This is a genomic window from Maricaulis maris, assembly GCF_036322705.1.
In the GTDB taxonomy this organism is placed as follows: domain Bacteria; phylum Pseudomonadota; class Alphaproteobacteria; order Caulobacterales; family Maricaulaceae; genus Maricaulis; species Maricaulis maris_B.
Map to the genome: position 1 here is coordinate 1,395,928 of NZ_AP027270.1, position 230,686 is coordinate 1,626,613.

Below are 230,686 nucleotides of genomic sequence, written 5' to 3' on the forward strand. Positions count from 1 at the left end.
GCTGGCCCGGGGCGAGTCGGTCAAATTGTCGTCGTTCGGCTCCTTCCTCCTGAGGGACAAGCGTGGCCGTGTCGGGCGTAACCCGAAGACCGGCGTGGAAGTGCCGATTGAGGCGCGCCGCGTTCTGGTGTTCAAACCGTCGCAAGTTCTCAAGGAGCGCGTCGACTCGGCTCTGTCCAAGGATTAGGGCGGACCCGCGGACTGATGCGAGCAGCGCATGTCGGTCACCAACAAGTCTGCAGACGCCTTCCGCACCATCAGCGAGGCTGCCGAAGAGCTTGATATCCAGGCGCATGTCCTGCGTTTCTGGGAGAGCAAGTTCGCCCAGATCAGCCCGCTCAAGCGCGCCGGTGGCCGCCGTTTCTATCGTCCCCAGGACCTGCAATTGCTGCGCGGCGTGAAGCGTCTCCTCTACGAAGATGGCTATACGATCAAGGGCGCCCGCAAATACTTCAAGGATCACGGCATTGCCGCCGTCATGGAGCTCGGCGCGAGCGGTGGCGGAATGGGCGACGAACCGCGTGAGACCCGGGCCGCGGCGCCGGCGACTGCGGATGTGCTGGCGCTCGATGCAAGTGACCGGGAAGGCCCGGCTGCCGCCAGCCCGTCCCGTCCGCGACCGGCCGACGGGCCAAAGCGCCAGCTGGCGGATATTCTCGCCGACCTCGAAACCGCCCAAGCCAAGCTGAAAGCCGCCCTCGAACCCTGACGGCCGGGGCCCGTGCCAGCGGGTTGCAGAAGCCGCTGACAGGCCTGTTGCGGAGCGGCAAACCTCCCCCTATAAGCGACTTCCCCATTGGACGGGCCTGCCTGTCCAGCAAGTGAGTGTCGGAGCGTGGCGCAGCCCGGTTAGCGCACCGGTCTGGGGGACCGGGGGTCGCGAGTTCGAATCTCGCCGCTCCGACCATTCCTCACTTGCCTGACGTTCTCATCGATCATCCCGATCGCGGCCTCTGGTGCCTGCAAGGTCAGGCCGTGGCCTGGGCCGCCTTCATCACATCCTTCATCGCCACATCCGGGTCCGCCAGCGCGGCCGGGTCCGGCCTGGCGCGTTTCTGGATCATCATCTTGGCGGCCATGAAGCTCTGCGGGTCGTTGATGCAGTCGGCGGCAATGAGGACGCCGTCGGCGAGATGGAAGAAGCTGCGCGGGGTCTCGTCCTCCCCGGCCCGGGTGATCGTGGTGTCCTGGGCGCCGATCAGGCCGGCGGTCTGGAGTTTGAGGTCAAACTGGTCCGACCAGAACCACGGCACTTCCGGTTTCGGCTCAGCCGCGCCGCAAATCGCCGCCGCGGCGCGTTTGCCCTGGTCGAGGGCGTTGGGCACGCTTTCGAGGCGCAACCGTGAACCGGTCAGCCAGTTCTCCTGCTCGGCGCAGTCACCAATGGCGTAGATGTCCGGGTCATTGGTGCGGCAGACCTCGTCAACCACGATACCATTACCCGTCGCCAGGCCGCAGGCCGCGGCGAGCTCCACGTTGGGGACCACGCCAATCCCGACCAGGACGCTGTCACAGGCAATCGTCTCGCCATTGCCCAGCTCGACCTTGGCGACGGACTTGCCGCGGCTGAACAGTCCGGACTTCGGTTTCAGGGCCGCGACCTGTGCGTTGAGGCGGATGGAGACGCCGCGGGTGTCATGGGCCGCGCGGTAAAACTCGGAGACTTCGGGCACGGCGACGCGGGCCAGCAGCCGGTCCATCGCCTCAATAACGACAGGCTTGGCGCCCAGCTTGGACGCCACCGAGGCGGCTTCCAGGCCGATATAGCCGCCGCCGATGATGGCGATACGCTTGCCCGGCGCGAAATCGGCCTTCAGCGCGTCGACATCGGCGATCGAGCGCAGATAGCGCACGCCGTCCAGATCGGCACCGGGAACGGGCAGGGTGCGCACGCGGGCGCCGGTTGCCAGCACGAGGTGGCTATAGGCTTCCTCGCGACCATCGGCGAAGATGACCAGCTGGCGGTCCCGGTCAATGCGCTTGGCCCGGCAGGACAGTCTCAGCTCGACCTGCTGCTCGGCCCAGGTTTCCGGTGGCTGCAGCCACAGTCGGCTCTCGTCGATTTCGCCGGAGAGATAGGTCTTGGACAGGGGCGGGCGCTGGTAGGGCGGGTGTGCCTCCTCGCCGGAGAGCACGATGCGGCCGGTATAGCCGAGGCGGCGCAGCGAGGCGGCGCACTGGCCACCGGCCTGCCCAGCGCCCAGAATGATGACGGTCCCGTCCTTGCTATCCACCTCGGTCTCCTTCGTCGGCCTGAACTTTTAGGGTCTTTTACGGTCTTTTACGGGCTTTTGCGGTCGCCCTGACGCGAACCGGTTGCGACATGATGGCGCGTCCGACCCAGTCCTGCGAGTGCAATATCAGCATGCCGGCGCGTCAGGGTGAAGCGGCAGGCTTGTGCTGGCGTGTGTATGGGTTACCTAGCCGCGTCAGGAGATCCCATGTCGTATCATACCAGCACCACAAGCCGCGCCGTTTCGATCTGGCTGCTCGTCGTTGCCGCGCTCGTCTGCCTGATGATCCTTGTCGGCGGTACCACGCGCCTGACCGACAGCGGTCTGTCGATTACGGAGTGGAAGCCGATATCCGGGGCCCTGCCGCCGCTGACGCAGAGCGACTGGGAAGACGAGTTCGCGCTCTACCAGCAGACCACGGAATTCCAGGTTCAGAACTCCGCCATGACGCTGCAGGAGTTCGAATTCATCTACTGGTGGGAATGGGGTCATCGCCAGCTGGGCCGCCTGATCGGGCTCGTCTATTTCGTCCCCTTCGTGTTTTTCTGGCTGCGCGGGAACCTCAGCGCCCGGCTCAAGCCGCGCCTGTTCGGTCTCCTGATCCTGGGCGGTGCCCAGGGCGCGATCGGCTGGTGGATGGTGGCCAGCGGCCTGTCTGACCGGCTCGATGTCAGCCAGTACCGGCTCGCCACCCATCTCGGCATGGCCTTCATCATTCTCGGCGTGTCGATCTGGATGTCGCTGGAGGCCCGCTATGGTCCGCCCCCGCTGCGGCGCGGGCGTCTGGCCGGGATCACGGCTGGCCTTCTGGGTCTGGTCTTCCTGCAGATCATCCTCGGGGCCTTCGTGGCGGGCCTGGATGCCGGGCGAATCTACAACACCTGGCCGCTGATGAATGGCGATCTCATCCCCGAAGGCTATCTGGGCGGGATGAGCTTCTTCCCGGCGATCTTCGAGAGCCATGCGGCGGTCCAGATGCACCATCGCTGGATGGGCTATCTGGTGGCCATCGCGGTCTTTGCCTATGCGGCCCTGATCTGGCGTGAGCCGCGGGTGTCGCTGAAACCCTTCATGGTCATTTTGCCGGCCCTGGTGATCGGCCAGATCGCGCTGGGCATTGCAGCGCTCCTGGCGGTTGTCCCGCTGTCGCTGTCGCTGGCCCACCAGGGTGGCGCGATCGTGCTCTTTATTGCCACGGTGTCTGCCGCGTGGACGGCCCGGCGGGCGGTGTGATGCCGGGTCATTTGCGCTAGAGGCCGGCCTTGCGCGCTCGCTGCCAGTAAATGATGGCAATCAGGCTCACCACGATCGGGATCATGAGTCCGTACTCATCCGTCCACAGGGTGGTTGTGGGGGACTCCACCGTCAAAGGCATACAGATTTTCTGGATGTAGATGTTGTGGGCGCCATGAAACATGATCGCGGGCCACACTGATCGGCTCTTGAAGGTGTAATAGGTCATGATGACCGTCATGGCGATAATCATCACCGTGAAACACAGCAATTGAAACAGCGTGTTGCCGCCGCCGTAGGTGATGATGATCGGGTAATGCCAGACCGCCCAGATGCCGCCGCTGATCAGGCAGGTCGCATTGAAGGAAAAGAGTTTGCGCAATTCCCAGGCCAAAAATCCGCGCCAGCCGATTTCCTCGCCGGCAATCGTGCCCAGTGACTTGATGAATTGCACCACAGCCATCAACACGACCATCAGGGCGATCACGGCAAAAGCCGGGGCCCCGGGCAGTCCAAGCGCCTGGCGCCATTCGCTGACCGTTTCGGGATTGCCGAAACCGCCGAGGCCGGTCATCCAGATGATACCGTAGGCTGTCGAGACATAGAGAACCGGAATGAAATAGCCGGCGCGATTGGCGCCATGGTCGCCCCAGGCCCAGGGCAGGTGGGAGATTTTTCGGCTGCGGATTTTCAGTGTCAGGAAGGCCGACAGTGTCGGCATCATCATGAGTGTGCCGACATAAAGCGAGGTCGGCACCAGGCCGATGATCGCATAGTGAGCCACGGCACTGACAATCGTGAGGATGACGAGGAAGGTCAGCAGGGTGATGATCGTGCTGCGTTTGTCGGTCTGCGCTGCGGTCATGATGTAAGACTTTCCTTTACGGGTGAGAGCGCCGGGTTTAAATTCTACATCAAATTGTACAATTGATTGTATAAAGGCAAGCCATGCGCGACAGCAACATCATGGATACGCACGCCCTGAGCGGTGCATTTGTTTCGAACAAATTGCTGAGGCTGGTCGAAACGCTGGCCGATCAGGGCCAGGTCCTGCTGTCATCAGCGGGGATTGATATTCCGCCGCGCGCGATCTCGACGGTTCTCATGATCGGGGAAATCCCCGATGTAACCGCGGCTGATATTGCGACATCGCTGGATCAGCCCCATCAGGTCGCGACCCAGCGGATTGCGGCGCTGATCGAGCTTGGCCTCATTACCAAACGCCCGCATGCCACAGACAGCCGCCGCAAGGTTCTGGTCCTGACGACGCGCGGCCGGGCCCAGTATCAGTCCATGATGGTGATGTTGGAGAAGATACGCGCGGCCATGGACGCGCTCTTCGACGAGATTGGCTGTGACCTGGCAGCCAAGGCTGTCGAGGCCGTCGCCGCGCTGCAGGCACGGACCCTGATCGAACGGATCGGGGAAATGGACGCGCCCGATACAAAATGAGCCGCTTGCGCGGCTCATTTCAGGGTCACAGACCTTGGCCGGTATCAGTCCGCCGTCACAACCGCCCGGGTCAGGGCATCGCGCGAAACGACCTTGAGACGGCCGGCACCGCTGTCGAAGACGACCAGCAGGCCGTTGGCATAGGCGGTGTAACCGTAATCGGCATCGGTCACCGAGAGGGCAGCCGGCACTTGCACGCCCTGGGTCGAGAGACCGTCGATGATATCCAGCGACAGTCCCGCCTCGAGCGTGCCTGCGTCGAAGGTCTGGACGGTCTCGGCATTGCCATTGGTGGCCAGCACAAGGCGGGTTCCGTTGAACTCGCCGATGGTCAGGCTTGCGGCCGGGTAGGGCGCTTCCGCGATCAGAGTGCCGTCTCCGGTCAGGCGGGCGAGGCCGCCGGCCGGGCTGGCGGTGTAGATGTCGCCGTCAAAGGTGGCACACTGGCGGGCCGGATCGGGCAGCGGGAAGTCGCGGATGCGCTCGACACTGAGCTGGTCCTCGCCGGCATCTCGGACACGCCAGATTTCTGCGCGTGCGCCGGTGCCCAGAACGACCAGCTCGACGAACCCGGCGCCCTCGCGCATCAGGCACAGGCCGGAGACGCCATCAATCGGCTCGATATCGCCAAGCGGCAGGTCGAGGATCTGGGCGCCATCGCGAACCACCGCATAGCCGCGCACGGCATTGCTGTCGCTGGCGGCGCCGAAGATGAGCGGCAGGGTCTCGCCCCGGAGCTCGAAATCGGGTGCGGCGGCGAGGCCGGTCAGACGTTCGCCGGCGTGACGGGTTTTCAGCATGCCGTCGAGATCAAAGATATCGATCCCGCCCTCGCGCGGAGCCGAAAGGATGAAGCCGAGCGACGGGGCCTGGCTGTCAGGCAGGAAGCCGACCGGACCGCCACCGCCCTCAACAGCGGTGAAGGCGGCGGTGACCAGGAGTTCGACCGGACCCTCCGGATTGGCGATCGCCGTATCCGGGCTACTGTCCTCGGTGGCCGGGCTGCAGGCGGCGAGCGCCAGCAGCGAGCCGCCTAGGACGAGCGCGCGGGCCAGGGACCGCGAACCGCGAAGGTGCGGCCGGGATAGCGCTGTACGTTGAAAAACAGGGTCGAACCGTCGGGACTGAAACATGGACCGCAAATCTCGCTTTTTTGACCGTCGGGCCCGGAGGCCGCGTTACGACCAATCGTATACACCTCTCCGTTGGGCGTCACGCCGCGGATGTACTGGTCCTCATCACCGTCCTCGACCACGATCAGGTCACCCCAAGGGGCGACACAGAGATTGTCGCACTTGTCCATGACGGCGGCGTCGCTGCTCTCGAAGAACAGCTGGAGGCGCCCTGGCGATGCGGCTTCGCCGGCCTCGCCCTCAGCCGGGCTTGGCTGGTAGCGCCAGATCTGGCCGAGATGCTCGGGGCCGCCATCGGTACAGGCGAAATAGCATTCATTCTCACCCCACCAGATGCCCTCGCCACGGGTGAAGTGAGCCGCCCCGGCGGCGATGCCGCGAGCAGCAAGGTCGGCATTGGGGGCTTCGGGATCATCAAGGTCGACCCATTCGACATCGACCCACTCGCCCGGCTGGATGGAGGTGCCCTCCCAGTTGCGGACGTCCAGGCCCGGACGGCCCCGCACGGCAAGCGCCTGGAGCTGGCCGCCCTCGACCAGTTGCCCGGGAACGTTCGGCAGGAAGCGGTAGAACAGGGCGCGCCCATACTGGTCCTCGGTCTCGTAGGCGATCAGCGTGCGCGGATCGATGGCCACCGCCTCGTGGCGGAAGCGGCCCATTGCCTTGAGCGGCACCGGCTCCACCAGGCCCGTGGCCTCGGCGGGCACTTCGAAGACATAGCCGTGCTCGACGCCGGCATCCGGACCGGCATTGGTTTCGGTCTCCTCGCAGGTCAGCCAGCTGCCCCACGGCGTCGGACCGCCGGCGCAATTATTGATCGTGCCGACCAGCGAGAGATATTCGTCTTCCACCGCCAGCGTCTCGGGATCGAGAACAATGTGGCTGGTGCCGCCGATATGCGGATTGCCGTTCTCGTCCCAGTCGTGAACGCGCGAACGATCGATCAGATCCAGCCCGGCATTGTCGAGGCCGAAGGGCGTCTTCTCGGCATCGCCGATGCGCAGTTCGTGATTGCGGACCAGGACAATGCGGCCATCGGCTTTCTGGAAACAGGCCATGCCGTCAAAGTCACCGGGGACGACGAGCCCGTCACTCATCGGCTGACCCGCTGTGGAGATGACGTCATAGCTGAAGCCGCGCGGCAGATCGAACAGGCCTTGCGGATCGGCCTGCAGATCACCGAGCACGTCAACCTGGTTGAAATAGCCTTGTCCGTCCGGGGTACGGCTCTGACACGCGGCCAGAACGGACAGGCCGGAGAAGGCCAGGGTGGTTGCCGCGCTGTTGCGCAGGAAGTGACGACGGGACAGGGACATGGAGCGCTCCAAAGGGCTCTGGCCAAAAGGCTCTGGGCAGGTGGTTGGTTTGGCCATTACCTACATCGACTTCACGACGAAGCCATGACGCTTCTGCACTATGCGGTATTATTTAACCGCATCGCTAGGTGTATAAAAATGCAGTCAGAATTCGGCACACGCTTGACCGGACTGAAAATCACCCCTAAACGGCGCCATCGAATTCAACCCGAGCCATCAGGCCTGAGGCAGGATTATTATGAAAACCATCTCCGTTAAACCGGCGGATGTCGTCAAAAAGTGGGTCGTGATCGACGCAGAGGGTGCCGTTGTCGGTCGCCTCGCTGCCTACGTCGCCACCCGCCTGCGCGGCAAGCATCGTCCGGACTACACTCCCCATGTCGACATGGGCGACAACATCATCATCGTGAATGCCGAGAAGGTCGTCTTCACCGGCAAGAAGCGCGACGACAAGCGTTACTATCACCACACCGGTCACCCGGGTGGGATCAAGGAAACCAGCCCGGCCAAGCTGCTGGACGGACGTTTCCCGGAGCGCGTTGTCGAGAAGGCCGTGCTGCGCATGCTGCCGAAAGACAGCCCGCTGGCGCGTCAGCAGTTCTCGAACCTGCGTGTCTACGCCGGTCCCGATCACAAGCACGAGGCCCAACAGCCGGAAGTGGTCGATTTCAAGTCCATGAACTCCAAGAATACGCGAGGCTGATATGTCAGACGAAGCCCGCTCGCTCGAAGACCTCAAAGACGTCATCAAGGAAGCCGACGCCGGCACCGTGGTGGCTGACGAGTCCGTTCCGGCTGAGCCCAAGATTGATGAGCATGGCCGTTCCTATGCCACTGGCAAGCGCAAGAACGCGGTCGCCCGCGTCTGGATCAAGCGCGGCAATGGCAAGATTGTCGTCAACGGCAAGGACCAGGAGCAATACTTTGCCCGTCCGGTCCTGCGCATGCTGCTTCAGCAGCCGCTGGAAGCCGCTGAACGCGTCAATGAGTTCGACGTTTTCGCCACCGTCACCGGTGGTGGTCTGTCCGGCCAGGCCGGTGCTGTGCGTCACGGCATCTCCAAGGCCCTCCAGCTGTTCGAACCGGGCCTGCGCCCGGTCCTGAAGGCCGGTGGCTTCCTGACCCGCGACAGCCGCGTCGTCGAGCGTAAGAAGTACGGCAAGGCCAAGGCCCGCCGCTCCTTCCAGTTCTCGAAGCGCTAAGCTTTAAGAACGTACAGACAACAAGACGGGCGGTGCCACTGGCACCGCCCGTTTTTGTTTGTCCGGTTACAGGCGATTTACAGCCGCGGGCGGGCCCGGGCCTGCTCGGCCAGGCCTTCCGCGATCATGTCGAAGACCAGGCGGATGCGGCGGCTGGTGTTGAGCTCGCGATGGGTGACCAGCCAGGTTTCGACCGGAATCGCTGGCAGGGATGGCCAGACCTGTTCCAGGGTCGAGTAGTGTTCGATCCAGTCACGCGTCATCAGGGTGACGCCGAGACCCTGCATCGCCAGTGCGTGATGGACGCTGCTGCTGCCGCAACTGATCGTGAAATTGTCCAGCGTCAGCTGGAGGCCGAGCGCGTTGAGGTAATCGATGACCCGCCCATTCTGCTCGAAGCCGATGAAGTCGAGCCGGTTGACATCGTCGAGGCTGACCGGCCGCCCGACCCGGTCGAGATAGTCGGGATGGGCATAGAGATGACCGGTTGTTTCGCTGACCCGGCGGGCGATGAGATCGGGCTGTTCCGGCCGGGCGTGGCGGATCGCAATATCGGCCTCACGTTTTTGCAGATCCTGCAATTCATTGGAGGCTATGATTTCGAGACGGATGCCCGGCGCTTCCTCGCGAATGCGCTTGATGATCGGCGGCAGATAGTATGAGGCGGTGATATTGGTCGCGGTGACGGTCACCAGCCCTTCAATGGCACTCGATTGTCCGGAGGCCGTCAGCGAGATACGCTGGGCGGCTTCCCCCATCGAGCGGACATGCTCGACCAGTTCGAGCGCGGCGCTCGTTGGTCGCGTGGCGCGGCGGTTGCGCTCGAACAGGGTGATCCCCAGGTCCGCTTCCAAGGCCGCGATCTGGCGACTCAGTGTCGGCTGGGTCTGACCAAGGGCCCGCGCGGCGCCGGAAAACGAGCCTTCCTCAATGGTCGCGAGGAAGGCGCGGATCTGGTTCCAGTCGAAGGCAATGGCGTTCCATTTCATTTATTTGCGTATATCAGATGTCCGTATCGGCGCAATTTATCTTCGCTCCAAGTATGGCAAAACCAATTCGTGGCGGATCGCACAGGGCGGTCGCCAACCGGAGACCGATACCATGACCAACGCGACCCGCTGGTGGGACAAAATCGCTGAAAAATACTCGAACCAGCCGATCGCTGACGTCGAGGCCTGGGAGCACAAGCTCGGCAAGATCCGTGAGTATGGCTCGTCCGAAGCGCGGGTGCTCGAGTTCGGGTGTGGCACCGGCGGGACCGCCCGCCGCCTCGCAGGGTCTGTTGGCTCCATCCTCGCGACGGATATCTCCGGTGAGATGCTGCGGATCGCCGCAGACCGCGGTCGTGCCGAGGGGATTGATAACATCACCTACCAGCAGGCAGATTTCGCGTCACTGGAGGCCGCGGAGGGGAGTTTTGATATCGTCCTCGGCATGAGCATCCTGCACCTGCTCGATGATCGCGAGGCCGCGATGGACAGGGCGAGGGCGATGCTCAAGCCCGGCGGTATCTTCATCACCAGCACCGCCTGCCTGCTCGACGGCTACTGGTTCATGGTCCCCATCCTGCCTATCGGCCGCCTGTTTGGTGCCTTCCCGCTGGTCAAGGCGTTCAGCGGCGACCGGCTACGGCGCGAGATTGCAGCGGCCGGCTTCGAGATTGACTATGACTGGCGACCCAAGGCATCCGGAGCGCTCTTCATTGTCGCGCGCAAACCGGCTACCGCCGCGTAGCGTCCGACGGCCGCACCGCCAGGAAAGTGATCGAATGACCCAGACCCAGTCCGCTGCTGACGCCGCCGCCGACGAGGCCCGCGGATCCGGTTTTGCGGCCGAGATGGAGCGCGACCGGGCGCATCGCGAAAGAGCGAAATCGGCCCGGCCGCTGCGCCGGCTGGTGCCCTATGTGACGCGCTATCCCGGTTTGCTGGCGGCCTTTGTCATCTTCCTGGTACTGGCTTCGGCGCTGACCCTGATCCTGCCGGCAGCCTTCCGTCTGGTGGTCGATTGCGGTTTCCAGAGTGGCAGTGCCCAGGCAGGGTGTGACCTGATCGCCAGTGGTGGCGGGCTGGGCGCCTATTTTCTCGCCGGCATCGCCGTCGCCGGTCTTCTGGGCCTGGCCAGCGCCTTCCGCTACTACTTCATCAGCCGGCTTGGCGAGCGTGTCGTCGCCGACCTGCGGGAGGACGTGTTCAGTCACCTCCTGACCCTCGATCCCGGCTTTTACGTGCACACGCGGACCGGTGAAGTCCTGTCGCGGCTGACCACTGACACCACGCTGATCCAGACGGTGGTGGGCTCCTCGGTCTCGGTGGCGTTGCGGACCGTCGCAACGACCACTGGCGCACTGTTGCTGATGGTGGTGGTCAACTGGCAGCTGGCGCTCCTGGTTCTCGCCCTCGGACCGGTCATCCTGCTGCCCGTGGTGCTGTTCGGACGCCGGGTGCAGCGGCTGTCGCGGACCAGCCAGGACAATCTGGCCGATGCCTCGGCCCGTGCCGGCGAGACCCTGCAGGCGATCGAGACGGTCCAGGCCTTTACCCGTGAGCGTGAGGAGGCGGGCCGGTTCAGTGCTGCGGTCGAAACCACTTTCCAGGCTGCCATGCGACGGATCCAGGTCCGTGCCGTCATGACGGCGGTGATCTTCTCGGTCATCCTGAGCGGGTTGATCGCGGTGTTGTGGTTCGGCGCAGTCCAGGTCCAGACCGGGGCGATGACGGCCGGGGCGATGACCCAGTTCGTGATGTACGCCTTTGTCGCCGTCAGTGGGGTCGGCATGCTGACCGAGACCTATAGCGAGGTGATGCGGGCCGCCGGAGCCACCGAGCGCCTGATGGAATTGCTGGCCGCGCGCGGCGCCCTGGCGACCGACGCAGGGGCGGCAGCGCCTGCCCAGCCGGTGCGTGGCGCGATCCGCTTTGAAGACGTGGTCTTTGCCTATCCGGCCCGTCCGGACGAGACGGTTCTCGACGCTATCACGCTGACCGTCGAGGCCGGTGAAACTGTCGCGATTGTCGGTCCATCCGGGGCCGGCAAGAGTACCCTGTTCCAGCTGATGCTGCGCTTCTACGACCCGGCGAGCGGGCGCATCACGCTGGATGGCGCCGACTTGCGCAGCCTGGACATCGAAGGCCTGCGGCAGTCACTGGCTATCGTGCAGCAGAACGCGCCGCTCTTTTCCGGCAGTGTCGCCGACAATATTCGTTTCGGCCGCCCGGACGTCGGCGAGGCCGAGATTGTTGCGGCAGCCAAGGCGGCCAACGCGCATGAGTTCATCATGGCCCTGCCGGACGGCTATGCGACGCCGCTCGGGGAGCGGGCCTCGACCCTGTCGGGCGGGCAGCGTCAGCGGATCGCGATTGCCCGCGCCATTCTGCGCGACGCCCCGGTGCTGCTGCTGGATGAGGCGACGAGTGCCCTCGATTCGGAGAGCGAGCATCTGATCCAGGCCGCCGTCGAGCGGCTGGCCCGTGACCGGACCACGCTGGTGATCGCCCATCGCCTGGCCACGGTCCGCACCGCCGACCGGATCATCGTCATGGAAGACGGCCGGATCGTGGACCAGGGCACGCATGACGCGCTGATGGCGCGCGGCGGCCTCTACGCCCGCTACGTCGCGCTGCAATTCGCCGGGACCTGACCCCGTGGCGCGGCTCAAGCGCTCCTGTCAGCCTTGGGTTTGGACTTGGTTTTCGGCTTGGCCTTTGGCTTGGGCGTGGATTTGGCCTCGGGCTTGGGCGAGGCTTCAGACTTGGCCTTCGCCTTCGCCCCGGGCTTGGCTGTGTCAGCGTCGTCGCTGCGCACCATCACGTTTCGGCCCGGCGCCTTGCGGATCAGTTTGAGCTTGCCGTCGCCCGGCGTGCGGGCCGGGACATCCTCGCCGGAGCGGGCGTACAGCCAGTCGCGCCAGTCGCCCCACCAGGAGCCGGGATGCTCGACGGCGCCGTCGATCCAGGCCTCGACGGTCTCGGGCAGCGCGTCATTGGTCCAGTACTGGTATTTCTTGGCATCGGGATGATTGATCACACCGGCAATATGTCCCGATCCGGCCATCATGAAACGAGCCTCGCCGCCATAGAGGCGGGCTGCGCGGTAGACTGAGGGGTAGGGGGCGATGTGGTCGTCCCGTGACGCCTGAATGTAGACGGGGGTCTTCACGGCGCCGAGGTCGAGCCGGTGCCCGCCCATCTCCAGCTCACCCTTTGCGAGACGGTTATTCTTGTAGAAATTATCGAGATACCAGAGGTGCAGCGCCTTGGGCATGCGGGTCTGGTCAGCATTCCAGAACAGCAGGTCGAACGCCTGGGGCTGGCGGCCGAGCAGATAGTTGTTGACCACGAAGGACCAGACCAGATCATTGGAGCGCAGCAGGTTGAAGGTGTCGGCCATAGAGCGGCCGTCGAGCACACCGCCCTGGCTGTCCATGATGCGCTCGATTTCCTTGAGCCAGATATCATCGATGAAGATCAGCAGGTCGCCGGCCTTCTCGAAGTCCGACTGCGCGGCAAAGAAGGTCGCCGAGGCGATGCGGTCGGACTGGCCTTCCGCTTCAAGCCAGGCGAGGGCAGACGACAACAGCGTGCCGGCGACGCAATAGCCGACCGCGTTGACCGACGTCTCGCCGGTCGCCGCCTCGATCGCATGCAGGGCCGCGAACAGGCCCTCATGCATGTAGTCCTCGAAGGTCTTGTCCTTCAGTTCCGGACCCGGATTGACCCAGGAAATCAGGAAAACCGTGAAGCCTTGCTGGGTCAGCCAGCGGATCATGGAATTCTTCTCGCGCAGGTCCATGATGTAGAACTTGTTGATCCAGGGCGGGGCAATCAGCAGCGGGCGTGCCTTCACGGTCTCGGTCGCCGGCGCGTACTGGATCAGCTCCATCAGGTCATTTTCGAACACGACCTCGCCCGGGGCGGTGGCCATGTCCTTGCCGACCTCGAAGCCGTTCATGTCGGTCTGGCTGAGGGCGAGGCGGCCATCGCCGGCCATCAGGTCGTCGATGAGGTTTTCGAGTCCTTGGGTGAGGTTCTCGCCCTGGCTCTGCATGGTCTCCCGCAGCACGTCCGGATTGGTCAGCGCGAAATTGGTCGGCGACAGGGCATCGGTCATCATCCGGGTCAGGAATTCGACCTTGCGCTTGGTGCGTTCGTCAACGCCGTCGACACTGCCAACCAGACCCATCATGAAATGCTGGTTCAGCAGGTAGGACTGCTTGAGCGCGTCGAAGACGGGGTTTTCCGACCAGTCGGCGGAGCGCCAGCGCTTGTCGCCGGGCTCCGGCTCGATCGCCGGCTTGGAGTCGGCGGGGCCGCCCATCATCCGCTTGGTCGTGTTCGACCAGAGATCGATATAGCCTTTCATCAGATCGGCCTGGGCCCGCATCATCAGATCCGGTTGGCCGGCGATCTTGTTCCAGACTTCCTGGAATTCGGGGGCGGAGTGAAACGGGTCGGCGTTTGGCAGGACGGGGTCGCCCTCCAGCGCCTTGCGCATGACGTCGGACATCAATCGCTGGGACTTTAGCGAGGTTTGCATCAGGTTGCGCGACAGGTGCTCGAGCGTCTCGAGTTCTTTCCCGGACAGGTTCGCCCAGTCAAACTGGGCCGGATCGCTTTTGCCCTTTCCCGTTTTCTCGCTCATGATTATCCCTTGTTATCAACGGGTGACTCAGACCCTCATCAGCGTATAGAAAGCGCGACGCGCGTCCAGCGCGAGGAGATCTCATGCAACATGTCCTGATCGCCCTGTCCATCACCCTCTTGGTCAGCGGCTGCGCCGTGATCGACATGCCGGGCCCGAATACTGACAATCCGGACTGGGTCGAGGACCGGCTTCAGAGTGCCGAGAATGGACGCAGTGCACCAGCAGTGATACCGGTAACATCCTTGCCGGCCGGTGAGGCTGCGGCCATGGACGAAGCGGCCCGCCGACTGATGGTCCAGAAGGCCGAAATGGAAGCGGACGCCAATCGGCTCGAGGCGGACAACCAGCGTGGGTCGGCGACAGACTTTTTGGCGGACGGTCAGACGCGGACCCAGCCGCCGCAACAATAACAGACAACCGACCTGGTCATGGGACTGCCGGCCAGGGATTTGAGGACGACGAGATGAGCGATACGCAAGCCCTGACCAATCTGGCCTTCCAGGCTGTTCGTGCGGCCGAAAGTGCTGCTGTGGCGGCCTCCGGCTGGATTGGCCGCGGCGAGAAGGAACTTGCAGACCAGGCCGCTGTGGATGCGCTGCGGACCGGGCTCAATGCGATGCCGATGCGCGGTCGGATCGTGATCGGCGAGGGCGAGCGTGATGAAGCCCCGATGCTGTTCATCGGTGAAGAAGTCGGCACCGGTGAAGGTCCCGAGATCGACATTGCCCTCGACCCGCTTGAAGGCACGTCCCTGACCGCCAAGGGGCAGGCCAATGCGCTGGTCCTGGTCTCCTTCGCACTGCGCGGCGGCCTGCTGCATGCACCCGATACCTATATGGACAAGATCGCTGTTGGCCCGGGCCTGCCGGCCGCGGTTGTCGACCTTGATGCGTCGGCCGAGGAGAATGTCCGCAACCTGGCGAAAGCCAAGGGCGTCGACACCTCGGCGATCACCGTCTGCATTCTCGAACGCGAGCGCCATCAGCCGATCATGGACGGCGTCAAGGCCGCGGGCGGGCGCATCCGTCTGATCCCCGATGGCGATGTTGCCGGCGGCATGGGAACGGCTGGCCTCGGCGCCGGCGTCGACATGTATATCGGCCAGGGCGGGGCGCCTGAAGGCGTGCTGCTGGCCTCGGCCCTGCGCTGCATTGGCGGCCAGATGCAGGCGCGCCTGGTTTTCCGCAATGATGACGAGCGTGCCCGTGCGGCCCGTGTCGGCGTGACCGATCTCGATCGCAAATATGATGTCGCCGAGCTGGCCGCCAGCCATTGCCTCTTCGTGGCGGCGGGCGTGACCGACGGTGATCTGGTTGACGGCGTCCGCACCGAAGGCGGCATGGTCCACACCCATACGCTTTTGCTCGACTCAGCCGATCATTCGATCCGCCGTATCCGGTCGGCCCGACCGGCGAGCTGATTGATGGTGCCATGCTTGATGAAGCGCTGACTGAAAACATCGGCTCACCTCCACTTCTGGGGGTGAGCCGTTCGCTTTGTGGCAAGCGCTGGCGCCTGCGCGCCGCGGACGAGACCGCAGTCGTCACGATCGCGCGGCAACAAGGCATTCCCGACGCACTGGCCCGCGTGATGGCCGGTCGGGACATCAGCGCCGACGCCGCGGCGGGTTTCCTGACACCGCGGCTGCGCGACAGTTTTCCCGATCCGTCCGACTTTGCCGACATGGACAAGGCCGCCGGTCTGGTCTGGGACGCGATCGAGGCGGATCGCCCGATGGCGGTGTTTGCCGATTATGATGTCGACGGCGCGACATCCGCGGCTCAGCTGATCCGCTATTTCCGGCATTTCGGCCGCAGCGCCGAGATCTATGTGCCGGACCGGATCGAGGAGGGCTATGGCCCCTCCGGCGCCGCCTTCGAGACCTTGCAGCAGCGCGGGGCCGAGCTGGTGATCACTGTCGATTGTGGCGCCGCAGCCCATGCAGCGCTGGCCCATGCCGCCGGGATCGGCCTCGACGTGATCGTGATCGACCATCACCTGATGGACGATGCGATGCCGCCGGCCGCCGCCCTGGTCAATCCGAATCGGCCCGATGATCACTCCGGCTGCGGACATCTGGCGGCCGCCGGCGTCACCTTCATCTTTCTCGCCGCCCTCAACCGGGAAGGCCGGCGCCGCGGCACCATCACTGCCGACAATGAGCCGAGCCTGCTCGATTGGATCGACCTGGCGGCCCTCGGCACGATTTGCGATGTCGTGCCTCTGACCGGGATCAATCGGGCCATCACCGCCCAGGGTCTCAAGGCGATGAGTGGCTGGCGACATCTCGGCCTGCGCTGTCTGGCCGAGACGTCGGGTGTCGAAGGCGAGGCCACCACCTATCATGCCGGGTTTCTGATCGGCCCGCGCATCAATGCCGGCGGCCGGGTCGGAAAGTCCGATCTGGGCGCGACCTTGCTGACGACGCAGGATGAAGCCCTCGCGCGGCGTATTGCGGGGGAGCTGGACGCGCTCAATGCCGAACGGCGGGGCATCGAGGCCGACGTTCTCGACGCCGCCACAGCCCAGCTCACAGCGCAAGCCAGTGACCGCGCGATTCTGGTGGCTGCGGGCGAGGGCTGGCATCCCGGGGTGATCGGCGTTGTTGCCGGCCGTCTCAAGGAGCGATTCGACAAGCCGGTGATCGTGATCGGGATCGACCGAACAGCGAGTCCGCCGATCGGCAAGGGCTCCGGACGCTCGGTCCCCGGGGTCAATCTTGGCGGCGCCATCGCCGCCGCGCGTGAGGCCGGCCTCCTGATATCGGGCGGCGGGCACGCCATGGCCGGCGGGCTGAGTGTCGATCCCGACCGGATCACCGAACTTGTGGCCTTTCTCGACGCGCGGCTCGCGCCTGAACTGGCCGCCGCCGCCGATGACATGGCGCTGAAGGCAGACGGGGTCCTCTCGGCCTCGGGCATCACCCCCGAGCTGGCCCATATGCTCGAGCGGGCCGGGCCTTTCGGCCAGGGCAATGCCGAGCCGCGTTTTGTCCTGCCGCGCATGCGGGTCAGTTTTGCCAAGCGCGTGGGCACCGACCATGTCCGCTTTACCTTGAGTGATCTTGACGGCCGACGCGTGGACGGGATCAGTTTTCGCTGTGCAGACACGCCTCTGGGAGAGGCTTTGCTGGCGGCCGGACCCGACCTGTATCACGCGTTTGGCCGGCTCAAGCTCGACACCTGGCAGGGCCGCGAGCGGGTCCAGCTGCACTTGGAAGATCTGGCGACTGCTGCTGAATGAGATTTTGCAGAAATCCCGCTTGCAAGGTCGCTCAGGCTTTTCTATACGACGGCCCTCACATCGCTGCGGTCCCTTCGTCTATCGGTTAGGACGCCAGGTTTTCAACCTGGAAAGAGGGGTTCGATTCCCCTAGGGACTGCCACGATGTTTCTCCCCATACGGATGGCTTCGAACGCCCGGGCGCATCGCGCTGCCGGGCGGGTTGTCGTGATGCTGTCGGCGGGGCGGGTTTGCGTCGGCGCGGCCTGCAGGCTATAGGCCCACACCGAATTGCGAACCGGAGAACCAGGGCATGGCCCATCTGTCCACCAAATCCTACGGCAATGAGCGCGGCCTGTCCTGCTGCTCGCGGCAATGGGCTGCCGACAGCCATTGCGCGCTGCTGCACGGCTATTCCTTCGGTTTCAATTTCGTCTTCGCCGCCGAACAGCTCGACAAGCGCGGCTGGGTTCTGGATTTCGGCAAGGGCGGCTTCGGTCCGATCAAGGACTGGCTCCACGACATGTTTGACCACACCTTGCTGGTCGCCGCCGATGATCCCCAGCGACCGGTCCTCGAGGCCTTGGGTGAGCAGGGACTGGCCCGCGTCCGTATTGTCGAGGGGACCAGCTGTGAGCGGATGGCCGAACTGGCCTTCCACAAGGCCTCCGAAATCGTGGCAGCGGCGACCGGTGGCCGGTGCTGGGTTGAGTCGGTGGAATGCTCCGAACACGCCTCCAACTCCGCCATTTACCGCTCGTCCGCTGCGGTCGAGCAGCTCGCCGCTGCGGAACGCCTGCAGGCAGAGCTGGCCCGGAGCTGAGCTGGAGCTGACCTGTCGGCCGCTGATGGCCGGATCGAGCGCCGCACTCAGCGTCATTTTCGGACATTTCAGGGTCTCAATGACAGCTGAAAATTCCCCTCACGCGAGAAATCTCAGTATTACCGAAATTTCATCTGGACCGCATCAGGTTGCGTGGCGCTCAGCTTCGAAACACTAAATGTTGTGGTTGTTGTCCTGAGAACTTATCGCAAGAACAACATCTTGATAAAATATGCGGCGAGCAGTTTCCCGATTCACCTTCTCTTAACTTCCCGCTTTGTGTAACAATCATTCGCCTGAGGGTTGTTTAAGCGAGTGACAGAATGGTTTTGGCTCACGAAGTCTTTGAAGACACAGAGATGCTTGAGCTCGAAGGCCGGGTGAAATGGTATGATCCGGCTCGGGGCTACGGGTTTATTGATGCAATCGACGGGCAGGGAGACATCCTCCTGCATGCCAGTTGTCTCAGACGGTTCGGACAGGGGCCGGCGCTTCCCAACGCCAAGGTGATCTGCAAGGCCGTCCAGGGTGACAAGGGCCGTCAGGCCGTCGAGCTGGTTGAAATGAGCGGCGGTGATACCGAAGCCGAAGCCCGCCCACGCCGTTTTCATCCCTATGCCGTCTCCAGCGCACCGTTCAATCCGGCGGTGGTGAAGTGGTTCGACGCCTTGCGTGGCTATGGTTTCGTCACCTGTGATGCTGTCGAGGGCGATGTGTTCCTGCACGCCGCGACCCTGCGCCGCGCCGGCTTCGAGGACATTCAGCCAGGTGACCGGCTCGACGTGCGCTGTGTCGAAGGTCCCAAGGGAGCGCTGGCTGCCGAGATCAAGGTCGCCGGCTCAAGCTGACCTCGGGTCTTCTTGTCGATGACCCGGGCCGACGATCCGGGCCGACGATCCGGGCCGACGATCCGGGCCGACGATCCGGGCCGACGATCCGGCCGATTGTCCGGGGTCAGGGCAGCTTGCGTTTGCCCGTTGCACCATCCCGGACGCGCGGCTAGCTTCGCGGCATGCGAACCCTGATCCTTTCCAGCCTTCTGGCTCTTGGCCTTGCTGCCGCTGTTTCGGCGCAGCAAGCCGCATCCCCAATCGTCTCGGACCCGACCGCGCAGGACGCCGCGATCAGTTTCGGTGGCCCCGAGCCTGTGCGCTTCGTCACCGCCACGGGCGATGAGCATGTGATCATGGCGGAAATCGCCGCCACGCCGGAGCAGCAGCAGCGCGGCCTGATGTGGCGTGATAGTATCGAGCCGGGCACCGGCATGCTGTTCCAGTACGTCCCGGCCGAGCCGGCCTCCATGTGGATGCGCAATACGCTGGTCGATCTTGATATCCTCTATGTCAACGAGGCCGGCCGCATCGTGAAGATCATCGCTTACGCCCAGGCCGAATCGCGGCGCAGCCTGTCGTCCGAAGCGACGGTCTCGGGCGTGATCGAGCTGGGCGCTGGCCAGGCCATCGCCATGGGGCTGCGGCCTGGCGACCGCGTCTATCACCCCTTCTTCCCCGAGGAAGCAGCCGCCGAACTGACCGAGCCGGACATGGACGCTGCACAGGAAGCGCCGGAGGAGGCGCAGTAGGCTTGCCTTAAGCGGGAAGCGCTTACATAAGGGCAGTCAGTCGGGGCGTGGCGCAGTCTGGTAGCGCATTCGCTTTGGGAGCGAAGGGTCGCAAGTTCGAATCTTGCCGCCCCGACCAGTTTTCCGGATGCTCAAACGGAAACAATTTGAGCCGAGCCCTGCCGGGCTTGTCGAGGATTTGATTGGGAGAGGCGAATGTTCGCGAAGATCTACCGTCCCGCGCGCACTGCAATGCAATCCGGTCGTGGCAAGAGCAAGAGATGGGTGCTCGAATTCTCGCCGGAGATGGCCAAGCGTCCCGAGCCGCTGATGGGCTGGACGTCCTCGTCCGACATGCGCGGCCAGATCAAGCTGAACTTTGAAAGCCAGGACGAAGCGATCGCCTATGCCAAGCGCCAGGGCATCCCGTTCCAGCTCGTCGAGCCGCAAGAGCCCAAGCGCTACGCCAAGTCCTATGCCGACAATTTCTCGGCTGACCGCAAGCAGCCCTGGTCGCACTAGCGCCACCGCGCCCGATTTCCGCTTCCGTAGCTCAACCGGATAGAGCGCCCGCCTTCTAAGCGGATGGTTGCAGGTTCGAGTCCTGCCGGAAGCGCCAGTTTCTTTGTCAGCCGGTTTTTTCTCTCATGGCAGTTCGCTGCGCGAACCCCGCCGATGGGGCGGGCTGACCGCCTGACGCGCGGCGGTGAGTGCGGACCCTGCGGGGGCCGGATTTGGCGGACCTGACGGCAGGTCACCGTGCGCCTGTCGCTGGCGTTTGCTCAGCGTGCGGCGGCGACCGCTGCAAACCCGCGCTCCAGGTCCGCGATCAGGTCTTCCGGGGCTTCCATGCCGATCGAGAGACGGATCAGGGCGCCGTCATGCTTGTGCGCGGTCTTGGTGCGCTTGAGCTGCGGGTCGCAATGGATGGCGAGGCTTTCGAAGCCGCCCCAGGAAAAGCCCATGCCGATCAGCTCCAGTGCATCGAGGAAGCGTTCCGACGTCGCAATGTCCCAGCCGGGCACTTCAAACGCGAACAGGCCGCAGGCGCCGGTGAAGTCGCGGGCGTAGATGGCATGATCGGGGTGGTCTGTCCGAGCCGGATGGCGGATGGCTCCGACCTCGTGACGCGCGGCAAGCCAGTCGGCGATGACCAGGCTGCTGTCCGCGCTGCGCTGCATCCGCAGGCTCATCGAGCGCAAGCCGCGCAGGGCCAGATAGGCATCGTCCGGACCGGTATGAAAGCCGAAGGCACGCTCGGTGGTCTGCAGGCGCTGGAACAGGGCCTCGTCGCGCGCCACAACAGCCCCCATCAGCAGGTCTGAATGCCCGCCGACATATTTGGTCAGGGCCTGGGCGGCATAATCGACACCGAGCTGCAGCGGCTTGAAGGTCAGGCCGGCGCTCCAGGTGTCGTCGATAATGGTGATCACGCCTTTTTCGCGGGCGACCCGGGCAATCGCCGGAACGTCCTGCATCTCCATGGTCAGCGAGCCCGGGCTCTCAAGCAGGATGGCCTGGGTGTCGTCGGTGATGAGATCGGCAATCTCGGCGCCCATGCGCGGGGCAAAGAAGCGGGTCTTCACGCCATAGCGGGACAAGGTGTTGAGCAGGAAGTTGCGCACCGGTCCGTAGATGCAATCGGCCGCCAGCACTTCGCCGCCGGCTTCGGTCGCGGCGAGGATGGACAAGGTGTTGGCCATCAGGCCGGACGAGGTGAGGGCGCAACCGGCGCCGCCCTGCAGCTCGCTCAGCGCCGAGCGCAGCGCATCATGGGTCTCCAGTCCGACCCGGCCGTAATGCTTGCGACCGGGCGGAAAATCATAGAGCGCAGCGGCGGACGGGGCGAGCATGGTCGAGCCCCGGGCGACGGACGGATTGACCTGGCCGCGCTCATCATGGGGGCGACCGAGGCGGGTGAGTTTGGTTTCGTCCTTCATGGCGTCGCGCGTCCTGTCTCTATCTCGGTGTCGGGACGGCTGCCCCATTCGCTCCAGGAGCCATCATAGACGGCCGATGGCTGACCCAGACAATCCAGCGCCAGCGACAGAATGCAAGCGGTGACACCAGAGCCGCAGGTGGTGATCACGGGCTTGCCCCGCTCCACCCCGGCGGCGTCAAAGCGGGCGGCATCGATCATCAGGCGTCCGCGTTCATCCAGCAGGCTCGTGAAAGGGAGGTTGCGAGCGCCGGGCATGTGGCCACTGCGCATGCCCTCGCGGGGTTCCGGGACCCGGGCGGCAAAACGGGCCTTGCCGCGGGCATCAAGGATCTGGCTGTCGCCAGAACGGATGGCGGCTTCGACAGCGCGGCGATCGGCGACGAGTCCGGGCTGGTAGTGAGCGGTAAAATTTCCCAGTTCCCAATGCGTTGCGGGCGCCTTTGAAACCTTCCCGCCAGCCTCGATCCAGGCGGGCAGGCCGCCATCGAGCACGGCGATGGACCGATGGCCCATGGCCCGGAACATCCACCAGACCCGGGCGGCGCTGAACAGCCCGTAGCGGTCATAGACGATCAGGCGGGTATCGGTATTGAGGCCGCGTTCACGGGCATGGCGGGTGAAGTCGTCGGCATCGGGGAGCATGTGCGGCAGCGGATTGGCAGGGTCCTTGACCGTGTCGATGTCGAACAGGCGGCTGCCCGGTATGAAGCCCGCAGCGCCGTGCTGCGGACCGCCGGGAAAGGTCCAGCTGCCATCGAGGAAGACGATGTCGGGTTCGCCATGAGCGGCCATCGCCTCGGCTGCGGAGATCAGCGAAGCCGGCATCAGTCGAGCCAGGCCGGGACGGGCAGGCCCTTTTCGCGCAGGAAGTCCGGATTGTAGAGTTTGGACTGGTAGCGCGCGCCGTGGTCGCAGAGGATCGTGACGATGGTGTGGCCCGGTCCGAGATCACGGGCCAGGTGCATGGCCCCGGCGATATTGACGCCGGACGAGCCGCCCAGGCACAGCCCGTCATGCTGCGTCAGGTCAAAGATGATCGGCAGGGCTTCCTGGTCGCTGATGCGATAGGCGTGGTCGACCTTGATGCCCTCGAGATTGGCCGTGATCCGGCTCTGCCCGATCCCTTCCGTGATCGAGGTGCCTTCCGCTTTCAGTTCGCCGTCGTGATAGAAGCCATAGAGCGCGGCTCCGCCCGGATCGGCGAGACCGATCTGGATGCTTTCGCGCCGGGCTTTCAGCCCGTTGGAGACGCCGCCCAGCGTCCCGCCGGATCCAACCGCGCAGATGAAACCGTCAACCGTGCCTTCGGTCTGGTCCCAGATTTCCTGGGCGGTGGTCGCCGCGTGGAAATCGCGATTGGCGACATTGTCGAACTGGTTGGCCCAGATCGCGCCGTTCGGCTCGGTCTTGTCGAGCTCGGCGGCGAGGGTGCCGGAATAGCGGGCATAGTGGGCCGGATTCGCATAGGGCACGGCGTCGACCTCGATCAGTTCGGCACCGAGCAGCCGGATCGCGTCCTTTTTCTCCTTCGACTGGGTGCGCGGGAAGACGATCACGACCCGATAGCCCAGCGCAGCGCCGACAAGCGCCAGGCCGATACCGGTATTGCCCGCCGTGCCTTCCACGATCGTGCCGCCGGGCCGTAGGGCTCCGCTGGCTTCGGCGGCCCGGATGATTCCGAGGGCCGCGCGGTCCTTGATGGACCCGCCCGGATTGAGAAACTCGGCCTTGCCGAGGATTTCGCAGCCGGTCACGTCGGACGCCTTGTTCAGGCGCAGGAGCGGGGTGTGGCCAATCAGGTCGATAACGCTGCGGGCAGGGTGCACGGGCAAATCTCCGGGTCTTGGCTGGAATCCCGGCCGAATGCCGCGATCCCGAGTTTCGGGTGTCGCGGATGAGAGGGAAAATGGCAAGGGCTGCAATCCGGTTGCGAAAGCGCTACGTATCTTCACCATGACCCAAATCACATCGCTGCTTCGCCCCGCCTATCTGGCCCCCGCTTTTTCGGCCATCGTCACGCTGGTCCTCGGCACTGCTGCCGCTGCGGCGGAAGCGCCTCGGGATGTGGTCTTCGATGTTTACCGTAACGGCTCGGCCTTCGGTGAGCACGCGGTCCGCTTCACGGAACGTCAGGATGGCCAGCTCGAGGTCGACATCGATATCGAGCTACGTGTCGGCTTCGGACCGGTCACCGTGTTCCGCTATGAGCACGACGCCGAGGAGGTCTGGAATGAGGGCGAGCTGGTCAGCATGACCGCCGAGACTCTGAATGAAGGTCGTCGTCAGCGTTTCAGCCTGGTGCGCGACGCCGAGGGACGTTTCGTCAAGGATGGCGAGACGATCGACCCGCTCGTACCGTCCAGTCACTGGTCCGGCTACATGGCCGGCCTGCCAGCGGTTCTGAACACCGAGACGGGCGAGCCGATGCCGGTCGAGATCGAGGATCTGGGCATGAGCGAAGTCGAGACCGAGGCGGGCCCGGTGATGGCCCGGCATTTGCGGATGACGGGTACGCTCTCCGTCGACCTCTGGTATGACGAGACCGGCCGCTGGGTCGGCTGCGCCTTCACCATCGACAACCAGAATATCCAATATCGGCTGCGCAACGCCTAGGCGTCAGGGGATGCCGCGTCGGCGGCCGCCTTCATGGCCTGATAGGCGTCCAGCGCCATCTCCCGGCCGTGCTTCAGGTCAATCACCGGCGCGGGATAGGTTTTGCCCAAAGTGACCCCGGCCATCGCCAGAACGCCGGCCGGCTGGGTCCAGGGGGCGTGGATCGCCTTGCCCTTGAGCCCTGACAATTCCGGCACCCAGCGGCGGACATAAGCGCCGTCCGGGTCGAACTTCTCGCCTTGTGTGACCGGATTGAAGACCCGGAAATAGGGCGCCGCATCGGCGCCAGACCCGGCGACCCATTGCCAGCTGGCTGCGTTCACATTGAGGTCGGCATCGACCAGCGTGTCCTCGAACCAGGCCATGCCGTCGCGCCAGTGCACGCCCAGATGCTTGATCAGGAAGGAGGCCACGATCATGCGGGGTCGGTTGTGCATCCACCCGGTCGCCCACAACTGACGCATGGCCGCATCAACGATCGGCACCCCGGTCTGACCGCGCTTCCAGGCTTCGAGTCCGGCAGGATTGTCGCGCCAGGGGAAGTGATCGAACTGGCGGCTGAAGTTGTCATTCCGGAAATCTCCGAAATGTTTCGCGAGATAGATCGCAAAGTCCCGCCAGCCGACTTCAGAGAGGAATTTCTCGGTGGGCTGATAGGCGCCGCCCCGGTCCGCATGATCACGCGCGCGGTGCCAGATGGTGCGCGGCGAGATCTCGCCCCAGGCAAGGTGTGGCGAGAGGCGCGACGTGCCCTCCAGGTCCGGACGGTCGCGATCGACCGGATAATCCGGCAGGGGGCCGGCAAGGAAGTCATCGAGCCGGGCGTGGGCGCCGGCTTCCCCGGGCGTCCAGTCGTCAGAAAATGCGGCGGCCCAGTCTGGCGCGACCGGCAGAAGCGCCCAATCCTTTAGGGTATCGCTCGGCAGGTTCGGACCCGGTTCAAGGGACGTCGGAGCTGGCAGGGGTGTCCGCGGTTCCAGGGTCCGAAGGGCCGCTTTCCAGAACGGTGTGAACACCTTGTAGGCAGAGCCGGATCCATTGAGATGGGTCTCCGGATCAATCAGCGTTCCGGCCCGAAAACCGCGTGCCTTCACCCCTTGATCAGCAAGCTGGCTCGCCAGCGCGCAATCCCGCGCGTCGACGGCGATCGTGTCGGACCGGTTCCAGAACACCTCGGCGCAGTCGGCTTCTTCACACAGGGCAGGGAGAACTGCGTCGGCTTCGCCGTGGCGCAATAGCAGTTTGCCGCCAATCGCGTTGATCGCCGCGGCAAGACGCCCAAGGGAGTGGTGCAGCCACCAGCGAGACGCGGCACCGGCTGCCAGCGCCGTATCGGTCCCGGTTTCGTGGATATAGACGCAGACAAGCGGACGCCCGCTGCGCACAGCCGCGTGCAGCGCGGGATTATCGCTCAAGCGGAGATCCCGTCGGAACCAGACCAGAGCCGTTCCGGTGGCGGTTGAACTTGCCATTCCTGTCCTGCCGCTGAATAAGGGCCTTGTCCCGGTACGTGACTGACCCGATATCGGATCATTCCGGTGTCAGTCGGTCCTGACTGCACCCGGTGGCGACTGCGTCCGTTTCGACAAGGAGACTCCCCGTGAGCCAGGTCAATTCCGTCATTTCCATCCCGCGTCCCGGCCAGTCCCCGATCGAGATCGGTAATGACCGCAAGCTGACCATGATCGCCGGACCTTGCCAGCTGGAAAGCCGGCAACACGGGCTGGAAGTCTCCGCCCAGCTGCGCGAGATCGCCGACCGCCTGAATATCGGCCTGATCTACAAGACCTCCTTCGACAAGGCGAACCGGACCAGCATCAACGCCCAGCGTGGGCTTGGGCTTGAAGCCTCACTGCCGGTTTTCGCGGAAATCCGCGAAACCAGCGGTCTGCCGGTGCTCACCGATGTCCACAGTGAAGAGCAGGCGCGCATTGCCGCGACGGCGGTCGACATTCTCCAGATCCCGGCTTTCCTGTGCCGCCAGACCGATTTGCTGATCGCCGCCGCCCAGACGGGCAAACCGATCAACGTCAAGAAGGGCCAGTTCCTGGCCCCCTGGGACATGAAGAACGTGATCGAGAAGATCGCCGCAGCCGGCAACCCCAACATCATGGCGTGCGAGCGCGGGGCGAGCTTTGGCTACAATACGCTGGTTTCCGACATGCGCTCCCTGCCGATCATGGCACAGTTCGGCGCGCCGGTCGTGTTTGATGCGACCCACTCCGTTCAACAACCGGGCGGACAGGGGGCGTCGTCGGGTGGTCAGCGTGAATTCGTGCCGACCCTGGCCCGCGCCGCCGTCTCGATCGGTGTCGCCGCCGTCTTCATGGAAACCCATCCGGATCCGGACAATGCCCCGTCGGATGGCCCGAACATGGTGCCGCTGAATGAATTCGAGGCGCTGGTGAAGCGTCTGCTGGAATTCGACGCTCTCGCCAAAGGCTACTAGGCTCTCAGAATTCGCGCCGGTCCGGGATCCGAACCACCGGCGCGTCCTCGACCTCCTCGATGATCTGAAGCGGCGGCGCCCAGCGTCGCTCTTCCTGCAGGATGCTGGTCAGCGCAAAGGCACGCTGGGCCACATCAATGCGCAGATCCTCATAGAAGAGGTTGAACGGTGGCTCGCGGAAATCTTCCGCCAGCCGGTGCGGTCTTTGCAGATCGCGATGACGCGGCTCGTCCACAAACAGGATGCCATCGGCGCACTGGGCGCCGGTCTGGCCCGGGATCGGGGCCGGGGTCGTGTCCGGGGGCAGGCCCTCGGCCGCGACGCCGCCGCGATGCTGGCGGGCCGAGGCATATTCGCTGGAGCGCGTGCCCAGAATGGGATTGACGCAGAGCAGGCCCCGCCCTTCGACGAAGGCCAGGTCGCGCTGCGGCGTCCAGCTCATCGTGCGCTCCGTCAGGATCCGGATCCGGTCGTCCTCGTCCGGCTGCGCATAGCCATAACCATAGACGCACCGGACATCTTCCGGCGTCTCGCAGGGCGGGGTCGCGGCGAGCGCCTCGGCGAAGAGATCGAGCGGCACCGGTGTGTCGATGATGTAAGCCGCGACCAGGCGATCCCGCAGGGCCGGGGCTTCCGACACCCGGTTGAGCAGGAGGCCGAGCGTGTGGAACCCGCCCTGGCCAACCCCGGCCAGAATGATCGGCCTTTCGGTCCCGATCCGCTCGAGGAATGAATCGAAGGCCCGCTCGATATCCTGATAGGCAAACAGCCGTGCCTGGACGCTGTCCTCGCGATTGTTCATGAAGGCGTACAGCGCGGCCTGCCGATAACGCGGGGCGAACAACACCCCCGACCGGGCGAAGGGCGCGGCATAGTTCGGCATCGCAATCTCGGTCACGGCGCGATTGGCGCTGGCCTTGTCGAGCTGGGCATTCCAGTTCGCGCCGCCGGAATAGGTCGTGGGGTGCACGAAGAAGACGGCCGGCTCGTCACGATCGCTGAACGTGCCGGTCGCATACCAGGCTTCGGCCTCGGCATAGTCGACACCGGGGGGCGGGGTATAGGTCTGGAAAGGCTCGCCCGGGTCCTGGAATGTCTGGAAAATCTGGTCGCGCAGGAACCAGCTCGCCAGGGCGGCAATGACCAGCAGCCCGGCAATGCCGGCGACAATCATCCACCGCGCGATCGTGATCGGGTTCGCGAGCATCTTCTTGAACGTCCCTCGTTACTCAACGCGCCTGCAAGCTTTGCGGCGGGGTGATTGGCGACCCATTTGCCTTACCCTATGCTGACCCGGCTGCCGGGGGGTAGTGTCAACGCCCATCGGGCGTCATTTGGACGGGATCGCCATGTTTCGCTGGCTTCGCAACAGTTTCCTAACCGGCATCGTGATCGCCACGCCCCTCGGCGTGACCTTCTACCTGATCGTGTCATTCGTCGGCTTCGTCGACAATGTGGTCAAGCCCCTGATCCCGGCCCGCTACAATCCGGAGACCTATCTGCCCGCCGATTTCACCATTCCGGGCCTCGGCGTGCTGATCGCGGTGCTGCTGCTCACGGCGCTCGGCGCCCTGGCGGCCAACATTTTCGGCCGGACCCTGTTCGGGATTGGCGACCGCATCCTCAACGGCGTGCCGCTGGTGCGCAATGTCTATGGCGCGCTGAAGCAGATCATGGAGACCGTGTTTTCCGGAAAAGCCAATTCCTTCAAGGAAGTGGTGCTGATCGAATATCCGATGAAAGGGCTCTATGTCGTCGCCTTCGTGTCGGCGCACGGCCAAGGCGACCTGAAGCGCAAGATCAGCGAGGATGTGGTCGCGTTGTTTGTCCCGACCACGCCCAACCCGACCTCCGGCTTTTTGCTCTACACCCCGCGTTCCAACACGATCCATGTCGATATGACCGTCGAGGAAGCGGCCAAGCTGATCATCTCTTTCGGCATGGTGACGCCGGACAAATTGCCCGACGAGGTCAAGGCGACCCTGCCGCCGGAAGTCACCGGGCAGGGCTAGCCCGAGCGCAGAAAGCGCACGCCCTGGTCATGGTCGAACAGGTAGAGCAGGGTGCGAAGGGCTTCGCCGGCTTCGCCCTTCAGCTCCGGATCCTGATGGACGATCAGGCGGGCATGATCATTGGCCAGCTCGATCAGGGCTGAGTGCTGTTCGAGATCGGCGAGCCGGAAATGCGGCAGACCGCTCTGTCGCAGCCCGAGCGGGTCACCGGCACCGCGCAGGCGCCAGTCCTCCTCGGCAATCCTGAAACCATCATCGGTCTCGCGCATCATCTCCAGGCGCGCCCGCGCGGTATCCCCGAGCGGCGCCTTGTAGAGCAGCAGGCAGGAGGAGGGCTTGTCGCCCCGCCCGACCCGGCCACGCAGCTGATGCAGCTGGGCGAGGCCGAAACGCTCGGCGTGCTCGATGATCATCACCGTGGCGTCGGGCGCATCGACCCCGACCTCGATCACGGTGGTCGCGACCAGCACATCCATCTCGCCCGCGCGGAAGCGGGTCGCGATCTCTTCCTTCTCGGCCGGCTTCATGCGGCCATGCAGCAGGCCGACGCGATCATCGCCCAGAACGGCCCGCAAATGGCGCCAGCGGTCCTCCGCTGCCGACAGCTCGGACATCTCGCTCTCTTCGACCAGCGGGCAGACCCAGTAGACCCGGTCACCGCGTCCGATGGCGCGGCGCACGCCTTCGACCACCTCATCGAGCCGTTCCATCGAAACCAGGCGGGTATCCGGCGGGATGCGTCCGGCCGGTTTCTCGTCGAGGCGGGACACGTCCAGATCGCCATAGACGGACAGGGACAGGGTGCGCGGGATGGGTGTGGCGGTCATCACCAGCGTGTCCGGACGGCGGCCCTTGGAGGTCAGCCGCATACGGTCGGAGACACCAAAGCGGTGCTGCTCATCGATCACCACCAGGCCGAGATCGGAAAACTCGATACCATCCTGGAAGAGGGCATGGGTGCCGCAAACGACATCCACCGATCCGGAGGCCATTTGCTCTAGAATGGCAGCCCGGGCCTTGCCCTTGTCGCGCCCTGTCAGGGCCACAACCGACAGGCCGGCCGGTTCCAGCATCGCGGTCAGGGTCTTGCCGTGCTGGCGGGCGAGGATCTCGGTCGGTGCCATGATCGCGGTCTGCACCCCGGCACCGGCGGCATGGGCGGCGGCAAGGGCCGCGACAAAGGTCTTGCCAGCCCCGACATCGCCATGCAGCAAACGGGTCATGCGTGCCTCGGAACCCAGATCGGACCGGATTTCCTTGAAGGCGCGGAGCTGGGCCCCGGTCGGCTTGAACGGTGCGGCAGCGAGGACCGCTTCGACGGCCGTGCCATCACTGGCCAGCGCTCGTCCGGGCTGGGCGCGGCGGCGGGCCCGGACGATCTGCAGGGCCAGCTGACGAGCGAATATCTCGTCGAAGGCAAGGCGTTCCCGCTCCGGGGCGTCGGCTTCCAGCGCTGACGCCTGCTGCGGAGCGTGCAAGGCTTTCACCGCCGGCCGGAACGCCGGCCAGCCATGTGTCCCGCGCAGATCGCCCGGGATCCATTCCGGTAGCTCGGGAACAAAGGTGAGGGCGCCCTCGACCGCGCGCCGCATGACCTTTGCGGTGAGCCCGGCCGTAAGCGGATAAACCGGCTCGACGAGCGCCATGTCCGACGCCTCGTCCTCGGTCACCACGAGGGCGGGGTGGACGATCTGGATCTCCGAGCCGAAGCGTTCGACCTTGCCGGAGATCACCCGCGTCTCGCCCTCGGGCAGCAGCTTGGCCAGATAATCGCGACGGGCGTGGAAAAAGATCAAATGCAGAAACCCGGTCTCGTCGCGCAGGCGCACCTTGTAGGGCTGGCCCTGACGCTGGGCCGGGATGTGCGTCTCGACGGTTGCCGTGAGCGTGGCGATCATGCCGGTCGGGGCGTCAGCGATGTGAACCCGCTGGGTCCGGTCGACCAATCCGGTCGGCGGCGTGAACAGCACATCGCGGATGCGGCCACCGCAGACCTTCTCCACGAGCGTCGCCAGCCGCGGGCCGATACCGGGCAGCTTGGTCACATCCTGGAACAGCGGAAAGAGAATCTCTGGGCGCATGGATTGCACCTTATCGGCAAGTTGTGCGGCTGCCACCGGTCGACGACGGCGATGGGGAGGACTATATGCCCCCGTCATGACAGATCACATCGAAACCCAACGCAAGAAACTCCGCATCCGGGCCTGGCGGCGCGGCTTCAAGGAAGCCGATCTCATCCTCGGGCGCTATGCCGATTCCCACCTCGACGGGCTGTCCCCGGAGGAGCTGGATTTCTTCGAGGCCCTGCTCGATGAGCTGGACGCCGATATCTATGCCTGGATCCTTGGCAAGCAGCCGACGCCGGAGCGTTTTGAAGGCCCGGTGATGGAGGCCCTCAGGGGCTTCCGCGTCGAGGCCGACGCGGCCTATGGCGACGGTCCGAAGGAATAGGACCGGTGGCAGCTGAGACGCGGACCGGCGTATCCGAAATCGAGATGGTCGCTGCGGTGCATGGCCGTGCGACCGTATGCGGCGCGCCGGAAGGCCTTGATGCCCTTGTCTTTGCTGACACGGCGCGCCTGCGTGGCGGCGTCAATATCTTCATCGCCCGTGACGATTCGCGCGCTGCGGCCTTTGTCGCCGCGCTGCAATTCTTCGCCCCGGATACCGAGCTCTTGCGCCTGCCGGCCTGGGATTGCCAGCCCTATGACCGTATTTCGCCCAGCCCGCGGGTCGCGGCCCGACGCGCGGCGACCCTGGCGAAGCTGGCCTCCGGAGCGCTGACCGGGACCACACTGGTGGTCACCACCGTCAACGCGATGGCCCAGCGCTGCCCGCCGCGCGAAGTCCTGCAACAGGCCGGACTGTCTCTGCGGCCCGGCGGCACCGTCGATATCGACGAGCTGACCCGCCACTTCACGGTTAATGGCTATGCCCGCACGGCGACGGTGATGGAGCCGGGCGATTTCGCGGTGCGCGGCGGTGTCGTCGACGTCTATCCCCCCGGCGCCGCCGAGCCGGTCCGTCTCGACTTCTTCGGCGATACGCTCGAATCGATCCGCGCCTTCGACCCGGAGACCCAGCGCTCGCTGCGTCAGCTCAAGGGGATCGAATTCACACCGGTGAGTGAGGTCCTTCTCGACGAAGCGAGCATTTCGCGTTTCCGCTCCGGTTTCGTGAAGACCTTTGGCGCCGTGCGCGGCGGCGACCCGGTCTATGAAGCGGTCAGCGCTGGCGCCCGGCCGGCCGGCGTCGAGCACTGGATGCCGCTGTTCTATGATCAGCTGGAAACGCCCTTCGACTATCTGCCCGAAAACACCCTGATCTCGACCGACCACCTCGCTGATGAAGCGCTCGATGAGCGTCTCAGCCAGATCAAGGATTATCACGACTCGCGCATTGCGGCCGGTGAGACACGGCACGAATCGGCGCTCTCGGCACCGGCCTATCGGGCCTTGCCGGCCGACGCCCTCTATTTTGCGACGGACGACTGGGAGCGCGCCCTCGGTGAACGTCCGGTCCGTCGCTACACGGCTTTCCGCGAGCCCGGGCCGCAGAGCATTGATATCGGTGGCAAGCAGGGCCGCGGCTTCACGGCTGAGCGCAGCGCCGAGAACACCAATGTCTTTGACGCCGTGGCCGGCCATATCAAGGCGCTGTGCGAGGCAGGCAAGACGGTCCTCCTGGCCTCCTGGACCGGTGGCGCCTCGGAACGTCTTTCAAGCGTTCTCGGCGATCATGGCATTGCCCGGATCCCACTGGTCGAGAACTGGCGCGATGTCGCTTCCGGCGGCAAGGGCGGGGTGTGCCGCGCCGTGCTGCCTTTGGAGCGGGGCTTCGAGACCGAAACCCTTGCCGTCCTCTCGGAACAGGACATTCTCGGTGACCGGCTGGCCCGGCCCCGCAAGAAACGGCGATCCGCAGACATTATCGTTGAGGCCGGATCAATGTCGCCGGGCGATCTTGTCATCCATGCCGATCATGGCCTGGGACGCTTCATTGGTCTGAAGACCCTGCCGGTGCAGGACGCGCCACACGATTGCATCGAGCTGGAATATGCCGGTCAGGCCAAGCTCTACCTGCCGGTGGAGAATATCGAGCTGCTGTCGCGCTATGGCGCCGACTCGGAGACCGCGCAGCTCGACAAGCTGGGCGGCGTTGCCTGGCAGGCACGCAAGGCCAAGGCCAAGAAGCGCCTGCGCGACATGGCCGACCAGCTGATCAAGATCGCGGCGGAACGTCTGGCCCGCAAGGCCGATCCGATTGAGCCGGCGAGCGGCATTTTCGATGAGTTCTGCTCGGCCTTCCCCTATCCGGAAACCGACGACCAGCTCAACGCCATCGACGATGTCCTGACCGATCTCGGGCGGGGCGGGCCGATGGACCGTCTGATTTGCGGCGATGTCGGATTCGGCAAGACCGAAGTCGCCCTGCGCGCGGCTTTCGTGGTCGCCATGAGCGGCCAGCAGGTGGCCGTCGTGGCGCCAACGACCTTGCTTGCCCGGCAGCACTACAAGACCTTCAGCGATCGCTTCCGTGGCTGGCCGGTGAAGGTGCGCCTTCTCTCGCGTCTGGTGACGGCCAAGGAAGCCCAGGCCACCCGTGAGGAGTTGGCCGACGGCAAGGTCGAGATCGTGATCGGTACGCATGCCCTGCTGGCCAAGACCGTGACGTTCAGCGATCTCGGCCTGCTGATCGTCGACGAGGAGCAGCATTTCGGGGTCAAGCACAAGGAAAGGCTGAAGGAATTACGTTCCGACGTACACGTCCTGACGCTCACTGCGACGCCGATTCCGCGGACCTTGCAGCTCGCTTTGACCGGGATTCGCGACCTTTCTATCATCGCCACGCCACCGGTCGACCGTCTCGCGGTTCGTACCTATGTGGCGCCGTTTGACCCGGTCAGCGTCCGCGAGGCCCTGTTGCGCGAGAAATACCGGGGCGGACAGGCCTTCTTTGTCGTGCCGCGCATTGCCGACCTGGAAGACACCGTCAGCTATCTGCGCGAAAGCGTGCCCGAAGTGACCTTCGTCGCGGCCCATGGGCAGATGGCGGCCTCCCAGCTCGAGGACATCATGACCGCCTTCTATGAGGGCCGTTATGACGTGTTGCTGTCGACCACGATCGTTGAATCCGGGATCGATATCCCGACCGCCAACACGCTGATCGTTCACCGCGCCGACCAGTTCGGCCTGTCCCAGCTCTACCAGCTGCGCGGCCGCGTCGGCCGGTCCAAGACCCGGGCCTATGCCTATCTGACGACACCGATGCGCCGCAAGATCACCGAGAGTGCGGAGAAGCGTCTCAAGGTCATGCAATCGCTTGATTCGCTGGGTGCCGGCTTCACGCTGGCCTCGCACGATCTGGATCTGCGCGGCGGTGGCAACCTGCTCGGCGAGGAGCAGTCCGGTCACATCAAGGATGTTGGCGTGGAGCTCTATCAGTCCATGCTGGAGGAGGCGGTGGCCTCGCTGCGCTCTGGTGGTGACGAGAGTGACGAGAGCGACTGGTCGCCGCAGATCAATGCCGGCGGTGCCGTGCTGATCCCGGATTACTACGTGCCCGACCTCGATGTGCGCCTGCAACTCTATCGCCGTCTGTCATCACTGGAGAACAAGACCGAGCGCGAATCCTACGCCGCCGAGCTGATTGACCGCTTTGGTCCGTTGCCGCGTGAGGTCGAGACCCTGCTGCGTGTGGTCGCCGTCAAGGCGCTGTGCAAGACGGCCGGGGTCGAGAAGGTCGATGCCGGACCGAAGGGTGCGGTCATCCATCTGCGCAATGACAGCTTTATCGATCCGGCGGGGCTGATCGCCCACATCTCGGCCAATCCTGCCCTGTTCAAGGTCCGTCCCGATCGCAAGATTGTCCTGCGCGCGGAATGGGATGAGCCGGAAGACCGGTTGCGGGCCATCGAGCGGGCACTGGCACCGCTCGCCGACCTTGCCATGCGTGCACGACAAGCCGAAACGGCTGGCGCCTAGGCGCTGGCGATAACCGGGTGAGGGCGGGCCAGGCTGCGCACGGCGCGCTCGACGAGTGCCTCCGCTGTCTCGCCCGGCCGGGTCTGGACCGGGGCCGCGCGGACGGTGAGACGGAAGGGCCGCAAGGGATCATCGCCTTCAAAGGCCGTGCATTCGGCGATCGCGGCAACGCGCGCTGCAACCGAATCAATCCCGGTCGCGTCCGTGAACGGCAGGGCTGCGAGGAAGACGTCCTCGTCAAACCGGGCAGCGGCGTCCTCGGTCCGCAGCAAGTGCCGGAGCATGGCGGCAAACTGACGACGCGCTTTCTCGGCCGAAACATCGTCAGGACGCTCGCGGCCTTCCGGCAGCATGACCTGGAGAGCGATGACCGAGAAGTTCAGCTCGTCACGCGCACTCGCCTGCAGCAGGTCCTGCAGATGCGAGATCAGATAGCCGGCGTGAAAAAGCCCGGTTTCGATATCGAGGGAGCGCGTGTCGCGGCACGCCTCGAGGGTCGCCTTGGCTTCGCGCCGACGGCGACGCTCGGCGGTCAGGGTGAGCACCCGTTCGCGCAGCTCGTCATCAGGCGTCTGCGGCGGCAGAAGGTCGGAGACGCCGCGGGCAAAGGCTTCCTCGGCGGTGTCCGGATCGACATCATCGGTGAGCAGCAGGACGGGCGTGTGATAGAGGCGCGCATTGCGGCGCATCGCCGACGAGATCGTGAAGGCGATATCGCGCTTGCCGGCCGCGTTCAGCACGACGGCGTCAAAGGCGCGCTCGTGGAGATAGTCAAAGGCGGAATAGGATGAGAAGGCAGCAACAATCTCCGCATTGGCCGAGGCCAGCGTGTGTTGCAGCGCCATGAAGCGCGGTGAAGCGTCACCGACATAAAGCACGCAGGGCGGCTGGTCCTGACGTTCGACGAGACCGGGCTTCTGCCCATAGAGCGCGCTGACTGCGGTCCGGCGGCGGGCCATGATCTCCATTGTATGCAAGCGGAACAGGGCCCGGATGCGCGCCGCGATCTGGACGGCCGGCGCCGGTTCGCGGATCCAGGCATCGACCTGGTCATCCGTCCCGAAACTCTCCGGTCCGACGACGAGCGTCGGACGTTCGCCCGGGGCAAAGCGCTGGAAGGCCTTGAGGCCGTCTTCAACATCGCGGTCGCATTCGGCGAGGATGACGCCGACCGACCAGTAGTGATGCCGACGCGCCGGCGGGCTGTCGGCCCGCACCAGGCGACAATTCAGTGCGAGGCGGCCAAGCTGTTCAGCAAGCGCTCCCACACGGTCGGACAAACCGAATACCAGGACGTCGAGTTCGCGTCCCATACGTCCCCCAGCCATGATCCCCGGTCCTCCGGTGTTTCGCGAGTTTGTCACAAGTGCCACGCTTTCAAAACAATCGATTCGAGAGGTGATCCCCCATGAAAGCCCAAGGTCCTCTAAAAGGGGTTAAAGTGCTGGAGTTTGTCGGTCTGGGGCCGGCGCCGTTCTGCGCCATGATGCTGTCCGACATGGGCGCAGACGTGGTCCGTATCGACCGGCCCGGCGCCCACGGCCTCGGCGCCGCAGACGTGCTTGGCCGCGGCCGGCGCTCGGTGGCGCTCAATCTCAAGGATGAGGACGAGCTGGAAACCGCGCGGCAGCTGATCGCCAGCGCCGATATCCTGCTGGAAGGCTACCGGCCGGGCGTGATGGAACGGCTGGGTCTGGGCCCCGATATCGCGCTCGCGCGGAACCCGGCGCTGGTCTATGGCCGGATGACGGGCTGGGGCCAGTATGGCCCGCTGGCCCATGCCGCCGGCCACGATCTCAACTATATCGCCCTGACCGGTGCACTGGGTGCAATCGGTGATATCGAGAAGCCGGCCATTCCGCTCAATCTCGTCGGTGATTTCGGCGGCGGCGCCATGTATCTCGGCTTTGGCGTTCTGGCCGCGCTGCACCATGCCCGCGCCACGGGCGAGGGACAGGTCGTCGATGCCGCCATTGTCGATGGCGCGACCTCGCTGATGGCCTCGCAACACCAGCTGGCGGCAGTCGGTCTGTGGTCACCCGAACGGGGCACCAATCTGCTCGACGGCGCCGCGCACTTCTACAGCGTCTATGAATGCGCCGATGGCGGCTTCATTTCGGTCGGTCCTCTGGAGCCGGAGTTCTATGCCCTGCTGTGCGAGAAGACCGGGTTTGACGGTCAGGCCTGGCCGGCTGACTGGTCCGGCAAGGGCTGGGCCGAGGCCAAAAAGGAATTGGCGGCCCTGTTCAACTCCCAGCCACGCCAGCACTGGTGCGACCTCTTGGAAGGCAGCGATGCCTGTTTCGCGCCGGTCCTGACCTATGCCGAGTCTGCCGAGCATCCGCACATGGTCGAGCGGGGCGTTTATGTCGAGGTTGAGGGTGTCCGTCAGGCCGCACCGGCCCCGCGCTTCTCCCGGACGCCGGGCGCGATCCAGGGGATTGCCCCGACACCGGGTGCTGACCGCGAGGCGGTTCTGGCCGACTGGCTCAAAGGCTAGCCCCCGATACAAGCGATCCGGTCGGGTCAGGCCGGGTCGCGACGGGCGTGCAGGAAATCAGCGCCTTCGGTCCGCGCCTCGACGAGGCGGGTGCCGCGCAGGTCACAGAACCGCAGGCGGGCGCCGGTCAGGTTGGTGGCCAGGTTGCGTCCGCCGCCCAGGGTCAGTGGATCGAGCCGGGCACCGACAAGCCTCGCATGGCTGAGATTGGCTCCGGAAAGGTCGGCGCCGCGCAGGTCTGCCCCGCTCAGGTCACAGCGCCGCAAATCGGCTCCGGAGAGGCGCGCGCCCTGAAGCTCGGCCCCATGAAGGTCGAGCCCGGACAGATTGGCTCCGACGGCATGCAAGGCGGTCAGCGGGCTGCCCGCCAGGCCCTCGACCGCGCGCAGATCGAGCCCGTCCAGTCGCGCCGGCTGACCCTCGCGGCCATCGGTTCTGACGCGGCGGACATGGTCATCGATGCGCTGTTGCGGCGAACGCGGATCTGTATCGGGTGGAAGCTCTGAGCGCTCGGGTTGATCAGGAAGGGCGCCGGTCAGCAGGCCGGTCGTCTTGGCCATCATCATCGCGGCCTGATCCAGATCGGTATTGCGGCAATCGGCCTGCGACAGGTCGGCGCTTGCGAATCCGGTGCCGGCGAAGACGGCATTGACGAACACCGCGCCGGTCAGATCGGCGCGGCTGAAGCGGGTGCTGGCAAGGCTGGCCTCGTCGAACTGTGCCCCGCGGGCGCTCACTCCGGCGAGGCGCGCACCATCAAGGCGCGATCCCGACAGCTGTGCGCCGTCGAGCCGGGCCGGCCGGCTCTTGGCCACCGGGTGTCCGTCAACGGGGGTGAGGTCGGCCAGTTCCCGGAAATCGGCGCCTTCACACTGGCTGGCCGTCATGTCTGCGCTGGTGAAATCACAGCCGCGCAGATCCGCTCCGTCGAGCAGGCAGGCAATCAGTCGAGCCTCGACCAGATTGGCGCCGGCCAGGCGGGCGCCGCGCAGATCCGTTTCCGTGAGGTCCGCCCCGGTCAGGTTTGCCCCGGCAAGGTCGGCATCGCGCAAATCGCGGCCGGCCAGTGACAGACCGCTCAGATCAAGACCGGCGAGGACAGCGAGTTTCCCGCCCTCGACGCCCGCGAGCAACCGGCGGTGCGCCTCGCAGATCCGGTCCAGGGCGGGCTGGTCGACAGGAGGGGAGGCGGCAGTCTGGGGCAAGCACGGGTCCGGTTCGACAAGGTTTGAAATCAGGGCATTACCGCAAGAGAATAGACGACCGGTAAACGTTCAGGAAAGCGTTCATGTCGGGTTCAGGGCCGCTGCGCCATCTTCAACCTCGAGATCAGCGGACACCTTTTAGTCCCTCGCTCGTTCGCTGGGCTCGGTATCGTAAAGAATACCCCCGAAGCGCCGGTCGCCCCCAACGACCGGCGTTTCTTTATGCGGTCCGGCCCCATGCAGCCGGGCCCCAGGTGGGGTGACAGGTTTTGTCCGGGTGCCCTGTCATTGTGATCCTCAACGAAGCGAAAGCCGACGGAGAGATCAAAATGGCCATTGCAATCAATGCTTATGTCGAGGGTGTCAGCGGGCTGCGCAATGTGGTGCCGCACCGGTTCCGCGATGGGTTCTACCGCATGCAGCGTCCCGGCGACGAGATCGACTGCCTGCATGTGGAAGACCTGCGCTCGGTCTGCCGCTATTTGAACAAGGGCTACCAGCTGGCGATGAGCACCTCGGACGGCCATTCCATGCCGTCCTGGCAGCCGGCCGAGACCGTCCGCATCGCGATTCGCTGAGATCCGCCGGCCGTCGGTGTGATCAGGGCAGGCCGGGAAAATCGCTGCGGCGGTGATCCCGGACCATGTCCGCGAGGGCCTGCGGCGCCAACACCTCGACCTGATCACCCCAGGCATAGAGATGCCAGCACATCTCGAGCCAGCCACAGGCCATGAAACGCACGGTGAGGGACCCATCCGCCCCGGTCTCGCTGGTCTGGGCCGGGTGGAAGCGATAGCGGGCCGCATGTGGTGCGGCAGCAGGCGTGAAGCGCCAGACCACCTCGCCGAACTCGCGCTCGTCCTGGAACACCCCGAAAGCGCGATTGGCATAGGCGTCAAAGTCAAACCCGTCCTCGCGGGCAAACCAGTCGGCGGTGACTTCGGCCTGCTCGATATCCTCGACGCGGAAATGCCGCATATGACCGTCTTCGCGATTGCGGTCGCGCCCGACCAGGTAGCGCCGGGCACCGAGCAACAGTCCATAGGGCTCGATCCAGCGTTCCTTGGCCGCCTCGTCGCGGCGTCCGCGATAACGCAGTCTCAGCACGAAGGGTCCCTTGAGCGCTTCGGCAATCGCCGCATCCACCTGCGGGTCGGAGGCCGGTTGCGGGCCGGGGCGGGCGGCATGGCCCATGGCTTCCAGCAGCGCTTCCTCGTCGGCCTCGAGACCAGCGCGACGCTTGTCCGGCATCAGCAGGTCAATGGTGTTGCGCAAATTGCGCAATTGCCCGGCCTCGCGGGTCAGGCCCTCTCGTTCCAGGGTCGAAAAGGCCAGCTCGAGAGCGGCGACCTCGTCGGCCTGCGGGGCGAAGAACTCGCCCACGCGCCGTCGCGGCACCCGCCAGCGCTTGACGCCCTCGCCATCGACATGATCCTCGGTGTCCGGGAAGACCTGCTCGAGCGCCTGGGTCATGCGCTGGGCGGTGCGCCGGACGCAGCCGAACTCGGCCTCGATCTCAGTCAGTGAGACGCCGCCGAAATTGCTGGCCATCCGCGCCAGGCGGAGCAGATCAACGGCTTTGGAAAAAGACATGCAGCTTTCCTGATTTCCGGGCGCGCCCGAGGCGAGCAATCTGGTAGACTCAGCGGCGCGTCAATTGCATTCGACAAGACATGAACCCGCCACTCAACCCGCTTCCTCCCTATCTGCAGCCCGTGATCCGCGTCGTGCGGGTCATCATTGCCGCCATCAGCCGCGCGATGGCGCGCGATGTCATGCTGTTTGCGGGCGGCGCGTCCTTTTTCGGGATGCTCGCACTGTTCCCGGCGATCGCGCTGGCGATGTCGGTCTATGGCCTCCTGTTCTCGGTCGAGGACGCCGAGCAGCAGATTGGCCGTCTGGCGGAGATCATGCCCGCCGGCGCCCAGGACTTTGTCCTGGGACAGATGGGCCGGCTCGCCGACGCCCCGATTGCAGCCCTGTCCTTCAACGGCGCCATTGCCCTGGCGATCGCCCTGTTCGCGGCCTCGCGTGGTGCCAAGGCAATCATTGCCGGGCTCAATCACATGGCCGAGGACCGCGACATCCGCAATATCCTGCACTTCAACATCCTTGCGATGCTCAGCGTCCTGGTCGGAGGCGCGCTGCTGACTGCGGCCAATCTCGCCGTACTGCTCATCCCGGTCCTGCTGGCTCGGCTGTTTGTCATGCTGGGGCTGGATCCGCTCGACCTCGGCTTTGTGGTCAATGAATGGACCTCGTCGGCGGCCTTCATGTTCATCGCGCTCGAGCTGCTCTATCGTGTCACCATGCGCAAACGCAGTGAAGCGGTGGGTTGGCGGGCGTCCACGGTCGCCGCCCTGGTCGCGACGGGCTTGTGGCTCGGCTTGTCCAAGGGCTTTTCCGCCTATGTCGGCCAGGTGATCGATTTCAGCGTCTATGGCTCGCTTGGTGCCCTTGTCGTCTTCCTGCTGTGGATTTATTGGTCCGCCTATGCGGTCTTCTTCGGCGGTGCGCTGGCGATCGAGATCGACACCCGCATTCGCGCCGCGCGCGAGGCGCGTGTCGCGCTGACAGTGTCGGGCTAGCTATTTGGCGCTGTCGCGATATAAACATGAACCGAATATCAACTTCGAAACGGGGTTCGCATGAAAAAGGTATTTGCCGACGCCCAGGCCGCGCTTGACGGTCTGGTCTTCGACGGGATGACGCTGATGGCCGGAGGGTTCGGCCTGTGTGGCATTCCGGAAAATTCCATCGCCGCCTTGCACAAGGCTGGCGTCAAGGACCTGACCGTGATCTCGAATAATTGCGGGGTCGACGGCTTCGGCCTCGGCGTGCTGCTGGACGCCAAGCAGATCCGGAAAATGATCTCCTCCTACGTCGGTGAGAACAAGGAGTTCGAGCGTCAATTCCTGTCTGGTGAGCTGGAGCTGGAATTCAACCCGCAGGGCACGCTGGCCGAGCGCATCCGCGCTGGCGGCGCAGGCATTCCGGGCTTCTTCACCAAGACCGGCGTCGGCACGCTGATCGCCGAGGGCAAGGAGCATCGCGAGTTCGACGGCGAGACCTATATCATGGAGACCGGACTGAAGGCCGACGTCTCCATCGTCAAGGCCTGGAAGGCCGACCCGCAGGGCAATCTCGTCTTCCGCAAGACTGCGCGCAATTTCAACCCGATGATGGCGACGGCCGGCAAGGTCACCGTGGCCGAGGTCGAGGAAATCGTCGAGCTGGGTGAGCTGAACCCGGACGAGATCCACACGCCGGGCATCTTCGTCCAGCGCCTGTTTGTCGGCAGTTTCGAAAAGCGCATCGAGCAACGCACCATTCGCGAAAGGGAGGTCGCATAATGGCCTGGACCCGTGATGAAATGGCGGCTCGTGCCGCCCGGGAACTGAAGGACGGTTTCTACGTCAATCTCGGCATCGGCATCCCGACGCTGGTCGCCAACCATATTGCCGAGGATATCGACGTCACCCTGCAGTCGGAAAACGGCATGCTGGGCATGGGGCCGTTCCCCTATGACGACGAGGTCGATGCCGACCTGATCAATGCCGGCAAGCAGACCATCACCGAGCTGCGCCGCACGAGCTATTTCTCCTCGGCCGACAGCTTTGCCATGATCCGCGGCGGTCATATCGATCTTTCGATCCTGGGTGCAATGGAGATCTCCGAGACCGGCGATATCGCCAACTGGATGATCCCCGGCAAGCTGGTCAAGGGCATGGGCGGCGCGATGGATCTCGTCGCCGGCGTCAAGCGGGTTGTGGTGATCATGGATCACGCCAACAAGGCCGGTGAGCCCAAGCTGCTCAAGGAATGCACCCTGCCGCTGACCGGTCAGGCCTGCGTCCACCGCATCATCACCACGCTGGGCGTGTTTGATGTGGTCGAGGATGGTCTGGAACTGATCGAGCTGGCGCCTGACGCAACGCTGGAGCTTGTCGCCGAGCAGACCGAGGCGAAGTACCGGGTTTCCGGTTCGCTGGTCCAGCACGAAGCGGCCTGAGCCTTACCCACATTGCCGGCGGGCCTCCCAGTCAGGCCTGAAATGACAGGAAAGGGTTGCTCCGCCTTGCGGGGCGACCCTTTTGCATGCGGCCAGTCCCAAAACCAGGCGAGCCTGTCGGCGCGACAGAATCAGCACGCAACCACATTGACGGCCAGCCCGCCCTGGCTGGTTTCCTTGTACTTTTCCTGCATGTCGACGCCGGTCTGACGCATGGTCTCGATAACCTGGTCGAGCGAAACCTTCATGTCCGACGAGGTCGCCCGGAGCGCCAGTCGCGCGGCATCGATCGCCTTGATCGCACCGATGGCGTTGCGCTCGATGCACGGGATCTGCACCAGGCCACCGACCGGGTCACAGGTCAGGCCGAGATTGTGCTCCATGCCGATCTCGGCGGCATCCTCGATCTGGGCGTTGTTGGCACCCATCGCGGCGGCGAGGGCGGCGGCGGCCATCGAGCAGGCGACACCGACTTCCCCCTGACAACCGGCTTCGGCGCCGGAGATGGAGGCGTTCTTCTTGTAGAGCGAGCCGATGGCGGCAGCGGTCAGGAAGAAACGCTGAAGGGCTTCCTCATCGTCCTGATCGCGATGGTATTTGTCGAAATAGCGGGCCACCGCCGGAATGATGCCGGCCGCGCCATTGGTCGGCGCTGTCACCACGCGTCCGCCGGCAGCGTTTTCCTCATTGACCGCCATCGCCCAGAGATTGATCCAGTCCATCGCCGCGAGCGGGTCCTTCTTGGGATCGACCGGCTCGGCGACCAAATCACGGTACAGCTTCGGCGCACGCCGCCTCACGTTCAGCCCGCCGGGCAGGATGCCATCCTGCTTCAGGCCCCGGTCGATACAGTCCTCCATGGCCCGCCACAGACCATCAACGCCGGCGCGAATGGTGTCCTCGGGCAGGAAGGTGCGCTCGTTTGCGAGCATGATGCGGTGGATCGAGAGGCCCTCGCGCTCGCCGATTTCCAGCAGTTCGGCGGCCGAGTTGAAGGGGAAGGGTTCGCCTTCCTTCACGTCCGCGGCCGAATTGCGTCCGGCCTCCTGTTCGTCGATGACAAAGCCGCCGCCGATGGAATACCAGATCTCCTCGCGCAGGACGTCGCCAGCCTCGTCGAGGGCCCGGAATTTCATGGCATTGGAGTGGAAGGGGAGACGGATATCGCCCCGGAAATCGAGATCGGCCCGTTCGTTGAAGGCGACCACCTGGCCATCAGTCAGCTTGAGGGTTTTCTCCTCGCGGATCCGGGCGAGACGGTCGGCGATCGTGTCCGGGTTGATCCGCGCCGGATCGCTGCCCTCCAGACCGAGGAGAACCGCCGTGTCCGTGCCATGGCCCAGCCCGGTCAGCGCGAGCGAGCCATAAAGTTCGGTCTCGATCCGCGCGACGGCCTTGCCGTTGGCCTCGGCCAGCACCCGTTCAACAAAGACCTTGGCCGCCTTCATCGGCCCCACCGTGTGGGAGCTCGACGGGCCGATACCGATCTTGAAGAGGTCGAAAACACCGAAATGCATGGCAGGGGCTCTCTGGGTCTGGACGGGACGAGGCGATAAGGGCAGTACGGCCTAGCTGTCGCCGAGTCCCTGATCGCGGGTGAAGGCGTTGAAGCAGATGATGGTCTGCGTGTCCTTGATCCCGGCGATGGTCTGGACCTTCTGGTTCACGAAGCGGCCGATATCGGTCTCGTCCTGAAGCGTGAAGCGGGCCAGCAGATCGAAGGCACCGGAGATCGAATGCACCATCGGCGCCTCGTCGAGATTGTCGACGAGTTTGGCCGCCACATCATAGGTGTGGCCCAGCTCGCATTTGATGAAAACGTAGAATTGACGCATGGCAAACTCCTTCGGATCGGCCGCTTGGCCGCGTGCGCAGCAAAGGTTGCCGAGCACAGTATCGACAAGTGATGACGGGTTGAACCGCTGGTGATCAGACCGGGCCGGCCTTCGCCAGTGCGAAGACGGTCAGGCTCAGGTCACAGCAGAGCGGACCGAGAAGCGCTCCTGCCGCCATTCACCGCTCTGCATGACCCCGGCGAGGGTATCCACGGCGGTCCAGACATCTTCATGGCTCACATAAAGGGGCGTGAAGCCGAAGCGCAGGATGTCCGGCGCCCGGAAATCACCGATCACGCCGCGGGCGATCAGCGCCTGCATGATGGCATAGCCGTCAGGGTGGGCGATCGAGACCTGGGAACCGCGCTCGGCCGCATTGCGGGGACTGCGCAGCTCGAACCCGTCGAGACGGGCTTCCACCAGCTCGATGAAGAGATCGCCCAGGGCCTGCGATTTGGCGCGGACATCGTCCATATCGGCTTCGAGCATGATGTCGAGCCCGACCTCGAGTGCCGCCATGCCGAGAATGCCGGGCGTGCCGCACTGGAAGCGGTCAATCCCGGGTGCGGCTTCATAACCATCATCGAAGGCAAAGGGACGGGCATGGCCGAGCCAGCCGGACAGGACCGGGAAGATCTTGTCGTGATGGCGCTTGGCCGCAAACAGGAAGGCCGGCGCGCCGGGCCCCCCATTGAGATATTTGTAGCCGCAGCCGACCGCAAAATCGGCCTCGAAAGCATTGAGCGATACCGGCATCGCGCCGGCGCTGTGACTGAGATCCCAGATCACCGGAATACCCTTGGCGTGCGCCTTGCGGGTCAGGGCGGCCATGTCGTGCAACTGGCCCGACTTGTAGTGCGTATGGGTCAGAAGGAGGGCGGCGACATCCTCGGTCAGGGCGTCCTCTATCGCCTCGCGGGCGACCAGGGACTGCCGGATACGGCCACCGGAGAAGGCTGCAATGCCCTCCATCATATAGGCGTCAGTCGGGAAGTTGCCGGCCTCGGAGAGGATGATGGAACGCCCGGGGGAGAGTTGAATACATGCGCACAAGGCCTTGAAGATGTTCACGGATGTCGATTCACCCGCGATCACCTCATCATCTCCGGCGCCGATCAGGCGGGCGATCTTGGCGCCGAGGCGGCCGGGCGCGTTGATCCAGTCATTGGTGTTCCAGGAGCGGATCAGGTCCTCGCCCCATTCGCGCCGGATCACATCCTCCATCCGCGCCGGCACGTCGACCGGCAGGGCACCCAGTGAATTGCCGTCCAGATAGATGACGCCGTCCGGCAGGGTGAAGCGCGCGCGGAAACCGGCCAGCGGATCAGCGGCGTCGAGCGCCCGTATGTCGGCGAGGGTTTTCATGGCAGCTCTCTCAGAATGGCGCGAACCGGGGCCGCGTCGGCGCCGGCGATTTTCAGGGGCAGGGCGATCAGTTCGTAGGCGCCGTCCGGGACATCATCAAGCACCAGGCCTTCGAGGATCCGCATGTCATGCCGGCGGACCGTATGATGAGCGTCGAGCGTCTTGGAGGTTTCCGGGTCGAGCGAGGCTGCATCGACGCCGATCAGGCGGCAGCCGCACGCGGCGAGACGTTCGATCGTCTCGGCCTGAATGGCCCGGAAGCCGGAGTCCCAGCGGTCATGGGGAAAGTCGGAATAGGTCCGGATCAATACCCGCTCGGCGCTACCGATCGCGGCCCAGTCAAGGTCCTCGGGGCACACGTGCGGGCCGTCACCGCGGGCGGTCACCACCACACAGCGGCCCAGATAGGGGGCCAGATCCGTCCCCGCGATATCAAGGCCGTCCGGATCGTAATGACCGGGCGCATCGGCATGGGCACCGCTATGGGTGGACAGGGTGAGGCGGGACACCTTGACCGGACACTCCGGACCAATCGACCAGACCGCCTCGCAGGCGAACGCGGTATCTCCCGGCCAGACCGGGAGGCCGGGCCGCAGCGTTTGCGAAATGTCCCACATCCTGCGCATCGCCATCCGCCTAGAGCGAGGTCCGGACGGTCCAGATCTCCGGGAAGAAACGCAGATCGAGCGCCTTGACCAGGTAGGACACGCCGCCGGTCCCGCCGGTCCCGCGGCGATACCCGATGATGCGCTCCACGGTCTTCATGTGATTGAATCGCCATTGCTGGAACTTGTGCTCAAGATCAACCAGCTTCTCGCCGAGTTCATAGGCTTCCCAGTGGGTCTCGCTGTCGCGATAGATCATGCGCCAGACGTCCTCGACAGCGGCGCTGGCCTCATAGGGCTCCGACCAGTCACGCTCGAGCTTGTCGGCGGGCAGGTCATAGCCCTTGCGGGCCAGCCAGCGCAGCGCCTCGTCCCACAGGCTGGGGCTTTGCAGCGCTTCATTGACCATCTTGAAGGCCGGCGGATTGCTGGCATGGACGCGGGCGAGGGCGGCGTTCTTGTTGCCGAGCCGGTATTCCAGCGTGCGATACTGGAAGGACTGGAAACCGGACGAGGCACCCAGCTTGTCGCGGAAGGCGAGATAATCGGCCGGCGTCATCGTCGCGAGCACGTCCCAGGCCTTGATCAGCTGTTCCTGGATACGGCTCACCCGGGCGAACTTTTTCAGCGCCGGGCCGGCATTGTCGGCCCGCAGATCGGCCAGTCCGCCGGCGGTCTCGTGCAGCAGCAGCTTCATCCACAATTCGGCGACGTGATGGATCACCACGAAGAGCATTTCGTCATGCTCGTCGGTCAGCGGTTTTTGTGCCGCGAGGAGCGTGTCCAGGGCGAGATAGCCGCCATAGGACATCTCGTCCTTGAAGTCCCAGTGGATATCCTCGCCGGATACATCCACACGGGACGAGAATGTCTCGCTCATGCCGCAACTCCCCGTTCTCCGGCGGCGGGTCGGATCGACTCGCCAGCGCCGTCGTCGTTGCCCTGAGGTTTAGGGGTTAAGCAGCCCGACTGGCAACCGCGCGGCTCGCTTGAAGCGGGCGCGCGCCGTGCCTAGTTTGCGCTCAGACATGGGGAGAGCAGTATGGAAGCCGCTGTTGAACAGACGGTCTGGGACGTGATCGCGCTCTATCTGCGCCAAGGCTATCTCCACATCCTGCCGATGGGGCTGGATCATATCCTGTTCGTGCTGGCGCTGTTCTTTGCCTCGACCCGGCTCAAGCCGCTGATCTGGCAGATCTCCGCCTTCACCCTTGCGCATGCGCTGACCCTCGGCCTCGCGACGCTGGGTTATCTGCGTCTCGACCCCGCCATCGTCGAGCCGATCATCGCGCTCTCGATTGCGTTCGTGGCGATCGAGAACCTCGTCTTCAAGGACATGACCCGCTGGCGCCCCGCCATCGTCTTCGGCTTTGGCCTGTTCCACGGCCTCGGCTTTGCCGGCGTGCTGGCCGATTACGGTTTGCCGCAGGACCAGATCCTGCCCTCGCTGCTCAGCTTCAATGTCGGGGTCGAGGCGGGCCAGTTGACCATTATCGGCACCTGCTGGCTGATCCTGCACCGCTTTGCCGATGCGGACTGGTATCCGTGGCTGGTCCGCCTCGCTTCGGGTGCCATCGCGCTGATGGCCCTGTGGTGGACCGTTGAGCGGGTTTTCCTTGGCGGCTAGCGACACAGCGTTCGAAACATGAAAAAGGCGGCCCCGATGGAGCCGCCTTTTCCGTGTCACACGCGTGTCAGTCCAGATCGAACCGATCAGTCCCAACCGCAATCGCGGGTCGCGTTCTGCTCCTGCAGGTGGAGCATCAGCGGCTCGAAATAGGCGATGATGGCCGAGCCATCCATTTCGCGGGTCCCGGTGAAGGCTTCCAGCGCGTCCGGCCAGGGCTGCGATGCCCCCATTTCCATCATGGCGTTGAAGCGCGCGCCGACTTCCTCATTGCCGTAAATCGAGCAGCGGTGCAGCGGGCCTTCCCAGCCGGCCATCTCGCAGGCCGCCTGGTGGAACTGGAACTGCATGATGAAGCTCAGGAAGTAGCGCAGGTAAGGCACATTGTTGGCGATGTGGTATTTCGAGCCCGGATCGAAGGCGTTCTCGCCGCGCTCGGTCGGCGGCACGATGCCCTGATAGCTCTGGCGAAGCTCCCACCAGGCCTCGTTATAATCCTCCGGCTGAATCTCGCCGCGCAGCACCTGCCAGCGCCACTGGTCCATCATGATGGCGAACGGCAGGAAGGCGATCTTGTCGAGCGCGGTATCCATCAACAGGCCGAGATCCGCTGACGCGTCGGGCACATCGGCCGGATCGAGCAGACCAATCTGGACCAGATAATCCGGCGTCACCGACAGGGCGATGAAGTCGCCGATTGCCTCGTGGAAGCCGTCATGGGCACCGTTCTGGAACAGGAAATCCTGCTGGTTATAGGCCCGCTGGTAGAAATTGTGGCCGAGCTCGTGGTGCACGGTGACGAAGTCGTCGGCGGTGACGCGCGTGCACATCTTGATGCGCAGATCGTCGACACTGTCGAGATTCCAGGCTGAAGCGTGGCAGGCGACCTGGCGATCGCGCGGCTGCACGATCAGGGAGCGCTCCCAGAAGGTGTCCGGCAGCTCTTCCATGCCGAGGGAGGTAAAGAAACTCTCCGCCGTCTCGGTCATGCGGATCGGGTCATAATCGGCATCGACCAGAAGCTGGGTCAGGTCATAGGCCGGCCCGGCATCGCTCACGGAGGCGACATCGGCCAGCGCGGCCCAGGACTGGGCCCACATATTGCCCAGCAGGTCGGCGCGGATCGGTCCCTCGGCGGGCTGGACTTCATCGCCATAAAGACCGTTCAGCTCGGCCCGGACCGTACAATGCAGCTGCTCGTAGAGCGGCTCGACCTGGCCCCACAGGCGTTCGACTTCGGCTTCCATCTCGGCGGCCGGCATGTCGTAGTTGGAGAGCCACATTTCGGCGAGATCGGAGAAGCCGAGATCGCGGGCGCCGGCATTGGCGATCTCGACCATTTCGGCATAGTCGGTGGCCATCTGCTCGGGGTCATAGCTGTCACGCCAGCCGGTCCAGACATGCGACAGGAATTCCGGGTCGCGGCTGGTCCGCATGATGTTTTCCAGCTCGTTATGGTCGACCATCTCGCCGTCGATTTCCATCAGCCCGGTTGAATAGGCCGAACCCATGCGCGTCGTCAGCTCTGACAGGCGCGCGGCGGCAGCGCTGTCAGACGGGGCGGGCAGGGTGATGCCGGCCCGCAGGACATTCATCTTGCGCGACATCTCGGTAGTCAGGTCGAGATCATTGAAGCGCGCGGTCTCGGTGGCGAGGCGCACGGACATCTCGGTGCCCTGCGTCGACATGCGCTCAAGCAGCCAGTTGGTGTCATAGGTGATGAAGTTGTTCTGAACCCAGGCGGTGCGGCTGCCGAACTCGCTGAATGCGCGCAGCTCGTCTTCCGCATCGCTGAGGAATTGCGCCGCATCCGCGACGGTTGGTGCGGCGGCACCCGAATCAGGGGTTGCGGTCGCCGCGCTGTCGGCGGCCGGATCGGTGCCCGGCGCGCTGCATCCGGCCAGAAGGACCAGAAGGGCGCCGGAAGCGACGCCCGTCATCAAACGTTTCATGATTTCTCTCCCCGTCTGCCGCCAAGCGGCAGGAATAATTACCGGCCACCATCCTGCGATGCTGGGCATGCAGGTCAAGTAATCTTGCCGCGATTGCGGACCCGGAGCGCCAAAACCGGCGCTATCCGGCCGCTGCCGCGCGCATGACGCGTTCCATGCCGTCGAGAAAGGCCGAACGGTCCTTCGGGCCGAAAGGCTTGGCCCCACTGGTCACGGCCCCGGCCTCCCGCAGGTCTGTCATCAAGTTCCGGGTCGCCAAAGAGGCGCCGATATTATCCGCCGTCCAGGCCTTGCCGCGCGGATCAATCCCGATCGCCCCGGCCTTGATGCAGCGATCCGCCAGCGGAATATCGGCGGTCACGAAGACATCGCCCGGCCCTATATTTTCGGCGATCCAGTCATCGGCCGCATCCAGCCGCCCTTCGACGATCACCAGCCGCGCCCATTGCGAATTCGGTCGGCGCAGGCCGCCGTCGCAGACAAACAGCATCTCGGTCTGGTGGCGTTCGCCCACCCGGATGATCTCGTCCTTCACCGGACAGGCATCGGCATCGACATAAATCGTCATCGTCTAGAGCTCGGTCACCAGGGCCAGCATGGCATCGAGATTGGCAGCGCCGAGCTTGCGGCAACGCTCGGGTGACCAGCCGTATTCCGGGTCGGGCAGGTCTGCATTGTCCTTGAAGGGCATTTCCAGCGTCATCGCCAGGCATTTGAATTCATTGGCGAGATAATTGGTGCAGACCGAGAGGTTGGCGGTGCCCGGCGCGTCGACATCATAGCCATGCTCGGTCTGGAAGTCCGGGCTGGCGAGGCAAAGGGCGTCCTTGTAGCCATCGAGCAGGTCCTGTCCGCGCTGGTCGAAATTGGGCGCACCTTCGCCGCCGGCGATGAAGTTGTAGGGCAGGGCCTCGTCACCGTGGACGTCGAGCGCCAGATCGATCCCGGTTGCGCGCATGCGATTGAGGACGTGAAAGACCTCCGGCGAGTTTTCCAGGCTGGCCTTGTCCCATTCCCGGTTGAGATTGATGCCCTTGGCATTGGTGCGCAGATGGCCGCGCTTCGAGCCGTCCGGGTTCATGTTGGGCACGATATGGAAGACCGCGTGACCGCGCAGCTTGCGCGCGACCGGATCATCATCATCGAGCAGTCGGGCGAGGAAGCCCTCCATCCACCATTCCGCCATGGTCTCGCCGGGATGCTGGCGCGCCGTGACCCAGATCGTCCGGGTCGCGCTGTCTGCCTCACCCACCGTCAACAGGTCGATGGGCTGACCGTCGAGGGTCTCGCCGAGCACTTCCAGCTCGACCGCATGGTGGAGCTGGGCCGAGGCGATCAGGTCCTGGTGACGCTCCATCGAGAAAGGTGCAAAATAGGCAAACCAGACCGTGTCGGCCTCGGCCAGATGGTGCAGGGTGAGGACCCCGTCGGCATACTCGGTGTCGACCCGGAACCAGGTCTCGCGGTCATAGGACGCACAGGCGCGATAGTCAGGCCAGCCTTCCAGATAGGCGGCGCCACCGGCATTCTCGATCGCCATGGAAAGCTGTTCGCCCATCGCGCCGGTGACCCGGAAATGGAACCACTGATAGAAGTCCGAGCCGTTATCCTTGCGAATCTCGAGCCGGATCCGGCGGGGATCGGCCGCGTCGAGGACCTCGATATTGCCGCTGTCGAAGGCGTCGGTGATGTGCAGGCCCATAATGGTCTCCGATTTCTCGCTAAAGCGTGACTCGCTTGTGAGGTTGATAGACCATATCCCGCCGTCAATCGACGGCGCGCCTGCGTCGAGGCTCGGGAGATACATACATGATGATCTGGCTATCCCGCGCAGTCCGCTTTGGACTGCCGCTTTTCATTTCGGCGATCTTTCTTGACTCGCTGCGCTACAAGTTCACCGACGCGCCCGAAACCCGGGTGATCTTCGGGCGTCTCGACGACTGGGCCGCCAGCCTCGGTGCGCCGGGCCTGTTTGATCACACCGGCCTCTTCAGCCAATACGTGATCGGATCGGCAGAACTCATTGCTTCGGCATTGCTATTGATTGGATTTATACCGGCCTTCCGGCGGTTTCAGGTGCTGGGCAGTGCACTCGGTCTTGCCATCATGAGCGGCGCAATCAGCTTCCACCTGTTCACGCCGCTTGGCATTGATCCCAATTCAGATGGCGGCGGGCTTTTCGTGGCGGCTTGCCTCGTCTGGCTGTCCTGCCTGACCTTGCTGACCCTCAAGCGTCAGGAAGCCCTGGCGCTCGGATGCGGGCTTTTGCGTGCGATCATCCCGACCAGTCGATAGCCGAGCAGGACGGCCAGAATGCCGCCATGGATCCAGGGGCCGAGCTGGTTGCCCTTGACCATGAAGCCGTGGTGAAAGACCGCCAGAATGGCGAGCGGGTAGACGAGGCGGTGCAGGCCTTGCCAGCGTTGCCCGCCGAGCCAGCGCTGCATCCGGTTGAATGAGGTGATCGCCAGCGGGATCAGCAGCACGAAGGCGCTCATGCCGAGCGTGATGTAGATGCGGTCGGTCACATCGCGCCACAGGGCGGCCAGGGCGCCGGTTGCCGTGCCGGCCTCGATGAAGAGGTCGAGCACCAGATAGGCGAGGATGTGCAGCAGGGCGTACCAGAAAGCGGCCAGCCCGATGCGGCGCCGGATCATCATGACCGGACCCCACCGCGTAAGATCGCGTACCGGTGTCACCGCCAGTGAAATCAGCAGGATGAGGATCGCCGTATCGCCCAGAAAGCGGTGGGTGGTCTCGATCGGATTGAAACCGAGATCATGTGCCTGCCTGGTCAGGAGCAGCGTCCACTGCCAGCCCAGCCACAGGCCAGGCATGGCCAGCAGCCAGAAGACCAGCGGCTTCATGATATGGCGGCGGAATGTCCGCAGGGCGGGATGACGGGCCATGCCTTTGCCTGATCCGGTCCGGCCTAATGGTTCTCGATCAGGTCCATGCCCGCATACATGTGAGCGACCTGCTCGGAATAGCCGTTGAACATCTCGGTATCACGTCGGGCAAACACATTGCCGCCGATGACACGCTCCGACGACTGGCTCCAGCGCGGGTGGGCGCGGTTCGGATTCACGTTGGAATAAAAGCCGTATTCATGCGGCGCCGACAGGTTCCAGCTGGTATCCGGCTGCTCGGAGACAAAGCGGATCCTGGAAATCGACTTGATCGACTTGTAGCCATATTTCCACGGCACCACGAGACGAACCGGAGCGCCGTTCTGGTTGGGCAGAACCTCGCCATAGAGGCCAACCGCGAGGAAGGCGAGCTCGTTCATCGCCTCATCCATGCGCAGACCCTCGACATAGGGCCAGTCAAGCACGCGATAGCGTGTGCCCCGCATCTCGTCGCGATCCAGATGGGTTTCGAACTGGATATAACGGGCGTCCGAGGTCGGTTCGAAAGAGGCCAGCACACGCGACAGCGGAACGCCGACCCAGGGCACGACCATCGACCAGGCCTCGACACAGCGCAGGCGATAGATCCGCTCTTCAAGATTGGTGAAATCGACCACATCCTCAAGCGCAAACCGGCCCGTGCGCCCGGCATGGCCCTCGACCTCGATCGACCACGGATCGGTGGTCATCGCGCCGGCATAGCGGGCCGGCTCATCCTTGCCGATGCCGAATTCGTAGAAATTGTTATAGCCGGTAACGGCGGGATAGGGAGTCTGGGGATCGGCGACGGTGTAGTCGGTCGCGCGATAGTCCAGGGCGCCGGATGTTGGCCGGGTCCCCGTGGCTGCGGGTGCCTGAGCCGTGCTCGATCCGCCCGATTGGGCCTCGCAGCCTGCCAGACCGGTCAACGCCAGAGCGCCGCCGGAGGCAATGATGCTGCGCCGGTTGAGATAGAGGCCTTTCGGGGTGACATCGGCCTCGCGGCTCTGCCAGGGGCGGTTCTTGCGAATGAACATGGGTTGGTATCCGTGCCTGCTTTCACCTGAAACTAGGGCAATTCCCGCTGACGTCTTCCCCCTCCACGGATTTGTGATGTTTCCGTGCAGTCACGTCATCCCGACGCGCCTCGATTTGACCGCGGCGAGGGCCATTTTGCCGGGCCTGAAACCCTCGTGCCAGACGGGTCGCACCACATTAGACATTGACGTCACCGTTGAATCCATGCGGCAACAACGAACCATACCGGCGCGTCACCCTGGACGCCCGCCAGCCGCCTGACAGAGGTCTTCCTTGCCCAGCCAACCCGGTCGTTCCACGCTCAATGTTCGCAATGCCACCCTCGACGACATCCCGCGCATCATCGCGCTTGTCGGCAAGGTCTATCCCGAGATGGGCGCTTATTCCGCCGGCATGCTGCAAGGCCAGATCAGCAATTTCTCCGACGGCCAGGTCGTGGTCGAGTATGACGGCGACATTGTCGGCTATGCGGCCAGCTTCATCATCGACGGGGACACTGCCCTGAAGCCGCATACCTGGGACGCCATCACCGGCGGGGGGTATGCCTCGCGGCATAATCCCAAGGGCGAGTGGCTCTATGGCATGGAAGTCTGTGTCGATCCCGACCGTCGTCGCCTGCGCATCGGCCAGCGTCTCTACGATGCCCGCAAGGAACTCGCCGAGCGCTATGAGCTCGAGGGCATCGTCTTTGGCGGCCGGATGCCGAACTGGCAGCGCAAGCGCAAGCAATTCCCCACCGCCAAGGCCTATCTTGATGCGGTCATGGCGCAGGAGATCGCCGATCCGGTGATCCGCTTCCAGGCTCGCATGGGCTTCGAGCCGATCGGCGTCCTCAAGGGCTATCTGCCCAGCGACAAGGCCTCCCGCGGCTGGGCCAGTCACATGGTCTGGCGCAATCCCTACGCCGTGGAACAAAAGCTCAGCGCCAATGCCCCGCCGGGCCAGAAGGACATCGTCCGGGTCGCGACGGTCCAGTTCCAGCAGCGCCGGGTCGAGAGCTTCGACGAGTTCATGAGCAATATCGAGTATTTCGTCGATGTGACCTCGGACTATCGCTGCGACTTTGTGGTCTTCCCGGAGCTGTTCACCCTGCAGCTGCTGGCGCTCGAGGAAACCCGCCTGACGCCGGCCCAGTCGATCGAGCGACTGACCGAATACACGCCGCATTTCGTCGAGAAGATGCGCGAGCTGGCGATCAGCTACAACATCAACATCATCGGCGGCTCCCACCCGACGCGGACCGAGGACGACGACATCCAGAATGTCGCCTATGTCTTCCTGCGCGACGGCTCGGTGCACGCCCAGGAAAAGATCCACCCGACCCCGTCCGAGCGTCATTGGTGGAACATTCTCGGCGGCGACGAGATCATCACCATCCCGACCGATTGCGGGCCGATCGGTGTGCTGATCTGCTATGACAGCGAATTCCCGGAACTGGCTCGCAAGCTGGTTGATGCCGGGGCAAAACTCCTCTTTGTGCCCTTCTGCACCGATAACCGGCAGGGCTATCTGCGCGTGCGCTATTGCGCCCAGGCGCGGGCGATCGAGAACCAGTGCTATGTGGTGATGTCCGGCAATGTGGGAAATCTGCCGGGTGTGGAAAACATGGACATCCAGTATGCCCAGTCCTGCATCCTGACCCCGTGCGACTTCCGCTTCGCCCGCGACGGTATTGCCGCCGAGTGTACCGAGAATGTCGAGACCGTCGCCATTGCCGACCTTGATCTCACCGATCTCGACTGGGCCCGCCAGGAGGGCACGGTCCGCAATCTGCGTGACCGCCGCTTCGATCTCTACAAGGTCGACTGGAAAGCCTGATGTCCGTCACGGTTCGCCAGGCCGGACCGCAGGATATCGACCGCATCGATGCGATCGAGGCGGCCAGCTTCAGCGCCGATCGTTTCGCGCGCCGCAATCTGCGCCGGATGCTGATCGGCGGACGAACGCTCTTCCTGCTGGCCGATGCGCCAGCGGGCGAGGGCGGTTACCTCGCCCTCAGCCTGCGCAGGGGAAGCCAGGTGGCCCGTATCTATTCGCTGGCCGTTGATCCGGGATCGCGGCGGCAGGGTCTGGGCGAGGCCCTTCTGGCCGCGGCGGCGCAACTCGCAGCGGCGCGCGCCTGTCGCGTGATGCGGCTCGAAGTGCGGGCCTCGAACGGGGCCGCGATCAAACTCTATGAACGCCGTGGATTTCGCTTGCATGACAGGCGAAATGCCTATTACGAGGACGGCGAAACAGCCTTGGTTCTGGAGGCACCAATTGGTGCCGTCTCCCGATCCGACCCGACGGAGCATGGCCGATTGTGAGCGACTGGCTCATCCTTGTTGAATACCCCAATGATCTCGCCCAGCACGAGACACCGCACAAAGTCCTGCGCATCCGCGATTACCTCGCCAATCCAGGACTGTTCACCCAGCGCCGCCCCAACATCCTCAACCTGGCCCGCTCCTATGGCTACCAGACCCAGGGCTATTACGCGTCGCTGTTCGCCGAGGCGCGTGGCCACCGCATCGCGCCGACGGCCCAGACCATGGTCGAGCTGTCGCGCAAGACGCTCTATGCCCAGGCGTTGCCCGAGCTGAATGCGGCCCTGGCGCGGGATCGCCAGGACGGCGCGGTCCTGCCGTCCACCCTCACGGTCGCTTTCGGTCGCGTCGACCAGCCCGGCCTGGCCCGCTTCGGCAAGCTGCTGTTCGACTGGTTCCGCGTTCCGGTGCTGGACGTGACGCTCAGCAAGTCCGGCCAGGCCATCGAGCGGATCCGGCCGCTGGCCCCCAATGCGCTGAAGGGCGAGGCCCGCGCTTTCTTCCTCGACGCCATGGCCCGCCATACCCAGCGCGGCTGGTCGGACCGCAAGGAGCGGGCTCCGGCGCGCTGGTCCCTGGCCGTGCTGACCGATCCGGCCGAGGCAATGCCGCCCTCCAAGCCGTCCTCGCTGAAACGCCTCGCCAGCGTGGCCGCACGGATGGGCGTCGAGGTCGCGCCGATCGGCCCGAATGATCTGGCCAGCCTGGCCGAATACGATGCGCTTTTCATCCGCATGACCACCGCGATCGACAATGTAACCTATCGCTTTGCCCGCCGTGCCGAGCAGGAGGGGATGCCGGTCATTGACGACACTGCCTCGATGATCCGCTGCACCAACAAGGTCTTCCTCAAGGAATTGCTCGAACTGGGCGGTGTCCCGGCGCCGCGCACCGAGATCATCGACGAGAACCAGTCGCTCGACGGCCTGCTCGACCGCCTCGGCACGCCGGTCGTCCTCAAGGCCCCGGACGGCTCCTTCTCGCGCTCGGTCCACAAGGTCTCGACCGAAGCCGAATTGCGCAGCCGTGCCAAACAATTGTTCGAGGATACGGCGCTGATCATCGCGCAGGAATACCTGCCGACCAGTTTCGACTGGCGCGTCGGCGTGCTCGATGGCGAGGCGTTGTTTGCCTGCCAGTACAAGATGGCGCGCGGGCATTGGCAGATCATCAAGCATCGCGATGACGGCAAGTCGCTGGAGGGCGGGTCGGCCACCTTCGATGTCGCAGACGCGCCACCCGCCGTGATCGATACAGCCCTGGCTGCCGCCCGTCTCATCGGCCGCGGCCTGTACGGGATCGATCTCAAGGAAACACCCGACGGGGTCTATGTCATCGAGATCAACGACAATCCCAATCTGGAAAGCGATGTCGAGGGGCTGGTCCTCAAGGACAGGCTCTGGGAAGCGATCATCGGCTGGTTTGCCAGGCGTCTCGAGGCGCGCATGTCGCATCCGGCTTCGCGTAGCTGACGTCTCGGCTGATCCCGCCCCCCCGCAAGAAAAAGGGCCCGGCAATCAGTTGCCGGGCCCCTTTTATTCAGACGTTTGGTGTCAGGCGCAGGGTCAGGAACCCGCATCCTGGATCACTTCGCCGGCGTCCTCGATATCCTGACCCGCGCCGCGAATGGTGTTGCAACCTGCAAGACCGAGCGCGAGGAGGGTGACTGTCAGACATGCAATGAACGTCTTCATGATTGAGCCCTTTCCGGTGCATCGCTGCCATCATGCACGAAATCGCCTTTTGCAGCAATGAAATCGGGGAAATCCGGCATCGTGCAACCCCGGGTAATGGCCGGGCGATAGCCGGGCAATAACTGCGACCGGCACACATTCCTGCGCGGCCGGGACACGCTGACAAATGTGCCTGTCCCGATTTTCCCCTAAGCTCCCTCCCACCCCTTCGGCGCAACAGCGTGCGGAGCCGGAACACGTGGGCGCGCTGGCAAGCGTCCAATGGTGAAGTTTGTGCTTGGGCGCGGGGAATGAGGTTGATTTATTGTGTCTCTCCCGGTTTCTTCCCCGGTTTCTTCCGGGGCTCGCTTGATCAAGCGATCACAGCGTGGACGTTGGCCCTCTTGATTGTGAACGGAGAGGCATATGGATGGCGCAGGGCTCCTGATTGTTGTCGTGCTGGCCTATTTCCTACCGGCGGTGATTGCGGGGCTAAGGCAGCACCATAATGCCGGGGCGATTTTCCTGACCAATCTGCTGCTGGGCTGGACCTTTCTTGGCTGGGTCATCGCGCTGGTATGGTCGGCTACGGCGACGCGCCGCTCTGATGGTGAACACCTATCCGGGCGGCGCCCGCATGGGAGGATGGGCGTTGGCATGTCGATCCCGGAGCGGCGCCCTGTTGCTCAGGAACTGCGTATTGCGCTGACGGGGGAGGATTTCGCCAATCCGAACGGTGTGGAGCGGCAATCGCTGATCGCCGGTCTGCAGGCAGGCTACACCCTGAGCCTGGCGGCCGATCCGGAGAATGTCTTTGATCCGCGTGCCGTGGCAGTGATGTCGGCAACCGGCGTGATCGGATATTTGCCGGATGACTATGAAGATGTGCGCGCTGCCATTCGCCGTGGCCGGGTCTATCCGGCGCGCGTGGCGATGATCGACCGCAAGTCCAATGGCAAGCTGGGGGTCGTGGTCGGTCTGACGCCGCCGGATTAGGGCGCGACATGGGCTTAGGCGTGGCGGGGCAAGCGAAGAAAAAGACCACACTGGCGTAAGAGAAAAACGGGCACCCGTACCCATTTCCAGATCCGGAAAAATGGGAACAGGCACCATTATCGGGCAGGTTCGGTGCGTCCGTACCAACGGAAATTGGTGCCTGTCCCCGTTAATTTAGCGCGTTAGAACGCCTTGCTCGGGCATCAGAGGAAGCGGACCCTCTGCAAGCGACGGAAACCTGGCGGGAGTTTGGAAGGTCGTTGGATCCGGTCCAGAAAACGGGATCCGGGGCAGGGCAGTGGCGGAGGGGGAGGGATTCGAACCCCCGGAACCTCGCGGCTCAACGGTTTTCAAGACCGCCGCAATCGACCACTCTGCCACCCCTCCGTCGCGTCCAATTAGCCGCGATGCCGGGCGGTGCGCAACTGGCCAGATGCAGCTTACCCTCCTTTCACTATTCTGCGCTAAGGTGCGCCTGGTAGATGGATTGCGAGCGGAGTGGACCCGTCGTGCAGACAATGCGGCTTATCCTGATCGGCCTGTCCGTGTGCCTGGTCGCGGCGTGTTCGTCGACACCGGAGCGGATGCGCTCCTTCTCCGGCAGCGGCTCGGCGAGCGTGGGCTCCAGCGGCAGCTGGGCACCGGCATCGACGTCCTCGACACGGGCCCGCGGCGCGGTTGACGCGACCGGGCTGATTGCCGCGTCCAGTGATCATCAAAAGGTCGGGCGCGCCTATACCGTGGCCGGACGGACCTATCGCCCGCAACGCAATGACCGCTATGACGAGACCGGGATCGCGTCCTGGTACGGACCCAATTTCCATGGCCGCCCGACGGCCAATGGCGAGGTCTTCGACCAGAACGCGATGACCGCCGCGCACACGACCCTGCCCATTCCCTCGATCGTCGAGGTCACCAATCTGGAAAATGGCCGCTCGGTCATCGTCCGCGTCAATGATCGCGGCCCGTTCGTCGATGACCGACTGATTGATATGAGCCGGGCGGCGGCGACGGAGCTGGATTTCATCGGCACGGGCCTGGCCCGCGTGCGCGTGCGCTATCTGGGCCCGGCCCATGAAAACGGCTCACCGCCGAACCGGGTCTATCAGGCCAATGCCGCCCCGACGCAGGTACCAACGCAGGTTCTGGCGCAGGCCGAGCCGCCAAGGATGCAGCCCGCAACCATCGAACCGACCCCGGCCTGGCAGCCGGCGAGCGCCGCGTCCGGCCAGTTCTCGCTCCAGATCGGGGCCTTTTCCGATCCCGACAATGCGCGGGCCTTTGCGCAGCGACTGGACCGGGCGGGCGAGGTCTGGGTCGAGGCCGGGGCCTCCCAGCGAGGGCAGGTCTGGCGGGTGTTTTTCGGGCGCTGGGCCGACCGCACGGCGGCGCAGGCGGCGATGGGCTCGCTGGTTGACTGGGGCGTTTACGACGCCCGGATCGTGGCCACCAACTAGACGCGCCTGACTGCCGTAATCGTGACCGCGGCGCTGGACGCCATCGTCTTGCCGCGCTTCAATGCTCCTCTCGCCTCGAAGCAGTACCGATTCCGGCCAGGGAGCGTATCGACGTGCGCGTTTTTTCAGCATTAGCCTTCACCCTTTCACTCGCGATCACGGCGCCCTTGGCGGCGCAGACCACGTATCAGACCAATGCCAGTCACGCCGTCATCCTCGACGCGGAGACCGGTGAGGTCTTCTTCTCGCTCAACGGCGAGGAGGCGATGCCGCCGGCCTCGATGAGCAAGATGATGACCGTGCTGATGCTGATCGAGGCGCTCGAGGCCGGTTCACTGTCGCTGGATGACGAATTGCCGGTCTCCGAACACGCCTGGCGCACCGGTGGCGCGGCCTCGGGCTCCTCGACCATGTTCCTCGAGGTCAATTCGCGCGCCCGGGTCGAGGACCTGCTGCGCGGGATCATCATCCAGTCTGGCAATGATGCCTGCATCGTCGTCGCCGAAGCGATCGGCGGCAGCGAGGAAGCCTTTGCCGACATGATGACCGACCGCGCCCACGAGCTCGGCCTGGCCAGCGCCAGCTTTGCCAATGCGACCGGCTGGCCCGATCCCGATCACCGCATCAGCGCGCTCGACCTGGCCCGTCTCGCCCGCATCCTGATCGAGGACCACCCCGATTATTACGGCATCTGGTCGGAGCGCGAGTTTACCTATAACGGCATTCGCCAGTTCAACCGCAATCCGCTTCTTGGCGTGTTTTCCGGGGCCGACGGTCTCAAGACCGGACACACCCAGGAGAGTGGCTATGGCCTGGTCGGGTCGGCCGAGCGCGATGGCGAGCGCCGGATCATCGTCTTCAACGGCATGGACTCCAACGCCGACCGCGCCACCGAAGCCGAGCGCATGATGCGGGCCGCGCTGAGTGATTACGGCCTGTATCGCCTGTTTGAGGCCGGCGACGCAGTCGATGCGCGAGCGGAGGTCTTCATGGGTGAGGCGGACAGTGTGGCCCTGCGCGTCGACACCGATATCACCGCCGGACTGCACCGCCGCGCCCGCCGCGATCTCAGCGTCACGGTGAATTATGACGGCCCGCTGGTCGCTCCGATTGTCGAGGGTGATGTGGTCGGCACGCTGGTCGTCGAGGCGCCGGATTACGGCCCGCGGACCTATGATCTGGTCGCCGCTGAAAGCGTGGCGGAAAAGGGCCTGATGGGCCGCATCGGGGCAGCGATCGCCCATATGCTGCGGGGCTGATCGCCATGGCGCGGGGGAAGCTGATTACGCTGGAAGGCGGTGAGGGCGCTGGCAAGACGACGCTCATCCGCGGCCTGACAAAAGCTTTGGCCGCGCGCGGGATCGACGTCGTCGTGACTCGCGAACCGGGCGGCACACCCGGCGCCGAGTTGCTGCGCGACATCCTTTTGAATGGTGACGTCCAGCGCTGGTCCTCCCGCACCGAAGCCCTGTTGATGTACGCCGCCCGCGTCGATCATGTCGAACGCCGGATCAAGCCGGCACTCGACTGCGGCGCGTGGGTGATCTGTGACCGCTTCGCCGATTCAACGCGCGCCTATCAGGGCGTTGGCGGCGGGCTGAAGGCCGAGGAGATCGAGGAGCTTCGCCATTTCGCCCTCGGTGAGTTCGGTGCCGATCTGACCCTGATCGTCGATATCGATCCGGAGGAGGGGCTTGCGCGCACCCTGGCCCGCGGTGAAAAGGCGACCCGGTTCGAGAAATTCGATTCCGGCTATCATGCCCGTCTGCGTCAGGCCTTCCTCGACATCGCAGCAGAAGAGCCGGAACGCTGCGCCGTTCTGGATGGCATGCAGCCCGCCGAGGCTGTCCTGGAAAACGCCATGGCGCTCATTGATGCGCGTCTGTCGACAGCGGCATGAGTACCGATCCGGATATCGGCTCGGACGTCCAGCCCGGCTGCCTAGCACCGCGAGAACGCTATGACCTGTTTGGCCATGACGCTGCCGAGCAGGCCTTTGCCGACGCCTGGGACAGTGGCCGCCTGCACCACGCCTGGATGATCACCGGCCCGCGCGGCGTCGGCAAGGCTAGCCTGGCCTGGCGGGCGGCGCGGCGTGTGCTCGGTGCGCGACCGATGCCGGAAGCCGGTCCGCTTGGCGCTTCGGCCCAGGATCCGGTCTGCAAACTCATTGAATCCCAGGCGACACCGGACCTGTTGCTGCTACGCCGCCCGTGGGATGACAAACGCAAGCGCTGGCGCGCCGAGATCACCGTCGAGGAAGCGCGTCGGGCGCCGCATTTCTTCGAGATGAGTTCCGGGGGCGGCGGCTGGCGGGTCTGTATCGTCGACAGTGCCGATGACATGAACAACAACGCCGCCAATGCCTTGCTCAAGACCCTTGAGGAACCCCCCAAGCGCGGCGTGCTGTTTCTGGTGACCCATACGCCGGGGCGCTTGCCGGCCACCATCCGGTCGCGCTGCCGGCGCTTGACCTTGCGGGCGTCCTCGGTCGAGGCGACAGCCGGCTGGCTGGAAGAGACGGGGTCAGCCCGCGATTCCGGTTCAGCGCTGGCCGCTTCGAAACTGGCCGGCGGCGCGCCGGGGCGGGCGCTGACCCTGATTGCCGGCGGTGGTGTTGATCTCGCGGCGGAGGTCAATCTGCTGGTTGATCGCGGCGCGGCGGCCAGCGACGCCGATATTCGCCGTCTTGCTGAACGTCTCAGCCTGAAGGGCCAGGAGGAGATGCGCGACCTTTTCTATGAAGTTCTGGCCAATGCCATTCGCGGCCAGGCCCGCGATCGCGCCGAAGCCGGACGCGACGCCACCGGCTGGCTGGACAGCTGGCGTGACCTCAACACGCTTGTCCGGGACGCCAACGCCCTCTATCTCGATCCCAGACAGACGATATTGAGCGCGCTCGGCCAGGTCCGCGATGTGGCGCGCAAGGAAAAGGCCGGCGCCTGAACATGTTGATCGACAGTCACGTCAACCTGCACGGTGAGCAATTCGCCGAGGATCTCGATGATGTCATCGAGCGTGCCCGCGCGGCCGGGGTTGGCCGGATGATCACGATCTGCTGCCAACTCACCGATTTTGAAGCGGTTTCCGCGATCGCCGAACGCCATGACGATATCTGGTGCACGATTGGCGCGCATCCCCATCACGCCAAGGATCGTCCAGACATCACGGCTGACGAACTCATTGAAATCGCTCAGCATCCCAAAGTGGTCGGGATTGGCGAGACCGGTCTGGACTTCCACTACGGCTATTCGCCGCGAGAGGACCAGTTCCGCTCGCTGACCGCCCATGTCGAGGCCGCCAGGCGCACCGATCTGCCCTTGATCCTGCATACGCGCGACGCCGACGACGCCATGGCGGATCTGCTTGAAGTGGAAATGGGGAAGGGGGCGTTTCGTCCGCTTTTGCATTGCTACACAGGCGGTTCCGGCATGGCACAGCGCGCCTCGCGGCTCGGCGCCTATTTCGCCGCGTCCGGGATCATCACCTTCAAGAAGGCCGAGGAGGTCCGCGCCGTCTTTCGTGATGACGTCGCCGACGACCGGGTCATCATCGAGACCGATTGCCCGTATCTCGCGCCAATCCCGCATCGCGGCCGTCGCTGCGAACCGGCTTTCCTGCCGGATGTTGCGCGCGGCCTGGCCGCCGTCAAAGGGTGGAGCGAGGACGAGGTCGCGGAAAAAACCACCGCCAACTTCTTCCGCCTTTTTGACCGGGTGCCGCAGCCATGACCGGGATCACCCGGCTGACGCTACTGGGAACCGGCTCCTCGGGCGGTGTGCCGCGATCAAATGGCGACTGGGGCGTTTGCGATCCGGACAATCCGCGCAATCGCCGTCGGCGCTGCTCGGCCCTGATCGAGCACGCGCGAACAGAAGCTGACCTGAGCGATGGCGAGTACGTGACCCGAGTGGTCATCGATACCTCTCCGGATTTTCGCGAGCAGATGCTGTCCGCCAAGGTTCGCCGGATCGACGGTGTGGTGATGACCCACGACCATGCCGACCAGACCCATGGCATCGACGATCTGCGTGCCTTTGCCTATCTCCAGCGCCAGCGTATCCCGGTCTGGATGGATAAGGTGACCGCCGGCTCTCTGACCCGACGCTTCGGCTACACTTTTCAGGCGCCGCCTAATTCAGGCTATCCACCGATCCTCGACCAACGTCCGATGCCGGGCTTTGGCGAGGTTGTTGATGTTGACGGCCCGGGTGGCTGTGTCGCGATCATCCCGTTTGACCAGGAACACGGTCCGATACGCTCGCTTGGTTTCCGGGTCGGTGATTTGGCGTATTCCGCCGACATCAACGGTTTGCCCGATGACAGCGCCGCGATCCTGTCGGGCGTGAAATGCTGGGTCGTCGATGCCTTGCGCGACGAACCACACCCGACGCATTTCCACCTCGACGACGCGCTCGAAGCGATCGCACGGGTTGGGCAGCCGCTCGGTGTCCTGACCAATCTCCACAACACGCTCGATTACGAGACGCTCGCCGCGCGACTGCCGGAGGGTGTCCGACCAGCCCATGACGGGATCCGGATTGAGCAGAGCGGCGACAGGATTTCCATCCTCGATTGAGGGTCGCCGACGTTTTTGTGGCCACCGGGCTCAGTTTGGGCCGGCTCGATAATCCGCTCTTGCATTTCTCATAATATTTATTATGCGCGTTATTGATGCGTGTCTGTTCGCGTGCCCCATGCGCTCCTCTTCCGCCCCCATCTCATTTTCTCCATGTAAATTCATATATATAAGAGCGATGCTTAATCGCTCACTTTACTCGGGCTTTCGTTCGCGTGGTATGAGAGGTCGGAAATGCCTTCCTGCTTTAAGTATCAATCGCCCGACGCAATCCGCGCAAATCGGATTAGGCTCGGCGCGATTCCCCGCTGGCCACATTCCGGAGCCGAGATGTCCACGCCGCCCGAAACCCTGCCCCCGATCGACCGCCTGATTGCCATCATGGCGAAGCTGCGTGATCCCGACGGAGGATGCCCGTGGGACCTGGAACAGGATTTCGCCAGCATCGCGCCCTACACGATCGAGGAAGCCTATGAAGTTGCCGATGCGATTGAGCGGAAGCGTTATGACGAGCTCAAGGACGAGCTGGGCGATCTCTTGCTCCAGGTCGTGTTTCACAGCCGCATGGCCGAGGAAGACGGATTGTTCCGTTTCGATGACGTCGCAGCGGCGATCAACGACAAGATGATCCGCCGACACCCGCACGTTTTCGGTGATCTCGCGACCCGTGATTCAGAGACGCAAACGGCGGAATGGGAAGCGATCAAGGCCCGCGAGCGCAAGGCGTCAGACAAGGGCACCAGCCTTCTGGACGATGTGCCGATCGCCCTTCCCGCGCTCAAGCGCGCCCAGAAGCTGCAAAAGCGCGCCGCCACCGTCGGCTTCGACTGGCCAACCGCGAACCATGTTCTGGCCAAGGTGGATGAGGAATTGGCTGAGGTTCGCGAGGCCATGGCGGCCGGCGATCAGGAGGCTGTCGCCGAGGAGATCGGCGATCTGATCTTCGTGTGCACCAATCTCGGTCGCAAGATGAAGATTGATGTCGAGGCCGCGACCCGCGGTGCGAATGCCAAGTTCGAACGCCGCTTCCGGCATATCGAGGACACGCTGTCAGCTCGGGGAAAAAGGCCCCAGGACACGCCACTGGACGAGATGGAAGCCCTGTGGAACGACGCCAAACGGATCGAAAAATCGACGCCGGTCTCGGGCTGATCAGAAGTCGTCTTCGTCCTCGACCTCGCCAATCCCCTGCGGGATGGCCAGTTCCGGGAATTGCGAGCGGAAGCGCCCGGCCTCGACCGGGTGCAGGCGGACCTGAAGCGTGGTCGCCCCGGTCTCGGGATTGACCTTGCTGGCCAGCACATCGCCATGAGCATGCAACCAGGCCAGCGCCCGGGCATCCTGCGGCGGAATGTGGATTTCAACCCGCTCATCCTCGGTCGAAAGCGCCCGTTCAATCGCCTCAATGAAGGTCTCGACACCCATTCCGGTAATCGCTGAGAGGGCCAGCTTTATCGGCCGGCCGGCCTTCAGATTGGCCATCTGGACGGTGATCGCGAGGTCTTCACTGTCTTCCTCGTCGAGCCGGTCGGCCTTGTTCCAGGCTTCAATCATGGCCTGGTCATGGCTGGGCCCGGCTTCAATCGCATCGAGCACGCTCTCGACATCCTGGATCCGCCCGACCCGGTCCGGATCCGAGGCGTCGATCACATGGACGAGCAGGTCGGCTTCACGCACTTCCTCGAGGGTGGCGCGGAAGGCCGCAATCAGCTCGGTCGGCAGGTCGGTGATGAACCCCACCGTGTCGGACAGCAGGATGCGGGTGCCACCAGGCAGGTCGACCGCCCTCACCGTCGGGTCCAGGGTCGCGAAAGGCATGTCCTGTGCGAACACGCCTGCCCCGGTCAACGCATTGAACAAGGTGGACTTTCCGGCGTTGGTATAGCCGACGAAGGCGACCGTCGGGAACGGTACATCCTGGCGCTGGGCACGGTGCAGGGTCCGGGTACGGCGGACCTCGTCGAGCTGGCGACGCAGCTTCGCCATCTTCTCGTTGAGGAGGCGCCGGTCGGTCTCGATCTGGGTCTCGCCGGGGCCGGCCAGGAAGCCGCGACCGCCACGCTGGCGTTCAAGGTGGGTCCAGGTCCGCACGAGCCTGGAGCGCTCATAGGCCAGGCGGGCCAGCTCGACTTGCAGCACGCCTTCCTTGGTCCGGGCGCGCTGACCGAAAATCTCAAGGATCAGACCGGTCCGGTCGATCACTTTCACATTCCAGGCTTTTTCCAGATTGCGCTGCTGGATCGGAGACAGGGCTGTATCGATGACCGCGACATTGGCCTCAAGCTCGGTGATCAGGTCACCGATTTCAGCCATCTTGCCGCGGCCGAAATAGCGTCCGCTGTCGATCTTTCGCGTTTGCAGGATGAAGGCGTCCGCGACCTCAAGATCAAGGGCTTCAGCCAGACCGGACGCTTCTTCAAGACGCGCGTCCGCACGCGCCATGTCGGCGCGGCTGGCGGGATGTATGACAAGGGCGCGCGATACCGGCGCCTCGCGCTCAATCAATCCGTGGCGCTCTCTTCCACTGCGTCGTCATCCGCCTTGTCATCCTCGAACAGGGAGACCGGAGCTGCCGGCATGATGGTCGAGATGGCGTGCTTGTAGACGAGCTGGGACAGCCCGTCGCGACGGAGCAGGACACAGAAATTGTCGAACCAGGTCACAACGCCCTGCAGCTTTACCCCGTTGACGAGGAAGATGGTCAGAGGCGTCTTCGTTTTACGCACAGAGTTCAGGAAGACATCCTGGAGGTTTTGTTTTTTATCGTGCGACATGTTGGCTCCGCAGGCGTCGCTTTGATCAGCGATTCATGCCTAGGGTATACAGGCCCTGCCTTAAGCTGCAACCACTTCATTTTGCATGGGAAGCTCGGCTTCGCGCTCAGGCCTCGGCGAGGTAGGTCTCGCGCAGGGCCCGGGCCAGCGAGCCGGGGGCGCCATTGGCTACCGTCTTGCCATCGATCGACACCACCGGGGTCACGAATGAGGTTGCCGAGGTGAGGAAAGCCTCACGCGCATCGAGCGCCTCCGCAGGGGTGAAGGCCCTCTCCTCAATTTCCAGGCCAAGTCGTTGGGCACAATCAAGAATTCGTGCCCGCGTGATGCCGTGCAGGATGCCGTTATCGGCCTGACGGGTCAGCAGTTTTCCGGCCTTGGTGACGATCCAGGCATTGGTCGAGCTGCCCTCGGTGACATATCCGTCCGCGTCAACCTGCCAGGCCTCGGCAGCGCCCGCCTCGTAAGCCGCCTGCTTGGCGAGGACATTCGGCAACAGGTTGACGGTTTTGATATCACAGCGTGCCCAGCGCTGGTCCGGCACCGTAATGACGCCAATACCGGTCTCGGCCCGCCTGTCCGCCGCTGCGAAGTCGAGCCGTTTGCAGGTCAGCACGATGGTCGGGGTGATCGCCTGTTTCGGGAAGGCATGATCGCGGCGGGCCTGGCCGCGGGAAATCTGGAGATAGACCAGCCCGTTGCTGACCCGGTTCCGCCGCAGCAATTCGCGAATGATGCGCTCGAGCGCGGGGCGCGAGCGGGGTTCCGGAATCCGCAGCTCTGCCAGCGAGCGTGACAGGCGCTGGAAATGCCCGTCGGCATCCATCAGACGTCCGTCGCGGACACTCCAGACCTCATAGACCGCATCGGCAAACTGAAAGCCGCGATCCTCGACATGGATGGCGGCGTCAGGGTGCGCACAAAAGCGGCCGTTTACATAAGCGAAGCGCATCAGCTTTCCGTCATTTCCTGAAGAAGAGAGCCCAGATGGCGGCGACGGCCGCAAGGACCTCCAGACGCCCGAGGATCATGGCTGAAATAAGGATGGGTTTGGTCTGGTCCGGCAATTGGTTCCAGCTCGTCAGCGGTTGCGACTGGTTGAGCATGGGACCGATATTGGCGAGGGCCGATGTCATGGCAATGAAGGCCGTTTCGAAGTCGAGGCCGGCGCCCGTCAGCGCCATCGTCCCGAGCCCGATCGCCGCCACGAAGGCCAGCACATAGGACCAGATACCGACCAAGGCCCCCTCGTGAACCCGGCGCCCCCGGAAGGTCACCGGGACCATGCTGCGGGGGTCCGACAGGACAGCAAGTTCGGCCCCCATCCGCTTCCACAATAGCAGGATGCGCGAGACCTTGATGCCGCCGGTCGTCGACGCTGCCGAACCGCCGATCAGGGCGACAAAAATCGAGGCGGCCAGAGCGGGGATCACCCCGCCACCGGCGGAAAATCCGCTGGTCGACACGATGAAGGCCGCGTCCATGAGGTCGGAGAACGGGGTGCCGGGGCGCGCCAGGATGAAGAAGCCGCCAAGCCCGATCACCAGCGCGCCGATCCCGAGAATGTCGGGATCCCGCAGCACGGAGCGGTCACGGATGACATCCCAGAACAGGGCGATATTGAGTGATCCGACGAGACAGCCGATCACGATCCAGCCGGTCGAGACCGGGCCTATAGTCGCCAGCAGACCGCCGTCGGTGACCGTGTAACCGCTGGTCGAAATCGCACTCATGGCCAGCACAGTGGATGCAAACAAGCCGTTGCCAGCGAACAGCAGGCCGAGCCAGATCACCGAGGTCATGACGGCATAGATCATGCCGACACGGCGCGCCGCGACCGGAAGGTGCGAGAACACGTCGTCGGACCGAAGGGTCAGGAGAGCGGACTTGCGGATCGCGGGCACATCCCGGTCGAGGGCTGCGAAGATGCCGATGGCAAGCAGAAGCGTCGCATAGCCCCCGAGCCAGGCGAGGATCGCCCGCCAGAAGATCAGCGAGCGCGGCAGGTCATCGGCCGGCAGCAGGGTCGCACCGGTTGTGGTGACCGCGGAATAAGCCTCGAACACGGCGTCCAGGGGATCGAAATACCCGGTCAGCCAGAACGGTAGCGCGGCCATCGCGGGCGCCGTGATCCAGGACAGGAGGGCCAGTCCCAGCGCGTCCAGAGCACTCGCCTTCGAGCGCATGCCGCGGGTCGCGGCGAGGATGAAGACACCCGGGATGAAGGCAATCAGTGCTGTGGTCGCAAACAGTGGTGCCAGATGCGGCTCGCCGATGGCGACCGCAACGAAGGCCGCAAACAGCGCTACGCCGGCCAGGAGAACCCAGAGCGCACCCAGCGGCCGGAGGAAGGCGACAGGCGTCATCGATCAGAAATATTCGAGGCTGACGCGGAAGAGGTGCTCGACCTTGGGGATCAGCGCGGTGTTGCAGAACAGCAGAACGCGATCATTCTCGCGGATCCGGCCGTCATCACAGGGCAGGATGACCTTGTCCCCGCGAACCACGGCGCCGAGCGCCACACCATCGGGCAATTCCAGCTCGTCCAGCGTCTTGCCGACCAGCGGCGAGGTCGACAGCGCGACGCCTTCCAGCGCTTCCGCCTGCCCGCCGCCCAGACTTTGCAGCCCGGTAATGCGTCCGCGGCGGATATGCTGGAGGATGGTCGAAACCGTGGTCGCCCGCGGATCAATCAGGACGTCGATACCGAGCGCGTCGCGCAGGTTTTCGAAGGCCCGGTCATTGATCAGCGACAGGGCGCGCTCGGCCCCTTCCCGCTTGGCCATGACCGCAGACAGCATGTTGACCTTGTCGTCATTGGTCACACAGACCACGAGCTCGGCCTCGCTGACGCCGGCTTCACGCATCAGCTTGGCATCAAGCCCGTCACCGTGCAGGACAACGGTCTTCTTCAGGCTCTCGGCTGCCGCTTCGGCCCGCGACTTGTCGGCTTCGATCAGGCGGACCTTGACCCCGCCGGCGCGTTCCAGCGCCCGGGCGACATAGACGCCGATATTGCCGGCCCCGACCACCACCACACGGCGGATCTGTTCCGAGCTGCGTCCGAAGATATCGAGGATGCGACGGACCTGGCGGCTTTCGGTGACGACATAGACGTCATCCCCGGCGAGCAGCGGGTCATGTAGTTTGGGAATGAAAAGCGTTTGTTCGCGCTGCACCCCGACCACGGCCAGACGCAGGTCCGGGAAGAGCTCCATTACCTGCTCGGTCGTGGAGCCGGCCACCGGCGAGTTCTCGTCCAGGCGCAGGCCGAGCAGCTGCACCCGTCCGCCGGAGAAGACCGCGGTGTTGAATGCGCCCGGTGTTTCCACCCGCTGGAGAATGGCCCGACCGACCTCGAGCTCGGGCGAAATCACCACATCAACCGGCATGTTGCCGGTCGAGAACAGGTCGCCCCAGGCCGGGTCGAGATAGTTCTGGGCCCGAACCCGCGCGATCCGCATCGGCGTGTGGAAGAGCGAGTGGGCGACCTGGCAGGCCACCATGTTGGTCTCGTCCGAGTGCGTCACCGCAACGATCAGGTCAGCCTGCCGCGCGCCGGCCCGTTCGAGCACATCAGGGTGCGAGCCGTGGCCGACAACACCCTGCACGTCCAGATCGGTGACGACATTGTCGACCAGCTCGGTCGACCAGTCGACGACGGTCACCGCATTTCCCTCGCGGGCAAGGGCGCGGGCAATCCCGACGCCAACCTGCCCTGCTCCGCAGACAATCGCTTTCATGTCAGATCCATCCGTTCGGCGCTAGGCCGCGCCTTCGCGTTGCACGCTGCCAACCCCGAGCGATTTGAGTTTCCGATGCAAGGCCGAGCGCTCCATGCCGATGAAGGCTGCCGTGCGTGAAATATTGCCGCCAAAGCGGTCGATCTGGGCCTTGAGATACTCGCGCTCGAAATTCTCCCGCGCTTCGCGCAGAGACAAGGCGATCATCTTCTCCGCGTCAAACCCGACATCCTGGTTCTCGCGCGTCACGACTTCCGAGGGCAGCGAGTCGAGGGTGATCGGCTCATCCAGCGAGCCGGTCGCCAAAATGAGGAGCCGCTCGATATTATTGCGCAACTGACGCACATTGCCCGGCCAGCCATGCGCCTGCAGGGCTGCCATCACGTCATCGCCGAAGCGCCGTCGCGGAAGCCCGGCCGACGCTGTCAGCCGATCGACAAAGTGCGCGACCAGCGAGGGAATATCCTCGCGGCGGTCGGCCAGCGGCGGGACCTGGACCGGGACAACCGCGAGGCGGTGATAGAGGTCCTCGCGGAACAGCCCGCCCTGGATCCGACCGGCAAGGTCCTGAGCGGTCGAGGAGATGACGCGCACATTGACCTGAACGTCGGCGGCGCCGCCGATCCGCCGGAACCGTTGCTCGACCAGCAGGCGCAGCAGCTTGGTCTGCGTGTCCTTGGGCATATCAGCGATTTCGTCGAGATAGAGCGTGCCGCCATGCGCGCGTTCGAGCAGGCCGACATGCTTGACGCTGCCATCCTCGTTCTCGCGCCCGAACAACTCTTCCTCGACGCCTTCCGGCGACATGCCCGGCGCACTGACGGCAACGAAGTCCGACTGCGCCCGGGGCGAGCTCTCATGGATCAGCCGGGCGACCAGCTCCTTGCCGGCGCCCGACGGGCCGCGGATCAGGACCCGACTATTGGTCGGTGCGACGCGGTCGATCAACTGGCGCACCTGGGTGATACCGCTGGACTCGCCGATCAGCGAAGCCTGGCCATCACCCCGCGCGCGCAATTGCGCGTTTTCCTGACGAAGGCGGCTGGTTTCCAGCGCCCGCGTCACCGTCAGCAACAGCTTGTCGCTCTTGAACGGCTTCTCGAGGAAGTCATACGCCCCCTTGCGGATTGCCGCGACCGCCGTCTCGATCGTGCCATGTCCGGAGATCACAATGACCGGCATGTTGGCATCAATCGAGCGGAACTCGTCGAGCAGCTCGATCCCGTCCAACCGGCTGCCCTGCAGCCAGACGTCGAGGATGACCAGCGACGGCTTGCGCGCGCGGATTTCGGCCAAGGCCCCGTCTGCATCCGCAGCCTCCCGGGTCTCATAGCCGTCGTCTTCGAGCAGGCCGCCGATCAGTTCACGGATATCCGCCTCATCATCCACGATCAGTATGTCGCGAGCCATGGATCAGGCCTCCTGTACGTTTTGAAGTTCTTGTTCCGGCGTTTCCGCCAGCGGGAAGATCAAGCGCACGACCGCCCCCGGCCCGCTCGCTGGCAGGTCAAGTTCGAGCCGTCCCTTGTGGTCTTCCATCACGCGCTTGACGATCGCCAGGCCCAGCCCGGTCCCTTTCTCGCGCGTGGTCATGTAGGGCTCTGTCAGACGTTCACGGTTCGGCGTTGGCCAGCCAAGCCCGTTATCGGTGACTTCAATCACGGCGAAACCGTCCTGCTCGGTCAGCTCGACCGCGATGGTGCCGGGTGCGCCATCCTTCTCCATCCGCGCGTCGACGCTCTCCGACGCATTCTTGAGAATATTCGCGAGCGCCTGCCCGGACAGGCGCGAGTCGCACAATCCCAGAACCGGCCTGGACGGCTTGTCGAAGGTGACATCGATCGAGGGCGAGGCCACCCGCCGCGCGAAGACGGCGGACTTGGTCAGCTCGCCCAGCTCGACCTCCTCGACCTTGGGCTGGGGCATGCGCGCGAAGGAGGAGAACTCATCGACCATGCGGCCGATGTCACTGACCTGCCGGATAATGGTCTCGGTACAGCGGTCGAAGGTTTCCAGATCGCTCTGGATCTCGGCGCGATACTTCCGCTTGATCCGCTCGGCCGAGAGCTGGATCGGGGTCAGCGGATTCTTGATCTCGTGGGCGATCCGGCGCGCGACCTCGCGCCAGGCTGCATTCCGCTGGGCGGTGACGAGACGGGTGACATCATCGAAGGTGATGACCAGCCCGGCCTCCTCGTCCATCGAGGCACGCGCGGTGATATGGCGGATCTGCTCGTCCGGTGTTTCCAGGTCAATCTGCGCTTCTGCGACCACCCCCGGTCGGCGCCGCGCATCCAGCACAAGATCGGTCAGGGCGGGTGAGATGTCCTCAAGGCGCGTGCCGATCTGGTCATCCGAGCCGGGCGACAGCATGCCGATCGCCGAGCGGTTGATCAGCGTTACCTTGTTGTCCTTGTCGAGGCCAATCACCCCGGCGCGGACACCGGCCAGAATGGCTTCGATAAAGGCGCGGCGCTGCTCGCTCTCGGCGTGACTCTCTATCAATTCGCGGCGCTGGCTGCGAAGCTGACGGGTCATCCGGTTGAAGGCCCGCGCCAGGGCCGCGATTTCGTCATCATCGCGGCCCATCTGGACACGCGCTTCCAGATCACCGCGACGCACCCGTTCGGCGGCTGCAACCAGCCGTGAAATCGGGGTCACAACGCGGGTCGCGGCACTCAGGCCGAGCCAGACCGAGCCGATCAGGATCAGCGCGGCAACCTCGAAATAGAGCAGGAAGAAGGTTTGCCGGATCGTGCTTTCCTGTTCGTCAGCCCGGCGCAGCGCCACCCGCGCTTCCTCCATCTGGCGGAACAGGTCCACATTCATCGGGATCGAGACGTAGAGATAGGCGTCCTCATACCCTTCCAGCTGGTGCAGCAGGCGGACGACATCGGTGCCGACCGGGGTGAACTCCGGCGTCGAGACGGCCACACCGCCCTCGCCGGCCAGTTCGTAGAGCCGCGTGGACGGCGCAACATAAGGCTCGTTTTCCTGAAACCGTGTCCGCGCCAGCAAATTGCCGCGACCATCGACGATATAGGCCGCAGAGAAACGCTGTTCGGCGGCGAGCGAGCTCAGCCCCCAGACATACTGGATCCGGCTGGAACTGAAGGCCTCGACCGCGTCGGGCTGATTGAGCGCTTCAGCCATGGCGCTCAGCTTGTAGCCGGCCTCGCTGGTCTCACGCTCGTAAATCTCGCGCGCCACGGTCGCAGTGCCGTCGACAACTGTGGCAATGCGCTCACCAAACCAGTAATCGACCCCGCGATTGAGGACGGCGCCCAGAAACAGCGCCGCCAGAACCGCCGGCGCCGCTGCCGCAAGCGAGAACAGGGCCACAAAGCGCAGATGCAGTCGCGGGGTCGGCTCGCCAAAGCGGCGCGCCCGTACCCGCCGGATAAAACGGACCACCACAACGCAGCCCAACCCGAAAATGAGAACAGCATTGCCGATCAGGAGCGCGGTCGCTGACCGGTCGCTCAGCCGCATCAAACCGTTGTCACCAAGCAGTCCGGTAGCAGCGACGGTGAGGAAGATGGCAGATGTGACAAAGCCAATGCCGAACAAGGCGGCAGATCGCGGCGAGATATTGCGGATCAGTGGCTTCGTGGCAGTGGTCGGCAAGTGTGAGCTCACGTGTTGCAGATGCGCATCATTACTCCGTTGTTGCGCCCAATCAACACCCGTGATGCAGAGGTCACATATCGCGCGTTTCCTCGCCCAGCTCCGCAAGCCGGCGCGCCAGCGTATTGCGGTTCAAACCCAGCATTTCGGCCGCTCTTGAGCGGTTTCCACCACAGCGGTCGAGGGCTTGGCTGAACAGGGCCCGATCAACCGCGTCGATGGCAACGGTCCGGGCGTTGTCGCGACTCAGGGAAAGCGCCGCGATCGCATTGGCGTGGACGTCGAGGTCCTCGCGCGCATCACCGGCGTCAGCCGTGAAGGCCGAGAGCACGTCTTCTAGGCCGGCAACACGGCCGCGAGTTGCCAGCGACAGGCGCGACAGGACAGAGCGCAATTCGACCACATTGCCGGTCCAGGCCGAGCCCTGGAGATACTGGATCGCGTCCTTCGAGAGGCGCACCACCTCCTGCTTGTCGCGGCGCGCGAACTGGCCGAGGAAGGTTTCACACAGAGCCGGGATGTCACTGCGGCGTTCACGCAGTGGCGGGACCGAGATCACGCATTCCGACAGACGCGCCACCAGCCGGCTATCCAGGCCCGCGTCCGGCGAATGCGAGGCCGTGGCGATCACGCGACCGATACCGGCATCAAGCGCGTCGCGTGCCGCCCTTTGCTGTTCGGCATTCCACTCTTCCAGTCGCAGCCAGACCACCTGGCGGGCCGCCTGCGTCGAGCGGAACACGTCAGACGCCGGATTGGAGGGGGTGACGACAATCGCGTCGTCCGAGGCGATCCCGCGGGCCCGCAGCAGGGCTTCGGCCGCCTGTCGCTTGCCGACGCCCGGTTCGCCAGTGATCATGACATGGGCCTGGCTCGTCGCGGCCCGGGCAATCGCCTTGAAGGCGGACTGCATGGCCGCCGATTGACCGATAAAGCCGGTTGGCTCCTCCGCCGGCCTGGTCCGGCCGGCCTTGGTCTCCTCGCCCAGCGCTGCCGCGACGGCGGCGATCATATCATCGAGGTCGAAGGGTTTGGGCAGATACTCGAACACCCCGCCCTTGGCCGCACTGATCGCCGTCGAGGCCGTCGCCTGCGCGCTCATCACGATGACCGGCAATTGCGGGCGCAGGCGCGAGACGAGGCCGAGATTTTCGAGGAAATTCGTCCCGTCCAGCAGGACGTCCGCGAGCAGGAGGTCGCCCTCGCCATTGCGGATCCAGTTCAGCGCCGTGTCCGGCGATGCGGTCGCCCGGACCTGGTAGCCGGCAGACCCGAGCGCGCGCGACAGGATCAGCTTGAGACTGTCATCATCTTCCAAAAGCAGGATGCGAGCGGTCACGGCAGGTCCCTCTTGGCTATCGGCAGGCGGATATTGAAAACGGTTCGACCCGGATGGCTCTCGAAATCGATCTGCCCGTCGTGCAGGGCAGCAATCCGGGCCGCAAACGCCAGGCCGAGCCCCTCGCCGGCAGGCTTGGTGGTCACGAAGGGAGTGAAGATACCCGATCCGAGCGTTTCGGGAATGCCCGGTCCATTGTCGCGGACCGACAGGACGAGCGGGGTCGGATTGCCCCCGGTACGGCTTTTCGGCCCGGCATCGAAGCGCGTCTCGATGACGATTTCAGCGGCCGGGTCCGAGCGAACGGCGTCGAGCGCATTTTGCAGCAGGTTGAGAACGACCTGCATCAACAGGTCCGGATCGCCCTTGATGGTCGGCAGGGAGGGGTCAAAATTCTCGCGCAGCACACCCCTCGTGGCGGCATCGGCGCGGTGCAGGCTGTCCATCGCGTTGACAGCCAGCAGGTTGAGATTGATCTCGGATTGCACGCCAAGCTGGATATCCCCGACCCGGCTCCAGTGATCGGCCAGGCGGGTGATCCGGTCGACATCCTGGATGATCAGCCGGGCCAGGTCGCGCGCGCCCTCGATCCCGGTCTCACGCCGGATCAGCTGGGCAGCGCCGCGGACGCTGGCCAGCGGATTCTTGAGCTCGTGCGCCAGCATGCGACCAAAACCCAGCGCCGGCGCTTCGGACGCCTTGGCCCCCATTTCCTGATGCGGCAGCACCGAGAGAACCAGCTGGCCGTGCTCCTCAGACCAGCGGGCATGAACATCGAAGGGCCCGCCGCCGCCGAGCATGCGTCCAAGAGCGACAACGGTACGTTGGCTGCCGCACGCCTGCTCGATGATATCGGCCAGCTGGGCGCAGGTTGCCGACAGGGTGTCGAACCGGCCCTTGCCCATATGGCGCATGGACAGGCCAAGCCATTCCTCGGCCTGGGTATTGGCCCAGACGCAGCGGGCCGCACCGGAGAAGACGAGAATCGGGATCGCGGCCTGGTCGGCGGCCAGGGAGGCGGCCAGGGAGGCGGCGCCGGGCGCCGCTGCGGGGCTCATGCGACCGCACGTCCGTCAAGCTGGCGCAGGCCATCGAGCGCCGCGTGAATATCCGCCGGCCGCTCGGACCGGCACAGGCTGGCGCGCTGGGCGCGGACCCAGTCGGCATCCCCGGCGCCGCACTCGACGTCGCAGAAGCTGGCAAAATGTTTGCGGATCATGCGGATACCGAGATTTTCGCCATAATGCAGAAGGCTGTCCTCGAACTGGGCGGCGAGCGCGTCGATCTTGTCGGACCAGGGCGTTTCCACTGCGGCCTGGCCAAGCAGTTCGCGGCCGACCTCGCCGAGGAGCCAGGGGCGTCCCTGCGCGGCGCGCCCGATCATCACGGCGGCAGCGCCGGACTTTTCCAGCGCGCTGCGGGCGTCGGCAGTGGTGTGGATATCGCCATTGACGATGACCGGCAGATCAACCGCCTCGACGACGGCGCGAACGGCCGACCAGTCGGCCTGACCCTTGTAGAATTGCTGGCGGGTCCGGCCGTGCACCGTGATCAGCTGGACGCCGGCATCGCGGGCCCGGCGGGCGAGGTCAGGTGCGTTGAGACTGTCATGGTCCCAGCCCAGCCGCATCTTCAGGGTGACCGGGCGGCTGGTCGCCCCGACAGTCGCTTCGATCAGGGTCAGGGCATGGTCGAGATCACGCATCAGGGCCGAGCCGGACAGTCCCTTGGTGACCTGGCGGGCCGGACATCCCATATTGATATCAATGACCTGCGCCCCGGCATCCTCGGCGATCCGGGCCCCTTCGGACATCCAGTGGGCCTCGCGGCCGGCGAGCTGGATGACGCAGGGCTGCAACGAGGCATCGAGCGCGGCCTTGCGGACCATGTCGCGGCGACCGGCGGCCAGGGCGTCGGAGGCGACCATTTCAGACACCACCATGCCAGCCCCGAAACGCTGCGCCTGGCGACGAAACGGCAGATCCGTCACCCCGGACATCGGCGCCAGGATGGTCGGGATTTCAATGCTGTGCGTTGCGATCGAGAAGCGCATGCGGCTGGACACATCCTTGGTGGACATCGTAATCCCGAAAGCTAGCGATCTTGCTGCGCTGCGGCAATGGACGAGGCCTGTTGATGAAGATCGGAGCTGTGATCGTGGCCGCCGGGCGCGGCGAACGGGCCGGTGGCGGCGTGCCGAAACAGTATCGCGCACTGGCCGGTTCCAGTGTGCTTCATCGTAGTGTTCATGCCCTGCTTCATCATGACCGGATCATGGGTATCATCGTGGTGGTCAATCCGGACGACCGCGACCACCTGACCGCCGTCGAACAGGCACTCGGCCAGACCCTGACCACCGTCGCCGGTGGCGCGACCCGCACCGCCTCGGTCCGGGCCGGACTGGACGCCGCCCAAGCAGCCGGTTTTGATGCCGTCCTGATCCATGACGCCGCCCGTCCCTTTGTCAGCCCGGCGCTGCTCGACCGGCTCACCGACGCCCTCGCCGAGCATTCGGCGGTCATTCCGGCGCTGCCGATCGCCGATGCCCTGTTTCGCGGTGACGAGGCCGGCATGACCATGGGTGATCCGGTGTCGCGCGACGGGCTGTACGCCGCACAGACGCCGCAGGCCTTTCATCTGGCGCCGCTGCTGGCAGCCTATGACAGGCTCGGTGACACCGCCCTGCCCGATGATGCGGCGGTGATCCGGGCGGCGGGCGGCACGGTTGCACTGATGACCGGCGAGGCCGACAATTTCAAACTGACGACGCCGGCGGATTTCGCGCGGGCCGAGAGGATGCTGATGCCCGACGCGATCACCGTCACCGGACAGGGTTTTGACGTGCACCGTCTCGAAGCGGCCGACAGCATGTGGCTGTGCGGGATCGAGATCCGGGAGGGTCTGGGACTGGTCGGCCATTCCGACGCCGATGCCGGCCTGCATGCCCTGACCGACGCCATACTGGGCGCGGCGGGAGCCGGCGATATCGGCCAGCATTTCCCGCCGTCGGATCCACAATGGAAGGGCGCCGCCTCCGACGCCTTCCTGCTGCATGCCCTCAAACTGCTCGCCGAGGCCGGCGGACGCATCGTCCATGCCGACCTGACCCTGATCGCCGAACGGCCCAGGATCGGACCGTATCGCGACGCCATGCGGGCACGGGTGGCAGCACTGCTCGACCTGCCGCAGGCGCGGGTCAACATCAAGGCGACGACGACCGAGAAACTTGGATTTACCGGCCGCGGCGAAGGACTTGCCGCCCAGGCCATCATCACTGCGAGACTGTCATGATGTTCACCCATTCCCTGATCGAGCAGGCCGAAACGCTGATCGATCGCGCCCGCACTGCCGGCGTGATGATCGCCACCGCGGAAAGCTGCACCGGCGGGCTGGTCAGCGCGCTGCTGACCGAGATCCCCGGCTCCTCCGATGTCGTCGATCGTGGTTTCGTGACCTATTCCAACGCCGCCAAGACCGAGATGCTGGGCGTTCCGGCGCGGGTCATCGAGGCCAATGGCGCGGTCTCGGTCGAAGTCGCCCGGCGCATGGCCGATGAAGCCCTGCTGCGATCAAACGCCGATATCGCGGTCTCGATCACCGGCGTGGCGGGGCCCGGCGGCTCCGAACACAAGCCGGCCGGACTGGTCCATTTCGCCCTCGCCCGCCGTGACGGCCCGACCAGGACCGAGGTCCACCGCTTTGGCGACCGGGGCCGCGATGCGGTCCGGCTGGCCAGCGTGGCGACGGCGCTGGACCTATTGGCCGATGGCGTTGATTTCTTCGGTTAGGGCCAGACCGGGATCGCCGACGCGGGCATAGCGCCGCTCGGCCTCGGCGGAGAATTTCTGCACCAGGACCCGACCGGCGCGCTCGCGATTGCTGTCGAGCAGCAATTGCAGGATGGCGTTGCGAAACTCGGCCCGGATCGAGAAATCGACCAGGCAGGACCCGTCGGATAGCGCACTGAACCGCCAGTGGTTCTCCAGCACCCGGAAGGGCCCGGCGACGAAACCGACATCGATTGCGCGATGGGGCGCATCGGCCCGCACTTTCGAGGTGAAGCGCTCGGTGACGAATTTATAGCGCACGCGCGCTTCCGCGGTCAGCTCGGTTACCCCGTCCGCACGGCGCTCGTCCTGCACGCGCATTGCGGTGATCTGGGGAATGAATTCGGGATAGCGGCGCACATCACTGACCAGGGCGAACAGATCGTCCGCCGCGTGAAACAAGCGCAAGCGTTCGCGAACCTCGACAACCATGGCTACTGCCCCTGCCCCTGCCCGGATAAAGGCGCGATCAGCCGCGCGCCAGCTGCTGGTCGCGCGCTGCGCGCAGCTTCGCGAAATCATCACCGGCGTGATAGCTCGACCGGGTCAACGGCGTCGCCGAGACCATCAGGAAACCCTTGGCGCGGGCGATGGTCTCATAGGCCTTGAACTCGTCAGGATGCACGAACCGGTCGACGGCGGCGTGCTTGCGGGTCGGCTGGAGATACTGGCCGATGGTCAGGAAATCGATGCCGGCGGAGCGCATGTCGTCCATCACCTGCATGACTTCTTCCTTGGTCTCACCGAGGCCGACCATGATGCCCGACTTGGTGAATTGCGACGGATCGCGTTCCTTGACCCGCTCCAAAAGGCGCATCGAGTGGTAATAGCGCGCGCCCGGCCGGATCGAGAGATACAGGCGCGGCACGGTCTCGAGATTATGGTTGAAGACGTCCGGACGGGCGTCGATCACCGCTTCCGCGGCGCCCGGCTTGCGCAGGAAATCCGGCGTCAGGATCTCGATCGTGGTCCCCGGCGCGGCGCGGCGGATGGACTCGATCACGTCGACGAAATGCTGCGCCCCGCCATCATCGAGATCATCGCGGTCGACCGATGTGATGACGACATGATTGAGCCCCATCTGGGCGACCGCCTCGGCCACACGGCGCGGCTCATCGGTATCGACGGCGCCCGGCAGGCCGGTCTTGACGTTGCAGAAGGAACAGGCCCGGGTGCAGGTATCGCCCAGGATCATGAAGGTGGCGTGCTTCTGCTCCCAGCATTCCCCGATATTGGGACAGCCCGCCTCCTCGCACACCGTCACCAGACCGCCTTCCTTGACGATCTTCTGGGTCTCGGAAAACGTCTTGCCCAGAGGCGCCTTGACGCGGATCCAGTCCGGCTTGCGCAGCACCGGCGTATCCGCCCGCTTCTGCTTCTCCGGATGGCGAGCCGCGCGTGCGTCAGAGGCGGCGGAACGGGAGGATGTGTCGATCAGATTGGCCATGGGGGCGATGTATGACGCGGCGGGGGTTGTGGCAAGGTTGGGGGGCTGTGGTGGTGGCATTCCTTCTCCCTCGGGAGAAGGAAAGTCGCGATGCATAGGTCTGAAGGCGTTGCCTGAGCGGCGTCGCGCAACGGGTTCGTCACTCGACAATCTCGAACCAGCGGTCAACAGTCACCCCGTATACCGATGATCATCCAAGGTAGAGTCATTGACCGCCAATTTCCCGCCCACAAACGCACTGACGCAGGTCAGCATCACGTTCTCGTTCACAAATACGACAGGATGCATATCGGAATTCGAGGCCTGCATCGGACGAAAGGCGACAAAGTTCACCAAGAGGCCGGGTAGCCCCTTCCATCTCTGGGTCTGGGAGAAAAGGGCGTCGGATTGCGACGAGGCAACCATCAAGGCATTGGAGCACGAGCTGGTGGGCTTTCTCGCGACCATTCACGACAACGCCAAAGCTTATCTAAAACGCCATGCGACTAACATCGATGTAGAGCTTTTTGTGCGAGTGGGACCTGACGTTTATGTCGTCCAACAATTTTCTACGGAATGCTTGCGGACCCTCGCGGACTTGAACGCGACACTATGGGTGAAAGCGCTCTGATCAATAACAGGTCAGATGGGGTAAGCTCTCGCCCCCTCACCCGGCCTTCGGCCACCCTCTCCCCTGGGAGAGGGAAAGGCGCGGCCGCCTTTTTCCCCACTTGTGGGGAAGTGGGCCGGCGCGCAGCGTCGGGTCGATGGGGCCGAGCGTCAGCGAGGAGGCGCGTGGCATTCCGCCTGCGGCGGCCCCTCCGTCTCGCCCTGGCGGGCGACTCACCTACCCACGATGTGGGGAGGAAAGACGTGCGTTCTGCACTCGGCAACAAAAGCATTTTTCCCGGACGTGCGTCAGCGCGATCCGGGACCGACGGGGGACTCACCGCTGCAAGGCGGGGTTAGTTGGTCCCGGGTCTTCGCCCGGGAAAAATGATGAGGATGGGCGCGGACATCTGTGAACCGCTGCGTTGTTTTTTTCTCTCCTCAAAGAGTAAAGGCGGTGCCTCTCCGTCTTTCCCACAGCGAGGACAGGCCCCTCCGTCTCGCCCTGGCGGGCGCCCCACCTCCCCACGATGTGGGGAGGCAAGACGAGCGTTCTGCACTCCGCAACAATAGCATTTTTCCCGGACGCGCGTCGGCGCGATCCGGGACCGACAGGGGACTCACCGCTGCAAGGCGGGGTCAGTTGGTCCCGGGTCTTCGCCCGGGAAAAATGGTGGGGATGGCCGCGGACATCTATGAACCGCTGCGTTGTTTTTGTCTCTCCTCAAAGAGTAAAGGCGGTGCCTCTCCGTCTTCCCCACAGCGAGGACAGGCCCCTCCGTCTCGCCCTGGCGGGCGACCCACCTCCCCACGATGTGGGGAGGAAAAACGAGCGTTCTGCACTCCGCAACAAAAGCATTTTTCCCGGACGCGCGTCAGCGCGATCCGGGACCGACGGGGGACTCAGCGCTGCAAGGCGGGTCCGGTTGGTCCCGGGTCTTCGCCCGGGAAAAATGATGGGGGTGGGCGCCGAAATTGCCGATCCGCCGTGCGGCCTTTCTTTTCTTCCCCACCGCGTGGGCAGGCCTCTCCGCCTGCGGCACCCCGCCTCCGTCTCGCCCTGGCGGGCGATCCACCTCCCCATGATGTGGTGCGGGAAAGCGGACCGCACTCTGGCACCAACCACAGCTTGCATGGTATTGCGAACCCGCTAACCTCCCCTCACCTTATTGTTTGTGTTGAGGTTTTGGGGATGGTTGAGTTTCTTGGGGCTACCAGGCCGGCGGGGGTGACGGTTCATCTCATCGGGTTTCATGCCGCGGCGGACGGGGTCCGGCTTTATGACCGGATGGCGCTGGTGATGGATGGCGAAGGCCGGGTCTCGGGGACGCTGGACCGGATTGCCGAACGGGACGGCGTGGCGCGCGCTGGCGCTGTGCGCGGGCTCTGGGCCGGGGGACGACTGGCGCTGATGCTGGAATTTGCCGAGGACGGAACGACGGCGTCCGCGACCGGGGTGATGCTCGACCTGGCACCCGAGACGCGCAGCCATGGCGCTGCCCTGGTCGGACGGATTGCCGGCCAAGGGGCCCGGCCGGGCGGTGCGGCGGGCGCACAGGCGCAGCCCTATGTACTGGCCCATGCCCCCGCGGTACGGCTCGACCGCTCATCGACCCATGGCTGGGGCAGCGTGCTGGACTGTGCCGTAAAGCAGGGCGAGACCGTGCTCGGCATTCATGGTCCGGTCGGCCCGCGCCAGACGCCCTATTCCTTCAGCACCGATGATGGTCTGCATGTCGAGCCGACGGGCTATGGCCATTTCGTCAATCATGCCTGCGAGCCGAGCTGCGAGATCGTCTATGACGACGCGACCGCCCTGCCCACCCTGGTGGCGCTGCGCGATCTGGCGGCCGGGGATGAGGTGACGTTCGACTATACCCAGACCGAGGGCGATCTGGCCGGCAGCTTCGTGTGTCGCTGTCCGGCCAGGCTTCACAAGGTCTAGGCCGTCAGCCGCTCAGCCCGGCCGGGGCTCAATCGGAGAAGCGAACCCGGACCGGCGCGCGTCGTCCGGGCCCCTGCATGGCCGTGCGGACCCGCGAGTCAAAGCGCAGGTTGGTCATCATCACCTGGTCGTCGAATGTCTCCGAAAGCAGGTCATTATCGACGATGAAGGCGTTCTGCTCGGCCGGGACCGGCGCGGCGTAATAGATCCAGGCGTATTCGCCATCGGCCTCGGCGCCGACATAGGCGAGCTCCATCAGCTCGCCTTCGCTGTCGGCCATGCGAAACAGCGGGCCGGCATAGGCAGCGACGGCGGCGAGACCTTCCGGCGTGGCCAGGAAGGCGCTGGCGTCGAGCTCGGTGCGGTCGAGCGCTTCCATCAGATCGTGACCATAGACGCGGTGGATGATCTCCATCTCGCCGGTGCGCTCATTGACGGCGATCTCGGTGACGCCGGCATGCATGCGGTGAGCCGCCGACGGGGCTGTCACAAGGGACAGCCCCGCCAGGGCGATCAGGAGGGTGAGGCCGAAACGCAGGGTCATGGCGCCCTCCCCGATCCCTATTGCGGCCGCGTGCGGACGCTGTCGCGGGTCACCCGCAGGTCCTGGTCCGCCATCATGCTCGAGGGTGACGAGCTGGAGCGGTACAGCTCCAGACGGGTCGGCTCGATACGCGGCGGGAAGTAGTTGTCGGTGCGGTCAGCATCGGCAGTTTCCCACAGCGGGTCGAGTTCGACCGAGACCACCTGGCGGTCGGTGAGATAGGTCCAGGTCACGCTGTGCGGGTCATAGCGCCAGACTTCGGCCGGGATCCGGACAAGGTCGGTGGAGCCATCCGCGAAGGTGAATTCGAGGATGATCGGCATGACCACGCCGCCCTCATTGGTGAAGTCGAGATAATAGACCCGGTCACCGCTGTCGAGAATCTCCGCTTCCCAGTCCTCGAGCTCCTCACGCAGGTTCTCATAGGCTTCGCGCTCGCGATTGGTGACGGTGAATTGATCGTTCTCGGAATAGTAGTCGAGGACTTCCGGATTGCGCGAGGCATAGGTCGAGATGCCGTCCGCCCGGTTGGAGGCCTGCGTCAGGCTTTCCGGGTCGTTCGCCCCCTCGGTGCGCTCGAGCATGTTCTCGATTTCCGGGTTCTCGGTGTTGAAGCTGCCCTCGATGACGCGGTCGAGCGAAATGTCGACATGGTCGGTCGAGTAGAACCAACCGCGCCAGAACCAGTCGAGATCGACGCCGGACACTTCTTCCATCGTGCGGAAGAAGTCATAGGGCGTCGGGCGGCGGAAGCGCCAGCGACGGGAATAGGTGCGGAAAGCCTCGTCGAACAGCTCACGGCCGAGCACCGTCTCGCGCAGGATGACCAGCGCGATGGTCGGCTTGGAGTAGGCGTTCGGTCCGAACTGCACGATCGAGTCCGACTGGGTCATGATCGGCATCTGGTTGCTCGACACCATGTAGGAGGTGATCGAGTGGGGATCGCCGCGGCGGACCGGGAAATCCTCCTCCCACTGCCGCTCGGCCTGGAATTGCAGGAAGGAGTTCAGGCCCTCGTCCATCCAGGTCCACTGGCGCTCGTCGGAATTGACCGTCATCGGGAAATAGATGTGGCCGATCTCGTGGATGATCACGCCGATCAGGCCGCGCTTGGAGCCCAGCGAATAGGTCAGATTGCCGTCATCATCGACCGACGGACGGCCATAGGTGCCGCCATTGAAGGTGATCATCGGGTATTCCATCCCGCCCTGCGGACCGGCGATCGATTGCGCGACCGGATAGGGATAGGGGAAGGCGAAGCTGTTGTAGACGGCAAGCGTGTGCTCGATCGCCCGGGTCGAGAAGGTCGACCAAAGCGGCTCGCTCTCATTGGGGTAGAAGGACATCGCCATGACGAGGTTGGGGGCATCGCCCTCCCCGTCCTGCTCGACGCCGACCGCGTCCCAGATGAATTTGCGCGACCCGGCCCAGGCAAAGTCACGGACATTCTCGGCCCGGAACTCCCAGGTCGCCATCGACCGGGTGCCGCGGCGCTCATTGGCGCGGGCTTCGGCCGGGGTCACGATAAAGACCGGCTCGTCGGCGTCACGCGCCTGATCCAGACGGTCACGTTGCGGCTGGGTCAGGACCTCGTCGGCATTCTGCAGTACGCCGGTCGCCGAGACGATGAAGTCCTGCGGCACGGTGATGGAGACGTCGTAATCGCCGAATTCGAGACCGAATTCGCCGCGGCCGAGGAAGGCCTTGTTGTGCCAGCCCTCATAGTCGGAGAAGACCGCAGCGCGGGGGAACCACTGGGCGATCTGGTAGATGCAGTCACCGCCGGTATCGTCGCCCTCTTCAAAGCATTCCCAGCCGGCCCGGCCGCCAACGACCTGGGTCTCGATCAGGCGGTAGTCCCACTCAATGGTGAAGGTGACGCTGTCGCCGGTCTCCAGCACCTCATCGAGGTCGAGGCGCAGGAGCGTGTCGACGATGGTGAAGTCCATCGGCTCGCCATTGGCGTCGGTGACACCGGTGATGTTGAAGCCGTAGCCGTCATTCTCCAGCATCTGGCGGCGACGCACTGCGCTGGCCGAGATGCCGTCCGGGAAGGAGCCGCCGACCCGGCCGGCCGAGCGACCACCGCCGCCGACCGTCTCGGTCATCACGGCAATGGAGTCAGGGCGGAAGCGGTTCTGGTCGAGCAGGAACCACAGGAAGTCGAGGGTATCGGGCGCGTTGTTGGTGTAGGTGACCGTCTCGGTACCGAAGAGATGCTTGGCCTCTTCGTCGAGACGGATGTCGATGTCGTAATCGACCTGCTGCTGCCAGTAGTCCGGACCCGGTGCGCCGGTCGCCCGGCGCTCGCGGTTCGGCGACGGCCAGTCCTCGTCCTCGAGCTGACGGAAAGCGTCACGCCAGTCATTGACGGTCTGCTGGACAGGCTGGGCGACCGCGACGTTGAACGTCGCAGTTGCCGCAGCGAGAGCAATGAGAGTGAGAGTGCGCATTATTCCCCGATACCCCTGTTTTGGGACTAGATCGGGACGTGATTTAGCGCGCACGCCCGGCGAGGTCACCCCCGGCTTTCTGCATTGTCATGATGCATCTTGCCACCGGATGATCAGACCGCCGCGTCGGAGGCCAGCGCCGGTGTCACGTCGCGGCGCTTGCCGAGCGACAGCAACCAGGCCCCGAAGCCGATGAAGAGAAGGACAAAACCGGTCAGGACGCCGAGCACAGGAACAGCACCGAGGGCCGCGAAAACCGCGACAACGACGAAGGTCGAGAGCAAGCGCATCCCCAGGTTCAGCGTCTTCTCGTCCGGCCGGCGATTGAACGCCATGTCACCAATGGCAACAGCGCCAAAACCCATGCAGAGGAGCATGAACGGCCAGAACACGATCCACATGATCGGGATCAGCAGGATGCCCACGACGGTGATGGCCAGCAGCACGGTCATGGTGATCAGGAAGATCGGCGAAAGGGCGAAGCCGATAAAGCCGATAAAGCCGCTGACCACCGGACGCTCACGGAAGCGCCGTGCCACCGATGCGGTTCCGCCCGGAGCGACCAGACAGGCAAGGGCCGCCAGAAGAAAGACCGCGCCGGGGATGAAGAGCCCGAATATGCCGGTCGGGGCGTTGAAATCGACGTCAAAATCAACGTTTTCCCAGTCCTTGGCGCCGAAATTGAAATCGGAATACTCGTATTCGTAACTGCCGAAGCTGGTCCCGTCGGCGATCACCGGCTCCTGCCCGGACTGCACGGTCAGCGCGCCGACAATCCGGGTGCCTTCGAGAATGTAGACTTCCTCTGCCGTGATATCGACATCGTCCAGGAACACACCCGACAGATGGATTTCCCCACCCTCGATCTCGACCCGGCCGGAGATCTCGCCGGCGAGATGGACTTCGCCGCCGACGACTTCGGCGGTTCCGCCGACTCGGCTTGCGCGGCTGGTCTCGACATAGCCCCCGGCCAGCTTGGCGGCGCCGGCGACCTGGCTGTCAATCTCGACATTGCCAGCGGCGGCATTCAGCATGCCACCGATCGCGCCCGAGACCTCGATATCACCGCCTGCGAAATTGGCGTCACCGGAGACATTGGAACGGGACTGAAGATCGCCACCGGCGAGATCCAGATCCTCGCCAATCGTCCCCGCCACATCGATCTCACCGCCGGCCAGCTGGACCGAGCCGGTCACATCCGCATTGACGCGAATACTGCCGGCAACGCCCTTGATGTCACCATTGATCTGGCCGCGAACATCAATCTCCCCGCCGAGGAAGATCACGTCATCATTGCTGCCGTCGATCGCCACATCGCCGCCAATCACCTGGGCGGTGGCGGAGCCTGCGAACATGGATATGGCCAGCCCCCCGGCCATGATCCATTTCTTCATTGAGTTGAAATCCATCATCAAATCTCCCTGCGCCCCCCGGCGGTCAGGTCAAGGTTGAAAGCACGGTGTGTGACAGGATCAGCTTTGCACCAGATCGTCACAGTCGCGACCATTGCGGGGACGGTAGTCCAGTCCGGAGACGCGGGCCCCCGATTCGGTCGTCGGTGCCGTTTCGGCCCAGACGATCAGACCGTCGCGAACCTGGCTGGTGCCGGAGAACACGACCGAGATCGCGCAGATTTCTCCGCCCCCGGCGAGAACGCCGCTGACCTCGACAAGGCCGCGCTGATTGCCGCGGCGCGAATTGCGCAACTCTTCTGCCGCAACCAGCCGGACCGGGCCCGTGGCCTCGCCGGAAAAGCGGATCTGGTCTGCCTGGGCGTTCAGCACGTCGCCGAACCAGCCACCGACTTCCATCTCACCCGCCGCCAGGGCGGCTTCGCCGTGAACCCGGCCCGAGAACGTGATTTCGCCACCGGCCAGGCTGAGATCATTGCCGACCTCCGCCGAGAACACGATGTCGCCACCGGCAATGGAGGCTTCGCGGCCAACCCGGCCGGAGAAATTGATGTCACCGCCCGCGATAGAGGCATCACCACCGATATCGAGATCATCGATATCGACATCGCCCGCCACCAGGCTGAGGTCGCCGCCAAGACGGCCCCGGAGATTCACATCACCGGCGAGACGGCTGTAATCGCCGTCCCGGTCCAGCACCACATAGCCGTCGGCTGTGCGAACGGTATGGGTCCGCAGCATCTTGCTGTCGTCACCATCATCCGCCACGACGATGACGCAACCGGATGTCATCAGGGCGGTGGTCAGGGCCGAAGCGGCCAGCAGGACCTTTTGCATGTCAGTCTCCGTACAATTCAGGGCTGTTCGAAGCCCCGGTCAAACGCTCCCCAGCGATCAGTCGAAGCTTACATTATCGAAATTCGATATCAACCAGTTTTTTCGTTATTCGATAAATTATTTCCGTATATCGCGATATGAAGGCTCCGAATGCATGTGAATCAGGCCTCCCCCTTCCCTATGCGTCAGCCCTGCGTAATATCGCTGTCGATACGAGCGTCCACACAAGAAGGACGCCGATGGGAGGATCACATGGTTGACACGACTGCCGCCGGAATGGCTCCGGACGAGACCCGCTTGCCGGAGATCGGACACGTCTTTTCGGGCCCCGACTTCAACCTGGCCCGTATCCGCAAGTCGGTGTTCGCAGCCCTGCTTGATTCAAAGCGGCGGTATGGTGGCAAGAAGCTGGCGACCATCGATGCTGACGGACGTGAGCTCACTTATGGTGACCTGACCAAGGCCGCCTTCGCGCTTGGCCATGCGCTCAAGGCGGGCACGGAATCCGGCGAAGCCGTGGGCGTCCTGCTCCCGACCGGCGCCGGGGCGATCATCTCGTTTTACGCCATCTCCGCCTATGGCCGGGTCCCGGCAATGCTCAATTTCACGGCTGGCGAACGCGCCCTCAAGGCTGCTTGCCGGGCCTGCAAGGCCAAGCGGATCGTCACGGCGCGCCGGTTCATCGAACTGGGCGAGCTGCAGGAGCTTGAGGCGGCCCTCAAGGAAGATCATGAGCTGATCTATCTCGAGGATGTCCGCGAGAATCTCTCGACCATGGACAAGGTTGCCGCCGCCGTCGGGCTGGTCGCGCCCTTCCTGGTGCATGCGCATCCCGATCCCGACAGCCCGGCCGTCTACCTCTTCACCTCCGGTACGGAAGGCGACCCGAAGGGCGTCGTTCTCAGCCACGCCAACCTGCTCGCCAATGTCGAGCAGGTTCGCGACCACATCGAGATCTATCCGACCGACAAGGTGTTCAACCCGATGCCCACCTTCCACTGCTTTGGCTTGACCGGCGGCGTCCTGGTGCCGCTGGGGCTCGGGGTTCCGGCGATCTGCCACCCGACACCGCTCCAGGCCAAGACCATCGTCAAACGCATCGCCGAGACGCAGGCGACCATCCTGTTCGCTACCGACACCTTCATGAACCAGTATGCCCGCGCTGCCGATGGTGAGGACCTGTCCTCCCTGCGCATGGCGGTCTGCGGGGCCGAGCGGGTCAAGGACGAGACCCGTTCCTCGCTGCGTCGCCGTTTCAATCTGGAGATCGTCGAGGGCTATGGCCTGACCGAGGCCGCACCGGTCTTCTCCGTCAACCAGCCGAACAATAACCGCCCGGGCACGGTCGGCCAGATCATGCCCGGCTGCCAGGCCAAGCTGGTTTCCGTCCCGGGGATCGACAATGGCGGCCAGCTGCACATCAAGGGGCCGAACATCATGAAGGGCTATATCCGCCCCGATGCGCCGCTGGTGCTGGAGGCTCCCGAGGACGGCTGGCACGATACCGGCGATATCGTGTCGATCGACGAGGACGGCTTCATCTCGATCCGCGGGCGCGTCAAGCGTTTCGCCAAGATGGGCGGCGAGATGGTGTCGCTGGCGGTGGTGGAGAACTGTGCGACCTCGCTCTGGCCCGACAATATGCACGCTGCCGCGGCCATTCCGGACAAACGCAAGGGCGAGCAGATCATCCTGCTCACCGATTACGACAAGGCCGATCGCGCCGACCTCGTGGCCTTCGCCCGCAATCACGGCATCTCCGATCTCGCCATTCCGCGCAAGATCATCCGGGTCGACTCGATCCCGGTTCTGGGAACCGGCAAGACCGATTACGGAACGGTGCAGAAAACGGTCGAGACGATGATGGCCGAGGACGCCAAACCGGTGGCACAGCCGGCGGAGTAGCCGCTCGCCGCCCCAAGCCCCTGTCCGTTCGGAGAGACGCCATGACGCTTGAAGCGAAACGCACACCGGATGACCGTTTCGACGGGCTGCCGGACTGGCCCTATGCACCGCACTATGTCGAGGACCTCGCGGGCTATGAGGGGCTGCGCCTGCACTATGTCGACGAAGGCCCGCGATCCGGCGCGCCCGTTTTCCTGTGCCTGCACGGCGAACCAAGCTGGGCCTATCTCTATCGCAAGATGATACCGGTCTTTCTGGAGGCCGGTGCCCGCGTCATCGCGCCGGATTTCTTCGGGTTCGGACGGTCGGACAAGCCGGTCGACAATGCGGCCTACACCTTCGACTTTCATCGCAACGCCCTGAAAGCCTTCTTCGAGCGGATGGATGTGCAGGATGTCTGCCTGGTCTGTCAGGACTGGGGCGGGCTGCTCGGCCTGACCATCCCGATGGATTATCCGGACCGCTTCACCCGCCTGCTGGTCATGAATACCGGTCTCGGGATCGGTCAACCGGCCGGGCCCGGGTTCGACGCCTGGCGCGATTATGTCGCCAATACGCCGAATTTCGACATCGGCGCCCTGATGAAACGTGCCACATCCATTCTGACCGATGCGGAAGTGGAGGCTTACAACGCCCCCTTCCCCGACAACAGCTACAAGGCCGGGGCGCGAACCTTCCCCAGCCTCGTCCCGACCGATCCGGCGATGGATGGCGTTGACACCAGCAAACGCGCCGCGACCTTCTGGAATACCCAGTGGTCCGGCGACAGCTTCATGGCGATCGGGATGCAGGACCCGGTCCTTGGCCCGCCGGCCATGACGGCCCTGTCCAAGCTGATCCGCAATTGCCCGCCGCCGATGGAAATCGCCGATGGCGGGCATTTCGTGCAGGAATGGGGCGAGCCGATCGCCCGCGCAGCGCTCAAACGGTTCGCGCTGGCCTGACCACGTTCCGCGAACGGGTCGGACACCTTCCCAACCCGCTAAATGTGCAGCGCGCGCCCATAGGCGTCGAGCACGCTCTCATGCATCATTTCCGACAGGGTCGGATGCGGGAAGACCGTGTGCATGAGTTCGGCCTCGGTGGTCTCCAGCTGACGTCCGACAACATAGCCCTGGATCATCTCGGTCACTTCCGGACCGACCATGTGGGCGCCCAGGAGCTCCCCGGTCTTGGCATCAAAAATGGTCTTCACCAGACCCTGATCATCGCCCAGGGCAATCGCCTTGCCATTGCCCACGAAGGGGAAGCGGCCAACCTTGACCTCGTGTCCGGCCGCCTTGGCCTTGTCCTCGGTCAGCCCGACCGACGCCACCTGCGGGTGGCAATAGGTACAGCCGGGGATATTCCCGGTTTCGAAGGGATGGACCTGCTCGCCGGCGATCTTCTCGATACACACGACGCCTTCATGGCTCGCCTTGTGCGCCAGCCAGGGCGGACCGGCGACATCACCGATGGCATAGAGGCCTTTGACATTGGTCCGTCCGAACCCGTCATTGACGACATGGCCGCGCTCGATCTTCACGCCGAGTGCTTCCAGCCCCATATTCTCGATATTGGCGACGATACCGACGGCCATGATGACCTTCTCGACCTCGATGATCTCGACCTTGCCCTTGGCGTTCATGACGTGGACCTTCACCGTCCTGGCGGTTTTCTCGAGCTTCTCGACCTGGGCCGAGACCAGCAGGTTCATGCCCTGCTTCTTGAAGCTCTTGGCGGCAAGGGCGGAGATTTCCGCATCCTCGACCGGCAGGACCCGGTCCATCATCTCGACCACCGTGACCTCGGCCCCCATGGTCCGGTAGAAGCTGGCGAACTCGATACCGATCGCGCCCGAGCCAATGACCAGCAGGGATTTGGGCATCTCGCTGGGCACCATCGCCTCACGATAGGTCCAGATCTTGTCACCATCGGGCTCCAGTCCGGCGGCCGGGATGGTGCGCGCGCGTGCGCCGGTGGCGAGGATCACGTGTTTGGCTGTGTAGCGGTCCTTGCCGACCACAACCTCCGGCGCGTCCTTGCCCTTGTCGAGCTTGGCGCTGCCCTCGATCACCGTGATCTTGTGCTTCTTCATCAACGAGCCGATCCCGCCGGTCAGGCGCGAGGAGACCTTGCGGGAGCGCTTGACGACGGCCTCGATGTCAAAACCGATCTTTTCCGCCGACAGGCCGAAATCGGCGGCGTGCTGCATCAGGTGATAGACCTCGGCCGAGCGCAGCAGCGCCTTGGTCGGGATGCAGCCCCAGTTGAGGCAGATGCCCCCCAACTGGTCACGTTCGACAACCGCCGTCTTGAAGCCAAGCTGGGCGGCGCGAATCGCCGCCACATAGCCGCCCGGACCACCACCGATCACAATTACGTCGAAAGCCCCTGCGCTCATGGTCGTCCTCATTTATTTTGCATACGAAATTTATGCGGGAAACCTGATTTCGGGATAGCAGCACGAGCGCATCGGATCAATGCGGCACACTCCGGGCAAACCGTCTGCGTCCTGACGTCTATTCCGCGGCCTCGCCGGCATCGGCATAGACCGAGCGCCGGGGACGGGCCAGGACCCGCCGGACCATGGGCTCGAAGACCGAGAGCGGCTCGCTGTCATAGTCCGGGTCGAATGCGGTCTGGTCATACTTGGCGCAGAATTCCTCACAAGCCGCGAAATGGGGGTGATCCCGATATTGCTCCCGCATGTCGCGGTCACCGCCGATATGGTGGAAGAAATAATAGCCCTGGAAGATCCCGTGATGAGCGACGATCCAGTGGTTCTCCTCGCTGATGAAGGGTTTGAGGATCGCGGCTGCAATGTCGGGGTGATTATAGCTGCCGAGCGTGTCGCCGACATCGTGCAGCAGGGCCATCACGACATACTCCTCATCGCGCCCATCACGCATCGCCCGGGTCGCGGTCTGCAGGGAGTGCTGCATCCGGTCGATCGGGAACCCGCCGAAATCACCATCCAGAAGCCTCAGATGAGCCAGCACGCGGTCCGGCAGGTCTTTGGCAAAAGCGCCGAACTGGGTCGCGATCACGCTCCAGTCCTCTGCCGTGCCCTCGTCCATGGCCCTGAATTTTGCGCGCGGCGCGCTGGCGTCCTGATGCGACATGATGACCTCCCGTTTGGGCATACCCTGACCTCGAAAGAAAGCCGAGACAAGGCCCGCCGCTGAGCGCGATCGGGTCTAGAGATCGACCAGGGTCTGGGTCAGGTCGCTGTCCGGATTGTCGCCGGTATTGGTCACGCCAGCCTTCTCGATCAGCAGGATATGAACGGTTTCGCTCTGGGTGACGGGGCGATGGCGGACCCCCTTGGGAATCACGCACAGCTCGCCCGGGCCGAGAATGACCGGGTCCTGACCGTCGATCTCGATCCGCAGAATGCCCTGGGTAACGAGAAAGAGCTCGTCCTCCTCGACATGGCAGTGCCAGTCAAACGCACCGGCCCCCTTGGCCAATTTGACCTCGTAATCATCCAGCTTGGCGATGCGTTTGGGGGACCAGGCCTCGTCGAACTGGCTGTGTTTTTCCACCAGCGAGATCGTTTTCACCGCCATCCCAGTCTCCCCGTCTCGCGACTCGCGTTTCACTGCCGCCTCAGGCAATGAGACTAGCGGTTGGGGAGCAAAGTCAAAATGGCGGGAATCAGCGATCTGAACGTGCTGCTTGCCGGATTGCGGCCAGAGCCGGATCCGGTGCGCTACGGCTTTGTCACTGGTCCGGCCGACCGGTTGGCTCCGTACGAGCACGCAGCCCTGATGCGCTTTGCCGAGGCCGAAGGGGTCACGCTCATCCTGCCGTTCGAACACGCCGAAGCCGCCGGGCTCTCGCCCGTCTTTCCCTGCCGGCGCATTACGCTGGCGATCCATTCCTCGCTGGAGGCCGTCGGTTTCATGGCTCATGTCGCCGCTGCCCTGGCGGCGGAGGGGATTGGTTGCAACCCGGTCGCCGGCTATTTCCATGATCATGTCTTCGTCCCGGAAGACCGGCTCGGTGATGCGCTGGCCGCCCTCAAGGCGCTGGCGCGCGCGAGCGGGCGCGAATTCGATTGACCCGGGGCGGTCGCCAGCCTAACAGCGCGCTTCCTGACCGGATGGATCGTCCCGCGTGAGCCTATTGCCCTCAGGCCTGACCGGCCTGCCTGCCTTCGATATCGACCCGCTGTGCGACGCCCTCGCCGGTCCCGGATTTGCGGCCATGCGTCTGGTCGACACGGAGATGCTGACGGCGCTCCGGCACGAGGCGACCGAACTATGGCAGGACGAGGCGTTGACACCGGCCGGGATCGGCCGCGCCGAGGATCATGAACTGATCGCTCGGATCCGGCGCGACAAGACGAAATGGCTCGATGGATCGACGCCGGCCCAGACAGCCTATCTGGCCTTCGCCGAGACCCTGCGCCGCGACATCAATGCGCGGCTCATGCTGGGCCTGTTCGCCTTCGAGGCGCACTACGCCGTCTATGAGGCCGGCGCCTTCTACAAGCGCCATGTCGACAGCTTCCGCGGCGCCCGCAACCGGGTCCTGTCAACCGTGCTCTATCTCAATCCGGACTGGCGCGAGGGCGATGGCGGCCATTTGCGCATCTATGGCCCGGACGACAGCGTGCTGACCGAATTGCGCCCCGAATTCGGCACGCTGGCCGTCTTCCTGTCCGAGGAAATCCCGCACGAGGTCACCGTCTCGCATCGCGAGCGCTTCTCGATCGCCGGCTGGCACCGCTGCAATGATCGCGGCCTGGCACCGGCCCTGCAGACCCGCGCCCTGCCGATCGCGCCCTAGTCGAGCGGATTGGCGGGCGTTGGCTTCCCGGCGCTGTCCAGCGCCACCATGACATAATCCGCCTCACCGACCTTGCGTCGCTCGCCGCTCATCAGGTCCTCGGCCTCGGCGAGCACCTTGACGCTCATCGAGGTGCGCCCGACCGACTGCACGTCGGCGATTACGTCGAGCAATTCACCCTCACGGGTTGGCGCAATGAAGTCGATCTTGTCCGACGCGGCCATGCCGACATCGCAGCGCGTATGGCGCGAAGCGGCGATATAGGCGGCCTTGCCCATCAGTGACATGGCATTGCCGCCAAACAGCTGGCCGAGATGATTGGTGTCACCGGGGAAAACCAGCTGAAGCGTGCGGGCATAGCCCGGAGGGCTGGCGGCAAACTCCGGTTTGGCGTCGGGCGATGGCGGCAGCCGGTCGGGATTGGTCTTGCGATCGGCCGCAACCATGGTGAAGGCCCCGCGCGTGCAGACATGGCGGGTGCCGGTGATGAGATTTTCCGCCGCCAGTTCGACATCAACGATCATCGAGGTCCGGCCGACCATGCGCACCTGACCGGTCAGCTCGACCAGATCCCCAACATGGGCGGGTGCGACGAAATCGAGCTTGTCACAGGAGGCGGTCACGAAGGGCCGACGCGCATGGCGGGCCGCGATCAGGAAGGCCAGCTTGTCCATCTCGGCCATCGCCGCGCCGCCGAAATAGCTGCCCTGGTGATTGGTCTGGTGCGGGAAGACGAGATCGGTGTGCCGGATCTCTGCGAGATGGCGGGGCTGGGTCATGGGGATGGGCTCACTCTATCGGTGATCGCAAGGGGCCGGCGCTTGCGCACGTCCACTCATTGATCGCTTGCCGAGACGGAGCCTCAGCGTGTTTTTTCAGTCAAGGGGCATGCCCGCAGAGCGGCGCCTTCGGCGCCCTTGACTGAAGAAACACGCTGAGGCCTGCTGGCTGACAAGAGATCAATGTCCACACCCGCGCAGCGCGCCGTTCTCTTACCGACGGCTCGCGATCGGCTGTATCCGGTCTGCTCCCAGCCTACATCAGCATCGTCATCGGATCTTCGACATAGGTCTTGAACGCCTGCAGCCATTTGGCGCCGGTGGCGCCGTCGACCACACGGTGGTCGCAGGTCAGCGTCACGGTCATCACTGTGGCGATGGCCAGTGCGCCGTCCTTGACGACCGTCCGCTGCTCGCCGGCGCCGATCGACATGATCATGCCCTGGGGCGGATTGATGATGGAGGCGAAGCTGTCGATGCCGAACATGCCCAGATTGGACAGGGAGAAGGTTCCGCCCTGGAACTCTTCCGGCTTGAGCTTGCGGTCCCGGGCCCGTGTCGCGAGGTCTTTCGACTCGCGGGAAATCTGCACCAGGCCCTTGCGGTCGGCATCGGTGATGATCGGCGTGATCAGCCCGCCCTCGATGGCGACAGCCATGGAGACATCGGCATGCTTGTGGCGGGCAATCATGCCGCCCTCGATCCAGGACGAATTGGCCGCCGGGACCTTCTTCAGCGCCAGGCCACACGCCTTGATCAGGATGTCATTGACCGAGACCTTGTCGCCATCCTTCTCGGCGGCGGCATTCACGCGCTTGCGGAAGTCCATCAGCGCGTCGATGCGGCAATCCACGGTGAGCGGGAAATGCGGGATGTCGCGGAAGCTTTCGGACAGGCGCTTGGCGGAAATCTTGGTGATCCCGTCGGCCTTTTCCAGCTCATAGCGGTCGCGGGCGATGCCGTAGGCGGCGAGCGGATCGTCCATGTCGACCGGCTTGGCGGCCGGAGCGTCGCTGGTGGTCTGCGTGGCGGACGACGAGGCCTGGGAGGCCGGCTGGGCCTTCTCGACATCGCGCTTGACGATCCGGCCATAGGGCCCTGATCCGTCGATGGATTTCAGGTCCAGCCCCTTGTCAGCCGCGATCCGCCTGGCGAGCGGGCTGGCCTTGATGCGGTCGCCACTATCCGTTTCGCCCCCGCTCGCGGGTGCGGTGCCGGCCTTGCCGGCAGAGGGAGCCGGATCGGCAGACTTCGGTTTGGCGGCGTCACCCTCCTCACTTTTCTTGGAGTCTTCGCCTTTGGCGGAACCACTCCCCGCACCGTCGGCGGCGGCAGAAAGCGCGCTCTCGTCCTCGCCCTCCTCCAGCAGGATGGCGATCACCGCATTGACTTTCACGGCTTCGGTGCCATCGGCGACCAGGATCTTGCCGATCACGCCTTCATCGACGGCTTCGACTTCCATCGTCGCCTTGTCGGTCTCGATCTCGGCCAGGACCATCCCGCTCTCGACGGTATCGCCTTCCTTGACATGCCATTTGGCCAGCGTGCCCTCTTCCATGGTGGGTGACAGGGCGGGCATCAGGATTTCGATGGACATTGGAAGCTCCGTCAAGCAGGCCCGTTCGCGCGCGACCTGAGGGTCGAACGGGCAAAGAAGGTCAGGAAAAACAGGGCGATATAGACGATTGCCAGCCCGCCCGAGAGCGATTGCTGGATCAAGGCGTCGAGCCCCGTCTCGGAATTGTTCAGCGCGGCCAGTCCTGTGGGAGAGAGCCCGGTCGTGCGATCGATCTCGGCCAGAGTGGCGATGAAGCCGTCATGCACCTGGGCCGAACCCAGCGCGATCCGGCCAAGAAAGGCGAGCACAAGGCTCAGAAAGAAGAAGGAAAAGATCCGCAGCCCGGCGCCGGCATGGCGCAGGAAAACCCAGATGGCGACGACATAGGCCGAGATCACGGTAAAGAAGACCTGCACACCCAGCAGAAGGATGTTCTGGTATTCCACCATCTGCTCGATGACGTCGGCCTCATTCATCTCAGGCCGCACCTTTCGGGTCCGAAATCTGGTCGATATTGTCTTCCCAGTTCGCACCATCGAATTCCTCGAAGCGCAGCTGGAGGCCCGCGTCGGCGTCGAGCGCGCGCAGATTGACCGACCAGCCGTCGGGATGGGAACGCGGCACATAGAAGCTCTTCACACCGCATTTCGAGCAGAACATGTGTTTGGCGATGTGCGAGCCAAACGTATAGGTCGTCAGGCTCTCCGCACCCCGTTCGATCCGAAAATCATTCTTCTCGACAATGAGATGGATGAAACCGGTCTTGGAACAGATCGAGCAATTGCACGACAGGGCGACAACCTGGTCTGGCAGGTTCACGGCAAAACCAACCTCGCCGCAATGGCACTCACCGTGACGCCAGGATTTTGTGGGGGAGTTGGTCATTCTAGAGCCCTCCGTCCTTTGCCCAAGCGGGATCAAGTCTCGCCAAGCCTGCACGGAACTGGTCCTGCACGCCTGCCAGGGCGTTGCCCTCAATTTGGGTATCCACACGCGTTGGATAGAACGCGGCCAAAGCCCCCAAGACACCCCATACGAAACTGCGGGTTTCGTAGTCCGCAAGATCGACGTCCGGATAGCGCGTTGCGATGTCCTCGGCTTGCTTGGGCGCGACCCCCGTCAGAAGGCGAAAGGCCTTCTCGTCCAATGCTGCATACCCCACGAGCTTGCGAAGAAGCCCGCTGAGCACCGCATTGAACTCGCCGGGAAAGAGGTCGCGGGCAAACATCACCCTACTCCGCGTAGCAGACAGCCTTCGCCGCCTTCACGATATCCTCAACGCCCGGCAGGGAGAGCTTTTCCAGATTGCCGGCATAGGGCAGCGGGACGTCTTCCTGGTGGACGCGGGCGGGCGGGGCGTCGAGATAGTCGAAGGCCTCGGCAGTGACAACGGCAGCGATCTCCGCGCCGACACCCATCCGGCCCCAGCCCTCTTCGGCGCAGACGATGCGGTTGGTCTTCTTCACCGACTCCACAATCGTGTCGGTGTCGAGCGGGCGCAGCGAGCGCAGGTCGATCACCTCGGCGGAGATACCGTCCTCGGCGAGGATTTCGGCAGCCTTGAGGGCATAGCCGACCATGCGGCTGTGCGCCGTGATGGTGACGTCGGTCCCGGTCCGGCGGACCTTGGCCTTGCCGATCGGCAGGACCCAGTCCTCCACGTCCGGCACGTCAAAGCTCTCGCCATAAATGAGCTCGTGCTCGAGGAACACGACCGGGTTCGGGTCACGGATGGCGGCTTTCAGGAGGCCTTTTGCGTCCGCCGCGTCATAGGGCGCCACGACCTTGAGGCCCGGCACATTGGCATACCAGGAGGAATAGTCGTGGCTGTGCTGGGCGCCGACGCGGCTGGCGGCGCCATTGGGGCCGCGGAAGACGATCGGGCAGCCCATCTGGCCGCCGGACATGTAGAGCGTCTTGGCGGCCGAGTTGATGATGTGGTCGATCGCCTGCATGGCGAAGTTGAAGGTCATGAATTCCACGACCGGACGCAGCCCGTTGAAGGCGGCACCGACACCCAGACCGGCAAAGCCGTGCTCGGTGATCGGGGTGTCGACCACGCGCTTGGGTCCGAACTCGTCCAGAAGGCCACGCGTCACCTTGTAGGCGCCCTGATATTCGGCGACTTCCTCACCCATCACGAAGACGGTGTCGTCGCGGCGCATCTCCTCGGCCATCGCGTCGCGAAGCGCATCACGGACCGTGGTGGAGACCATCTTGGTGCCGGAAGGGATGGCGGGGTCGGAGGCGTCCGGCGCGCTGTAGTCGATCACCACCGGCTCGCCATCGGAGGCCGCCGACTTCGTGTCGGCCTCATCCCTGGCCTGGTCACCTGTATCCTCGTCGGCGTCTTCGCCTGACGCGTCGGCGCCCTTGTCCTCGGGCTTAGAGTTGCCGCTCGAGGTCCCGATCGAATCGGCGTCCTCGCCCTCTTCGGCGAGAATGGCGATCGGTGCGTTGACCTTCACATTCTCGGTACCGGCCGCCACCAGGATCTTCGCGACGACCCCCTCCTCGACCGCCTCGACTTCCATCGTCGCCTTGTCGGTCTCGATCTCGGCAATCACGTCACCGCTCTCGACGGTGTCGCCTTCCTTGATATTCCATTTGGCGAGCGTGCCCTCTTCCATCGTGGGAGAAAGGGCCGGCATCAGGATTTCAATCGACATGGCTCTACCTGTCCTGTGTCAAATCTTGCAGACGCCGAAATCAGCCATTGGCCGCTTCGGGTTTGTAACGCAGCGCGTGCTCGCGCATCTTTCCGGCGAATTCCATCAGCGTGTTCATGGGACGGATCAGAACCTCGATACGCACCATCTGGCCGGCATCATTGAGTGAGATCTTGTCGATCCCGACGAGGCCCTTGCCCTCCACCGTGCCGGTGAATTCGAGCATGAGATCATTCCCGTCGACCCATTCCTGGCGATAATCGAAGCCTTCCACGACCGTGATCACGCCCATCAGGATGTGCAGCAGGTAATGCTTGTCCGCCGACGGTTTCCACACGACCGGCGAATGCAGCTCGCAGCCCTCGGCAATGATCGAGGACAGGCGCTCGGCGTCGCGCTCACGCACGGCCTGGTGCCAGTTGTCGAGGAAGTGGCGAACCTGCGGGGTCATGAGCCGGCTCCCGGGTCCGCCTGGAAGAGGCCGAACACATTGTGATCCGGGTCGAGAAAATAGGCCTGCCAGCCCTCACCCGGGATAGGAAATTTTTCCATCGCCGGCACGCCACCAGCTTCGGAGGTGTTGGCGCAGGCCGCATCGATATCATCGACCAGCGCCGTGATCACCGCACCCATCACGGCAGCGCCCGCTTGCGGGCCATCACCATGACGTTTGATCAGGCGACCGGATGGCATCCCGTCGGAGGTCACGATTTGCCAGTAACGCACCTCACCGAAGGTCATCGGCTTGAACGTCCAACCCAGGGCCGCTGTATAGAAGGCAACCGAAACGTCGGGGTCGGACGCATGGATTTCGAAATTGGCGAGCCGCGCGGTCATGATCAGACCTCCACCAGCACGTCGGTATAGAGCTCCGACGGATCCGGTTCGGGGCTGTCCTTGGCGAACTGGGCGGCCTCGTTGACGATAGCCTTGACGTCCTTGTCGATCGCCTTGAGCTCGTCCTCTGTGACCTGCTTGCCCTCGATGAGGCGCTTCTTGATGAGGTCGATCGGGTCGTGGTGCGAGCGGATGTCGTCGACTTCCTCGCGGGTGCGGTATTTCGCCGGGTCGGACATGGAATGGCCGCGATAGCGATAGGTGTTCATCTCGAGGATGAAGGGGCCATTGCCGTCGCGGGCATGCTTGACGGCCTTCTCGGCGGCGCGCTTGACGGCCTCGACGTCCATGCCGTCGACGGCCTCACCGGGGATACCGAAAGAAGCGCCGCGCTTGTGCAGATGGGTCTCCGACGACGCGCGCTTGACCGAGGTGCCCATGGCGTACTGATTGTTCTCGATCACATAGACGACCGGAAGGTTCCAGAGCTTGGCCATGTTGAAGCTCTCATAGACCTGGCCCTGATTGGCCGCGCCATCGCCGAAATAGGCGACCGAGATCTTGCCATTTCCCTTGTACCAGTCGGCGAAGCCGAGACCGGTGCCGAGCGCGACCTGGGCGCCGACAATGCCGTGACCGCCATAGAAATTCTTCTCGCGGCTGAACATGTGCATCGAGCCGCCCTTGCCGCGCGAATAGCCGCCCTCGCGGCCGGTCAGCTCGGCCATGACGCCCTTGGGGTCCATGCCGCAGGCCAGCATGTGCGCGTGGTCGCGATAGCCGGTGATCACCTGGTCGCCTTCCTCGAGTGCCGCCTGGATCCCGGTGACCACAGCCTCCTGGCCGATATAGAGGTGACAGAAGCCGGCGATCAGGCCCATGCCGTAAAGCTGGCCCGCCTTCTCCTCGAAACGGCGCATCATCAGCATCTCGCGATAATACTGAAGCAGCTCGTCTTTCCCGGCCGTGCCGGGGGCCACCGTCGTCGTCGACTTGGCGGCGGATTTCGAGGCGGTCGTCTTGCTTGTGCGCTTGCTAGCCATTAATTCGCACGCGAAATAAACTGTTCGCGCTCCCATCTGACACTCATTGCCGCATAGCAGATGGTGCACCGCACGGGCAAGCGCGAAGCGGAAATACACTCAGATGGGGAAAGTCTGAAACCCGGCCGAATGGGCTAACGGCGGTCTTCCGGCTCGATCTCGACGATGAATTCGCGCGGGTGGGCGACGTTGAGGATGTCGCGGGCACGCTCCTCGACATAATCGAGGTCGAGGCTGTCGGAGCGCAGGCGGGACGCGGTGACCTCAAGCGCCCGGCGCTCGGCCTGGGCCATGGCCAGCTCGGCCTCGGCTTCGCTGATCTCGGTCTTCACCACAATCCAGTTGAGCACACCCTGCTCGCCCGTCAGCGCGTGATAGCCGAAATAGGCAATCGCGCCTGCGAGAAAAAGACTGGGAAGAATACGCTTGATCGCGTCCAATGCCACACACCCTGCATCACCGGCTTTTGCAGCCTGTTCGATAGCGGTGATTCAACACGGTCAGGCTTTAAGAAGCATGAATCAGGGATTCAGGGACCGGTAATACAAGGGCCGGAATTGCGGCGCGATCGGCAGCGGGAAACGCCGTGCTTCGGACACCGCCACCATCCTGCAGACAAGCTCGCTACCGGGCGGGCTTCAGCGCGAGGGTCGCGAAACTCGTCGGCATGTAGCGATTGAGCGGTGTCGCTTCGTCCGACCAGTCATCCTCGTAGAATCCGGCGATCATCAGACCCGCCTCGATCTGGCCGCCGATCTGGGTCTCGAGACTATGGCTGAATTCCAGGGCTTCAAGCCGCTCGATACGGGCCTCGACGACAGGCTTTGGCAGATCCCGCGCGGCATCGAATGGCAAGCGGTGGCGGACCTGCAAGGCTCCACCACGTTCGATCTCATCATGATCAAACAGCCAGAAGTCCGGATTGACGAAGCCGGAGAGCAGGCGTCCGCCCGGCTTGAGACTGTCGGCGCACTGCCGCCAGACCGGGCCAAGCTCGGCGATAAAGAGGTTGGATGCCGGATGGAAGATGAGGTCGAACTCACCGCTGACATGCTCCGACAATCGTGTCATGTCGGCCTCGATGACGGTCAATTCAAGTCCGTCACGATCAGCGACGAAGCTGTCCTTGGCCAATTGCGCTGAGGAGATATCCAGCACGGTCACATCGGCCCCGGCAGCGGCAAGCACCGGCGCCTGCTGGCCGCCGGAACCGGCCAGGCAGAGCACGCGTGCGCCCTCAATTGCGCCAAACCACGCGGGCGGAACCGCCTTGTTGGGTGTCAGGATGACGGACCATTCGCCGCGCCGGGCGGCCGCGATGACGTCCGGTCCGACCGGCTGGCACCAAGGGCTGTCCCCGCTGTCAGATTCGGCATTCCAGGAGGCCGCGTTGTGGTGGTGGATATCCATTCCGGCGCCGCTGACTGCGTCTCTAGCTGATGGCGCTGCCACCGGCAAACATGCCGGTCTCGCCCAGCATGCTCTCTATGCGCAGCAGCTGGTTGTACTTGGCAGTGCGGTCCGAGCGGGCCAGCGAGCCGGTCTTGATCTGTCCGCAATTGGTGGCGACGGCGAGGTCGGCGATGGTCGCGTCCTCGGTCTCGCCGGAGCGGTGGCTCATCACGGCGCCGTAGCCCGAGCGCAGGGCCATGTCGACGGCGTCGAGGGTCTCCGACAGCGTGCCGATCTGGTTGACCTTCACCAGGATGGCATTGGCTGCCCCGGTTTCGATACCTTGGGCAAGGCGTTCCGGATTGGTGACAAAGAGGTCATCACCGACCAGCTGGCATTTGCCGTCCAGGCGCGCGGTCAGGGCGCGCCAGCCATCCCAGTCATCCTCGGCCATGCCGTCCTCGATCGACACGATCGGATATTTGGCGACCAGCTTTTCCAGGTATTGCGCGAAACCGCCGGCGTCATGGCTCTCGCCAGCGCCTTCCAGCACATACTGGCCGTTCTTGTAGAATTCGGTCGAGGCGACATCGAGGGCCAGGGCGACATCCTCGCCCGGCTTGTAGCCGGCGGCTTCGATGGCATCCATGATCACGTCAAGCGCCTGCTCGGCCGAGGTCAGGTGCGGCGCGAAACCGCCCTCATCGCCGACATTGGTGTTGAGACCATCGGCCTTCAGACGCGATTTGAGCGCGTGGAAGACCTCGGCGCCGCAGCGCAGGGCTTCGGAGAAGGTCGGAAGCCCGACCGGCATGATCATGAATTCCTGGAAGTCGATCGGATTGTCGGCGTGGGCGCCGCCATTGATGATATTCATCATCGGGGTCGGCAGGACACGGGCATTCATGCCGCCGATATAGCGATAGAGCGGCAGGCCCTGGACGTCAGCGGCGGCATGGGCGGTCGCCAGCGACACGCCGAGCATGGCGTTGGCGCCGAGGCGTGCCTTGTTGGCCGTACCGTCGAGCTCGATCATCGCCTCGTCGATGCGGCGCTGGTCCTCGGCATCCATGCCGGCGATGGCTTCAAAGATCTCGCCTTCAACCAGGTCGCACGCCTTGAGCACGCCCTTGCCGCCATAACGCTCGCCGCCATCACGCATCTCGACCGCCTCGTGCGCTCCGGTCGAGGCACCCGACGGAACTGCCGCGCGGCCAAAGGAGCCGTCTTCCAGCAGCACGTCGACTTCCACGGTCGGATTGCCCCGGCTGTCGAGGATTTCGCGGGCGATGATGTCGGTAATGGCGGTCATGGGGTCTCTCTTCGAGATAAGGGCGCGTTGGCCGCTTCATAACCAAGGCTGGCCGGGACGCAAGCCCGCGGGTGCGGGCAAACCGGCTTGTTAACGCGAACACCCGAAATAAGTGCGGTTAATGGGGTACGGACCCAGTTGCTCCGCGCTTGACCCCTGCCCCACTCGCCTGAAGACTGCCGGACTTCGACCCGACAACCCAGAGCGTTTGCGTGAAGCCTGTCTTTTCTGTCTCACCCCTTCGTTTGGGGTTGTTTCTCCTGAGCACCGCCAGCAGCGCCACAATTACCGTGTGGTTCGCGACCAGCGATGGACAGAGGTTAAAGCTCGTCTTGGGCTATCTCGTTTTCTGCGGTCTCTATCTGGGCTTCTCACGCGTCTCGAGCTACGAGCGCGAACACTGGGACCATGTCCAGCGCAAAGCCCGGCGCGAACTGAGATTCCTGGTCGGCTTCCAGCACTTGATCACGCTCTGGATCGCTTTCGTCGCGTGGATTGCCACAGCCTTTCTGCAACCCGTCGAGATTGCGTCGCTGGTAACAGCGTTCAACCTGGTCGCCGCGCACTTTTTCGTCGATGCCCTGATCCGCAGCAATCGCGCGATCGGACACCATGCCGGCCCGGTCGACTCCTAGAACAACCCCTCCACTTCACCGGCCTTGTTGAGATGGATATCCAGCGCCGCCGGATGTCGTGGCAGACCGGGCATGGTCATGATCGAACCGCAGACCGCGACCACGAAGCCGGCCCCGGCTGACAGACGCACTTCGCGGACCGGCAGGTCGAATGCGTCCGGTGCCCCGATCAGGGCCGGGTCGGCGGAGAAGGAATACTGGGTCTTGGCCATGCAGACCGGCAGATGCCCGAAACCGGTGGCCTGCCACTGGTCGAGTTGGCGGCGGGCGGCGGGTTCGAAGCTGACAGAGCCGGCGCCATAGATCGAGCGGGCCACGGTTTCGATCTTCTCGACCAGCGGCACATCATCGCCATAGAGCGGCGCAAACCGGCTCGCGCCGTCGTCCACAAGCGCGCTGACGGCCTCGGCGAGCTTTTCCGCGCCCTTGCCACCCTCACCCCAATGCGTCGCCAGCACAGCCTTGACGCCGCGCGCTTCGCAGAAGGCTTCGACGGCAGACCGTTCGGCTTCGGTATCGGCGGTGAAATGATTGATCGCCACGACGACCGGCACACCGAACCGGCCCATATTGTCGATATGCCGGCCCAGATTGGCGCAGCCCGCCTCGACGGCGGCGACATTCTCGCTGCCCAGCTGATCCTTCGGGACCCCGCCATTCATCTTGAGCGCCCGGATCGTGGCGACCAGGACCGCCGCTGAGGGTTCCAGCCCGCCCTTGCGGCACTTGATGTCGAAGAATTTCTCGGCGCCCAGATCGGCCCCGAAGCCAGCCTCCGTGACCACATAATCGGCCAGGCGCAGGGCCGTGTCGGTGGCGACCAGCGTATTGCAGCCATGGGCGATATTGGCGAAGGGGCCGCCATGAACGAAGGTCGGCGTGTGTTCCAGCGTCTGCACGAGATTGGGCTGGAAGGCGTCCTTGAGGAGGACCGTCATCGCGCCCTGGGCGCCAAGATCACGCGCCGTGACCAGGGATCGGTCCGCGCGCTCACCGACCACGATAGCGCCGAGGCGCTGCTCCAGATCGTCGAGATCGCGGGCGAGGCAGAGAATCGCCATCACCTCGGAGGCGACCGTGATATCAAAACCGGCTTCGCGCGGTGTCCCGTGAGCGGCTCCGCCCAGACCGGTGACGATATTGCGCAGCGAGCGGTCATTCATGTCGAGCACACGGCGCAGGGCGATGCGGCGGCTGTCGAGCCCCTGCTCATTGCCCCATTGGACATGATTGTCGACCAGCGCGGCGAGCAGGTTGTGAGCCGAGGTGATGGCGTGGAAATCACCCGTGAAATGGAGGTTGATATCCTCCATCGGTACAACCTGCGCCAGACCGCCGCCGGCCGCCCCGCCCTTCATGCCGAAGCACGGACCCAGCGAGGGCTCGCGCAGGCAGATCGCGACCTTCTTGCCGATCCGTGCCAGACCGTCGCCCAACCCGACCGTGGTGGTGGTCTTGCCTTCACCCGCCGGTGTCGGGCTGATCGCGGTGACCAGGATCAGCTTGCCGCGCGGCCGGTCGGCCAGGGATGCGATGAATTCACCCGACAGCTTGGCCTTGGTGCGGCCATAGGGAATCAGCGCCTCATCCGGGATATCGAGCCTAGCGGCAATCTCGGTCATCGACTTGAGCGTCGCGGCGCGGGCAATCTCGATATCGCTGGTCATGGCAATTCCTGTGGTTTGGCCGTTAAGGCCGACGATCCTGTTTGGCCGTGGAAACTGGCGCGCCGGGTCGGACTGTCGAGGCTTGTCCCGGGGCCAGACGCAGCCCGGCTATCCGGCAAAGAAAAACGCGCCGGGCAATGACCTGGCGCGTTTTCTTGTCAGCGGGTCGACCGGCGGACCGGTCAGCCGGGAACGACTCAGTCGTCCTTCGGCTCGAGGATCTGGCGACCGCGATACATGCCCGACTTCAGGTCGACATGGTGCGGACGGCGCAGCTCACCGCTGTCCTTGTCTTCGATGTAGACGGGAGCCGACAGTTTGTCGTGAGAACGGCGCATGCCGCGTTTGCTCGGCGTCGTTTTTCTTTTAGGGACGGCCATGAGCCTCTCCAGCGCTATGAATCAGTGGTCGGGACAGCGTTCGCTATCCTTTCGAGCCGCGCCGTATACAGGCTTAATCGGAGCGGTGCAAGCATGACGCACGGCCTGATGCAGGCCGCAAGGCCAAATGGATCAGCCGCCGCTCGAATGGCTGACCGATCCGCCCATGGCGCTTCTGGAATGGCGCACCGGCGGATTGCCAAGGATCCGGATCGACGCGCCCATGCTGGCAGAGGAATCCGCCGCGTCGGTGGCATGGGCAGCAACCGAGGCTCCGGTCGAGGCATCAACCTCGATTCGCGCACAGACCAGTTCGCCGGCCCGCAGCGACGTACCCGTCGAGGCTTCGATCTCGAGCGATCCGCAAACGCCGCTCAGCCGTACCGACGCGCCGGTCGCCGAGTCGATTTCCAGATCATCACTGTCAATGTTCCGAGCTTCGGCGCTGATGCCGCGACCGAAGGCCAGCTTGCTGATCTCCGGCAGGGTGACATGGACCACGACATCGAGATCATGACGACGCGAGAACAGACCGCTGTGCTGGTCGATCTCCAGGCGGCGTCCATCCACTTCGGTCTCGATCTTGTCGAAATCATCGGCGTCACCGACCAGCTCGACGGAGAAGGTGTCGCCCTGCACGATCACGAGTTCGAAGCCGCCATTGGCATCGATCCGGTCGAATCCGGTGAGGTTGCGGCTCTCACTGTCCTGGGCGAAGCCCGGTGCGGTTAACGCAAGTGCGGCAAGTGCGGCGCCGGCCAGTTGGGTGATGCGGTGATCGCGCATGTCAAATCTCCTGTGTCCCTGCCGATAGGATAACGGCCTTTCCTCCCAGATGCGTGTGACAAGTGGTTTAGATGCGTCGGCGCTGTAAAACGGGGACAAGTTAGGCAGGAGCCGGTCATGACACTCGAGGATTTCCGTAACTGGTCACGCCGGATTGCCGACTGGTCGGCGACTTATCTGGACGGTTTGCGCGACCGGCCGGTTCGGGCGCAGACAGCGCCGGGCGAGGTGTTCGATGCCCTGCCCGCCACGCCGCCCGAGGATGCCACCTCGATGGAGACGATCTTCGCCGATTTCGAGCGTCTGGTGCCCGACGCCATGACCCATTGGCAGCACCCGCGCTTTTTCGCCTATTTCCCCGCCAACGCAGCGCCGGCCTCGATGCTCGCCGAACAGCTTGTCACCACCATGGCGGCGCAATGCATGCTCTGGCAGACCTCGCCGGCAGCGACCGAGATGGAAACCCGCATGATCGACTGGCTGCGCCAGGCGGTCGGCCTGCCCGAGGGCTGGCGCGGGGTGATCCAGGACAGCGCCTCCTCGGCCACGCTCTCCGCCGTCATGACGATGCGCGAGCGAGCCCTGGACTGGCGCGGCATCCGCTCCGGTCTGGCCGGTGAGGCCGCGCCGCGAATCTATGCCTCGGCGCAGACCCATTCCTCGGTCGACAAGGCGTGCTGGGTCGCCGGTATTGGTCAGGACAATCTGGTCAAGATCGCCACCGACAGCGATTACGGCATGGACCCGGCTGCCCTGCGCGCCGCCATTGCCGCCGACCGCGCCGCCGGACACCTGCCCGCCGGTGTCGTGCTGTGTGTCGGCGGCACCGCCATCGGCGCCAGCGACCCTGTAGCGGCCATTCTCGCCATCGCGCAGGAGGAAGGCCTCTACACCCATATCGACGCGGCCTGGGCCGGCTCGGCGATGATCTGCCCGGAGCTGCGCCACATCTGGGCCGGGGCCGAGCGGGCCGACAGTATCGTCTTCAATCCGCATAAATGGCTCGGCGCCCAGTTCGACTGTTCGGTGCAATTCCTGAAGGACCCAACCGACCAGCTCAAATCCCTCACCCTGCGGCCGGATTATCTGGAAACGCCGGGCATGGAGGATGCGGTCAATTACTCCGAATGGACCATCCCGCTCGGCCGCCGCTTCCGGGCGCTGAAACTCTGGTTCCTGATCCGTGCCTACGGGCTGGAGGGCCTGCGCACCCGCATCCGCAACCATATCGCCTGGTCAAACGAGGCCTGCGAGGCGATTCGCGCCCGGCCCGGCCTTCAGATTGTCACCGAGCCCCGTTTCAGCCTGTTCAGCTTTGCCTGCACGGCTGGCGACGAGGCTACCGCGGACCTGCTCGAACGCATCAACACGGACGGCCGCACCTACCTCACCCAGACCCGCCATGACGGCCGCTATGTGATCCGCTTCCAGGTCGGGCAGTTTGACTGCACGCGGGGCGATGTGATGGAGGCTGTGGGCGTAATCGGCGAGCTGGCAGGCGGCTGAGACGGTTTTCCACAGCTGGCAGGGAGGGGAAGGCCCCTCGCCCCTAAACCATCCGGCTCTGTTCCAGCGCTGCGGCGATAAAGCTCGCAAACAGCGGGTGCGGTTCGAAGGGCCGCGATTTGAGTTCCGGGTGGAATTGCACGCCGATGAACCAGGGATGGTCAGCGATCTCGACGATTTCCGGCAGGATGCCATCCGGCGACAGGCCAGAGAAGCTCAGCCCGCAGGCTTCCAGCTTGTCCTTGTAGCCGACATTGACCTCATAACGGTGCCGGTGACGCTCCTCGATATGGGCCTGGCCGTAGATCTCGCGGACCTTGGAGCCTTCCTTGAGGACCGCCGGATAGGCGCCGAGGCGCATCGTGCCGCCCATATCGTCGCCGGCCGAGCGGGTCTCGACTTCATTGCCACGCGTCCACTCGGTCAGCAGACCGATCACCGGCTCGCCGGTATTCGAGAATTCCGAGGACACCGCGTCGTCATAGCCGGCCAGGTTGCGGGCGGCTTCAAGCACCGCCATCTGCATGCCGTAGCAGATCCCGAAGAAGGGCACCTTGCGCTCGCGGGCAAATTTCGCTGCGGCAATCTTGCCTTCAACGCCGCGCTCGCCGAAGCCGCCGGGAACCAGCACGCCGTGCACGTCTTCCAGGGGTTCGAACGGGTCGTCCTTCTCGAATTGCTCGCTGTCGAGCCATTTGAGCTTGACCTTCACGCCATTGGCGATGCCGCCATGGGCGAGCGCTTCGATGAGGGATTTATAGGCGTCGAGCAGGCCGACATATTTGCCGACCACGCCGATCGTCACTTCCCCGTCGGGATTGGCGATGGTGTCGGAAATGGCTTCCCAGCGCGTGAGGTCCGGCGCCGGGGCATCGTCGATGCCGAAGCAGCGCAGGATCTCTGTATCGAGACCCTGGCGATGATATTCCAGCGGCACGTCATAGAGCGAGGCCGCGTCGCGACCCTCGATGACGGCGCTTTCCTTGACGTTGCAGAACAGGCCGATCTTGCGCTTGTCGCCAGCCGGGATCGGGATCTCGCAGCGGCACAGGAGGATATCCGGCTGGATACCGATCGAGCGCAATTCCTTGACCGAGTGCTGGGTCGGCTTGGTCTTCATCTCGCCAGCGACCTTGATGAAAGGCAGCAGGGTGACGTGCAGGAAGACGGCATGTTCTTCGCCGAGCTCCTGGCCGAGCTGGCGGATCGCCTCGAAGAAGGGCAGGCCCTCGATATCACCGACCGTTCCGCCGATCTCGCAGAGCACGAAATCGACATCGCCGGCGTCCGACAGGACGAATTGCTTGATCTGGTCCGTGACGTGCGGGATCACCTGCACCGTGGCGCCGAGATAATCACCACGACGCTCGCGCTCGATGATGCGCGAATAGATGCGGCCGGTGGTGATGTTGTCGGACTGGCTGGCGGGAACGCCGGTGAAGCGCTCGTAATGGCCGAGATCGAGGTCGGTTTCCGCCCCGTCATCGGTCACATAGCACTCGCCATGCTGATAGGGCGACATCGTGCCCGGATCAACGTTGAGATAGGGGTCCAGCTTGCGCAGGCGGACTTTATATCCACGCGCCTGAAGCAGGGCTCCGATAGCGGCTGAAGCGAGGCCTTTTCCCAAGGAGGAGACCACGCCGCCCGTAATGAAGATATATCGCGGCATGGGCCGTCTGATTATCCCAGATTCGGACGCCTCGAAAGACGCGAGTTGATAATGTCGTGAAAAAAGAGGGTCGGACTAGCCGTCCGTCGGCACCGGAGCGCCCGTATCCTCTTGTTCGATAACGCCGGTCGCCGGGTTGTCGATTTCAGTGTCGAACACGCTGCTTCCGTCCGCCGAGATACCGGTCAGGATGGCGAGCAGGATCGAATTGCCGATGAAGACCGCGGCCAGAATCATGGTTGTGCGGGTCAGGATATTGGCCGCGCCGCGACCGGACATCATGCCGCCGCCACCGCCGCCGCCGATACCCAGAGCCCCGCCTTCCGATCGCTGCAGCAGGATAACGCCAATGAGACCAAGGGCGACCAGAAGCTGGATGATCAAAAGGACTGTGGTCATGAATACCGCCATAAGCCGGGCCGGACCGCCGGATTGGCGGCTCGACCAGTGATATAAGGAGTTTCCGGTGCGATGCCAGCACCGCCCGGTCACATCGCGGCGCGTTTTATCTCAGGTGACCCGGCTTGGCCAGCATCGTCTGCGGTTTCCCCTGCGCCCGCCTCGGCGGCAAGCTGGGCCGTGCGCTTGTTGGCTTCGGCCCGCGCCTGCAGGCGCTTGCGCAGATTGGAAACGGTGCGGCCGATCTCGTCCTTCGAGCGTTCGATCGTGTCGCCATTGGCAAAGGCCGCATAGGTGCCCATGGCCAGCTCCTTGACCAGTTTCAGCGTCCCGGGCTCGGCATTGCGGCCATCACCGAGCTGTTCGATCTGATCGATCAGCGCGGCGGCGACCTCGGCGGCTTCGCGGCGGCGGGCGCGTAGCACATGCGCGCGCAATTCCCGGGCCGAGCGCTGCAGGTCCTTGACGTCAAGGGCGACGGGGACCTTGCCCTCTTTCGTCTGCGAGGCTTCGAGCTCGACCGTGATCACGATCCGCATGGCCACGCGGCGCACACGCTCGGTGGTGACAGCCTCGCGCGCCTCATTGACCCATTGCTGGCCGTTGCTGAGCGCTTCCTCGTCATTTTCGACCATGGCCTTGAGAAAATTCGGCACGGTGATCGGCTGCGCATCGGTCGAGCGCCCGGGATCCTTGCGCCGGTCGGGGCCGATATAATCGGAGGTGACGATGAAGTCCTTGCGTCCCTTGATCAGCGTCTTCACGCGCTCCTCGGCGAACATGGTCGAGAACGGACGCACGATGACATCGTCCGCGCCGCATTCGATCGCCTTGCGGATATGACCGGTATCGCGGCTCCAGGTAGTCAGCAGCATCACGACAAAGGGATTGCCGCCGACCTCCCCGCGCCGCACCGCACGGACCAGGTTGAAGATCTCGGCATCGGTTGCGCTGGATTCGGCAACGATCAGGGTCGGCGCACTGTCGGCGATTCCGCTCTTGAAATCTTCCAGCGAGGAAACGCACTCGATCTTGCGAAAGCCGATTTCGAACAAGGCATAGCGCGTCGTGCGCTGATTCACGTGTATCGGATCGAACAACAGGACGGAGGCCCGGGCGTAGTCGGTATCGGCCATACTCGGATCGGCTCCAAAGCAGCTAGACAAAACTTAGCCTTGGACCCTGACGCAAATAAGTTTCGATCCGCTTACCGGAGTGGTTCGCTTTTGCGACTGACCGCCTTGATTATCGCCATGAAATCAAGCGGATTGAGACTGGCGCCGCCGACCAGCGCACCATCGACATCGGCGAGCGCGAGGAGCTCGGCCGCATTGTCCGGCTTGACCGAACCTCCATAAAGAATACAGGTGGTTAGCGGTTCAGGCAGCTGGTCGCGGATGGCGTCATGCATGGCCGCAACATCCTCCACCGACGCGGTCAATCCGGTGCCGATCGCCCAGACCGGCTCATAAGCTATGACCAACTCCATACCCGGCGATACAACCGGAAGTGAACCGGCGAGCTGACGCGCGACCACGGCCGCCGCCTGCCCGGCCTCGCGCTCCTCCCGGGTCTCGCCGACGCAGATTATCGGGGTCACCCCGGCTGCCAGGGCGGCCTCGGCCTTGGCCAGGACATCGCCATCGCTTTCGCCATGATCAGCACGGCGCTCGGAATGACCGACGATGACATGACTGGCACCGGCATCGCGCAGCATCGCGGCCGAGATGTCGCCGGTATGGGCGCCGCTGGTCGCCGCATGGCAGTCCTGCCCCCCGACCCGGACCCCGTGAGGCGCCGCAAGGCGCGCCGCGTCACGCAGCAAGGTCGCCGGCGGGCAGACCAGAACGTCGGCATCGGCTTTCGCCACCGCCGGAGCGATCTCGGCAAAGAAGCCCAGCCCGTCAGCCAGGCCGTTCATTTTCCAGTTTCCCGCGATGAGTGTGCGACGCGTCATCCTGCCCCCGATTGACCCAGCTTCGTCCCCGTTCGAGGCGGCAGGATTACTCATCTAACCCGGCCTGGGCAACGGGGCCTGCCCACAATCGCAGGTCAACCGCCCCCGGCGCTTGCGACCGCAATACCGCGCCGTTACCTTCCGCGCGACGTTTCCCAAGGGTTTTTCGGTCTCATGCTGTCAAATTTCCGGTCTTTCGCGCAGTCGCCGCTGGCGCTGGTCATCATTGTCCTGCTGGTTCTGGCCTTTGCCATCAGCCTTCCCGGAGCCGGGGGCATCTTTACCGGAAGCGGTGATGCCGTGGTTGTGGTCGGCCCGGAACGGGTCAGCCAGCGCGAGCTGGCGACGGCGTTCGACCGTGAAGTGGCCCGCCTGCAGGAGCAGGATCCCAGTATCACGCGGGCCCTGGCGCGCCAGGAAGGGCTCGCCAGCCAGGTCCTGCAGCAGCAGATCACCCTCGCCGCCTTCGCTGCCCGGGCCCAGGACCTCGGACTGGAGGCGTCCAATGCCACGATCGTCCGCGATGTCGCTGACATTCCCGCCTTCCGCAATCCGGTCACCGACCGCTTCGACCGCGACACCATGGTGGCTGCACTGCGCCGCTCCGGCATGACCGAGGACCAGTTCGCCCGCGATATCGAGAGTGACATCCTGCGGTCCCAGCTACTGGGCACGCTCGCCAGCTTTTCCGGCATTCCTGACCAGATCGCCGCGACTCGCTACCTGGTCGCCGAGGAACAGCGCCGGGTAACCGGCCTCGTCATCGACGCCTCGACCGCTGACGAGATCGCCGATCCGACCGATGAGGAGCTCCAGACCTTCATCGAGGAGACCCCCGGCGCCAACGGGCAGCCGCTCTTCACCCGACCGGAATTCCGCGCCATCACCCTGGTCCGCTTCCGCATCGAGGATTTCATCCGCGATGTCGCCATCGACGAGGCAACCCTGCGCGAGACCTATGATTACGAGGTCGAGACCAACCGCCTTGGCACTCCGGCCCTGCGCAGTTTTGCCCAGCTGACGACCAGCGACCAGGCGACCGCCGAGGAGGCCGCTGCCCGCCTCGCCAATGGCGAGACGCCGGCCGCTGTCGCCAGTGCCCTGGGTCTCGATGCCCCGCTGGTCCAGGACAGCGTCCAGCTGTTTGAGGTTCCCGACAGCCAGCTTGGCGAAACTGTCTTCGCCATGAGCGAAGGCGAGGCGCAGGCCGTCGAAGGCCGCTTCAGCTGGAGCGCGGTGCTGGTGACCCTCGCTGAGGACGCCACCGTGCCGAGCTTCGAGGAGGAACGTGAGCGCCTGCAGGCCGATGCGGCCACTGCCCAGGCCACGGACAACATGTATGAGGCCATCGCCGCCTTCGAGTCCGCGCGTGCTGACGGCGCCTCGCTTGAAGCCGCTGCCGAGCAGACCGGTACGCCGCTCGAAATATACGCGCCGCTGGCCCTCAATTCCATTGATGAGGACCTGCAGTTTGACGGTGAACGCTATCAGGGACTGGCCCCGGAAATCCTGCCCGCCGCCTTCGACCAGATCGAGGGTTTCGCGACCAATCTGGAAACCTATAACGAGACCGATTTCTACACGCTGCGCGTCGACTCCATCATCCCGAGCCGCCCGTTCGAGCTCGAGGAAGTCCGCGAGCAGGCCGAAGCACGCTGGCGCTCGATCCAGGTCGACACCCAGCTGCAGGCCCGCGCCGAGGACGCGCTGGCCCAGCTGGAAGCCGGCGACGACATGGAGATTGTCAGCCTCACCACCGGTGGCCGCACCGAGACCTCGACCCTGAAACGCGGCCAGACCGCTGGTGCCTTCACGCGCAACGCGGTCTCGGCAGCCTTCAGCATCGAACCGGGCAGCTACGACATGCTGCAGGTCGGCGAGGGTCGCTACCTGGTCCTCACGGTCAATGAGATCATCCCGGCTGAGATCGCCTCGGCGCCGGCCGCAGACCTGGACGGGATCGCGACCGATATCGCTGGTGAACTGGGCAATGACGTGATCTTCGCGACCCGGGAATTCCTGCTGCGCGACTATGGCATCACCGACGAGTCGATTGATCAGCGCCTGTACTCGCTGGCCATCGGCGAGACCGATTCCAGCACACCGCGATGACCCCGCACGCGCCGATCTCGCCCGATTTCCGGACCGTTGCGGAGCGGCTGGAGCGGGGGGAAAGCTGCGTCCTCCAGGCGCGGCGGGTCGATGACCTGCTGACCCCGGTTGCGGCCTATCTCCGTCTGGCCGCCAACCAGCCCAACGCCTTCCTGCTCGAATCGGTCGAGGGCGGTGCTTGGCGCGGCCGCTATTCGGCGATCGGGCTCGACCCGGACCTGATCTGGCAATGCCGCGACGGGGCCGTCAGCGAAGCGCGCGGGATCGACGTGGCCAATCGGACCTTTACCGCGATTGACGCCGAACCGATGACCGCCCTGCGCGACGTCATCGAGGCGGCTCACTGCGCCCTGCCCGCCGATGCACCGCCACTGGCGTCCGGCCTGTTCGGCTATGTCGGCTATGACATGGTGCGCTATCTCGAGCGCCTGCCCGAAGGCGCCGCACCCGATCCGCTCGGCCTGCCCGAATCAATTCTCCTGCGCCCCCAGACCATGGTCGTTTTTGACGCGCTGAAGCAGGAGATCCAGGTCTATTGCCCGGTCCGGCCGGGCGAATATTCGGCCCGCGAAGCGTATGACGCCGCGGTCGAGCGCCTCCAGACCACGCTGCAAAAACTGTCCGGCGCGACACCGGAGATCGCACCGCCAACCGGTGCGCTCGGCGCGCGCCAGTCCAATCGCAGTGAGGACGACTACCGCGCGGCGGTCGACAAGGCGCGCGACTATATCCGCGCCGGCGATGCCTTCCAGGTCGTGCCGAGCCAGCGTTTTTCGGCGGATTATCCGGCCGACCCGTTCTGGCTTTATCGTTCGCTGCGTCGCCTCAATCCCTCACCCTTCCTCTTCTTCTTCCGCTTTGACGGGTTTGAAGTGGTCGGTTCGAGCCCGGAAATCCTGGTCCGGCTGCGCGGCGATGTCGTCACCATCCGCCCGATCGCCGGGACCCGACCGCGCGGCCGGACACCGGCCGAGGACGATGCCCTGGAAGCCAATCTCCTGGCCGATCCCAAGGAGCGCTCGGAGCATCTGATGCTGCTTGATCTCGGCCGCAATGATGTCGGCCGCATCGCCAAGCCCGGCTCGGTCCGGATCACGGCGCGCGAGATCGTGGAACGCTACAGCCACGTCATGCATATCGTGTCGAATGTGGAAGGCGACCTCGCCGAGGGCGAGGATGTCGTCTCGGCCCTGTTTGCCGGCTTCCCGGCCGGCACTGTCTCGGGCGCACCGAAAGTCCGGGCCATGCAGATCATTGACGAGCTGGAACCCCATCGTCGCGGCGTCTACGCCGGAGCTGTCGGCTATTTCAGTGCCGATGGCGGCATGGATACCGCGATCGCGCTGCGCACGGCGGTGTTCAAGGATGGCCGCATGTATGTCCAGGCTGGTGCCGGTGTCGTGCTCGACAGTGATCCCGAGTCGGAACGCGTCGAGACGGTCAACAAGGCGGAAGCGCTATTCCGCGCCGCGATTGACAGCCTCGATCACTGAGGCCTGAATCCCTGAAGCTTGGCCCCCTGAAGCCTGGATCGCTGATGCCTGAAGCCCCGGCTCGCTGGCGAGGACGGCGTCCGACAGCGTGGTGGTGGTGACGAAATCGATACCCTGTGCCGCCGGGCTGGCCAGCCAGGTCTCGAGCGTTTCCAGCGTCAGCGCATGTGGGTGACCGATCACGACCGCGTACCCGTCCTGCCCGGCGAGATCTACCGCTTCGGCCAGCCGCGCCTCGATCGAGCCCGCGTCGAGATCATGATCGAGAAAGATGTCCCGCTCCAGCGCGCGCAGGCCCAGGCCCGCCGCCACGGCCCGACCGCGGCTCTCCGCCGTGGTCAGACTATCAAGGAAAAGCGGATTGTCATGACTGATCGCCGACAGCGCCACCCGCAGGGCGCGTGGATCGGTCGTGAACCGGCTGCCCATGTGATTGTTCAGACCGATCGCCCCCGGCACACGGGCCATGGCCCAGCGCATCCGGGCCTGGAGGTCGGCATCGCTGAGACCGATCCGCAGGGCATTCGGTCCCGGATCAGCCAGACCGACCGGTTCCATCGGCATGTGAAGCATCACGTCGTGCCCGCTCATCCGCGCCAGGGCGGCCAGCTCGGCCGAGGCGTCGGCATAGGGCAGAATGGCCACGGTCAGCGCAACAGGCAGGGCAAGGACACGCTCGGCGGCAGCGATGTCGAGCCCGACATCATCGATCACGATTGCGATCCGGGGCCGCCGGGGCGCCGGGGCCGGACGGTCCGCCGGAGCGATGACAACCGGGCTCATATTTGATGCGGCGACATCAATCGGCGCTGCAAGGGCATCGGCGACGGCGCTCACCGGGACCGGATCCAGCGAATCAAGATTGCGGGCGCGGGTGACTCGAACGCCCTGATGCTGCCCGGAACTGTCTGCCGATGCCATCGCCGGCGCTGGAAAACCGCCCTTGCTTGCCACTGAAAACACAATCGCACCAAGGAGATAGGCCGCAGCCGCCAACGCACCGGCAAAGGCCGGGATCGCGGAATGTCGCGCCTTCAGGGGAGCTGCGCTGCGTCGGGTCATGGCACCAGTGCGCGCGAAGGCGGTTAATCAGGCGTTAATGCGCTGGCGGGATTGGCGAAACCGCCCCCACTGACTAGGTTTGAGCAAGGGAGAGCGCCATGCTGCTGATCATCGACAACTACGACAGTTTCACCTTCAACCTGGTCCACTACTTCCAGGAATTGGGGGCCACGACCCGGGTGATCCGCAATGATGCGATGAGCGCCGCCGACGCCCTCGCCCTGAAGCCGAGTGGCATCGTGCTGTCGCCGGGCCCGTGCGATCCGGACCGGGCCGGTATCTGCCTCGACCTGATCGCCACCGCACCGGATGACATGCCGATCCTCGGGGTTTGCCTCGGTCACCAGTCGATCGGCCAGGTGTTCGGGGGAGAGGTGATCTCGGCCAAGGCCATCATGCATGGCAAGACCAGCCCGGTAGAGCATGACGGGACCGGTCTCTTCGCCGGCCTGCCCAGCCCCTTCACGGCGACCCGCTATCACTCGCTCGCGGTCCGTCCCGAAAGCGTGCCGGATGTGCTGCGGGTGACAGCGCACACCGCCGATGGCGAGATCATGGGCCTGTGCCATCGCCAGCGCCCGGTTCACGGGGTGCAGTTTCACCCCGAGTCGATTGCCTCGGAACACGGCCACGACCTGCTCCGCAATTTCCTCGATCTGACCGGCCTGCCCCGCGCCGCCGCAGCCTGATCCGGCCCAGGCAGCGGCGCCTGACCGCAAACACCGCGAGCGAGCGTTGAACCGGCGGCAGGCACGCGCTAAATCGTGCGGGTTCGCTTTGTTCAACCCGGTGACAGGTATGCCGTCTTGCTCCGCCACAGACCCGCTTTGCCCGGCCCAAGGTGCCGGCGCGAGGGCTGTGCCGGATCCGGCGCGCGTTCGATACCCTTGGCCGCCAACCTTCGGCGGGTCGGTCCATCGATGGCGCAAAACATCCTGCCCCTGACCGGCGCATGACCTGGTGTCGTGCTTGATCTTACTCAGCGAAACGACTGACAATGCAAAACATTTCCCTCTGCCTGACCGCCTTTGCGCGCGGCGAATTTCCGGCTGATACGGCCATCGCCGGCGCTTTTGACGAGCTGATGTCCGGCGATGTCGCGGACGCCGCCATCGGCGGATTCCTGATCGGTCTCGCGGCGCTTGGCGAGCGCCCGAGCGATATCGCATCCGGCGCCCGGGCCCTGCGCAGCCGCATGACCCGGATCAACGCGCCCGAGGGTGCGATCGATACGTGCGGCACCGGCGGCGACGGCAAGGGCGCGTGGAATATCTCAACCACCGCCGCCATCATTGCCGCCGGCGCCGGCGCCATTGTCGCCAAGCACGGCAATCGGGCGGCATCGTCCGAATCCGGCTCGTCGGACGTGCTGGGCCAGCTCGGGGTCAAGCTCGACTGTGCACCGGCCCTGGTCGAGCGCTCGCTGAACGAGGCCCGGGTCGGCTTTCTCTACGCCCCCGCCCATCACGCAGCCGTTCGCCATGTCGGTTCGGCGCGCCAGGCGCTCAAGGTCCGCACCGTGTTCAACCTGCTCGGGCCGCTGTCCAATCCGGCTGGGGTGAAACGGCAATTGCTCGGCGTCTATGACAGGCGCTGGCTGGTCCCGATGGCGACTGCGCTGCGCGATCTCGGCTGCGAGCGCGCGCTGGTGATATGCGGTCAGGACGGCATGGACGAGCTGACCACCACAACCGGGTCCGACATCGCCGAGCTGCGCGATGGCGAGATCCGCGAATACAGTTTCCATCCCGAAGAGGCCGGCCTGCCTGTCGTTTCCGATGAGGCCCTGCAGGGCGGTACGCCGCAGGAAAATGCGGCGGCGATCCGGGCCCTGCTCGATGGCGAGACCGGCGCCTTCCGTGACATCGCGGTGCTCAATGCCGGCGGCGCCCTGATGCTCGCCGGTCTGGCCGAGACCATTGCGGCGGGGGCTGTCCTGGCGGCTGCCGCCATTGATGATGGCCGCGCCAGTGCCGCACTCGACCGCATGGTCGCCATTTCCAACGGGGAGGCCTGAGCCATGGCCGCAACACCGGATACGCTGGCCCGCATCGGCGCCTACAAGCGCGATCATATCGACGCCTGCAAGACCGCCCGCCCCTATGACGAGATCGCAGCGGCGGCGCGCGATGCGGCGCCGGTTCGCGGCTTCCAGGCCGCCCTCGCCAGTGCACCCGAGGGCCTCGGCCTGATCGCCGAGATCAAGAAGGCGAGCCCGTCAAAGGGCCTCATCCGCGCCGATTTCGACCCGCCTGCCCTGGCCCGCGCCTATGAGGCCGGCGGCGCGACCTGCCTGTCCGTGCTCACCGACGGGCCGAGCTTCCAGGGCGCTGACGCCTTCCTGACGGCGGCACGGGCCGCGGTCTCCCTGCCCGCCCTGCGCAAGGACTTCATGTATGACCGCTACCAGGTCGCGGAGGCCCGGATGCTGGGCGCCGACGCCATCCTGGTGATCATGGCGGCGATCGATGACGACACCGCCCGCGCCCTGATCGACGAAGCCGCCAAATGGTCACTCGATGTTCTGGTCGAGGTCCATGACGCACCGGAAATGGAGCGCGCGCTGGCCCTCGACGCCCCGCTTCTCGGCGTCAACAACCGCAATCTGCGGACCTTCCAGACCTCGCTGGACACATTCGATACCCTGGCCCCGATGGTGGCTTCCGACCGGCTGCTGGTCGCCGAGAGCGGGATTGCCAGCCATGCCGACGCCGTGCGTCTCAAGGCGGCGGGCGCACGGGCCCTGCTGGTCGGCGAAAGCCTGATGCGGCAGAGCGACGTGACAGCGGCCACGCGGGCGCTCCTCGGTCGCGCCGGAAGCGCTTGACGCCTCTTCGGAACACTTATAGAACATGACCTCCTATTCCTGATTTGTTCCCGCGGGTGTCAGCCTGAATCCGGGAATGCGAACAAGGGGGTCACCTTGCTGACGCGCAAACAGAACGAGCTTTTGCTCTTCATCCATGGTCGCATCAAGGAAACCGGGGTTTCGCCCTCGTTTGACGAGATGAAGGCCGCCCTGCAGCTGGCCTCCAAGTCGGGCGTTCACCGTCTCATCACCGCCCTGGAGGAGCGCGGCTTCATCCGCCGCCTCGCCCACCGGGCCCGCGCGCTGGAAGTTCTCAAACTGCCGGAGTCAGCGGCGGTCGCCGAAGCGCCATCCGTCCCCAAGGGCAATCTCGGCCCGAATGTCGTGCGCGGCAATTTCGCCAAGCCGGAACCGACCGACAGCGATGGCACCATTGATGTGCCGATGCTCGGCCGGATCGCTGCCGGCGTCCCCATCGCCGCCATCCAGCACGAGACCGACCGCTTCGCCTTCCCGGCCGGCATGGTCGGTGCGGGCGAGCATTTCGCGCTTGAGGTCAAGGGTGATTCGATGATCGAAGCCGGCATCATGGATGGCGACACGGTCCTCATCCAGCGCTGCCAGTCGGCCGAAAACGGCACCATTGTCGTCGCCCTCGTCGATGACGAGGAAGCCACGCTGAAGCGGCTGCGCAAGAAGGGCGGCTCGATTGCCCTCGAAGCCGCCAATCCGGACTACGAAACCCGCATCTTCGGACCGGATCGCGTCAAGGTTCAGGGCCGTCTGGTCGGACTGATCCGCAAGTATCACTAGCCGATCGACGGGCGATTGATTTGCCTCTGGCGCCGGCCGGGTGTGAGCCAATCGAGCTGACCGAGCGTGACGTGGCGTGTGGCAGTTCTGTCTGGCACGCGGGTCCGCCGAGCCATTCAATTCGCTGCAAGGGTGTCGCTGTCACCGCGCCCCGGCGTCGCGATGTCGTGCCAGGTTTTGATCCAGGTTTTGATCCAGGTTTTTGATACCGTGCGTCGGCCTTTCGATGCGGCGCTGGATCCTGTGATCCAGCGCGAGGGTCTGCAGCTCGTGTGATCGTCCCGGGCATTCGTCCCATGTCCTGCGGGTCGTCTCATGGCCCTGTCGTTCGTCTGATGGCCTGCAGGTCGTGTGATGCTCTGCGGTCGGTATGATGGTTTGCAGGTCGTCTGATGCGTGTTGTCCTCGATTGAGCCGGACCTTGGACGCCATGGCCTGTGCACCGCAGGTCTGGCTGCCGAGGACGGAGCCTGGCCCAGGTCGCACATCGGCGCGGCGGCTGGCGGCACCTGAATTGCCCTCACGCCTGTCAGAGCGGGCGCCAGGGTCGCTCCTGCCCTTCGGGGCGTGCACTGCGGATCGAGCGGATGTGTCCCTTCGATATCCGGATCAGCTGGCTTCCGGTCCGATCGAGACGATCCGGATCGAAGACCACGGCCTCGCAGCGCGCCTCGATCCAGCCGGGGATGTCGACATCGCTGACGATCAGGTCGGACCGCTGGCAGTCCGTTTGCCAGTCATCGAGCCTGGTCAGCCGGGTCAACCTCAGCCCGACCAGCGGCGTGCTGCAGCCCATGGCGTCGCAATTCGCAGACCAGCGTGTCGGCGCAGGTCCGCCCTCACCGCGCGCCTCCAGAAAGACCCGTGCCGCAAAGCGCGAGCGGCGGCGATCGCTGACAACCCAGCCCGAACCCGCTTCCATGGCCCCGCCGGTCTCGGAGTCCTGAATGGCGGATGTCTCGCGAGCCAGGATCAATCCGGTCTCGGAGATGAAAAGATTGGGTTGCGGCGCCAGGCTCCAGATGACCAGCGCCAGCCCCATGACAAGCGCCCCCGTCATCCGCGACGGTCCGCGCAGCAGCAAGAGCAGGACAAAGCCGGTCGAGAAGAGCGCCAGCACCGGTCCTGAGGCGGCGGCGACCAGGCGTTGCGCGCCCGGCCAGTCGGCCACCATGGCCGCCAGCTGCAGCATCCCGCTCAGCCCCGCCTCCATGATTGCGAAGGGCAGTCCGTCCAGACCGAGCGGAATGAGCACAAAGCCCAGCACACCGGCGGGCATCACGATCAGCGAGAAAATCGGCATGACCAGCAGATTGCCCGCCAGTCCGAAGCTGGCAATGCGGTGGAAGTGAAAGGCGGCAAAGCCCGCCGTCGCGGTTCCGGCGACCAGGCTGGTCGTCCCCAGCCCGCCGAGGAACAGTCGGACTTGTCCGACCAGGCCGCGCGCGCCCGATGTGTCGCGCCGGTCCTGCCAGACCCGGGCCGCGGCGATCAGCGCGGCGGCAGCCGAGAAGGACATCTGGAAGCCCGGCATGATGACCGCCTGGGGCTGCAAGGCGAGAACGGCGACAACGCCCAGAGCCAGCGTGTGCAGCGACAGCGCCCGCCGTCTCAGGATGACCGCTCCCAGCACGGTCACGGTCATGATGAAGGCGCGTTGGGTCGGGATCGCGCCACCGGAGATCACCAGATAGCCGAGTGCAAAGACCAGCGCGATCCAGGCCGCCGGCACGGCTGGATCCTGACGTCGGGCCCATACGGTCGCCGCTGACAGCGCCAGCCGGACAGCAAAGAACACACCGCCGGCCAGCAGCGCCATGTGCATGCCCGAAATCGCCAGGACATGACCCAGACCCGAGCGGCGCAGGATCTCGACATCGCCCGGATCGACATGGGCGCGGTCGCCGGTCAGCAGGGCAGCCGCAAGACCGCCCGGTCGAGGCGCCATGCGGTCGCGGATGTGCGCCGACAGGCCGGCCCGCAGGCGCGCGATGCGGCGCTCCACGCGGTCCTGGGCCAAGGCGGGCCCCGGTTCCGCCGGTGCGACCGCAAACCCGGTCGCGATAATGTCCTCGAAACCGGCATGAAAGGCGAAGTCATAGCCGCCCGGGACAGCCGCTGACCGCGGCGGCGCCAGCACCGCGCGGACCATGACCGCGTCACCGGGACCGATCGCGCCCGGATCACCCAGCACACGGACACGCTGACGGCCAGACGGGGCGATGGCGGACGGGGCCAGGGTGTCCGGATCATTCCTCAGCCGGATCAAGAGGCGCTGCCGCCCGGACCCGCTTCGATCGATCGCTTCCAGCCAGCCCTCGACCGCGACTGCCCGTCCGCTCTCAATGGCCGGCGACCGGCCATGATGGGCATGGGTGTGGGCCCCGGCCCGGAGCATGAAAACGGACGCGACCAACAGGATGATGGCGATCATGCCCGCGGTACGCTCCAGTCGTTTTCGGCCAGGAGGGGAAAAACGATTGGTTGCGGCGGCGGCTGTCCCAAGCGCAAAAAGCGCGAAAATCAGCCCGCCGGACGGCTCGAAGGGGAGTGAGAAATAGAGGCCGGTCCCGATAATTGCGCCCAGGGCCGCAACCACCGCCGGTCCGAAATCGGCAAGCGCATCAACCGATTTGGCTGATTTCGTCCCTCGATTTGCCACGCCATGCGGCAGGATTGCGTCAGGTTGAAGCATCAAGCAGCCTACGGTCTATCGCAAAAGCTGATATTCATGCTAACACGACTTCCCCGTCTCGCAGTGCAGCATGAATTCGCAATTGCAAAACAACGACAAGATGATTCGAACCCGCTTCGCCCCCTCGCCCACTGGCTTCCTGCATATTGGCGGGGCGCGCACGGCGTTGTTCAACTGGCTGTTTGCCCGCCATCATGGTGGCCAGTTCCTCCTGCGTATCGAGGACACCGACCGCGCCCGCTCGACCCAGGCGGCGATCGACGCCATCCTCGACGGCCTCGGCTGGCTCGGCCTCGACTGGGACGGCGAGGCGATTTCCCAATTTGCCCGCGCTGAACGGCATGCCGAAGTGGCCTATGCGCTGCTGGAACGTGGCCACGCCTTCAAATGCTATTGCACGACCGACGAGGTCCAGGCGCTGCGTGATGAGGCCTTCGCCGCCGGACGCGCCCTGCGCTCGCCCTGGCGCGACCGCGATCCCGCCGATGCGCCGGCCGACACACCCTTCACGGTCCGCTTCAAGGCGCCCGATAGCGATGTCGTGCTCGACGACGCCGTTCAGGGCCAGGTCCGCTGGGCCGCCAAGGAGTTCGACGACCTGATCCTGCTTCGCTCGGATGGTACACCGACCTATAATCTCGCCGTCGTGGTGGATGATCACGACATGGAGATCACCCATATCGTGCGCGGCGACGATCATCTGGTGAACGGCGCCCGGCAAAGCCAGATCTATGACGCCATGGGCTGGGACAAGCCGGTCTTCGCGCATGTCCCGCTGATCCACGGCCAGGACGGCAAGAAACTGTCCAAGCGTCACGGCGCACTCGGCGCCGAAGCCTATCGCGAGATGGGCTATTTGCCCGAGGGCCTGCGCAACTATTTGCTGCGGCTCGGCTGGTCGCATGGCGACCAGGAATTATTCTCCGACGCCGAGGCCATCGCGGCCTTCGATCTGGGCGGTCTGAACAAGGCGCCGGCCCGGATGGATATCGACAAGCTGAACCACATCAATGCACACCATATCGGTCAGGCCGATGATGCGCGTTTGACGGAACTGGTTTTGCCCTTCCTCGATACCCTTGAAGACCGCATCGATGCGGACGATATCACCCGCAAGCGCCTGATGGCGGCCATGCCGGTCCTCAAGACCCGCGCCTCGACACTGGCAGAGCTCGCCGGCCAGAACTATTTCCTGCTCCGCCCGCGCCCGTTCGTGCTGGAGGGCAAGGCGGCCAAACCGCTCAAGGACGATGAGTCGCGGGAGCGGCTTTACCGCCTGTTCACGCATCTCGGCGATGTGGATACGTGGACAGAAGCCGCGTTGTCGGACGCGCTCAAGGAATTCGCCGAGACCGAAGAGGTCGGGTTCGGCAAAGTGGGTCAGCCGCTGCGCGCAGCGCTGACCGGAGGAGCACCCGCTCCCGACCTGGCCCTGGTCATGACCTTTATCGGTCGCGACGAGACCTTGGGCCGGATACAGGATCAGATGACGCCGATCGCGACTGCGTGACCGGTGAACCATGGGGATGACGTGATGGAAAACAAAGCCAAGCCGAACGGAACGGCCACGCTCAACTACAATGGCAAATCGCTGGAACTGCCGGTGCTGAGTGGCGAGATCGGTCCGGATGTCATCGACATCCGCAAGCTGTACGCCGAGACCGGCATGTTCACCTATGATCCCGGTTTCACCTCGACCGCGAGCTGTGAGAGCCAGATCACCTATATTGATGGCGACAAGGGCACCCTGCTCTATCGCGGTTACCCGATCGACCAGCTGGCCGACAACTCGAACTTCATCGAGGTCTGCTACCTGCTGATGAACGGCAATCTGCCGTCCAAGAACGAGCTCGAGACCTTCGACTGGACGATCCGTCGTCACTCGATGCTGCACGACCAGTTCGACCAGTTCTTCCGCGGCTTCCGCCGCGATGCCCACCCGATGGCCATCATGGTCGGTACGGTTGGCGCCCTGTCGGCCTTCTATCACGACTCGACCGACGTCAATGATCCGGAAGCCCGCACCATCGCTTCGCACCGCATGATTGCGAAAATGCCGACGATCGCCGCGCGTGCCTTCAAGTACGCCGTGGGCCAGCCCTTCATCAGCCCGCGCAATGATCTCGACTATGCCGCGAACTTCCTGCGCATGTGCTTTGCCGTGCCGGCCGAGGATTATGAGAGCAACGCCGTTCTCGCCAAGGCGATGGACAAGATCTTCATCCTGCACGCCGACCACGAACAGAATGCCTCGACCTCGACCGTCCGCCTGGCCGGTTCCTCGGGTGCCAATCCGTTCGCCTGCATCGCGGCCGGCATCGCGTCGCTCTGGGGCCCCGCTCACGGCGGTGCCAACGAAGCCGCGCTGAACATGCTCAACGAGATCGGCTCGGTCGACAAGATCCCGGAATATGTCCGCAAGGCCAAGGACAAGTCGGACCCGTTCCGCCTGATGGGCTTCGGTCACCGCGTCTACAAGAATTACGATCCGCGGGCGAAAGTCATGCGCGATACCTGCCACCAGGTGCTCGACGTGCTGGGCGTGCGCAATGACCCGACGCTGCAGGTCGCCATGGAACTCGAGCGCATCGCGCTGGAAGACCCGTATTTCGTCGAGAAGAAGCTCTACCCGAACATCGATTTCTATTCGGGCATCACGCTGAAGGCGATGGGCTTCCCAACCGAGATGTTCACGGTCCTCTTCGCCCTCGCCCGCACCGTCGGCTGGATCGCCCAGTGGTCGGAAATGATCGAGGATCCGAGCCAGAAGATCGGCCGTCCGCGTCAGCTCTTCACCGGCGCCGTGCCGCGTGACTACACGGACCTGTCGAAGCGCTAGGCCGTTTCGACCCACGACAACAAAAAGGCCACCTGAAAGGGTGGCCTTTTTCGTTCCTGATCCTGTTGGGCAGGGACCGCCCGGCGCTAGCGGGAGAGCCCGGCGAGCACCGCCTCGGCGGCGCGGCGACTGGCCTGACCCGTGCCGCGCAGTGTCTCGGTGACCGCCCGCAAGCGTTCCGAAATCGCGTCCCGCCGGGGCTTGTCGGTGACCAGCGCGTCGACCTCGCGGGCAAGATTGGCACCGGTGCAGCTCAGCTGGATGACTTCCGGGATGATACGCGCGTCGGCGGCAATATTGACCAGCGAGATGTGCGGCGTTTTCAGCAGGTTGAACGCGCGGACAAGGCTCCAGGTGATCCAGCCGAGCTTGTAGCTGGTCACCGTTGGGACACCGGCCGTCGCCAGTTCTGTGACGACGGTCCCCGAACAGGCCAGCGCCAGGTCTGCCGCCGCAAAGGCGTCGGCCTTCTCGTCCTCGGCGACCCGAACCGCCTCGGCCAGAACCGGATGGCGCGCGATCTGCGCATCGACCTGGTCGGCAACCGGATCGGCGACCGGCATCACCAGTCGCAGGTCGGGGTGCGCCGCCTTGAGGCGCGTGAGTCCGGCAACAAACGGCCCGGTCATGCGGCGGATCTCGGAGGGGCGGCTGCCCAGAAGTACGACCAGCACGGTCTCCTCTGCCTCGATCCCGTGTCGGCTCCGGAAGGCCGGCCCGTCACCGGTCGGCAGACGCTCCAGGGTGGGATTGCCGACAAAGGTCACCGGCAGTCCGTGCGGCGCATAGAAGGGCGCATCAAAGCTGAGAATCGTCAGGAGCTCATCCACCGTGGCCGCCAGCGTGGCCGCACGTCCCGGTCGCGTCGCAAAGACCTGGGGGCCGACATATTTGACCAGACGGATAGAGGGGTCCGCCTCGCGCACGCCGCGCGCCACCCTTAGCGTGAAGCCCCAGGAATCGATCAGGACAACGCTGTCCGGTTTGGCCGCGACGATCGCCGCGACCGCTTCGGCGACCGCCTGCTTGACCCGCTTGTAGGCTTTCAACCCGTCAATCCAGCCGAGGATGTTGAGGCCATCGATACTGGTTTGCGAGACGATACCCTCATCGGCCATCGCCGAGCCACCGATCCCGGACAGGCGAATCTCGCCCCCGGTCAGCTCGCGCAGTTCGCGCGCCAAACCGGCCCCGAGCAGATCGCCCGAGCGCTCCGCCGCGACAAGGAAGACATGTGGCCGGGTCACGACGCTGCCTCGACCAGGACGAAAAGGCCATGGCGCTCAAGCGCCGCCTCGACGCCGTCACGGTCAACGATCAGCGCGCCGTCGGCTTCCAGCGCGATCCCGGCCAGCCCGGCGGCCGCACACCGCTCGACGGTGTCGACCCCGATCGTCGGCAAGTCGACCCGGCGTTCCTGGATCGGCTTGGGACGCTTGGCCAGGATGCCGAAGGGATGCTCGGGCGAGCCACGCAGGGGCGCCGGCAGACCTGCGACGCGCTCCAGCATCGCATTGGTGCCCTCCTGGGCCTCGACGGCCAGCACGATCCCGTTGGCAACGACAGCGCCCTGACCGATATCCAGACGACCGATATCGGCGGCCACAGCCATCGCCTTGGCCGCATCCTCGCGATGGGCGTCGATATTGTCAGCCACGCCGATCACGCCAGCCGGCAGGCCGCCCTGCCCGATCAGGCTGTCCGCCCCGACCACGGCAAAGCCGGCGCGTTCGAATTCATCGACCACGACGCGGATCACCGCATCATCGCCCTTTCGACCGGCGGCCAGGGCCCGCGGCACCATGATCAGGCCACGCGCATCCATTTTGAGGGATTTCAGGTCCGGCCGCGTCACATAGCCGGCGAAACAGATGGCGTCGCAGCCGGCCGCTTTCAGCGCCTTGATGATCCCGCCGATCTCGCCGACCGAGATCGAGACATGGTCGGTGCTGCTGTAGTCGCGATCGACAAAGCCGCGCAGGGCCACCACGAAGATCGGGCGACCGGCCTGGGCCTTGAGAATTTCCAGCGGCAGGTCACCCCCGCCGGCAATCAGGCCGAGCTTTGTCCAGCCTGGCTCAGTCATCCGGCATGCAGATGGAGCGTTTCGCGTCGGCGCGGATGAAATCGATGATCTCCGCGATCGGCGCATTGCCGGAATAGAGCTGGGCGACGTCGTCGACGCGCTCGTCGAACGTGCCTTCGCGGGCAAACAGAAGCCGGTAGGCCGCGCGCAGTTCACGCAGGGTCTCGCGCGGCATGCCACGGCGCTTCAGTCCGACCACATTCAGTCCTGCCAGATGCGCATGATTGCCGATCACAGAGCCGTAGGGAATGACATCGGCGGTGACCATCGCCATGGCGCCAATAAAGGCATGACGGCCGATCCGGCTCTTCTGGTGGATACCGGCATAACCGCCCAGGATGGCGTGATCGTCGACGACAGTCTCACCGCCGATGGCGGCACAGTTGGCGAACACCACCCGGTCGCCGACGATGCAGTCATGGGCGACATGGGAGCCAACCATGAAATAGCCGTCGCTGCCAACCACCGTGCGGCCCCGGGCGAAGGTCGTGCCGGGATGCATGGTGACGTTCTCGCGCAGGATGTTGCGCGCACCGATAATGAGCTGGGTATCCTCGCCCTGGTATTTGAAATCCTGTGGCGGATGACCAATCTGGGCGCCGGGATAGAGGACACAGTCCTCGCCCAGCGTGGTATTGCCCGCAATGGTGACATGCGAGATCACCCGGACACGGTCCTTCAGCACCACTTTCGGGCCGATGATGGAGAAGGGCCCGATTTCGACCCCCTCACCGAGCTGGGCGGCCGGGTCGACAATCGCGGTCGGATGGATCTGGCTGGACTGGGTCATGGATTCTCGATGGCCTTGGCAGAAAACTCGGCCTGGGCGGCACGCTTGCCGTCGGCCCAGACTTCGCCCTTGAACTTGAAGACGCCGTGGCGGGCCGCGGTCACCGTGACCGGCATGCGCAGCAACATGCCCGGACGGACCGGGGCGCGGAAGCGAACCTTGTCCGCCCCCATGAAGAAGACGGTCGCCGACGCCGGTGAGGCTTCGAGGGTCTTGTACATGAGCACAGCGCCGGTCTGCCCCATCGCTTCGATCATGAGCACGCCGGGCATCACCGGATTGCCCGGAAAATGGCCCGGAAAATAGGGTTCGTTGGCCGTCACGCCCTTGATCCCGACGATGGACTGCCCGGCGACATAGTCTTCTGCGGCATCAATCAGCAGGAAGGGGTAACGATGCGGAAGCAGGGTCTGGATTTCCGCGTTTTCAATGCGTTCGGACACGCCGTTCAGCCTTTCCTGGAAGTCTTGCCATCGGGCCGCGCGAGACGCCGCACCGTGGCCAGTTCACGCATGTGCTGCCGCAGGGGCTGGGCCGGATTGCCAGCCCAGGTCTCCCCGTCCGGGACGTCCCGCGCGGCGGCCGAATTGGCCCCGACCTGGGCGCCCTTGCCGATACGGACATGGTCATAGATCCCGACCCGCCCGGCCAGCACGGCATTGTCCTCGAGCACAGCACTCCCGGCCAAGCCCGAATAGCCCGCCATGATGACGTTCGAGCCAAGCCGGCAATTATGGGCGATGTGGCACAGGTTATCGATCTTCGTGCCGTTCCCGATCCGGGTTTCGCCGAACAGGCCACGGTCTATCGCCGTATTGGCGCCGATGGTGACGTTGTGACCGATCACGACACTTCCCAGATGCAGGATGTCACTATTGCGACCGGCAGACATTGCGACGCCGAAACCGTCCTCGCCAATCACGGCTCCCGCAAGAATGTTGCAGTTTTCGCCGATATCCGTGCACAGCAGGCTGACCCTGGCCGCCAGACGCGTCCCGGCTCCGATCCGGCAACCGGGACCAATCACCGAGTGGGGACCAATATCACAGCCGGCACCCAGCTCGGCACCGGCCCCGACCACGACACCGGCCGCAAGCCGGGCCGATGGGTCAATCCGCGCATCCGGATGAATGAAACAGCCCGGGTCAAAGCCCCGCACGGCAAAGAGCGAGGGCAGGATCCGGGAAAAGGCGTATCGTGGCGCGGCATGGGTCAGCACCGTGCCGCCGAGTGCCCGGGCCTGCTCGGCCACCTCTGCGGGACACAGGATGGCAACGCCATCGAGCGCACCGTCCGGGGCGTCTTTGAACAGCTTGCCTGAGTCAGCATAGCACAACGCGCCAGGCTGGAGGTCACCCAGTGAGGCGACCCGATCAATGGTCCTGGCTGCCGTTGCAGAATCAGAAATCGCCGCACCCGAAAGCGCGGCGATCTCCTGCAAGGTCAGCGGGCCAAGCCGGTTGTAGAAACGCGGGTCCGCCACACTCTCCCCCTGATATCAGCTTGTTACTGGGCCGGTTGGCCGGCGCCTTCCTGCGGCAGACGCACGCGCGTCACCGGAACGGTCGGCAGGCGCTCGTTGAGCAGGGCAATAACGGATTCCGAGATGTCGGTCTCCGGCGCTGCAAAGACGAGGTTGGAGCGATCGATGAGAATGTCGATGCCCTGAGCCGCGACGACCTCTTCCAGGATGGGGCCGAGGGCCTCATAGACCGGACGCATGGCCTGACGCTCCGTCTGCACGATTTCCTGCTGACGGGCACGACGCACGACTTCAAACTGCTGGGCCTGCTGGTTGAGCGTGGTGATGCGGCTCATCAGGTCCGGGCGGGCCTGGATCGCAGTCGGCGTCATCGATGCCGTTTCGGCATTGAGACGCTCGGTCTCCTGCTGCATCGGCTGGCTCATCGCCTGCAGTTCCGAGTCAATTTCCTGTGCGATCTCTTGCATGCGGGCCGCGATGTGCTGGCCGGCAGCGCTTTCGCGCAGGACACGCTCCTCATTGAGCACAGCAATATTCTGCTGGGCCATCGCCGGGGCGGCGATTCCGACCACGAGGATCGGAAGAAGGAGAAGAGTTTTAAGGAATTTCATAGTGTTAGAACCCTGTTCGCGTACTGAACCGGAAGAACTCGGCTCTGTCGTAGTCTTCCCTCATGAAAGCCTGCGCAAAGTCGAACCGCACCGGTCCGAATGGTGAATCCCAGAAGATGCTCAAGCCGGCGGAGGCCCGCAGGGCCAGATCGTCGACCGTGAACACCGCTTGTGTTCCCTCGTCTACCTGATCAGCCGAATCCAGCAGGCCAAGCGTGCCGAACTCGGTGAACAGGCTGCCTCTCACCCCATACTGCTCGGGAAGACCGAGCGGGAATGAGACTTCCAGTGCGCCCACTGCATAAAGCCTGCCACCCAGGGCATCGCCCCGGATCAATTCGCCGGTATTCGGGTCACGCGACACGGCGCGCGGCCCCAGACCGGCCACTTCAAAGCCGCGGAAAGAGTTCCCGCCCTTGAAGAAACGATCGTTGATGCGAACCGAGTCGCCGCCCCAGGGCAGGACAAAGCCGCCATTCATGGTGAAACTGGCGACCACGTCGTCACCCAGAAGCCCCGGGAAGAACGGACGGTAGACCGCACCATTGATCTCCGAGCGGACATAGCGGACATCGCCGCCAATACCCGCGAAGCCCTGCGTGAATTGCAGGCGGTAACCATTGCTCGGCTCGATCGGATCATTCAGGCGTGACCAGTTGAGTGTGTAGGTCAGCACCGAAGTCGCCCGACTCCCGGCCTGGTTCAGCAAGGCCGAAGAGGCCGAGGAAAAGACCAGGACATTGTCCGTCCGGTAGGTGTAGCCGAGCTGGAGATTGGTTGACGCCGTAACCGGGAAGCCCAGTCGCAGGCTGGCACCGGTCGACTCGGTCTGGAAGGACGCTTCCGACAGGAAGTCGGAATTGACCCGGAACAGGTCAAAGCCGGCGGCCAGGTTGCGATCAAGGAAGCGCGGCTCGGTAAAGCGGATGTCCAGCGACTCCCGGTTCGAGGAAGCCGAAATCCGGAAACGCAGGAACTGGCCACGACCGCGCAGGTTTCGCTCGGAAATCGACAGGTCCACCAGGAAAGCATCGGTGGAGGAGAAACCCGCACCGAAGGCCAGCTCACCGGTCGGCTGCTCGGTCACCGCCACATTGACGCGGGCCCGGTCCGGCGCCGATCCGGGTGTTTCCTCGACCTCGACATCCTCGAAAAAGCCGAGACGACGGATATTGTTGCGCGAGCGGTCCATCAGGACCTGGTTGAAGGCGTCGCCCTCAACGATGTCGAGTTCGCGCCGGATCACCTGGTCGACGGTCCGGGTATTCCCGGAAATGTCGATGCGCTCGATATAGACGCGCGGGCCTTCATCGATGACGAATTCGACGTCGACCGTGCGATCGTCCCGGTTGCGACTGGACAGCGGGCGGACATTGACGAAGGCATAGCCCGCGGCACCGGCCGAGAAGGTCAGCGCATCGATACTGTCTTCAATCAGCTGGCCCTGGAACAGGTCGCCTTCCTGTACCGGCAGGATGGCCTGAAGGAATTCCGGATTGAGATCGGGGATCTCGGTGCGGACCGTCACTTCGCCGAAATTGTAGACTTCGCCCTCATCGATCGTGATCGTGATGTAGAAATCGCGTTGATCCGGCGTCAGTTCGGCAACGGCCGAGAGCACACGGAAGTTGGCATAGCCCTGATTCGAATAGAATTGACGCAGCAGCTCGCGGTCATATTCGAGACGATCCGGGTCATAATTGTCGTTCGACGAGAAGAAGCGCCACCAACGCGATTCGCGGGTCACCAGCTCGCGGCGCAGGCGACGGTCGGAATAGCTTTCATTGCCGATGAAGTTGATACGGCGAACGCCGGTGACCGGTCCTTCGGAAATCTCGAAGATCAGATCGACCCGGTTCTGCGGCTGCTCGACGATCTTGGGCGTCACGGTCGCGGCAAAGCGACCGGAGCGACGATAGACTTCGATGATACGCTGGACGTCGGACTGGACCCGCGAGCGCGTGAAGATCGCGCGCGGTTGGGCCTGGATCTCGTCGGTGATCTTCTCGTCATCGATCGCGCTGTTCCCCTCGAGGATGACGCGGTTGATGATCGGGTTTTCCTGCACCCGGACGATCACGATCTCGCCGCGATCCTCCATCTGCACGTCGGAAAACAGGCCGGTCGCAAACAGGGTCTGGATCGACAGGTTGACCAAGCGGCTGTCAAACGGCTGGCCCGGCTGGAGCAGCAGGTAGGACAGGACCGTGTCGGCCTCGACCCGCTGATTGCCCTCAACCAGGATTTGCCGGATCACCGGAGCCGCAACAGGCTGTTGCACCTCTGCCTGGGTGGTTGCGGGAACTTCCGCACCCGATTGTTGTGCCGTGGCTATCGCCGACACGCTCACAGTCATCAGGGCTGCGAAAAGCACGCGCAGTACACTCACCATGGAAGATCGCCGCTTGCTGGGCCCGGTCAGAAAATCTGGCCGAGCAGATAATTCAGGTCATTCCAGGTCGCTACAAGCATCAAACCGAGCACGAAAACAAGCCCCACACGGAAACCGAGTGCTTGGGCCTGCATGCTCAGCGGACGCCGCGCCACCGCTTCATAGGCGTAATACACCAAATGCCCGCCGTCGAGGATGGGTATCGGTAGAAGATTGACCAATCCCAGTCCGACAGAGAGGAACGCAGCAAGATTGATGAGGTTCACGAGCAGCAAAAACACGCTCTCACCGGCGCTATCGCCAGCCTCGATGCTGGTGCTCGCGGTCTGCCCGGCCGCCGTTACAATTCCGACAGGTCCGTTCAGCAGTTCTGCCGACGCCCGCCCGGTCACCACGCGCGACACGTAGCGCGCCGTCATCGATACCACGGACCATGTCCGGTCAATGCCCTGGCCCACGGCTTCGATCGGGTTGTAGCGATCCTGCAGGGCCGATCCCTCGACCGAACCGAGGCCAATCCGTCCCAGCGTACGGGTTCCGCCGAAACGGTCCTCCTCGCGCTGCCCGCGCGGCGCAGCCATGATCACCATGGCGGTGTCATCGCGCACGATCTCGAAGCGCAACTCCTCGCCGGGACGCCAGACCACTTCGGTGATGATGTCCTGGAAAGTATCGATCCGGTTGCCATTGATCGCCGTGATCCGGTCACCGACCTCGAAACCGGCCTCTTCGCCGGCGCCGCCCTCGACCACGCTGCCGACAATCGGCAGCTGGTAGGGCTGGCTGCCAAAGGTCATGGCGATCCCCGAGAAAATCACGATCGCCAGGATGAAATTGGCAATCGGTCCGGCCGCCGTGATGAAGGCACGCTGCCAGATCGGCTTGAAATGATAGCAGCGATCCGCCGCCTCACCCATCTGCTGGCGGAGCTGTGCCAGCTTGTCCGCGTCGGGTTCGCTGGCGGCGCCGGCATCGCCGAGAAACTTCACATAGCCACCAACCGGGAAGGCCGCGACGCGCCACACCGTGCCGCGCTTGTCCCGCCATGACACGAGGGTCGGGCCGAACCCCATCGAGAAGGCTTCGGCATGAACGCCGCAGAATCGCCCGGCCCAGTAATGCCCAAGCTCATGAATCACGACGACGATCGAGATCAGGAAGACAAAGGAGAAAATGGTCAGGAAACCGCTGCCGATCAGGCTCATGGAAACACTATCCGTCGTTATGGGTTTGCAAGGCGCTCGACCATCAAGTCCCGTGCCATCCGGCGCGCGCGGCTATCAATGGCGAAGACATCTTCAAAAGCCGTTAGCGTGCGCGGCATGTCGGCATCCGACAGGCTGCGCTCGAGAACCTCTTCAACGCCTGCGGCGATGTCAAGGAAACCGATACGGTCCGCGAGAAAAGCCTCGACCGCGATTTCATTGGCGGCATTGAGCACGGCCGGCGCGATCCCGCCCGCCTCGATCGCCGCCCGGGCCAGCCGGATCGCCGGGAAGCGGGTCAGGTCGGGCGGCGCGAAGTCCAGTCGGGCAATATCCGTCAGCCGCAGCCGTTCGACCGGTGCCGCCATGCGCTGCGGCCAGGCCAGGGCACTGGCGATCGGCGTGCGCATGTCGGGTGAACCCAGCTGCGCCAGCAGGGAGCCGTCCGCATACTCCACCATCCCATGGATGATCGATTGCGGATGGACGACGACCTCGACCTGGGCCGGCGGCAGGTCGAACAGCCAGCAGGCCTCAATGACTTCGAGGCCCTTGTTCATCATCGTCGCACTGTCGATGCTGATCTTGGCACCCATCGTCCAGGTCGGATGGGCCAGGGCATCGGCCCGGGTCGCTCGGGCCATGGTCTCCCGGGAGGCCTCCCGGAACGGACCGCCCGAGGCGGTCAGGGTGATCGAGCGAATGGCTGCCCGCTGGCCCGGATCGAAAACCTGGAAGACCGCATTGTGCTCACTGTCGACGGGCAGCAGGGTGGTGCCACAGCGAGCCGCCTCGTCCATGAACAGCGCGCCGGCACAAACGAGGCACTCCTTGTTGGCGAAGGCCAGCGCCCGACCCTGCCGCAGCGCGGCCAGGGTCGGCTTCAGACCCGCGGCCCCAACGATGGCGGCCATGGTCCAGTCGGCCTCGCGCGCCGCGGCCTCACAGACCGCGGCGTCACCGACGCCGATCTCGACATGGGGATAGTCCTTCAGCGCGGCCTGCAGCGCCGGGGCCGCAGCCGGATCGGCGATCGCCACGCATTTCGCCTGAAAGCGGATGGCCTGGCGGGCCAGCTCGGCGGCATTGCTTCTGGCGGTCAGGGCTATGACGGCATAGGCGCCCGGCTCCGCCCGGCCGATCAGGTCGAGGGTGGCCAGGCCGACCGAGCCCGTGGCGCCCAGAATGGAAACGCGGCGCGCGGTCATGACGCCTCCCAGCCCAGCGGCCAGACGCGCATGGTCAGGACGGCCACGATCACGGCCAGCATCAGGGCGTCGACACGGTCGAGCACACCGCCATGTCCGGGGATCAGCGTGCCGCTGTCCTTGACCCCGAAGCTGCGCTTGAACACCGACATGGCCAGATCGCCGCCAACCGAAGCCAGGGCAACGGCGAGCGCAAAGGGGATGATCCGGGCGGGATCGAGCCCGAACAGGAGACCGGCCGCCCAGCCCGCCGCACCGCCGGCCAAAACACCGGCCAGGAAACCCGACCAGGTCTTCTTCGGGCTGGTCCTGGGCAGGAGTTTGGGACCCCCGATCCACGTCCCGACGATGTAGGCGAGACTGTCCGCGGCCCAGACAATGGCAAAGAGCAGGACAACCGCCTTCAGGCCGTGATCCGGCTCGGCCCGCATCGCCGCCAGCAGGCCGGCCGACAGCGCGACATAGAGCACGCCCAGCACTTCGCTCGACCAGCCCCGGCGCCAGCGTTCAATGCCGCTGGCCAGGGTTCCCGCAGCGCCCCAGGCGAGCGCGTCGAGCACACCGCTCTGGCCCGCCAGCAATACCGTCCCCGACGCCGTCGCACAGGCGATGGCGTAGGCCACCGGCGGGGCGTCCTTGTCGGACATGTGTATCCATTCCCAGGCCATGGCTGCCGCGAAGGCTGCCACCCAGGCGGTGAAGGCAATATCGCCGACATAGAGCAGCACGACCGCGAGCGGACCGAGGAGCAGAGCCGAAATCAGGCGACGCCGGAAAACCGGATCACGCGGCGCCGACATCGACGCCTCCATAGCGGCGGCTGCGCTGGTGGTAGGTCTTGATCGCGCGCGCCAGGTCCTCGCGGGAGAAGTCGGGCCAGAGCACGTCGAGGAAGACCAGCTCGGCATAGGCGGCCTGCCAGAGCAGGAAATTGGAAATGCGTTGCTCGCCACTGGTCCGGATCATCAGGTCAACGTCGGGCAGAGCCGCCGTATCGAGATGTCCGGCGATCGCAGCCTCATCGAGCGCGTCTGCGTCGAGCTCGCCGGCAGCCGCCTCGCGGGCAATCGCCTGACAGGCCCGGACGATCTCGTCACGCCCGCCATAATTGAAGGCGATGGTGAGGTGGAAGTCGGTATTGTCCCGGGTCCGCGCCTCGGCGCGGTCAATGATCGCGACCAGGTCAGCGCCGAGATTGTCACGACGGCCGATGATGCGGATACGCACCCCGCGCTTGGCCAGCCCTTCCAGATCGGCCTCGACATAATGCTTGAGCAGTTCGAACAAGGCCCCGACCTCATCGGCGGGACGGTTCCAGTTCTCGGTCGAGAAGGAAAAAAGGGTCAGGTAGCGGACGCCCAGCTCGCCGGCGTCCTCGACGATGCGGCGGACGGTTTCAACGCCACGCTTGTGGCCGAAAGAGCGGGGGCGGCCGCGGGATTTCGCCCAGCGGCCATTGCCGTCCATGATGATGGCGGTATGCCACGGTCCCGGCTGGTCAGCGGAAGCGTCGTCGGTCATTCTTTCGCTCCGCCAAACGGGGTGATCAGACCTGCATGATTTCTTCTTGCTTGGTCTTCAGGGTCTCATCAATCCGCTTGATCGCTTCATTGGTGAGTTTCTGGACGTCCTCCGAGAACATTTTCTGTTCGTCCTCGGACAGGTCGCCATCCTTCTCCATCTTCTTCAGCGCGTCCATGCCGTCGCGCCGCACATTGCGCACAGCGACCCGGGCATGCTCGGCATAGCCACCGGCCAGCTTGGCAATTTCGGCGCGGCGCTCCTCATTGAGCGGCGGGATCGGAATACGCAGGAGCTGCCCTTCCATCACCGGGTTCAGCCCGATGCCGGAATTGCGGATCGCCTTGTCGACCGCGCCGACCATGCTCTTGTCCCAGACCTGCAGCGTGATCATGCGCGGTTCCGGAACGGAGACATTGCCGAGCTGGTTGATCGGTGTCAGCGCGCCATAGGCCTCGACCTTGATCGGGTCGAGCAGGCCGGCACTGGCACGACCGGTCCGCAGACCGGCAAATTCCTTGCGCAGGGACTCGATGGCACCGTCCATGCGCCGTTTCAGATCATCTTCGTCGTACTGGTCGCTCATGGCGTTCTGGCTCTTTCTTGGTCTACCGGACCGGGTCTGGCTGGCCGGGTTGAACCGGTCAGGTCTAACCGGCCGGAGTCTCGGTCTTCATCTTGCCGATCATGGTGCACTTGCCCTCCCCGGCCAGCACACGCGCGAGACCATTGGTCTTGTGGATATCGAACACGACGATCGGGATCGCATTCTCGCGCATCAGCGTCACGGCCGATGCGTCCATCACCCGAAGGTCGCGGGTCAGCACATCGAGATAGTCGAGCTGATCATAGCGCTCCGCGTCCGGATGGGTCCGCGGATCGGCGGCATAAACACCATCGACCTGGGTGCCCTTGAGCAGGGCATCGCAGCCCATTTCCGCAGCCCGCAGGGCCGCCGCCGTATCGGTCGTGAAGAAGGGGTTGCCGGTGCCGGCCGCGAAGATCACGACCCGGCCCTTTTCCATGTGTCGGATGGCGCGGCGGCGGATATAGGGCTCGCACACCGTGGTCATGGGAATGGCGGACTGGACGCGGGTCTGAAGGCCGATGCGTTCCAGCGCCGTCTGCATCGCCAGGGCGTTCATGACCGTGGCCAGCATGCCCATATAGTCGGCGGCCGCCCGGTCCATGCCCTTGGCCGCGCCGGACAGGCCGCGGAAGATATTGCCGCCACCGATGACCAGGCACATTTCCGTGCCGGCCTTCACGGCCGCGGCGACTTCGCGCGCGATCCGGTCAGCGGTATCAATATCGATGCCATAACTCTGGGAGCCCATCAGGGCCTCACCAGAAACTTTCAGCAGTACACGCCGGAATTTCGGCGCGCCCGCCTGGCCATCAGCCGGCCCGGATGCAGAGGAATCAGTCACGGCGTGCAGCATATAGAAAGCGGCGGCGCTGGAAAGCGCCGCCGCTTGTTGTCAGGGAGATCAGGACTTGCCGCTTGCAGCAGCGACTTCAGCCGCGAAATCTTCTTCCGGGCCCTTCTCGACGCCTTCACCCAGCGCCATGCGGACGAAGCCGGAAATCGTGACCGGGGTCCCGAGTTCCTTGGACGCCGCTTCAAGAACCTGCTCGATCGTCGAATCCGGGTCCATGACGAAGGCCTGCTTCAGCAGCACGACTTCCTCGTAGAACTTGCGCATGCGACCTTCGACCATCTTCTCGACGATGCTCTCCGGCTTGCCCGACTGACGCGCCTGGTCGGCAAAGACTTCGCGTTCCTTGTCGGCGATCGCGCTGTCGACACCGTCGACATCGACCGAGACGGCCACGGCCGGGGAACCGGCGGCGACGTGCATCGCGATCTTGCGGCCCAGCTCGGCCAGCTTGTCGGCGTCACCCTCGGACTTCAGACCCACGAGAACGCCGATGGCGCCCATGTCGGTGCCGGCCGGATTGTGCACGTAGGACGCAACCACGCCCGGCTCGGCCACAACAACGGCCGCGCGACGCAGGGCCATGTTCTCACCGATCGTCGCGATCAGGTTGGTCAGGTGATCCTCGACCGAACCGCCATTGGCCATCTTGGCAGCCTTGATTTCGGCCACATCACCGCTTCCGCCAATGGCGAGACCGGCGACTTCCTTGACGGCGGCCTGGAACTTTTCGTTCCGGGCGACAAAGTCGGTTTCGGAGTTCAGCTCGACCACGGCACCCTTGCCACCATCGGTGGCAACAGCGACGAGACCTTCAGCGGCAACGCGATCAGCCTTCTTGGCAGCCTTGGACAGGCCCTTCTTGCGCAGCCAGTCAACGGCGGCTTCGAAGTCGCCGTCATTCTCGCTCAGCGCCTTCTTGCAGTCCATCATGCCTACGCCGGTTTTTTCGCGCAGTTCCTTCACGAGAGCAGCGGTAATGGCAGCCATCGGTTTCTCCTGGATTTCGCTTTGGATCGAAACGTTACGCTTCGGTCTTGTCAGATTCGGATGACGCGTCAGCGACGGGGGCTTCAGCTTCGGCAGCCGGAGCGTCCTCGGCCTTGGCTTCCTCGGCCGGAGCTTCGGCAGCCGGTGCCGCTTCAGCTTCGATCAGGGTCTCGACCGGTGCTTCGGCTTCACCCAGATCCATGCCCATCGCCATCTGGCTGTCGCTCATGCCGTCGAGGACGGCGTCGGCGATCAGGTCGCAGTAGAGCGAAATGGCGCGGCTGGCGTCGTCATTGCCCGGGATCGGGAAATCGATCAGGTCCGGATCGCAATTGGTGTCGACCACGGCGATGACCGGGATGCCGAGCTTCTTGGCTTCCTGGATGGCAATGCCTTCCTTGTTCGTGTCGATCACGAACATCAGGTCCGGCGTGCCGCCCATGTCCTTGATACCACCGAGCGAGCGATCGAGCTTCTCGCGCTCACGGGTCAGCATCAGCTGTTCTTTCTTGGTGAGGCCGGCCATGCCGCCCTCGCTCTCGAACATGCCTTCCAGCTCGCGCAGACGGGCGATCGAGTTGGAGATGGTGCGCCAGTTGGTCAGCGTACCGCCGAGCCAGCGCTGGTTCATGTAGTATTGCGCGCAGCGACCAGCAGCCAGGGCGAGCGGCTCGGAAGCCTGACGCTTGGTGCCGACGAACAGGACCCGACCGCCCTTGGCAGCCGTTTCGCGCACTTTCACCAGGGCCTGGTGCAGCAGCGGGACGGTCTGGGACAGGTCGATAATGTGAATGTTGGACCGCTCACCAAAGATGAAATCCTTCATCTTCGGGTTCCAGCGGTGGGTCTGGTGTCCAAAGTGACAACCAGCTTCAAGCAGCTGACGCATGCTGAATTCAGGGAGAGCCATCGATTTTCCTTTTCCGGTTGGCCTCCACGGGGCGGAGCCGCCTGCACCTGCAAGCGACACCGGAGCGTCTGGCCAAAGACCGGACGTAGCCCCGTGTGCGTGATGGCGCGGCTTATAGGCGCGTCATGCCCGCTTGGCAAGCACGCGAACCCGCCGGAAAGACAGTGCTGGCATGCGTTGACGGGCGGCCGTCAGACGGTCTCGACCGAGGCCACGCCCTTCACCCCTTTCAGGGCAGCCTGCAGCGCCGCATCGGCGGAGTGGCGGCCCGGCAGGCGCATCTCGATTTCACCACCATCACGCAGCGGCATCAGCAGGTCGATCACTGCGTCATGACTGGCATCGGCCCGCTTGTTGGCGCGTTCGAGACGGGCATGCACGCTGGTCAGGGCGTCCGCCAGATCGAGTCGGATGCGCAGGCGTTCGGCCGACACCTTGGTGTCGAGCAGCTCGATCCGGTCGGCGAAGAAGGAAATCTGCTCGTCACGCTCATCAACGCGGCAATTGACCAGCACGGCCTGGCCGCTGTCGAGCAGGTCGCGCGAGGTCCGCAACAGTTCCGGCGAAACGAAAACCTCGAACTCGCCGGTGGGGTCGGACAGGGTCGTCCAGGCAAAACGCTCCCCCGACTTGTTCGAAACCCGTTCCTGACGTCGCCGCACCATGCCGGCCAGACGCAGGGCCGTTGCCCCGTCGGCTACGCGGGCCGGCGCCTCGGCGTGGAAGACCACGCCGCGACCGGCGAGATGCTCGCGCAGGTCATCGAGCGGGTGACCGGAGAGGTAAAAGCCGATCGCCGACAGCTCGGCGTCGAGACGCTCGGTGGCGGTCCACGGGTCCGGCTCGGGCAGGCGTGGCCGCTCGAGCTGGGCCTCGTCCCCGCCGCCGCCAAACAGGCTGGCCTGGGCGCTCTCGCGTTGCTCGGCAGCATGCTGCGCCATCGAGATCAGGGTCTCCGCGGAGGCCATGACGCGGGCGCGGTCCGGATCAAGCCCGTCGAACGCCCCGGCCTTGGCCAGGTTTTCAAAGGTGCGCTTGTTGATCTGGCGCGGATCGACGCGCTCGGCAAAATCATAGAGATCGCGGAACGGCCCGTTGGCCTCGCGCTCGGCCACGATATGCTCCATGGCGACGAAGCCGACATTGCGGATGGCGCCGAGGGCAAAGCGGATCGTCCCCTCCTCGACCGAGAAATCGGCCTGCGAGGCATTCACATCGGGCGGGCGCACCTCGATCTTCATGCGCCGAATTTCCTGGAAGAAGGCGGCCAGCTTGTCGGTATTGGCCGCGTCCAGCGACATCAGCGCGGCCATGAACTCGACCGGGTAATTCGCCTTCAGATAGCCGGTCCGGTACGCGATTGCGGCATAGGCGGCGGCGTGTGACTTGTTGAACCCATAGCCGGCGAACTCGGCCACCAGCTCGAAGATATAGGAGGCTTTCTCGCGGCTGACGCCATTCTTCTCGGCGCCCTCGAGGAAACGGACCTTTTGCTTGTCCATCTCCTCCTTCTTCTTCTTGCCCATGGCACGGCGCAGAAGGTCGGCTTCGCCGAGCGAATAGCCGGACAGGATCTGGGCGATCTGCATCACCTGTTCCTGGTAGATGATGACGCCGTAGGTTTCCGACAGCACGCCTTCCAGGTCGGGGTGAAGATTGTCGACTTCCGCCCGGCCGAATTTGCGGTCGACATAGACGTCGATATTCTTCATCGGACCGGGCCGATAGAGCGAGATCAGGGCGATCAGATCCTCGATCGCATCCGGCTTCATCTTCTTGAGCGTGTCGCGCATGCCCGAGGATTCCAGCTGGAACACGCCGATGGCATGGCCCGACTGCAACAGGTCGAAGGTCGCCTGGTCATCGAAATCAATGCCCTCGATGTCCGGCACCTCCTTGCCCGCCGAGGCGATATAGCCGAGGGCGCGGGCGATCACCGTCAGGGTCTTGAGGCCGAGGAAGTCGAACTTCACCAGCCCGGCCGGCTCGACCCATTTCATGTTGAACTGGGTGGCCGGAATATCGGAGCGCGGATCGCGATAGAGCGGCACCAGCTCGGTCAGGGCACGGTCCCCGATGACCACGCCGGCGGCGTGGGTCGAGGCGTTGCGGAACAGGCCTTCCAGTTTCAGGGCGACGGTCAGCAGGGTATCAACCGACTCGTCATTGCGGCGCATCTCCTTGAGCCGCGGCTCGATATCGAGCGCCTGGGCCAGGGTGACCGGGTTGGCCGGATTGGCCGGCACCATCTTGGCCAGACGGTCGACCAGGCCGAGCGGCAGCTGCAGCACCCGGCCGGTATCGCGCACCACGGCCCGCGCCTGTAGCGTCCCGAAGGTGATGATCTGGGCGACCCGGTCATGCCCGTATTGTTCCTGTACATAGCGGATCACCTCGCCGCGACGTTCCTGGCAGAAGTCGACGTCGAAGTCGGGCATGGAGACACGTTCGGGGTTCAGGAAGCGCTCGAACAGCAGGCCGAAGCGAAGCGGGTCGAGATCGGTGATGGTCAGCGCATAGGCGACCAGCGAGCCGGCACCCGAGCCGCGGCCCGGCCCGACCGGGATGTCATTGTTCTTGGCCCACTGGATGAAGTCCGAAACGATCAGGAAATAGCCCGGGAAGCCCATCTGCCGGATGATGCCCAGCTCGAAATCCAGACGCGCGCGATACTCGCTTTCCGGTGCCGCCGCATTGATGGTGGCGAGGCGTGCGGTCAGCCCCTCATGCGCGCGCGCGATCAGCTCCTCGCTCTCATCGCGGCCTCCCACGGTCGGGAAGCTGGGCAGGATCGGCGCGTGGGTGCGGACCCGGAAGGCACAGCGCCGGGCGATCTCGATCGTATTGGTCAGCGCTTCGGGGAGATCGGCGAAGCGCGCATTCATCTCCTCCGGCGTGGTCAGATAGTGATCCGCAGTGACCCGCCGCCGGTCGGCGACCGACACGAAGGAGCTCTCGGAGATACACAGCAGGGCGTCATGCGCCTTGTGCATGCCGGGATCGGTGAAATAGGCCTCATTGGTCGCGACCAGCGGCAGGTCGCGGGCATAGGCCTCGCGGACCAGCCAGTCCTCGGCCTCCAGCTCGACCGGCAGGCCGTGCCGTTGCAGCTCGACATAGAGCCGGTCGCCAAAGGCCGTCTCGAGCTGGCCGAGATAGCTGGCAGCTTCCGGATGACGACCGCCGGTGACCAGACGGTTGAGCACGCTGTCCGGCCCGCCCGTCAGCGCGATCAGTCCGGCACTGTGGTCGAGCACCAGCGCGAGCGGAATATGGGGTTCCTCGGCGCCATCAACATCGAGAAAAGCGGCGCTCGACAGCGCCATGAGATTTCCGTAGCCGACACTGTCCTGGGCCAGCAGGACCAGCGTGCCATCCGGCTCTGCGCGCTCCCCGGGGTGCGGGTCACCCAGACGGACTTTCAGCGTGCAGCCAACAATCGGCTGAACCCCGGCGCCCGACAGCACCTCGGAGAATTCGAGCGCGCCGAACAGGTTGTTGGTGTCCGTCAGCGCGATCGCCGGCATGCCATGGGTCTGGCAGGCTTCGGCCATCTTGGGCATGCGGATGGCACCCTCGAGCACCGAATAGGGCGAGCGAACCCGCAAATGCACAAATGGATAGTGCGCGCCCATACGCCGCTCCCGCATCCGGTCGCGAGGTCCAGCCGGTTCCCCGGCCGGTTTCGCGCCCTGCAAACCGATCCCACCCTGCCCGGCCGCGTGCGCGAACACACGCATCCCGAGTCAGGCGGATCAGTCTAGCGGGTTCAGGCAGCGCCGAGAACCGATCCCCACATGGCGATCATCCAAGCGAAACCCAAAACAGCTGTGGCAGCGGATACATCGTGAACCAGACGGCGCATGTCATTCTCCCCGAAATGCGTGTTCTGCATTTGTTCTAAATCGGGGCGTGACAGGCGTCAAGCGAAATGTTCCACTTTTGTTTCATGGGCGATTCGCGCGCGAGATCGCGAGGCTAGACAGGCTCATAGGGCGTGAGCCGGCCATCGGCGAAGGTCAGGATCCGGTCCATCCGGCTGGCCAGCTCGTGATTATGGGTCGCCACCAGGGCCGCCGCGCCCTCGGCCCGCACGGTCTCGCGAAAGGCCTCGAACACGGTTTCCGAGGTCACCGGATCAAGATTGCCGGTCGGCTCGTCAGCCAGCAGCACGTGCGGCGCGTTGGCCAAGGCGCGGGCGATGGCCACCCGCTGCTGCTCCCCGCCGGACAATTGCGAGGGCTGATGCAGGAGCCGGTCACCCAGACCCAGCTGGGTCAACAGGAGTTCGGCCCGCTCGCGCGCGGCCTTGGCCGGCACACCGGCGATCAGCTGCGGCAGGGTGATATTTTCCAGCGCGTCGAATTCCGGCAGCAAATGGTGGAACTGGTAGACAAAGCCGATCTCGCGCCGGCGGATCGAGGTGCGGTCGCGGTCACTGAGATCCCGCGTGGCGCGCCCCCTCACCCGGACCTCACCGCCATCTGGGCGCTCGAGCAGGCCCGCCGCATGCAGGAGCGAGGACTTGCCGGAGCCGGACGGCCCGACGAGGCCGACAATCTCGCCCGGCGACAGGGTCAGGCTGGCTCCCTGCAGGACCGGCAGCTGACCCGCTTCGGTGACATAGGTGCGATCGATCGCGTCGAGCTCGAGAACAAATTCACTCATAGCGCAGCGCCTCCACCGGATCGAGACGGGCCGCACGCCAGGCTGGCGGGATGGTCACCAGCAGCGAGATCGCAAAGCCGAAGACGGTGATGAAGACCACCTCACCCCAGTCGAGCTGGGCCGGAATGCGGTAGAGGTAATAGACGCTGGGATCCCAGACCTGGGCACCGGTCGTCCAGGTGATGAAGTCCTGGATCGGGCCGATGAAGGTGACGAAGAGAATACCGAGCATCAGGCCGGCAAAAGTGCCCGCCATGCCGATACTGGCGCCGACGATCAGGAAGACCCGCATGATCGAGGCGCGGGTCGCACCCATGGTGCGCAGGATGGCGATGTCGCGCGACTTGTTCTTCACCAGCATGACCAGGCCGGAAATGATGTTCATGGCGGCGATTGCGACGACAATGGACAGGATCAGGCGCATCGCCGTGCGCTCGAACTGGAGCGCGTTGAAGAAGGCCGGATCGAGCCGGGTGTAGTCGTAGACGGTGGCATTGAAGCCGGCGATGGCCCGGATCGTCTCGACGAAGAGCGGCGCCTGGTCGGGATCATCGAGCCGGACCTGGATCAGGTCGACCGTGTCACCGCGCAGGAAGAAGAGCTGGCCCTGCTCCAGCGGCATGAAGGCCAGGCTGTTGTCGATGGTCGAGACACCGGCAGCCAGGATGGCGCCGACATAATAGGCCTTCTGCTGTGGCCGTGCGCCAAAGGCGGACGGCGCGGCCCGCGCCGACAGGAAGGTCACGCGGTCGCCGACACTGACACCGAGACGCTGGGCGACTCCGGTGCCAAGGACGATCACATCGCCACCATTGCGGCCTTCACCGAACTCGCTGAGGTCGCCGAACTGCAGGCCGGTAAGGCTGCGCGGGTCATCCCCGGACTGGACCACATCCATCCGGGCAAGGTCCTCGGGACGCACGGCGAGCACCTGGAGAAAGGTTTCATACCGGTCCGAGGTCGCCATGACCTGGCCGGACACCACCGGATCGGCGCTCTTCACGCCGGTCATCGCCTCGATTTCGGTCAGCAGGCGATCAATCTCGCCGGGATCAATTTCCCGAGTATCGACATAGACATGCGGCTGAAAGCCGAGAAGCTGGTTAAAGAGCTCGGCGCGGAAGCCGTTCATGATCGACATGACGGCGATCAGGCCGGTGACCGCGAGTGCGATGCCGCCGAAGGAGATCCAGGCGATCAGGGCGACGCCGCCATGCTTGCGACGGGCCCGCAGATAGCGAAAGGCGAGCAGGAATTCATACGGGCTGAAGGGACGTGCCCCGCCTGCCGATGCCGAGCCTGCTTCGCCACCCGCCTCAGTCATCGCTGAACGCCCGCGCGGAGAGACGCGCGACGGCGTCTTCCGGTGACAATTCATGGGTCTCGCCCGAGCGACGGACCTTGAGCTCGACCTTGCCCTCTTTCAGGCCGCGCGGCCCGATCACCAGCTGATAGGGCAGACCGATCAGATCGGCGGTGGCGAACTTGGCGCCGGCGCGATTGTCGGTATCGTCATAGAGCGGATCGAGCCCGGCCTTGACCAGCGCCGCATAGGCGCTCTCGCAGGCCGCATCGCACTCGGCATCGCCGACACGCATATTGATGATGCCGACACCGAAGGGCGCGACGCTTTCCGGCCAGACACAGCCCTTCTCGTCGTGATGCGCCTCGATGATCGCCCCGAGCAGGCGCGACACGCCGACCCCGTACGAGCCCATGTGCACGGGACGGATCTGGCCGTCCTGATGCTGGACAACTGCTTTCATCGGCTCGGAATACTTGGTGCCGAAATAGAAGATATGACCGACTTCGATGCCGCGGGCGGAGAGCTGGCGGTCGGCCGGGACCGCCGCGAAGGCGTCCGGCTCGTGCATTTCCTCGGTCGCGGCATAGAGCGCCGTGCGCTGGTCGACATAGGGCTGGAGGTCGCCGTCGAAATCGACATCAGGACCGGGCACCGGCATCTCGACCAGATCGGCATGACAGAAGACCTCACTCTCGCCGGTGTCGGCCAGGACGATGAATTCATGGCTCAGATCACCGCCGATCGGACCGGTATCGGCCTTCATCGGGACAGCCTTGAGGCCCATGCGCGCGAAGGTGTTGAGATAGGCCACGAACATGCGGTTATAGGATTTGCGCGCCGTCTCCTCGTCCAGGTCGAAGGAATAGGTGTCCTTCATCAGGAATTCGCGGCCCCGCATGACGCCGAAGCGCGGGCGGATCTCGTCGCGGAATTTCCACTGGATGTGGTAAAGCAGCTTGGGCAGGTCCTTGTAGGAACGGCAATAGGACCGGAAGAGCTCGGTGATCATCTCCTCATTGGTCGGCCCGTACAGCATCTCGCGATCATGACGGTCGGTGATGCGCAGCATCTCCTGGCCGTAATCATCATAGCGCCCGCTCTCGCGCCACAGATCGGCCGACTGGATGGTCGGCATCAGCAACTCGACAGCGCCGGCCCTGTTCTGCTCCTCGCGGACGATCTGCTCGACCTTGTTGAGGACTTTCAGACCGAGCGGCAGCCACGAGTAGATACCCGCCGATTGCTGCTTGATCATGCCGGCACGCAGCATCAGCTGGTGCGACACGATCTGCGCGTCGGAGGGGGTTTCTTTCAGGACAGGCAGGAAAAAGCGGGACAGGCGCATGAGGCGATTCCGGTGGGTTCGTGTGTAACGCCCATTAGACCGGGTGAGCCGCGTAATACAAGGCGGCAGGCGGGCCGGTCTGCAGAGACCGGCCCGAACTCGGCCCGTCAACCGTGATCCGCCCTACCCCTCAGCCGGATAATAGGTCGGCGAGCCCGGCCCGACCGGAAGGTCCAGTCCGAACGTCCACAGGAAGAAGAAGCTCGACCAGAAGATCAGGAAAAAGATCGTGTAGGGCAGCATCATCGCGATCAGCGTGCCGACGCCCAGCTTGCGGTCATAGCGCGTCGCCCAGGCCAGGATGAGACCGAAATAGCTCATCATCGGGGTGATGATATTGGTCGTGCTGTCGCCAATCCGGTAGGCCGCCTGGATCACCTCCGGGGCATAGCCGATCAGCATCAGCATCGGCACAAAGATCGGCGCCGTCACCGCCCACTGGGCCGAGGCCGAGCCGAGCGACAGGTTGATCACCGCGCACATCAGGATGAAGAGGAAGAAGACCAGTGGCCCGGTCAGGCCGCTATCCTGCAGGAATTGCGCCCCGGTCACCGCCGTGATGGCGCCGAGATTGGTCCAGCCGAAAAAGGCGACGAATTGGGCCGCGAAGAAAACCAGCACGATGTAGAGACCCAGCGCACTCAGCGCGCCGGCCATGGCGTCGATGACATCGCGGTCGGACTTCATGGTCCCGACGGCGCGGCCATAGGCATAGCCGGCGACCACGAAGAAGATCAGGATCCAGACCACGAAGCCCCGGAAGAAGGGCGAGTTGATCCGGTCGCCGGTGTCGGGATTGCGCAACACACCCCATTCCGGCAGCAGGGTCAGCGCCATCAGGCCGAAGACGGCGAGGATGCCCAGCCCGGCCCAGACCAGACCCTTGCGTTCGCCGTCGGACAACGGCTGCATCATGTTCTTGTCGAGCACGGTCTCGTCGGCGGCCGACGGATTATACCGGCCCAGCTTGGGCTCGACGATGAAGATGGTGACCAGCGAGCCGATCGCGGTGATCAGGAAGGTCGAGGCGACCATGAAGTACCAGTTCGCCGTCGCCACCACGACATAGTCCGGATCGATCAGGCGCGCGGCTTCCTGGGTGATCCCCGCCAGCAGCGGATCGATCGTGCCGATCAGGAGATTGGCGCTATAGCCGCCTGACACACCGGCAAAGGCGGCGGCCATGCCGGCCAGCGGGTGCCGTCCGAGCGCGTAGAAAATCGCACCGGCCAGCGGGATCAGGACGACATAGCCGACTTCGGAGGCGGTATTGGAGACAATGCCGGCGAAGACGATGGCGACAGTCACGACATGGCGCGGTGCCGACAGCACCATGCCGCGTACAGCAGCGGAGAGAAGCCCGGACTTCTCGGCCACACCGACGCCGAGCATGGCAACGAGGACCACGCCAAGCGGTGCGAAATTGGTGAAATTGGTGACCAGGCCGGTGAAGATGCGCCGGATGCCATCGCCATCGAGCAGGCTGACCGCCCGGATCATGCCGTCCTCGGCAACTCCGCGCGCGCCCGCGGGACGCGGGTCTTCGACCGCAATTCCCATCCAGCCGAGCAGACCCGAGAGCAGGACGATTCCGACGGCCAGGAGCGCAAACAGGGTGACCGGATGCGGCAGCAGGTTTCCGAGCCACTCCACCCCGTCCAGAAACCGCGTGAAGACGCCCCGCTTTGCCGGTTCGGCCTGGCCCTGATTGTTGCGCATGATCACCCCTGTGCTGCCGTGCAGGCCGCACAAGACACGAGCTGAGAATTGTTTTCAACCCGATGAAATCTAGGGACTTATTGGTTGCCGGAGACTCAGTTGCCAGCCAAGGTCGATCAATACCAGCGGTGCGGCATCAACTGGCTCAGCACACCGCTCTCGGTGATGATGAAATAGAATATCCAGGCAATCGAGGTGGCGATCGTCGTCCACCACATCTTGCGCGCCATGTTGGGCGCTTGCGGTGCCCCGGGCTCGGACCCGTCCACGACGTCGCCAGCCTCTTCCTGCGAGCGTACGCCGATCGGCAGCATGGTGAAGAAGAAGAGCCACCAGACAATCAGGAAGACGACCACACCGTTGACAATGCCAACGCCGCCGTCACGCACGAAGAAACCCTTCAGCCAGAGAAGCGCCGCGATCGCGACGGGGACATGACCGATCCAGCGTTTCATCATTGCGGCTCCTGCATCAGCTCGATGAGCTGGCCGTGACTGTCCTTGGGATGGATGAAGATGACCGGCACACCGTGGGCACCGACATAGGGCTCTCCCGTACCGAGCACGGTCGCGCCCTTCGCCACCATCGCGTCCCGGGCGGCGACAATGTCAGGCACCTCAAAGCAGAGATGGTGCTGGCCGCCCTTGGGATTGCGTTCAAGGAATTTGTGGACCGGACTGTCCGCGCCGAGCGGTTCGAGGAGCTCGATCTCGCTATTGGCGAGATGGACGAAGGCCACCCTCACCCCGAGATGCGGAAAATCCTTCGTCTCGGTCGCATCGGCGGCGCCATAGAGTTCGGCATAGGTTTTCTTGGCCGCCTCGATATCGGGTACGGCCACGCCGACATGGTTCAAACGTCCGATCTTCATCCCGCGTCTCCGTGTCAGACTTCCAGCATCATGATCTCGACCCAGGGCTTCTTGCCCCAGATCCGCCCGGCCTCGCGGCGGACCGCCCGCCGGATTTCTTCCTCGGCCAGTTCTACATCGCGGCGGTCGCGCTTGGACATGCGACCAAAGGCCCGCTCGGCCTCGTCAGCCAGGGCATCGGCGAAATCATCCAGCGAGGTCTCGGCATCTTCCGGCACGCCCTGGAAGCGCACTTCCGGTCCCGACACGATCTCGCCCTTCTCGCTCACGGCCAGCGACAGGGTGACCTGTCCGGCATGCGCCAGCTTGCGCCGCTCGCGGATCGAGTTGGCATTGGAGTCGACCATGAAATTGCCGTCGACATGCAGCCGGCCGGACGGCACTTCATCGACAATCGAGGCGCTGCCATCGGAGCGGATCTGGACCATGTCGCCATTGCGGACCGACACCGTGTGCGGCACTTGCAGCTCGCGGGCATAGGCGGCGTGCTCGAGCAGGTGACGGCGTTCGCCATGCACCGGGATCGCCACTTTCGGCTTGGCCCAGGCATACATCTGCGCCAGCTCGTCGCGGCATGGATGGCCGGAGACGTGGATCGGCCGGTTCTTCTCGGTGAGAATATGGACCCCGCGCTCGGCGAGCTGGTTCTGCAGCTCGAAAATGCCCAGCTCATTGCCCGGAATGACGCGGCTCGAGAAGATCACCGTGTCCTCATTGCCGAGGGTCACATTGCGGTGATTGCCGGCAGCAATCCGCGACAGCGCTGCGCGTGGCTCGCCTTGAGAGCCGGTGCACAGGTAGAGGATTTTCTCGGCCGGGAAGAAGGCAGCCTCCTCCTCGCCGACAAAGTCCTGGACGTCCTGGAGCAGGCCAACGGCCTTGGCCGCCGCGGTCATGCGGTGCATCGACCGGCCGACCAGGCAGACCCGGCGGCCATTGGCCTCGGCCGCCTGGATGGCGGATTGCAGGCGCGCGACATTTGACGCGAAGGCGGCGATGGCGACCTTGCCGGTCTTGCACTCGCTGACCACCTTGATCAGCTCGTCGCGGACATCCCCCTCGGAGCCACTCTCGCCCGGCGTGAACACGTTTGTGCTGTCGCAGATCATCGCCAGCACACCCTCGTCGCCGATTGCGGTGATGGCATCGATATCGGTCGCCTCACCGATCATCGGGGCGGGATCGATCTTCCAGTCGCCCGTATGCAGCACCATGCCGGCCGGCGTCCGGATGGCGATGCCATTGGGTTCCGGGATGGAGTGCGTCAGGGTGACCATCTGCAGGTCGAACGGACCGAGCTGGAAGCGGCTGTCGAGCGCAATTTCGTGCAGCTCCACCTCATCCAGCAGACCGTATTCGCGCAACCGGTCACGGACCAGCCAGGCGGTGAAGGGTGTCGCCCAGATCGGACATTTCAGCCGCCGCCAGAGATGCGCCACGGCGCCCATGTGATCTTCGTGGGCATGGGTCAGCACCATGCCGATCAAATCGTCCCGGCGCTCCTCGATAAAGCGCGGGTCGGGCATGATGAGATCAACGCCCGGCGTGGTCAGATTGCCGAAAGTCACACCGCAATCGACGATGATCCACTTCTGCCTTCCCTCCGGCCCATAGCCGTAGAGATTGAGATTCATGCCGATTTCATCGGATCCGCCAAGCGGCAGGAAATAGAGGCTATCGGTCACGTATTGCTACCGCCATTGAGTTTCCAGACTTCGAGAAGGCCGCGAATGGTCAGATCCGCGTCATAGTGGTCGATCGCCTTGGAGGCGCCGTCAAACAGCGAGACGACACCGCCCGTCGCGACCACGGTCATGGGTTGGGCGTACTCGGTCTTGAGCCGATGGACCAGCCCGTCAATCAGATCGATATAACCCCAGAACACGCCCGACTGCATCGCCGAGACGGTATCCTTGCCCATCACCCGCGCCGGCTTGGCGATGGCAACCCGCGGCAGCTTGGCCGCCGCGCTGTGCAGGGCCTGCATGGAGAGGTTGATACCCGGTGCGATGATCCCGCCCTCAAAGGCGCCATCGGCCGCGATCACGTCAAAGGTCGTCGCGGTGCCGCTATCAATGATGATCAGCGCGCCATCATAGACCGCGCGCGCGCCAAGGGCATTGACCAGGCGGTCGGCACCGGCGTCCTGGGGACGATCGAGACGGACCTCGATATCCATGCGCACACCCGGTTCGCCGACGATCACCGGCTCGGTCTTGAAATAGCGGCGCGACAGGTTGCGCAGATTGAACAGCGCCTGCGGCACCACGGTCGAGATCACGCAATCGGTGATATCGCTGAAGGAGCGGCCCTGCAGGGCCATCAGCTGGGACAGCCAGACCGCATGCTCGTCGGCGGTCCGCGTCGAGTCGGTCCCCGAGCGCCACTGGGCGACCCAGTCGGTCCCGTCATGAATGGCAAACAGCGTATTGGTGTTGCCGCAGTCGATCGCGAGCAGCATGGCGTTCCTTTCAGCCCCTGTCGGGGAAAAACACGTCTCCTGCGGAGATATACCGTCGTCCGCCGCCGACCAAGTCCAGACGCAGTGCGCCATCGGGTCCAAGGTCGGCGAAGGTGCCGGACACGGTCTCGTTTTCCAGCCGTGCCTCGCAGCGCTGCCCGAGGCCATGGGCACGGGTCAGCCAGCGATCACGGATCGGGCCAAAGCCACCGAGATGCCAGTCCTCCCGCTCGCGCTCGAAGGCGGTAATCAGGGTCACCAGCGCGTCTTCAGGAGCCAGGGACCGGCCATGCCGGGCGAGTGCCGTCGCCGGCCGCTCGGCGTCGTCGGGCGCTTCCGCGAGATTGATGCCGATACCGATCGCCAGCCAAAGTCCACCGCCCGGCGCGGCACCACTCTCGAGCAGGATGCCAGCCACCTTGCGGCCGCCGACAAGCGCATCATTCGGCCATTTCAGGCGGGTCAGCGCCGGATCGCGTGTCGCACTGTCACAGACCGCAGCGACCGCCAGCGCCGCCGCGAAGGACAGCTCGGCGGCTCGCGCCGGTTCGCACTGAAAGGTGTAGAGGCCGGTGGCAAAGAGATTGCCGCCATGACCGCTCCAGACCCGCCCGCGACGGCCGCGACCGGCGGTCTGGCGACGGGCCGCGAGCCAGAGCGGGCCGCGCTCGCCGGCAGCGGCCCGGTCACGGATATCGGCATTGGTCGAGCCTGTTTCCTCGACCCACTCAATTCGGGGCTGGATATCCGGCAAGACGCTAGGTCAGCGACAGCCCGACCGAATAGGCCCGGAAGACCAGCCAGCCGAGCACGGGCAGCAGCAGCACCGTGGCCAGACCGGCAATGCGGGCAACCCAGTAAGTGCTGGCCGCAGCCGGCACGAACTCGACTTCCGAGGTGTCGAACCAGATCACCTTCACAATGCGCAGATAATAGGCCGCGCCCACCACCGAGAAGAGCACCGCGAGGACAGCGAGGATCATCAGATCGGCCTGGACCGCGGCAAAGACGACGAAGAACTTGCCGAAGAAACCGACCATGAAGGGCAGCCCCCCGATCGAGAACATCAGCGCCGTCATCGACCAGCCGAGACCCGGGTTCTTCTGGGCCAGGCCGGCCAGATCGGAAATCTGCTCGACCATGCCTTCACGGGTGCGCATCGACAGGATGCCGGCGAAAGAGCCGATCACGCCGACCATGTAGAGCGACATGAAGACCAGCAGCGCCCACAGCCCCGTCTGGCTGGCCGCCGCAACGGCCACCAGCGCATAGCCCATATTGCCGATCGAGGAGTAAGCCATCAGACGCTTGATGTTCTGCTGGGTCAGGGCGCCGAAAGCCCCGATGCCCATCGACAGGACAGCGATCATCCAGATCACGTCACGCCACTGGTCGACCACGGCGCCGAAGGGCTCCATCAGGACCCGCGCCAGCAGCACGATCGCGGCGAATTTGGGGGCGGTCGCAAAGAAGGCGGTGACCGGGGTCGGAGCGCCCTCATAAACGTCCGGCGTCCACATGTGGAAGGGAGCGGCCGAGACCTTGAAGGCCAGGCCGCAGATCACAAAGACCAGACCCACCGTCAGGCCGACATTGCTGCCGCTCTCGACGGCCAGGGCGATATCGGAGAACCCGGTCGAACCAGCAAAGCCATAGACCAGCGACGCGCCGTAAAGCAGCAGACCCGAGGACAGCGCACCGAGCACGAAATACTTCAGGCCGGCTTCCGAGGCCCGCAGGCTGTCGCGGTTGAAGGCGGCCAGCACATAGAGGGCCAGCGACATCAACTCGATGCCCATATACATGGCAATGAGGTCGTTGGCGGAGACCATCATCAGCATGCCGGTGACGGCCAGTCCGACCAGGACCGGGTATTCGATCTTGCCGAGCTTTTCCGCTTCCAGATACGGCATGGCAAGCAGCATCGCGATGGCCGCGACCAGGGCGATCGCGGTCTTCGAGAAGCGGGCCAGGCTGTCATAGACAAAGCTGTCATTGAAGGCCGTGCCTTCGCCGGGAACCAGAAGCAGGGCCGCGAGACCGGCAGCCACCAGCAGAGCGATGGTCAGCCACTGGACCAGCCGTGTGGTCCCCGCGCCCGTCAGGAAAACGCCGAGCATCAGCATGGCCATGGCGCCACACGCCAGCACCAGCTCGGGAATGAGAAGCGACAAATCCTGGGAAAGCATGTCGGCCGTCATGGCTGGCTTCTCCTACTGGGCGGATGCGGCAAGCGCCGCATCGTAATTGGAAATCAGATGGCCGACCGCGGTGGCGGTGACATCCGTGATCAGGGTCGAGAACACGCCGAGCACGAGCGCACCGATGATCAGCGGAATGAAGATCAGCCACTCCATCCGGTTGAGATCGGTGATGGTCTCGAGCTTGGGATTGGTCATCTCGCCGAACACGACATCGCGATAGACGGTCAGCATGTACATGGCCGACAGGATGACGCCGACCGCCGCACCGGTGGCGATCCACCAGCTGACCTGGAAGGCCCCGACCATGGTCATGATCTCGCCGACGAAGCCGGACGTGCCCGGCAGGCCGACATTGGCCATCGCGAACAGGCCGAAGATCGCAGCGAACACCGGCATGCGGTGCACGAGGCCACCATAGAAGGCAATCTCGCGGGTATGCATGCGGTCGTAGATCACGCCGACGCACAGGAAGAGCGCGCCGGAGATCACACCATGCGAAATCATCTGGAAGATCGCGCCCTGCACGCCCGTCTCGTTCATCGCGAACAGGCCCATCGTCACGAAGCCCATGTGGGCGACCGAGGAATAGGCGATCAGCTTCTTGATGTCGGTCTGACGGAAGGCGACCAGGGAGGTGTAGATGATCGCAATGATCGAGAGCGCGAAGACCATCGGCGCGAAATAGGCGCTCGCCTCCGGGAACATCGGCAGGGAGAAGCGCAGGAAGCCGTAACCGCCGAGCTTAAGGAGCACACCGGCGAGGATCACCGAACCGGCGGTCGGCGCCTGCACGTGCGCGTCGGGCAACCAGGTATGGACCGGCCACATCGGCATCTTCACCGCGAACGAGGCAAAGAAGGCCAGCCACATCCACATCTGCACATCGCGCGCAAACTCGGTCTCCAGCAGCACCGTGATGTCGGTCGTGCCGGCCTGCAGGAACATCGCGATCATCGCGACCAGCATCAGCACCGAGCCGAGCAGGGTGTAGAGGAAGAACTTGAACGCGGCATAGACGCGGTTCTGGCCGCCCCAGACGCCGATGATGATGAACATCGGGATCAGCCCACCTTCGAAGAAGATGTAGAAGACCACGATGTCGAGCGCGCAGAAGACGCCGATCACCAGGGTTTCCAGCAGCAGGAAAGCGATCATGTAGTCCGCGACGCGGTTCTTGATCGAGCCCGACGCCATGATGCAGAGCGGCATCAGGAAAGCGGTCAGCAGGACGAAGAGCACCGACAGGCCGTCGACACCCATGCGGTAACCCAGACCGATCTGCTCCAGCCACGTCACCTCATGGACGAACTGGAAGCCGGTCACACTGGTATCGAAATTGGCCACCAGCAGGATCGACATGCCGAGCGTCACCATGGTCGCCAGCCAGGCGACCCACCGCGAATTGCGGTCGATCAGACCCTGGTCTTCGGACCGGGCGGTGAAGCGGAAGATCGCGATAACCAGGGCCCCGAGCGCCGGGACAAAGGTCAGGATCGACAGGAAGGCTTCAAATTCGCCGAACATTTAAAGACCCCCTTGCCCGATCAGGATCCAGAGCGAGAAGCCCAGAACACCGATCAGCATGACGAATGCGTAGTGATAGAGGAAACCGGACTGGCCCTTGGCCAGACGGCGGGCCGCGGCCAGTGTCGTACCGGCGACGCCATTGGGACCGAGCCCGTCGATCAGCTTCACGTCCCCGATCTTCCAGAACAGGTCACCGAGTGCCTTGGCGCCGCGGACGAAGACGAAGTGATAGATCTCGTCCACATACCACTTGTTGTAGAGGAAGGAGTGCAGCGGACCTCCGCGGGCCGCGATCCGGGCGCCCATGCCTTCATTGATCAGGTAGAACCAGATCGCCAGCAGGAAGCCGAACACGGTCGCGATGAAGGGCGACAGGATCACCCAGGTCGGCGGGTGGTGCCCGCCGCCATGATCGTCATAGGCCGCCTCACCATGACCGTCACCGGCTGCCGCATAAGCCGTCTCGCCAGCATGCCCGGCGTCTTCGCCATGCGTGTCGACGGTCGCGGCATGGTCACCATCGGCGGCATAACCCTCGCCATGGTCGCCCGCGGCGGCATAATCGCCCGTCTCGCCATGATCAACGGCAGCGCCATAATCGCCCGCCACAGCCGGACCATGCGATGCGGCCGGAACCGCGCCATGCCAGAAGTGTCCGGCATTGTCGCCAATGAAGTCCTTCTTGAAGACGCCACCGGCAAAGACCGCACCAATGGCCAGCACCACCAGCGGCATCGCCATGGCGAACTTCGGATCATGCGCGTGATCATACACATCCTTGGGACCGCGGAACTTGCCGTGGAAGGTCATGAAGATCAGGCGCCAGGAGTAGAAGCTCGTCAGCAGCGCTGCGACCACACCGATCCAGAAGGCCGGGATACCGAAGAAGACACCTTCGCGGCCAGCCATGAAGGCGCCCTCGATGATGGCATCCTTCGAGAAGAAGCCGGCAAAGCCGAGATCCCAAGGCAGAAGACCGAGCAGGCCGAAGGAGAAGCCGACCCCGGTCAGCGCTACCGTGCCGATGATCATCATCAGCCACGTCATCGGCATCATCTTGTACAGGCCGCCCATCTTGCGCATGTCCTGCTCGTCATGGACGCCGTGGATCACCGCGCCGGAGCCGAGGAACAAGAGCGCCTTGAAGAAGGCGTGCGTGAACAGGTGGAACATGGCGGCGCCATAGAGGCCGAGGCCGGCAGCGAAGAACATGTAGCCAAGCTGCGAACAGGTCGAATAGGCGACCACGCGCTTGATATCGTTCTGGGCCATGCCGACCGTCGCCGCGAACAATGCTGTGGTCGCACCGATCACGGTCACAAAGGCCGAAGCCGCCTCGGCATTCTCGAAGATCGGGAAAGCGCGGCAGACCAGGAAGACACCGGCCGTGACCATGGTCGCAGCGTGGATCAGGGCGGAGACCGGCGTCGGGCCTTCCATCGCGTCCGGCAGCCAGACGTGCAGGAAGAATTGCGCCGACTTGCCCATCGCCCCGATGAAGAGGAGGAAGGCGATCAGCTCGATCGCGTTGAACTCCATGCCGGCAAAGGCCAGCACCGCGTCGGCGTGATCAGGCACAGCCGCGAACACGTCGTCGAAGGTCACCGACCCGAAGACATGGAAAATCGCCATGATGCCGAGGGCAAAGCCGAAATCGCCGACCCGGTTGGTCACGAAAGCCTTGATGGCAGCGTCATTGGCGGACTTCTTCTTGTACCAGAAGCCGATCAGCAGATAGGAGGCCAGTCCCACGCCTTCCCAGCCGAAGAAGAGCTGGAGGAAGTTGTCGGCGGTCACCAGCGACAGCATCGCGAAGGTGAAGAGCGACAGGTAGGAGAAGAAGCGCGCCTTGTGCGGGTCGTGCTCCATATAGCCCCAGGAATAGATGTGCACGAGCGAGGAGACCGAGGTCACCACGACCAGCATCACCGCGGACAGGCTGTCCAGCTTGATCGCCCAGGACACGTCGAACGCGCCGACGCTCATCCAGGTCGCGAGGTGGATGGTCTGGGCATTGCCGCCATAGGTCACGTCGAAGAAGACGATGACCGAGAGGACGAAGGACAGCAGCACCGAGGCCGTTGTCACCACCTGGGCCGTGCGGTGTCCGACATGATTGCCGAGAAGGCCGGCAAAGGCCGATGCGAGGAGCGGCCCGAAGACGATAATGGGTGCCATGATCCCCTAGCCCTTCATCAGGTTGACGCCCTCAACCGAGATATCACCCCGGTTGCGGAAGTAGACGACGAGAATGGCCAGACCGACCGCCGCTTCCGCGGCCGCCACAGTCAGGACGAAAAGTGCGAAGACCTGCCCGGCGAGATCGCCGAGGAAGGCCGAGAAGGCCACCAGGTTGATGTTGACGGAGAGCAGGATGAGCTCGACCGACATCAACAGGATGATGACATTCTTGCGGTTCACGAAAATGCCGAAGACGCCAATGGTGAAGAGCACACCGGCGACGGCGAGATAATGTCCCAGTCCGACGTCCATCATTCCCCGATCCCCTGTCCCGGCTTGATATCATGCATGCTGATCGCGTCCTTGCGGTCACGACCAACCTGGGCGCTGACGCTCTGGCGACGCACACCCGGCTTGTGGCGCAGGGTCAGCACGATGGCGCCGATCATGGCGACCAAAAGCACAAGGCCCGCGGCCTGGAAGAAGTAGACATACTGGTCGTAGATCACGAGCCCGAGCGCTTCGACATTGGTCAGGCCTTCGGGCATGGCCGCGTCACGCAGCGCCATCGCCTGCTCGGAGGCCTGCCAGGTCATGCCGATCATGCCCAGCTCGACCGCGAGGATGATGGCGACCAGCCCGCCCAGCGGCAGATAGCTCAGGAAGCCTTGCTTCAGCTCGGTGAAGTCAACGTCCAGCATCATCACCACGAAGAGGAACAGCACCGCGACCGCGCCGACATAGACAACGATCAGCAGCATCGCCAGGAATTCGGCGCCGAGCAGCACGAAAAGCCCCGCCGCCGAGAAGAAGGCCAGGATCAGGAACAAGACTGACCGCACCGGGTTGCGCGCAATCACGACCATCAAGGCCGAAAAGATCGCCACTCCGGAAAAGGCCCAGAAAGCCAGGTTAGCGAGCATGGTGCCCTCGTCCTCTCAAATGCGTCCCAGACACGTCCACCGCATCAGCGGTAAGGCGCGTCAAGTTCCAGGTTCTTGGCAATTTCCCGTTCCCAGCGATCGCCGTTCTCGAGCAGTTTTGCCTTGTCGTAGAAAAGTTCTTCGCGGGTTTCGGCGGCGAACTCGAAATTCGGGCCTTCCACGATGGCATCGACCGGGCATGCTTCCTGGCAATAGCCACAATAGATGCACTTGGTCATGTCGATGTCGTAGCGCGTCGTGCGGCGCGATCCGTCAACCCGCGGCTCGGCCTCGATCGTGATCGCCTGAGCCGGGCAGATGGCTTCACAGAGCTTGCAGGCGATGCAGCGCTCCTCGCCATTGGCATAGCGGCGCAGGGCGTGCTGACCGCGGAAACGCGGGCTGAGCGGACCCTTCTCGAACGGGTAGTTAATCGTCGCTTTCTTGGCGAAGAAATACCGCATGCCCAGTCCGAAGGCGGACCAGAAATCCATCAGCAGCGCGCCGCGAAAGGCTTGTTGAATTCGGCCCATGACTTACCCCTGAGGTCCGTAAACGACGGAAGCACCGACCAGCGCCACCGCGACCAGGGAGATGGGCAGGAAGATCTTCCAGCCCAGCCGCATCAGCTGGTCGTAGCGGTAGCGCGGCACCAGGGCCTTCACCATCGCGAACATGAAGAAGAAGAAGACGATCTTGGCGGCGAACCAGAAGAAGTACCAGGCATGCGAGGCCAGGTAGGGCCAGCCGGACACGTCCAGTCCGAACGGATCATTCCAGCCACCGAAGAAGAGGATCGCCGTCATCGCGCACATCAGCACGATATTGAGATACTCGCCGACCATGAAGAGCAGGTAGGGCGTCGAGGAATACTCGACCTGGTAACCGGCGACGAGTTCGGACTCGGCTTCGGGAAGGTCGAAGGGCGGGCGGTTGGTCTCGGCCAGGGCGGAGATGAAGAACATCACCGTCATCGGGATCATGACCAGGAACATCGGCATCGGCCAGGCGTGGAAAGACAACACGTTCCAGTTCCAGAAGCCGCCGCCCTGCATCTCGATGATGGTGGACAGGTTCATCGAGCCGGCAAACAGCAGAACGGTCACGATGATGAAGCCGATCGAGACCTCGTAAGAGACCATCTGGGCGGCCGAGCGCAGCGCGCCGAGGAAGGGATATTTCGAGTTCGAGGCCCAGCCGCCAATGATGATGCCGTAAACACCCAGACTCGACATCGCGAACAGGTAGAGAATGCCGACATTGAGGTCGGCAATCACCCAGCCCGGCGCGGCCGGCACCACGGCCCAGGTCACGAAAGCGAGGATCAGCGTGATCAGCGGAGCCAGCAGGTAGAGTGTCCGATCCGCTCCGGCCGGGATCACGACTTCCTTGAAGACGAATTTGAAGAAGTCGGCGAAGGACTGCAGCAGGCCGAACGCGCCAACCACGTTCGGTCCCTTGCGCATCTGCACCGCCGCCCAGACCTTGCGGTCCATCAGCAGCAGGAAGGCCAGCGAGATCAGCAGGACAATCGCGAATGCCAGAATCTGGGCCACGGCCAATCCAAGCCCGCCCCAGACACCGAATTGTTCGATGAAATCCGTCATCGCTTACTCCGCAGCCATCTGGGCCGGACCGGACGCGAGGGCGGAGCATTCCGCCAGCGTCTTGGACGCCCGCACGATCGGGTTGGTGAAGTAGAAATTGCCCACAGCCGGGACAAAGTCCGTGGCCTCGACATCGCCGGCCGCACCGGCAGCCGATGCGTCATAACCCTCACCTGCGCCCGGTGCGTGATCGATTCCCGCCAGGACGGGAACATCGGCGAACAGTTTGTGACGCAGTTCGGTGAGGTTATTGTACGGCAAGGTCTTGCCGAGACGCTCGGACAGGGCGCGGAAGATGGCCCAGTTTTCCTTCGCCTCGCCCTTCGGGAAGGTCGCGCGATAGGCGAGCTGAACCCGGCCCTCGGTATTGGCGAAGATGCCGTCCTGTTCGGTCCAGGCGGCGCCCGGCAGGATGAGGTCGGCGCGGTGGGCACCGGCATCGCCATGGCTGCCGACATAAATCACGAAGGCGTCGCCGAACTTGTCCATGTCGAGCTCGTCGGCGCCCAGCAGGACGACGGTGTCGAGCGCGGTCGACTGCATGCCGGCCACATCATGCCCGCCCTCACCCGGCAGGAAGCCGAGATCAAGACCGGCGACCCGGCTGGCGGCCGTGTGCAGGATGGAGAGACCATTCCACTCGGCGCTGACAGCCCCGACGGCATCGGCCAGCTCGCCGGCTGCGCGCAGGACCTGGGCGCCATCGGCGCGGGTCAGGGCACCGGACCCGACGAGGATCAGGGGGCGCTTGGCGTCCTTCAGCGTCTTGATGAAGCCGGAGCGCTTCTTCTTGAGACCGGCAAGGACATCGGCGGACGTGCCGACATGCTCATACGGGTAGGTCAGGTCAACCGCTTCGCCAATCAGGCCGACCTGGGTATCATTGTGCAGCCAGGTTTTGCGAATGCGGGCGTTGATAATGGCCGCTTCGGTCCGCGGATTGGCACCGACGATGAGGATGGCATCGGCCTCCTCGATCCCGGCGATGGTCGCGTTGAAGAGATAATCCTCGCGCGCGCCGTTTCCGACCTTGGCACCATCCTGCCGACAATCGATGGAGGTCACGCCGAGTGCGTCGGCGAGATCCTTGGCGGCCTTCATTTCCTCGGCCGAGCAGAGATCACCCGCGATCATGCCGATCTTGCCGGCGTCGCCACCCAGCTTGTCAGCCGCGATGGTGAGCGCTTCCGACCAGTCAGCCGGACGCAGCTTGCCATTCTCGCGGACATAGGGCTTGTCGAGGCGCTGACGGCCCAGGCCTTCCCAGGCGTAGCGCGTCTTGTCGGAAATCCACTCCTCGTTCACACCCTCATGGATGCGCGGCAGGATACGCAGCACGGCAGCGCCACGGGCATCGACGCGGATGTTCGAGCCGACCGCATCCATCACATCAATGGTCTCGGTCTTCTTCAGCTCCCAAGGGCGGGCGTTAAAGGCGTAGGGCTTGGAGGTCAGCGCGCCGACCGGGCAGAGATCGATGACATTACCCGACAGCTCGGACGTCACGGCGCTTTCCAGATAGGTGGTAATCTCGGCATCCTCGCCGCGACCGATCATGCCGATCTCTGGCACGCCGGCGACTTCGGTGACGAAGCGAACGCAGCGCGTGCACTGGATGCAGCGCGTCATCTCGGTGGCGATGATCGGGCCCATCTCCTTGTCCTCGACCGCGCGCTTGTTCTCCGGGAAACGGGAACCGGTGCGGCCATAGACAAGCGACTGGTCCTGCAGGTCGCACTCACCGCCCTGGTCGCAGATCGGGCAATCGAGCGGGTGGTTGATGAGCAGGAACTCCATCACCCCTTCGCGGGCCTTCTTGACCATGGGCGACAGCGTATTCATCGCCGGCGGCTCGCCATTCGGTCCGCCGCGCATGTCACGCACATTCATCGCGCAGGAGGCAGCCGGTTTCGGCGCGCCGACCAGCTCGACCAGGCACATCCGGCAATTACCGGCGACCGACAGGCGCTCATGATAGCAAAAGCGCGGGATTTCCCGGCCTGCCGCTTCCGCCGCCTGCAACAGCGTATAGGAATTCGGAACCTCGATTTCCTCGCCGTCGATGATGATTTTGCGGAGATCTTCGCTCATTGGATGATGCCCCTACTCGGCCGCTACAGCTTGGCTGACAAAGACAGGCTTGCCGGCACGGTAATTGTTGATGCGGTCCTCGATCTCGGACCGGAAATGGCGGATCAGGCCCTGGACCGGCCAGGCGGCCGCGTCACCCAGGGCGCAGATCGTGTGACCTTCGACCTGGCCGGCGACGTCGAGCAGCATGTCGATCTCGGCGATCTCGCTCTCGCCGCGCGACATGCGCTCCAGCACGCGCCACATCCAGCCGGTGCCTTCGCGGCACGGCGTGCACTGGCCGCAGCTTTCGTGACGGTAGAAGTAGGAGATGCGGGCAATCGCCTTCACCACGTCGGTGGACTTGTCCATGACGATGACGGCAGCCGTGCCAAGACCCGACTTGTGCGCGGAGAGCGCGTCAAAATCCATCAGCACGTCGTCGCAAATGTCTTTCGGCAGGAGCGAGACCGACGAGCCGCCCGGAATGACCGCCTTGAGATTGTCCCAGCCACCGCGCACGCCGCCGGCATGGGTCTCGATGAGGGTCCGCATCGGGATCGACATCGCCTCTTCGACATTGCACGGATTGTTCACATGGCCGGAGATGGAGAAGATCTTGGTGCCGACATTGCGCTCGCGGCCGAAGCTGGCGAACCATTCGGCGCCGCGGCGCAGGATGGTGCCGGCAACGGCGATCGACTCGACATTATTGACCGTGGTCGGGCAGCCATAGAGGCCGGCATTGGCCGGGAATGGCGGCTTCAGGCGCGGTTGCCCCTTCTTGCCTTCCAGACTTTCCAGCAGGGCGGTCTCTTCACCGCAGATATAGGCGCCGGCTCCGTGGTGGATATAGACGTGGAAGGGCCAGCCATGGATGTTGTCATCACCGATCAGCTTGGCCTCATAGGCCTCCTTGACGGCTTTTTCCATCGCCAGGCGTTCGGTGACGTATTCGCCGCGCAGATAGATGTAGCAGGCGTGAGCCTGCATCGAGAATGAGGCGATCAGGCAGCCTTCGATGAGAAGGTGCGGATCGTGCCGCATGATCTCGCGGTCCTTGCAGGTGCCCGGCTCGGATTCGTCGGCATTGACGACGAGATAATGTGGGCGGGCGCCCACTTCCTTGGGCATGAAGGACCATTTCAGACCGGTCGGGAAACCGGCGCCGCCACGACCACGCAGGCCGGAGGCTTTCATCTGCTCGATGATCCAGTCACGGCCCTGTTCAAGGATTTCCTTGGTGCCGTTCCAGCAGCCGCGCTGCTTGGCACCTTCCAGATCCGGGCTGTGATGCCCGAACAGGTTGGTGAAGATCCGGTCCTTGTCCTGGAGGAGTTGCGTCGCCATGGATTAGCCCTCCGCCTTCGCCGACTTGCCCTTGGGGGCAGCGTTCGGCAGCTTGATCTTCTTGGCGCGCGACCCATCATAGAGCGACGCGTCGGTGAGCACCTTGGTGCCGTGCGGCTCGGACGCATTGCGGTCCGATTGCGGGCCATACTTGATCTTTTTGCCGGCGGCCAGATCGTCCATCAGGGCTTCCAGCTTCTCCGCATCGAGATCCTCGATGTAATGATCGCCATCGGCGTTGGCGAGCTGGAACATCGGGGCATTGGCGCAGGCGCCCATGCACTCGACCTCGACCCAGGTGAACTTGCCGTCGGCGGAAATCTCGTGCTGCTTGCCGATGCGCCTCTTGCAAACCTCGATCAGCGCGTCCGAACCGCGCAGCATGCAGGGCGTGGTGCCGCAGACCTGGATCAGGTGCTCACCCACCGGCTCGAGATTGAACATGGTGTAGAAGGTCGCGACTTCGTAGACGCGGATATAGGGCATCTCGAGGCGGGTCGCGATCTCGCGGATGGCGGGTTCACTGACCCAGCCATCCTGTTTCTGCGCAATCCACAGCATCGGGATGACCGCCGACGCCTTTTTGGCATCGGGGTATTTCGCGAGCCAGAACTTGATCTCGTCTTCGCTCTTCTTGTTGAAGGCAAAGCTCTCCGGCTGCTCTTTCGCGAGACGGCGAACGCTCATCGGTCGATCTCCCCGAACACGACATCCAGCGAGCCGATGATCGCGGATACGTCGGCCAGCATGTGGCCCTTGCTCATGTAATCCATCGCGGCGAGGTGGGCGAAGCCCGGGGCGCGGATCTTCACGCGGTACGGCTTGTTCGAGCCATCCGCGATCAGGTAGACGCCGAACTCGCCCTTCGGCGCCTCGACGGCCACATAGATCTCGCCTTCGTCGACATGGACGCCTTCGGTGTAAAGCTTGAAGTGCTGGATCAGGGCTTCCATCGAGCGCTTCATCTCGGCGCGGCGCGGCGGCGAGAACTTCGAGTCGGTGGCCAGCACCTCGCCCGCATTCTCTTCCTTCAGGAGCCAGTCACAGCACTGGATCATGATCTTCACGCTCTCGCGCATCTCTTCCATGCGGCAGAGATAGCGATCATAGCAATCGCCATTCTTGCCGATCGGAATATCGAACTTCAGCTCGTCATAGACTTCATAGGGCTGCGCGCGGCGCAGATCCCAGGCCATGCCGGACCCGCGCACCATCACGCCGGAGAAGCCCCAGGCGAGGGCGTCTTCCTTGCTGACAATGCCGATATCGACATTGCGCTGCTTGAAGATGCGGTTCTCGGTCAGTAGGCTGTCGATATCGTCGAGCTTGCCCGGGAACTGGTCACACCAGGCGCGGATATCCTCGACCAGCTTTGTCGGCAGGTCCTGGTGGACACCGCCGGGCCGGAAGTAATGGGCGTGCATGCGCGAGCCGGACGCCCGCTCATAGAAGACCATCAGCTTTTCGCGCTCTTCAAAGCCCCAGAGCGGCGGCGTCAGCGCGCCAACGTCCATGGCCTGGGTCGTTACATTCAGCAGGTGGCTGAGGAGACGGCCGATCTCGCAATAGAGCACGCGGACATACTGGCCGCGCTTGGGCACTTCAATGCCGCCCAGACGCTCGGCCGCGAGGCAGAAGGCGTGCTCCTGATTCATCGGCGCGACATAGTCGAGGCGATCGAAATAGCCGATGCCCTGGAGATAGGTCTTGTGCTCGAGAAGCTTCTCGGTGCCGCGGTGCAGGAGGCCGATATGCGGGTCAACGCGCTCGACGACCTCGCCATCCAGCTCCAGCACCAGGCGCAGCACGCCGTGCGCGGCCGGGTGTTGCGGACCGAAATTGATGGTGAAATTGCGTTCGGCCTTGCCGGTTTCGATCAGGTCGTCAGCCATGCTCAGCCACCCTTCTGGCCATCTTGGGCCTTCTCATCACCCGGGATGATGTATTTGGCACCTTCCCACGGGCTCATGAAATCAAAGTCGCGATATTCCTGGACCAGCTCGACCGGCTCGTAGACGACCCGCTTCTGCTCTTCATCCCAGCGCACCTCGACATAGCCGGTGAGCGGGAAGTCCTTGCGCAGCGGATGCCCCTCAAAGCCGTAATCGGTCAGCAGGCGACGCAGGTCCGGATGGTCGGCGAAGACGATGCCGTACATGTCGAAGGCTTCACGCTCGAACCAGTTGGCCACCGGATAGACCGGGATCACCGTCGGAACCGGCGTTTCCTCGTCGGTCGACAGCTTCACGCGGATGCGGTGATTCTGGTGCATCGACAGCAGGTGATAGACGACCTCAAAGCGCTCGGCACGCTCGGGATAATCGACGCCACAAATATCGATCAGCGTCGTGAAACGGCAGGCCGGCTCATCGCGCAGCCAGGTCAGCATGTCTTCAATCCGGTCGCGGTGGATCTCGATCGTCAGATCACCATTGGCAATCGACCAGCCGGTCACCGCGGCATCCTGGGCGTTGGCAATATGCTCGCCGAGAACCTTGAGGGCTTCGCTCATTTCCCGTTCTCTCCTAGCGCTCGATCGAGCCTTCGCGGCGGATCTTCTTCTGCAATTGCAGAATGCCGTAAACCAGAGCTTCCGCGGTCGGCGGGCAGCCCGGCACGTAGATATCCACCGGAACGATCCGGTCGCAGCCACGCACGACCGAGTACGAGTAGTGATAATAGCCGCCGCCATTGGCGCACGAGCCCATCGAGATGACGTAGCGCGGCTCCGGCATCTGGTCGTAGACTTTGCGCAGGGCCGGAGCCATCTTGTTGGTCAGGGTGCCGGCAACGATCATCACGTCCGACTGGCGCGGGGAGGCCCGCGGCGCAAAGCCGAAGCGTTCGACGTCGTAGCGCGGCATCGAGGCCTGCATCATTTCAACGGCGCAGCAGGCCAGGCCAAAGGTCATCCACATCAGCGAGCCGGTACGCGCCCAGGTGACCAGATCATCGGCCGCGGCGACCACGAATCCCTTGTCGGCCAGCGCATCGCTGACGCCGTCAAAGAACGGGTCGTGTTTCTTCGGGTCATAGCCGGGGACGGTTGCGCGTCCGGCCATGCCGGCATGAGGGGTGAGATCAGATGCCATTGTGGACTACTCCCAATCCAGCGCGCCTTTTTTCAGCTCGTAGACAAAGCCGATGGTCAGAATGCCGAGGAAGACCATCATCGACCAGAATTCGAACTGGCCGAGATGCTCGCGAAGGGTCACTGCCCACGGAAACAGGAAAGCGACCTCGAGATCGAAAATGATGAAGAGGATGGCGACGAGATAGAATCGCACGTCGAACTTCATGCGGGCGTCGTCGAAGGCGTTGAACCCGCACTCATAAGTCGAGACCTTCTCAGGGTCCGGCCGGGACGGCGCAATCACGAAAGCCGCCACCATGAAGCCGATGCCGATCGCTGCGGCGATGGCAAAGAAAATCAGGATGGGCAGGTATTCCAGAAGCAATGCGTTCATCGCCAAGCCTCGCCTTGAAGAGCGTCCGGTTGGGCGCGGGAGGTCGCGTATCGGCTGGCAGGACACGCATCGAAGCGAATCGCAAACGCCAATCGGACCCCCTGCCCGAGTTGGCGCGGAAGCTAGAGCGCAGTGCCGCCCGGAGCAAGGGCTAAAGACCGCCTGACATCAGTTGCCTGTCAGGCCATCCCGATACGCTCACCGCCAGTTGCGAACCGCTTTCAAGTGCAGCAGCGCAACGAAGCGGGCCGTTCCCGCCCCTAACGACGCAAGCCGAGCACCGAACGCCAGAAGTCGACCCGGAGAAAGGGCGATTGCGAGGAGAAGGCCCTGTCCGGAAAGACGTTCCAGGGCTTGTACCCCCAGCTCGCAACCAGCGCCCGAGCTTCAGCGCCGAAGCCCTCCGCCTGGGCGGCAGCGAGCGCAGCGCGGCGCGAGCACCAGGTAGATCGGGCAGCCCGGAACCGGGCCAGCGCTTCGCCGCTGAGACCGGTCGCAACCCGGACAGAATGCCGCAGCTCACGGAACTCGCCATACCGTGCCCGACTGTCCAGCACGAGCGTCAGGGTCCCCAGCAGCCACAACCCGATCCACCAGGCCGATCCATGGGCCAGGGCCGACACCGCGCAGATCGCGGCCAGCATCAGGGGCGGCCAGGTCGCCCGGACATACCAGTGGGCGCGGTGAAGCAAGGTGGGAGTGCGCGTCTGCATGCCAGTGATCCTGCCCATGCGAGCCGCCCGCGCCAGCGGGACTGGTCCCAACCGCATCCCCCATGCGGTTGAAATCTTCACCGGCCGGGCCACGTACTAGTACAAGCCAAAAGGGAGACAGATATGACCAAGCTGACGACCGATGAAGCTCGCCAAGCCAATAGTGGCAACCATGTCCGGTGGATACTGGGCGTCTCAATCGTCCTCGCCATCATCGCGCTCGCCCTCTCGCTCGGTTTCAGCCTGGGCTGACAGCCCACGGCGCCAACAAGCTGATCATCCGCTCTGCGGCTCTGCCGGAGAGCCCCGCCGATACTTGCGTCATGACCCGCGCCGTGGCTGCATGGCCACGCAACCGGAGTCCCGCGCATGCTTAACAACTATTACGGCGTTATCGGCTTCGCGCTGATTGCCTTCACCTTCTCCTGGCTCGTCGACCATAGCCCATTGGCCAAGCACACGCTGTCGCGCCGGATGGATGAACACCGCAAGCAGTGGATGATGAACATGGCGGGCCGGTCGGTTCGGATCATGGACAGCCAGATCATCGCCGGCCTCCAGAACGGGATCGCCTTCTTCGCCTCGACCGCCCTGCTCGGCATAGGCGCCGCTTTCACCCTCATCACCGCCCTCGACCCGGTCATGACGGCAGTCGCCGATGTCCCCTTCCTCGATACCACCTCGCGTATCCAGTGGGAGGTCATGGCGCTGGGCCTGCTGGTCATCTATGCCTACGCCTTCTTCAAGTTTGGCTGGGCCTACCGGCTGGTGAACTACTCGGCGATGCTGCTCGGTGCGACGCCGGACGTGGCACGCGACAATGATGCCAGCAGCGAGGCGCTGCGCGGCGCCTATCGCGCCGGTGCCATGAATGTTGTCGCCGGACGGCAATTCAATCGCGGGCTGCGCGCCCTCTTCCTGTCGATCGGGTATCTCGCCTGGATCGCTGGTCCCCTCGCCCAGATCGGTGTGACCCTGGTGGTGGCCGGGCTGTTGCTGTCGCGGCAGTTCTTCTCGCCCGCCCTGGCCGCGCTCGCGGCCGGCGATGATGCGATGGACGCCGTCTCGATGCCGGTCAAGACGGGGATTGCGACACCCGATCGGCCAGTTTGAGCGGAAAAAGCGCAAAAGCTGAACAATCCTGACCGGTTGAGGATTGCCGGGACGCTTCGAATGCGCTCAAACTCTTCCCGTTCTGACAAGGGGGAGCTCGCCATGAACATCGGATCAGCCATTCTCAATTCCGTCGAGAAGGCCGGCAACAAACTGCCGGACCCGGTAACGATCTTCCTCGTCCTGATCGGCGTGGTGATGCTGGCCTCGCTGGCGCTGTCCGGTCTCGGGACTTCCGTCGAGCATCCGATCACGGGCGATACCGTGTCCGTCGTCAATCTCCTGACCGGTTCCCAGTTGCAAGCCTTGCTGGTTGGCATGCCGGGCGTGCTGACCGGCTTCGCCCCGCTCGGCATGGTTCTGGTCGTGATGATCGGCGCCGGGATCGCCGAGAAAACTGGCCTGCTTTCAGCCGGACTTCGGGTCATGGTCGCAGACGTTCCCAAGTTCCTGCTCACGCCAGCCCTCGTCTTCGCCGGGGTGATGGGCAATTTGGCGGTTGATTCCGGCTATATCGTCATGGTGCCGCTGGGCGCGGTGGTCTTCATGGCCGCGGGCCGGCACCCGATCGCCGGGATCGCCGCCGTCTTCGCCGGCGTCTCGGCCGGCTTCTCGGCCAATCTCGTCGTCACCGCGCTGGAGCCGCTCCTGTTCGGGATTACCCAAGGTGCAGCCCAGACCATCCAGCCGGACTGGACCCTCAACAATCTGGACAATTACTACTTCACGATCGCCCTCACGCCGGTGCTCGTGCTCGTGGGCACGCTCATAAATAATTATGTCGTCGAGCCGCGCCTCGGTGAATGGCAACGACCTGCCGACTTTGCGGCACCGGAAGGTGACGGCTCGCTGAGCGCAAATGAAAAGAAGGGCCTGCTTTGGGCCGGCCTGTCGCTTCTCGCAATCGTCGCGATCGTTCTTTTTCTGACAATTCCGTCCGACGGTATCCTGCGCAGCCCGACCGGTGGGCTGGGCCCGTTCTTCCAGTCCATCGTCGCCATCCTGATGATCGCCTTTCTCGTGTCCGGCACGCTCTACGGAGTCGCGGTGGGGCGCGTGAAATCCGACAAGGACGTCGTCGAGCTGGGCACCAAGTCGATGGCCGACATGGGCGGCTACATCATTCTGGCCTTCGCCATGGCCCATTTCATCTCGCTGTTCGGCGCTTCTGAAATGGACACCGTACTGGCCATCTCGGGCGCTGAAGGCCTGCAGGCGCTGAACCTTCCGGCGCCGCTCCTGATAGTCGGCATGGTCCTGCTGGTCGCCGTCCTGAACCTGTTCATGGGCTCCGCCTCGGCGAAGTGGGCGCTGCTCGCGCCGGTCTTCGTGCCAATGCTGATGCTGCTCGGCATCTCCCCGGAAGGCACCACCCTCGCCTACCGCATGGGCGACCAGGCTACCAATATCATCACGCCGCTGATGCCGTACCTGCCGCTGATCCTGATCTTCTGTCAGCGCTATGTGCCCGAATTCGGGCTCGGCAGCCTGATCGCGGTGATGTTGCCCTACTCGGTGGCCATCCTGATGTCGTCGCTGGCGATGATCTTCGTATGGTTCGCCCTCGACCTGCCTCTGGGCCCCGGCGACGCGAGCTTCACCTATGAGGTACCGGCTGCTGTGAGCGCCCCGCCATCTGGCGGGTAGCGCCACGCTACCGGACGTGAACAAGCGCTATTAACACTGATATGGTGCTCTGCCGGTCCAGCAAAAGAGGGCCGTTTGGGCATGGCCAATAGCGAGTCGAAGTCAGCCTGTGACCTGTGCCGTAGCCGGGGTAACAACCGTTTTGCATCCGGCATCCGCATGGCGTTTCAGCCCATTGTGGATATCGAGGCCGGCCGGGTCTTCGCCCACGAAGCCCTTGTCCGAGGCGTAAAGGGCGAAGGGGCTGGTCATGTCCTGTCGCAGGTCACGGAAGAAAACCGCTACAATTTCGACCAGACATGCCGGGTGACCGCGATCGAAACTGCCAGCCGGATCAACGTTCCGACCTCGATCAGCATCAATTTCATGCCCAACGCCGTCTATGAGCCGGCCAACTGCATTCGGACGACACTGAGGGCTGCCGAGAAAACCGGCTTCCCGCTCGATCGCATCATCTTCGAGTTTACCGAAGGCGAGGACATGACCGGGTCCGACAAGCTCAACGGGATCATCGAGGAATACGCGCGGCACGGTCTGCGCACCGCCATCGACGATTTCGGAGCCGGCTATTCCGGCCTCAACAAGCTGGCGCATCTGACGCCTGACTACGTGAAGCTCGACATGGATCTCACCCGGGACCTCGACACCGATCCGAAGCGCCAGGCGATCGTTCGTCATGCCGCCCGGCTCTGCGAGGAGCTCGGCATCACGGTCATCGCCGAAGGGATCGAAACCGTCGGCGAGCTGAGCGCTGTGCGTGATGCCGGAGTTTCGCTGGTCCAGGGTTATCTGTTCAGCCAGCCGCGGCTGGAGACTTCTTCCGCGACAGCGAAATCCTGAAGGCCTTCCTTCCTGCCGGACATGAAAAAGCGCCGCAGGATGAGTGCGACGCTTCTTTCAGGGCAGCCGGTTAAGGCCTGGCGAGGATCAGGCACGCAGCGGTGCAGCAGACCCTGTGCGGGCACGCCTGCGGGGACGTTTCGACCCGCCGCCGTGACCGCCACCATTGCCACCCGCATTGCGGGCACCGGACTGGCCGCGGGCCTGGCCTTGCGGTCGCCCGCCACCATCGGCCGTGAACGGACGCTTCTTCCCGGAGGGACGCGACTGCTTCTTCTGCGACGCCGCCGGCGTGGCATTCTTCGCTTCGGCCAGGAACTTGGCTTCATCACCGACGAAGACGCGCTCGATATTGAGTCCGGTCAGACGTTCGATATCACGCAGATACTCGTACTCGCCCGGCTCGCACATCGAGACAGCAACGCCGGACTTGCCGGCCCGGGCCGTCCGGCCAATGCGGTGGACATAGGCTTCCGGGATATTCGGCAGGTCGTGATTGACGACATGCGACACGTCATCAACATCGATACCGCGCGCCGCAATGTCGGTCGCGACAAGGATTTTCACGGCGCCGGTCTTGAAGCCATCCAGCGCCTTGATGCGCTGGGCCTGGGACTTGTTGCCGTGGATGGCGGCTGACTTGAGGCCGTAATCGACCAGGTGGCGGTTGATCTTGTCGGCGCCGTGCTTGGTGCGCGAGAAGACGATGGCGCGCTCGACGGCGCGGTCGGACATCAGCTCGAGCAGGAGATCCTTCTTGGACTCCTTGGGCAGCAGCACCACGGACTGTTCGATCCGTTCGATCGGACGCGAGGCCGGCGCCACCGAGACCTGCTTCGGATCGTCCAGCATTTCATGCGCCAGGGCGCGGATCGGCTTCGGCATGGTCGCCGACAGCAGCGCGGTCTGACGCTTGGCCGGCAGATGGCCGACAATCTTGCGGATGGCCGGAAAGAAGCCGAGATCCAGCATCTGGTCGGCTTCGTCGAGGATCAGGGTCCGCGTCTCGTTGAGACGGATAGCGCCGGACTGCATCAGATCGAGCAGACGGCCCGGGGTTGCGACGAGCACGTCGACGCCCTTGGACAACGCGCGGATCTGCGGACCCGGCTTCACGCCACCGACGACCAGGGTCGTGGAAATGCGCATGTGGCGGCCATAGCCACGGACATTCTCGAGGATCTGGGCGGAGAGTTCGCGCGTCGGCGACAGGATCAGGGCGCGGCACGTCTTCGGCTGCGGCCGCTGATTCTCTTCGATGATGCGATTCAGGATGGGCAGAACGAAGGAAGCTGTCTTGCCGGTGCCCGTCTGGGCGATACCGAGGACGTCGCGGCCCTCGATCATTGCGGGGATCACTTCGCTCTGGATCGGGGTCGGGCTTTCATAGCCTTCATCGGTCAATGCGCGAAGAATGGGCTCGGCCAGGCCGAGATCAGTAAACTGGGTCAAATAACAAATCTTTCTTGGGAATCGGGCACGACGAAGCGCGCGACGCGATCCTTGGGGTTTTTCTTGCGGAAGCTTGCGTAGATCAGCTGCCAGTATCTGGCGCCGAACCTGGCGCCGCGGTGGCAATGATCAATACGGACCCGTTGGGGTCGACTGTCTCGCCAACGACACCCGTTCGCAACCAATGGGTTACCTACACGCGGTGTGCCGTGGGGACCGTGTCACACGTTTCGAGTGGGAAGGCAAATCATTTCGCGGCTGCAGCAAAGCGAAAGAATTGACAGGCCATGCCGATCCGCGCGAAAGTGAACACTGTTCACCGCGCCCGTTCAGGGCCGCCACCTGCCTGGAGCCACACATGGCCCGTACTGCCACGCCTGACGATCTAATCATCACGCCGCGGAACCGCAAATTCACGGACCACGCCTCCCGTCCGCGCTGGTGGCTGGGCGGCGACGCTTATGCGACCGCCTGGCACAATGCGCTGTCAATCACCTTCCCGGCCGGCGAGACCTTCTTCATTGAGAGTGTCCGTCGCTTCCAGAAGGACGTCCCCGCCCCGCTTGCCGCGCAGATCAAGGATTTCGTCCGCCAGGAAGCTTTCCACACCCGCGAGCACAACAGCTTCAACAAACGGGTGATCGATGACGGCTACGACGTCACGGACGCGATCAAACAGGTCGAGGACAGTCTGGCCGAGGCCCGCGAAGGCCATCCGGTGGCACAGCTCAGCATCACCGTCTCGCTGGAGCATTTCACCGCCATCTTCGCCCACCTTGCCCTGAAGGACCCATCCCTCTACGCGAACACGGACAGCGAATCGGCGCGGATGTGGCTGTGGCACGCGATCGAGGAGATCGAGCATAAGAGCGTCGCGTTCGATACCTATGCCCACATCATGCGCGATGTGAAACCGATCAAGCGCTGGGGCATTCGATGCGCCGTATTCGCCCGTGTCTCCAAGGATTTCGTGCTCAAGCGCTGGCGCGAAAGCCTTAACCTGCTGGCCCAGGACGGCATTACGGGTTTCAAGGCGCGGGCCGGTCTCGCCTGGTATCTCTGGGGGCGCCCGGGACTGCTGCGCCGGGTGCTGCTGCCCTGGCTGTCCTATTTCCAGCCCGGCTTTCACCCCTGGCAGATCGACGACCGGGACCTGATCGCCGGTGCCGAAGCCCAATATGATCTGGCCGAGCCGGTCGCCGCCGAGTGACGAAACCGGACTCGCGTCCACCGGACCCTGATCCGAAACGCAAACGGCCGCCCCGGGGGGCGGCCGTTTTTGCGTCTGACCATCTTTTCCGAACCGGAAAGGAATGGCGCGAGTGACGGGACTCGAACCCGCGACCTCCGGCGTGACAGGCCGGCGCTCTAACCAACTGAGCTACACCCGCAAAGGCGTCTCGCCGAAGCGAGGTGCGTTGTTTATGGGCAGAGCGCGGTCGGGTCAAGCGGGTTTCAGCACGCTTTGCAGAGGGAATGCAGATCGATTGCAGCGACGGCTCAAACGCGTGAAAAATGACGCCTTGCCCACGCCTCGGTCACGCGCAGGGTCGTCCGGATCAGATGTTCCAGATCTTCCGCACTGATGACGTAGGGCGGCATCAGATAAATGATGGTGTTGAAGGGGCGAACCCAGACCCCGGCATCCACGAAACTGGCCTTCAGGATCTCGAGCTCGGGCAGGCTCTCCATCTCGATCACCCCGATGGCGCCCTGCCAGCGCACATCGACAACGCCTGGCAGCGCCCGCGCCTCGGGCAGAAGCGCGGCGAACATGGCCTCGATGGCATGGACCTGGGCCAGACGCGGCTCCCGCTCGAACAGGTCGAGCGAGGCATTGGCCGCCGCACAGGCCGCAGGATTGCCCATATAGGTCGGGCCATGCATCAAAGCCCGGCCGGGATCCTCGCCCCAGAAGGTCTCGAACAGGCGGGTCGAGGCGATCGTCGCGGCCAGGGGCAGTGTGCCGCCGGTGAGCGCCTTGGAGACCGTCATGATGTCTGGTGTGACGCCGGCCTTCTCCGCCGCAAACAGCGTTCCCAGTCGGCCAAAGCCGGTCATGATCTCATCAAAGATCAGTGGCAGCCCGTGCTGGTCACTCAGATTGCGCAAGGCCTGCAGCGTTGCCGCATCATGAAAGCGCATGCCGCCCGCACCCTGAACCAGCGGCTCGACGACCACACCGGCCAGCGTGTCGGCCTGTTCGGACAGCAAGACGGCGAGACTGTCGATGCGGTCGGCATCGACCGGCAGGTCGGCGATCACCTGACGGGCGATCGCGCCGGCAAACAGGGCGTGCATGCCCTCCTCCGGGTCGCACACCGACATCGTCGCCAGCGTGTCGCCATGATAACCGCCGCGAAAGGCCAGAAAGCGGGTCCGGCCCCGTTCGCCGCGATTGATGAAGGACTGGACCGCGATCTTCATGGCGATCTCGACCGAGACCGATCCCGACTCACTGAAGAAGACATGGTTGAGATCGCCCGGTGCCAGGGCCGCCAGACGGGTAGCAAGGCGTTCGGCCGGGTCATGGGTCAGGCCACCGAGCATGACGTGCGGTACGGCGTCGAGCTGACGCTTGACCGCATCGATGATGTGGGGGTGCCGATAGCCGTGGCACACCGTCCACCAGGACGAGACGCCGTCGATCAGCTGGCGCCCGTCCGCCAGCGTCAGGCGCACGCCTTCTGCACTGACCACCGGCAGGGCCGGCGGTGTGGTCTTCATCTGCGCATAGGGTCGCCAGAGCGCGTGTTCGGTGGCCACGAAACCAGGCCCGTCTGTAGTCGGCATCATGAGGAGGCTTTAGCAGGCCCCCATTCTGTGCGACAGGCTTTGTATGACACCCGCCTGTGCTTCCCTTGAGCGTTTTGCAGCTGACAAGCTGGCCAAACTGGACCGGCGCCAGTTGCGGCGTCAGACCCATGAGACGCGCCCTCTGGGCGGCGCCTTGGTCGAGCGCGACGGACAACGCCTGGTCAATGCCTGCTCCAACGATTATCTGGGCCTCAGCCAACACCCCGTGGTGATTGAGGCCGCACGCGCCGCGACCGCCACCTATGGCGCGGGCTCCGGCGCCTCGCGGCTGGTCACGGGCGGCCATCCGCTCCTGTTCGAACTCGAATCGCGTCTGGCTCGTTTCAAGGGCAGCGAAGACTGCCTCGTCTTCGGGTCAGGCTATCTCACCAACCTCGCGGTCACGCCGGCGCTGGTCGGCCCCGGAGACCTGGTGCTCATTGACGCGCTCGCCCATGCCTGCCTGCATGCCGGTGCGCGCCTGTCCGGCGCCCGGGTCGAGATCTTTGGCCATAATGACATGGTCGATCTGGAAACCCGTCTGACCCGGCTCCGCGCTGACTGCCGCCACGCGATGATCCTGACTGACGGCGTGTTCTCGATGGATGGCGACCTGGCGCCGCTTCCGGCCCTGCTCGAGCTGGCCGCAAAATTCGATGCCTGGGCGCTGGTTGATGATGCGCACGGGGTCGGGATTCTTGGCGAGGGGCGCGGCACTGGTCACAGCTTCCAGCCTCCGGCCCTCGCCCCGCTGCAGATGGGAACCCTGTCCAAGGCGCTGGGAAGCTATGGAGGCTATCTGTGCGCCTCGCGCGCGGTGTGCGACCTGCTGCGCAGTCGCGCCCGCCCGCTTGTCTTCACGACGGCGCTGCCTCCGGCCAGCATCGCGGCCGCGCTTGCCGCACTCGACCTCATCGAAAGCGACACCGCCCTGCGCGAACGCCCGATGCAGCTGGCGCGCCGGTTCTGCGCCCGTCTCGGATTACCGACCCCGACATCTCCCATCATTCCGATCGTGCTGGGTCACGCAGACAGCGCGCTGGCCGCTTCGCGGGCGCTTCAGGAGGATGGCTTCCTCGTCGCTGCCATTCGCCCACCGACCGTGCCGGAGGGCACAGCGCGCCTGCGTATCACGATCAGCGCGGCACACAGCGAGGCGGACATGGACCGCCTGGCTGCCGCCCTTCAATCCATTCGCCAAACGACCGAGGCTGCCGAGTAATGCGACCGCTCTTTTTTACCGGAACCGGCACCGATATCGGCAAGACCCACATCCTGTGTGCCCTCATCCGCGCTTGGCGTGAGAGCGGTCGCACGATGCGGGTGCTCAAGCCGGTGATCTCGGGCTTCGACCCGTCCGCACTGAATGACACCGACACCATCCGGCTGATGCGGGCCAATGGCGAACCTCTGACCGGAGAAGGCGTACAGGCCGTCTCGCCCTGGCGTTTCAGGGCGCCGGTCTCGCCGGACTTCGCCGCGCGCAAGGAACGCCGTGAGCTGGTTTTGGACCAGGTCGTCGGCTGGTGCCTCGATCATATCGATCGCGAGATGCCGACCGTGATCGAAGGCGCGGGTGGTGTGATGTCACCGATCGCCAGTGACGGTCTGAACCTCGATCTGATCCGCGAACTGGATGCGCACCCGGTCGTGGTGGCAGGCAGCTATCTCGGGACCATCTCGCACACGCTGACAGCCCTTCGGGCACTGGACGGCCGCTGTACCGTGATCCTCAACGATCACCCGCGCAGCGACACACCCATCACCGAAACCGCCCGCACCATTGCCCGGTTTGCGCCGCGCGCCGATGTGCGAATTTTTGACGAGACCGGACCGGCAGCGCTAATCGACCTGTTCGAGCGCGCCACCGAGACCCAGCTCGACTAGCGCCCCCATCGGGCGCGCCAGCCCCGCTCATCGACATGTACAAAGGCGCCGTGATGCGCGTTCGGTGCATATTCGCCGAGCCCGCCGGGTTGCCAGTCCTGGTCCTCTGCCGCCGCAAGCGCCTCGACCAGGTCGAACAGGGCCGCCGCGTCCCGGCGATCAAGGACGCCGTCACCATTGAGGTCATCCATCACGCCATCACCATCGGTGTCGATGAAGATGTCTGCGGCGCCGCCATAGATGTGGCGCGAATTCTCGCCATTGCCGAGACCGGCATTGTAGGCCGGGGTCCGATAGCCGCTCATGACGGTGAAACTGTCCGTCCGCCAACCGCGCGCATTACTGGCCTCCAGAATGCGTTCAAGCTTCAGGATCAGGCGTTCGGACAGGACCAGATAGCGCGCCTCCCCCTCACCCTCCTGCTTGCACAGGAACTGGCCCAGACGGAAGTGCGGCGAGACCGCGAGGTCTTCGAGACCCGGCATGAACTCGATGAAGCTGTCCGGTGCCCGGTAGGCCTCCTCGCCGCGATAGGGTTGCTGCGGGTATTGTCCGATGGCAAAGCCATTGATGCTGTCCCCGCTATCGGCCTCGACGCGGCGCATGACAACGAGGTTGAGCTGCATCTCGTCGCCGGCCGCCGAGCGGAGCGTGACGGTGGTCAGGCTGGGTTCGTCCGGCGCCGTCCAGCGCAGATCATCCGTCGCCGCCTGTTCGCCATGCACATCAATCCAGCTCAACGCCTCGGACGCATGAAGGGCGAGCGTCTCGCCCGGCGCAAAGAACAGCGCAAAGACCGACAGGCCGATGTCCAGCCCGTCACCGGTGGTCAGGTTGAAGGCGGCATGGCCAGGGTCAAACGCGGGCGGGCTTGCCACGATGGGCCGCTCCACCGGGAGCGGGTTTACAGCATCGACCGTTGCCGGTGACGATACGAGGAGCAGTCCGGTCAGACCGACTCCGAAAAGGGTTGCGCTCAAGCACGCTACTCCAAGGGCGGCGGAGCCATCTCCATTGCCGCGATCAAATTCCCGTCCCGCTCATATATGTCGTCCACGAAGCGGACGCCAGTCGTCTCATCGGGGACAGCGGTGAAATAAAGTATGTGTACCGGTACCGAACGTGCGAGCTGGACACGGGTCTCATTATCGGTCGCGGCGACCTGGCTGAGCCGCGCCGGGGTCCAGTCCGGGGTCTCCTGCAGCACCCATTGCGCCAAGGCCAGCGGGTCAGCGACCCGCACGCAGCCCGACGAGAAATCCCGGCGCGTCTGCGCGAACAGACCGCGGGTCGGCGTATCATGCAGATAGACATTGTGCGGGTTGGGAAACATGAACTTGATTTCGCCCAGCGCGTTCAGCGGCCCCGGCGCCTGACGCAGCCGGTAAGGAAAGCCGCTGGCCGGCGTTTCCGCCCAGTTGATCGTCGCCGGGTCGACGATTGCGCCCGAGCGATCAATAACCTGAAAGCCGAGACGTTCCACGGCAGAGGGGTCTGCCCGGAAGGCGGGAAGCTTGTCCCGGACGGCAAGGCTGGGCGGCGTCTCCCACCAAGGATTGACCACCAGATAGGACATGCTGCCGGTAAAGACCGGCGTGCGCCGGAAAAGCCGCCCCACAATCACATCATGGCGCCGCTCCACCACGCCATCGGCGCGCGCCTCCAGGCTGAAATCGGCGATATTCACGCGGATATGGCGGCGCCCCATGTCCTCGGGCAACCAGCGCCACCGCTCCAGGTTTGCTTCAAGCTGGTCAACCCGGTCGGCAGCGGTCAGATTCAGCTGGATTAGCGAGCGCGCGCCGACCACCCCGTCGGAATCGAGCGAAGCCCGACGCTGGAAGAGCCGGACAGCAGCCTCCAGGGCGTCATCGTAGACCTCGATGTCCTGTCCCTCTTCCGCAGGCGCCACATCACCGGTAGCGACAAGACGGGCTCGCAACTGGGCAATCCGCGGACCACGCTCGCCAGGCCGCAGGGTCGGGCCGGCGTCGATTTGCGGCCAGCCCCCGGCCTCCGCAAGCTCGCGATAATGGGCAAGCGCTCCCTGTAGCGCGGCATAGCCCGGCTGGGCCGGGGCCAGCGCCTCGAGGCTCTCCTCGATCGCCCCACTCGACAAGGCGCCCTGGAGGTAGGCAGCGAGATCACGGCCGCGCCGCGCCGCGGTCCAGTCCGGCTCGATGGCGACCGGATCGAGCCGCCCCGACAGGAGATGTGCCGCAAGGGTGAGGTAGGCATCTGTCGCAAGCTCATCGGCCTGCTGGTCGGCCATCCGGGGATCAATCGCTTCCAGCGCCGCCAGGTGATAGTCGGCAGGGTCGAGACCATGCGCAGCGGCGCCCCTCACTGCCTCCCGCAAGGCCTCGAAGAGCGGCGCATTCACGGGTCCAGTCCAAGCTGGCTGACCCTCACGGCCCGCATAAAAGCGCTCCGCTGTCTCGCAGGCGCGGCAATCGGCAAGGATGGTTGCCGAGGCGATCGGCATCGTGGCGACAGCCAATGCCGCGAAGGCGGTGCTCACGAGTATGCGGCGCATGGGAGGCTCCAATCCACTGAACACAAGCCTAGGACGCCGTGCCTCTTAGAACTACCGAATTAATGGATGCCGTTTATCGCGCCGCGATGGCGACCCGGCTGTCAGCCGGTATGGTGGGCGGTGAGGGGCTCGAACCCCCGACCCTCTCGGTGTAAACGAGATGCTCTCCCAGCTGAGCTAACCGCCCGGATACCGGCGCCCGTCTGACGGGCGAGTACGCGCTTCTAATGCCTAGCGGGACGCCGGCGCAAGCCCGTCTTACCGACGCGCTGCAGCATCCCGGATGAAGGCACCGACAATCATCTCGATCTGCGTCAACGCCGTGGCCACCGGATCCTCATAGCTGGCATTGGGCAGAACGATCAGGACGATACCGTGCACAGCGGCCCAGATCGCTCGTGCCGACCGCTCCCGATCAGCAGGGTCCTCAAGGCCGGGCGCAGGCGCCAGCACGTCCGTGATGATGCGGAAGAGCTGGTCCTCGAAAGCGGTATAATAGCCCGGCGCCTCGGAGGCCTGACGCCGGTTGAACGCCAGCAAGGCCCGCCAGCGTGCATCATGGGTCGTCACGAACTCGACATAGGCCCGCGCCAGAACCATGATCCGGCCGTGCACATCCGCCTGGTCGAGACCGGCAGTGGCCAGAGCCTGCTGGTGGTGCGCCGCGACATCGCGATAGGTCTGCATGTTGAGCTCGCGAACGAGATCATCGATATCGCCGAAAAGCTTGTAGATCGACCCGACGCTCAACCCGGCCCGCTCGGCAATGGTTCGCGCCTTCATGCCCTTCAGGCCCTGCTCGGCGAGCAAGGCACCGGCCGCCGCCAGTGCCTCGCCCCGGACTTCGGGAGCCAGCGCCGGGCGGCCGCGAGGCCGTGTCTTTTCCGCCAAGTCTTTCATCCCGCAACTGATACTCCGCCAGCGCGCCCGGAACAATGCCTCTCAAACCGCGCCCGGACAGGGCCGACGGATACGGGCTATTCGGCGGCCGACACCTTGTCGATCGCATCCATGGCGTAGCACCCGAGCAGTTTGATCTCGCGGGTATGCTGCTCGAGGACCGACATCGACTCGCGGATCTTGGCATCTTCCAGATGTCCCTCGACATCCATTATGAACATCTCCTCCCACGGATTGCCGGCGATCGGGCGCGACTCGAGTTTGACCAGGTTGATGCCGTTGTCGCGGAAGCCGATCAGCGCATCGACCAGCGAACCGGGCGTGTCGCGGGTGGTGAACATCATCGAGGTCTTGCACTCCACTTCCCGTGTCGGGAGCTTGGCCTTGCGACCGATCACGATGAAGCGGGTAATGTTTTGCTCGTGGTCACCAACATTGCGCTCCAGGATATCCATGCCGAACAGGCGCGCCGCATCCTCGCCGGCGACGGCGACCGCCGTATCGTCATCTTCCAACAGCCGCTCCAGCGCCCGGGTTGTCGACGCGGCCATGTGGGTCTCAAGCTCGGGGTGCGAAGCGATATAGCGACGGCACTGGGCCAGCGCCTGCGGGTGCCCGAAGACCCGGCGAACACGCCCCTTCCCGCTCGCCCGGCCCACGAGGCAATGGTCAACCCGAAGCAGAAACTCGCCGATAATCTGCGTGTGGGAATTGATCAGGATGTCATACACCTCATTGATCGATCCGGTCGTGGTGTTCTCGATCGGGATCACGCCGTAATCGACCTCGGCATTCTCGACCGCCCGGAAGATCGAGACGAAGTCGCGCTTGGGCGACGGGATGACCGTTGCATTGTGACGCTGGAATACCTTCTGCGCCGCGATATGGCTGTAGCTGCCCGGCCCGCCCAGATACGCGACCGTGGCTTCGTTGAGCTCGTCATTGCGCAGGGAGTCGAATTGCTGCCGCTGACGGCGGATCGAGGCTTCGAACAGGGCATGGAAGAGCGTTTCGACGAGCTCCGCCGGAACGCCCTTTTCGGCACCCTGCTGAACCGCGTTGCGCAGGACTTCGCGCTCGCGTTCCCGGTCCCGCACCGGGCTGCCGCTGCGCGCCTTGGCCTTGAGGATTTCCTCCACCAGATCCGAGCGACGCGCGATGGCGTCAATCAGCTGATGATCGATCTCGCTGATCGCCATGCGGATATCGTCCCGCGTCATTTCCGTCGTCATGCTCGTCGTCCCTTCGGGCAAAAGAAAAGGGCCTCCCCTTGGGGGAGGCCCTGGTTACGCTGCGCTGTCGCACATGCTAGCCGGCCACCGCCCCCGATCGGGTCACGTTGGTAAAATAGCCAGCAAAGAGATAGGTCGCTTTGATCATGGGCAAACAGTGGCGACAGGCCCACGCATGGTCAATCCACTTTCACCGCATTGCCCGCATATTTTTGCACAAAAATGGCCGGAGACGTCGCCTCCGGCCAAGATTGTTTCAAATGAAACGAGTTAGCGGGACTAGTGGGCGATCGGCTGACCCGTGCCGCCATCCGGGCCCTGCTGGGCCGCCATGGCGGCCAGCGCTGCTTCGTCGGCCTCCGTCCACTCGACAGGCTCCACCGGCTCGACCAAGGCACGCATCAGAACCTCGTCAGCGGTTTCGACCGGGATGATCTCCATTCCCTCTTTGACATTGTCCGGGATCTCGGCGAGGTCCTTTTCATTGTCCTTGGGGATGAGCACGGTTTTCACGCCACCCCGCAGGGCCGCAAGAAGCTTCTCCTTGAGGCCACCGATCGGCAGGACGCGGCCGCGCAGGGTGATCTCGCCTGTCATGGCGATGTCCTTGCGAACCGGAATTCCGGTCAGCACCGACACAATGGCTGTCATCATGCCGACACCGGCCGAGGGACCGTCCTTCGGCGTGGCGCCCTCCGGCATGTGAACATGGATGTCGGCCGCGCGGAAAATCGTCGGCTTGATACCCAGCGACGGAGCACGGGACTGGACGAAGGAATTGGCCGCGGAAATCGACTCCTTCATCACGTCGCGCAGATTGCCCGTCACCATCATCTTGCCGCGCCCCGGCATCCGAACCGCTTCGATGGTCAGCAGGTCACCGCCAACCTCGGTCCAGGCCAGACCGGTCACGATACCGACCTGGTCATGATCCTCGGTCTCGCCGAAGCGATGTTTGCGGACGCCGGCGAATTCACCAAGGTTTTCCGACGTGATGGCGATCGAGGCCGCCGCCCCGCGCTCGATACGGACCACCGACTTGCGAGCCAGATTGGCAATCTCGCGCTCGAGATTCCGGACCCCGGCCTCGCGGGTGTAATAGCGGATGAGATCCCGGATCGCGTCCTCGGACAGCGACCATTCGCTCTCCTTGAGCGCGTGGTTCTTCATCTGCTTGGGCAGAAGGTGGCGTTTGGCGATCTCGACCTTCTCATCCTCGGTATAGCCAGCAATGCGGATGATTTCCATCCGGTCCAGAAGCGGCTGCGGCAGGTTGAGCGTGTTGGCCGTGGTCACGAACATGATGTCCGAAAGATCGTAATCGACCTCCAGATAGTGATCGTTGAAATTGGCGTTCTGTTCCGGATCCAGCACTTCGAGCAGGGCCGAGGCCGGGTCACCGCGATAGTCGGCGCCAAGCTTGTCGATCTCATCGAGCAGGAAGAGCGGATTGGACGAATTGACCTTCTTCATCGACTGGATGATGCGGCCCGGCATGGAGCCGATATAGGTGCGGCGGTGACCGCGGATCTCGGCTTCATCGCGCACGCCGCCAAGCGACATACGCACGAAGTCGCGACCGGTCGCCTTGGCGATCGAGCGGCCCAGTGACGTCTTGCCGACGCCCGGAGGGCCGACGAGGCACAGGATCGGTCCCTTCAGCTTCTTGGTCCGCGCCTGCACGGCCAGGTGTTCTAGAATGCGTTCCTTGACCTTCTCGAGACCATAGTGATCCGTCTCGAGCACGGTTTCGGCCCGCCCCAGGTCAGACTTCAGGCGCTTGCGCTTGCCCCACGGGACCGAGAGGATCCAGTCGAGATAATTGCGCACGACTGTGGCCTCGGCCGACATCGGGCTCATATTGCGGAGCTTCTTGAACTCGGCATCGGCCTTGGTACGGGCCTCCTTGGAGAGCTTGGCGTCGGCCAGCTTGTCTTCCAGCTCGGCCAGCTCCTCGCGGCTGTCATCGCCCTCACCCAGTTCGCGCTGGATCGCCTTCATCTGCTCGTTCAGGTAATATTCGCGCTGGGTCTTTTCCATCTGACGCTTGACGCGTGAGCGGATCTTCTTCTCGACCTGCAGTACGCCGATCTCGCCTTCCATCAGGCCGAGAATACGCTCGAGACGCCGGGTCACATCCGGCTCTTCGAGAAGCGACTGCTTCTCCTCGATCTTGACGGCCAGATGTGCCGAGATGGAGTCGGACAGCTTGCCCGGCTCGCGAATCTGGGACAGCGAGGCCAGCGCCTCCGGCGGCACCTTCTTGTTCAGCTTGACGTAATCGTCGAACTTCGAGGAGACGGTGCGCATCAGCGCTTCCAGCTCCGAGACGTCGCCCGGATCCTCCTCGATCACGTCGCAGACGGCTTCATAGAAATCCGTGCGCTCGGTATAGGCGCTGATCTCGACACGAACGCCGCCCTCAACGAGCACTTTCACGGTGCCGTCAGGCAATTTCAGCAATTGCAGGACAGAGGCGATCACACCGGTGGTGTGGATCGCACTGGCGCTGGGTTCGTCGTCCGACGCAGTCCGCTGGGTCGCCAGCAGGATTTGCTTGTCGGCTTTCATGACCTCTTCAAGCGCCTTGACCGACTTCTCGCGCCCGACAAAGAGCGGCACGATCATGTGCGGGAACACGACGATGTCGCGCAGCGGCAGAAGGGGGAGTGTCTTCGTGGTGGACATGCTTGCTCCATGCGCGCTCACTCGGAGGGAGCGCGTTCAGACCTTTTACAGATCAGGACTCAAATCGGATTTGCCGAACGTGCGTGCGATGCACCACGCCCGGCGTTCCGGCCTGCCTCAAGAGGTGGCGACGCGACCCCGAAAGGTCAAGCACCCTCCCGCTTGTCATCCTTGCGCTCGGCATAGATCGACAGCGGTTTGGCATTTCCCTCGACGACTTCGCCGTTGACGACGATCTCCTCGACGCCTTCCATGCCTGGAAGATCGAACATGGTTTCCAGCAGGATGCCTTCCATGATCGAGCGCAGGCCACGGGCACCCGTCTTGCGGGCAATGGCCCGGTTGGCGATACCCTTGAGTGCGTCTTCGGTGAAGGTGAGGCCAACACCTTCCATGTCGAACAGGCGCTGATACTGCTTGACCAGCGCGTTCTTCGGTTCGGTCAGGATCTGCACCAGCGCACCGACATCGAGATCTTCCAGCGTCGCAATGACCGGCAGACGACCGACGAATTCCGGGATCAGGCCGAAACGCAGCAGGTCATCCGGCTCGACTTCGCGCAGGATTTCACCGGTGCGGCGGGCATCGGGCTCGCGGACATCGGCTCCGAAGCCGATCGAGGACCCTTGGCCGCGCTGCGAGATCACCTTGTCGAGGCCGGCGAAGGCGCCGCCGACGACAAACAGGATATTGGTCGTGTCCACCTGCAGGAATTCCTGCTGCGGATGCTTGCGGCCACCCTGCGGCGGCACCGAAGCGACCGTGCCTTCCATGATCTTCAGGAGCGCTTGCTGGACGCCCTCACCCGACACGTCACGCGTGATCGAGGGATTGTCAGACTTGCGCGAAATCTTGTCGATCTCGTCGATATAGACGATGCCGCGCTGGGCCCGCTCGACATTGTAGTCGGCCGACTGCAGCAGCTTGAGCACGATATTCTCGACGTCCTCGCCGACATAGCCGGCTTCGGTCAGGGTGGTGGCGTCCGCCATCGTGAACGGGACATCGAGGATGCGGGCAAGGGTCTGCGCGAGCAGGGTCTTGCCGCAACCGGTCGGACCGATCAGCAGGATGTTGGACTTCGCCAGTTCCACATCGGAGTTCTGGGCCGCGTGATTGAGGCGCTTGTAATGGTTGTGCACGGCCACCGCGAGAACGCGCTTGGCGTGCGCCTGACCGATCACATAATCGTTGAGCACGTTGAAGATTTCCTGCGGGGAAGGCACGCCTTCCTTGGACTTCACCAGCGAGGACTTGTTCTCCTCGCGGATGATATCCATGCAGAGCTCGACGCATTCATCACAGATGAACACCGTGGGACCGGCGATCAGTTTGCGAACCTCGTGCTGGCTCTTTCCACAAAAAGAGCAGTAGAGGGTGTTCTTCGACTCGCTGTCTCCGCCCGTCGTCTTACTCATGACCGCTCCATTCCAACCCGCAGGCATCGCAACGATGCCTGCTTTCGCTTTCAGCCTTGTGCAAAATCAAGGCCGAACTTTAGCGAAAGATTTCTGCTGCTGCGCATTCGATCACAAGGATGCAGTGCCGATCAAGCATCATGCCTGCATCCCGGTCCGGCGCTAGCTGTCAGAACCTTCCTTCTCGTCCGATGCGCGACGCTCGATCACCTTGTCGACCAGGCCGAATTCAAGGGCTTCCTGCGCCGACATGAAGTTGTCGCGATCAAGCGCTGTTTCGATCTCGTCATAGGTGCGACCGGTGTGGTGCACATAGATCTCGTTGAGGCGCCGCTTGATCTTCTGGATATCGGCCGCGTGGCGCTCAATGTCCGAAGCCTGGCCGCGGAACCCGCCGGACGGCTGGTGCACCATGATCCGCGCATTCGGCGCCGCAAAGCGCATGTCCTTTTCACCGGCCGTCAGCAGCAGCGAGCCCATCGAGGCTGCCATGCCCAGACACATCGTCGACACCGGAGAGCGGATGTACTGCATCGTGTCGTAAATGCCGAGACCAGCTGAAACCACCCCGCCCGGCGAGTTGATATACATCGAGATCTCTTTCTTCGGGTTCTCGGACTCGAGGAAGAGAAGCTGGGCGATGATCAGGCTCGCCATATGGTCCTCGATGGGACCTGTGATGAAAATGATACGCTCCTTGAGGAGGCGCGAATAGATGTCGAAAGAGCGCTCGCCGCGGCTTGTCTGCTCGACGACGATCGGAACCAGATTCATCATTACGTCCTGGGGATCATGCATGTCGCGCTCCTTGGGGTGACGGCACCGGGATCGGGCCGATTCTCATCAGACGGGATGTTCGAACTATTGCGGGCGTCGAACTATCAGGCAAGGCGCGCGGTGCAGCAGCACCTGCCAAAGGGTGCCGAAACGAAAAAACGCCGGCGCTGATCAAGCGCCGGCGTTGTGTCATTGCGAAACGCGTGAGTGACTACGCATCTTTCTTGGCAGCCGGCTTCTTGGCCGGTGCCTTTTTCTTCGCGGCAGGCTTCTTGGCAGCCGCCTCATCCTTCGCGTCAGCCTTCTTGGCCGGAGCTTTCTTGGCTGCGGCCTTCTTTGCTGCCGGCTTCTTGGCAGCAGCTTTCTTGGCCGGCTTCGCAGGCGCCTCGTCCTCGTCAGCGTAGAGCGCGTCCTTGGAGACCTTGGTCTCGGTCACATTGGCCAGCTCGAGGATGTAGTCGACGACCTTCTCCTCGTAGATCGGGGCACGCATCTGGGCGACGGCATTCGGGTTCTTCTGGTAGAACTCGACCACCTGACGCTCCTGGCCCGGATACTTCACCGCTTCCTGGTTGATGGCGCGGGACAGTTCTTCCTGGGTCACATCGATATTGTTGCGACGGCCGATCTCGGCGAGGACCAGACCCAGACGCACGCGGCGCTCGGCGATCTCGCGATACTCGGCCTTGAGCTCGTCTTCCGACTTGTTCTTGTCGTCTTCCTCGAGGTGATCATGCTCAATCGCGTGAGCCACTTCGCGCCAGATATTCTCGAATTCGGCTTCCACCATTTTCGGCGGCAGGTCGAAGCTGTGCTCGGCATCGAGCTTGTCGAGCAGGTCGCGCTTGACCTTCATGCGTGACTGCTGGCCATGCTCGCCGGCAAAACGCTTGGTCAGCGCGTCCTTCAGGCTGTCGAGGTCTTCAAGACCGAGACGCTTGGCGAGCTCATCATCAACCTTGGCGTCCTGCGGAGCCTCGAGGCCCTTCACGGTCACTTCGAACACGGCGGCCTTACCGGCCAGCTGCTTGGCCTGGTAGTTTTCCGGGAAGGTCACATTGAGTTCGCGCTCTTCGCCGACCTTGGCGCCGAGCAGCTGCTCTTCGAAACCGGGAATGAAGGCGCCATCGCCGATGGCGACACGCGCATCTTCGGCAGAACCGCCTTCGAAGACTTCGCCGTCGAGCTTGCCGACGAAATCGATGACGACGACATCGCCCTCTTCCGCCTTGGCGTTCTTGCCGCCCTTCTTGGCGGCGAACTCACGGCTCTCATTGGCCAGGCGCTCGAGCGCTTCATTGACTTCCGCATCCTCGACATCGGCGACCGGGCGGGTCACGGACAGCTTGGACGGGTCGGCCGGCTCGAAGTCGGGCATGATTTCCAGGGCGATCTCGAACACGAAGTCGGCCTTGCCGCCCATCACGTCCTTGGCATCGCTGGTCACCGAGATGTCCGGCTGCGAGGCCGGGCGAAGCTTCTTCTCGTCCAGGGTCTTCTGGGTGGTTTCCGGCACCAGCTCGTTGAGCAGGTCGCCCATGATGCTCTCACCGAACATCTTGCGGATGTGGCTGGTCGGCACCTTGCCCGGGCGGAAACCCTTCAGGCGGACTTCAGGACGGATCTCTTCGATCTTCGCAGCCAGGCGAGCTTGCAGATCGTCGGCCGGAATGACGATCTCATAAGTGCGGCTCAAGCCTTCGGTAGCTTTCTCGATGACGTTCATGGGTTAGCCTTAGTGTTCAGACAAAGGGGCGGTCGAAACCGCGGGCAAAATCGAGCGCGCGTTATGTCACGCGGATTCGGCGTGTGCAACGCTGTGGAGCGGTTCGGTGTCACCGTGGTGCGGATGGAGGGACTCGAACCCCCACGCCTCTCGGCACCAGAACCTAAATCTGGCGCGTCTACCAGTTCCGCCACATCCGCATGTCGGGCCGGCGTTATCGCTTGGCTTTGCGGGCCAGGCAAGAGGCTGAATGCGCTTGCCGGAATACCGGCTGCACAGGGCTCTCGCCCGATCAATCCGGCCTTAAGCATTGCCGGTACACAATGCAGCCCTCCGAGATGCTGAACGGTCCGAGATGGCTGCTGACTTGAAAACCTTCATTCGCCGGGCCCTGGCCGCGGGAGAGCGTATCGATGTCGGGCAATTCCGGCTTCTCAACCTGGCAGCCGTTCAGGAACGGGCTGGCGAGAACTGGCCGAGCGTGCGCAAGAAGGTCTTCACCGCGGCCACCCAGTTTCTCGTCAATCGCCTGGGCGCGGACGATGCGGTGATCCCGTGCGAAGAGGGCTTTCTGGTCCTGTTCGCGAAGGCACCCGATGACCCTGCGGCGGTTCTGGCCGCCCTCAATGATGCCCTGATGACCTTCTTTCTGGGCGATCCCGAGACCCGGCCACTGGCCGTCGAGAGCACGGCAAGCCGCGTCGACGCGGATGACATCACAAACCTCGCGCAAGCGGCGAAACCTGCGCCTGCGGAGGCGCCGGCGCTGCGCCCCCTGCCCCGCACCCGGGCCACCTCGGAGTGCCGCGAGAATGAGGTGATTGCGCACTATCGACCGATCTGGGACGCGCAAAAGCAGGCCGTTGCCTTCAATGCCTGCCTGCCCAAAGTGGTCATCGGCGGCCGCGCACTCGAGGGCCGAAGGGCGATCTCGACAGGGATGGCCAAGGCCAGCCAGTTCGAGCTTGACGCCTGTGCGCTCGGCGCGGCGATCGAGATGATCCTCGCAATGGCGAGCCGACAAAAGCGCATCCGTTTGCGGGTCGCCATCCATGCCAGCTGCTGGTCAGACAGCGTGCAGAGAGCCGAGCTGATGGCGATACTGGACACCCTGCCTGTCCCCCTGCGCAAACGCCTTCTCGTGCGAATTGACGGTCTCAGCGGTCAGCTGGCCGCTCAGGCCAGCGCGCTGGCAGAGCTCGCGCCGAGCGGGGTCGGTCTGATGGCCGAGATCCCGTTTGGTGAAACAGGCCTGGAAATCTTCGACGGAGTCGGGGTCAGCCTGTTCTCCTGCTCCGCGCCGCCACCCGTCAACGCCAATTCCGAAGGTCTGCTCGATCACGATGCCAAGGCCCTGAACCGGATGGTCAAGGCCGGCATCGCGCTGAAGGCTGCAAGCTATCTTCATGATGTGCGGGACCTTCTGGTTCTGAAGGCTGGAATGACCAGCGGGATTCGTTTCTTTTCGGGCCAGGCCGTAATCCCGGACCGAACCAGCCCTTCGCCGACCCAACCCCTGTCGATCGTCGATATCTGCCGTGTGCACAAAGCAGCCTAGACGCAGTCGCTACATCGCCGGATAGTGCCGGCATGAGCCTTGACGAAGACCGCACACCGTTCGACTGGGAGACGCGCTTTCGCGACGATGACACGCCGTGGGAACGCGGTGCCCTGCATCCCGCTTTCCTCCACTGGCGCGAGACGAAAGCGTTTCGTCCCGGCGAGCATGTCCTGATACCGGGATGTGGCCGATCTCAGGAATTGCTGGCTTTTGCAGAGGCCGGGCTGACGGTCACCGGAGCGGACCTGTCCGAGACCGCCATCGCCTGGCAGTCGGAGAAGTTTGCCACCGCGGGGCAGCGCGCCGATCTGGTCACGGGCGACGTTCTCGCCTGGCAGCCCGGAACACCCCTCGATCTTGTCTATGAGCAGACCTTTCTGTGCGCCATCCATCCGCGCCTGCGGCAAGCTTATGAGAGCGCCCTGACCCGCTGGCTCAGACCGGGCGGGCGCCTGCACGCGCTTTTCATGCAAAAGGATGAGCGCGGTGGACCGCCCTATGGCTGCCCGATCGATGTGATGCACGACCTGTTTCCCGAAACGCGATGGATCTGGCCCGCCGACGACGAGATCAAGCCCTGGCCACACCCTCGCCTCAACGGCAAACCCGAGCTCGGAGCCGTCCTGATCCGGCGTTAGGGAGTGTCTTGGACTACCGCTGGCTCGGATACCGCGGCGGCCCGCGGCTTGCGCTTGCGCCCGTGCTTGGCCGTCATCGGCGCCTTTGTGAGCACAAAGATCCCGGCGGCAGTGCCGGCCAGAATATTGGCCAGCGCGACTCCCCAGATCACGCCGGTCGGAGCGTCCAGCCAAAGCCCGCCAATGACAACGCCGGGGATCATCAAGCCGAGGGCCCGGCCAGCGGTGATCACCATCCCATGGGCCGGACGGCCCAGCCCGTTGAACCCGGCCGAGGCCGCGATCGTGATACCATAGCCGGCAATCGTCACCGGAACGATGCGCCAATACGCGATTGCCGCCGACTGGCCGGTCTCGCTTGGCAGGAAGAGCATGGCCAGCCAGGGCGCCGCGATCCACAGGATAACGGCAATCGTCAGGCTCCAGCCGATGCAGAAGAGAAAACTCGACCGGAAAGCCTCGCGCACCCGATCAAGACGGTCGGCACCGCCATTCTGACCGGTCACCGCGCCGATGCTCGCCGAAAGCGCGAACAGGGGCACGATGGCGAAGGCCTCGATCCGCCCCGCAACCCCGAGGCCACCGACAGCCGCATCGCCGAAGCGCGCCATCGCCAGACCGGACATGGCGACCGTCATGGCCAGAGGATTGAAGATATTCGACAGGCAGGCCGGCATGCCGACCCGGGCAATATCGCGCCAGTGGTGCCAGACCTCCCCGAGATCCTCCGGTTTGAAATCGATCAGCTTTTCCTTCACGACCAGATACCAGCCGACCATCGCAAAGGTCACCGCATTTGCAGCCACGGTCGCCAGAGCCGCGCCCGACACGCCCCAGCCAAGGCCCGGGAAGAGACCGAACACGTCATCAAGAATGAAGATCGGGTCGAGGATCAGGTTAACGAACGCCGCAGCGATCATCATCAGGCTCGGGATGACGGCATTGCCCAAGGCACGCAGGATATTGCTGGCGACCATGGGGCCGACGATCAGGACAATGCCGGCGAACCAAACCGTCATATAGTCAACCACATGGGGCAACATGGTGTCGCTGGCGCCAAGCCCGCGGAATATCGGCTCGACGAAGATCACCCCCAAAAGCGAGACAACACCGACCGACACCAGCGCCAATGTCATCGCATCGGTCGAGATGCGGGCGAGGCTTGGTCCGCCCTCCTTGCGGCCCGCGGCGCGTGAAACCGCTGAAACCGCGCCGGCGCCAAGTCCGATCGAGACACTCATGACGAGCATGGTGACCGGGAAGCTCATCTGGACAGCCGCCTGCTGGGCCGTACCCAGCGTGCCGACCCAATAGGTGTCGACGATCCCGACCAGCATCATGGCCAGAATGCCGAAACTCATCGGCAGGAGCATGCGAAGGATATGGCCGAAGACCGGACCTTCGGTCATGTCACGTGCTGATCGTCCTGCCATGCTGTCCCCTCTTCACTCGCAGGCAAGCATAGATAGGAACGGCACAGCCTGTCTGCAGTGCCTGGCTGTCAAATCGCTGTGAAGACGTGTGGATCGGTTATCGTGTTCGCGTGACGGTCCACCGTGCCATGTCATCGGCGTCCTGCAGGGGTGGCATGGCGCAGTCCGGATCGGCAAGCTGCTCGCCGATATCCGGCACGGAGAACGCGGTGCACCGCGTCTCCCCGCTCGCCGTCCCTTGCAGAGGCACGTACCCCTGGGATCCGGCCGCATAGATGAAGTCCTCGTAGGAAAACACGATGTCAGCGGTCGAGCTGCCATCGAATCCGTGATCGATACCGGTGACCGCGAACTGCGAGGCACAGGACGACTGCCCCTCCGGCGTTCCGTTCGACCACTCGATCTCGATACACCCATTGGACTGGAAGGCGAAGGTCCAGCTCCCGCCGTCACTGAACCCGTATTCAAGCCGGACAGACCACTCCTGCCCGGCGAGCGGGGCGCCCGGCTCCTGAACGAGAACCGGAGTCGAGCCCAAAACGGCGGCAACAAAAGCGACACCGATATTGCCCGGTGCAATCATCAGCATTGGCAGAGCATGGCTGTTCCTCCCCGAAACTGTGCGGAGGGAGTTTGGAACACCACCCCTTAAACCAAGGTTCAGGGCAACCTGGTTGCCGGGTCTTCAGCCACTCGCCTTGTTCAGGTCAAATGCCGCGATGCCAGCCAGATTGACAATATCGGTCACACTGGCACCAAGCCGCGCGATCTGAACCGGTTTCTCCAGCCCCACCAGCATCGGGCCGATCACCGTCGCTCCCCCCGCTGCCTTGAGCAGACGAACGGCGATAGACGCCGAATGGATGGCGGGCATGATCAGCACATTGGCCGGCTGGGTGAGACGCGAGAACGGGTAGAGCTTATGATGCTCCGGGTCGAGCGCGACATCGGCAGCCAGCTCCCCCTCATACTCAAAGTCGACACCCTGGCCATCGAGGATCTCAACAGCCTGCTGGATTTTGGTGGTCCGCTCACCCGGCGGGTTGCCGAAGCTCGAATAGGACAGAAAGGCCAGGTGTGGCGTCATCCCGAAGCGGCGCGTGGCATTGGCCGTCACGACAGCAATCTCGGCCAGCGCCTCGGCATCCGGGAATTCGGTGACCGAGGTATCACCAATGACGAGGCTGCGCCCGCGCGTCACGGCAATCGTGACGCCGACCGGTCGGCTGCCCTTGATCGGGTCGAGGACCAACTCGACATCGTTCATGACGACGTTGGAGTGACGCGTCACGCCTGTGACCATGCCGTCGGCATGACCCATTTTCAGCATGCAGGCCGAGAAGACATTCCGGTCGTTATTGACCCGCCTCTGCACGTCACGACGCAAATAGCCCTGCCGTTGCAGCCGCTCATAGAGATAATCGGAATAATCCGAATTGTATTCGGACAGGCGCGCATTGCAGACCTCCAGCGATCCGGCCGGGATCCCGAGGTCTTTCATGTTCGCCGCGACAACATCCTCACGCGCCACCAGGATGGCCTTGCCGAGCCCCTGGGTTTGAAAGGCGTGAGCGGCGCGGATAACCGCCGGCTCCTCGCCCTCGGCGAAGACAATCGTCTTCTGCTCAGCCCGGATCGAGGCCGATATCCGCTGCTGGACGGCGGCGGTCGGATCAAGGCGACGCGCCAGGCCGTGCTTGTACGCCTCGACATCCTCGAGCGGCTTGCGAGCCACACCGCTATCAATCGCCGCTTGCGCCACAAAAGGGGGCACCCAGGAGATCAGCCGCGGATCGAAGGGTGTCGGAATGATGTAATCGGGACCGTATTGAAGCCGGTCGACTTTGTAGGCCTGCGCGACCTCATCCGGCACATCCTCGCGCGCCAGGGCTGCCAGGGCACGCGCCGCCGCGATCTTCATCTCCTCATTGATCGTCCGGGCGCGCACATCGAGGGCGCCACGGAAAATATACGGGAAGCCGAGGACGTTATTGACCTGGTTCGGGTAGTCCGACCGACCGGTTGCCATGATCACATCATCGCGAACTTCCCTGACCTCCTCCGGCGTAATCTCGGGACGCGGATTGGCCATCGCGAAGATGATGGGATTGGGCGCGAGCGAGGCCACGATGGCCTTTGTGAAAACGCCTGCAGCAGAAAGTCCGAGCAGCACGTCAGCACCCTCGGCGGCATCCGCAAGCGTGCGCTTGTCGGTCTTGATTGCGTGTTTGTTGAGACGGTCATGACCGCCCGGACGGCCTTCATAAACGACACCGTCAATATCGACGACGATCGTGTTTTCCGACTTCACGCCCATCGACTCGATGAGTTCGAGGACAGTCAGGCCCGCGGCGCCAGCGCCACACAGGACGACCTTGAGGTCCTCCATGCGGCGACCAGTGAGGTCGCAGGCATTGATCAGACCGGCCGCCGCGATGATGGCCGTACCGTGCTGGTCATCGTGAAAGACCGGGATGTTGAGCTCTTCGCGCAGGCGCGTCTCGATCTCGAAGCATTCCGGGGACTTGATGTCTTCCAGATTGATCCCGCCGAAGGTGTCACCAAAGCCGCGAACGCAGTCTATGAACTTGTCCGGATCGGTGTAGTCGACCTCGATGTCGACCGCGTCGATATCGGCAAAACGCTTGAACAGGACCGCCTTGCCTTCCATCACCGGCTTGGAGGCTGCCGGCCCAAGATTGCCGAGGCCGAGAATCGCCGTTCCGTTCGAGACAACGGCGACCATGTTTCCCTTGGAGGTATAGTCGTAAACCGTATCCGGATCCTCCGCGATCGCGCGGACCGGGGCCGCGACGCCGGGGCTGTAGGCCAGGGCCAGATCGCGTTGGGTCGCCATTGGCTTGGTCGCAGTGACCGCCAGCTTGCCGGGCGTCGGCTTCATGTGGAAGGCGAGCGCGTCAGCGTCGAGTTGCGTGTCTGCGCGATAAGTCGATTCAGCCATGATATCCCCCGGGCGACGGACGTTGGCCGACCATGTACCGGTCCGGCACAACTTCCAAGCCCCGCAAACGCTTAGCTTCCATGCGTGAGCAGATGGCTGAACGCCGCCTCGCGGCGGTGGCTGTCGGCCAAGGCTCTGAGGACTTGCGGCAGACAGTCCGGCAGATCCTCGGCCACCAATCCGGCACCCAGCCGCCGACCGGCATCCCCGTGCAGCCAGGCAGCAGACGCTGCCGCGTCATGCGGTGACATCCCGGCGGCCAGACCTGTTGCCACGATCCCCGCGAGCACATCACCACTTCCGGCGGTCGCAAGCCAGGGACTGGCATGGCGATTGATCAGGGGCACCGCGCCCGGTGACGCCACGACCGTCGCCGGTCCTTTCAGGAGAACGGTACAGGAGCAGGCCTCGGCGGCGGCCTGGGCGCGCTCGATCTTGTTGGCCTCGGCGTCGTGCTCGCCGAACAGGCGCGCGAACTCTCCCATATGGGGCGTCAGGACACAGGCCGGATGCAGGCGGGTCAGCAGCGCCTCGGGGGCCTGCTCAAAACTGGTCAGGGCATCGGCATCGAGGACCAGGGGAAGACCTGTTTCTAGCGCTGCCAGCACGGCATTGCGTGTTGCCTCGCCGACGCCCATCGCTGGTCCGAGAACGGCCGCCTCCGCGCGCAGCTCCTCCAGAACACGGCGCGTGTCGGGACCGCCTTCCCAGCGCGCCAGCATGACCGCGGTGAGCCGCGCGGCATTGACCAGCATGGCCGCCGGCGGCGAACAGATCGTCACCAGGCCGGCACCGGCGCGCAGCGCGGCAAGGGCAGACAGGCGGGCCGCACCGGTCGCCGAGGCCGCGCCGCTGAACACAGCGACCCGGCCACGCTGGTGCTTGTGCGTCGCAGGGGCTTCGGCAAGCTCAAGCGGTCGCCAGCGGGGCCGGAAAACCTCTTGAGCGACAGGGCTGATAGCGGCCTCCCACCCCTGCGGCACCCCGATGTCCGCGCACTCGACCTCACCGCACATTTCCGCATGAGGTTCAATCACATGAGCCGGCTTTCTACGGTGAAACGTGACCGTCAAATCGGCCTTGCTCGCCATGCCGGACAGGGGTCGGGCGTCGCCGCGAATGCCGCTTGGCAGATCAATGGCCACGACCGGACAGGATCGGGTCGACAAGGCGTCCAGCCAGCTGGCTGGAAGGCCGGCGACCGGACGCGAGAGGCCGGCACCGAACAGGGCGTCGACCACCAGAGCCGCATCGCCCCAGACCACCGGTTCGGGCGCCAGCACCGGCGCATCCCAGACGGCCAGAGCCCAGGCCGCGTCCCCGACAAGATCCTGCGGTTCCGCGAACAACACCACCCGTACCGGCCAGCCGGCCGCCCGCAAGGCGGTTGCCGCGATCAGGCCATCCCCGCCATTATTGCCGGGGCCGGCCAGCACCAGAACCGGACGCGGCGCCCAACGGGCCCGAATCGCAGACGCAACCGCGTGTCCCGCATTGCTCATAAGGGTTTGGGAGCCAATGCCGTTTTCGACCGCATAGCGATCGCAACGGGCGCTGTCGGCGGTAGCCAGGATCTCAGTCATTATCGACGCACCATTGTGAGGCAGACCTGCCCGATTGTGAGGCATATTAACCCGGCGCTGCCGCGGCGTCCGGTTTCTGTCTTGTCACACCGCTCCCGACCGCTAGCCTCGCCTTGAGATCATGGAGTCCGTGATGAAGAAAATCGAAGCCATCATCAAACCCTTCAAGCTTGATGACGTGAAGGAGGCCCTGCAGGAAATCGGTGTGCAAGGCCTGACTGTCATCGAAGCCAAGGGCTTTGGTCGGCAAAAGGGGCATACCGAATTATATCGCGGCGCTGAGTATGTCGTCGATTTCCTGCCCAAGATAAAGATCGAGCTGGTGCTTCCCGCCGACCGTGTGGACGCCGCTGTCGAAGCCATTCAGAATGCCGCCCAGACGGGCCGCATCGGTGATGGCAAGATTTTCGTCAGCCCGATCGAAAGCGTGATCCGCATCCGGACCGGCGAAACCGGCCGCGATGCCCTTTAACCCAACCTGATCAGAAATCCGGAGCCTGGCCCATGTCAGACGCAATTCTCAAGAAGCTCAAAGACGAAGACATCAAGTATGTCGACCTGCGCTTTACCGACCCGCGCGGCAAGCTGCAGCACGTCACCTTCGACCGTTCGGAAGTCAACGAAGACTTCTTTGAAGATGGCGTGATGTTCGATGGGTCGTCGATTGCCGGCTGGAAAGCCATCAACGAGTCCGACATGGTGCTCAAGCCGGACTCCAGCTATTGCGAAGTCGACCCGTTCTACCAGCAGCCGACCGCTGTGATCCTCGCCGACATTCTCGAGCCGGGCACGGGCGAAGCCTATAATCGCGACCCGCGCACGACCGCCAAGAAGGCCGAAGCCTTCCTGAAGGCCTCCGGCGTTGGCGACACCGCCTATTTCGGCCCGGAAGCCGAATTCTTCGTCTTCGACGATGTCCGCTACTCCACGAGCCAGCAGGACACCGGCTACAAGCTCGACAGCGAAGAGATGCCGCACAATACCGGTTCGAAATTCGAAGGTGGCAATATGGGCCACCGCCCGGGTCCCAAGGGCGGCTATTTCCCGGTCAACCCGGTCGATAGCGGCCAGGACATGCGCACCGAGATGCTGACCGTGCTCGAAGAGCTTGGCCTGCATCCGGAAAAGCACCACCACGAAGTGGCCCCGGCGCAGCACGAACTCGGCATGAAGTTCTCGTCCCTGACGACGATGGCCGACCGCATGCAGCTCTACAAATACACCGTCCACATGGTCGCTCATGCCTATGGCAAGACCGCGACCTTCATGCCCAAGCCGGTCTGGAACGACAATGGCACCGGCATGCACGTGCACCAGTCGATCTGGAAGGACGGCAAGCCGATGTTCGCCGGCGATCGCTATGCCGACCTGTCGGAAACCTGCCTCCACTATATCGGCGGCATCATCAAGCACGCCCGCGCTATCAACGCCTTCGCCAACGCGTCGACCAACTCCTACAAGCGCCTCGTGCCCGGCTTTGAAGCGCCGGTCCTGCTGGCCTATTCGGCCCGCAACCGGTCGGCGTCGATCCGCATCCCATGGGTTGCCTCCCCGAACGCCAAGCGTCTGGAGACCCGCTTCCCGGATCCGGCCGGCAATCCGTACCTGACCTTCGCCTCGCTTCTGATGGCCGGTCTCGATGGCATCGAGAACCGCATCGATCCGGGCGATCCGATGGACAAGGACCTCTACGATCTGCCGCCGCAGGAGCTGAAAGACATCCCGACCGTGTGTCGTTCGCTGCGCGAGGCACTGGAATCGCTCGACGCCGACCGTGACTTCCTCAAGAAGGGCGGTGTGATGGATGACGACCAGATCGACGCCTATATCGACCTCAAGATCGAAGAAGTGCTGCGTTACGAAATGCATCCGCACCCGGTTGAGTTCGACATGTATTATTCCTGCTAAATCAAGCAGGTAGAATAGAGCTACGGCTCAAGTTGGCGGCCGGGCTTTTGCCCGGCCGCTTTCTTTTGCGCCTCGCACACCTCACACGGTCGACGAGCGCGCAGGCTTTCGCTACAAATCGTGTCTCATTCGACCCAACCCGTTTGGGGAAGTCCTGTCAGGAGTTCGTATGCGTCGCCGTTTCTTGTTCGCCAGCGCCCTTGCATCGCTGACCGTTACAGCTCCTGCCGCCTTTGCTGACCGTGAGATCACCACGGAAACCACCTCGCCCGTGTCGACCTCGACCGCAGGCGATGGCGGGGTACCGGACAACATCGTCATCTCCAGCGGCGGCCGCGTCACCCTTGTTCCCAATGCAACAGCGGTCACGATCGACAGCGACAACAACGTCACCAATGGCGGCACGATCATCATCGAGGGCGATGATGACGGCGGCGTCGGCATCCATGCCATCGGCGGGAATACCGGGAACATCACCCATACCGGCACCATCCAGGTGGTGTCTGAAACACGCGCTGATGACACCGATTCCGACGGACGAATTGACGGGCCAATCGCGGTGGGCTCGAACCGCGTCGCCATTCTCGTGGACGGGGCTGCAGTCTTCACCGGCGATATCGTCGCGGCGTCGGGCAGCACGCTGACAGTGATCGGCAATGACTCCGCCGGCCTGCGCGTCCTCACCGGCCTCGACGGCAATATCGACATGGCGGGCAATGTCCGTCTCATTGGCACCAATGGCTACGGCGTCGAAGTACGCGGCGACGTCACCGGCGATGTCGAGATTGACGGCCGCATCGAGATCAACGGCGAAGGCAGCGGCGGGGTCCTGATCGCCAGCGATGTCGATGGCGGTGTCAGCATTGGCGCCACCATCAACGCAACCGCATTTCGCTTCATTGGCCGCCCGGGCGAGGCCATCCGCGACGAGCTTGAGCCCGAGGACTTCGCGGACAGTGCCTCACCGGTCATGATCAATGGCAATGTCGCCGGCGGTGTCTTCTTCAGCGGCTTCTCCGCTGATCGTCCCAGCACCCCCTCGGCCAATATCGGCGTCCGTGGCTCGGCGCCAGCAGCCCATATCCTCGCCAACGCCAGTTCCGGCGATATCGTTCTGGGTGAAGTGGTCCTGGAAGCCATTCCGGATGATCCGGACACTGCGGACGTCGACGAGAGTGTCGCGGCAGAGCTGATCGGCTATGCGTTGGTCAACCGGGGTGCCCTGAATGCCTTCGGCAATCTCGATGGCATCGACACTGTCGCCATCCAGGTCAACGGCGAAGACGGCCACACGGTTACGCTGACCGGCGGATTTCTGAATGAGTCCGAGATCGGCGGCTCTGCATGGGCGGCAACGTCGACCGGCGTTCTGATCGGCAGCGGTGCGATCGTCCCGACATTTGCCAATACCGGCGATATTCTCATCCGGACCAATCTGGAAGGCTCTGTTGCGCGGGGGGTTTATCTCGACACCGGCGCAAACGTCCCGACCCTGATCAATAGCGGCGTGATTGATGCGACCTCGCTCAATGGCGGTGGTGCCGTCGCCCTGACCGACGCCTCCAACTCCCTCACCCTGATCGAAAACACCGGTGAGATTGCCGCCTATCATCTCAACACCGTCGTCGGCACCGACCCGCAGGTGGATGACCTGGTCGCAATCGACCTCTCCGCCAACACGGTTGGAACCACCGTGCGCCAATACCGGGCTGACGGTGCCGCCGATGACTTCGTCGAAGAGTTGATCGGCGAGGTCCGTTTCGGATCGGGTGACGATCAGCTTGTCATCGAATCCGGCATTGTGGCCGGCGATATCGCCTTTGGTGACGGTGCCGACCAACTGTTGATCTCTGGCGGCTCGGTGACCGGAGCGCTGAGCGATACGGACGGGAATCTTTCGATCGAGGTCGATGGTGCCCAACTGGTGCTGGCGTCCAGCACGAGCGCCAACATCACCACCGCCCGCTTCGGCGACGGCTCGGTGATCCGCTTCCAGATCGATGACGAGACCGCGACCGCAGCCAACCTGACCGCGTCGGGTGATATCACCTTTGAATCCGGCTCGCGGGTTGCCGCGACACTGGCCAACCTGATCGGTGATGGCGCTACCTTCGTGGTCGTCTCGGCTGATAACCTGGTTATCGAGGAAAGCCTCGACATCCTCCAGGATACCGAAGCGCCCTGGCTTTATGAGTCGAACCTCGAATTCGATCCGACCAATCCCAACGCGCTCATTCTGACCCTTCGTCGCCGGACGGCTGAGGAACTGGGCATGAACGCCAACCAGGGAGCGGCCTACACGGCTGCGCTGGAAGGCTGGCAGGGTAATGCGGAACTCGGCCAGGCGATCGCCTCCCTGCTGACGCAGGACGAATTCTTCGCTGCCTATGACCAATTGCTGCCGGAATACGCCGCCAGCGCGATCCAGTTCGCCCTGGCAGCCAATGACAGCTCGACCGGCGCTCTCGCCAACCGTCTGGAAGCGGTCCGCCGCAGCCCGGACCAGTATGGCGGTCTGTGGGTTCAGGAATTCGGCTATTTCGCGGATCGCGCCGGGACCGCCTTCGGCCCGGGTTATCGCGGACACGGTATCGGCGTCGCGGTCGGCTTTGACCGTCCGGCCGGCCCCTTCTACGCCGCCGGTGTGAACTTTGTCGGTGCCGCCAGCGAGATCTCCGAAGTTGACGGCGTTGACGATCCGATGAGCGCCCTCACCGCCCAGATCGGCGCGTATGCCGGTGCCCGCACCGACCTGTTTGATCTCGATCTATACGGCGCGATTGGCTATGACAGCTTCGAGCATAATCGCCGCGTCCTGATCGGCTCCTTTGACGCCGCACCGAGTGCCGAATGGTCGGGCTGGCATACCTCGGCCTCGGCCCGTATCGGCCGTGACATCGCCTTTACCGATAACTGGTACATCCGGCCGGCCTTCTCGATCGACTATCTGCGCCTGACCGAGAATGCCTATACCGAGACCGGCGGCGGCATCGGTGTCGACCTGTCGGTTGGCGATCGCGAAAGCACCAGCTTCTCGAGCACGGCCCTCATGACCCTGGGCGCCCGCTTCGAGAACACCAATAGCTGGTGGTCGCCCACCGTGCGGGTTGGCTTCCGCAACGAGTTTGCCGACAGCAATGCGGAGACAACGGCCAGCTTCGCCGACTACGACCAGACCTTCACGCTGCGCTCGCAGTCCATGCCGGGATCGGGCGCGATCTTCGGGTTCGGTATTGCGGCCGGCTCTGGCTACTCGACCTTCTCCTTCGACTATGACGCTGATGTGCGCGACGACTTCATCCGCCACACCGCGCGTCTCGTCATGCGGATGGTGTTCTAGTCCAGACATCCGGTTTGTCAGTGAAACGGCCCGACTGCCCCGCAGCCGGGCCGTTTTCCTGTGGATGACCCGAAAAAGCGCTGTGTCGTGCTGTGCTGCAAGGCTATCCGCACCCGAATCGCTGCGTAGACTTTGCCTCCTGATCGCCGACTCGTGCAAAGTGGATACATGTCGAACCAGAACTCCGATTCCGACCTGTTTTCCGGCGCTCCCGCGCCGACGCCGTCCAAAGGACCCGGCCCGGGCTATTCCGCGGCCCATATTGAGGTCCTCGAAGGGCTCGAAGCGGTTCGCCGTCGCCCCGGCATGTATATCGGCGGGACCGATGAGCGCGCTTACCATCACCTCTTCGCCGAGATTCTCGACAACTCCATGGACGAAGCTGTCGCCGGCTGGGCAGACCGGATCGAGGTCGCGGTCGACGAGGACGGCTATATTACGGTCACCGATAATGGCCGCGGCATCCCGATCGATCCGCATCCCAAATATCCCGACAAGTCAGCCCTCGAAGTCGTTCTGACCGTGCTGCACGCCGGCGGCAAGTTCTCAGACAGCGCCTACAAGACGTCTGGCGGACTGCATGGTGTCGGCATCTCGGTGGTCAACGCCCTGTCCGAAGTGCTCGATGTCGAAGTGGCGCGTGAAAAGACACTGTGGACCCAGTCCTATTCGCGCGGCCTGCCGCTTGGTCCGCTGGTCAAGGTGGGCCCTGCACCGAACCGGCGCGGGACGAAGATCCGTTTCCTGCCCGACACCCAGATTTTCGGCGACAAGATGTCGGTCAAGCCGGCCCGCATCTACGCCATGGCCCGCTCCAAGGCCTTCCTGCGCCGCGGCGTGAAAATCCAGTGGCGCTGCGCGCCAAGCCTGGTCGAAGGCACCGATACTCCGGCCGAAGACATCCTCTGTTTCCCGGGCGGCCTCGCCGACCGAATGGCGGAAATGTCGGCGAAGCGGGCCCTGGTCACGACCGAAGCCTTCAATGGACGGGTCGAGCGTGAGGATGGCGGCGGCGGTGTCGAATGGTCGATCACCTGGTCGGCGAATGGCTATGGCGGCGATGCGGACGGTTTCTGCCAGTCCTACTGCAACACGGTGCCGACACCGCAGGGCGGCACCCACGAGCAAGGCCTGCGTTCGGCCCTGTCCAAGGGCTTGCGCGCCCACGCCGAACACACCCATGCCAAGAAAGCAGCCCAGATCACCGCCGAAGATGTCATGGGCGGGGCCGGCGCGCTGGTCTCTGTCTTTATCGGCGACCCGGAATTCCAGGGGCAGACGAAAGAACGCCTGGCCACACCGGAAGCTGCAAAGCTCGTGGAGACCGCCGTTCGCGACCAGTTCGACCACTGGCTTGCCGGCTCACCGAAGGAAGCGGCCAAGCTGGTCGAGTTCGCGATCGAGCGGGCCGACGACCGGATGCGCCGCCGCAAGGAAAAGAACGTCAAGCGGCAGACCGCCTCGCGGCGGCTTCGTTTGCCGGGCAAGCTGGCGGACTGCTCGCGGGCCGATGCGGATGGCACCGAGCTCTTCCTGGTCGAGGGCGATTCGGCCGGCGGCTCCGCCAAACAGGCCCGCTCGCGCCAGACCCAGGCGATCCTGCCGCTGCGCGGCAAGATCCTGAACGTCGCTTCGGCCACAGCCGACAAGATCTCCGCCAACCAGGAGATCAGCGATCTCCTGCTCGCGCTCGGCTGTCAGACCGGCAGTCGGTTCAAGCTGGAAGAGCTGCGCTATGAACGCGTCGTGATCATGACCGACGCCGATGTCGATGGTGCCCATATCGCGGCCCTGTTGATCACCTTCTTCTATCGTTCCATGCCGGAGCTTATTCATTCCGGTCGGCTCTTCCTAGCCCAACCGCCGCTCTATCGCCTGACCCAGGGCACCCGGACACTCTATGCCCGCGATGACGCCCATCGCGAACAATTGATCCGCGATGAGTTCAAGGCCACAGGCAAGATCGATGTCGGTCGGTTCAAGGGTCTCGGCGAGATGACGCCGTCACAGCTCAAGCAGACCACGATGGACCCGGCCGTCCGCACCCTCGCCCGTGTCGTGATCGACGAGGGTGACCTGCCGACGCTGGAGGCGCTGGTTGAAACCCTGATGGGCAAGAAGCCGGAAGCGCGTTTCAAGTTTATCCAGGACAATGCCAGCTTCGTTACCGAAGAGCTCGACCTCTAGGCCAACAGCCCGCCTGTACCGTTGCGTTGCATGACCGGACTGTCCGGCCAGTGGACAAGCGCGTGGGCCGCGCTAGCCTCACGCTCAAACGGGATAACAGAATCACCGAGGGGAAGCCGATGATGAAACGACGCTCTATCCGACAGGGTCTGGCAGGCAGCGTCCTGTTGGCCGCCAGCCTGGCCGTCACGGCCGGAACGGCACACGCCGAACCGATCGAGTTTTACCAGGTCGATGGCGTGACCTATGACGCCAGTGTTCCGGCACCGGAGGATGTCATTGGCTGGGGTGTCGGGGACCGTCCGGTCCGCCATGACCAGCTCGTCGACTATCTGACGCAGATCGCGAACGGATCAGACCGGATCAGTGTCGAGACCATCGGCTATACCCACGAGCGTCGGCCGATCCTGTTCTTTGTCGTCACCTCGCCGGAGAACCATGCCCGGATTGACGAGATCCGAGCGAACCACCTCGCTTCGCTGCAGCCGGGGGCCGCGGCCTCTGACGGTCCGGCCATCATCTGGCTGAACTATGGCGTGCATGGCGCCGAGTCGGCCGGCATGGACGCCTCCCTGCCCACGCTCTACCACCTCGCCGCAGCGGAAGGCGCCGAGATCGAGCAGACCCTCGACGACAGCGTCATCCTGATCACCGCAATCTTCAATCCGGATGGTCATTCGCGCCGGATCAATCATGTCGAGACCTTCGGCGGCGATGTCCCGGTGACCGACCCCGACCATGAGCAGCACAATCTCTGGACCGCCGCCCGGACCAATCACTACTGGTTCGACCTCAACCGGCAATGGCTGCTGCAGACCCAGCCGGAATCCCGAGCCTGGCTTGAGCAGTGGCATGAGTGGAAGCCGCAGGTATCCGCCGATTTCCACGAGATGGGTACGGAAAGCACCTTTTACTTCCATCCGGGCGAGCCGCTGCGCCGCAACCCGCTCATCCCCGAGCAGGCGCGTGAGCTGACGCTCGGCATCGCCCAGCACCATATCGACTTCCTGGATAGCGAGGCACGCCTCTATACGTCCGAGGAAGGCTTCGACAATTTCTATGTCGGAAAGGGCTCGACCTACCCGCAGGTCAACGGGTCGCTGGGTATTCTGTTCGAGATTGGTGCGGCCCGGGGCGGCCTCATCGAGTCCGAGCGCGGCCTGGTCAGCCATGGCGACAATGTCCGGACCCATTTCCGGACTTCGCTGACGACGATCGAGGGCGGCCTCGCCGCCCATGACGAAATCGCCGCCTATCAGCGCGAGTTCTTCGCCAATTCGATGAATGCGGCCGGGCGCGACCGCGACCGCGGCTTCGTCTTCACGGCAGCCGGTGACCCGGCCCGGGCCAACATGTTTGTTGACCTGCTCAACCGGCACGATATCCGGGTCAATCGCCTCGCCAGGGACGTGCGCAGCAATGGCCGCACCTATCGCGCTGGCGAGAGCTTTGTCGTTGAACTGGCCCAGCCGCAATACACGATGATCCGCTCCCTCTTCGACCGGGTTACCGAATTCGACGAGAACATCTTCTATGATGTCTCCGGCTGGACCCTGCCGCTGGCCTATGACCTCGACTATGCCGCGCTTGGCCGGGACTGGTCGAGCGACCTGCTTGGCAGCGAAACCGGCCCGGCAGACCTCGCCGCCCCCGTCCCGCCCCGCTCGACCTATGGCTATGTCCTGCGCTGGTCGGACTATTATGCACCGCGCGGGCTCTACCGTCTGCTGGACGAAGAGATCCGGGTCCGCGTGGCCACCCAGCCGACAACGATTGCGACCCATCTCGGCGCCACCGAGTTCGGTCCCGGCGCCGTCTTCGTGCCGCTGGTCGGACAAGATGCCGACCGCGAGACGATCTACCAGCTGGTCCAGACGATTGCCCGCGAGGACGGCGTTGCTGTCCATGCCGTGACCTCCGGTTCAACGGCTGGCGGCTCGCCGGATCTCGGCGACGGCAACGGCTTCCGAGCCGTCCGGCGTCCGGAGGTCCTTGTGCTCTTTGATGACGGGTTGGCGAGCTATGATGCCGGCGAGGTCTGGCACCAGCTTGACCACCGCATGCATGTGCCGGTGACCCTGCGCCGCAAGAATGATCTCGGGGGCCTCGACTGGTCACGCTACACCCACCTCGTGATGGTCGGTGGCGGCAATACCGGCCTGTCCGCCGGGGCTGCCGAGCGCGTTGGTCAGTGGATCCGCGAAGATGGCGGCGTACTCGTGACAATGCGCCAGGCCTCCCGCATGGCCCAGAGCACCTTCTTCGGCCTTGATCCCGTGGAAGACGCCGAGGACGAGAGCGACACCGACACGGTCGACCGGCGCAACTATGCCGAGATGGGCGTGGATGATGCCGAGCATGTAATCGGCGGAGCGATCTTCCAGACTGATCTGGATCCCTCGAACCCGATAGGCTTCGGCTATGCCGACCGCATGCTGCCGGTTCATCGCAACACCAGCTTCACGCTCCAGCGCCCGGACGACAACCCGTTCGCGGTTGTGGCCCAATACACCGATGCGCCGCTCCTGTCGGGCTACGCCTCACAGCGGCGCCAGGACGAGATTGCCGGCTCTCCGGCCATTATCGCCCAGCGCCTCGGTCGCGGAACGGTCGTCATGTTCGCGGACAACCCGACCTTCCGGGCAACCTTCCGGGGCACCGAGCGCGCTTTCATGAACGCCATCTTCTTTGGCTCGCTCATTGATCGGCCGTTTGGCGATTACGAGGAATAACCGGGCGTGTGACGTCGCACCTGTGTGGCGTCATACCCGCCCTCCTCGAATCGTCAATTCTTTTGCCGGCTGACCGGATCGGGGTTTGACGGCTGGCCTGTGAAGGCGTTCAATCACACCATATTTTCCGGCTGCACAGCACCGGATGCAAACTGGGGAATAACCGAAGTGGGGAATAAGCAATGACACTCAAGGCATGGATGCCGGCGCTGACGGCAACTGCCGTCCTGGGGCTGGCGGCGTGCAGCGCCGGAACCGAAACGGATGTTTCGACCGCTGCCACAGCAGACACGGACATCGTCCGGCACAGCCTCGATCCCTATCCCTCGACCTATACGCCGCGCCCGAGCGGCGTGACCCTGATCCAGGGGGGCACGGTCTTTGACGGGCTCGGCGGTGAAATCGAGAACGGGGATGTATTGATCGAAAACGGCCGCATCACCGCGGTTGGTACCGGTCTGGAAGCCCCGGATGGCGCGACCGTGATCGACGCCGCCGGGCGCTACATCACCCCCGGCGTCATCGATATCCACTCCCATCTCGGCGCCTACCCCTCGCCCGGCGTCAGCGCGCACAGCGATGGCAATGAAGCCACCCAACCGGTCACGTCCGAGGTCTGGGTCGAGCACAGCGTCTGGCCGCAGGATCCGGGGTTCGACACTGCCCTCGCCGGGGGCGTTACAACACTCCACGTCCTGCCCGGCTCGGCCAACCTGTTTGGCGGCCGCGGCGTGACCCTGCGCAACATTTCCGGCCGCACGGTCCAGGAAATGAAATTCCCTGACGCGCCCTACACGCTGAAAATGGCCTGCGGTGAAAACCCGTCGCGGGTTTATGGGAATCGCGGCCAGTCGCCGGCCACGGATATGGGCAATATGGCCGGATATCGGGCAGCCTGGATCCGGGCGTCGGATTATCGCGACAGCTGGCATGAGTACTGGGAGGCGGCCGAGAATGACGAGGATGCCACGCCGCCGACACAAGACCTCGAACTCGACACGCTGATGGGTGTCCTCGACGGCGAAATCCTGATCCAGATGCACTGCTACCGAGCTGACCAGATGGCTTATATTATGGATATGTCGCAGGAGTTCGGCTACCAGGTCACGACCTTCCACCACGCTGTTGAAGCCTACAAGATCCCCGATCTCCTTGCCGAGAACGGCACCTGTGCCGCGGTCTGGGCCGATTGGGGCGGGTTCAAGATGGAAGCCTATGATGCGATCCGGGAAAACCTCGCCATGACCCATGCCAATGGGGCCTGTGCGATGATCCACTCGGACAGCGAGATGGGCATTCAGCGCCTGAACCAGGAAGTCGCAAAGGCGTTGGGTGACGGTCGTCGCGCCGGGCTTGAGATATCCGACGGCGAAGCCTGGCAATGGCTCTCGTCCAACCCGGCCCAGGCGCTTGGCATTGCCGATCAGACCGGCAGCCTTCAGCCCGGCCTGCGCGCAGACGTCGTGCTGTGGTCCGGCAATCCCTATTCCACCTACACGCGGGCAGACCAGGTCTGGATCGATGGCGCCATGAGCTATGATCGCCGCGATGAAAGCCTGCAGCCGGTGCGTGACTTCATGCTCGGCCAGCCCGGCGAGGGAGACCAATAATGAAAACCATTCTTCCCGTGCTCGCCCTGGCACTCGCCAGCACAGCACCCAGCCTCGCCCAGAGCTACGCGGTCACCAATGGCCGGGTCGTCACCAATTCCGACCAGGGCATTCTTGCCAACGGCACCGTCCTGGTGCGTGACGGCAATATCGTCGCGGTCGGAACCGATGTGAGCATCCCCAACGGCACCGAAATCATCGACGCCAATGGGGGATGGATCACCCCGGGCCTGTTCGCGCCCTACACCCAGATCGGTCTCATTGAAGTCGCGCTCGAGGGTTCGACCACGGATGCAGGCGCCGACGATTCGCCTTACTCGGTCGCCCTCGACGTCAGCGACGGCTTCAATCCGATGGGCACACACATTGCCTCGACGCGCATGCGCGGAATCACCCGGGCTGCCATCTATCCCTCGACCGGCCACAATATCTTTGCCGGCCAGGGTGCACTGGTGGAGACCGGCGGCGACGCTAACTCGGTATTCCAGAGCGGCAGCTTCGTGTTCGCCGATCTCAGCCAGTCCGGCGCCTCGACTGCCGGCGGCTCCCGCCCTGCTGCCTGGGCCTTCCTGGAAGCCGCCTTCAGCGATGCCCGCGGCTATCCGGGTCGGTTCTCGGCGGATCATCAAGGCGACGCGCTGAACCGCTATGATGCCCAGGCCTTGCTGCCGGTCGTTCGTGGCCGCGTGCCGCTGGTGCTCAATATCGACCGCGCCGTGGACCTGCACCGGGCCATCCGCTTCCAGGCGGAGAATGCTCCGGTTCAGATCATCATCGAAGGCGGGGCTGAAGCCTGGATGGTGGCCGATGAACTGGCCGCAGCCGGGATCCCGGTGATGCTTGACCCGCTGCGCAACCTGCCGGCCTCCTTCGACGAGATCGCCGCGACGCTGGATGGCGCCCGCCGTCTTCACGCCGCAGGCGTGACGGTGGCCTACACCACGCTGACATCGGACGGCTATTACAACGCCCGCCTGATCACCCAGCATGCCGGCAATGCCGTCGCCAACGGTGTCGCCTGGGACCAGGCTTTCCGTTCGATCACGCTCACGCCCGCCGAAATCTATGGCGTGGGAGACCGTTATGGGGCCTTGGCGACCGGCTATGCCGGCGACGTCGTGGTCTGGGACGGTGATCCGCTGGAAGTGATGAGCTCACCGATCGCGGTGCTGATCGATGGCGAGCCGACCGAGATGGATTCGCGGCAGACCCGCCTGCGGGACCGTTACATCAATATCACGGACGACACGCCATACGCCTATCGGCGCTAGGGATCAGCCTTGTTGCGTTGACTTGCAGCAGGTCCCCCGTATTTTGCGCTCACCAAGCGGCCGCGCCACTCTGGCGCGGCCGTCGTGATTTTAATGCAAACCAAAGGACGCCATGACGTTCGCAGAACTGGGTCTGAGCCCAAAACTACTCGAAGCCATCGAACAAGCTGGCTATAGCGAACCGACCCCGATCCAGGCCGGCGCCATTCCTCCGGCGCTTGCCGGACGCGACGTGCTTGGTATTGCGCAGACGGGAACCGGCAAGACCGCGTCCTTCACCCTGCCCCTGATCGAGCGCCTGTCACGTGGCCGCGCCAAGGCCCGCATGCCGCGCTCCCTCATCATTGCACCGACCCGCGAGCTGGCGGCCCAGTGCGCCGAGAATTTCGAGACCTATTCGAAAGGTCAGAAGCTCTCGATGGCCTTGCTGATCGGCGGCGTCGCCTTCGGCCCGCAAGAAGAAATCCTCAACAAGGGCGCCGATGTCCTGATCGCGACCCCGGGTCGTCTGCTCGACCATTTCGGGCGCGGCAAACTGCTGATGAACGGTGTCCAGATGCTGGTGGTTGATGAAGCCGACCGCATGCTCGACATGGGCTTCATCCCGGATCTCGAGAAAATCTTCTCGCTCATCCCGCCGCCTCCGCGCCGTCAGACCCTTTTCTTCTCGGCCACAATGCCGAAGGAAATCCAGAGCCTGGTCGATCGGTTCCTGCGCGACCCTGTTCGCGTGGAAACCTCGCGCCCGGCGCAAACGGCGGTCAATATCAAGCAGCTGATGATCCGCCTGAAAGACAATTCCGGAAAGGCCAAGCGGGACGCCCTGCGCGCCGCCATGTCCCGCGAAGAGGTCAAGAACGGCATTATCTTCTCGAACCGCAAACGTGATGTGGACATCGTCGCGCGCTCGCTCCAGCGCCACGGTTTCTCGGCTGCGCCGATCCACGGCGATCTCGATCAATCAGCCCGCACGCAGACCCTGGCGGATTTCAAGGCGGGGACCCTTCGTTTCCTCGTTGCCAGTGATGTCGCGGCACGCGGGCTCGATATCCCGGACGTGAGCCATGTCTTCAATTACGACATGCCGCACCACGCCGACGATTATGTCCACCGCATCGGACGTACCGGACGGGCGGGCAAGTCCGGGGAATCCGTGACAATCTTTGCACCCGGTGATGAGAAAAACCTGGCCGCCGTGCTGAAGCTGATCAAGGAAGACATCCCGGAACTCGTCCTGGACGGCGTCAATTCCGAGGCACCGGCGAAAGCTGCGCCGGATTCTGGCGCATCCGGCGGCCGGACCCGTGGTACATCGGCCCGTTCCGGAGCCCGCTCCGAGCGCAGTTCCGGCGGCCGCACTCGCAAGCCCGGCTCTGCGGACGCCCAGACGACAGAGGATGCGGCACCGGCAGCGTCTCCAGCGCCGACCCCGGCTCCGGCCCCGGCTGTTGAGGCCGAGGCCAAGCCAAGACCCGTCAAGTCGCGCGAAGCCCGCAAACCGGAACCAACCTCGCCCGAGCCGGCCGCTGCAAAGCCGCCTCAGCAACGGGATTCCGGTACGGCCAGCCCAAGACCATCCAACCGCAAACCCGGTCAAAGACGCGAGCGCGGCTCTGACCAGGACCGTTCGGTTGTCGGGTTTGGCGACCATGTTCCAGGCTTCATGAATGCCGGAAAGTGATGGCTCGCTAAGCCATCACACCGCCCTGATCGGGCCCGATGCAGTGCCTGTTCATACTGTATGATCGATTTTTACCACTTCTTTCCCTTTGCGGTTTAGCTTGCCAATCACCGCAGGGCGAAGTCATTCGCTTCCGCAGGAAAGGAATTTCTGGTGAACGGTCGACTGCTTGGTAAAGACGGACGTGAGTTCGCGCTTAAGGCGCTGGATCTCATGGAACAATTCGGCATCGCGCCGACACCTGAAAACTATGCAGTGTGGATCTGCTTTGCCAGCGACACCAATCCGGAGCTGTGTGAGACGCTGAAGGCTCAAATCGAGTCAGGCGAGGGTTTCAACGACAGCGTTAACGCCGAGCTGTTCGAGCAGTATTTCCAGTGGAAGGCGATCCAGGATGCGATCCTGGAGAGCGGCGGCGTGATGTGCCGCGAGCTTGGCGCCGTCCAGCAGACCCTCGAAGCCGCCGAGCGCGACACCGCCGCTTATGGCAAGGCCCTTGAGGGTGCCAGCAACGAACTCTCGACCACCAATCCGGACGCACCGGGAATGAAGCGCCTGGTCGAAAGTCTGGTCTCTGCCACCGCCCGGATGCAGCGCCGCAGCCAGGCTCTGGAAGACCGCCTGCAAGCGACATCCAATGAAGTCACGCAATTGCGCTCGCACCTGGAAAAAGTGCGCGAAGAAGCCATGACCGATGCCCTCACCGGCATCGCAAACCGCAAGCGTTTTGACGAATCCTTGCGTCGCGCCCGCCGCGATGCCGAGACCAAGAAGCAGCCGCTCAGCCTGATCCTGTGCGATATCGATTTCTTCAAGCGCTTCAACGACACCTGGGGCCACCAGACCGGCGACCAGATCATTCGCTTCGTCGCCGGCTGCCTGACCCGGCATGCGGGCGAGCACCATCTCGTGGCACGTTATGGCGGGGAGGAATTCGGCATTGTGATGCCGAACACGGCACCCAATGTCGCTGAGCAGGTCGCCGAAAAGATCCGGCGCACGGTCGAATCAAAGAAATTGCTGCGCAAGTCCACCAATGAGGACCTTGGTACGATTACCGTATCGCTTGGCATCGCGACCTACCAGGAAGGTGAGTCGATCGAGGACCTGATCGAACGCTCTGACACGAACCTCTACCGGTCCAAGACCGAAGGCCGCAACAGGACGACCACCGATGACGGTCGCAACCGCTCCCGCAGCGCCGCAGCCTGAGACACCACCTGACACATAACGACCGAACAGGCCGCCCTCGCAGGCGGCCTTTTCATGTCTGCTTCAGCCGACGGGTCGGGTTTGCGCGAAGCTGAGCCGTTCCTCCCAAGCCTCCAAAAGCGAGGCCAGACGGGGCCGACCACTTCGCCAATCGCTCTCGGGGTAGCGGAAATCCAGATAGGAGAGCGCGACGGCCAGTGTCAGCGGTCCTTGCGCCAGCGTCGTGGCGAGTGTGCCAATGGCCGCTTCCAGCTGATCAAGCGCCCTCATGATCCCGCGCTCGCGCCGACCAATCCAGTAAGCAGACTGGATCCCTTCGTCGCGAACCATTTCGACGCGGCGGGCCACGGACAGATCAAGCAGTCCATTGCCCAGTGCTTCCAGCCGGCGGTCGTTCCAGTCACGGGGCCAGGGGTTTCCAACCTGCTCGCACAGGTAATCGGCAATCACAGCGCTCTCGGTCAGCGCCTGACCATCATCGAGAATAAGGCAGGGAACACGGCCAAGCGGATTGGCTTTCAGCAGTTCGGGGTCATCATCAAAGGGATGGGACTCAGCCTCCTCCACCCGCTCACCCAGCCCCAGCTCACGCACCATGACGCGACATTTGCGGGAATAGGGTGACGGGATCGAGATGATGAGCTTCAAAACGGATCAGACTTCCTTGACCGGGACGATGGTCACGCTTTCCCCGCAGCCGCAGGCATCGGTCTGGTTGGGATTGTTGAACACGAATTTCGCGTGCAACGGGGAGATTTCATAATCGATCTGCGTGCCAAGCAGGAAGAGCAGAGCCTTGGACTCCAGGACGATCTCCACGCCCTGGTCCTCCACGCGTTCATCCAGCGGCCCCGGCGCTTCCACGTAGGCCATCTCGTATTCCATGCCGGCGCAGCCGCCATTCTTGACCCCGACGCGCAGGAAGCCGGCGCCACGCTGCGCCATCAGCGCCTTGACGCGATCGGCAGCGGCTTCGGTCAGGGACACAGCCTTGGGACGTTCACGTACAGCCACATTGGCCTCCTAGAACATGTTGAGCGCGAGACGCGCTTCGTCGGACATCCGGTCGGGTGTCCAGGGGGGATCAAAGGTCAGATCAACCAGCGCCTTCTCGACGCCATCGACCTTCTCGACAGCATCCTGAACCCAGCCGGGCATCTCGCCAGCCACCGGGCAACCCGGAGCGGTCAGCGACATCTGCACCTTCAGGGTCCGATCGTCTTCCAGGTCGACCTTGTAGATCAGCCCGAGCTCATAGATGTCGACCGGAATTTCCGGATCGTAGACGCTCTTCAGCGCCGTCACGATATCATCCGTAATACGGGCAAGCTCGCCCGCCGGGATCGCGCCGGTTCCGTCGGCGGGCTTGGCCACAGGCTCCTCGGTAACCGGTGCCGCTGGCGCAGCCGGGGCAGACAGGTCGATCACATCGCGGTCGGTTCGGTCAGTCATGATAGATCCTAGATGAGGAAGTCACGGGCCTTTTTCAATGCGTCGACAAACGCATCGGCCTCTTCGATCGTGTTGTAGATGGCAAAACTGGCGCGGGCGGTCGATCCGACCCCCAATCGCCGCATGAGCGGTTGTGCGCAATGATGGCCGGCTCGCACGGCAACGCCGTACTTGTCGAGGATTTGTGCGACATCGTGGGGGTGGGCCCCCTCCAGCGCAAAGCTGATGATAGCCCCCTTCTCCTGGGCCGTCCCGAAGACGCGCAGACCGTCAATCTCTGCCAGGCCGGTCATCGCCCGATCAAGCAGGGTGCGCTCATGCTCCAGGATCGCCATGCGGTCGTGGCGCTCCAGCCAGCGAATGGCGGCACCAAGCCCGATGGCGTCGGCAATCGCCGGCGTGCCGGCCTCGAACTTGTTCGGGGCATCGGCAAAGGTGACATGGTCTTCAAAGACATCGGCGATCATCTCGCCGCCGCCCATGTAAGGCGGCAGGCGGTCGAGCCAGTCGCCCTTGGCATAGAGCGCGCCAATGCCTGACGGTCCGTAGAGCTTGTGCCCGGTAAAGACAAAGAAGTCGCATTCCAGCGCCTGAACGTCGACCGGCAGGTGGACGGCGGACTGGGAACCATCCAGCAGAACGGGGACGTCCTGCGTCTTGGCAATCGCATTGATGCGGGCCACCTCGTTCACCGTGCCGAGCACGTTTGACATGTGGGTGATGGCGATCAGCCTGGTCTTCTCGTTAACCATGCCTGCCAGCTGTGGATAATCGAGCTCACCCGATTCCGTAACCGGCGCCCAGCGCAGCTTTAATCCTTTGGAATCAGCCAGCAGTCGCCAGGGCACGATATTGGAGTGATGCTCCATCTGCGAGATAATGATCTCGTCGCCCGCGTTCAGAAGCTGGCCGAAAGAGTGGGCGACCAGATTGATGGCCTCGGTCGATCCGCGGGTAAACACGATCTCCTCGGTGCGCGCTGCGTTGAGGAAACGTCGGACGTCCTCGCGCGCGCCCTCGAAGGCCTCGGTCGTCTCATTGGCCAGCGTATGCAGGCCGCGGTGCACATTGGCGTAATGCGCCCGGTAGACGCCGGCGATGCTCTCGATCACGAATTCCGGCTTCTGGGCCGAGGCGGCATTGTCCAGATAGCGCAGCGGATAGCCGTTGATCTCGCGTTGCAGGATCGGAAATTCGGCGCGGATGGCGTCGACATTCAACGGCGCCTTGATCTGGCTCTGGACGGTCATGCGAGCGCCTCCAGCCTGGTCCGCAGGACGGATTTCAGGGTCTCGCGCAAGGTCTCGTCGCGGACCATGTCGAGCGGCTCGGCGAGATAGCTTTCAATCAGCAGCGCCCGCGCCTTGGCTTCGGGCAGGCCGCGCTGACGCATGTAGAAGAGCGCGGTTTCGTCCAGCGTTCCCAAGGCATTCCCATGCGCACACTGGACATCGTCGGCATAGATTTCCAGCTCCGGCTTGGCATCAATCTCGGCCTTCTCACCGAGCATCAGGGCCCGGTGGGTCATGCGCGCATCGGTTTGCTGGGCGGCGCGGTCAACGATGAACTTGCCCTGGAAGACGCCATGACCGCCGGAGGCCACGGCCCCCTTGACCAATTGCCGCGTCTGGCACCCGGGGCCGGTGTGATGCACGACAGTGGTACTGTCGGCATGGCGACCCGCGCCGAGAATATAGGCACCACCCAAAGCCACCGAAGCGCCCTGCCCCGGATGGTGAATATGGGTCTCGTTGCGTGACAGCCTGGCGCCGTTGTCGAACATCGTCTGATTCAGGCTGGCATCTTCGTGCAAGTTGATCTCGGCTGAGCCGACAAAGACAGCGTCTTCATGATGGTCGGCGACCACGATCCGGTCGAGGCGGGCCCCGGCCTCAATGGTGATGTCGAGATGCCAGTTGCCCAAGGCACCGGCCTCTCCGCAAAGCCGCTCAACGAGGGTCACGCTGGCGCCCGCCGGAATGACCAGCGCGGCATCACCGGCACTGGCGCCCGGCGAAGCCGTCACCGTCAGCTCGATCCGGTCGCCATCAACGGCCGAAGCCAGTCCGGCCAGTCCGGAGACCGACAGCTCACCCGGCGCGCTGACATCATTGGCGGCGCGGCGCAGGTCGGACCATTTCCAAAGTTCGTGGCGGCGGGTCGGCAGCCCGTCCTTGCGGGTCGCCTCGCGCAATTGCGCGCGCCAGCCGGTCGCGCCCTCGAGGGCTTCGATCAGGGCCGTTTCGGCCGGGGTATGGGTCAGGATTGCGGTCATGCCTCAGGCCGCCTCGCCGAGATACTTGTCATAGCCCTCAGCCTCGAGCTCATGCGCCAGCTCCGGGCCGCCAGACTTGACGATGCGGCCATCGGCCATGACATGGACGACGTCCGGGGTGATGTGATCGAGCAGGCGCTGGTAGTGAGTGATCACCAGCATCCCGCGCTCCGGCGAACGCAGCGCATTGACGCCGTCGGACACGACTTTGAGGGCATCAATGTCCAGGCCGCTATCGGTCTCGTCGAGGATGAGGAATTTCGGCTCGAGGACCAGCGCCTGGAGGATCTCCATGCGTTTCTTCTCACCGCCGGAGAAGCCGACATTGACCGGGCGCTTGAGCATGTCCATCGAGACGTTGAGCTGCTTCGCCTTCTCGCGGATCAGCTTCATGAAGTCCGGCGCCGACACGGCCTCTTCACCGCGCGTGGCGCGCTGGGCATTGAGCGCTTCCTTGAGGAAGGTGATGGTTGGAACGCCCGGGATTTCAACGGGATACTGGAAGGACAGATAGAGACCCAGCGCGGCGCGCTCTTCCGGTGCCAGCTCGGCCAGGTCCTCGTCGGCAAACATCATTGATCCGCCGGTGACTTCATAGCCGTCACGTCCGGTCAGGACATAGGACAGGGTCGACTTGCCCGAGCCGTTCGGACCCATGATGGCATGGACCTCGCCGGCGGGAACCTCAAGCGAGAGACCTTTCAGGATCGGCTTTTCCTCGCCGTCCTGGGTTTCGACTTTGCAGCGCAGGTCCTGGATTTTCAGCATGGTCATGTCCGTCTTTTCTCGTGGATTATCGCGCCCGACCTAGTCGGCGAGCGAGGCCTGGCAAGCGGCAAGGATGGCGTCGGCGTCAAGACCACGGGCCACAATGCCCGAGCCATCTGTCAGGGTGCATTGCCCGGCGGCTGCGTCGATGCGGAGTTCGTAAATGTGGACGAAGCCATCCACATCAAGCCGTTGCGCGGTTTCATGATAGGTCGCGGCATTGTCCCGCGTGGTCGTGATCACCATGCCGTCGCGGATCTCGAACGCGTCAACGCCGAACCCGCCGAGCTCGCCGGACGGGTAGTAGATCCCGTCCTCATCGGCCTGCCAGACATAGTAATAGGTGTTCACATTGCCGGTGATGTAGGGGATGAACAGCTCCGGCGTGCCGTCCTCATTGATATCGCGCAAGGACGGTGCCGAGACGACGCTTTCAATGGTCAGCGGATCGGAGGCGTCGAGCAGTTCGCCGGTCATCGGATTGTGCTGGGTGAAGCTGAGGACCGCGTCCCACTCGCTTGATTCATAAGCGAAATTGAGCAGGACATCGCCAGGCATCAGGGCACAGTCGACGGCGCCGGCGGACCCGATCTCCAGCGTGTCACACCAGGGCATGTCGGCTTCATCGTGGGTGAAGTCCGGCTGCGAGAAATCCTGCGCCGAGGCGGTCCCGACGAGCGCGCCAACAACGACGCTGCCCAGCAGCATCTTCGTCCGGGTCATCGTGGTGGTCTTCCTGGTGGTCATCGTCATCATCATCTTGCCCCCGTCATGGAAAGGCTGGCGCGCGCATCAGTCCTCGCTCTTCCAGTAGTCGACCGGCTCGGCGGTATAGGCGCGATGGTCAGGCAACAGCCGAGCTGCTCCAGCCCGATCAACGGACCGAGGCGCGCGAGATCGGCCGAGAAGATCTCGCCATGGCCGATGTGTTCCAGGGCGACATCGTCGATATGGGTGATGGGGGAGCGAGTCATGGAGTCGACACCTTTTCTTCAGCCGTCAATTCACGACCGAGGTCCCAATCATAATTTTCGAGGAAGGCCGCTGCGCGCGCCTCGTCATAGCCCGCTTGCCGAGCGCGCCGTAGAAAACGAGCGGTGTGCATGCGGCTCGCCACAACTCGAATGCCAAAACTCACAACGAGAAGCCCGGCGATCGCGAGTACAGCCCACCACTCCACCGACTCAGGCAGGAATGCGAACACAAATCCGCCCGCCAGCAAGAACAGTCCAGGAAGGAAGGTGACCCCGAACAGGGTCTCCAGGCCAGCCGGAACAGTTTCGTGATGGATCTCGCTGAGCGGAGCCTTTTCCATCACCCCACACTCCCCTCAAGCGAGACCTTCAGCAGCGCCTGCGCTTCCACCGCGAACTCCATCGGAAGCTGCTGCAGGACGTCCCGAACGAAACCATTAACCAGCAGCGCCGTCGCTGCCTCTTCACTGAGGCCGCGCTGGCGGGCGTAGAAGAGCTGGTCTTCGGACAGTTTGGTGGTGGTGGCCTCGTGTTCGAGGACGGCCTTGGGCGTCTTGCACTCGACATAGGGCACGGTGTGGGCGCCGCACTGATCACCGATCAAGAGGCTGTCGCACTGGGTGAAGTTGCGCGCACCCTCGGCTTTCGCGTGCACAGAAACGAGGCCGCGATAGGTCTGGTCTGAGCGGCCCGCCGAGATACCTTTGGAGATGATCCGGCTGGTCGTGCCCTTGCCGAGATGGATCATCTTGGTGCCGGTATCGGCCTGCTGGCGGCCATTGGTCACCGCGATCGAATAGAACTCGCCGCGCGAATTCTCGCCGCGCAGGATGCAGGACGGATATTTCCAGGTGATGGCGGAGCCGGTCTCGACCTGGGTCCAGGAAATCTTCGAGTTCTTGCCGCGGCAATCGCCGCGCTTGGTAACGAAGTTATAGACCCCGCCCTTGCCGTTCTCGTCCCCAGGCCACCAGTTCTGGACGGTGGAATACTTGATCTCGGCATCGTCCAGCGCGACCAGTTCGACGACGGCGGCATGGAGCTGGTTCTCGTCGCGCATCGGCGCCGTGCAGCCTTCCAGATAGGAGACGTAAGCGCCCTTGTCGGCGATGATCAGGGTGCGTTCGAACTGTCCGGTGCCTTGGGCATTCATCCGGAAATAGGTCGACAGCTCCATCGGGCAGCGCACGCCCGGCGGGACATAGACGAAAGACCCGTCCGAAAAGACGGCCGTGTTCAGCGTGGCGAAGAAATTGTCCGAAGCCGGCACGACCGAGCCGAGGTATTTCTTCACCAGCTCGGGATGCTCGCGCAGCGCTTCGGAGATCGAGCAGAAGATCACCCCGGCCTTGGCCAGCTCGGCCTTGAAGGTTGTGACCACCGAGACCGAGTCGAAGACGGCATCGACGGCCACGCGGTTTTCCGAACCTTTGACGCCAAGCAGGACTTCCTGCTCCTTCAGCGAAATACCGAGCTTGGCGAAGTCGGCGAGGATTTCCTCGGGGACATCGTCAATGCTGTCATACTTCGCGCCGTCCTTGGGCTCGGCATAATAGTGGATGTCCTGATAGTCGATCTTGGGATAATCGACATTCGCCCACTCAGGCTCCTTCATGGCCGAGAAGCGCTCGAGTGCATCCAGACGCCAATCCAGCATCCATTGGGGCTCGCCCTTCTTGGCCGAGATGAGACGCACGGTCTCCTCGTTCAGCCCCTTGGGTGCGAGATCCTGTTCGATATCCGTGGTGAAGCCGTACTTGTACTTGTCGGCTTCCAGATTGCGAACGTCTTCGATGGTTTCCTTGACCGCAGCCATACTATCCTACCGCCTCTTCAGGCACTGGTGTGAGTGTCGGGGAAATGCGCGCCAGCGCCGTCGACCAAGCGTCGATGAAGGCGTCTGCATCATCCGGCTTTGAATTCCAACCGAGGCTGACACGGATAAAGCCCTGTGATGCAGCCTCGGATAGTCCGAGCGCCGTGCCGATCTTCGAGCCCTTGGAGGTGCCCGAGGAACAAGCTGATCCGGCACTGATTGCCACACCGGCCAGATCAAGCGCCATGACCTGGGTCGCGCCGGGCCAGCCCGGCTGGCACAGGCCGAGCGTATTGGGCAGGCGCGGCGCGCCGGCGCCGATCTCGATCAGCTCCGGCGATAACGTCTTCAGCTTCGCCGCCATGCGATCCCGGTGGGGGGCCAGTGCCGCGAACGCATCGAGGGTGGCCACGGCTTCATCAAGCGCCGTCGCCAGACCGACAATACCGGCAACATTGTGGGTACCGGCACGACGCCCCTTCTCCTGCCCGCCACCGTGATGGTGTCGCGCCATCGGCGCATCGCAGCTCGCCAGCAGCGCGCCCACGCCCTGGGGCCCACCGAACTTGTGCGCCGAGATCGCCATGTAGTCGCAACCAATGCCCGCGAAATCGACGGCGATCTTGCCGACCGCCTGGATGGCGTCGACAACGCTCAACCCACCGGCCTCCCGGACCAGGGCGGTTGCCTCGGCGACCGGCTGGAGGGTGCCGATCTCGTTATTGGCCAGCATCATGGCCAGCAGCGGCCTACCATCCCGATCCGACCAGCGCGAAAGCCGCTCGGCCAGCCAGGCAATTTCGACCACGCCCTGGTCATTGATCGGCCAGACGTCGACGGGCAGCCCGCTTGCCGCGGCAGTCGCGGCAACCGCTTCGTGCTCGATAGCCGTCACAATGATGCGCCCAACCATGCCGGCACTGATCGCCGCGTGGAGGGCGAGGTTGAGAGCCTCGGTGCCGCCCGAGGTGAAAACGATATCCTCCGGACGGGCACACAGCGCCTTGCCGACCTGGCGACGGGCGGTCTCGACACGTGCCATCGCGCCTTGGCCGTCAGCATGGACGGAGGACGGATTGCCGGTCTGCGCCATGACAGCCGACATGGCCTCAATCACACTCGGCCGGACCGAGGTGGTCGCATTGTGGTCGAGATAGGTGCGCATGGTTTCTATTCAGCAGCGTGAATTTCAGTGGCGCCCGGCTTGCCGAGGCCGCGCGGCACCGGACGTTCCAGGCGTCCTGTCGCCCCTGCTGCCGAGCCGAACAACCGGCGCTCCAGCACGTCTTCAAGCGTGACGGAGGACAGATAGAGGTAGATGTGACGGCCGAGCTCGTCCCACAGATCGTGGGTTATGCAGCGCCGTCCATCGCTGAGGCAGCCCTTGGCCTCCGAGCACCGGGTCGCCCGCAGCGGCTCGTCGACAGCCAGGATGATATCCGAGATCCGGATCTGGGTCGGGGTGCGGCTGAGCTTGTAGCCACCGCCCGGCCCGCGCACGGACGACACGATATCGGCCCGGCGCAGCTTGGCGAAAAGCTGCTCGAGATAAGAGAGGGAGATGGACTGGCGCGACGCGATATCGCTCAGGGTGACCGGACCGGATTCGGCGGCATCCGCCAGGTCGGCCATGGCCATCACGGCATAGCGCCCTTTTGTGCTCAGCTTCATGCGTTTACCTCCTTAAATACTCGCATCGGGCGGGCCGATCATGCTAAGACCCGCCTTTCCGGAGGGGGGCCGACCTTGTTGCGAGGGACGCTCGTCCAATATCCGAGTGAATTAGTCAAGAATATGCGCGCGCTTCTGTGCACTTTCAATGGGCGAAATGCCGCATATTCACGGGACCCAGACAGAACGACCCAAAAAGGCGAGACTGAATGCCTGATGTGATCATCCCCGGCCCGGCCGGACGGCTTGAAGGGCGCTATAGCCCGAGCGAAGACCCGACTGCTCCGATTGCCCTTATCCTGCATGCCCATCCGCTCGGCGGCGGGCATATGGAAAACCCCTCCGCGGAGATGATGTATGACGTCTTCCGCAAGCGGGGCTTTGCCACCTTGCGGTTCAATTTCCGTGGCGTGGGCCGGTCCCAGGGCAGCTATGACCAGGGGCTCGGCGAGCTCTCCGATGCAGCCACCGTCCTCGACTGGGTCCAGGGCTATAACCAAGGTGCGCGCTTTTGTTGGGTGGCCGGTCACTCTTTCGGCGCCTGGGTCGGCATGCAGCTTTTGATGCGTCGTCCGGAGATTGCCGGGTTCGTTTCGGTCGCTCCGCCGACCAACATGTATGACTTCACCTTCCTCGCGCCCTGCCCGGCCTCGGGCATCATTGTCCACGGCGCCGCCGACAAGATCGTGCCGCCGGATGATGTCGAGCGCGTGATGTCAAAAGTCCGCGTCCAGAAGGGCATCGAGATCACGACCGAAGTCGTGCCCGACGCCAATCACCTCTTCTCCGATCATCTCGACGTGCTGGAAAAGCACATCGAGACCTATCTCGATGCCCACCTTCCGATGGTCGAGAAAGAACGCTCGGAACGCACGATCACCGGCAAGCGCTAGTCGCACCGCTTCATGCCGACAGCCAAAGCCCCGACCTGCAGGTCGGGGCTTTTTCTTGTCAGCGTGGCAGCAGGTATTCAGTCCGGCCTGGAGATCCGCCCGCCCGATACCGGTGCGGATGCGCCGGTGGTCGAGGGCAGGCTGGTCGGCAGACCGGCCTCGACCCGGGCCGCGAGCCAGGCGAAGGCCTCAGCCTCCAGCAAGTCACCCCGCCAGCCGACCGACTCGACCGGCTCGGGGGTCACACCGCAGGCCTCGCCAAGCGCGCGCATCAGGGTCGGGTTGTGACGTCCACCGCCGGTCACCAGCAGCCGCAGGGGCTGACCGAGCGCCGCGAGGGCATCGGCAACGGTTCGGGCGGTAAAAGCCGTCAGCGTCGCCGCCCCATCCTCGGGCGACAGGCCCGCAACGGGATCGAGGGTAAAGTCCCAGCGGTCCAACGACTTGGGGGGCACCAGCGCGAAGAAGGAGTGCGCCAACAACTGGTCGAGCGCAGCCGGGGCGACCTGCCCGCGCGCCGCCAGCTGGCCGTCGCGATCGAATGCCTCACCGACCTCACGCGTGCACCAGGCGTCGATCAACCCGTTGGCCGGTCCCGTATCGAATGCCACCGGGTCCGCGGTCGCACTCAGCCAGGTCACATTGGCGACCCCGCCCAGATTGAGGACCGCCAGCGGCCGATCGATATCTGACTGACGCGCCAGCGCGTCATGATAGAGCGTTGCCAGGGGGGCGCCCTGCCCGCCCTTTTCCATATCCGCAGAGCGGAAATCATGGACAACCGCGATACCGGTGGCTGCGGCCAGCGCCGGGCCGTCGCCGATCTGCAGCGTCTCCCCGACATGACCACCGGACGGCGCCTTGTGGAGAACGGTTTGACCGTGAAAGCCGACCAGGTCGATATCCGATGCCGCCAGCCCTGCCGCGTCCAGAACACGCTGGACCGCGAGTGAATGGCGCAGTGTCAGGACCCGCTCCGCCGCATCAAAACAGGGGCGATCACCGTCAAACCCCCAGGCCAGTGCGCGATCGACGGCGTCCTGAAGCGTGGCACGGTCACTGTCTGAATAGGATTGGGTCTCACCCGGGCCGAAACGGGCAATGCGCTCCCCGTCGGTCTCGATCAGGGCGGCATCAATGCCGTCCAGCGATGTGCCGCTCATCAAGCCGATGATCCGTTTCATGCAAGGCCCCTCTTTTCCCGGCGCGCCAGTCGACCTAGAAGCGTCTTATCAGGAGACATCTTCATGAGCGATTACAAGTCCGAACTCGTGCGCACACTGGTGGAGCGCGGCTACCACTTCCAGGCCACAGACCTGGACGGGCTGGATGCCCGCGCGAGCACCGGCATTGTCACCGGCTATATCGGCTTCGACGCCACCGCGCCGAGCCTGCATGTCGGTTCCCTGGTCCAGATCATGATGCTCCGCCGCATGCAGCAAGCCGGTCACAAACCCATCATCCTGATGGGCGGCGGCACCTCGAAAATCGGCGACCCCTCCGGCAAGGACAAGTCGCGCTCGATGATGACCGACGACACCATCGACGCCAACAAGGCCTCGATCCTGACCGCGTTCGGAAAGCTGGTACAGATCGGCGACGGCCCGACCGACGCCCTCGTCGTGGACAATGACGACTGGCTCTCGACCTTCGGCTATCTCGACTTCCTGCGCCGTTTCGGACCGCACTTCACCATCAATCGCATGATGACCTTCGACTCGGTCAAGCTGCGCCTCGAGCGCGAACAGCCTCTGACCTTTCTCGAGTTCAATTACATGCTGCTCCAGGCCGTCGATTTCCTCGAACTGAACCGGCGCCATGGCTGCACGCTGCAGCTCGGTGGCGGCGACCAGTGGGGCAATATCATCAATGGCGTGGAACTGTGCCGCCGGGTCGACCAGGCCGAGGTCTTCGGCTTCACCACGCCGCTGATCACCACGGCCTCCGGTGCCAAGATGGGCAAGACCGCCGACGGCGCGGTCTGGCTCAATGCCGACCAGCGCAGCCCGTATGAGTACTGGCAGTTCTGGCGCAATACCGAGGACGGCGATGTCGGTCGCTTCCTGCGCCTGTTTACCGATCTGCCGCTCGCCGAAATTGCCCAGCTTGAAGCGCTCGAGGGCGCCGGCATCAACGATGCGAAGGTCCGGCTCGCCAATGAGGCCACCACCCTCTTGCACGGCGCCGATGCGGCCCGCGCGGCGGAAGAGACTGCGCGTCAGACCTTCGCACAGGGCGGCAGCGGGGCAGCCCTGCCGACGGTCGAGTTCGAGGGACTGGCCGGAGGCGAGGTCACACTGGCGAGCCTGTTCGTGGCGGCCGGTCTGGCGGCCTCCAATGGCGAGATGAAACGGCATATCAAGGCGGGCGCCGCGAAGGTCAACGACCAGACCCTCACCGACATCGCCGCCCTGGCCGGCGGCTCGGATATCGTTGACGGCGCCATCAAGCTGTCGATTGGCAAGAAGCGCCACGCCCTCGCCAAACCGATCTGATCGCTAGCCTGGCCGGTCAGTCCGGCCCGCCATCCGGCACAGGTTCGGGTTCGGGCTCGGGCTCGGGCTCAGGCTCAGGATCGGGTTCTGACCCCGGCGTCGCAGCGCCGGACGCGTCAGAAGCGTCGCCCGCATCGCCCGCGTCAGGGAAAACCGCGCCTTCCTCGGACGACACGGTGTCGCCGGTCGCGGGTTCCGGCGGGCTTGTCTCATCGGCTCGATCCCGGGCCGCGCGCTCGGCAGCTGTGCCCTCGAACATGCGCCGGAAGACGCCGGGCGCGAGCGCTGCGAGAGGATTGGCAAACACCGTCAGGCTGTCGAACGGACCCTCCACCGAGTAGGTGATCCCGATCACCCCCTCGCCGGGCCGGGACACCAGCACCTCGCCAATGACGGGCAGCCCGCCAAACAGGGAATTGATGACATAGGACGGCGCCAGATTGCCATCGATGGCGGCATGGCGCTGGACGAAGTCGACTGTGCCCGATGCGGTCACACCAAGGGCACTGCCGCGGGCGCGCGCATCCTCGATCGTCAGCAGGCCGTCCTGATAGGCAATATCGGCATCGACCGCGTCGAAACTGATACCGTCCCCGTTCAGCAGCGCGCCCAGCCCCTGAAAGGAACCGGCGGCGAGGATCCGCGCCAGAACCGGCACCTGGACTAGCGTGAGATCACGAACCTCGACCCGCGCAGTCAGCGGCCCCTCGGCACCAAGCGGCGGAGCACTGCCGAGGACAGAAACCAGGCCACCGCGGGCATAGCCCTCGATCCCGACGAGGGCGGAGACCCGCTCAAGCGACTGCGCATCAATCCTGAATTGGCGCTCCCCGCCAGCCTCACTCGCGCCGAACGATGCCTGGAACGGGCCCTCAGCGGCATTGCCCGACAGCGAAACCGCGCGAATGCCGGCCTCTTCGCTACGCCAGATCAGATTGAACTGATCAAGCACGCTCTGCTCGGACAGGACCAGACGACCGACCGTGACCTGAAGGGAGAGTGGAAAGGATATCCCGCCCTGCCCGCCAAGCGAGGTTACCGAGGGCATCAGCGAGCTGATGTCTGCATACTGTCCCGTCAGCCGAACCCGCAGCGGGTCGCCCGGATCGAGCGGCGGGGTGACGTCGCCGGATACGTCGACCAGGCCCTCGACGAAGAGGCGGTCGACGGTGATATCGCGCAGGCTGCCATCGGCTCCCAGCACGGCGCCGGCCTCAAGTTGGGCGCCCTCGGCGTCCAGTCGGAGCGCGTTCAGATCATAGCCGCCATCATCACGCCGGGCGAGACCGAGAGAGGCCCGGCCCGCTTGCCCGGCCTCCTTGCTCCACACCCCGCCGGGCGCCTCGATCAGGGCATTGAGGAGGTCCGCCTCAATCTGCACCGAGCGAAAGTCGAGCCCGTTTGAAACCGCCTCCGCCGCGATCCGAATCGTACCGTCCAGATAGCGGCGGGCTGGCAGGTTGAAACGATCCAGCGTGCGCGCATTGATCTCGGTCTCCAGTCCGATCCGGGTGGAGGGACTGTCATCGCTCCGGCCGAATGTCTCGCGCCAGTCGATCCGGACCGGCGCGTCAAAGAGACGAGCGGTTCCCTCTGCCTGCAGGCCTGCCTGGCTCGCACGAATGCTGACCTCACCCTCGGTGAGCGCGTAATCGGTGCCCGGAACATCAAGGGAC

The 230,686-nt window shown here is 64.0% G+C and carries 210 protein-coding genes and 8 tRNA genes (2 of these 218 running past the window's edge); 80 read left to right on the plus strand and 138 right to left on the minus strand.

Annotated features, from left to right (window positions below; all coding sequences use genetic code 11):
- The 3 genes from AAA969_RS06505 to AAA969_RS06515 form a co-directional block, all read left to right on the plus strand.
- Positions 1–187, plus strand: the 3' portion of a protein-coding gene (locus AAA969_RS06505) for an integration host factor subunit alpha (protein ID WP_338244836.1). 119 nt of this gene lie to the left of the window's left edge; only the last 187 of its 306 coding nucleotides appear in the window; the start codon falls outside the window, past its left edge; its stop codon occupies positions 185–187.
- 30 nt (positions 188–217) lie between these two features.
- Positions 218–709 (plus strand): MerR family transcriptional regulator, encoded by a 492-nt coding sequence (locus AAA969_RS06510; RefSeq protein ID WP_338244838.1) that lies wholly within the window; start codon positions 218–220, stop codon positions 707–709.
- 120 nt (positions 710–829) lie between these two features.
- A tRNA-Pro gene (locus tag AAA969_RS06515) sits at positions 830–907 on the plus strand.
- 61 nt (positions 908–968) lie between these two features.
- Here the strand turns inward: AAA969_RS06515 and AAA969_RS06520 are convergent.
- The gene (locus AAA969_RS06520; protein ID WP_338244840.1) at positions 969–2,234 is read right to left on the minus strand and encodes an NAD(P)/FAD-dependent oxidoreductase; all 1,266 of its coding nucleotides are present in this window, start codon (positions 2,232–2,234) and stop codon (positions 969–971) included.
- Positions 2,235–2,441: 207 nt separating this feature from the next.
- On the opposite strand from AAA969_RS06520, the gene AAA969_RS06525 reads away from it, so the two are divergent.
- On the plus strand, positions 2,442–3,467 hold the full coding sequence (locus tag AAA969_RS06525) for a COX15/CtaA family protein (protein ID WP_338244842.1): 1,026 nt from the start codon (positions 2,442–2,444) through the stop codon (positions 3,465–3,467).
- Positions 3,468–3,483: 16 nt separating this feature from the next.
- Here the strand turns inward: AAA969_RS06525 and AAA969_RS06530 are convergent, their stop codons facing one another.
- Positions 3,484–4,332, minus strand: a complete 849-nt coding sequence (locus tag AAA969_RS06530) for a CPBP family intramembrane glutamic endopeptidase (protein ID WP_338244844.1) — start codon at positions 4,330–4,332, stop codon at positions 3,484–3,486.
- Between the two features lie 83 nt (positions 4,333–4,415).
- On the opposite strand from AAA969_RS06530, the gene AAA969_RS06535 reads away from it, so the two are divergent.
- On the plus strand, positions 4,416–4,919 hold the full coding sequence (locus AAA969_RS06535) for a MarR family winged helix-turn-helix transcriptional regulator (protein ID WP_338244846.1): 504 nt from the start codon (positions 4,416–4,418) through the stop codon (positions 4,917–4,919).
- Positions 4,920–4,963: 44 nt separating this feature from the next.
- Here the strand turns inward: AAA969_RS06535 and AAA969_RS06540 are convergent, their stop codons facing one another.
- A complete protein-coding gene (locus AAA969_RS06540; protein WP_338244848.1) occupies positions 4,964–6,052 on the minus strand; it encodes a hypothetical protein in 1,089 nt (362 codons plus the stop codon).
- Positions 5,953–7,368 carry an alkaline phosphatase PhoX gene (locus AAA969_RS06545; protein WP_338244850.1) on the minus strand — a complete coding sequence of 472 codons (1,416 nt, stop codon included), beginning with the start codon at positions 7,366–7,368 and terminating at the stop codon, positions 5,953–5,955. The genes AAA969_RS06540 and AAA969_RS06545 overlap by 100 nt, the downstream gene beginning before the upstream one ends.
- 238 nt (positions 7,369–7,606) lie before the next feature.
- Between AAA969_RS06545 and rplM the strand changes: the two genes are divergently transcribed.
- Positions 7,607–8,071, plus strand: coding sequence for a 50S ribosomal protein L13 (rplM, locus tag AAA969_RS06550; RefSeq protein ID WP_338244852.1), 465 nt, complete (start codon positions 7,607–7,609; stop codon positions 8,069–8,071).
- Position 8,072: 1 nt separating this feature from the next.
- Positions 8,073–8,570, plus strand: coding sequence for a 30S ribosomal protein S9 (rpsI, locus tag AAA969_RS06555; RefSeq protein WP_425324993.1), 498 nt, complete (start codon positions 8,073–8,075; stop codon positions 8,568–8,570).
- A gap of 77 nt (positions 8,571–8,647) precedes the next feature.
- Here the strand turns inward: rpsI and AAA969_RS06560 are convergent, their stop codons facing one another.
- Positions 8,648–9,559 (minus strand): LysR family transcriptional regulator, encoded by a 912-nt coding sequence (locus AAA969_RS06560; RefSeq protein ID WP_338244854.1) that lies wholly within the window; start codon positions 9,557–9,559, stop codon positions 8,648–8,650.
- Between the two features lie 112 nt (positions 9,560–9,671).
- On the opposite strand from AAA969_RS06560, the gene AAA969_RS06565 reads away from it, so the two are divergent.
- A complete protein-coding gene (locus tag AAA969_RS06565) occupies positions 9,672–10,304 on the plus strand; it encodes a class I SAM-dependent methyltransferase (protein WP_338244856.1) in 633 nt (210 codons plus the stop codon).
- A gap of 34 nt (positions 10,305–10,338) precedes the next feature.
- Positions 10,339–12,210, plus strand: coding sequence for an ABC transporter transmembrane domain-containing protein (locus AAA969_RS06570; protein ID WP_338244859.1), 1,872 nt, complete (start codon positions 10,339–10,341; stop codon positions 12,208–12,210).
- A 14-nt stretch (positions 12,211–12,224) separates the two neighbouring features.
- Here AAA969_RS06570 and phaC read toward each other — a convergent pair whose 3' ends face one another.
- The gene (gene phaC / locus AAA969_RS06575) at positions 12,225–14,210 is read right to left on the minus strand and encodes a class I poly(R)-hydroxyalkanoic acid synthase (protein ID WP_338244862.1); all 1,986 of its coding nucleotides are present in this window, start codon (positions 14,208–14,210) and stop codon (positions 12,225–12,227) included.
- Positions 14,211–14,293: 83 nt separating this feature from the next.
- On the opposite strand from phaC, the gene AAA969_RS06580 reads away from it, so the two are divergent.
- From AAA969_RS06580 to AAA969_RS06625, 10 genes are all read left to right on the plus strand, one after another.
- The gene (locus AAA969_RS06580; protein WP_338244864.1) at positions 14,294–14,623 is read left to right on the plus strand and encodes a hypothetical protein; all 330 of its coding nucleotides are present in this window, start codon (positions 14,294–14,296) and stop codon (positions 14,621–14,623) included.
- A gap of 53 nt (positions 14,624–14,676) precedes the next feature.
- Positions 14,677–15,633 carry a class II fructose-bisphosphatase gene (gene glpX / locus AAA969_RS06585; RefSeq protein ID WP_338244866.1) on the plus strand — a complete coding sequence of 319 codons (957 nt, stop codon included), beginning with the start codon at positions 14,677–14,679 and terminating at the stop codon, positions 15,631–15,633.
- Between the two features lie 11 nt (positions 15,634–15,644).
- The gene (recJ, locus tag AAA969_RS06590; protein ID WP_338244868.1) at positions 15,645–17,456 is read left to right on the plus strand and encodes a single-stranded-DNA-specific exonuclease RecJ; all 1,812 of its coding nucleotides are present in this window, start codon (positions 15,645–15,647) and stop codon (positions 17,454–17,456) included.
- Positions 17,457–17,523: 67 nt separating this feature from the next.
- Positions 17,524–17,598, plus strand: a tRNA-Glu gene (locus AAA969_RS06595).
- 150 nt (positions 17,599–17,748) lie between these two features.
- Positions 17,749–18,258 carry a 6-pyruvoyl trahydropterin synthase family protein gene (locus tag AAA969_RS06600; protein WP_338244870.1) on the plus strand — a complete coding sequence of 170 codons (510 nt, stop codon included), beginning with the start codon at positions 17,749–17,751 and terminating at the stop codon, positions 18,256–18,258.
- Positions 18,259–18,617: 359 nt separating this feature from the next.
- A complete protein-coding gene (locus tag AAA969_RS06605) occupies positions 18,618–19,106 on the plus strand; it encodes a cold shock domain-containing protein (RefSeq protein WP_338244872.1) in 489 nt (162 codons plus the stop codon).
- Between the two features lie 164 nt (positions 19,107–19,270).
- Positions 19,271–19,840, plus strand: a complete 570-nt coding sequence (locus AAA969_RS06610; RefSeq protein WP_338244874.1) for a DUF192 domain-containing protein — start codon at positions 19,271–19,273, stop codon at positions 19,838–19,840.
- A gap of 41 nt (positions 19,841–19,881) precedes the next feature.
- Positions 19,882–19,958, plus strand: a tRNA-Pro gene (locus AAA969_RS06615).
- A 77-nt stretch (positions 19,959–20,035) separates the two neighbouring features.
- A complete protein-coding gene (locus AAA969_RS06620; RefSeq protein ID WP_338244876.1) occupies positions 20,036–20,341 on the plus strand; it encodes an ETC complex I subunit in 306 nt (101 codons plus the stop codon).
- 20 nt (positions 20,342–20,361) lie between these two features.
- A tRNA-Arg gene (locus AAA969_RS06625) sits at positions 20,362–20,438 on the plus strand.
- Positions 20,439–20,601: 163 nt separating this feature from the next.
- On the opposite strand, the gene metC is transcribed toward AAA969_RS06625, so the two are convergent.
- Genes metC through AAA969_RS06640 form a run of 3 tightly spaced genes read right to left on the minus strand, consistent with a single transcriptional unit; the run spans position 20,602 to position 23,593 of the window.
- Entirely contained in the window at positions 20,602–21,759 is a 1,158-nt protein-coding gene (metC, locus tag AAA969_RS06630; RefSeq protein ID WP_338244878.1) for a cystathionine beta-lyase, read from the minus strand.
- Complete coding sequence (locus AAA969_RS06635) at positions 21,756–22,586, minus strand: sulfurtransferase (protein ID WP_338244880.1); 831 nt, start codon at positions 22,584–22,586, stop codon at positions 21,756–21,758. The genes metC and AAA969_RS06635 overlap by 4 nt, the downstream gene beginning before the upstream one ends.
- The gene (locus tag AAA969_RS06640; protein WP_425324994.1) at positions 22,586–23,593 is read right to left on the minus strand and encodes a cysteine synthase A; all 1,008 of its coding nucleotides are present in this window, start codon (positions 23,591–23,593) and stop codon (positions 22,586–22,588) included. Before AAA969_RS06640 ends, AAA969_RS06635 begins: the two co-directional genes overlap by 1 nt.
- 121 nt (positions 23,594–23,714) lie before the next feature.
- Here AAA969_RS06640 and AAA969_RS06645 point away from each other — a divergent pair, with 121 nt between their 5' ends.
- Positions 23,715–24,374: a DUF6134 family protein gene (locus tag AAA969_RS06645; RefSeq protein WP_338244885.1), complete on the plus strand. Its 660-nt coding sequence runs from the start codon at positions 23,715–23,717 to the stop codon at positions 24,372–24,374.
- Here AAA969_RS06645 and AAA969_RS06650 read toward each other — a convergent pair.
- On the minus strand, positions 24,371–25,846 hold the full coding sequence (locus AAA969_RS06650) for a deoxyribodipyrimidine photo-lyase (RefSeq protein WP_338244887.1): 1,476 nt from the start codon (positions 25,844–25,846) through the stop codon (positions 24,371–24,373). The two genes, AAA969_RS06645 and AAA969_RS06650, sit on opposite strands and share 4 nt — an antisense overlap.
- A gap of 128 nt (positions 25,847–25,974) precedes the next feature.
- Here AAA969_RS06650 and kdsA point away from each other — a divergent pair, with 128 nt between their 5' ends.
- Positions 25,975–26,823: a 3-deoxy-8-phosphooctulonate synthase gene (gene kdsA / locus AAA969_RS06655; protein WP_338244889.1), complete on the plus strand. Its 849-nt coding sequence runs from the start codon at positions 25,975–25,977 to the stop codon at positions 26,821–26,823.
- A 4-nt stretch (positions 26,824–26,827) separates the two neighbouring features.
- On the opposite strand, the gene AAA969_RS06660 is transcribed toward kdsA, so the two are convergent.
- Positions 26,828–28,030: a DUF3089 domain-containing protein gene (locus tag AAA969_RS06660; protein WP_338244891.1), complete on the minus strand. Its 1,203-nt coding sequence runs from the start codon at positions 28,028–28,030 to the stop codon at positions 26,828–26,830.
- A gap of 142 nt (positions 28,031–28,172) precedes the next feature.
- Between AAA969_RS06660 and AAA969_RS06665 the strand changes: the two genes are divergently transcribed.
- Positions 28,173–28,835, plus strand: coding sequence for a DUF502 domain-containing protein (locus AAA969_RS06665; protein WP_338244892.1), 663 nt, complete (start codon positions 28,173–28,175; stop codon positions 28,833–28,835).
- Here the strand turns inward: AAA969_RS06665 and recG are convergent.
- Positions 28,832–30,916, minus strand: a complete 2,085-nt coding sequence (gene recG / locus AAA969_RS06670; RefSeq protein WP_338244894.1) for an ATP-dependent DNA helicase RecG — start codon at positions 30,914–30,916, stop codon at positions 28,832–28,834. The two genes, AAA969_RS06665 and recG, sit on opposite strands and share 4 nt — an antisense overlap.
- 76 nt (positions 30,917–30,992) lie before the next feature.
- On the opposite strand from recG, the gene AAA969_RS06675 reads away from it, so the two are divergent.
- Both AAA969_RS06675 and mfd read left to right on the plus strand, forming a co-directional pair.
- On the plus strand, positions 30,993–31,286 hold the full coding sequence (locus tag AAA969_RS06675; protein WP_047161424.1) for a succinate dehydrogenase assembly factor 2: 294 nt from the start codon (positions 30,993–30,995) through the stop codon (positions 31,284–31,286).
- Between the two features lie 44 nt (positions 31,287–31,330).
- Positions 31,331–34,819: a transcription-repair coupling factor gene (gene mfd, locus AAA969_RS06680; RefSeq protein WP_425325038.1), complete on the plus strand. Its 3,489-nt coding sequence runs from the start codon at positions 31,331–31,333 to the stop codon at positions 34,817–34,819.
- Here mfd and AAA969_RS06685 read toward each other — a convergent pair.
- Entirely contained in the window at positions 34,816–36,147 is a 1,332-nt protein-coding gene (locus tag AAA969_RS06685) for a hypothetical protein (protein WP_338244900.1), read from the minus strand. The two genes, mfd and AAA969_RS06685, sit on opposite strands and share 4 nt — an antisense overlap.
- 80 nt (positions 36,148–36,227) lie before the next feature.
- On the opposite strand from AAA969_RS06685, the gene AAA969_RS06690 reads away from it, so the two are divergent.
- On the plus strand, positions 36,228–37,319 hold the full coding sequence (locus AAA969_RS06690; RefSeq protein WP_338244902.1) for a CaiB/BaiF CoA-transferase family protein: 1,092 nt from the start codon (positions 36,228–36,230) through the stop codon (positions 37,317–37,319).
- A 26-nt stretch (positions 37,320–37,345) separates the two neighbouring features.
- Here the strand turns inward: AAA969_RS06690 and AAA969_RS06695 are convergent, their stop codons facing one another.
- On the minus strand, positions 37,346–38,524 hold the full coding sequence (locus AAA969_RS06695) for a pentapeptide repeat-containing protein (protein WP_338244904.1): 1,179 nt from the start codon (positions 38,522–38,524) through the stop codon (positions 37,346–37,348).
- A gap of 329 nt (positions 38,525–38,853) precedes the next feature.
- On the opposite strand from AAA969_RS06695, the gene AAA969_RS06700 reads away from it, so the two are divergent.
- Complete coding sequence (locus AAA969_RS06700; RefSeq protein ID WP_075189855.1) at positions 38,854–39,102, plus strand: hypothetical protein; 249 nt, start codon at positions 38,854–38,856, stop codon at positions 39,100–39,102.
- Positions 39,103–39,124: 22 nt separating this feature from the next.
- On the opposite strand, the gene AAA969_RS06705 is transcribed toward AAA969_RS06700, so the two are convergent.
- Positions 39,125–40,117, minus strand: coding sequence for a helix-turn-helix transcriptional regulator (locus tag AAA969_RS06705; RefSeq protein ID WP_338244908.1), 993 nt, complete (start codon positions 40,115–40,117; stop codon positions 39,125–39,127).
- 80 nt (positions 40,118–40,197) lie between these two features.
- Between AAA969_RS06705 and AAA969_RS06710 the strand changes: the two genes are divergently transcribed.
- The 3 genes from AAA969_RS06710 to AAA969_RS06720 are packed head-to-tail and all read left to right on the plus strand — an operon-like array spanning position 40,198 to position 42,536.
- Entirely contained in the window at positions 40,198–41,112 is a 915-nt protein-coding gene (locus AAA969_RS06710; RefSeq protein WP_338244910.1) for a YihY/virulence factor BrkB family protein, read from the plus strand.
- Between the two features lie 60 nt (positions 41,113–41,172).
- A complete protein-coding gene (locus tag AAA969_RS06715) occupies positions 41,173–41,877 on the plus strand; it encodes a CoA transferase subunit A (RefSeq protein WP_338244912.1) in 705 nt (234 codons plus the stop codon).
- Positions 41,877–42,536, plus strand: coding sequence for a CoA transferase subunit B (locus tag AAA969_RS06720; protein WP_338244914.1), 660 nt, complete (start codon positions 41,877–41,879; stop codon positions 42,534–42,536). The genes AAA969_RS06715 and AAA969_RS06720 overlap by 1 nt, the downstream gene beginning before the upstream one ends.
- A gap of 131 nt (positions 42,537–42,667) precedes the next feature.
- Here AAA969_RS06720 and AAA969_RS06725 read toward each other — a convergent pair whose 3' ends face one another.
- From AAA969_RS06725 to kynA, 5 genes are all read right to left on the minus strand, one after another.
- Positions 42,668–44,053, minus strand: coding sequence for an L-serine ammonia-lyase (locus tag AAA969_RS06725; protein ID WP_338244916.1), 1,386 nt, complete (start codon positions 44,051–44,053; stop codon positions 42,668–42,670).
- A gap of 51 nt (positions 44,054–44,104) precedes the next feature.
- Complete coding sequence (locus AAA969_RS06730; protein WP_338244918.1) at positions 44,105–44,371, minus strand: Lrp/AsnC ligand binding domain-containing protein; 267 nt, start codon at positions 44,369–44,371, stop codon at positions 44,105–44,107.
- 135 nt (positions 44,372–44,506) lie between these two features.
- Entirely contained in the window at positions 44,507–45,736 is a 1,230-nt protein-coding gene (gene kynU / locus AAA969_RS06735) for a kynureninase (protein ID WP_338244920.1), read from the minus strand.
- Positions 45,733–46,362, minus strand: coding sequence for an arylformamidase (kynB, locus tag AAA969_RS06740; RefSeq protein WP_338244922.1), 630 nt, complete (start codon positions 46,360–46,362; stop codon positions 45,733–45,735). The genes kynU and kynB overlap by 4 nt, the downstream gene beginning before the upstream one ends.
- Before the next feature lie 10 nt (positions 46,363–46,372).
- Entirely contained in the window at positions 46,373–47,221 is an 849-nt protein-coding gene (gene kynA / locus AAA969_RS06745; RefSeq protein ID WP_338244924.1) for a tryptophan 2,3-dioxygenase, read from the minus strand.
- Between the two features lie 162 nt (positions 47,222–47,383).
- Here kynA and AAA969_RS06750 point away from each other — a divergent pair, with 162 nt between their 5' ends.
- Entirely contained in the window at positions 47,384–47,968 is a 585-nt protein-coding gene (locus AAA969_RS06750) for a HupE/UreJ family protein (RefSeq protein ID WP_338244926.1), read from the plus strand.
- Between the two features lie 86 nt (positions 47,969–48,054).
- On the opposite strand, the gene AAA969_RS06755 is transcribed toward AAA969_RS06750, so the two are convergent.
- From AAA969_RS06755 to AAA969_RS06765, 3 genes are all read right to left on the minus strand, one after another.
- Positions 48,055–49,920 (minus strand): M2 family metallopeptidase, encoded by a 1,866-nt coding sequence (locus AAA969_RS06755; RefSeq protein ID WP_338244928.1) that lies wholly within the window; start codon positions 49,918–49,920, stop codon positions 48,055–48,057.
- A gap of 121 nt (positions 49,921–50,041) precedes the next feature.
- The gene (locus AAA969_RS06760; protein WP_338244930.1) at positions 50,042–50,488 is read right to left on the minus strand and encodes a YaiI/YqxD family protein; all 447 of its coding nucleotides are present in this window, start codon (positions 50,486–50,488) and stop codon (positions 50,042–50,044) included.
- Between the two features lie 3 nt (positions 50,489–50,491).
- Positions 50,492–51,616 (minus strand): M14 family metallopeptidase, encoded by a 1,125-nt coding sequence (locus AAA969_RS06765; RefSeq protein ID WP_425325039.1) that lies wholly within the window; start codon positions 51,614–51,616, stop codon positions 50,492–50,494.
- A gap of 113 nt (positions 51,617–51,729) precedes the next feature.
- On the opposite strand from AAA969_RS06765, the gene AAA969_RS06770 reads away from it, so the two are divergent.
- Complete coding sequence (locus AAA969_RS06770) at positions 51,730–52,215, plus strand: hypothetical protein (protein ID WP_338244934.1); 486 nt, start codon at positions 51,730–51,732, stop codon at positions 52,213–52,215.
- On the opposite strand, the gene AAA969_RS06775 is transcribed toward AAA969_RS06770, so the two are convergent.
- Positions 52,155–52,829, minus strand: a complete 675-nt coding sequence (locus AAA969_RS06775; protein ID WP_338244936.1) for a sulfite oxidase heme-binding subunit YedZ — start codon at positions 52,827–52,829, stop codon at positions 52,155–52,157. The two genes, AAA969_RS06770 and AAA969_RS06775, sit on opposite strands and share 61 nt — an antisense overlap.
- Positions 52,830–52,852: 23 nt before the next feature.
- Positions 52,853–53,845, minus strand: coding sequence for a protein-methionine-sulfoxide reductase catalytic subunit MsrP (gene msrP, locus AAA969_RS06780; RefSeq protein WP_338244938.1), 993 nt, complete (start codon positions 53,843–53,845; stop codon positions 52,853–52,855).
- A gap of 274 nt (positions 53,846–54,119) precedes the next feature.
- Between msrP and AAA969_RS06785 the strand changes: the two genes are divergently transcribed.
- From AAA969_RS06785 to AAA969_RS06795, 3 genes are read left to right on the plus strand one after another with little or no spacing between them, the layout of a single operon-like run.
- Positions 54,120–55,664: a bifunctional GNAT family N-acetyltransferase/carbon-nitrogen hydrolase family protein gene (locus tag AAA969_RS06785; protein ID WP_338244940.1), complete on the plus strand. Its 1,545-nt coding sequence runs from the start codon at positions 54,120–54,122 to the stop codon at positions 55,662–55,664.
- Entirely contained in the window at positions 55,664–56,152 is a 489-nt protein-coding gene (locus AAA969_RS06790; RefSeq protein ID WP_338244942.1) for a GNAT family N-acetyltransferase, read from the plus strand. Before AAA969_RS06785 ends, AAA969_RS06790 begins: the two co-directional genes overlap by 1 nt.
- Positions 56,149–57,624 carry a RimK family protein gene (locus AAA969_RS06795; protein WP_338244944.1) on the plus strand — a complete coding sequence of 492 codons (1,476 nt, stop codon included), beginning with the start codon at positions 56,149–56,151 and terminating at the stop codon, positions 57,622–57,624. The genes AAA969_RS06790 and AAA969_RS06795 overlap by 4 nt, the downstream gene beginning before the upstream one ends.
- 93 nt (positions 57,625–57,717) lie before the next feature.
- On the opposite strand, the gene AAA969_RS06800 is transcribed toward AAA969_RS06795, so the two are convergent.
- Complete coding sequence (locus tag AAA969_RS06800; protein ID WP_338244946.1) at positions 57,718–57,846, minus strand: entericidin A/B family lipoprotein; 129 nt, start codon at positions 57,844–57,846, stop codon at positions 57,718–57,720.
- A gap of 405 nt (positions 57,847–58,251) precedes the next feature.
- Here AAA969_RS06800 and AAA969_RS06805 point away from each other — a divergent pair, with 405 nt between their 5' ends.
- Entirely contained in the window at positions 58,252–58,821 is a 570-nt protein-coding gene (locus AAA969_RS06805) for a superinfection immunity protein (protein WP_338244948.1), read from the plus strand.
- A gap of 299 nt (positions 58,822–59,120) precedes the next feature.
- Here AAA969_RS06805 and AAA969_RS06810 read toward each other — a convergent pair.
- Positions 59,121–59,208 (minus strand) — tRNA-Ser (locus AAA969_RS06810).
- Positions 59,209–59,339: 131 nt separating this feature from the next.
- Here AAA969_RS06810 and AAA969_RS06815 point away from each other — a divergent pair.
- The 7 genes from AAA969_RS06815 to mazG all read left to right on the plus strand — a co-directional run bounded on the left by AAA969_RS06815 (position 59,340) and on the right by mazG (position 66,009).
- Positions 59,340–60,278, plus strand: a complete 939-nt coding sequence (locus tag AAA969_RS06815) for a septal ring lytic transglycosylase RlpA family protein (protein WP_338247225.1) — start codon at positions 59,340–59,342, stop codon at positions 60,276–60,278.
- 113 nt (positions 60,279–60,391) lie between these two features.
- Positions 60,392–61,537 carry a D-alanyl-D-alanine carboxypeptidase family protein gene (locus AAA969_RS06820; RefSeq protein ID WP_338244950.1) on the plus strand — a complete coding sequence of 382 codons (1,146 nt, stop codon included), beginning with the start codon at positions 60,392–60,394 and terminating at the stop codon, positions 61,535–61,537.
- A gap of 5 nt (positions 61,538–61,542) precedes the next feature.
- Positions 61,543–62,178, plus strand: coding sequence for a dTMP kinase (gene tmk / locus AAA969_RS06825; RefSeq protein ID WP_338244955.1), 636 nt, complete (start codon positions 61,543–61,545; stop codon positions 62,176–62,178).
- A complete protein-coding gene (locus AAA969_RS06830) occupies positions 62,175–63,224 on the plus strand; it encodes a DNA polymerase III subunit delta' (protein WP_338244957.1) in 1,050 nt (349 codons plus the stop codon). Before tmk ends, AAA969_RS06830 begins: the two co-directional genes overlap by 4 nt.
- A 2-nt stretch (positions 63,225–63,226) precedes the next feature.
- Positions 63,227–64,009, plus strand: coding sequence for a TatD family hydrolase (locus tag AAA969_RS06835; RefSeq protein WP_338244959.1), 783 nt, complete (start codon positions 63,227–63,229; stop codon positions 64,007–64,009).
- The gene (locus tag AAA969_RS06840; RefSeq protein ID WP_338244961.1) at positions 64,006–64,857 is read left to right on the plus strand and encodes an MBL fold metallo-hydrolase; all 852 of its coding nucleotides are present in this window, start codon (positions 64,006–64,008) and stop codon (positions 64,855–64,857) included. The genes AAA969_RS06835 and AAA969_RS06840 overlap by 4 nt, the downstream gene beginning before the upstream one ends.
- Before the next feature lie 330 nt (positions 64,858–65,187).
- Positions 65,188–66,009 carry a nucleoside triphosphate pyrophosphohydrolase gene (mazG, locus tag AAA969_RS06845; RefSeq protein WP_338244963.1) on the plus strand — a complete coding sequence of 274 codons (822 nt, stop codon included), beginning with the start codon at positions 65,188–65,190 and terminating at the stop codon, positions 66,007–66,009.
- Here the strand turns inward: mazG and hflX are convergent, their stop codons facing one another.
- The 10 genes from hflX to dusB form a co-directional block, all read right to left on the minus strand.
- Positions 66,010–67,362, minus strand: a complete 1,353-nt coding sequence (hflX, locus tag AAA969_RS06850; protein WP_338244965.1) for a GTPase HflX — start codon at positions 67,360–67,362, stop codon at positions 66,010–66,012.
- Positions 67,359–67,631 (minus strand): RNA chaperone Hfq, encoded by a 273-nt coding sequence (gene hfq / locus AAA969_RS06855; RefSeq protein ID WP_338244967.1) that lies wholly within the window; start codon positions 67,629–67,631, stop codon positions 67,359–67,361. The genes hflX and hfq overlap by 4 nt, the downstream gene beginning before the upstream one ends.
- A gap of 106 nt (positions 67,632–67,737) precedes the next feature.
- The gene (locus tag AAA969_RS06860) at positions 67,738–68,586 is read right to left on the minus strand and encodes a D-amino-acid transaminase (RefSeq protein WP_425325040.1); all 849 of its coding nucleotides are present in this window, start codon (positions 68,584–68,586) and stop codon (positions 67,738–67,740) included.
- Between the two features lie 7 nt (positions 68,587–68,593).
- Positions 68,594–69,997, minus strand: a complete 1,404-nt coding sequence (locus AAA969_RS06865; protein ID WP_338244970.1) for a TrkH family potassium uptake protein — start codon at positions 69,995–69,997, stop codon at positions 68,594–68,596.
- Positions 69,998–70,000: 3 nt separating this feature from the next.
- On the minus strand, positions 70,001–71,374 hold the full coding sequence (trkA, locus tag AAA969_RS06870) for a Trk system potassium transporter TrkA (protein WP_338244972.1): 1,374 nt from the start codon (positions 71,372–71,374) through the stop codon (positions 70,001–70,003).
- A 21-nt stretch (positions 71,375–71,395) separates the two neighbouring features.
- Positions 71,396–72,784: a sigma-54-dependent transcriptional regulator gene (locus AAA969_RS06875; RefSeq protein WP_338244974.1), complete on the minus strand. Its 1,389-nt coding sequence runs from the start codon at positions 72,782–72,784 to the stop codon at positions 71,396–71,398.
- Positions 72,785–72,787: 3 nt separating this feature from the next.
- Positions 72,788–75,001, minus strand: a complete 2,214-nt coding sequence (locus AAA969_RS06880) for a PAS domain-containing sensor histidine kinase (RefSeq protein ID WP_338244976.1) — start codon at positions 74,999–75,001, stop codon at positions 72,788–72,790.
- A 73-nt stretch (positions 75,002–75,074) separates the two neighbouring features.
- A complete protein-coding gene (locus AAA969_RS06885) occupies positions 75,075–76,340 on the minus strand; it encodes a sigma-54-dependent transcriptional regulator (protein ID WP_338244978.1) in 1,266 nt (421 codons plus the stop codon).
- Positions 76,337–77,398, minus strand: coding sequence for a two-component system sensor histidine kinase NtrB (locus AAA969_RS06890; RefSeq protein ID WP_338244980.1), 1,062 nt, complete (start codon positions 77,396–77,398; stop codon positions 76,337–76,339). The genes AAA969_RS06885 and AAA969_RS06890 overlap by 4 nt, the downstream gene beginning before the upstream one ends.
- On the minus strand, positions 77,395–78,339 hold the full coding sequence (gene dusB, locus AAA969_RS06895) for a tRNA dihydrouridine synthase DusB (RefSeq protein WP_425325041.1): 945 nt from the start codon (positions 78,337–78,339) through the stop codon (positions 77,395–77,397). The genes AAA969_RS06890 and dusB overlap by 4 nt, the downstream gene beginning before the upstream one ends.
- Before the next feature lie 134 nt (positions 78,340–78,473).
- Here dusB and AAA969_RS06900 point away from each other — a divergent pair, with 134 nt between their 5' ends.
- Complete coding sequence (locus AAA969_RS06900) at positions 78,474–79,631, plus strand: bifunctional 2-C-methyl-D-erythritol 4-phosphate cytidylyltransferase/2-C-methyl-D-erythritol 2,4-cyclodiphosphate synthase (RefSeq protein WP_425324995.1); 1,158 nt, start codon at positions 78,474–78,476, stop codon at positions 79,629–79,631.
- Positions 79,628–80,128, plus strand: coding sequence for a CinA family protein (locus AAA969_RS06905; protein WP_338244986.1), 501 nt, complete (start codon positions 79,628–79,630; stop codon positions 80,126–80,128). Before AAA969_RS06900 ends, AAA969_RS06905 begins: the two co-directional genes overlap by 4 nt.
- On the opposite strand, the gene AAA969_RS06910 is transcribed toward AAA969_RS06905, so the two are convergent.
- Together AAA969_RS06910 and lipA are read right to left on the minus strand one after the other, a co-directional pair.
- Entirely contained in the window at positions 80,096–80,599 is a 504-nt protein-coding gene (locus AAA969_RS06910) for a type II toxin-antitoxin system RatA family toxin (protein ID WP_338244988.1), read from the minus strand. The two genes, AAA969_RS06905 and AAA969_RS06910, sit on opposite strands and share 33 nt — an antisense overlap.
- A 37-nt stretch (positions 80,600–80,636) precedes the next feature.
- Positions 80,637–81,614 carry a lipoyl synthase gene (gene lipA / locus AAA969_RS06915; RefSeq protein WP_338244990.1) on the minus strand — a complete coding sequence of 326 codons (978 nt, stop codon included), beginning with the start codon at positions 81,612–81,614 and terminating at the stop codon, positions 80,637–80,639.
- Positions 81,615–81,822: 208 nt separating this feature from the next.
- Here lipA and AAA969_RS06920 point away from each other — a divergent pair, with 208 nt between their 5' ends.
- Complete coding sequence (locus AAA969_RS06920; protein ID WP_338244992.1) at positions 81,823–82,224, plus strand: hypothetical protein; 402 nt, start codon at positions 81,823–81,825, stop codon at positions 82,222–82,224.
- Between the two features lie 1,206 nt (positions 82,225–83,430).
- Positions 83,431–84,147 (plus strand): SET domain-containing protein-lysine N-methyltransferase, encoded by a 717-nt coding sequence (locus tag AAA969_RS06925; RefSeq protein ID WP_338244994.1) that lies wholly within the window; start codon positions 83,431–83,433, stop codon positions 84,145–84,147.
- Positions 84,148–84,175: 28 nt separating this feature from the next.
- On the opposite strand, the gene AAA969_RS06930 is transcribed toward AAA969_RS06925, so the two are convergent.
- From AAA969_RS06930 to AAA969_RS06945, 4 genes are all read right to left on the minus strand, one after another.
- Positions 84,176–84,691, minus strand: a complete 516-nt coding sequence (locus tag AAA969_RS06930) for a DUF6702 family protein (protein WP_338244996.1) — start codon at positions 84,689–84,691, stop codon at positions 84,176–84,178.
- A 17-nt stretch (positions 84,692–84,708) separates the two neighbouring features.
- Complete coding sequence (locus AAA969_RS06935; RefSeq protein ID WP_338244998.1) at positions 84,709–87,144, minus strand: M1 family metallopeptidase; 2,436 nt, start codon at positions 87,142–87,144, stop codon at positions 84,709–84,711.
- A 113-nt stretch (positions 87,145–87,257) separates the two neighbouring features.
- Positions 87,258–88,556 (minus strand): hypothetical protein, encoded by a 1,299-nt coding sequence (locus AAA969_RS06940; protein WP_338245000.1) that lies wholly within the window; start codon positions 88,554–88,556, stop codon positions 87,258–87,260.
- A 60-nt stretch (positions 88,557–88,616) separates the two neighbouring features.
- Positions 88,617–89,393, minus strand: coding sequence for a hypothetical protein (locus tag AAA969_RS06945; RefSeq protein ID WP_338245001.1), 777 nt, complete (start codon positions 89,391–89,393; stop codon positions 88,617–88,619).
- Between the two features lie 252 nt (positions 89,394–89,645).
- On the opposite strand from AAA969_RS06945, the gene AAA969_RS06950 reads away from it, so the two are divergent.
- Entirely contained in the window at positions 89,646–91,298 is a 1,653-nt protein-coding gene (locus AAA969_RS06950) for an AMP-binding protein (protein WP_338245003.1), read from the plus strand.
- A 41-nt stretch (positions 91,299–91,339) separates the two neighbouring features.
- Entirely contained in the window at positions 91,340–92,242 is a 903-nt protein-coding gene (locus AAA969_RS06955; RefSeq protein WP_338245005.1) for a haloalkane dehalogenase, read from the plus strand.
- Positions 92,243–92,280: 38 nt separating this feature from the next.
- Here the strand turns inward: AAA969_RS06955 and lpdA are convergent, their stop codons facing one another.
- The 3 genes from lpdA to AAA969_RS06970 all read right to left on the minus strand — a co-directional run bounded on the left by lpdA (position 92,281) and on the right by AAA969_RS06970 (position 94,849).
- Positions 92,281–93,681: a dihydrolipoyl dehydrogenase gene (gene lpdA / locus AAA969_RS06960; RefSeq protein ID WP_338245007.1), complete on the minus strand. Its 1,401-nt coding sequence runs from the start codon at positions 93,679–93,681 to the stop codon at positions 92,281–92,283.
- A gap of 118 nt (positions 93,682–93,799) precedes the next feature.
- Entirely contained in the window at positions 93,800–94,402 is a 603-nt protein-coding gene (locus AAA969_RS06965) for an HD domain-containing protein (RefSeq protein WP_338245010.1), read from the minus strand.
- Positions 94,403–94,477: 75 nt separating this feature from the next.
- Positions 94,478–94,849 (minus strand): cupin domain-containing protein, encoded by a 372-nt coding sequence (locus tag AAA969_RS06970; protein WP_338245012.1) that lies wholly within the window; start codon positions 94,847–94,849, stop codon positions 94,478–94,480.
- Between the two features lie 78 nt (positions 94,850–94,927).
- Between AAA969_RS06970 and AAA969_RS06975 the strand changes: the two genes are divergently transcribed.
- Positions 94,928–95,344: an ACT domain-containing protein gene (locus AAA969_RS06975; protein WP_338245014.1), complete on the plus strand. Its 417-nt coding sequence runs from the start codon at positions 94,928–94,930 to the stop codon at positions 95,342–95,344.
- Positions 95,345–95,399: 55 nt separating this feature from the next.
- The gene (locus tag AAA969_RS06980; protein ID WP_338245016.1) at positions 95,400–96,074 is read left to right on the plus strand and encodes a 2OG-Fe(II) oxygenase; all 675 of its coding nucleotides are present in this window, start codon (positions 95,400–95,402) and stop codon (positions 96,072–96,074) included.
- Here the strand turns inward: AAA969_RS06980 and AAA969_RS06985 are convergent.
- The 12 genes from AAA969_RS06985 to eno form a co-directional block, all read right to left on the minus strand.
- A complete protein-coding gene (locus AAA969_RS06985; protein ID WP_338245018.1) occupies positions 96,071–96,853 on the minus strand; it encodes an acyl-CoA thioesterase in 783 nt (260 codons plus the stop codon). The two genes, AAA969_RS06980 and AAA969_RS06985, sit on opposite strands and share 4 nt — an antisense overlap.
- Before the next feature lie 256 nt (positions 96,854–97,109).
- On the minus strand, positions 97,110–98,450 hold the full coding sequence (locus AAA969_RS06990; RefSeq protein ID WP_338245019.1) for a pyruvate dehydrogenase complex dihydrolipoamide acetyltransferase: 1,341 nt from the start codon (positions 98,448–98,450) through the stop codon (positions 97,110–97,112).
- 11 nt (positions 98,451–98,461) lie between these two features.
- Positions 98,462–98,887, minus strand: a complete 426-nt coding sequence (locus AAA969_RS06995; RefSeq protein WP_338245021.1) for a hypothetical protein — start codon at positions 98,885–98,887, stop codon at positions 98,462–98,464.
- Position 98,888: 1 nt separating this feature from the next.
- Positions 98,889–99,296, minus strand: a complete 408-nt coding sequence (locus AAA969_RS07000) for a GFA family protein (RefSeq protein WP_338245023.1) — start codon at positions 99,294–99,296, stop codon at positions 98,889–98,891.
- A 1-nt stretch (position 99,297) separates the two neighbouring features.
- Positions 99,298–99,639, minus strand: coding sequence for a hypothetical protein (locus tag AAA969_RS07005; protein ID WP_338245025.1), 342 nt, complete (start codon positions 99,637–99,639; stop codon positions 99,298–99,300).
- Positions 99,640–99,643: 4 nt separating this feature from the next.
- Positions 99,644–101,080: a pyruvate dehydrogenase complex E1 component subunit beta gene (locus AAA969_RS07010; RefSeq protein ID WP_338245027.1), complete on the minus strand. Its 1,437-nt coding sequence runs from the start codon at positions 101,078–101,080 to the stop codon at positions 99,644–99,646.
- Positions 101,081–101,120: 40 nt separating this feature from the next.
- Positions 101,121–101,531, minus strand: a complete 411-nt coding sequence (locus tag AAA969_RS07015) for a hypothetical protein (RefSeq protein ID WP_338245029.1) — start codon at positions 101,529–101,531, stop codon at positions 101,121–101,123.
- Positions 101,528–101,917 carry a VOC family protein gene (locus tag AAA969_RS07020; protein WP_047158637.1) on the minus strand — a complete coding sequence of 130 codons (390 nt, stop codon included), beginning with the start codon at positions 101,915–101,917 and terminating at the stop codon, positions 101,528–101,530. The genes AAA969_RS07015 and AAA969_RS07020 overlap by 4 nt, the downstream gene beginning before the upstream one ends.
- A 2-nt stretch (positions 101,918–101,919) precedes the next feature.
- Positions 101,920–102,960 (minus strand): pyruvate dehydrogenase (acetyl-transferring) E1 component subunit alpha, encoded by a 1,041-nt coding sequence (pdhA, locus tag AAA969_RS07025; RefSeq protein WP_338245032.1) that lies wholly within the window; start codon positions 102,958–102,960, stop codon positions 101,920–101,922.
- Positions 102,961–103,094: 134 nt separating this feature from the next.
- Positions 103,095–103,400 carry an FtsB family cell division protein gene (locus AAA969_RS07030; RefSeq protein ID WP_338245034.1) on the minus strand — a complete coding sequence of 102 codons (306 nt, stop codon included), beginning with the start codon at positions 103,398–103,400 and terminating at the stop codon, positions 103,095–103,097.
- Positions 103,401–103,584: 184 nt separating this feature from the next.
- On the minus strand, positions 103,585–104,370 hold the full coding sequence (locus AAA969_RS07035) for a class I SAM-dependent methyltransferase (RefSeq protein WP_338245036.1): 786 nt from the start codon (positions 104,368–104,370) through the stop codon (positions 103,585–103,587).
- A gap of 22 nt (positions 104,371–104,392) precedes the next feature.
- Entirely contained in the window at positions 104,393–105,664 is a 1,272-nt protein-coding gene (gene eno / locus AAA969_RS07040) for a phosphopyruvate hydratase (protein WP_338245038.1), read from the minus strand.
- A gap of 332 nt (positions 105,665–105,996) precedes the next feature.
- Here eno and AAA969_RS07045 point away from each other — a divergent pair, with 332 nt between their 5' ends.
- Complete coding sequence (locus AAA969_RS07045; RefSeq protein WP_338245040.1) at positions 105,997–106,299, plus strand: hypothetical protein; 303 nt, start codon at positions 105,997–105,999, stop codon at positions 106,297–106,299.
- On the opposite strand, the gene AAA969_RS07050 is transcribed toward AAA969_RS07045, so the two are convergent.
- The 3 genes from AAA969_RS07050 to AAA969_RS07060 all read right to left on the minus strand — a co-directional run bounded on the left by AAA969_RS07050 (position 106,296) and on the right by AAA969_RS07060 (position 109,132).
- Entirely contained in the window at positions 106,296–107,966 is a 1,671-nt protein-coding gene (locus tag AAA969_RS07050; RefSeq protein ID WP_338245042.1) for a formate--tetrahydrofolate ligase, read from the minus strand. The genes AAA969_RS07045 and AAA969_RS07050 overlap by 4 nt on opposite strands.
- A 197-nt stretch (positions 107,967–108,163) precedes the next feature.
- On the minus strand, positions 108,164–108,346 hold the full coding sequence (gene rpmF / locus AAA969_RS07055; protein WP_338245044.1) for a 50S ribosomal protein L32: 183 nt from the start codon (positions 108,344–108,346) through the stop codon (positions 108,164–108,166).
- A gap of 132 nt (positions 108,347–108,478) precedes the next feature.
- Positions 108,479–109,132: a head GIN domain-containing protein gene (locus AAA969_RS07060; protein ID WP_338245046.1), complete on the minus strand. Its 654-nt coding sequence runs from the start codon at positions 109,130–109,132 to the stop codon at positions 108,479–108,481.
- Positions 109,133–109,249: 117 nt separating this feature from the next.
- On the opposite strand from AAA969_RS07060, the gene AAA969_RS07065 reads away from it, so the two are divergent.
- Complete coding sequence (locus AAA969_RS07065; RefSeq protein ID WP_338245048.1) at positions 109,250–110,638, plus strand: pyridoxal phosphate-dependent decarboxylase family protein; 1,389 nt, start codon at positions 109,250–109,252, stop codon at positions 110,636–110,638.
- Positions 110,639–110,681: 43 nt separating this feature from the next.
- Here the strand turns inward: AAA969_RS07065 and AAA969_RS07070 are convergent, their stop codons facing one another.
- From AAA969_RS07070 to tpiA, 4 genes are all read right to left on the minus strand, one after another.
- On the minus strand, positions 110,682–112,310 hold the full coding sequence (locus tag AAA969_RS07070) for a CTP synthase (RefSeq protein ID WP_338245050.1): 1,629 nt from the start codon (positions 112,308–112,310) through the stop codon (positions 110,682–110,684).
- Positions 112,311–112,385: 75 nt separating this feature from the next.
- A complete protein-coding gene (gene secG / locus AAA969_RS07075; protein ID WP_338245052.1) occupies positions 112,386–112,709 on the minus strand; it encodes a preprotein translocase subunit SecG in 324 nt (107 codons plus the stop codon).
- Positions 112,710–112,798: 89 nt separating this feature from the next.
- On the minus strand, positions 112,799–113,845 hold the full coding sequence (locus AAA969_RS07080) for a response regulator receiver protein (RefSeq protein WP_338245054.1): 1,047 nt from the start codon (positions 113,843–113,845) through the stop codon (positions 112,799–112,801).
- A gap of 71 nt (positions 113,846–113,916) precedes the next feature.
- The gene (tpiA, locus tag AAA969_RS07085; RefSeq protein WP_338245056.1) at positions 113,917–114,666 is read right to left on the minus strand and encodes a triose-phosphate isomerase; all 750 of its coding nucleotides are present in this window, start codon (positions 114,664–114,666) and stop codon (positions 113,917–113,919) included.
- Between the two features lie 174 nt (positions 114,667–114,840).
- Here tpiA and AAA969_RS07090 point away from each other — a divergent pair, with 174 nt between their 5' ends.
- A complete protein-coding gene (locus tag AAA969_RS07090) occupies positions 114,841–116,778 on the plus strand; it encodes a peptidylprolyl isomerase (RefSeq protein WP_338245058.1) in 1,938 nt (645 codons plus the stop codon).
- Positions 116,775–118,271 carry an anthranilate synthase component I gene (trpE, locus tag AAA969_RS07095; RefSeq protein WP_338245060.1) on the plus strand — a complete coding sequence of 499 codons (1,497 nt, stop codon included), beginning with the start codon at positions 116,775–116,777 and terminating at the stop codon, positions 118,269–118,271. The genes AAA969_RS07090 and trpE overlap by 4 nt, the downstream gene beginning before the upstream one ends.
- Here the strand turns inward: trpE and AAA969_RS07100 are convergent.
- Positions 118,236–119,333: a divergent polysaccharide deacetylase family protein gene (locus tag AAA969_RS07100; RefSeq protein WP_338245062.1), complete on the minus strand. Its 1,098-nt coding sequence runs from the start codon at positions 119,331–119,333 to the stop codon at positions 118,236–118,238. The genes trpE and AAA969_RS07100 overlap by 36 nt on opposite strands.
- A 98-nt stretch (positions 119,334–119,431) precedes the next feature.
- Between AAA969_RS07100 and AAA969_RS07105 the strand changes: the two genes are divergently transcribed.
- From AAA969_RS07105 to lexA, 4 genes are all read left to right on the plus strand, one after another.
- Positions 119,432–120,022: an anthranilate synthase component II gene (locus AAA969_RS07105; protein WP_338245063.1), complete on the plus strand. Its 591-nt coding sequence runs from the start codon at positions 119,432–119,434 to the stop codon at positions 120,020–120,022.
- A gap of 308 nt (positions 120,023–120,330) precedes the next feature.
- Positions 120,331–121,350 (plus strand): anthranilate phosphoribosyltransferase, encoded by a 1,020-nt coding sequence (gene trpD, locus AAA969_RS07110; protein WP_338245065.1) that lies wholly within the window; start codon positions 120,331–120,333, stop codon positions 121,348–121,350.
- Between the two features lie 3 nt (positions 121,351–121,353).
- On the plus strand, positions 121,354–122,160 hold the full coding sequence (trpC, locus tag AAA969_RS07115) for an indole-3-glycerol phosphate synthase TrpC (RefSeq protein ID WP_338245067.1): 807 nt from the start codon (positions 121,354–121,356) through the stop codon (positions 122,158–122,160).
- A 96-nt stretch (positions 122,161–122,256) separates the two neighbouring features.
- Positions 122,257–122,955 (plus strand): transcriptional repressor LexA, encoded by a 699-nt coding sequence (gene lexA / locus AAA969_RS07120; protein WP_338245069.1) that lies wholly within the window; start codon positions 122,257–122,259, stop codon positions 122,953–122,955.
- A 529-nt stretch (positions 122,956–123,484) separates the two neighbouring features.
- On the opposite strand, the gene AAA969_RS07125 is transcribed toward lexA, so the two are convergent.
- A complete protein-coding gene (locus AAA969_RS07125; RefSeq protein WP_338245071.1) occupies positions 123,485–125,650 on the minus strand; it encodes a ComEC/Rec2 family competence protein in 2,166 nt (721 codons plus the stop codon).
- A gap of 70 nt (positions 125,651–125,720) precedes the next feature.
- Here AAA969_RS07125 and gltX point away from each other — a divergent pair, with 70 nt between their 5' ends.
- Positions 125,721–127,160: a glutamate--tRNA ligase gene (gene gltX / locus AAA969_RS07130; RefSeq protein WP_425324996.1), complete on the plus strand. Its 1,440-nt coding sequence runs from the start codon at positions 125,721–125,723 to the stop codon at positions 127,158–127,160.
- 24 nt (positions 127,161–127,184) lie between these two features.
- Entirely contained in the window at positions 127,185–128,489 is a 1,305-nt protein-coding gene (gene gltA, locus AAA969_RS07135; RefSeq protein WP_338245075.1) for a citrate synthase, read from the plus strand.
- Between the two features lie 86 nt (positions 128,490–128,575).
- On the opposite strand, the gene lpxB is transcribed toward gltA, so the two are convergent.
- From lpxB to AAA969_RS07335, 40 genes are all read right to left on the minus strand, one after another.
- The gene (gene lpxB / locus AAA969_RS07140) at positions 128,576–129,736 is read right to left on the minus strand and encodes a lipid-A-disaccharide synthase (protein WP_338245077.1); all 1,161 of its coding nucleotides are present in this window, start codon (positions 129,734–129,736) and stop codon (positions 128,576–128,578) included.
- On the minus strand, positions 129,733–130,575 hold the full coding sequence (locus AAA969_RS07145; RefSeq protein WP_338245079.1) for an LpxI family protein: 843 nt from the start codon (positions 130,573–130,575) through the stop codon (positions 129,733–129,735). Before AAA969_RS07145 ends, lpxB begins: the two co-directional genes overlap by 4 nt.
- The gene (gene lpxA / locus AAA969_RS07150; protein ID WP_338245081.1) at positions 130,568–131,365 is read right to left on the minus strand and encodes an acyl-ACP--UDP-N-acetylglucosamine O-acyltransferase; all 798 of its coding nucleotides are present in this window, start codon (positions 131,363–131,365) and stop codon (positions 130,568–130,570) included. The genes AAA969_RS07145 and lpxA overlap by 8 nt, the downstream gene beginning before the upstream one ends.
- A complete protein-coding gene (gene fabZ / locus AAA969_RS07155) occupies positions 131,362–131,808 on the minus strand; it encodes a 3-hydroxyacyl-ACP dehydratase FabZ (protein WP_338245084.1) in 447 nt (148 codons plus the stop codon). The genes lpxA and fabZ overlap by 4 nt, the downstream gene beginning before the upstream one ends.
- A 5-nt stretch (positions 131,809–131,813) precedes the next feature.
- On the minus strand, positions 131,814–132,848 hold the full coding sequence (lpxD, locus tag AAA969_RS07160) for a UDP-3-O-(3-hydroxymyristoyl)glucosamine N-acyltransferase (protein ID WP_338245086.1): 1,035 nt from the start codon (positions 132,846–132,848) through the stop codon (positions 131,814–131,816).
- Positions 132,849–132,871: 23 nt separating this feature from the next.
- Positions 132,872–133,459, minus strand: coding sequence for an OmpH family outer membrane protein (locus tag AAA969_RS07165; RefSeq protein WP_338245088.1), 588 nt, complete (start codon positions 133,457–133,459; stop codon positions 132,872–132,874).
- Between the two features lie 4 nt (positions 133,460–133,463).
- Complete coding sequence (gene bamA / locus AAA969_RS07170) at positions 133,464–135,851, minus strand: outer membrane protein assembly factor BamA (protein WP_338245090.1); 2,388 nt, start codon at positions 135,849–135,851, stop codon at positions 133,464–133,466.
- A 26-nt stretch (positions 135,852–135,877) separates the two neighbouring features.
- Positions 135,878–137,056: a M50 family metallopeptidase gene (locus tag AAA969_RS07175; RefSeq protein ID WP_338245092.1), complete on the minus strand. Its 1,179-nt coding sequence runs from the start codon at positions 137,054–137,056 to the stop codon at positions 135,878–135,880.
- A gap of 17 nt (positions 137,057–137,073) precedes the next feature.
- The gene (dxr, locus tag AAA969_RS07180; RefSeq protein ID WP_338245094.1) at positions 137,074–138,264 is read right to left on the minus strand and encodes a 1-deoxy-D-xylulose-5-phosphate reductoisomerase; all 1,191 of its coding nucleotides are present in this window, start codon (positions 138,262–138,264) and stop codon (positions 137,074–137,076) included.
- Entirely contained in the window at positions 138,261–139,064 is an 804-nt protein-coding gene (locus tag AAA969_RS07185; protein ID WP_338245097.1) for a phosphatidate cytidylyltransferase, read from the minus strand. Before AAA969_RS07185 ends, dxr begins: the two co-directional genes overlap by 4 nt.
- Positions 139,048–139,785: an isoprenyl transferase gene (locus AAA969_RS07190; protein ID WP_338245099.1), complete on the minus strand. Its 738-nt coding sequence runs from the start codon at positions 139,783–139,785 to the stop codon at positions 139,048–139,050. The genes AAA969_RS07185 and AAA969_RS07190 overlap by 17 nt, the downstream gene beginning before the upstream one ends.
- 25 nt (positions 139,786–139,810) lie before the next feature.
- Positions 139,811–140,371, minus strand: a complete 561-nt coding sequence (gene frr, locus AAA969_RS07195) for a ribosome recycling factor (RefSeq protein ID WP_338245101.1) — start codon at positions 140,369–140,371, stop codon at positions 139,811–139,813.
- Between the two features lie 64 nt (positions 140,372–140,435).
- On the minus strand, positions 140,436–141,227 hold the full coding sequence (pyrH, locus tag AAA969_RS07200) for a UMP kinase (RefSeq protein ID WP_425324997.1): 792 nt from the start codon (positions 141,225–141,227) through the stop codon (positions 140,436–140,438).
- A 48-nt stretch (positions 141,228–141,275) separates the two neighbouring features.
- Complete coding sequence (tsf, locus tag AAA969_RS07205; RefSeq protein ID WP_338245105.1) at positions 141,276–142,214, minus strand: translation elongation factor Ts; 939 nt, start codon at positions 142,212–142,214, stop codon at positions 141,276–141,278.
- Positions 142,215–142,248: 34 nt separating this feature from the next.
- On the minus strand, positions 142,249–143,124 hold the full coding sequence (gene rpsB / locus AAA969_RS07210; RefSeq protein ID WP_338245107.1) for a 30S ribosomal protein S2: 876 nt from the start codon (positions 143,122–143,124) through the stop codon (positions 142,249–142,251).
- 191 nt (positions 143,125–143,315) lie between these two features.
- Complete coding sequence (gene dnaE / locus AAA969_RS07215; protein WP_338245109.1) at positions 143,316–146,759, minus strand: DNA polymerase III subunit alpha; 3,444 nt, start codon at positions 146,757–146,759, stop codon at positions 143,316–143,318.
- A 343-nt stretch (positions 146,760–147,102) separates the two neighbouring features.
- On the minus strand, positions 147,103–147,792 hold the full coding sequence (locus AAA969_RS07220) for an ABC transporter ATP-binding protein (protein ID WP_338245111.1): 690 nt from the start codon (positions 147,790–147,792) through the stop codon (positions 147,103–147,105).
- Positions 147,785–149,116 (minus strand): lipoprotein-releasing ABC transporter permease subunit, encoded by a 1,332-nt coding sequence (locus AAA969_RS07225; RefSeq protein WP_338245114.1) that lies wholly within the window; start codon positions 149,114–149,116, stop codon positions 147,785–147,787. The genes AAA969_RS07220 and AAA969_RS07225 overlap by 8 nt, the downstream gene beginning before the upstream one ends.
- Complete coding sequence (gene proS / locus AAA969_RS07230; protein ID WP_338245116.1) at positions 149,109–150,443, minus strand: proline--tRNA ligase; 1,335 nt, start codon at positions 150,441–150,443, stop codon at positions 149,109–149,111. The genes AAA969_RS07225 and proS overlap by 8 nt, the downstream gene beginning before the upstream one ends.
- Before the next feature lie 123 nt (positions 150,444–150,566).
- Positions 150,567–152,162, minus strand: coding sequence for an AbgT family transporter (locus tag AAA969_RS07235; protein WP_338245118.1), 1,596 nt, complete (start codon positions 152,160–152,162; stop codon positions 150,567–150,569).
- Between the two features lie 116 nt (positions 152,163–152,278).
- On the minus strand, positions 152,279–152,617 hold the full coding sequence (locus tag AAA969_RS07240; protein WP_338245120.1) for a DUF1467 family protein: 339 nt from the start codon (positions 152,615–152,617) through the stop codon (positions 152,279–152,281).
- Entirely contained in the window at positions 152,617–153,033 is a 417-nt protein-coding gene (gene mce, locus AAA969_RS07245) for a methylmalonyl-CoA epimerase (protein WP_338245122.1), read from the minus strand. The genes AAA969_RS07240 and mce overlap by 1 nt, the downstream gene beginning before the upstream one ends.
- 14 nt (positions 153,034–153,047) lie before the next feature.
- The gene (locus AAA969_RS07250) at positions 153,048–154,667 is read right to left on the minus strand and encodes a ribonuclease J (RefSeq protein ID WP_425325042.1); all 1,620 of its coding nucleotides are present in this window, start codon (positions 154,665–154,667) and stop codon (positions 153,048–153,050) included.
- A gap of 47 nt (positions 154,668–154,714) precedes the next feature.
- Positions 154,715–155,494 (minus strand): type III pantothenate kinase, encoded by a 780-nt coding sequence (locus AAA969_RS07255; RefSeq protein ID WP_338245126.1) that lies wholly within the window; start codon positions 155,492–155,494, stop codon positions 154,715–154,717.
- Positions 155,495–155,504: 10 nt separating this feature from the next.
- Positions 155,505–156,248, minus strand: coding sequence for a biotin--[acetyl-CoA-carboxylase] ligase (locus AAA969_RS07260; protein WP_338245128.1), 744 nt, complete (start codon positions 156,246–156,248; stop codon positions 155,505–155,507).
- A 4-nt stretch (positions 156,249–156,252) separates the two neighbouring features.
- Positions 156,253–157,695 carry an NADH-quinone oxidoreductase subunit NuoN gene (gene nuoN / locus AAA969_RS07265; RefSeq protein ID WP_338245129.1) on the minus strand — a complete coding sequence of 481 codons (1,443 nt, stop codon included), beginning with the start codon at positions 157,693–157,695 and terminating at the stop codon, positions 156,253–156,255.
- 12 nt (positions 157,696–157,707) lie between these two features.
- Positions 157,708–159,222 (minus strand): NADH-quinone oxidoreductase subunit M, encoded by a 1,515-nt coding sequence (locus AAA969_RS07270; protein ID WP_338245131.1) that lies wholly within the window; start codon positions 159,220–159,222, stop codon positions 157,708–157,710.
- Positions 159,223–161,403, minus strand: coding sequence for an NADH-quinone oxidoreductase subunit L (gene nuoL, locus AAA969_RS07275; protein ID WP_338245133.1), 2,181 nt, complete (start codon positions 161,401–161,403; stop codon positions 159,223–159,225). It abuts the gene before it with no gap.
- Positions 161,404–161,409: 6 nt separating this feature from the next.
- Entirely contained in the window at positions 161,410–161,718 is a 309-nt protein-coding gene (gene nuoK, locus AAA969_RS07280; RefSeq protein WP_121210232.1) for an NADH-quinone oxidoreductase subunit NuoK, read from the minus strand.
- The gene (locus tag AAA969_RS07285) at positions 161,718–162,329 is read right to left on the minus strand and encodes an NADH-quinone oxidoreductase subunit J (RefSeq protein ID WP_338245135.1); all 612 of its coding nucleotides are present in this window, start codon (positions 162,327–162,329) and stop codon (positions 161,718–161,720) included. Before AAA969_RS07285 ends, nuoK begins: the two co-directional genes overlap by 1 nt.
- A gap of 44 nt (positions 162,330–162,373) precedes the next feature.
- On the minus strand, positions 162,374–162,862 hold the full coding sequence (gene nuoI, locus AAA969_RS07290) for an NADH-quinone oxidoreductase subunit NuoI (RefSeq protein ID WP_338245136.1): 489 nt from the start codon (positions 162,860–162,862) through the stop codon (positions 162,374–162,376).
- A 3-nt stretch (positions 162,863–162,865) separates the two neighbouring features.
- Entirely contained in the window at positions 162,866–163,936 is a 1,071-nt protein-coding gene (gene nuoH / locus AAA969_RS07295; RefSeq protein WP_338245139.1) for an NADH-quinone oxidoreductase subunit NuoH, read from the minus strand.
- Between the two features lie 3 nt (positions 163,937–163,939).
- Positions 163,940–166,027 carry an NADH-quinone oxidoreductase subunit NuoG gene (gene nuoG / locus AAA969_RS07300; protein ID WP_338245141.1) on the minus strand — a complete coding sequence of 696 codons (2,088 nt, stop codon included), beginning with the start codon at positions 166,025–166,027 and terminating at the stop codon, positions 163,940–163,942.
- 12 nt (positions 166,028–166,039) lie between these two features.
- Complete coding sequence (nuoF, locus tag AAA969_RS07305; RefSeq protein ID WP_338245143.1) at positions 166,040–167,356, minus strand: NADH-quinone oxidoreductase subunit NuoF; 1,317 nt, start codon at positions 167,354–167,356, stop codon at positions 166,040–166,042.
- Positions 167,357–167,359: 3 nt separating this feature from the next.
- Complete coding sequence (nuoE, locus tag AAA969_RS07310; RefSeq protein WP_338245145.1) at positions 167,360–168,043, minus strand: NADH-quinone oxidoreductase subunit NuoE; 684 nt, start codon at positions 168,041–168,043, stop codon at positions 167,360–167,362.
- Complete coding sequence (locus AAA969_RS07315) at positions 168,040–169,248, minus strand: NADH-quinone oxidoreductase subunit D (RefSeq protein ID WP_338245147.1); 1,209 nt, start codon at positions 169,246–169,248, stop codon at positions 168,040–168,042. The genes nuoE and AAA969_RS07315 overlap by 4 nt, the downstream gene beginning before the upstream one ends.
- A 2-nt stretch (positions 169,249–169,250) precedes the next feature.
- On the minus strand, positions 169,251–169,868 hold the full coding sequence (locus AAA969_RS07320; protein ID WP_338245150.1) for an NADH-quinone oxidoreductase subunit C: 618 nt from the start codon (positions 169,866–169,868) through the stop codon (positions 169,251–169,253).
- Positions 169,869–169,881: 13 nt separating this feature from the next.
- Complete coding sequence (locus AAA969_RS07325; RefSeq protein ID WP_011643295.1) at positions 169,882–170,448, minus strand: NuoB/complex I 20 kDa subunit family protein; 567 nt, start codon at positions 170,446–170,448, stop codon at positions 169,882–169,884.
- 6 nt (positions 170,449–170,454) lie between these two features.
- Positions 170,455–170,823 (minus strand): NADH-quinone oxidoreductase subunit A, encoded by a 369-nt coding sequence (locus AAA969_RS07330; RefSeq protein WP_338245154.1) that lies wholly within the window; start codon positions 170,821–170,823, stop codon positions 170,455–170,457.
- 260 nt (positions 170,824–171,083) lie between these two features.
- Positions 171,084–171,536 (minus strand): hypothetical protein, encoded by a 453-nt coding sequence (locus AAA969_RS07335; protein ID WP_338245157.1) that lies wholly within the window; start codon positions 171,534–171,536, stop codon positions 171,084–171,086.
- 123 nt (positions 171,537–171,659) lie between these two features.
- Here AAA969_RS07335 and AAA969_RS07340 point away from each other — a divergent pair, with 123 nt between their 5' ends.
- The 4 genes from AAA969_RS07340 (at position 171,660) to AAA969_RS07355 (ending at position 175,136) form a co-directional block, all read left to right on the plus strand.
- Positions 171,660–171,788, plus strand: a complete 129-nt coding sequence (locus AAA969_RS07340; protein WP_338245159.1) for a hypothetical protein — start codon at positions 171,660–171,662, stop codon at positions 171,786–171,788.
- Positions 171,789–171,905: 117 nt separating this feature from the next.
- The gene (locus AAA969_RS07345; RefSeq protein ID WP_338245161.1) at positions 171,906–172,649 is read left to right on the plus strand and encodes a DUF599 domain-containing protein; all 744 of its coding nucleotides are present in this window, start codon (positions 171,906–171,908) and stop codon (positions 172,647–172,649) included.
- Positions 172,650–172,751: 102 nt separating this feature from the next.
- Positions 172,752–174,296 (plus strand): AbgT family transporter, encoded by a 1,545-nt coding sequence (locus AAA969_RS07350; protein WP_338245164.1) that lies wholly within the window; start codon positions 172,752–172,754, stop codon positions 174,294–174,296.
- A gap of 81 nt (positions 174,297–174,377) precedes the next feature.
- A complete protein-coding gene (locus AAA969_RS07355; RefSeq protein ID WP_338245166.1) occupies positions 174,378–175,136 on the plus strand; it encodes an EAL domain-containing protein in 759 nt (252 codons plus the stop codon).
- Positions 175,137–175,223: 87 nt separating this feature from the next.
- On the opposite strand, the gene AAA969_RS07360 is transcribed toward AAA969_RS07355, so the two are convergent.
- Positions 175,224–176,588, minus strand: coding sequence for a DEAD/DEAH box helicase (locus tag AAA969_RS07360; protein ID WP_338245168.1), 1,365 nt, complete (start codon positions 176,586–176,588; stop codon positions 175,224–175,226).
- 358 nt (positions 176,589–176,946) lie between these two features.
- Between AAA969_RS07360 and AAA969_RS07365 the strand changes: the two genes are divergently transcribed.
- Positions 176,947–177,798 (plus strand): metal-dependent hydrolase, encoded by an 852-nt coding sequence (locus tag AAA969_RS07365; protein WP_338245170.1) that lies wholly within the window; start codon positions 176,947–176,949, stop codon positions 177,796–177,798.
- A 104-nt stretch (positions 177,799–177,902) separates the two neighbouring features.
- Here the strand turns inward: AAA969_RS07365 and AAA969_RS07370 are convergent.
- Both AAA969_RS07370 and AAA969_RS07375 read right to left on the minus strand, forming a co-directional pair.
- A tRNA-Asp gene (locus tag AAA969_RS07370) sits at positions 177,903–177,979 on the minus strand.
- 109 nt (positions 177,980–178,088) lie between these two features.
- Positions 178,089–179,384 (minus strand): adenosylmethionine--8-amino-7-oxononanoate transaminase, encoded by a 1,296-nt coding sequence (locus AAA969_RS07375; RefSeq protein ID WP_338245172.1) that lies wholly within the window; start codon positions 179,382–179,384, stop codon positions 178,089–178,091.
- Between the two features lie 43 nt (positions 179,385–179,427).
- On the opposite strand from AAA969_RS07375, the gene bioF reads away from it, so the two are divergent.
- Both bioF and bioD read left to right on the plus strand, forming a co-directional pair.
- Positions 179,428–180,606, plus strand: coding sequence for an 8-amino-7-oxononanoate synthase (gene bioF / locus AAA969_RS07380; RefSeq protein WP_338245174.1), 1,179 nt, complete (start codon positions 179,428–179,430; stop codon positions 180,604–180,606).
- Positions 180,606–181,271, plus strand: a complete 666-nt coding sequence (gene bioD, locus AAA969_RS07385) for a dethiobiotin synthase (protein ID WP_338245176.1) — start codon at positions 180,606–180,608, stop codon at positions 181,269–181,271. Before bioF ends, bioD begins: the two co-directional genes overlap by 1 nt.
- On the opposite strand, the gene AAA969_RS07390 is transcribed toward bioD, so the two are convergent.
- The 10 genes from AAA969_RS07390 to AAA969_RS07435 all read right to left on the minus strand — a co-directional run bounded on the left by AAA969_RS07390 (position 181,268) and on the right by AAA969_RS07435 (position 192,748).
- Positions 181,268–182,251, minus strand: coding sequence for a D-Ala-D-Ala carboxypeptidase family metallohydrolase (locus tag AAA969_RS07390; protein ID WP_338245178.1), 984 nt, complete (start codon positions 182,249–182,251; stop codon positions 181,268–181,270). The two genes, bioD and AAA969_RS07390, sit on opposite strands and share 4 nt — an antisense overlap.
- Positions 182,252–182,256: 5 nt before the next feature.
- The gene (locus AAA969_RS07395; protein ID WP_338245180.1) at positions 182,257–183,807 is read right to left on the minus strand and encodes a L,D-transpeptidase family protein; all 1,551 of its coding nucleotides are present in this window, start codon (positions 183,805–183,807) and stop codon (positions 182,257–182,259) included.
- A 111-nt stretch (positions 183,808–183,918) separates the two neighbouring features.
- Positions 183,919–183,994, minus strand: a tRNA-Val gene (locus AAA969_RS07400).
- Between the two features lie 71 nt (positions 183,995–184,065).
- Positions 184,066–184,698 carry a TetR/AcrR family transcriptional regulator gene (locus tag AAA969_RS07405; protein WP_338245182.1) on the minus strand — a complete coding sequence of 211 codons (633 nt, stop codon included), beginning with the start codon at positions 184,696–184,698 and terminating at the stop codon, positions 184,066–184,068.
- Between the two features lie 86 nt (positions 184,699–184,784).
- Entirely contained in the window at positions 184,785–185,939 is a 1,155-nt protein-coding gene (gene pheA / locus AAA969_RS07410) for a prephenate dehydratase (RefSeq protein WP_338245184.1), read from the minus strand.
- 279 nt (positions 185,940–186,218) lie between these two features.
- Entirely contained in the window at positions 186,219–188,627 is a 2,409-nt protein-coding gene (gene lon, locus AAA969_RS07415; RefSeq protein ID WP_338245186.1) for an endopeptidase La, read from the minus strand.
- 146 nt (positions 188,628–188,773) lie between these two features.
- The gene (clpX, locus tag AAA969_RS07420; protein WP_338245188.1) at positions 188,774–190,045 is read right to left on the minus strand and encodes an ATP-dependent Clp protease ATP-binding subunit ClpX; all 1,272 of its coding nucleotides are present in this window, start codon (positions 190,043–190,045) and stop codon (positions 188,774–188,776) included.
- 162 nt (positions 190,046–190,207) lie between these two features.
- The gene (locus tag AAA969_RS07425; protein WP_338245189.1) at positions 190,208–190,843 is read right to left on the minus strand and encodes an ATP-dependent Clp protease proteolytic subunit; all 636 of its coding nucleotides are present in this window, start codon (positions 190,841–190,843) and stop codon (positions 190,208–190,210) included.
- 190 nt (positions 190,844–191,033) lie between these two features.
- Positions 191,034–192,548 carry a trigger factor gene (tig, locus tag AAA969_RS07430; RefSeq protein ID WP_338245191.1) on the minus strand — a complete coding sequence of 505 codons (1,515 nt, stop codon included), beginning with the start codon at positions 192,546–192,548 and terminating at the stop codon, positions 191,034–191,036.
- A gap of 115 nt (positions 192,549–192,663) precedes the next feature.
- Positions 192,664–192,748: transfer RNA gene (locus AAA969_RS07435), tRNA-Leu, on the minus strand.
- A 167-nt stretch (positions 192,749–192,915) separates the two neighbouring features.
- Here AAA969_RS07435 and AAA969_RS07440 point away from each other — a divergent pair.
- Together AAA969_RS07440 and AAA969_RS07445 are read left to right on the plus strand one after the other, a co-directional pair.
- Positions 192,916–194,106: a hypothetical protein gene (locus AAA969_RS07440; protein ID WP_338245193.1), complete on the plus strand. Its 1,191-nt coding sequence runs from the start codon at positions 192,916–192,918 to the stop codon at positions 194,104–194,106.
- A gap of 32 nt (positions 194,107–194,138) precedes the next feature.
- Positions 194,139–194,747: a methyltransferase domain-containing protein gene (locus tag AAA969_RS07445; protein ID WP_338245195.1), complete on the plus strand. Its 609-nt coding sequence runs from the start codon at positions 194,139–194,141 to the stop codon at positions 194,745–194,747.
- Here AAA969_RS07445 and AAA969_RS07450 read toward each other — a convergent pair.
- From AAA969_RS07450 to AAA969_RS07465, 4 genes are all read right to left on the minus strand, one after another.
- Positions 194,744–196,180 carry an MATE family efflux transporter gene (locus AAA969_RS07450; RefSeq protein WP_338245197.1) on the minus strand — a complete coding sequence of 479 codons (1,437 nt, stop codon included), beginning with the start codon at positions 196,178–196,180 and terminating at the stop codon, positions 194,744–194,746. The two genes, AAA969_RS07445 and AAA969_RS07450, sit on opposite strands and share 4 nt — an antisense overlap.
- 97 nt (positions 196,181–196,277) lie before the next feature.
- Positions 196,278–196,769, minus strand: a complete 492-nt coding sequence (locus AAA969_RS07455) for a hypothetical protein (RefSeq protein WP_338245198.1) — start codon at positions 196,767–196,769, stop codon at positions 196,278–196,280.
- Positions 196,770–196,865: 96 nt separating this feature from the next.
- On the minus strand, positions 196,866–199,142 hold the full coding sequence (locus tag AAA969_RS07460) for an NADP-dependent malic enzyme (RefSeq protein WP_338245201.1): 2,277 nt from the start codon (positions 199,140–199,142) through the stop codon (positions 196,866–196,868).
- A gap of 71 nt (positions 199,143–199,213) precedes the next feature.
- Complete coding sequence (locus tag AAA969_RS07465; RefSeq protein WP_338245203.1) at positions 199,214–200,725, minus strand: NAD(P)H-hydrate dehydratase; 1,512 nt, start codon at positions 200,723–200,725, stop codon at positions 199,214–199,216.
- Positions 200,726–200,858: 133 nt separating this feature from the next.
- Between AAA969_RS07465 and AAA969_RS07470 the strand changes: the two genes are divergently transcribed.
- The 9 genes from AAA969_RS07470 (at position 200,859) to AAA969_RS07510 (ending at position 216,666) form a co-directional block, all read left to right on the plus strand.
- On the plus strand, positions 200,859–201,197 hold the full coding sequence (locus AAA969_RS07470; protein WP_203294481.1) for a P-II family nitrogen regulator: 339 nt from the start codon (positions 200,859–200,861) through the stop codon (positions 201,195–201,197).
- Positions 201,198–201,229: 32 nt separating this feature from the next.
- Positions 201,230–202,633, plus strand: a complete 1,404-nt coding sequence (gene glnA, locus AAA969_RS07475) for a type I glutamate--ammonia ligase (protein WP_338245207.1) — start codon at positions 201,230–201,232, stop codon at positions 202,631–202,633.
- Positions 202,634–202,802: 169 nt separating this feature from the next.
- Positions 202,803–205,973: an autotransporter domain-containing protein gene (locus tag AAA969_RS07480; protein WP_338245209.1), complete on the plus strand. Its 3,171-nt coding sequence runs from the start codon at positions 202,803–202,805 to the stop codon at positions 205,971–205,973.
- Between the two features lie 168 nt (positions 205,974–206,141).
- Positions 206,142–208,160 carry a DNA topoisomerase IV subunit B gene (parE, locus tag AAA969_RS07485; protein ID WP_338245212.1) on the plus strand — a complete coding sequence of 673 codons (2,019 nt, stop codon included), beginning with the start codon at positions 206,142–206,144 and terminating at the stop codon, positions 208,158–208,160.
- Between the two features lie 122 nt (positions 208,161–208,282).
- Positions 208,283–210,892, plus strand: coding sequence for a M14 family zinc carboxypeptidase (locus AAA969_RS07490; RefSeq protein WP_338245214.1), 2,610 nt, complete (start codon positions 208,283–208,285; stop codon positions 210,890–210,892).
- A 182-nt stretch (positions 210,893–211,074) separates the two neighbouring features.
- Positions 211,075–212,502, plus strand: coding sequence for an amidohydrolase (locus AAA969_RS07495; RefSeq protein ID WP_338245215.1), 1,428 nt, complete (start codon positions 211,075–211,077; stop codon positions 212,500–212,502).
- Positions 212,502–213,773: an amidohydrolase family protein gene (locus AAA969_RS07500; protein WP_338245217.1), complete on the plus strand. Its 1,272-nt coding sequence runs from the start codon at positions 212,502–212,504 to the stop codon at positions 213,771–213,773. Before AAA969_RS07495 ends, AAA969_RS07500 begins: the two co-directional genes overlap by 1 nt.
- Before the next feature lie 112 nt (positions 213,774–213,885).
- Positions 213,886–215,454 carry a DEAD/DEAH box helicase gene (locus AAA969_RS07505; protein WP_338245220.1) on the plus strand — a complete coding sequence of 523 codons (1,569 nt, stop codon included), beginning with the start codon at positions 213,886–213,888 and terminating at the stop codon, positions 215,452–215,454.
- Positions 215,455–215,607: 153 nt separating this feature from the next.
- Positions 215,608–216,666, plus strand: coding sequence for a GGDEF domain-containing protein (locus tag AAA969_RS07510; protein ID WP_338245222.1), 1,059 nt, complete (start codon positions 215,608–215,610; stop codon positions 216,664–216,666).
- Positions 216,667–216,729: 63 nt separating this feature from the next.
- Here AAA969_RS07510 and AAA969_RS07515 read toward each other — a convergent pair whose 3' ends face one another.
- The 12 genes from AAA969_RS07515 to AAA969_RS07570 are packed head-to-tail and all read right to left on the minus strand — an operon-like array spanning position 216,730 to position 225,622.
- Entirely contained in the window at positions 216,730–217,314 is a 585-nt protein-coding gene (locus tag AAA969_RS07515; RefSeq protein ID WP_338245224.1) for a glutathione S-transferase N-terminal domain-containing protein, read from the minus strand.
- A gap of 6 nt (positions 217,315–217,320) precedes the next feature.
- Positions 217,321–217,680 carry a HesB/IscA family protein gene (locus AAA969_RS07520; protein ID WP_338245226.1) on the minus strand — a complete coding sequence of 120 codons (360 nt, stop codon included), beginning with the start codon at positions 217,678–217,680 and terminating at the stop codon, positions 217,321–217,323.
- A gap of 9 nt (positions 217,681–217,689) precedes the next feature.
- The gene (locus AAA969_RS07525) at positions 217,690–218,118 is read right to left on the minus strand and encodes an SUF system Fe-S cluster assembly protein (protein ID WP_338245228.1); all 429 of its coding nucleotides are present in this window, start codon (positions 218,116–218,118) and stop codon (positions 217,690–217,692) included.
- An 8-nt stretch (positions 218,119–218,126) separates the two neighbouring features.
- Complete coding sequence (locus AAA969_RS07530) at positions 218,127–219,368, minus strand: cysteine desulfurase (protein WP_338245230.1); 1,242 nt, start codon at positions 219,366–219,368, stop codon at positions 218,127–218,129.
- Positions 219,365–220,393: a Fe-S cluster assembly protein SufD gene (sufD, locus tag AAA969_RS07535; RefSeq protein ID WP_338245232.1), complete on the minus strand. Its 1,029-nt coding sequence runs from the start codon at positions 220,391–220,393 to the stop codon at positions 219,365–219,367. Before sufD ends, AAA969_RS07530 begins: the two co-directional genes overlap by 4 nt.
- 3 nt (positions 220,394–220,396) lie before the next feature.
- On the minus strand, positions 220,397–221,161 hold the full coding sequence (sufC, locus tag AAA969_RS07540; protein WP_425325043.1) for a Fe-S cluster assembly ATPase SufC: 765 nt from the start codon (positions 221,159–221,161) through the stop codon (positions 220,397–220,399).
- 39 nt (positions 221,162–221,200) lie between these two features.
- Positions 221,201–221,908, minus strand: a complete 708-nt coding sequence (locus AAA969_RS07545) for a hypothetical protein (protein ID WP_338245236.1) — start codon at positions 221,906–221,908, stop codon at positions 221,201–221,203.
- 8 nt (positions 221,909–221,916) lie between these two features.
- Positions 221,917–222,135: a hypothetical protein gene (locus AAA969_RS07550; RefSeq protein WP_338245238.1), complete on the minus strand. Its 219-nt coding sequence runs from the start codon at positions 222,133–222,135 to the stop codon at positions 221,917–221,919.
- Positions 222,132–222,476, minus strand: a complete 345-nt coding sequence (locus AAA969_RS07555) for a hypothetical protein (RefSeq protein WP_338245241.1) — start codon at positions 222,474–222,476, stop codon at positions 222,132–222,134. Before AAA969_RS07555 ends, AAA969_RS07550 begins: the two co-directional genes overlap by 4 nt.
- The gene (gene sufB / locus AAA969_RS07560; protein ID WP_338245243.1) at positions 222,476–223,951 is read right to left on the minus strand and encodes a Fe-S cluster assembly protein SufB; all 1,476 of its coding nucleotides are present in this window, start codon (positions 223,949–223,951) and stop codon (positions 222,476–222,478) included. The genes AAA969_RS07555 and sufB overlap by 1 nt, the downstream gene beginning before the upstream one ends.
- 1 nt (position 223,952) lies before the next feature.
- Positions 223,953–225,116, minus strand: a complete 1,164-nt coding sequence (locus tag AAA969_RS07565; RefSeq protein WP_338245245.1) for a cysteine desulfurase family protein — start codon at positions 225,114–225,116, stop codon at positions 223,953–223,955.
- Positions 225,117–225,121: 5 nt separating this feature from the next.
- On the minus strand, positions 225,122–225,622 hold the full coding sequence (locus tag AAA969_RS07570) for an Rrf2 family transcriptional regulator (protein ID WP_338245247.1): 501 nt from the start codon (positions 225,620–225,622) through the stop codon (positions 225,122–225,124).
- A 209-nt stretch (positions 225,623–225,831) separates the two neighbouring features.
- Between AAA969_RS07570 and AAA969_RS07575 the strand changes: the two genes are divergently transcribed.
- Positions 225,832–226,515: an alpha/beta hydrolase gene (locus tag AAA969_RS07575; protein WP_338245249.1), complete on the plus strand. Its 684-nt coding sequence runs from the start codon at positions 225,832–225,834 to the stop codon at positions 226,513–226,515.
- Positions 226,516–226,592: 77 nt separating this feature from the next.
- On the opposite strand, the gene AAA969_RS07580 is transcribed toward AAA969_RS07575, so the two are convergent.
- Entirely contained in the window at positions 226,593–227,699 is a 1,107-nt protein-coding gene (locus AAA969_RS07580; RefSeq protein WP_338245251.1) for an anhydro-N-acetylmuramic acid kinase, read from the minus strand.
- Between the two features lie 63 nt (positions 227,700–227,762).
- Here AAA969_RS07580 and tyrS point away from each other — a divergent pair, with 63 nt between their 5' ends.
- Positions 227,763–229,010 carry a tyrosine--tRNA ligase gene (tyrS, locus tag AAA969_RS07585; protein WP_338245253.1) on the plus strand — a complete coding sequence of 416 codons (1,248 nt, stop codon included), beginning with the start codon at positions 227,763–227,765 and terminating at the stop codon, positions 229,008–229,010.
- 16 nt (positions 229,011–229,026) lie between these two features.
- Here tyrS and AAA969_RS07590 read toward each other — a convergent pair whose 3' ends face one another.
- Positions 229,027–230,686: the 3' portion of an AsmA-like C-terminal region-containing protein gene (locus AAA969_RS07590; protein WP_338245255.1), read on the minus strand. It continues 1,907 nt past the right edge of the window; only the last 1,660 of its 3,567 coding nucleotides appear in the window; its start codon lies beyond the right edge, outside the window — the gene reads right to left on this strand; it ends in the stop codon at positions 229,027–229,029.

Coding starts and splice junctions, on each gene's coding strand:
- nuoH (WP_338245139.1), bottom strand. CDS start 163,936: ATGACGGATTTCATCGAACAATTCGGTGTCTGGGGCGGGCTTGGATTG.
- AAA969_RS06985 (WP_338245018.1), bottom strand. CDS start 96,853: ATGACCCAGCCCCGCCATCTCGCAGAGATCCGGCACACCGATCTCGTC.
- AAA969_RS06570 (WP_338244859.1), top strand. CDS start 10,339: ATGACCCAGACCCAGTCCGCTGCTGACGCCGCCGCCGACGAGGCCCGC.
- AAA969_RS07315 (WP_338245147.1), bottom strand. CDS start 169,248: ATGGCTGACGACCTGATCGAAACCGGCAAGGCCGAACGCAATTTCACC.
- AAA969_RS06755 (WP_338244928.1), bottom strand. CDS start 49,920: ATGAAACGTTTGATGACGGGCGTCGCTTCCGGCGCCCTTCTGGTCCTT.
- bioF (WP_338245174.1), top strand. CDS start 179,428: ATGACACCCGCCTGTGCTTCCCTTGAGCGTTTTGCAGCTGACAAGCTG.
- pheA (WP_338245184.1), bottom strand. CDS start 185,939: ATGACGACGGAAATGACGCGGGACGATATCCGCATGGCGATCAGCGAG.
- recG (WP_338244894.1), bottom strand. CDS start 30,916: ATGCGCCCAGAGATTCTCTTTCCGCTGTTCCAGGATGTGACCAAGCTG.
- AAA969_RS06610 (WP_338244874.1), top strand. CDS start 19,271: ATGCGAACCCTGATCCTTTCCAGCCTTCTGGCTCTTGGCCTTGCTGCC.
- AAA969_RS07375 (WP_338245172.1), bottom strand. CDS start 179,384: ATGATGCCGACTACAGACGGGCCTGGTTTCGTGGCCACCGAACACGCG.
- AAA969_RS06840 (WP_338244961.1), top strand. CDS start 64,006: ATGACCGGGATCACCCGGCTGACGCTACTGGGAACCGGCTCCTCGGGC.
- AAA969_RS07525 (WP_338245228.1), bottom strand. CDS start 218,118: ATGACTGACCGAACCGACCGCGATGTGATCGACCTGTCTGCCCCGGCT.
- AAA969_RS07100 (WP_338245062.1), bottom strand. CDS start 119,333: ATGACCCGACGCAGCGCAGCTCCCCTGAAGGCGCGACATTCCGCGATC.
- sufC (WP_425325043.1), bottom strand. CDS start 221,161: ATGCTGAAAATCCAGGACCTGCGCTGCAAAGTCGAAACCCAGGACGGC.
- metC (WP_338244878.1), bottom strand. CDS start 21,759: ATGAAGGACGAAACCAAACTCACCCGCCTCGGTCGCCCCCATGATGAG.
- nuoG (WP_338245141.1), bottom strand. CDS start 166,027: ATGAGCGAAGATCTCCGCAAAATCATCATCGACGGCGAGGAAATCGAG.
- AAA969_RS07425 (WP_338245189.1), bottom strand. CDS start 190,843: ATGCATGATCCCCAGGACGTAATGATGAATCTGGTTCCGATCGTCGTC.
- AAA969_RS06705 (WP_338244908.1), bottom strand. CDS start 40,117: ATGTCTTTTTCCAAAGCCGTTGATCTGCTCCGCCTGGCGCGGATGGCC.
- tsf (WP_338245105.1), bottom strand. CDS start 142,214: ATGGCTGCCATTACCGCTGCTCTCGTGAAGGAACTGCGCGAAAAAACC.
- AAA969_RS07550 (WP_338245238.1), bottom strand. CDS start 222,135: ATGACTCGCTCCCCCATCACCCATATCGACGATGTCGCCCTGGAACAC.
- AAA969_RS06970 (WP_338245012.1), bottom strand. CDS start 94,849: ATGGCGGTGAAAACGATCTCGCTGGTGGAAAAACACAGCCAGTTCGAC.
- AAA969_RS06945 (WP_338245001.1), bottom strand. CDS start 89,393: ATGCAAAAGGTCCTGCTGGCCGCTTCGGCCCTGACCACCGCCCTGATG.
- msrP (WP_338244938.1), bottom strand. CDS start 53,845: ATGTTCATTCGCAAGAACCGCCCCTGGCAGAGCCGCGAGGCCGATGTC.
- AAA969_RS07190 (WP_338245099.1), bottom strand. CDS start 139,785: ATGACCGACGACGCTTCCGCTGACCAGCCGGGACCGTGGCATACCGCC.
- kynA (WP_338244924.1), bottom strand. CDS start 47,221: ATGAGCGAGACATTCTCGTCCCGTGTGGATGTATCCGGCGAGGATATC.
- AAA969_RS06660 (WP_338244891.1), bottom strand. CDS start 28,030: ATGCTCGCGAACCCGATCACGATCGCGCGGTGGATGATTGTCGCCGGC.
- AAA969_RS06940 (WP_338245000.1), bottom strand. CDS start 88,556: ATGATGGATTTCAACTCAATGAAGAAATGGATCATGGCCGGGGGGCTG.
- AAA969_RS07395 (WP_338245180.1), bottom strand. CDS start 183,807: ATGCGCCGCATACTCGTGAGCACCGCCTTCGCGGCATTGGCTGTCGCC.
- dusB (WP_425325041.1), bottom strand. CDS start 78,339: ATGTCCGGGGTGACGGATCTGCCGTTTCGTCGCCAGGCGCAGCGTTTC.
- bamA (WP_338245090.1), bottom strand. CDS start 135,851: ATGGTGAGTGTACTGCGCGTGCTTTTCGCAGCCCTGATGACTGTGAGC.
- AAA969_RS07060 (WP_338245046.1), bottom strand. CDS start 109,132: ATGCGCGATCACCGCATCACCCAACTGGCCGGCGCCGCACTTGCCGCA.
- mazG (WP_338244963.1), top strand. CDS start 65,188: ATGTCCACGCCGCCCGAAACCCTGCCCCCGATCGACCGCCTGATTGCC.
- AAA969_RS06715 (WP_338244912.1), top strand. CDS start 41,173: ATGAAAAAGGTATTTGCCGACGCCCAGGCCGCGCTTGACGGTCTGGTC.
- AAA969_RS06995 (WP_338245021.1), bottom strand. CDS start 98,887: ATGAATGAGGCCGACGTCATCGAGCAGATGGTGGAATACCAGAACATC.
- AAA969_RS07185 (WP_338245097.1), bottom strand. CDS start 139,064: ATGTCGGCGCCGCGTGATCCGGTTTTCCGGCGTCGCCTGATTTCGGCT.
- AAA969_RS07165 (WP_338245088.1), bottom strand. CDS start 133,459: ATGAAATTCCTTAAAACTCTTCTCCTTCTTCCGATCCTCGTGGTCGGA.
- AAA969_RS07220 (WP_338245111.1), bottom strand. CDS start 147,792: ATGAGTGAATTTGTTCTCGAGCTCGACGCGATCGATCGCACCTATGTC.
- AAA969_RS07325 (WP_011643295.1), bottom strand. CDS start 170,448: ATGGCATCTGATCTCACCCCTCATGCCGGCATGGCCGGACGCGCAACC.
- gltX (WP_425324996.1), top strand. CDS start 125,721: ATGAATTCGCAATTGCAAAACAACGACAAGATGATTCGAACCCGCTTC.
- lpdA (WP_338245007.1), bottom strand. CDS start 93,681: ATGAGCGCAGGGGCTTTCGACGTAATTGTGATCGGTGGTGGTCCGGGC.
- tpiA (WP_338245056.1), bottom strand. CDS start 114,666: ATGACGCGTCGCACACTCATCGCGGGAAACTGGAAAATGAACGGCCTG.
- AAA969_RS07015 (WP_338245029.1), bottom strand. CDS start 101,531: ATGACCCCGCAGGTTCGCCACTTCCTCGACAACTGGCACCAGGCCGTG.
- AAA969_RS06770 (WP_338244934.1), top strand. CDS start 51,730: ATGATGATCTGGCTATCCCGCGCAGTCCGCTTTGGACTGCCGCTTTTC.
- AAA969_RS07470 (WP_203294481.1), top strand. CDS start 200,859: ATGAAGAAAATCGAAGCCATCATCAAACCCTTCAAGCTTGATGACGTG.
- nuoE (WP_338245145.1), bottom strand. CDS start 168,043: ATGAGCGTTCGCCGTCTCGCGAAAGAGCAGCCGGAGAGCTTTGCCTTC.
- AAA969_RS06875 (WP_338244974.1), bottom strand. CDS start 72,784: ATGGCTCGCGACATACTGATCGTGGATGATGAGGCGGATATCCGTGAA.
- AAA969_RS06775 (WP_338244936.1), bottom strand. CDS start 52,829: ATGGCCCGTCATCCCGCCCTGCGGACATTCCGCCGCCATATCATGAAG.
- sufB (WP_338245243.1), bottom strand. CDS start 223,951: ATGGCTGCGGTCAAGGAAACCATCGAAGACGTTCGCAATCTGGAAGCC.
- AAA969_RS07490 (WP_338245214.1), top strand. CDS start 208,283: ATGAAACGACGCTCTATCCGACAGGGTCTGGCAGGCAGCGTCCTGTTG.
- AAA969_RS06760 (WP_338244930.1), bottom strand. CDS start 50,488: ATGACGATTTATGTCGATGCCGATGCCTGTCCGGTGAAGGACGAGATC.
- phaC (WP_338244862.1), bottom strand. CDS start 14,210: ATGAGCGAGAAAACGGGAAAGGGCAAAAGCGATCCGGCCCAGTTTGAC.
- AAA969_RS07145 (WP_338245079.1), bottom strand. CDS start 130,575: ATGACTGAGCCAGGCTGGACAAAGCTCGGCCTGATTGCCGGCGGGGGT.
- AAA969_RS06540 (WP_338244848.1), bottom strand. CDS start 6,052: ATGTTTCAGTCCCGACGGTTCGACCCTGTTTTTCAACGTACAGCGCTA.
- AAA969_RS06905 (WP_338244986.1), top strand. CDS start 79,628: ATGATGTTCACCCATTCCCTGATCGAGCAGGCCGAAACGCTGATCGAT.
- AAA969_RS06815 (WP_338247225.1), top strand. CDS start 59,340: ATGCGGCTTATCCTGATCGGCCTGTCCGTGTGCCTGGTCGCGGCGTGT.
- AAA969_RS07450 (WP_338245197.1), bottom strand. CDS start 196,180: ATGGCAGGACGATCAGCACGTGACATGACCGAAGGTCCGGTCTTCGGC.
- AAA969_RS06730 (WP_338244918.1), bottom strand. CDS start 44,371: ATGCGTCAATTCTACGTTTTCATCAAATGCGAGCTGGGCCACACCTAT.
- nuoN (WP_338245129.1), bottom strand. CDS start 157,695: ATGACGGCCGACATGCTTTCCCAGGATTTGTCGCTTCTCATTCCCGAG.
- proS (WP_338245116.1), bottom strand. CDS start 150,443: ATGCGCCTGTCCCGCTTTTTCCTGCCTGTCCTGAAAGAAACCCCCTCC.
- AAA969_RS07565 (WP_338245245.1), bottom strand. CDS start 225,116: ATGCGCACCTATCTCGACCACAATGCGACCACCTCGGTCCGGCCGAGT.
- AAA969_RS07285 (WP_338245135.1), bottom strand. CDS start 162,329: ATGCTCGCTAACCTGGCTTTCTGGGCCTTTTCCGGAGTGGCGATCTTT.
- AAA969_RS07350 (WP_338245164.1), top strand. CDS start 172,752: ATGAACATCGGATCAGCCATTCTCAATTCCGTCGAGAAGGCCGGCAAC.
- AAA969_RS07545 (WP_338245236.1), bottom strand. CDS start 221,908: ATGACCACCAGGAAGACCACCACGATGACCCGGACGAAGATGCTGCTG.
- AAA969_RS07250 (WP_425325042.1), bottom strand. CDS start 154,667: ATGAATCTCAATCTCTACGGCTATGGGCCGGAGGGAAGGCAGAAGTGG.
- AAA969_RS07340 (WP_338245159.1), top strand. CDS start 171,660: ATGACCAAGCTGACGACCGATGAAGCTCGCCAAGCCAATAGTGGCAAC.
- AAA969_RS06565 (WP_338244856.1), top strand. CDS start 9,672: ATGACCAACGCGACCCGCTGGTGGGACAAAATCGCTGAAAAATACTCG.
- AAA969_RS07240 (WP_338245120.1), bottom strand. CDS start 152,617: ATGAAACGCTGGATCGGTCATGTCCCCGTCGCGATCGCGGCGCTTCTC.
- trkA (WP_338244972.1), bottom strand. CDS start 71,374: ATGAAAGCGATTGTCTGCGGAGCAGGGCAGGTTGGCGTCGGGATTGCC.
- bioD (WP_338245176.1), top strand. CDS start 180,606: ATGCGACCGCTCTTTTTTACCGGAACCGGCACCGATATCGGCAAGACC.
- AAA969_RS07505 (WP_338245220.1), top strand. CDS start 213,886: ATGACGTTCGCAGAACTGGGTCTGAGCCCAAAACTACTCGAAGCCATC.
- AAA969_RS07320 (WP_338245150.1), bottom strand. CDS start 169,868: ATGAGCGAAGCCCTCAAGGTTCTCGGCGAGCATATTGCCAACGCCCAG.
- AAA969_RS06805 (WP_338244948.1), top strand. CDS start 58,252: ATGGATGGCGCAGGGCTCCTGATTGTTGTCGTGCTGGCCTATTTCCTA.
- AAA969_RS06710 (WP_338244910.1), top strand. CDS start 40,198: ATGAACCCGCCACTCAACCCGCTTCCTCCCTATCTGCAGCCCGTGATC.
- parE (WP_338245212.1), top strand. CDS start 206,142: ATGTCGAACCAGAACTCCGATTCCGACCTGTTTTCCGGCGCTCCCGCG.
- AAA969_RS07495 (WP_338245215.1), top strand. CDS start 211,075: ATGACACTCAAGGCATGGATGCCGGCGCTGACGGCAACTGCCGTCCTG.
- AAA969_RS07555 (WP_338245241.1), bottom strand. CDS start 222,476: ATGGAAAAGGCTCCGCTCAGCGAGATCCATCACGAAACTGTTCCGGCT.
- AAA969_RS07270 (WP_338245131.1), bottom strand. CDS start 159,222: ATGTTCGGCGAATTTGAAGCCTTCCTGTCGATCCTGACCTTTGTCCCG.
- clpX (WP_338245188.1), bottom strand. CDS start 190,045: ATGAGTAAGACGACGGGCGGAGACAGCGAGTCGAAGAACACCCTCTAC.
- AAA969_RS06950 (WP_338245003.1), top strand. CDS start 89,646: ATGGTTGACACGACTGCCGCCGGAATGGCTCCGGACGAGACCCGCTTG.
- AAA969_RS07570 (WP_338245247.1), bottom strand. CDS start 225,622: ATGAAGCTGAGCACAAAAGGGCGCTATGCCGTGATGGCCATGGCCGAC.
- AAA969_RS07365 (WP_338245170.1), top strand. CDS start 176,947: ATGGCCCGTACTGCCACGCCTGACGATCTAATCATCACGCCGCGGAAC.
- AAA969_RS07010 (WP_338245027.1), bottom strand. CDS start 101,080: ATGTCGATTGAAATCCTGATGCCGGCCCTTTCTCCCACGATGGAAGAG.
- AAA969_RS06990 (WP_338245019.1), bottom strand. CDS start 98,450: ATGTCCATCGAAATCCTGATGCCCGCCCTGTCACCCACCATGGAAGAG.
- AAA969_RS06830 (WP_338244957.1), top strand. CDS start 62,175: ATGAGTACCGATCCGGATATCGGCTCGGACGTCCAGCCCGGCTGCCTA.
- AAA969_RS06675 (WP_047161424.1), top strand. CDS start 30,993: ATGACAGATCACATCGAAACCCAACGCAAGAAACTCCGCATCCGGGCC.
- AAA969_RS06685 (WP_338244900.1), bottom strand. CDS start 36,147: ATGGCTGGGGGACGTATGGGACGCGAACTCGACGTCCTGGTATTCGGT.
- AAA969_RS06725 (WP_338244916.1), bottom strand. CDS start 44,053: ATGCATTTCGGTGTTTTCGACCTCTTCAAGATCGGTATCGGCCCGTCG.
- AAA969_RS07225 (WP_338245114.1), bottom strand. CDS start 149,116: ATGACTGAGGCGGGTGGCGAAGCAGGCTCGGCATCGGCAGGCGGGGCA.
- AAA969_RS06690 (WP_338244902.1), top strand. CDS start 36,228: ATGAAAGCCCAAGGTCCTCTAAAAGGGGTTAAAGTGCTGGAGTTTGTC.
- AAA969_RS07355 (WP_338245166.1), top strand. CDS start 174,378: ATGGCCAATAGCGAGTCGAAGTCAGCCTGTGACCTGTGCCGTAGCCGG.
- AAA969_RS06635 (WP_338244880.1), bottom strand. CDS start 22,586: ATGCCGGCTTCGCTGATCTCCGCAGCCGAGGCGATGGCCGCTCATGGC.
- AAA969_RS06645 (WP_338244885.1), top strand. CDS start 23,715: ATGACCCAAATCACATCGCTGCTTCGCCCCGCCTATCTGGCCCCCGCT.
- AAA969_RS06560 (WP_338244854.1), bottom strand. CDS start 9,559: ATGAAATGGAACGCCATTGCCTTCGACTGGAACCAGATCCGCGCCTTC.
- AAA969_RS07335 (WP_338245157.1), bottom strand. CDS start 171,536: ATGCAGACGCGCACTCCCACCTTGCTTCACCGCGCCCACTGGTATGTC.
- pdhA (WP_338245032.1), bottom strand. CDS start 102,960: ATGGCTAGCAAGCGCACAAGCAAGACGACCGCCTCGAAATCCGCCGCC.
- trpC (WP_338245067.1), top strand. CDS start 121,354: ATGGCCGCAACACCGGATACGCTGGCCCGCATCGGCGCCTACAAGCGC.
- AAA969_RS07090 (WP_338245058.1), top strand. CDS start 114,841: ATGCTGTCAAATTTCCGGTCTTTCGCGCAGTCGCCGCTGGCGCTGGTC.
- AAA969_RS07345 (WP_338245161.1), top strand. CDS start 171,906: ATGCTTAACAACTATTACGGCGTTATCGGCTTCGCGCTGATTGCCTTC.
- glpX (WP_338244866.1), top strand. CDS start 14,677: ATGAGCGATACGCAAGCCCTGACCAATCTGGCCTTCCAGGCTGTTCGT.
- AAA969_RS06665 (WP_338244892.1), top strand. CDS start 28,173: ATGTTTCGCTGGCTTCGCAACAGTTTCCTAACCGGCATCGTGATCGCC.
- AAA969_RS06930 (WP_338244996.1), bottom strand. CDS start 84,691: ATGACCCTGCGTTTCGGCCTCACCCTCCTGATCGCCCTGGCGGGGCTG.
- mce (WP_338245122.1), bottom strand. CDS start 153,033: ATGAAGATCGGACGTTTGAACCATGTCGGCGTGGCCGTACCCGATATC.
- tmk (WP_338244955.1), top strand. CDS start 61,543: ATGGCGCGGGGGAAGCTGATTACGCTGGAAGGCGGTGAGGGCGCTGGC.
- trpE (WP_338245060.1), top strand. CDS start 116,775: ATGACCCCGCACGCGCCGATCTCGCCCGATTTCCGGACCGTTGCGGAG.
- AAA969_RS07000 (WP_338245023.1), bottom strand. CDS start 99,296: ATGACCAACTCCCCCACAAAATCCTGGCGTCACGGTGAGTGCCATTGC.
- AAA969_RS07175 (WP_338245092.1), bottom strand. CDS start 137,056: ATGAGCCTGATCGGCAGCGGTTTCCTGACCATTTTCTCCTTTGTCTTC.
- AAA969_RS07465 (WP_338245203.1), bottom strand. CDS start 200,725: ATGACTGAGATCCTGGCTACCGCCGACAGCGCCCGTTGCGATCGCTAT.
- glnA (WP_338245207.1), top strand. CDS start 201,230: ATGTCAGACGCAATTCTCAAGAAGCTCAAAGACGAAGACATCAAGTAT.
- AAA969_RS06965 (WP_338245010.1), bottom strand. CDS start 94,402: ATGTCGCATCAGGACGCCAGCGCGCCGCGCGCAAAATTCAGGGCCATG.
- AAA969_RS07005 (WP_338245025.1), bottom strand. CDS start 99,639: ATGTTTGCCCGCGACCTCTTTCCCGGCGAGTTCAATGCGGTGCTCAGC.
- AAA969_RS06720 (WP_338244914.1), top strand. CDS start 41,877: ATGGCCTGGACCCGTGATGAAATGGCGGCTCGTGCCGCCCGGGAACTG.
- AAA969_RS07445 (WP_338245195.1), top strand. CDS start 194,139: ATGAGCCTTGACGAAGACCGCACACCGTTCGACTGGGAGACGCGCTTT.
- mfd (WP_425325038.1), top strand. CDS start 31,331: ATGGTCGCTGCGGTGCATGGCCGTGCGACCGTATGCGGCGCGCCGGAA.
- AAA969_RS07255 (WP_338245126.1), bottom strand. CDS start 155,494: ATGCTGCTCGCGATCGACTGCGGCAACACCAATACGCTGTTTGCCATT.
- AAA969_RS07035 (WP_338245036.1), bottom strand. CDS start 104,370: ATGGATATCCACCACCACAACGCGGCCTCCTGGAATGCCGAATCTGAC.
- AAA969_RS06545 (WP_338244850.1), bottom strand. CDS start 7,368: ATGTCCCTGTCCCGTCGTCACTTCCTGCGCAACAGCGCGGCAACCACC.
- rpsI (WP_425324993.1), top strand. CDS start 8,073: ATGTCAGACGAAGCCCGCTCGCTCGAAGACCTCAAAGACGTCATCAAG.
- pyrH (WP_425324997.1), bottom strand. CDS start 141,227: ATGCTGCACGCCGTGACTGATTCCTCTGCATCCGGGCCGGCTGATGGC.
- recJ (WP_338244868.1), top strand. CDS start 15,645: ATGCTTGATGAAGCGCTGACTGAAAACATCGGCTCACCTCCACTTCTG.
- rpsB (WP_338245107.1), bottom strand. CDS start 143,124: ATGGCTCTCCCTGAATTCAGCATGCGTCAGCTGCTTGAAGCTGGTTGT.
- AAA969_RS06790 (WP_338244942.1), top strand. CDS start 55,664: ATGTCCGTCACGGTTCGCCAGGCCGGACCGCAGGATATCGACCGCATC.
- AAA969_RS06935 (WP_338244998.1), bottom strand. CDS start 87,144: ATGCGCACTCTCACTCTCATTGCTCTCGCTGCGGCAACTGCGACGTTC.
- AAA969_RS06910 (WP_338244988.1), bottom strand. CDS start 80,599: ATGGTTGTCGAGGTTCGCGAACGCTTGCGCTTGTTTCACGCGGCGGAC.
- rplM (WP_338244852.1), top strand. CDS start 7,607: ATGAAAACCATCTCCGTTAAACCGGCGGATGTCGTCAAAAAGTGGGTC.
- AAA969_RS07480 (WP_338245209.1), top strand. CDS start 202,803: ATGCGTCGCCGTTTCTTGTTCGCCAGCGCCCTTGCATCGCTGACCGTT.
- AAA969_RS06835 (WP_338244959.1), top strand. CDS start 63,227: ATGTTGATCGACAGTCACGTCAACCTGCACGGTGAGCAATTCGCCGAG.
- AAA969_RS07105 (WP_338245063.1), top strand. CDS start 119,432: ATGCTGCTGATCATCGACAACTACGACAGTTTCACCTTCAACCTGGTC.
- sufD (WP_338245232.1), bottom strand. CDS start 220,393: ATGACCGCAATCCTGACCCATACCCCGGCCGAAACGGCCCTGATCGAA.
- hfq (WP_338244967.1), bottom strand. CDS start 67,631: ATGTCGCACGATAAAAAACAAAACCTCCAGGATGTCTTCCTGAACTCT.
- AAA969_RS07530 (WP_338245230.1), bottom strand. CDS start 219,368: ATGACCGTCCAGAGCCAGATCAAGGCGCCGTTGAATGTCGACGCCATC.
- nuoI (WP_338245136.1), bottom strand. CDS start 162,862: ATGGGCCGAATTCAACAAGCCTTTCGCGGCGCGCTGCTGATGGATTTC.
- tig (WP_338245191.1), bottom strand. CDS start 192,548: ATGAACGTCATCGAGAAAGCTACCGAAGGCTTGAGCCGCACTTATGAG.
- dnaE (WP_338245109.1), bottom strand. CDS start 146,759: ATGGGCGCGCACTATCCATTTGTGCATTTGCGGGTTCGCTCGCCCTAT.
- AAA969_RS06700 (WP_075189855.1), top strand. CDS start 38,854: ATGGCCATTGCAATCAATGCTTATGTCGAGGGTGTCAGCGGGCTGCGC.
- AAA969_RS06650 (WP_338244887.1), bottom strand. CDS start 25,846: ATGGCAAGTTCAACCGCCACCGGAACGGCTCTGGTCTGGTTCCGACGG.
- kynU (WP_338244920.1), bottom strand. CDS start 45,736: ATGAAAACCCTCGCCGACATACGGGCGCTCGACGCCGCTGATCCGCTG.
- AAA969_RS06975 (WP_338245014.1), top strand. CDS start 94,928: ATGGCGGGAATCAGCGATCTGAACGTGCTGCTTGCCGGATTGCGGCCA.
- AAA969_RS07080 (WP_338245054.1), bottom strand. CDS start 113,845: ATGGCCGATACCGACTACGCCCGGGCCTCCGTCCTGTTGTTCGATCCG.
- AAA969_RS07125 (WP_338245071.1), bottom strand. CDS start 125,650: ATGCTTCAACCTGACGCAATCCTGCCGCATGGCGTGGCAAATCGAGGG.
- AAA969_RS06605 (WP_338244872.1), top strand. CDS start 18,618: ATGCTTGAGCTCGAAGGCCGGGTGAAATGGTATGATCCGGCTCGGGGC.
- AAA969_RS06530 (WP_338244844.1), bottom strand. CDS start 4,332: ATGACCGCAGCGCAGACCGACAAACGCAGCACGATCATCACCCTGCTG.
- nuoK (WP_121210232.1), bottom strand. CDS start 161,718: ATGGACGTCGGACTGGGACATTATCTCGCCGTCGCCGGTGTGCTCTTC.
- AAA969_RS06750 (WP_338244926.1), top strand. CDS start 47,384: ATGGAAGCCGCTGTTGAACAGACGGTCTGGGACGTGATCGCGCTCTAT.
- gltA (WP_338245075.1), top strand. CDS start 127,185: ATGGAAAACAAAGCCAAGCCGAACGGAACGGCCACGCTCAACTACAAT.
- AAA969_RS06800 (WP_338244946.1), bottom strand. CDS start 57,846: ATGAAGACGTTCATTGCATGTCTGACAGTCACCCTCCTCGCGCTCGGT.
- AAA969_RS06890 (WP_338244980.1), bottom strand. CDS start 77,398: ATGAGCCCCGCAGCGGCGCCCGGCGCCGCCTCCCTGGCCGCCTCCCTG.
- trpD (WP_338245065.1), top strand. CDS start 120,331: ATGCAAAACATTTCCCTCTGCCTGACCGCCTTTGCGCGCGGCGAATTT.
- tyrS (WP_338245253.1), top strand. CDS start 227,763: ATGAGCGATTACAAGTCCGAACTCGTGCGCACACTGGTGGAGCGCGGC.
- AAA969_RS07020 (WP_047158637.1), bottom strand. CDS start 101,917: ATGACCGCGCGGCTCGCCAATTTCGAAATCCATGCGTCCGACCCCGAC.
- nuoL (WP_338245133.1), bottom strand. CDS start 161,403: ATGGCACCCATTATCGTCTTCGGGCCGCTCCTCGCATCGGCCTTTGCC.
- rpmF (WP_338245044.1), bottom strand. CDS start 108,346: ATGGCCGTCCCTAAAAGAAAAACGACGCCGAGCAAACGCGGCATGCGC.
- eno (WP_338245038.1), bottom strand. CDS start 105,664: ATGACCGCCATTACCGACATCATCGCCCGCGAAATCCTCGACAGCCGG.
- AAA969_RS07575 (WP_338245249.1), top strand. CDS start 225,832: ATGCCTGATGTGATCATCCCCGGCCCGGCCGGACGGCTTGAAGGGCGC.
- AAA969_RS07235 (WP_338245118.1), bottom strand. CDS start 152,162: ATGCGCAACAATCAGGGCCAGGCCGAACCGGCAAAGCGGGGCGTCTTC.
- AAA969_RS06525 (WP_338244842.1), top strand. CDS start 2,442: ATGTCGTATCATACCAGCACCACAAGCCGCGCCGTTTCGATCTGGCTG.
- lpxA (WP_338245081.1), bottom strand. CDS start 131,365: ATGACCCAGTCCAGCCAGATCCATCCGACCGCGATTGTCGACCCGGCC.
- AAA969_RS07050 (WP_338245042.1), bottom strand. CDS start 107,966: ATGACCAGCGATATCGAGATTGCCCGCGCCGCGACGCTCAAGTCGATG.
- lon (WP_338245186.1), bottom strand. CDS start 188,627: ATGTCCACCACGAAGACACTCCCCCTTCTGCCGCTGCGCGACATCGTC.
- nuoF (WP_338245143.1), bottom strand. CDS start 167,356: ATGGCGACGCAACTCCTCCAGGACAAGGACCGGATCTTCACCAACCTG.
- AAA969_RS06865 (WP_338244970.1), bottom strand. CDS start 69,997: ATGACGCCTGTCGCCTTCCTCCGGCCGCTGGGTGCGCTCTGGGTTCTC.
- AAA969_RS07455 (WP_338245198.1), bottom strand. CDS start 196,769: ATGCTGATGATTGCACCGGGCAATATCGGTGTCGCTTTTGTTGCCGCC.
- AAA969_RS06510 (WP_338244838.1), top strand. CDS start 218: ATGTCGGTCACCAACAAGTCTGCAGACGCCTTCCGCACCATCAGCGAG.
- AAA969_RS06535 (WP_338244846.1), top strand. CDS start 4,416: ATGCGCGACAGCAACATCATGGATACGCACGCCCTGAGCGGTGCATTT.
- AAA969_RS06600 (WP_338244870.1), top strand. CDS start 17,749: ATGGCCCATCTGTCCACCAAATCCTACGGCAATGAGCGCGGCCTGTCC.
- AAA969_RS07070 (WP_338245050.1), bottom strand. CDS start 112,310: ATGCCGCGATATATCTTCATTACGGGCGGCGTGGTCTCCTCCTTGGGA.
- AAA969_RS07330 (WP_338245154.1), bottom strand. CDS start 170,823: ATGAACGCATTGCTTCTGGAATACCTGCCCATCCTGATTTTCTTTGCC.
- AAA969_RS06620 (WP_338244876.1), top strand. CDS start 20,036: ATGTTCGCGAAGATCTACCGTCCCGCGCGCACTGCAATGCAATCCGGT.
- AAA969_RS07065 (WP_338245048.1), top strand. CDS start 109,250: ATGACACTCGAGGATTTCCGTAACTGGTCACGCCGGATTGCCGACTGG.
- kynB (WP_338244922.1), bottom strand. CDS start 46,362: ATGCGCAGGATGTGGGACATTTCGCAAACGCTGCGGCCCGGCCTCCCG.
- dxr (WP_338245094.1), bottom strand. CDS start 138,264: ATGACCGCGCGCCGCGTTTCCATTCTGGGCGCCACGGGCTCGGTCGGC.
- AAA969_RS07500 (WP_338245217.1), top strand. CDS start 212,502: ATGAAAACCATTCTTCCCGTGCTCGCCCTGGCACTCGCCAGCACAGCA.
- lipA (WP_338244990.1), bottom strand. CDS start 81,614: ATGGCCAATCTGATCGACACATCCTCCCGTTCCGCCGCCTCTGACGCA.
- AAA969_RS07460 (WP_338245201.1), bottom strand. CDS start 199,142: ATGGCTGAATCGACTTATCGCGCAGACACGCAACTCGACGCTGACGCG.
- AAA969_RS06580 (WP_338244864.1), top strand. CDS start 14,294: ATGCAACATGTCCTGATCGCCCTGTCCATCACCCTCTTGGTCAGCGGC.
- AAA969_RS07580 (WP_338245251.1), bottom strand. CDS start 227,699: ATGAAACGGATCATCGGCTTGATGAGCGGCACATCGCTGGACGGCATT.
- secG (WP_338245052.1), bottom strand. CDS start 112,709: ATGACCACAGTCCTTTTGATCATCCAGCTTCTGGTCGCCCTTGGTCTC.
- frr (WP_338245101.1), bottom strand. CDS start 140,371: ATGAGCGACCAGTACGACGAAGATGATCTGAAACGGCGCATGGACGGT.
- AAA969_RS06955 (WP_338245005.1), top strand. CDS start 91,340: ATGACGCTTGAAGCGAAACGCACACCGGATGACCGTTTCGACGGGCTG.